At 66.5% G+C, this 201,963-nt stretch carries 177 protein-coding genes, 1 tRNA gene, 3 pseudogenes and 1 riboswitch; of the genes and pseudogenes, 80 read left to right on the top strand and 101 right to left on the bottom strand.

Features of this window, described 5'->3' with window-relative positions; genetic code table 11:
• Positions 1 to 251: 251 nt before the first annotated feature.
• The 8 genes from alkB to fliF form a co-directional block, all read right to left on the bottom strand.
• Complete coding sequence (gene alkB, locus A9J21_RS28725; protein ID WP_066741929.1) at positions 252 to 914, bottom strand: DNA oxidative demethylase AlkB; 663 nt, start codon at positions 912 to 914, stop codon at positions 252 to 254.
• A 35-nt stretch (positions 915 to 949) separates the two neighbouring features.
• Positions 950 to 1,999 carry an alpha/beta fold hydrolase gene (locus A9J21_RS28720; protein ID WP_066741926.1) on the bottom strand — a complete coding sequence of 350 codons (1,050 nt, stop codon included), beginning with the start codon at positions 1,997 to 1,999 and terminating at the stop codon, positions 950 to 952.
• A 199-nt stretch (positions 2,000 to 2,198) separates the two neighbouring features.
• Complete coding sequence (locus A9J21_RS28715; RefSeq protein WP_066741923.1) at positions 2,199 to 3,677, bottom strand: flagellar hook-length control protein FliK; 1,479 nt, start codon at positions 3,675 to 3,677, stop codon at positions 2,199 to 2,201.
• A gap of 16 nt (positions 3,678 to 3,693) precedes the next feature.
• The gene (fliJ, locus tag A9J21_RS28710) at positions 3,694 to 4,146 is read right to left on the bottom strand and encodes a flagellar export protein FliJ (protein WP_066741920.1); all 453 of its coding nucleotides are present in this window, start codon (positions 4,144 to 4,146) and stop codon (positions 3,694 to 3,696) included.
• On the bottom strand, positions 4,139 to 5,590 hold the full coding sequence (fliI, locus tag A9J21_RS28705; protein ID WP_066741917.1) for a flagellar protein export ATPase FliI: 1,452 nt from the start codon (positions 5,588 to 5,590) through the stop codon (positions 4,139 to 4,141). The genes fliJ and fliI overlap by 8 nt, the downstream gene beginning before the upstream one ends.
• Positions 5,583 to 6,470 (bottom strand): flagellar assembly protein FliH, encoded by an 888-nt coding sequence (fliH, locus tag A9J21_RS28700; protein WP_066741915.1) that lies wholly within the window; start codon positions 6,468 to 6,470, stop codon positions 5,583 to 5,585. The genes fliI and fliH overlap by 8 nt, the downstream gene beginning before the upstream one ends.
• Positions 6,457 to 7,476 carry a flagellar motor switch protein FliG gene (gene fliG, locus A9J21_RS28695; RefSeq protein WP_066741912.1) on the bottom strand — a complete coding sequence of 340 codons (1,020 nt, stop codon included), beginning with the start codon at positions 7,474 to 7,476 and terminating at the stop codon, positions 6,457 to 6,459. Before fliG ends, fliH begins: the two co-directional genes overlap by 14 nt.
• The gene (gene fliF / locus A9J21_RS28690; RefSeq protein WP_066741909.1) at positions 7,463 to 9,148 is read right to left on the bottom strand and encodes a flagellar basal-body MS-ring/collar protein FliF; all 1,686 of its coding nucleotides are present in this window, start codon (positions 9,146 to 9,148) and stop codon (positions 7,463 to 7,465) included. The genes fliG and fliF overlap by 14 nt, the downstream gene beginning before the upstream one ends.
• A gap of 358 nt (positions 9,149 to 9,506) precedes the next feature.
• Here fliF and fliE point away from each other — a divergent pair, with 358 nt between their 5' ends.
• The gene (fliE, locus tag A9J21_RS28685; RefSeq protein ID WP_066741906.1) at positions 9,507 to 9,830 is read left to right on the top strand and encodes a flagellar hook-basal body complex protein FliE; all 324 of its coding nucleotides are present in this window, start codon (positions 9,507 to 9,509) and stop codon (positions 9,828 to 9,830) included.
• A 114-nt stretch (positions 9,831 to 9,944) separates the two neighbouring features.
• Here fliE and A9J21_RS28680 read toward each other — a convergent pair whose 3' ends face one another.
• The 16 genes from A9J21_RS28680 to A9J21_RS28605 all read right to left on the bottom strand — a co-directional run bounded on the left by A9J21_RS28680 (position 9,945) and on the right by A9J21_RS28605 (position 24,867).
• The gene (locus A9J21_RS28680; protein ID WP_066741903.1) at positions 9,945 to 10,598 is read right to left on the bottom strand and encodes a hypothetical protein; all 654 of its coding nucleotides are present in this window, start codon (positions 10,596 to 10,598) and stop codon (positions 9,945 to 9,947) included.
• The gene (locus A9J21_RS28675) at positions 10,589 to 11,398 is read right to left on the bottom strand and encodes an NAD(P)-dependent oxidoreductase (RefSeq protein ID WP_066741900.1); all 810 of its coding nucleotides are present in this window, start codon (positions 11,396 to 11,398) and stop codon (positions 10,589 to 10,591) included. Before A9J21_RS28675 ends, A9J21_RS28680 begins: the two co-directional genes overlap by 10 nt.
• A gap of 8 nt (positions 11,399 to 11,406) precedes the next feature.
• Positions 11,407 to 12,477 (bottom strand): FkbM family methyltransferase, encoded by a 1,071-nt coding sequence (locus tag A9J21_RS28670; RefSeq protein WP_066741898.1) that lies wholly within the window; start codon positions 12,475 to 12,477, stop codon positions 11,407 to 11,409.
• A gap of 21 nt (positions 12,478 to 12,498) precedes the next feature.
• Positions 12,499 to 13,065 (bottom strand): dTDP-4-dehydrorhamnose 3,5-epimerase, encoded by a 567-nt coding sequence (gene rfbC, locus A9J21_RS28665; RefSeq protein ID WP_066741895.1) that lies wholly within the window; start codon positions 13,063 to 13,065, stop codon positions 12,499 to 12,501.
• Positions 13,062 to 14,315 (bottom strand): class I SAM-dependent methyltransferase, encoded by a 1,254-nt coding sequence (locus A9J21_RS28660; protein ID WP_066741892.1) that lies wholly within the window; start codon positions 14,313 to 14,315, stop codon positions 13,062 to 13,064. The genes rfbC (A9J21_RS28665) and A9J21_RS28660 overlap by 4 nt, the downstream gene beginning before the upstream one ends.
• Positions 14,312 to 15,367: a CDP-glucose 4,6-dehydratase gene (gene rfbG, locus A9J21_RS28655; RefSeq protein ID WP_066742002.1), complete on the bottom strand. Its 1,056-nt coding sequence runs from the start codon at positions 15,365 to 15,367 to the stop codon at positions 14,312 to 14,314. Before rfbG ends, A9J21_RS28660 begins: the two co-directional genes overlap by 4 nt.
• A gap of 20 nt (positions 15,368 to 15,387) precedes the next feature.
• Entirely contained in the window at positions 15,388 to 16,161 is a 774-nt protein-coding gene (gene rfbF / locus A9J21_RS28650; RefSeq protein ID WP_066741889.1) for a glucose-1-phosphate cytidylyltransferase, read from the bottom strand.
• Positions 16,158 to 18,410 (bottom strand): tetratricopeptide repeat protein, encoded by a 2,253-nt coding sequence (locus tag A9J21_RS28645; protein WP_066741886.1) that lies wholly within the window; start codon positions 18,408 to 18,410, stop codon positions 16,158 to 16,160. The genes rfbF and A9J21_RS28645 overlap by 4 nt, the downstream gene beginning before the upstream one ends.
• Positions 18,411 to 18,590: 180 nt before the next feature.
• Positions 18,591 to 18,902, bottom strand: coding sequence for an EscU/YscU/HrcU family type III secretion system export apparatus switch protein (locus tag A9J21_RS28640; RefSeq protein WP_066741879.1), 312 nt, complete (start codon positions 18,900 to 18,902; stop codon positions 18,591 to 18,593).
• A complete protein-coding gene (locus A9J21_RS28635; RefSeq protein WP_066741876.1) occupies positions 18,899 to 20,236 on the bottom strand; it encodes a flagellar hook-length control protein FliK in 1,338 nt (445 codons plus the stop codon). Before A9J21_RS28635 ends, A9J21_RS28640 begins: the two co-directional genes overlap by 4 nt.
• 73 nt (positions 20,237 to 20,309) lie before the next feature.
• Positions 20,310 to 20,639: a flagellar protein FliT gene (locus A9J21_RS28630; RefSeq protein WP_066741999.1), complete on the bottom strand. Its 330-nt coding sequence runs from the start codon at positions 20,637 to 20,639 to the stop codon at positions 20,310 to 20,312.
• Between the two features lie 2 nt (positions 20,640 to 20,641).
• Positions 20,642 to 21,091 (bottom strand): flagellar export chaperone FliS, encoded by a 450-nt coding sequence (gene fliS, locus A9J21_RS28625; RefSeq protein WP_066741873.1) that lies wholly within the window; start codon positions 21,089 to 21,091, stop codon positions 20,642 to 20,644.
• A gap of 16 nt (positions 21,092 to 21,107) precedes the next feature.
• Positions 21,108 to 22,523, bottom strand: coding sequence for a flagellar filament capping protein FliD (fliD, locus tag A9J21_RS28620; RefSeq protein WP_066741870.1), 1,416 nt, complete (start codon positions 22,521 to 22,523; stop codon positions 21,108 to 21,110).
• A 48-nt stretch (positions 22,524 to 22,571) separates the two neighbouring features.
• The gene (locus tag A9J21_RS28615; protein WP_066741997.1) at positions 22,572 to 22,952 is read right to left on the bottom strand and encodes a flagellar protein FlaG; all 381 of its coding nucleotides are present in this window, start codon (positions 22,950 to 22,952) and stop codon (positions 22,572 to 22,574) included.
• A gap of 126 nt (positions 22,953 to 23,078) precedes the next feature.
• Positions 23,079 to 24,269, bottom strand: coding sequence for a FliC/FljB family flagellin (locus A9J21_RS28610; RefSeq protein WP_066741867.1), 1,191 nt, complete (start codon positions 24,267 to 24,269; stop codon positions 23,079 to 23,081).
• Between the two features lie 277 nt (positions 24,270 to 24,546).
• A complete protein-coding gene (locus A9J21_RS28605; protein WP_066741866.1) occupies positions 24,547 to 24,867 on the bottom strand; it encodes an RNA chaperone Hfq in 321 nt (106 codons plus the stop codon).
• A 950-nt stretch (positions 24,868 to 25,817) separates the two neighbouring features.
• On the opposite strand from A9J21_RS28605, the gene A9J21_RS28600 reads away from it, so the two are divergent.
• Complete coding sequence (locus A9J21_RS28600; protein ID WP_231907074.1) at positions 25,818 to 27,797, top strand: methyl-accepting chemotaxis protein; 1,980 nt, start codon at positions 25,818 to 25,820, stop codon at positions 27,795 to 27,797.
• Here the strand turns inward: A9J21_RS28600 and A9J21_RS28595 are convergent.
• Positions 27,794 to 28,336 (bottom strand): DMT family transporter, encoded by a 543-nt coding sequence (locus A9J21_RS28595; protein WP_066741861.1) that lies wholly within the window; start codon positions 28,334 to 28,336, stop codon positions 27,794 to 27,796. The two genes, A9J21_RS28600 and A9J21_RS28595, sit on opposite strands and share 4 nt — an antisense overlap.
• Positions 28,337 to 28,426: 90 nt before the next feature.
• Here A9J21_RS28595 and A9J21_RS28590 point away from each other — a divergent pair, with 90 nt between their 5' ends.
• Complete coding sequence (locus A9J21_RS28590; protein ID WP_066741858.1) at positions 28,427 to 29,326, top strand: LysR family transcriptional regulator; 900 nt, start codon at positions 28,427 to 28,429, stop codon at positions 29,324 to 29,326.
• Positions 29,327 to 29,504: 178 nt separating this feature from the next.
• Positions 29,505 to 31,055, top strand: coding sequence for an MDR family MFS transporter (locus A9J21_RS28585; RefSeq protein WP_066741855.1), 1,551 nt, complete (start codon positions 29,505 to 29,507; stop codon positions 31,053 to 31,055).
• A 9-nt stretch (positions 31,056 to 31,064) separates the two neighbouring features.
• Here A9J21_RS28585 and A9J21_RS28580 read toward each other — a convergent pair whose 3' ends face one another.
• The 6 genes from A9J21_RS28580 to A9J21_RS28555 form a co-directional block, all read right to left on the bottom strand.
• Positions 31,065 to 31,943: an oxygenase MpaB family protein gene (locus tag A9J21_RS28580; protein WP_066741995.1), complete on the bottom strand. Its 879-nt coding sequence runs from the start codon at positions 31,941 to 31,943 to the stop codon at positions 31,065 to 31,067.
• Positions 31,944 to 32,097: 154 nt separating this feature from the next.
• Positions 32,098 to 33,135 (bottom strand): cytochrome d ubiquinol oxidase subunit II, encoded by a 1,038-nt coding sequence (locus A9J21_RS28575; RefSeq protein ID WP_066741853.1) that lies wholly within the window; start codon positions 33,133 to 33,135, stop codon positions 32,098 to 32,100.
• Positions 33,132 to 34,505, bottom strand: a complete 1,374-nt coding sequence (locus tag A9J21_RS28570) for a cytochrome ubiquinol oxidase subunit I (RefSeq protein ID WP_066741851.1) — start codon at positions 34,503 to 34,505, stop codon at positions 33,132 to 33,134. The genes A9J21_RS28575 and A9J21_RS28570 overlap by 4 nt, the downstream gene beginning before the upstream one ends.
• Before the next feature lie 3 nt (positions 34,506 to 34,508).
• The gene (locus tag A9J21_RS28565) at positions 34,509 to 35,159 is read right to left on the bottom strand and encodes a GbsR/MarR family transcriptional regulator (protein ID WP_066741848.1); all 651 of its coding nucleotides are present in this window, start codon (positions 35,157 to 35,159) and stop codon (positions 34,509 to 34,511) included.
• 151 nt (positions 35,160 to 35,310) lie between these two features.
• Complete coding sequence (locus tag A9J21_RS28560) at positions 35,311 to 35,895, bottom strand: TMEM175 family protein (protein WP_066741993.1); 585 nt, start codon at positions 35,893 to 35,895, stop codon at positions 35,311 to 35,313.
• An 8-nt stretch (positions 35,896 to 35,903) separates the two neighbouring features.
• Entirely contained in the window at positions 35,904 to 36,617 is a 714-nt protein-coding gene (locus A9J21_RS28555) for a YoaK family protein (RefSeq protein WP_066741846.1), read from the bottom strand.
• 239 nt (positions 36,618 to 36,856) lie between these two features.
• Here A9J21_RS28555 and A9J21_RS28550 point away from each other — a divergent pair, with 239 nt between their 5' ends.
• Positions 36,857 to 37,060, top strand: a complete 204-nt coding sequence (locus tag A9J21_RS28550; RefSeq protein ID WP_066741843.1) for a hypothetical protein — start codon at positions 36,857 to 36,859, stop codon at positions 37,058 to 37,060.
• A 557-nt stretch (positions 37,061 to 37,617) separates the two neighbouring features.
• Here the strand turns inward: A9J21_RS28550 and A9J21_RS28545 are convergent.
• Positions 37,618 to 38,511, bottom strand: a complete 894-nt coding sequence (locus A9J21_RS28545; RefSeq protein ID WP_066741840.1) for a LysR substrate-binding domain-containing protein — start codon at positions 38,509 to 38,511, stop codon at positions 37,618 to 37,620.
• 173 nt (positions 38,512 to 38,684) lie between these two features.
• Between A9J21_RS28545 and ycaC the strand changes: the two genes are divergently transcribed.
• On the top strand, positions 38,685 to 39,308 hold the full coding sequence (gene ycaC / locus A9J21_RS28540) for an isochorismate family cysteine hydrolase YcaC (RefSeq protein WP_066741837.1): 624 nt from the start codon (positions 38,685 to 38,687) through the stop codon (positions 39,306 to 39,308).
• A 54-nt stretch (positions 39,309 to 39,362) separates the two neighbouring features.
• On the opposite strand, the gene A9J21_RS31265 is transcribed toward ycaC, so the two are convergent.
• Positions 39,363 to 39,491 (bottom strand): helix-turn-helix domain-containing protein, encoded by a 129-nt coding sequence (locus A9J21_RS31265; RefSeq protein WP_404851426.1) that lies wholly within the window; start codon positions 39,489 to 39,491, stop codon positions 39,363 to 39,365.
• Positions 39,492 to 39,774: 283 nt separating this feature from the next.
• Here A9J21_RS31265 and A9J21_RS32455 point away from each other — a divergent pair.
• A pseudogene (locus A9J21_RS32455) lies at positions 39,775 to 39,999 on the top strand (IS30 family transposase); the annotation flags it as partial.
• 11 nt (positions 40,000 to 40,010) lie between these two features.
• On the opposite strand, the gene A9J21_RS31255 reads toward A9J21_RS32455, so the two are convergent.
• A complete protein-coding gene (locus A9J21_RS31255) occupies positions 40,011 to 40,250 on the bottom strand; it encodes a hypothetical protein (RefSeq protein WP_082926671.1) in 240 nt (79 codons plus the stop codon).
• Positions 40,251 to 40,551: 301 nt separating this feature from the next.
• Between A9J21_RS31255 and A9J21_RS31250 the strand changes: the two genes are divergently transcribed.
• Positions 40,552 to 40,989, top strand: a complete 438-nt coding sequence (locus tag A9J21_RS31250) for an acetyltransferase (protein ID WP_082926670.1) — start codon at positions 40,552 to 40,554, stop codon at positions 40,987 to 40,989.
• A gap of 123 nt (positions 40,990 to 41,112) precedes the next feature.
• On the opposite strand, the gene A9J21_RS32130 is transcribed toward A9J21_RS31250, so the two are convergent.
• Positions 41,113 to 41,400: a hypothetical protein gene (locus tag A9J21_RS32130; protein ID WP_197497587.1), complete on the bottom strand. Its 288-nt coding sequence runs from the start codon at positions 41,398 to 41,400 to the stop codon at positions 41,113 to 41,115.
• A 344-nt stretch (positions 41,401 to 41,744) separates the two neighbouring features.
• On the opposite strand from A9J21_RS32130, the gene A9J21_RS31815 reads away from it, so the two are divergent.
• From A9J21_RS31815 to A9J21_RS28505, 7 genes are all read left to right on the top strand, one after another.
• Positions 41,745 to 42,005, top strand: coding sequence for a hypothetical protein (locus A9J21_RS31815; protein WP_156546292.1), 261 nt, complete (start codon positions 41,745 to 41,747; stop codon positions 42,003 to 42,005).
• 531 nt (positions 42,006 to 42,536) lie between these two features.
• Positions 42,537 to 47,390 (top strand): putative Ig domain-containing protein, encoded by a 4,854-nt coding sequence (locus tag A9J21_RS28530; protein ID WP_066741834.1) that lies wholly within the window; start codon positions 42,537 to 42,539, stop codon positions 47,388 to 47,390.
• Positions 47,391 to 47,916: 526 nt separating this feature from the next.
• Positions 47,917 to 48,441 (top strand): hypothetical protein, encoded by a 525-nt coding sequence (locus A9J21_RS28525; RefSeq protein ID WP_066741831.1) that lies wholly within the window; start codon positions 47,917 to 47,919, stop codon positions 48,439 to 48,441.
• A gap of 309 nt (positions 48,442 to 48,750) precedes the next feature.
• Complete coding sequence (locus A9J21_RS28520) at positions 48,751 to 49,767, top strand: outer membrane beta-barrel protein (protein WP_156546289.1); 1,017 nt, start codon at positions 48,751 to 48,753, stop codon at positions 49,765 to 49,767.
• A 640-nt stretch (positions 49,768 to 50,407) separates the two neighbouring features.
• Positions 50,408 to 55,798, top strand: coding sequence for a hypothetical protein (locus A9J21_RS28515; RefSeq protein ID WP_066741821.1), 5,391 nt, complete (start codon positions 50,408 to 50,410; stop codon positions 55,796 to 55,798).
• Positions 55,798 to 59,043: a hypothetical protein gene (locus A9J21_RS28510; protein WP_066741819.1), complete on the top strand. Its 3,246-nt coding sequence runs from the start codon at positions 55,798 to 55,800 to the stop codon at positions 59,041 to 59,043. Before A9J21_RS28515 ends, A9J21_RS28510 begins: the two co-directional genes overlap by 1 nt.
• An 80-nt stretch (positions 59,044 to 59,123) precedes the next feature.
• Entirely contained in the window at positions 59,124 to 60,257 is a 1,134-nt protein-coding gene (locus A9J21_RS28505; RefSeq protein ID WP_156546286.1) for a hypothetical protein, read from the top strand.
• 205 nt (positions 60,258 to 60,462) lie between these two features.
• Here the strand turns inward: A9J21_RS28505 and A9J21_RS28500 are convergent, their stop codons facing one another.
• Positions 60,463 to 62,514 (bottom strand): hypothetical protein, encoded by a 2,052-nt coding sequence (locus A9J21_RS28500; RefSeq protein ID WP_156546283.1) that lies wholly within the window; start codon positions 62,512 to 62,514, stop codon positions 60,463 to 60,465.
• Positions 62,515 to 62,959: 445 nt separating this feature from the next.
• Between A9J21_RS28500 and A9J21_RS31810 the strand changes: the two genes are divergently transcribed.
• Complete coding sequence (locus A9J21_RS31810; RefSeq protein WP_156546281.1) at positions 62,960 to 63,526, top strand: autotransporter outer membrane beta-barrel domain-containing protein; 567 nt, start codon at positions 62,960 to 62,962, stop codon at positions 63,524 to 63,526.
• A gap of 71 nt (positions 63,527 to 63,597) precedes the next feature.
• A complete protein-coding gene (locus A9J21_RS28495; RefSeq protein ID WP_066741802.1) occupies positions 63,598 to 65,301 on the top strand; it encodes an arylsulfatase in 1,704 nt (567 codons plus the stop codon).
• A gap of 99 nt (positions 65,302 to 65,400) precedes the next feature.
• Here the strand turns inward: A9J21_RS28495 and A9J21_RS28490 are convergent, their stop codons facing one another.
• A complete protein-coding gene (locus A9J21_RS28490) occupies positions 65,401 to 66,285 on the bottom strand; it encodes a LysR family transcriptional regulator (protein ID WP_066741799.1) in 885 nt (294 codons plus the stop codon).
• A 129-nt stretch (positions 66,286 to 66,414) separates the two neighbouring features.
• On the opposite strand from A9J21_RS28490, the gene argC reads away from it, so the two are divergent.
• From argC to A9J21_RS28460, 5 genes are all read left to right on the top strand, one after another.
• Positions 66,415 to 67,338 carry an N-acetyl-gamma-glutamyl-phosphate reductase gene (argC, locus tag A9J21_RS28485; protein WP_066741796.1) on the top strand — a complete coding sequence of 308 codons (924 nt, stop codon included), beginning with the start codon at positions 66,415 to 66,417 and terminating at the stop codon, positions 67,336 to 67,338.
• A gap of 1,239 nt (positions 67,339 to 68,577) precedes the next feature.
• Entirely contained in the window at positions 68,578 to 69,420 is an 843-nt protein-coding gene (locus A9J21_RS28475) for a DUF2092 domain-containing protein (RefSeq protein ID WP_066741790.1), read from the top strand.
• A 12-nt stretch (positions 69,421 to 69,432) separates the two neighbouring features.
• Complete coding sequence (locus A9J21_RS28470) at positions 69,433 to 69,954, top strand: hypothetical protein (protein ID WP_066741788.1); 522 nt, start codon at positions 69,433 to 69,435, stop codon at positions 69,952 to 69,954.
• Positions 69,955 to 70,264: 310 nt separating this feature from the next.
• Positions 70,265 to 70,933: a response regulator transcription factor gene (locus tag A9J21_RS28465; protein ID WP_066741785.1), complete on the top strand. Its 669-nt coding sequence runs from the start codon at positions 70,265 to 70,267 to the stop codon at positions 70,931 to 70,933.
• A complete protein-coding gene (locus A9J21_RS28460) occupies positions 70,920 to 72,374 on the top strand; it encodes a HAMP domain-containing sensor histidine kinase (RefSeq protein WP_197497586.1) in 1,455 nt (484 codons plus the stop codon). The genes A9J21_RS28465 and A9J21_RS28460 overlap by 14 nt, the downstream gene beginning before the upstream one ends.
• Before the next feature lie 48 nt (positions 72,375 to 72,422).
• On the opposite strand, the gene A9J21_RS28455 is transcribed toward A9J21_RS28460, so the two are convergent.
• The 9 genes from A9J21_RS28455 to A9J21_RS28415 all read right to left on the bottom strand — a co-directional run bounded on the left by A9J21_RS28455 (position 72,423) and on the right by A9J21_RS28415 (position 81,393).
• Positions 72,423 to 73,010, bottom strand: a complete 588-nt coding sequence (locus tag A9J21_RS28455) for a biliverdin-producing heme oxygenase (protein ID WP_066741782.1) — start codon at positions 73,008 to 73,010, stop codon at positions 72,423 to 72,425.
• Positions 73,011 to 73,115: 105 nt separating this feature from the next.
• The gene (locus A9J21_RS28450) at positions 73,116 to 73,556 is read right to left on the bottom strand and encodes a hypothetical protein (RefSeq protein ID WP_231907071.1); all 441 of its coding nucleotides are present in this window, start codon (positions 73,554 to 73,556) and stop codon (positions 73,116 to 73,118) included.
• A 116-nt stretch (positions 73,557 to 73,672) separates the two neighbouring features.
• Positions 73,673 to 74,251 (bottom strand): prepilin peptidase, encoded by a 579-nt coding sequence (locus tag A9J21_RS28445; RefSeq protein WP_082926666.1) that lies wholly within the window; start codon positions 74,249 to 74,251, stop codon positions 73,673 to 73,675.
• A 64-nt stretch (positions 74,252 to 74,315) separates the two neighbouring features.
• A complete protein-coding gene (locus tag A9J21_RS28440) occupies positions 74,316 to 75,101 on the bottom strand; it encodes a heme ABC transporter ATP-binding protein (RefSeq protein ID WP_066741779.1) in 786 nt (261 codons plus the stop codon).
• A 1-nt stretch (position 75,102) separates the two neighbouring features.
• Positions 75,103 to 76,050: an iron ABC transporter permease gene (locus A9J21_RS28435; RefSeq protein WP_066741971.1), complete on the bottom strand. Its 948-nt coding sequence runs from the start codon at positions 76,048 to 76,050 to the stop codon at positions 75,103 to 75,105.
• 41 nt (positions 76,051 to 76,091) lie between these two features.
• Positions 76,092 to 76,931 carry a hemin ABC transporter substrate-binding protein gene (locus A9J21_RS28430; protein WP_066741776.1) on the bottom strand — a complete coding sequence of 280 codons (840 nt, stop codon included), beginning with the start codon at positions 76,929 to 76,931 and terminating at the stop codon, positions 76,092 to 76,094.
• A gap of 19 nt (positions 76,932 to 76,950) precedes the next feature.
• The gene (locus A9J21_RS28425; RefSeq protein WP_066741773.1) at positions 76,951 to 77,985 is read right to left on the bottom strand and encodes a hemin-degrading factor; all 1,035 of its coding nucleotides are present in this window, start codon (positions 77,983 to 77,985) and stop codon (positions 76,951 to 76,953) included.
• Between the two features lie 53 nt (positions 77,986 to 78,038).
• Positions 78,039 to 79,379, bottom strand: a complete 1,341-nt coding sequence (locus A9J21_RS28420) for an HmuY family protein (protein ID WP_066741771.1) — start codon at positions 79,377 to 79,379, stop codon at positions 78,039 to 78,041.
• 28 nt (positions 79,380 to 79,407) lie between these two features.
• Positions 79,408 to 81,393 (bottom strand): TonB-dependent siderophore receptor, encoded by a 1,986-nt coding sequence (locus A9J21_RS28415; RefSeq protein ID WP_066741768.1) that lies wholly within the window; start codon positions 81,391 to 81,393, stop codon positions 79,408 to 79,410.
• Positions 81,394 to 81,575: 182 nt separating this feature from the next.
• On the opposite strand from A9J21_RS28415, the gene A9J21_RS28410 reads away from it, so the two are divergent.
• Together A9J21_RS28410 and A9J21_RS28405 are read left to right on the top strand one after the other, a co-directional pair.
• The gene (locus tag A9J21_RS28410) at positions 81,576 to 81,938 is read left to right on the top strand and encodes a hypothetical protein (RefSeq protein ID WP_066741760.1); all 363 of its coding nucleotides are present in this window, start codon (positions 81,576 to 81,578) and stop codon (positions 81,936 to 81,938) included.
• The gene (locus tag A9J21_RS28405) at positions 81,935 to 82,537 is read left to right on the top strand and encodes an HD family hydrolase (RefSeq protein ID WP_066741752.1); all 603 of its coding nucleotides are present in this window, start codon (positions 81,935 to 81,937) and stop codon (positions 82,535 to 82,537) included. Before A9J21_RS28410 ends, A9J21_RS28405 begins: the two co-directional genes overlap by 4 nt.
• A 72-nt stretch (positions 82,538 to 82,609) precedes the next feature.
• Here A9J21_RS28405 and A9J21_RS28400 read toward each other — a convergent pair whose 3' ends face one another.
• The 6 genes from A9J21_RS28400 to A9J21_RS31805 form a co-directional block, all read right to left on the bottom strand.
• On the bottom strand, positions 82,610 to 83,599 hold the full coding sequence (locus A9J21_RS28400; protein WP_066741750.1) for a tripartite tricarboxylate transporter substrate binding protein: 990 nt from the start codon (positions 83,597 to 83,599) through the stop codon (positions 82,610 to 82,612).
• A gap of 179 nt (positions 83,600 to 83,778) precedes the next feature.
• Complete coding sequence (rfbC, locus tag A9J21_RS28395) at positions 83,779 to 84,330, bottom strand: dTDP-4-dehydrorhamnose 3,5-epimerase (protein WP_066741748.1); 552 nt, start codon at positions 84,328 to 84,330, stop codon at positions 83,779 to 83,781.
• A gap of 18 nt (positions 84,331 to 84,348) precedes the next feature.
• On the bottom strand, positions 84,349 to 85,428 hold the full coding sequence (rfbB, locus tag A9J21_RS28390; RefSeq protein WP_066741745.1) for a dTDP-glucose 4,6-dehydratase: 1,080 nt from the start codon (positions 85,426 to 85,428) through the stop codon (positions 84,349 to 84,351).
• A gap of 20 nt (positions 85,429 to 85,448) precedes the next feature.
• Positions 85,449 to 86,252 carry a 2OG-Fe(II) oxygenase gene (locus A9J21_RS28385; protein ID WP_066741744.1) on the bottom strand — a complete coding sequence of 268 codons (804 nt, stop codon included), beginning with the start codon at positions 86,250 to 86,252 and terminating at the stop codon, positions 85,449 to 85,451.
• A 12-nt stretch (positions 86,253 to 86,264) separates the two neighbouring features.
• Entirely contained in the window at positions 86,265 to 87,296 is a 1,032-nt protein-coding gene (locus A9J21_RS28380; protein WP_066741742.1) for a GlxA family transcriptional regulator, read from the bottom strand.
• A 141-nt stretch (positions 87,297 to 87,437) separates the two neighbouring features.
• Positions 87,438 to 87,716: a hypothetical protein gene (locus tag A9J21_RS31805; RefSeq protein WP_156546278.1), complete on the bottom strand. Its 279-nt coding sequence runs from the start codon at positions 87,714 to 87,716 to the stop codon at positions 87,438 to 87,440.
• A 115-nt stretch (positions 87,717 to 87,831) separates the two neighbouring features.
• On the opposite strand from A9J21_RS31805, the gene A9J21_RS28375 reads away from it, so the two are divergent.
• The 11 genes from A9J21_RS28375 to rfbA are packed head-to-tail and all read left to right on the top strand — an operon-like array spanning position 87,832 to position 101,498.
• Positions 87,832 to 89,340 carry a mannose-1-phosphate guanylyltransferase/mannose-6-phosphate isomerase gene (locus tag A9J21_RS28375; RefSeq protein ID WP_066741968.1) on the top strand — a complete coding sequence of 503 codons (1,509 nt, stop codon included), beginning with the start codon at positions 87,832 to 87,834 and terminating at the stop codon, positions 89,338 to 89,340.
• A 44-nt stretch (positions 89,341 to 89,384) separates the two neighbouring features.
• Positions 89,385 to 90,131, top strand: coding sequence for a sugar transferase (locus A9J21_RS28370; protein ID WP_066741740.1), 747 nt, complete (start codon positions 89,385 to 89,387; stop codon positions 90,129 to 90,131).
• Positions 90,118 to 91,311 carry a polysaccharide biosynthesis/export family protein gene (locus A9J21_RS28365; protein WP_404851425.1) on the top strand — a complete coding sequence of 398 codons (1,194 nt, stop codon included), beginning with the start codon at positions 90,118 to 90,120 and terminating at the stop codon, positions 91,309 to 91,311. Before A9J21_RS28370 ends, A9J21_RS28365 begins: the two co-directional genes overlap by 14 nt.
• Positions 91,312 to 91,339: 28 nt before the next feature.
• Positions 91,340 to 93,541, top strand: a complete 2,202-nt coding sequence (locus A9J21_RS28360) for a polysaccharide biosynthesis tyrosine autokinase (RefSeq protein ID WP_066741734.1) — start codon at positions 91,340 to 91,342, stop codon at positions 93,539 to 93,541.
• A gap of 14 nt (positions 93,542 to 93,555) precedes the next feature.
• Positions 93,556 to 94,569 carry a glycosyltransferase gene (locus tag A9J21_RS28355; protein WP_066741731.1) on the top strand — a complete coding sequence of 338 codons (1,014 nt, stop codon included), beginning with the start codon at positions 93,556 to 93,558 and terminating at the stop codon, positions 94,567 to 94,569.
• Between the two features lie 24 nt (positions 94,570 to 94,593).
• Positions 94,594 to 95,625: a glycosyltransferase family A protein gene (locus A9J21_RS28350; RefSeq protein WP_066741729.1), complete on the top strand. Its 1,032-nt coding sequence runs from the start codon at positions 94,594 to 94,596 to the stop codon at positions 95,623 to 95,625.
• 11 nt (positions 95,626 to 95,636) lie between these two features.
• On the top strand, positions 95,637 to 96,746 hold the full coding sequence (locus A9J21_RS28345; protein ID WP_066741726.1) for a glycosyltransferase family 1 protein: 1,110 nt from the start codon (positions 95,637 to 95,639) through the stop codon (positions 96,744 to 96,746).
• Positions 96,728 to 97,981 carry a glycosyltransferase family 4 protein gene (locus A9J21_RS28340; RefSeq protein WP_066741723.1) on the top strand — a complete coding sequence of 418 codons (1,254 nt, stop codon included), beginning with the start codon at positions 96,728 to 96,730 and terminating at the stop codon, positions 97,979 to 97,981. Before A9J21_RS28345 ends, A9J21_RS28340 begins: the two co-directional genes overlap by 19 nt.
• Positions 97,982 to 97,989: 8 nt before the next feature.
• On the top strand, positions 97,990 to 99,291 hold the full coding sequence (locus A9J21_RS28335) for an oligosaccharide repeat unit polymerase (RefSeq protein WP_197497585.1): 1,302 nt from the start codon (positions 97,990 to 97,992) through the stop codon (positions 99,289 to 99,291).
• 18 nt (positions 99,292 to 99,309) lie between these two features.
• Complete coding sequence (locus tag A9J21_RS28330; protein ID WP_082926664.1) at positions 99,310 to 100,614, top strand: oligosaccharide flippase family protein; 1,305 nt, start codon at positions 99,310 to 99,312, stop codon at positions 100,612 to 100,614.
• Positions 100,611 to 101,498: a glucose-1-phosphate thymidylyltransferase RfbA gene (gene rfbA, locus A9J21_RS28325; RefSeq protein WP_066741720.1), complete on the top strand. Its 888-nt coding sequence runs from the start codon at positions 100,611 to 100,613 to the stop codon at positions 101,496 to 101,498. The genes A9J21_RS28330 and rfbA overlap by 4 nt, the downstream gene beginning before the upstream one ends.
• Positions 101,499 to 101,562: 64 nt before the next feature.
• Here rfbA and A9J21_RS28320 read toward each other — a convergent pair whose 3' ends face one another.
• On the bottom strand, positions 101,563 to 102,804 hold the full coding sequence (locus A9J21_RS28320) for a right-handed parallel beta-helix repeat-containing protein (RefSeq protein ID WP_231907070.1): 1,242 nt from the start codon (positions 102,802 to 102,804) through the stop codon (positions 101,563 to 101,565).
• A 604-nt stretch (positions 102,805 to 103,408) separates the two neighbouring features.
• Here A9J21_RS28320 and A9J21_RS28315 point away from each other — a divergent pair.
• From A9J21_RS28315 to A9J21_RS28300, 4 genes are all read left to right on the top strand, one after another.
• The gene (locus tag A9J21_RS28315) at positions 103,409 to 104,461 is read left to right on the top strand and encodes a porin (RefSeq protein WP_066741714.1); all 1,053 of its coding nucleotides are present in this window, start codon (positions 103,409 to 103,411) and stop codon (positions 104,459 to 104,461) included.
• A 178-nt stretch (positions 104,462 to 104,639) separates the two neighbouring features.
• Positions 104,640 to 105,623 carry a tripartite tricarboxylate transporter substrate binding protein gene (locus A9J21_RS28310; protein WP_066741711.1) on the top strand — a complete coding sequence of 328 codons (984 nt, stop codon included), beginning with the start codon at positions 104,640 to 104,642 and terminating at the stop codon, positions 105,621 to 105,623.
• The gene (locus tag A9J21_RS28305; protein WP_066741708.1) at positions 105,616 to 106,476 is read left to right on the top strand and encodes a PhzF family phenazine biosynthesis protein; all 861 of its coding nucleotides are present in this window, start codon (positions 105,616 to 105,618) and stop codon (positions 106,474 to 106,476) included. Before A9J21_RS28310 ends, A9J21_RS28305 begins: the two co-directional genes overlap by 8 nt.
• Before the next feature lie 26 nt (positions 106,477 to 106,502).
• On the top strand, positions 106,503 to 106,985 hold the full coding sequence (locus A9J21_RS28300; RefSeq protein WP_066741955.1) for a RidA family protein: 483 nt from the start codon (positions 106,503 to 106,505) through the stop codon (positions 106,983 to 106,985).
• Positions 106,986 to 106,995: 10 nt separating this feature from the next.
• Here A9J21_RS28300 and A9J21_RS28295 read toward each other — a convergent pair whose 3' ends face one another.
• Together A9J21_RS28295 and A9J21_RS28290 are read right to left on the bottom strand one after the other, a co-directional pair.
• Entirely contained in the window at positions 106,996 to 107,784 is a 789-nt protein-coding gene (locus tag A9J21_RS28295; protein WP_066741705.1) for a helix-turn-helix domain-containing protein, read from the bottom strand.
• Positions 107,785 to 107,819: 35 nt separating this feature from the next.
• On the bottom strand, positions 107,820 to 108,317 hold the full coding sequence (locus A9J21_RS28290; RefSeq protein ID WP_066741701.1) for a helix-turn-helix domain-containing protein: 498 nt from the start codon (positions 108,315 to 108,317) through the stop codon (positions 107,820 to 107,822).
• A gap of 156 nt (positions 108,318 to 108,473) precedes the next feature.
• Between A9J21_RS28290 and A9J21_RS28285 the strand changes: the two genes are divergently transcribed.
• Positions 108,474 to 109,682 carry an MFS transporter gene (locus tag A9J21_RS28285; protein WP_066741952.1) on the top strand — a complete coding sequence of 403 codons (1,209 nt, stop codon included), beginning with the start codon at positions 108,474 to 108,476 and terminating at the stop codon, positions 109,680 to 109,682.
• 40 nt (positions 109,683 to 109,722) lie between these two features.
• Here A9J21_RS28285 and A9J21_RS28280 read toward each other — a convergent pair whose 3' ends face one another.
• Positions 109,723 to 110,376, bottom strand: a complete 654-nt coding sequence (locus A9J21_RS28280; protein ID WP_066741699.1) for an alternative oxidase — start codon at positions 110,374 to 110,376, stop codon at positions 109,723 to 109,725.
• Between the two features lie 234 nt (positions 110,377 to 110,610).
• Positions 110,611 to 110,755, top strand: a riboswitch (yybP-ykoY riboswitch).
• 69 nt (positions 110,756 to 110,824) lie between these two features.
• Between A9J21_RS28280 and A9J21_RS28270 the strand changes: the two genes are divergently transcribed.
• From A9J21_RS28270 to A9J21_RS28255, 4 genes are all read left to right on the top strand, one after another.
• Positions 110,825 to 111,286 (top strand): hypothetical protein, encoded by a 462-nt coding sequence (locus tag A9J21_RS28270; protein WP_066741689.1) that lies wholly within the window; start codon positions 110,825 to 110,827, stop codon positions 111,284 to 111,286.
• A 91-nt stretch (positions 111,287 to 111,377) separates the two neighbouring features.
• On the top strand, positions 111,378 to 112,448 hold the full coding sequence (locus A9J21_RS28265) for an efflux RND transporter periplasmic adaptor subunit (protein WP_082926663.1): 1,071 nt from the start codon (positions 111,378 to 111,380) through the stop codon (positions 112,446 to 112,448).
• Complete coding sequence (locus A9J21_RS28260; protein ID WP_066741946.1) at positions 112,448 to 115,579, top strand: efflux RND transporter permease subunit; 3,132 nt, start codon at positions 112,448 to 112,450, stop codon at positions 115,577 to 115,579. Before A9J21_RS28265 ends, A9J21_RS28260 begins: the two co-directional genes overlap by 1 nt.
• Positions 115,576 to 116,883 carry a TolC family protein gene (locus tag A9J21_RS28255; RefSeq protein WP_066741686.1) on the top strand — a complete coding sequence of 436 codons (1,308 nt, stop codon included), beginning with the start codon at positions 115,576 to 115,578 and terminating at the stop codon, positions 116,881 to 116,883. The genes A9J21_RS28260 and A9J21_RS28255 overlap by 4 nt, the downstream gene beginning before the upstream one ends.
• A 38-nt stretch (positions 116,884 to 116,921) precedes the next feature.
• Here A9J21_RS28255 and A9J21_RS28250 read toward each other — a convergent pair whose 3' ends face one another.
• Positions 116,922 to 117,263, bottom strand: coding sequence for a DHCW motif cupin fold protein (locus tag A9J21_RS28250; protein ID WP_066741683.1), 342 nt, complete (start codon positions 117,261 to 117,263; stop codon positions 116,922 to 116,924).
• A 187-nt stretch (positions 117,264 to 117,450) separates the two neighbouring features.
• Between A9J21_RS28250 and A9J21_RS31235 the strand changes: the two genes are divergently transcribed.
• On the top strand, positions 117,451 to 117,588 hold the full coding sequence (locus A9J21_RS31235; protein ID WP_156546276.1) for a hypothetical protein: 138 nt from the start codon (positions 117,451 to 117,453) through the stop codon (positions 117,586 to 117,588).
• A gap of 91 nt (positions 117,589 to 117,679) precedes the next feature.
• On the opposite strand, the gene A9J21_RS28245 is transcribed toward A9J21_RS31235, so the two are convergent.
• The 4 genes from A9J21_RS28245 to A9J21_RS28230 all read right to left on the bottom strand — a co-directional run bounded on the left by A9J21_RS28245 (position 117,680) and on the right by A9J21_RS28230 (position 122,005).
• Entirely contained in the window at positions 117,680 to 118,417 is a 738-nt protein-coding gene (locus A9J21_RS28245; RefSeq protein ID WP_066741680.1) for an aspartate/glutamate racemase family protein, read from the bottom strand.
• 5 nt (positions 118,418 to 118,422) lie between these two features.
• Positions 118,423 to 119,841: a dihydropyrimidinase gene (hydA, locus tag A9J21_RS28240; RefSeq protein ID WP_066741943.1), complete on the bottom strand. Its 1,419-nt coding sequence runs from the start codon at positions 119,839 to 119,841 to the stop codon at positions 118,423 to 118,425.
• 25 nt (positions 119,842 to 119,866) lie between these two features.
• Entirely contained in the window at positions 119,867 to 120,595 is a 729-nt protein-coding gene (locus tag A9J21_RS28235) for an aspartate/glutamate racemase family protein (protein WP_066741677.1), read from the bottom strand.
• 111 nt (positions 120,596 to 120,706) lie between these two features.
• Positions 120,707 to 122,005, bottom strand: a complete 1,299-nt coding sequence (locus tag A9J21_RS28230; protein WP_066741674.1) for an MFS transporter — start codon at positions 122,003 to 122,005, stop codon at positions 120,707 to 120,709.
• A 245-nt stretch (positions 122,006 to 122,250) separates the two neighbouring features.
• Between A9J21_RS28230 and A9J21_RS28225 the strand changes: the two genes are divergently transcribed.
• Positions 122,251 to 122,934 (top strand): GntR family transcriptional regulator, encoded by a 684-nt coding sequence (locus tag A9J21_RS28225; RefSeq protein WP_231907069.1) that lies wholly within the window; start codon positions 122,251 to 122,253, stop codon positions 122,932 to 122,934.
• Between the two features lie 22 nt (positions 122,935 to 122,956).
• Here A9J21_RS28225 and A9J21_RS28220 read toward each other — a convergent pair whose 3' ends face one another.
• Positions 122,957 to 123,421, bottom strand: a complete 465-nt coding sequence (locus A9J21_RS28220; RefSeq protein WP_066741669.1) for a (2Fe-2S)-binding protein — start codon at positions 123,419 to 123,421, stop codon at positions 122,957 to 122,959.
• Positions 123,388 to 125,745, bottom strand: coding sequence for a molybdopterin cofactor-binding domain-containing protein (locus A9J21_RS28215; RefSeq protein WP_066741667.1), 2,358 nt, complete (start codon positions 125,743 to 125,745; stop codon positions 123,388 to 123,390). The genes A9J21_RS28220 and A9J21_RS28215 overlap by 34 nt, the downstream gene beginning before the upstream one ends.
• Positions 125,746 to 126,002: 257 nt before the next feature.
• Here A9J21_RS28215 and A9J21_RS28210 point away from each other — a divergent pair, with 257 nt between their 5' ends.
• The 8 genes from A9J21_RS28210 (at position 126,003) to A9J21_RS28175 (ending at position 133,792) form a co-directional block, all read left to right on the top strand.
• The gene (locus tag A9J21_RS28210; RefSeq protein WP_066741665.1) at positions 126,003 to 128,348 is read left to right on the top strand and encodes a hypothetical protein; all 2,346 of its coding nucleotides are present in this window, start codon (positions 126,003 to 126,005) and stop codon (positions 128,346 to 128,348) included.
• Between the two features lie 6 nt (positions 128,349 to 128,354).
• Positions 128,355 to 129,329 (top strand): NAD(P)/FAD-dependent oxidoreductase, encoded by a 975-nt coding sequence (locus A9J21_RS28205; protein ID WP_156546273.1) that lies wholly within the window; start codon positions 128,355 to 128,357, stop codon positions 129,327 to 129,329.
• Between the two features lie 162 nt (positions 129,330 to 129,491).
• Positions 129,492 to 130,310, top strand: a complete 819-nt coding sequence (locus A9J21_RS28200) for a class I SAM-dependent methyltransferase (RefSeq protein WP_066741661.1) — start codon at positions 129,492 to 129,494, stop codon at positions 130,308 to 130,310.
• A 182-nt stretch (positions 130,311 to 130,492) separates the two neighbouring features.
• Complete coding sequence (locus A9J21_RS28195) at positions 130,493 to 130,909, top strand: hypothetical protein (RefSeq protein ID WP_066741658.1); 417 nt, start codon at positions 130,493 to 130,495, stop codon at positions 130,907 to 130,909.
• A 140-nt stretch (positions 130,910 to 131,049) separates the two neighbouring features.
• Positions 131,050 to 131,754, top strand: coding sequence for an isochorismatase family protein (locus A9J21_RS28190; protein WP_066741655.1), 705 nt, complete (start codon positions 131,050 to 131,052; stop codon positions 131,752 to 131,754).
• A 54-nt stretch (positions 131,755 to 131,808) separates the two neighbouring features.
• On the top strand, positions 131,809 to 132,696 hold the full coding sequence (locus tag A9J21_RS28185) for a LysR family transcriptional regulator (RefSeq protein ID WP_066741652.1): 888 nt from the start codon (positions 131,809 to 131,811) through the stop codon (positions 132,694 to 132,696).
• Between the two features lie 193 nt (positions 132,697 to 132,889).
• Positions 132,890 to 133,228, top strand: coding sequence for a hypothetical protein (locus A9J21_RS28180; RefSeq protein WP_066741650.1), 339 nt, complete (start codon positions 132,890 to 132,892; stop codon positions 133,226 to 133,228).
• A gap of 270 nt (positions 133,229 to 133,498) precedes the next feature.
• Positions 133,499 to 133,792 carry a GYD domain-containing protein gene (locus A9J21_RS28175; protein WP_066741640.1) on the top strand — a complete coding sequence of 98 codons (294 nt, stop codon included), beginning with the start codon at positions 133,499 to 133,501 and terminating at the stop codon, positions 133,790 to 133,792.
• Between the two features lie 25 nt (positions 133,793 to 133,817).
• Here A9J21_RS28175 and A9J21_RS28170 read toward each other — a convergent pair whose 3' ends face one another.
• Complete coding sequence (locus A9J21_RS28170) at positions 133,818 to 134,060, bottom strand: hypothetical protein (protein ID WP_156546270.1); 243 nt, start codon at positions 134,058 to 134,060, stop codon at positions 133,818 to 133,820.
• A gap of 256 nt (positions 134,061 to 134,316) precedes the next feature.
• Between A9J21_RS28170 and A9J21_RS28165 the strand changes: the two genes are divergently transcribed.
• A complete protein-coding gene (locus A9J21_RS28165; RefSeq protein ID WP_066741634.1) occupies positions 134,317 to 135,528 on the top strand; it encodes an NAD(P)/FAD-dependent oxidoreductase in 1,212 nt (403 codons plus the stop codon).
• Positions 135,529 to 135,633: 105 nt separating this feature from the next.
• Here the strand turns inward: A9J21_RS28165 and A9J21_RS28160 are convergent, their stop codons facing one another.
• Positions 135,634 to 136,191, bottom strand: a complete 558-nt coding sequence (locus A9J21_RS28160; protein ID WP_066741631.1) for an Rrf2 family transcriptional regulator — start codon at positions 136,189 to 136,191, stop codon at positions 135,634 to 135,636.
• Between the two features lie 270 nt (positions 136,192 to 136,461).
• On the opposite strand from A9J21_RS28160, the gene A9J21_RS28155 reads away from it, so the two are divergent.
• Positions 136,462 to 136,767 (top strand): DUF485 domain-containing protein, encoded by a 306-nt coding sequence (locus tag A9J21_RS28155; protein WP_066741627.1) that lies wholly within the window; start codon positions 136,462 to 136,464, stop codon positions 136,765 to 136,767.
• Positions 136,764 to 138,428: a cation acetate symporter gene (locus tag A9J21_RS28150; protein WP_066741624.1), complete on the top strand. Its 1,665-nt coding sequence runs from the start codon at positions 136,764 to 136,766 to the stop codon at positions 138,426 to 138,428. Before A9J21_RS28155 ends, A9J21_RS28150 begins: the two co-directional genes overlap by 4 nt.
• Positions 138,429 to 138,537: 109 nt before the next feature.
• Here the strand turns inward: A9J21_RS28150 and A9J21_RS28145 are convergent, their stop codons facing one another.
• The 3 genes from A9J21_RS28145 to A9J21_RS28135 all read right to left on the bottom strand — a co-directional run bounded on the left by A9J21_RS28145 (position 138,538) and on the right by A9J21_RS28135 (position 139,332).
• Positions 138,538 to 138,753, bottom strand: coding sequence for a CDGSH iron-sulfur domain-containing protein (locus tag A9J21_RS28145; protein WP_066741618.1), 216 nt, complete (start codon positions 138,751 to 138,753; stop codon positions 138,538 to 138,540).
• 95 nt (positions 138,754 to 138,848) lie between these two features.
• Positions 138,849 to 139,181, bottom strand: a complete 333-nt coding sequence (locus A9J21_RS28140; protein WP_066741616.1) for a DUF2322 family protein — start codon at positions 139,179 to 139,181, stop codon at positions 138,849 to 138,851.
• Between the two features lie 74 nt (positions 139,182 to 139,255).
• Positions 139,256 to 139,332: transfer RNA gene (locus A9J21_RS28135), tRNA-Val, on the bottom strand.
• Positions 139,333 to 139,638: 306 nt separating this feature from the next.
• On the opposite strand from A9J21_RS28135, the pseudogene A9J21_RS28130 reads away from it, so the two are divergent.
• Positions 139,639 to 140,211, top strand: a pseudogene (locus A9J21_RS28130) (methyl-accepting chemotaxis protein); the annotation flags it as partial.
• 53 nt (positions 140,212 to 140,264) lie between these two features.
• Here the strand turns inward: A9J21_RS28130 and A9J21_RS28125 are convergent.
• The 3 genes from A9J21_RS28125 to A9J21_RS28115 all read right to left on the bottom strand — a co-directional run bounded on the left by A9J21_RS28125 (position 140,265) and on the right by A9J21_RS28115 (position 144,131).
• Positions 140,265 to 141,527 carry a cytochrome c gene (locus A9J21_RS28125; RefSeq protein ID WP_066741614.1) on the bottom strand — a complete coding sequence of 421 codons (1,263 nt, stop codon included), beginning with the start codon at positions 141,525 to 141,527 and terminating at the stop codon, positions 140,265 to 140,267.
• Positions 141,528 to 141,538: 11 nt separating this feature from the next.
• Positions 141,539 to 143,308 carry a GMC family oxidoreductase gene (locus A9J21_RS28120; RefSeq protein WP_066741612.1) on the bottom strand — a complete coding sequence of 590 codons (1,770 nt, stop codon included), beginning with the start codon at positions 143,306 to 143,308 and terminating at the stop codon, positions 141,539 to 141,541.
• A 115-nt stretch (positions 143,309 to 143,423) separates the two neighbouring features.
• Positions 143,424 to 144,131: a gluconate 2-dehydrogenase subunit 3 family protein gene (locus tag A9J21_RS28115; RefSeq protein ID WP_066741610.1), complete on the bottom strand. Its 708-nt coding sequence runs from the start codon at positions 144,129 to 144,131 to the stop codon at positions 143,424 to 143,426.
• 285 nt (positions 144,132 to 144,416) lie between these two features.
• Between A9J21_RS28115 and A9J21_RS28110 the strand changes: the two genes are divergently transcribed.
• Positions 144,417 to 145,298: a cytochrome c gene (locus A9J21_RS28110; RefSeq protein WP_066741608.1), complete on the top strand. Its 882-nt coding sequence runs from the start codon at positions 144,417 to 144,419 to the stop codon at positions 145,296 to 145,298.
• A gap of 30 nt (positions 145,299 to 145,328) precedes the next feature.
• Here the strand turns inward: A9J21_RS28110 and A9J21_RS28105 are convergent, their stop codons facing one another.
• Positions 145,329 to 146,966, bottom strand: a complete 1,638-nt coding sequence (locus A9J21_RS28105; protein WP_066741605.1) for an acyl-CoA synthetase — start codon at positions 146,964 to 146,966, stop codon at positions 145,329 to 145,331.
• A gap of 187 nt (positions 146,967 to 147,153) precedes the next feature.
• Here A9J21_RS28105 and A9J21_RS28100 point away from each other — a divergent pair, with 187 nt between their 5' ends.
• Complete coding sequence (locus tag A9J21_RS28100) at positions 147,154 to 147,834, top strand: Crp/Fnr family transcriptional regulator (RefSeq protein ID WP_066741602.1); 681 nt, start codon at positions 147,154 to 147,156, stop codon at positions 147,832 to 147,834.
• Between the two features lie 130 nt (positions 147,835 to 147,964).
• Positions 147,965 to 148,720 (top strand): HAD family hydrolase, encoded by a 756-nt coding sequence (locus A9J21_RS28095; protein WP_066741593.1) that lies wholly within the window; start codon positions 147,965 to 147,967, stop codon positions 148,718 to 148,720.
• Positions 148,721 to 148,837: 117 nt separating this feature from the next.
• On the opposite strand, the gene A9J21_RS28090 is transcribed toward A9J21_RS28095, so the two are convergent.
• The 4 genes from A9J21_RS28090 to A9J21_RS28075 form a co-directional block, all read right to left on the bottom strand.
• Entirely contained in the window at positions 148,838 to 149,017 is a 180-nt protein-coding gene (locus tag A9J21_RS28090) for a hypothetical protein (RefSeq protein ID WP_066741590.1), read from the bottom strand.
• A gap of 71 nt (positions 149,018 to 149,088) precedes the next feature.
• Positions 149,089 to 149,391 carry a hypothetical protein gene (locus tag A9J21_RS28085; protein ID WP_066741587.1) on the bottom strand — a complete coding sequence of 101 codons (303 nt, stop codon included), beginning with the start codon at positions 149,389 to 149,391 and terminating at the stop codon, positions 149,089 to 149,091.
• An 81-nt stretch (positions 149,392 to 149,472) separates the two neighbouring features.
• Positions 149,473 to 150,705 carry a serine hydrolase domain-containing protein gene (locus tag A9J21_RS28080; RefSeq protein WP_404851424.1) on the bottom strand — a complete coding sequence of 411 codons (1,233 nt, stop codon included), beginning with the start codon at positions 150,703 to 150,705 and terminating at the stop codon, positions 149,473 to 149,475.
• A 62-nt stretch (positions 150,706 to 150,767) separates the two neighbouring features.
• Positions 150,768 to 151,673, bottom strand: a complete 906-nt coding sequence (locus A9J21_RS28075; protein WP_066741583.1) for a DMT family transporter — start codon at positions 151,671 to 151,673, stop codon at positions 150,768 to 150,770.
• A gap of 141 nt (positions 151,674 to 151,814) precedes the next feature.
• Between A9J21_RS28075 and A9J21_RS28070 the strand changes: the two genes are divergently transcribed.
• The 3 genes from A9J21_RS28070 to A9J21_RS28060 all read left to right on the top strand — a co-directional run bounded on the left by A9J21_RS28070 (position 151,815) and on the right by A9J21_RS28060 (position 155,486).
• Positions 151,815 to 152,252: an Lrp/AsnC family transcriptional regulator gene (locus A9J21_RS28070; protein WP_066741582.1), complete on the top strand. Its 438-nt coding sequence runs from the start codon at positions 151,815 to 151,817 to the stop codon at positions 152,250 to 152,252.
• Positions 152,253 to 152,403: 151 nt separating this feature from the next.
• A complete protein-coding gene (ilvD, locus tag A9J21_RS28065; RefSeq protein ID WP_066741580.1) occupies positions 152,404 to 154,263 on the top strand; it encodes a dihydroxy-acid dehydratase in 1,860 nt (619 codons plus the stop codon).
• A 242-nt stretch (positions 154,264 to 154,505) separates the two neighbouring features.
• Complete coding sequence (locus A9J21_RS28060) at positions 154,506 to 155,486, top strand: tripartite tricarboxylate transporter substrate binding protein (RefSeq protein WP_066741577.1); 981 nt, start codon at positions 154,506 to 154,508, stop codon at positions 155,484 to 155,486.
• Between the two features lie 158 nt (positions 155,487 to 155,644).
• Here A9J21_RS28060 and A9J21_RS28055 read toward each other — a convergent pair whose 3' ends face one another.
• The 5 genes from A9J21_RS28055 to A9J21_RS28035 are packed head-to-tail and all read right to left on the bottom strand — an operon-like array spanning position 155,645 to position 162,464.
• Positions 155,645 to 156,229 carry a glycerol-3-phosphate responsive antiterminator gene (locus A9J21_RS28055; protein WP_066741574.1) on the bottom strand — a complete coding sequence of 195 codons (585 nt, stop codon included), beginning with the start codon at positions 156,227 to 156,229 and terminating at the stop codon, positions 155,645 to 155,647.
• 4 nt (positions 156,230 to 156,233) lie between these two features.
• The gene (locus A9J21_RS28050) at positions 156,234 to 157,787 is read right to left on the bottom strand and encodes an FAD-binding oxidoreductase (protein WP_066741571.1); all 1,554 of its coding nucleotides are present in this window, start codon (positions 157,785 to 157,787) and stop codon (positions 156,234 to 156,236) included.
• Positions 157,784 to 159,463, bottom strand: coding sequence for a glycerol-3-phosphate dehydrogenase/oxidase (locus A9J21_RS28045; protein ID WP_066741568.1), 1,680 nt, complete (start codon positions 159,461 to 159,463; stop codon positions 157,784 to 157,786). Before A9J21_RS28045 ends, A9J21_RS28050 begins: the two co-directional genes overlap by 4 nt.
• Before the next feature lie 22 nt (positions 159,464 to 159,485).
• Positions 159,486 to 161,006, bottom strand: coding sequence for an FGGY family carbohydrate kinase (locus A9J21_RS28040; RefSeq protein WP_066741565.1), 1,521 nt, complete (start codon positions 161,004 to 161,006; stop codon positions 159,486 to 159,488).
• A 3-nt stretch (positions 161,007 to 161,009) separates the two neighbouring features.
• Positions 161,010 to 162,464: an MFS transporter gene (locus A9J21_RS28035; protein WP_066741563.1), complete on the bottom strand. Its 1,455-nt coding sequence runs from the start codon at positions 162,462 to 162,464 to the stop codon at positions 161,010 to 161,012.
• 401 nt (positions 162,465 to 162,865) lie between these two features.
• Between A9J21_RS28035 and A9J21_RS28030 the strand changes: the two genes are divergently transcribed.
• From A9J21_RS28030 to A9J21_RS28010, 5 genes are all read left to right on the top strand, one after another.
• Positions 162,866 to 163,840 (top strand): tripartite tricarboxylate transporter substrate binding protein, encoded by a 975-nt coding sequence (locus A9J21_RS28030; RefSeq protein ID WP_066741561.1) that lies wholly within the window; start codon positions 162,866 to 162,868, stop codon positions 163,838 to 163,840.
• A 9-nt stretch (positions 163,841 to 163,849) separates the two neighbouring features.
• Positions 163,850 to 165,124 carry a 3-isopropylmalate dehydratase large subunit gene (locus A9J21_RS28025; protein WP_066741559.1) on the top strand — a complete coding sequence of 425 codons (1,275 nt, stop codon included), beginning with the start codon at positions 163,850 to 163,852 and terminating at the stop codon, positions 165,122 to 165,124.
• Positions 165,121 to 165,639 carry a 3-isopropylmalate dehydratase gene (locus tag A9J21_RS28020; RefSeq protein WP_066741556.1) on the top strand — a complete coding sequence of 173 codons (519 nt, stop codon included), beginning with the start codon at positions 165,121 to 165,123 and terminating at the stop codon, positions 165,637 to 165,639. The genes A9J21_RS28025 and A9J21_RS28020 overlap by 4 nt, the downstream gene beginning before the upstream one ends.
• Positions 165,636 to 166,502 (top strand): oxaloacetate decarboxylase, encoded by an 867-nt coding sequence (locus A9J21_RS28015; protein ID WP_404851423.1) that lies wholly within the window; start codon positions 165,636 to 165,638, stop codon positions 166,500 to 166,502. The genes A9J21_RS28020 and A9J21_RS28015 overlap by 4 nt, the downstream gene beginning before the upstream one ends.
• A 99-nt stretch (positions 166,503 to 166,601) precedes the next feature.
• Entirely contained in the window at positions 166,602 to 167,387 is a 786-nt protein-coding gene (locus tag A9J21_RS28010) for a GntR family transcriptional regulator (protein ID WP_066741550.1), read from the top strand.
• Here the strand turns inward: A9J21_RS28010 and A9J21_RS28005 are convergent, their stop codons facing one another.
• Complete coding sequence (locus A9J21_RS28005) at positions 167,388 to 167,954, bottom strand: XRE family transcriptional regulator (RefSeq protein WP_066741548.1); 567 nt, start codon at positions 167,952 to 167,954, stop codon at positions 167,388 to 167,390. It lies immediately after the preceding gene.
• A gap of 194 nt (positions 167,955 to 168,148) precedes the next feature.
• Between A9J21_RS28005 and A9J21_RS28000 the strand changes: the two genes are divergently transcribed.
• The 3 genes from A9J21_RS28000 to A9J21_RS27990 are packed head-to-tail and all read left to right on the top strand — an operon-like array spanning position 168,149 to position 171,297.
• Positions 168,149 to 169,519, top strand: coding sequence for an LLM class flavin-dependent oxidoreductase (locus A9J21_RS28000; RefSeq protein ID WP_066741547.1), 1,371 nt, complete (start codon positions 168,149 to 168,151; stop codon positions 169,517 to 169,519).
• A 13-nt stretch (positions 169,520 to 169,532) separates the two neighbouring features.
• A complete protein-coding gene (locus tag A9J21_RS27995; protein ID WP_066741540.1) occupies positions 169,533 to 170,036 on the top strand; it encodes a flavin reductase in 504 nt (167 codons plus the stop codon).
• Between the two features lies 1 nt (position 170,037).
• The gene (locus A9J21_RS27990; RefSeq protein ID WP_066741532.1) at positions 170,038 to 171,297 is read left to right on the top strand and encodes a nitrate/nitrite transporter; all 1,260 of its coding nucleotides are present in this window, start codon (positions 170,038 to 170,040) and stop codon (positions 171,295 to 171,297) included.
• A 16-nt stretch (positions 171,298 to 171,313) separates the two neighbouring features.
• Here A9J21_RS27990 and A9J21_RS27985 read toward each other — a convergent pair whose 3' ends face one another.
• The 5 genes from A9J21_RS27985 to A9J21_RS27965 all read right to left on the bottom strand — a co-directional run bounded on the left by A9J21_RS27985 (position 171,314) and on the right by A9J21_RS27965 (position 176,442).
• Positions 171,314 to 172,537 (bottom strand): M20/M25/M40 family metallo-hydrolase, encoded by a 1,224-nt coding sequence (locus tag A9J21_RS27985; protein WP_066741529.1) that lies wholly within the window; start codon positions 172,535 to 172,537, stop codon positions 171,314 to 171,316.
• Positions 172,538 to 172,605: 68 nt separating this feature from the next.
• Positions 172,606 to 173,478, bottom strand: coding sequence for a crotonase/enoyl-CoA hydratase family protein (locus A9J21_RS27980; RefSeq protein WP_066741527.1), 873 nt, complete (start codon positions 173,476 to 173,478; stop codon positions 172,606 to 172,608).
• 152 nt (positions 173,479 to 173,630) lie between these two features.
• Positions 173,631 to 174,686 (bottom strand): porin, encoded by a 1,056-nt coding sequence (locus tag A9J21_RS27975; protein ID WP_066741525.1) that lies wholly within the window; start codon positions 174,684 to 174,686, stop codon positions 173,631 to 173,633.
• 326 nt (positions 174,687 to 175,012) lie between these two features.
• Complete coding sequence (locus tag A9J21_RS27970; RefSeq protein WP_066741518.1) at positions 175,013 to 175,810, bottom strand: ABC transporter permease; 798 nt, start codon at positions 175,808 to 175,810, stop codon at positions 175,013 to 175,015.
• On the bottom strand, positions 175,807 to 176,442 hold the full coding sequence (locus A9J21_RS27965; RefSeq protein WP_066741516.1) for an ATP-binding cassette domain-containing protein: 636 nt from the start codon (positions 176,440 to 176,442) through the stop codon (positions 175,807 to 175,809). The genes A9J21_RS27970 and A9J21_RS27965 overlap by 4 nt, the downstream gene beginning before the upstream one ends.
• A 323-nt stretch (positions 176,443 to 176,765) precedes the next feature.
• Here A9J21_RS27965 and A9J21_RS27960 point away from each other — a divergent pair, with 323 nt between their 5' ends.
• Positions 176,766 to 176,945, top strand: a complete 180-nt coding sequence (locus A9J21_RS27960) for a CsbD family protein (protein WP_066741513.1) — start codon at positions 176,766 to 176,768, stop codon at positions 176,943 to 176,945.
• Positions 176,946 to 177,078: 133 nt separating this feature from the next.
• On the opposite strand, the gene A9J21_RS27955 is transcribed toward A9J21_RS27960, so the two are convergent.
• The 5 genes from A9J21_RS27955 to A9J21_RS27935 all read right to left on the bottom strand — a co-directional run bounded on the left by A9J21_RS27955 (position 177,079) and on the right by A9J21_RS27935 (position 183,558).
• Positions 177,079 to 178,491: an FAD-binding oxidoreductase gene (locus A9J21_RS27955; protein WP_066741940.1), complete on the bottom strand. Its 1,413-nt coding sequence runs from the start codon at positions 178,489 to 178,491 to the stop codon at positions 177,079 to 177,081.
• A 63-nt stretch (positions 178,492 to 178,554) separates the two neighbouring features.
• Positions 178,555 to 179,358, bottom strand: a complete 804-nt coding sequence (gene hpaI, locus A9J21_RS27950) for a 4-hydroxy-2-oxoheptanedioate aldolase (protein ID WP_066741511.1) — start codon at positions 179,356 to 179,358, stop codon at positions 178,555 to 178,557.
• A gap of 50 nt (positions 179,359 to 179,408) precedes the next feature.
• The gene (locus tag A9J21_RS27945; RefSeq protein ID WP_066741505.1) at positions 179,409 to 180,878 is read right to left on the bottom strand and encodes an NAD-dependent succinate-semialdehyde dehydrogenase; all 1,470 of its coding nucleotides are present in this window, start codon (positions 180,876 to 180,878) and stop codon (positions 179,409 to 179,411) included.
• A gap of 108 nt (positions 180,879 to 180,986) precedes the next feature.
• On the bottom strand, positions 180,987 to 182,510 hold the full coding sequence (locus tag A9J21_RS27940) for a UxaA family hydrolase (RefSeq protein WP_082926660.1): 1,524 nt from the start codon (positions 182,508 to 182,510) through the stop codon (positions 180,987 to 180,989).
• A gap of 22 nt (positions 182,511 to 182,532) precedes the next feature.
• On the bottom strand, positions 182,533 to 183,558 hold the full coding sequence (locus A9J21_RS27935; protein WP_066741499.1) for a tripartite tricarboxylate transporter substrate binding protein: 1,026 nt from the start codon (positions 183,556 to 183,558) through the stop codon (positions 182,533 to 182,535).
• Positions 183,559 to 183,702: 144 nt separating this feature from the next.
• On the opposite strand from A9J21_RS27935, the gene A9J21_RS27930 reads away from it, so the two are divergent.
• From A9J21_RS27930 to A9J21_RS27915, 4 genes are all read left to right on the top strand, one after another.
• Positions 183,703 to 184,770, top strand: a complete 1,068-nt coding sequence (locus tag A9J21_RS27930; protein ID WP_082926659.1) for a LysR substrate-binding domain-containing protein — start codon at positions 183,703 to 183,705, stop codon at positions 184,768 to 184,770.
• Complete coding sequence (locus A9J21_RS27925; RefSeq protein WP_066741496.1) at positions 184,767 to 186,044, top strand: FAD-binding oxidoreductase; 1,278 nt, start codon at positions 184,767 to 184,769, stop codon at positions 186,042 to 186,044. The genes A9J21_RS27930 and A9J21_RS27925 overlap by 4 nt, the downstream gene beginning before the upstream one ends.
• 304 nt (positions 186,045 to 186,348) lie before the next feature.
• The gene (locus A9J21_RS27920; protein ID WP_066741493.1) at positions 186,349 to 187,281 is read left to right on the top strand and encodes a sensor histidine kinase; all 933 of its coding nucleotides are present in this window, start codon (positions 186,349 to 186,351) and stop codon (positions 187,279 to 187,281) included.
• A complete protein-coding gene (locus A9J21_RS27915) occupies positions 187,278 to 188,039 on the top strand; it encodes a LytTR family DNA-binding domain-containing protein (RefSeq protein ID WP_066741491.1) in 762 nt (253 codons plus the stop codon). Before A9J21_RS27920 ends, A9J21_RS27915 begins: the two co-directional genes overlap by 4 nt.
• Positions 188,040 to 188,064: 25 nt before the next feature.
• Here A9J21_RS27915 and A9J21_RS27910 read toward each other — a convergent pair whose 3' ends face one another.
• The 8 genes from A9J21_RS27910 to A9J21_RS27875 form a co-directional block, all read right to left on the bottom strand.
• Positions 188,065 to 188,403: a 2TM domain-containing protein gene (locus A9J21_RS27910; protein WP_231907068.1), complete on the bottom strand. Its 339-nt coding sequence runs from the start codon at positions 188,401 to 188,403 to the stop codon at positions 188,065 to 188,067.
• 155 nt (positions 188,404 to 188,558) lie between these two features.
• Positions 188,559 to 190,805, bottom strand: coding sequence for a molybdopterin-dependent oxidoreductase (locus tag A9J21_RS27905; RefSeq protein WP_066741488.1), 2,247 nt, complete (start codon positions 190,803 to 190,805; stop codon positions 188,559 to 188,561).
• 4 nt (positions 190,806 to 190,809) lie between these two features.
• Positions 190,810 to 191,769 (bottom strand): tripartite tricarboxylate transporter substrate binding protein, encoded by a 960-nt coding sequence (locus tag A9J21_RS27900; protein WP_066741482.1) that lies wholly within the window; start codon positions 191,767 to 191,769, stop codon positions 190,810 to 190,812.
• 255 nt (positions 191,770 to 192,024) lie between these two features.
• Positions 192,025 to 193,038: a M14 family metallopeptidase gene (locus A9J21_RS27895; RefSeq protein WP_066741477.1), complete on the bottom strand. Its 1,014-nt coding sequence runs from the start codon at positions 193,036 to 193,038 to the stop codon at positions 192,025 to 192,027.
• Complete coding sequence (metC, locus tag A9J21_RS27890) at positions 193,022 to 194,236, bottom strand: cystathionine beta-lyase (RefSeq protein ID WP_066741475.1); 1,215 nt, start codon at positions 194,234 to 194,236, stop codon at positions 193,022 to 193,024. The genes A9J21_RS27895 and metC overlap by 17 nt, the downstream gene beginning before the upstream one ends.
• A 58-nt stretch (positions 194,237 to 194,294) precedes the next feature.
• Positions 194,295 to 195,311 carry a Bug family tripartite tricarboxylate transporter substrate binding protein gene (locus A9J21_RS27885; RefSeq protein ID WP_404851421.1) on the bottom strand — a complete coding sequence of 339 codons (1,017 nt, stop codon included), beginning with the start codon at positions 195,309 to 195,311 and terminating at the stop codon, positions 194,295 to 194,297.
• Positions 195,312 to 195,364: 53 nt separating this feature from the next.
• Positions 195,365 to 196,978: a rhodanese-like domain-containing protein gene (locus tag A9J21_RS27880; protein WP_066741469.1), complete on the bottom strand. Its 1,614-nt coding sequence runs from the start codon at positions 196,976 to 196,978 to the stop codon at positions 195,365 to 195,367.
• 102 nt (positions 196,979 to 197,080) lie between these two features.
• Positions 197,081 to 197,668, bottom strand: a complete 588-nt coding sequence (locus A9J21_RS27875) for a hypothetical protein (protein ID WP_066741465.1) — start codon at positions 197,666 to 197,668, stop codon at positions 197,081 to 197,083.
• A gap of 125 nt (positions 197,669 to 197,793) precedes the next feature.
• On the opposite strand from A9J21_RS27875, the gene A9J21_RS27870 reads away from it, so the two are divergent.
• The 3 genes from A9J21_RS27870 to surE all read left to right on the top strand — a co-directional run bounded on the left by A9J21_RS27870 (position 197,794) and on the right by surE (position 200,346).
• The gene (locus tag A9J21_RS27870; protein ID WP_066741463.1) at positions 197,794 to 198,660 is read left to right on the top strand and encodes a LysR substrate-binding domain-containing protein; all 867 of its coding nucleotides are present in this window, start codon (positions 197,794 to 197,796) and stop codon (positions 198,658 to 198,660) included.
• Positions 198,661 to 198,971: 311 nt separating this feature from the next.
• Positions 198,972 to 199,379 (top strand): hypothetical protein, encoded by a 408-nt coding sequence (locus tag A9J21_RS27865; RefSeq protein WP_066741455.1) that lies wholly within the window; start codon positions 198,972 to 198,974, stop codon positions 199,377 to 199,379.
• A gap of 190 nt (positions 199,380 to 199,569) precedes the next feature.
• A complete protein-coding gene (gene surE / locus A9J21_RS27860) occupies positions 199,570 to 200,346 on the top strand; it encodes a 5'/3'-nucleotidase SurE (RefSeq protein WP_066741452.1) in 777 nt (258 codons plus the stop codon).
• A gap of 3 nt (positions 200,347 to 200,349) precedes the next feature.
• Here the strand turns inward: surE and A9J21_RS32125 are convergent.
• Positions 200,350 to 201,963: pseudogene (locus A9J21_RS32125) on the bottom strand (malto-oligosyltrehalose synthase); the annotation flags it as partial.

Here is a 201,963-nt window from a genome sequence, read left to right as displayed (position 1 = left end):
CAGCGGCGCGGCAGGGATCGAATCGGCGGGGCGGCCCGCCAGTGGCGCGGGTTTGGGGGGCGAAGGGGGTGACGGGGGCGTCGGGGGTGTGGTTTCGGGACGTGCTTCGGCGCGGCCGGGTGTGGCTGACATCTTGGATCTGTCTCGCGAGCGGGGCCGGTCGCATGAGGCGCCGATCCTGTTTTATGAGCAAATGTGCTGAGCCGCTATCGTATGGTTGTCTGCTGAAGCAGGCAACTGCCGCGCGCTGGTCAGCGTGTCTTGCGGAAGGTCAGGTTGATGCGCTCGCTGCCGGTAAGTGCGTGATCACCTGCGGCCAGCGGCGCAATGCCGTGGAATACCAGCCGCGACGGGCCGCCCCAGACCACCACGTCGCCATGCGCCAGCCGCACCCTGGCCGGACGATCCGCCCTGCGCAGGCCACCCCAGAGAAAGATGGCAGGCAGGCCCAGCGACACCGACACGATCGGCGCGCGCAGATCCAGTTCATCGCGATCCTGATGCAGGGAAAGCCGCGTGCCGGGCAGGTACCGGTTGATCAGGCACGCGTCGGGTGCGAAACCGGGGTAGCCGGCAGCGTCGGCGGCGTCCAGCGCCAGCTTGCTGAAGGCGCCGGGCATGCCCGGCCAGGGCCGCCCTGTATCGGGATCGAGCGGGTCATAGCGATAGCCGGTGCGATCGGACACCCACCCCCGCTCGCCGCAATTGGTCATCGCCACCGACATCCGCAGCCCTCCCGGCGTGATCAGGTGCCGGAACGGTGAGCCGGCGCTGACTTCGGCCACCGCCTGCAGCAGCGCAGGCCCCATATCGCGCGCAAAACCGCGCAGGACGACAGCACCCGGCGCCAGCGGCTCGACGGCAGGCGGCGTATCGGGATCGGCAGGAAGGGCGTCGAAGAGGTCGAAAGTCATGGCGGCCGCACATCAGGGCGGAGAACGCCCTCAATTTAGCGTATTTGCGCCTTCCCCATTCCCTCCAGCAACGCCTTGTGAAATGCCGCCGGGTCCTGCATCTGCGGCGCGTGGCCCATTTCGGGGAATTCCACCAGTGTCGTGTTCGGGATGGCCTTTGCCGTGGCCTTTGCCAGTTCCGGATAGCGGCCCAGCTTCGGCTGCACGTCGGCCGGGGCGGCGTCCTTGCCGATGGCCGTGGTGTCCTTGTCGCCAATCATCAGCAGCGTAGGCGCCTGGATGGCGCCCATCTCGTAGACCACGGGCTGGGTGTAGATCATGTCGTAGAGCAGGGCGGAATTCCATGCCACGATCTGCTTGCCCGGGCCGCGGTACATGCCGGCCAGCATCTGCACCCAAGGCTCGTATTCCGGCTTCCACTGGTTCACGTAGTAGGTGGACTTCTCGTAGTTGCGGATGCGGTCGGCCGTGGTGTTCAGCTCGCGCGCGTACCACTGGTCCACCGAGAGTGATGGCACGCCCTTGGCCTTCCAGTCCTCGAGCCCGATCGGGTTCACCAGCACCAGCTGCCTGGTCTCCTGCGGATACATCAGCGCGTAGCGCATGGCGAGCATGCCGCCCGTGGAGTGGCCCATCACGGTGACATCGCGAATGCCGATCGACGACAGCAGGTCATGCGTGTTGCGAGCCAGTTGCTGGAACGTGTACTGGTAGTGCGCGGGCTTGGTCGACTTGCAGAAGCCCACCTGGTCCGGCGCCACCACGCGGTAGCCCGCGCTGCTGAGCTGGCGGATGGTTTCCTGCCAGGTGGCGCCGCAGAAGTTCTTGCCATGCAGCAGCACCACGGCGCGGCCGTTCGGCTTCTCGGGTTTGACGTCCATGAAGGCCATCTCGATGGGCTGGCCCTGGGACGAGAACTTGTAGCGCTGGACCGGATAGGGGTAGTCGAACCCTTCCAGCTCCGGGCCGTAGGCGGGCCCGCTATCGGCCGGCTCGGCCGCGTGGGCCAGCGGGGCCAGGGTGGCGGTCAGCGCGAGGGCGGCGAGCAGGAGGGGGCGAACGCGGGACGGGCGAGAGCTGGGCATGGTCAATGGCCGGAGGTGTGAACGGTGGAGTGGGCAGCGGAGTGGACGGGTCAGGTTGACGCGAGGTAACCATATCGTCGCTCAAATGACCGCGCCTTGCGCGCTTTAGTTCCGGGTCGCCAGCATGAAAAAAGCCCGCCGTCCATCCCGCAAGGCGGGAGAGAGGGCGGGCTTTCCGGGGGCGGAAAGGCCTGTGACGTCAGGCGAACGTATCCACCTCGCCACGTGCCAGCGTGCGCGGTGCGCGCGGCGTGGCAGGGGCGGCCGGTGCCGCCGTATCGTTGCCGAAGCCGGTGGACTGGCCGAAGCTGCCCCCGTTGCCGGCCTGGCGTTGCTGCTGCTGTTGCTGGCCGCCCGAGTTGGCCTGCGCAAAGCTGTCGGCGCCCACCGAGGTCTGGCCCAGCTGGATGCCTGCTTCGGCCATCGACGTGCGCAGGTGCGGCAGCGCGGCTTCCACGGCGGCGCGTACGGCCTGGTGCGGCGATACGAACTGTGCCTGGGCCTGATCGTTGACCACGTTCAGCACCACCTTCAGCGGGCCCAGGTTGGGCGGATTCAGGTCGAGTTCGGCGGTCTGGTTGCCCTGGGTCGACAGGCGCACCATCTGCTGGCCCAGCGCCTGCGACCACTGGCTGTCGCCGACATTCGGGGCGATGACCGGGCGCGCGGCGGCTGCGGCGGCATTGGCCTGAGCAGCCTGCGCCGGCGTTTGCGCGGCGAGTGCCGATGCCATGGTGGCCGCGCTGCTGGCGTTGGTGGCGCCTGTGTCCACGCCTTCACCGGTGCGTGCGCTGGCCTGTGCGGCGGCGAACGGCGTGACCGGCGCCTGCGCCGGCTGGTTGCCTTGAGTGTTGTCGGCCGGCGCCAGGGCGGGCTGGTTCTGATGGCCCAGGTTGGCATGCTGCTGGCCGGCACCCTGGCCGCGTGCGTCCTGCGCGGCGGCCTGGGCCGGCGCCGCGACCGTGGCGGCGATCTTGTCCGCCGTGGTCGGGGCGTTGTTCTGCAGCGCGGCGCGTTGCTGGGCGATCAGCGCCAGCGTATCGGTCGGGCTCGCGGTGGTGCCCTTTGCGGCGATGTCGACGGTGGCGGCTGGCAGCTTGGCGTCGGCCTGCGCCTGCAGGGCTGCGGCATCGGCGGCCGGATCGGCTGCCGTGGTGGCCGTGGCGGCGGCCGTTGCAGCGGCTGCGGCGGCCGCGCCCTGGCCGGACGGCAGTGCCGGCAGGCCATTGATCGCGCCGGCATCGATGCCGGCCGTGCTGCCGGCGGCGGGCGCCTGCGGGGCCGGGGGCTGCGTCAGCAGCGCAGCGGCGGCCAGCGCAGCGGCAGCGGCGGCGGCGTCGCCCGATGCGGTGTCGTCGGTCTTGCCGTCCTGTGCGTCATCGGATTTCGTGCCCGGCTTCGCGGCAACCTTGCCGGTGTCCTTCTGCGGCAGCGCGTTGTTGGCGGCGGGCTGCTGCGGCTTTTGCGCGGCACTGTCCTTCGATGCGTCGGCCTGCTTGCTGTCCTTGGCCGGTACCTTCACCTGCGCGGCGGCCGGTGCGGACTGCTGGCCATCCTGGCGGGCGCGCGACAGTGCGTCCTGGAACGGATTGGCGTCGCCGCCCTTGCCCGTATCCGGCGTCTTGAGGTTGCCGAGGGCTGCGGCGGCGTTGCCGACGATCTGGCTGATATCGATCATTGTGGTCTTTGGCAGGTCAGTTGTGGCCGCTCGCCGGCTGGCGGGCAATGCGGGCCGCGTATTCGTCGTTGGCGCGCTGTTCGCGGCGCGTGGCGATCTGTTGTTCGCGCACTTCGGCGCGCGTGATCAGCGTGTCGAAAGAGTTCTGCCGGCGCTTCTGCTGTTGCCAGTTGGCACGGCCGGCCAGCAGGTCGGCCTCGGCCTTGTCCAGCGCGGCGGTCTGCTGGCGGATGGCATGGTCCAGCGAGTCGAGAAAGCGCGAGAAATCCTGCCAGCGGCTGGACGTCATGCCTTCGGCGGCAATGGCCTGCATGCGCGCCCGGTACTCGTGGCGGTACTCGGTCAGCGCATGGAGCTGCTGCTCGGCCTGTGTCCGCAGGCCCTGCAGGCGGCCCAGTTCGCGGGCGGCCTTGTCGGTGTTGTCCTGGGCGAGGTCGGCCAGCGTGTTCAGCGGCGAAGTCTTAGCCATGGTAGTTTGCTCCGATGGTCGCGTGCAGCTGGGCAATCGACGCCTCGTAGTCGGCGCGCTCGTGGATGTCCTGCTGCAGGAATGCCTCCATGCGCGGATGCAGGCGGATCGCGAGGTCCAGCTCCGGATCGTTGCCGGGCACGTAGGCGCCCACGCTGATCAGGTCGCGATTGCGCTGGTAGCGCGACATCAACTGCTTGAATCGCCGTACGGAGGCGAACTGCGGCGGTTCGATCAAGGCGGTCATGGCACGGCTGATCGACGCTTCCACGTCGATGGCCGGATAGTGGCCGGCTTCGGCAAGACTGCGCGACAGCACGATGTGGCCGTCGAGAATGGCGCGTGCCGAATCGGCAATCGGGTCCTGCTGGTCGTCGCCTTCGGTCAGCACGGTGTAGAAGGCGGTGATCGAGCCGCCGCCCTCCGGCCCGTTGCCGGTGCGCTCCACCAGCGTGGGCAGCTTGGCGAAGACCGAAGGCGGATAACCCTTGGTGGCGGGCGGCTCGCCGATCGCCAGCGCAATCTCGCGCTGGGCCATCGCATAACGGGTCAGCGAGTCCATGATCAGCAGCACGTGCTGGCCCTTGTCGCGGAAATACTCTGCCAGGCGCGTCGCGTAGGCGGCGCCCTGCATGCGCAGCAGCGGCGAGCAGTCGGCCGGCGCGGCCACCACCACCGACCGCTTGCCGCCTTCCTCGCCGAGAATGTTCTCGATGAATTCCTTTACTTCGCGGCCGCGTTCGCCGATCAGGCCCACCACGATCACGTCGGCGTTGGTGTATCGGGCCATCATGCCCAGCAGCACGGACTTGCCCACGCCGGAGCCTGCGAACAGACCCATGCGCTGCCCACGGCCAACGGTCAGCATGCCGTTGATGGCGCGCACGCCGGTATCGAGCACCGTTTCGATCGGGGCGCGCATCAGCGGGTTGATCTGCGCGCCCGAGAGCGGCACTTCGCTGGCGGCGGTGATCGGACCAAGTCCGTCAAGCGGACGTCCGGCTGCGTCCAGCACGCGTCCGAGCAGGCCATCGCCCACGGGCAGGCGCTTCGAACCGGGCTCGCGCGGTGCGCTCACGCCCTTGGGCAGCGGCGACGGTTCCAGCGGATAGACGCGGGCGCCCGGCACCAGGCCGGCCACGTCCGATTGCGGCATCAGGTAGAGCCGGTCGGCGCCAAAGCCCACCACTTCGGCTTCGGCGGTGCGCGGGCCGCCATGCGAATGCTGGCCGCCCGGCAGTTCGATCAGGCAGTCACTGCCCACGGGCATGCGCAGGCCCACGGCTTCGAGCACCAGGCCAGCGGCACGCGTCAGGCGGCCGCAGGCGCGCTTGCTGTCGATCTCGGCGATGTTCGACGAGGCGGTAGCCAGCGCGTCGCGCCAGCGGCCGGTATGGGCTGCGCCGGAAGTGGCGCCGGGCGCCGTGGCCTGGGGTTCATGCATGCGGGGGCTCCCACGGATCGTTGCGGCCCAGGGCCTTGATCACGCGCTCCCAGCGCGTTGCCAGCGAGCCGTCCAGTTCTCCGCTGGCAGCGCTGGCGATGCAGCCGCCGCGTGCCACGGCGGCATCGGCGCGCAGCGTCCACCCGGCGGCTTCGAGTTCGCCCTTCAGGTGGGTTTCCACCAGCGTCACGTCTTCGGGGTTGAGCAGCAGGCAGGGCGCGCCGGACAGCGGCGGCTCGGCGTTGATCAGTTCACGTGCGGCCGGAACCAGCGCGGCCGGATCGATTTCCATCGTCTTGCGCACCAGCTGGCGCGCCACGTCGAGCGCCAGGGAAATCAGCGCATCGGAGATTTCCGTATCGACACGGCCCAGCGCGTCGCGGAAGTTGCCGGCCAGTTCCTGCAGGCGCGCGGCTTCGCTGCGGGCCGATTCCAGGCCGCGGGCATAGCCTTCGCGGTGGCCGTCGCCGTAACCCTGGGTCTGGCCCTGGGTGTAGCCCTGAGCGTAGCCTTCCTTGCGGGCGCCGTCGCGCATCGCGTCCAGCGCGGCAAAGTCGATCGGGGGCGGGGGCGGAGGTTCGACCGGCAACTGCGCGGCCAGCACCTTCTTCAGGGCATCGCGCGGATCGAGCGATTCGGGCTGCCAGCGCTTCCAGGCGTCGCCGCCCATGCTGGAGCGCACGGGCGGCTCGAAACCCTGAAAGCCTTCGTCGCTGCGGTGGACATTGGTGAGCCCGCCGGAGAGACCACCCGACAGGCCGCCCGACAGGCCGCCGGAAAGCTTGTCCGGGCCCTGCGCCGCGCCAGGCGCGCCGAAGAATCCGGGATCGCCGCGGCCCGGGCCGCGGCCTGCGGCAAAGCCGCGTTCAAACGTAGGCATCGTCGCCTCCGCCAATCTGGATTTCGCCCGCCTCGGCCAGGCGTCTCACCACCTGCAGGATGGCCTTCTGTTCGGCCTCGACCTGCGACACACGCACCGGACCCAGGGCGTCCAGGTCCTCGCGCAGCATTTCGCCGGCACGCGTCGACATGTTGCGGATGAACTTGTCGCGCAGTTCCTGCTGCGCGCCCTTGAGCGCGACGATGAGCGATTCGGTCGCCACTTCCTTGAGCACGCGCTGGATGCCGCGGTCGTCCACTTCCAGCAGGTTCTCGAACAGGAACATCTCGTCGATGATCTTCTGTGCCAGGTCGGCGTCGTGCGTGCGCACGCCGTCGATGACCGCTTCCTCGTGGGCCGTGCTCATCAGGTTGATGATCTCGGCCGCCGTGCGGACACCGCCCATGCGGCTGCGCTTCAGGCTCTGGCCTGCCAGCAGCTTGGTCAGCACGTCGGTCAGTTCCTGCAGCGCGCCCGGCTGCACGCCGCCGAACGTGGCGATACGCAGCACCACGTCGTTGCGCAGGCGTTCGGTGAAGAAGCCCAGCACTTCGGACGACTTCTGGCGGTCCAGGTGGATCAGGATCGTGGCGATGATCTGCGGATGCTCGTCCTTGATCAGTTCCGCCACCGTGTTGGCTTCCATCCAGTTCAGCGAATCGATGCCACCGCCCGGATCGCGCGACTCCAGGATGTCCTCGATCACCGACAGCGCGCGCTCCTCGCCCAGCGCCTTGTTCAGCACGCTCTTGATGAACGAGCTGGAATCGACGTTCAGCGCCAGGTACTGCTCGGTCTCGCCGCGGAATTCGGCCAGCACCTCGGCCATTTCCTCGCGGGTCACGGCCGACAGGTTTGCCATGGCGGAGCCCAGCTGCTGCACTTCGCGCGGCGACAGGTGCTTGAACACCTCGGCGGCCGAATCCTCGCCCACCGCCATCATCAGGATGGCGCTCTTCTGCAGGCCCTTCTCGGCCGCTCCCTTGCTAGCGTTAGCCTTCGTCATTTGCCATCCAGGTCTTGATTACGCTGGCGACCAGGCGCGGGTCGCGTTGCGCGGCGTCACGCACCAGGGCGAGATCGCTTTCATATTTCGCGGCCAGGCGCAGCACTTCCGGATTGGTTTCCTCTTCCGGCGGCGGCAGCACGGCTTCGGCTGCGGTGGCTTCCGTGGTATCGGTGGTGGCGGGCAGAGCCGGTGCGGTGTACTTGCGCAGCACCGGACGGGCCACCTTGAACCACAGGAACACGGCCAGCAGGGCAAGCAGCAGGTAGCCAACGCCGGTCTTCGCCAGGTCGATCATCTGCGGTTGCTTCCACAGCGGCAGTTCCGGTTCCGTCTTGCTGTCGGACGTGAACGGGCTGTTGACCACGTTGAGCGAATCGCCGCGTTCGGCCGAGAAGCCCATCGCTTCCTTGGTCAGGTTCTCGATCTGGGCCAGTTCCTTGGCGGACAACGCCTCGGTGACCGGCTTGCCCTTGGCGTCGACCTTGCTGCGGTAGTTCACCACCACGGCCACCGACAGGCGCTTCACGCCGCCCGGCGCCTGCTGCACGTGGCGCACGCTGCGGTCGAGCTCGTAGTTGGTGGTGGCGTCGCGGCGGTTGCTGCTCGGGCCGGTCTTCTCGGCGGTCTGCGTGGCCTGGTTGGGCTGGGCCTGGGCCGGCGGGTTCGGCTGGCCGGGCTGGCGCGGCGGCTGCGGCGTGGTCACCGGGGCCACGGCGGCGGCGGGCGGCTGGTTGGACAGCGCGCCGGGCACGCCACCCACGGCCGAACCACCCTGCTGGTTCGATTCGCTGGTCTGCTGGCTGCGGATCGCGGCCTTGGTCGGGTCCTGGTTCGGCTTGAAGCTTTCGTCGGTATGTTCCACCGACGAGAAGTCGACATCGGCCGTAACCTGGGCATGGACGTTTTCCTTGCCCAGGATCGGGGCCAGGATCGATTCCACGCGCTTGACGTAGCTCTGTTCCACCTGCTGCACGAACTTGAGCTGGGTGGCGTCCATCGAACGGTCGTTGCTGCCAGACAGCAGGTTGCCCTGCTGGTCGACGATGGAGATCGATTTCGGCGTCAGTTCGGGCACGCTCGACGACACCAGGTGCGTGATGGCGGCCACCTGGCCTTCATCGACCGCGCGGCCCGGGTAGAGCTGCAGCACCACCGAAGCGGTGGGCTTCTGGCGCTCGCGCACGAACAGCGTGGGCTTGGGGATGGCCAGGTGGACACGGGCCGACTGCACCGCGCCGATCGACTCGATCGACCGTGCCAGCTCGCCTTCCAGGCCACGCTGGTAGTTCACCTGTTCGGCAAACTGGCTGATGCCGAACTTCTGGTTGTCCATCAGTTCCATGCCCGTGGTACCGCTCTTGGGCAGGCCCTGGCTGGCCAGGCGCAGACGCGTCTCGGCAACCTTGTCGGACGGCACCATGACGGCGCCGCCGCCTTCGGCGAACTTGTACGGCACGTTCATCTGCTGCAGTGACTGGATCACTGCACCGCCGTCGCGCTCGGACAGGTTGGTGTACAGCACCTTGTAGTCCGGCTGGCGCGACCACATGACGCCCACGGCAATGGCGGCAACCAGTGCCGCGCCGCCCAGCATCATGGGCAGGCGCGGATTGCCCTTGAGCTTCTCGACCAGGGCCGCGCCGTTCGGCAGGGTGGCGGCCGCGTTCATGCGCACGTCTCCGGCTTGGCCGGGCATTCCCTGCCCTTACCACTCTGGCCTTCGCTGCCGTTAATCATCTCGGCACGGCTCACTTTACGCTGCTGAAAAAACACGCGCACTCCCCGCGATAGTTGAATTCCATGGACTCTGGCGGCGAGACAAGAACCCGTCGATCCGCCAGATCCGGCACGGTAGCGATGATCGGGCAGACGGGCGCTGAACAATCGGCTGAATAGGCGATGTTTTCCAGCCGATTTCAGCCTTTGGACAAAGACGGGCCGCCAGTACAGTGCGAGGGCTGAAACAGGATGGCGTGTATTGTTTTCGTCACATTAATCCTGTCCCGACTGACCAACCTGTACGTGCCATGACCATTTCTTCCATCGAGGGCATGCTCCAGCAACTGCGCGGCCTGGCGCAGGTAGCTGGCGGCGGAACCACCTCGTCCCAGGCGGCTTCGGCCGCCACGGCTGGCTTTGCCGGCGAACTGCAACGCTCGCTGCAACGCCTGAACGCCACCCAGGAACGCGCCTACGGCCAGGCCGAGGCTTTCGAAGTGGGCAAGCCCGGCGTGTCGCTCAACGACGTGATGATCGACATGCAGAAGGCCAACATTTCCTTCCAGACCACCGTGCAGGTGCGCAACCGCCTGGCGGCGGCCTATCAGGAAATGATGAACATGCCGGTCTGACACCCGGTTCGCGTCTGGCGCGCTGCGGCGCGCCACGGCAAAAAGGCCATGCCCGCGTAAAGCGGCATGGCCTTTTTGCTATCTGCTATCTGTTTCCGGCTGCGACGACCGGGCTCAGACGCGGAAGTACTCCTCCGCCGCGCGTTCCCCGGACGGCTTGCAGACCAGGTCGCCAGCCTGGCCGGCATAGACCAGGCAGTTGCCCGGCGTTTCGCGATTGAGCACGCTGACGCCCTGCGCCACCACCGAGTTGTCGCGCACGTGGCTGCGGCCGATGATGGCCGTGTTCGGGTACATCACCACGCCGTCGCCAATGACGGGCGCGACACCATGGTTCTTGCCGACCGTGGAGTTCTGGTACAGCACCAGGTAGTTGCCGTAGGTGGCCTTGGCCAGCACGATGCCCACCGAGTGCCCGATAAGGAACACCTCGGGCATCTCGATCTCGTAGAAGAGGTCGATGGCGTTGAGGGCCTTGTTGAGCAGGAACAGCTTCGTGCACGCCTCGCCGTTGCGCTCGTTGCGCCAGATCGTATTCGCCAGGTAATACAGGTACTGGCAATACTGCGACGAATGCAGGTAGTTGAACTGCCCGGGGCGCCACATGCGCACGGCGTCGATGCACCGGCCGGTACGGGCCAGGGCTTCGTCGATATGGCGCGACACCACGGGCAATAGGGCGTCGCCGCGGCCGTCCGGCACCAGGTTGGCTACCTGGGCACAGGTGTAGGCGGCCAGCGAATCGCGGGTCTGTCCGATCAGTTCCATGGGCGAACGCCCTCCAGATAGCCAGCCACCACCGATCGCACGTCGCGCGGTGCCACGCCCAGCGCGCGCAGTGCCGCCGTGCTGCATTCGGCTGCCCGCTGCACGGGCGAGCTGCGGGCCAGATTGATGTCCCAGCCGGCCGTGTTGAACACCTCGGCCAGATCACCGTTCGAGACGTTCTCGCCGCTGGCGACGTTGAAGATCCCGCCGGCCTTCCGCGTGGACATGGCGACCAGTGCGTCGACCACATCATCGAGATGGATATAGTCGCGCACGAAGCCGGCGTCGCTGTCGAGCCGGAACGCGCGCTCGGTGGCGGCGCGCATCAGCCATTCGGACAGGAAGCCCGGCGATTCGGGTGCCCAGTCGAACACGCACGACAGGCGTGCCACGGCGGTGCGGCCAGCTGCCACGGTCAGGCACAGGTTCTCGCCGAGCCCCTTCGAGAAGTCATACAGCGCACGCGGATTGGCAGGCTGCAGCGTCAGGGCCGCGGCCTCGTCGCCCACGGGCAGCTGCGACGTGTCGTAGAGCCGGGTCGATGACAGGTACACCAGGTGTTCGTAGCGGTTGGCGCGCAGCACGTCGGCCAGCAACGTGACATGCGCGGTCACCGTGTCGTACGGCCGTGCGGCGTAGTCGGCGGTAAGCCCCGCGCAGTAGTAGACGTGTCCCAGGTCGCGGGTGAGCAGCGCGCGGTCGCCGCGCGCCGGCACCCAGACCTCATGCCCGGCACGCCGCAGCGTGTCGGCCAGGCGACTGCCGACAAAACCGGCGCCGCCAATTACCGTACAGCGCATTGCGATCCTCAGTTGGCCGGGTGGTGCAGCGCCGGGTCGCGGTGCCACAGCAGCTTGGGGCTGACGCCCGGCACGACGGCAAAGCCCTGGCCTTGCAGCAGTGCGGGGTCCTTTACGGCGACCATGTTGAAGCCGTGTGCCGGGCCTTCCAGGTACACGTTGTCCACGGGCACCAGTTCCACCGGACGGCCCTGCATGTCGACGTTCGAATTGAAGTCGCGCACGGCGTAGACGTGGTAGCCATAGCCCTTGAGCAGCTGGATGATCTCGGCGTTCTCCAGGCCGCGGCTCCAGTCCACGTAGTGGCGGTGCACTTCGAACACGAGGTTCGGCGCCTCGCCGGCCGGACGCGCCAGTTGCTTCGCGGCGCCCTTGAACACGTTCAGCTCGGCGCCTTCGATGTCGAGCATGATCAGGCTGAGCTTGTCCAGGTTCTGCTGGGCGCAGTAGTCGTCGATCGTCACCGTGTTGAAGCTGTCGTCGCCGGCGGGGCCGGTGCTGTGCACGGCGTGGGCGAACGAGTCGTGGCCTTCCAGGCGCAGTTGCGTGGTGCTGTCCGACCACAGGCCCAGGCGCCAGCTGCGGATGTTCTCCACCTTGTTCAGTTCGGCGTTGTTGCGCAGCATGCCCAGCTGGTCGGCATTGGGCTCGAACGCGTGGCAGGTGCCGCCGGCACGGGCCAGCTGGCGGGCCATCAGGATCACCTGGTCGCCGAAGTAGGCGCCACCCACCACGGCATTGCCGCCGTGCTCGCACAGCTTGACCAGCAGCTTGGTGGTCTGCGGTTCCCAGACGTGGTCGGGAGCGGCCGGGCTGCTCATCAGGAAGTCGCGGGCGATCTTGGTGCGGTAAAGGAATTCGAAGACCGTACCATCGGCCAGCGTCTTGCGCAGGCGCGAACCATCGTTGTACATCGCATCGACGATGGGGCCGGTGATGTCGTCGCGCACGCTGCCTTCATAGGCGTTAAGGTCCTGCTCGATGCTCTTGCACAGGGCAATGACCTTGTCTCGGGCGGCGGCGCTGCCGCCCACCGTGCGCAACGCGTCGGAAAGCTTCTGCAAATGTTCAGTCGTCATGGGTGGCTCCGCTTGGGATAGTCAGTTTTCAGGGTGAAGTTTGGATTGCGCGGCCAGCTCGGCCAGCGTGGGCAAGGCCAGGTCCTTTGCGGAGATCAATCGATCCGCGCAGCCGGGCCAGTCAATGCCGATGGCGGGGTCGTCCCAGCGCAAGCCGGCACTGCTGCCGGGAGCGAACGGCACCGTCATCTGGTAAAACACCTCGGACAGCGGCGACAGGGTCTGAAAGCCATGCGCCACGCCTTTCGGAATAAAGATGGCCCGCTGCGCATCGGCATCGAGCACCAGGGCCTGCCATTGCAGGTACGTGGGCGATTCGGGGCGCAGGTCCAGGATCACGTCATGGACCGCACCGGTGGTCACGCGCACGAGCTTGTCCTCGGCATGCGCGCCGTGCTGGAAATGCATGCCGCGCAGGATGCCCGCGCGCGTGTTGCGCGACACGCTCTGCTGCACGAAGCGTGCATCGATGCCGTGCGCCGCAAACGACTCCACGCAAACCGTACGCGCAAAGAAACCGCGCTCGTCGGCCAGCGGTTCGGGGTCGACGATCCAGGCACCGGCAATGCGGGCGGGCGTGAAAATCACGGCAGCACCACGGTTTCGGGGATGGCGACCACGAAGCGGCCGCCCCAGGCGCGGATGCCGGCCATCTGCTCCATCACCTCGTCCTTGATGTTCCAGGGCAGGATCAGCAGATAGTCGGGCTTGCGGCTGTCGATGACCTCGGGCGCATGCACCGGGATGCGCGAGCCGGGCAGCAGCTTGTCCTGCTTCGCCGGATTGCGGTCCACCACGTACTCCACCAGGTCGGCATCGATGCCGCAGTAGTTCAGCAGCGTGTTGCCCTTGGCGGCGGCGCCGTAGGCGGCCACCCGCTTGCCCTGGCGGCGGGCGTCGATGAGGAAGGCCAGCAGGTCGATGCGGGCCCGGCGCACGCCTTCGGCAAACGCGGTATAGCGCGCCGTGGCGTTCAGCCCGCCACGTGTTTCCTCGTCCAGGCAGGCTTGCACGGCCGCCGTGGTGGCGTGCTTCGCATTCTGGTGGCAGGCAAACAGGCGCAGGCTGCCGCCGTGCGTGGGCAGGTGCTCGATGTCGAACACGCGCAGGCCGGCGCGCGCCAGGATCGGCACCAGCGCCGTCAGAGACAGGTACGAATAGTGCTCGTGGTACAGCGTGTCGAACTGGTTCTGTTCCAGCAGGCGCAGCAGGTGCGGGAATTCCAGCGTCACCACGCCTTCGGGCTTCAGCACCAGCGGCATGCCGCCGACGAAGTCATTGATGTCGGGCACGTGGGCCAGCACGTTGTTGCCCAGCAGCAGGTCCACCTGCCAGCCTTCCACGCTCAGGGCGCGCGCGGTGCGCTCGCCGAAGAACAGCTCTCGGCTGTCGATGCCCTTGGCGCGCGCGGCGGCCCCGGTGTTGGCCGACGGCTCGATGCCCAGGCATGGCACGCCGTTCTGGTGGAAGTACTGCAGCAGGTAGCCGTCGTTGCTGGCGATTTCCATCACGCGGCTTTGCCGTCCCAGCCCGAAGCGCGCGGTCATCGACTCCACATAGCGGCGTGCGTGGTCGAGCCACGACGTCGAGAACGACGAGAAGTACACGTAGTCGTCGTGGAAGTGCGTCTCGGCCGGCGTGGCATCGCGCAGTTGCACCAGCCAGCAGCTGTCGCAGACCATTGCATGCAGCGGGTAGAACATCTCGCCGTGCGCAATGTTCTCGGGCTTGATGAAGGCATTGGAGACCGGCGACAGGCCAAGGTCCACCATCGTGTGGGTCAGCGGCGCGCCACAGGCGCGGCAGTTCGCGGGGTGAGCGTTGAGTTGAGCGGTCATGCGCAGAATTGCCCGATTTGTCGTTCAGTGATGGCGCGCGCCTGGGTGGGGTCCATCTGGACGGTGCGATACCAGCTGGCCGTGGCGGCCAGCGCCTCTTGCAGCGTCCAGCGCGGTGTCCAGCCCAGCTCCGTGCGGGCGCGTGCGGCGTCGAGATACAGGTTGCGCGCCTCGTGTGGCGCGGCGCCCGGCGGGGGGCAGTGTTTCCAGTCGAGTTCGGGCCAGTGCGACTGCAAGCCGGCCAGCACGGTCGCCACCGGCAGGTTGTCGCGCGGCTCGGGGCCGAAATTGAAGGCGTCGGCCAGCGCGGCGTCGCCATCGAGCAGGCGGCTGCCCAGGCGCAGGTAGCCGTGCAGCGCTTCCAGCACGTGCTGCCATGGGCGCGTGGCCTGCGGGCTGCGGATCTCCAGCGTGCGTCCGGCGGCGGCCGCGCGCGCGGCGTCGGGGATCAGGCGGTCTTCGGACCAGTCGCCGCCGCCGATCACGTTGCCCGCGCGCGCAGTGGCAAGCAGCACGCCGCGCCCGGCCAGGAACGACTTGCGATAGCTGGCGGCCACCAGTTCGGTGCCGGCCTTGCTGGCGCTGTAGGGGTCATGGCCGCCGAGCGGATCGGTTTCGCGATAGCCCCAGAGCCATTCCTTGTTGTCGTAGCACTTGTCGGTCGTGACCACGATCACGGCGCGCACCGACGGGCATGCGCGCACCGCGTCAAGCACGTTGACGGTGCCCATGACGTTGGTGGACCACGTCTGGGCCGGATCGCGATAGCTGGCGCGCACCAGCGGTTGCGCCGCCAGGTGCAGCACGATTTCCGGCTGCGCGTCCTGCATGGCCTGCGCCAGCGTGGCGGCATCACGGATATCGGCCACGGTATGGCGTACCAGCGCCGACCGCACGCCGGCGGCATCGAACAGGCTCGGTTCGGTGTTTGGCGCCAGCGCGTAGCCGCTGACCTGCGCGTCGAAGCGCGCCAGCAGCAACGCCAGCCAGGCGCCCTTGAATCCGGTGTGGCCCGTGACAAAGACGCGCCGGCCGCGATAGGCCGCGAACACGCTGTCGGGATTGCCGTTCGTTACCAGATTTTCCACGGTGCCTTGCCCGATTGCCACAGGTCTTCCAGCAGGTTCTTCTCGCGCAGCGTGTCCATCGGCTGCCAGAAGCCGGTGTGTTCGAAGGCGGCCATCTGGCCGCTGCGGGCCAGTTCGCGCATGGGGGCTTCTTCCCACGACATGCTGTCGTCCTCGACCAGGTCGATCACCTCGGGCTGCAGCACGAAGAAGCCGCCGTTGATCCAGGCGCCGTCGCCGCGCGGCTTTTCGGTAAAGCCGCTGACCAGCTCGTTGTCGCCACGTTCAAGCGCGCCATAGCGGCCCGGCGGCTGCACGGCGGCCACGGTGGCGCGCCGGCCGTGCGAGCGGTGGAAGGCAATCTCGCGGCTGATGTCGATGTCGGACACGCCGTCGCCGTAGGTAAAGCAGAATGCCTCGCCCGGCGTCAGGTATTCGCGTACGCGGCGCAGGCGGCCGCCGGTCATCGAATCCTCGCCGGTGTCCACCAGCGTCACGCTCCACGGCTCGGCCTTGCGGTGATGCACCGCCATGCGGTTCTCGCGCATGTCGAACGTCACGTCGGACATGTGCAGGAAGTAGTTGGCGAAGTATTCCTTGATGACGTAGCCCTTGTAGCCCAGGCAGATCACGAACTCGTTGACGCCATGCGCCGAGTACATCTTCATGATGTGCCACAGGATCGGCTTGCCGCCGATCTCGATCATCGGCTTCGGCCGCAGATGCGATTCTTCGGAGATCCGGGTGCCAAGGCCACCGGCCAGGATGACGGCTTTCATGCGGTTACCTCTGCTTCTTCGGTGGCGGGTTCGGTGATGGGCAGATCCAGCGAAATGCCGAGCACTTCGAAGGCGTTGGGCGGGGGCGAGGCTTCGAGCGTGGCAAGCGTCAGGCCGAACTGCTCTTCCAGCAGCGCCGCCAGGCCGGACTTGTCGAGCTGCTGCTCGTCGAGCCAGGCCGCCAGCTTGCGGTACAGCGGCAGCGCGTAGGGGCGCATGCCGATGGCTTCCACCAGCAATTCGATCGCGGTGTCCGGGGCGCCGTTGTGGTACTTGTACTCGGCCAGGCCATAGGCCACCGCCCAGTGGCGATACCAGGTCGACGTCAGGTTTTCCAGCACGTTGTGCACGGCCTGCCATTCGCCCAGGTGGATGTGAGCGGCCACCGACATCAGCAGCGTTTCGGCCGGATACCACTGGCCGTTGAAGAAGATGCCCGACTGGCGCGGCTCGGTGCGTGCCGCCACCGGCTTGGTCTCGCCGCACATCTCGGCCAGCTGGTCCTCGAACCATGCGGCGAAGCGCGGCGCATCGAACATTTCGCTGCTTTCAGCGCGTGGGCGGATCGATTGGCGGATGTTGTCGAGCTGCTGCACGTCGGCAGCCAGCGCGCATGCCACTTCCACGTAGCGTTCCTCGGAGTCGCAGATCAGTTCGTCCAGGCCGGCGGCGTGCAGGAACGGGGCCGACACGCGCTGGTGGAACGTGTCGCCCGCGAAGCTCACCACGGGCACGCCCATCCAGATGGCGTCGCAGGTCGTGGTGCCGCCCGTGACCGGCGCGGTGTCGAGTGCGATGTCGATCCGGTGGTAGGTCACGTACTGGTTCTTGCCGTCCCGTGCGATCAGTTCCACGCGCGAGGTGTCGATACCGTAGGCAGCCATGCGCTCGAACAGCATCTCGCGCACGCTTTGCTGTTCGCAGCCGGCTGCCTCCACCAGCATCCGGGCGTTCGGGCAGCGCGCCAGCACTGCGCTCCACAGCCGCATGGTCTTGGGGCCGAGCTTGGCGATGGTGTTGCACGAGCCGAAGGTGATGTAGCCATTGGCCAGCGCCGGCGTGGGCTGCACGCGATAGCGGGCGTCGTAGATCATCAGCGGGTTGGTGACGATCGGATGGAACGCGCTGAACACCGGCGCGCGCAGCAGCTTTTCGGTGTAGTTGTGGTCGAAGCCTTCGGGGTCGGCGGTCCAGTCCGTCACGCGGTACTCGATCTGCTCCATGCCCGTGGTGCCGGGGTAGCCGAGCCAGGTCAGCTGCTTCGGCGCCAGGCGCTGCACCATGTAGGTCAGCGGCGACGCGCCTGTATAGCCGCCAAGGTCGATCATCACGTCGCAGCGCTGGGCACGCACTGCCTTGACGACGTCGGCTTCGGACATCTTGTACAGGTTGTGGAAGCCTTCGGCGTAGACGCGGATCTTCTTCGTGATGCTGTCGTTGATGTTCGACAGCGAGAACAGATGCACCTCGAAGCGGGTGCGGTCCAGGTTGGCGATCAGCGGGATCAGGAAATAGGCGCAGGCGTGGCGGCGCAAGTCGTTCGACAGGATGCCAATACGGATGCGCTGGCCTTCGCTGGGCTGCAATGCCGGTCCGTCGATCTTCGTGCGGGCGAGCGTCCGGGCCCAGTCCATGGCCTCGCGGCGGAGTTCATCGGCGCCGATGGTCTCGTCATAGAGCAGCGAGAACAGCAGGTTGGACCGGTTCACGCGCTGCGTTGGATCGAGCGCGCAGGCGCGGCGGAAGACCGGGATGGATTCGATCGTGCTGCCCGATTCGCGCAATGCCGATGCATAGTTGCCAATGGCAATGGGATCGTTCGGCAGCATCGCCACGGCCTTTTCGCCTGCCAGGCGGGCCTGGTAGTAGTCGCCGTTGTAGAAACTGGCGGTGCCAAGGGTCTGCCAGAGGTGAGCGGAGCCGGGCTGCAGTTCCAGGCTGCGCTTCAGCAGCGGGATGCCCTTGTCGTAGTTTTCGAGCTGGACTTCGAGTGCGCCGCACAGGCCCAGGAAGCCCGAATGGTTCGGAAAGCGGCGCACGCCGGCTTCGGCCAGCCGCAGCGCCTCTTCGTTGTGGTTCAGGCCGGACAGCGCCAACGATTCGAGGTAATAGCCATCGGGCATCGTCCCGGCGATGCGTTTTGCCGCGCGCGCGTGCTTCAGGGCTTCCGCATACTTGTTGGCGTTGTAGGCATTCCAGGCGTGCTGGATCATCCGCTGCGCGGGACCCATTGAAACGTTCTTGTTCATGGCGTTGTGTGCGAAGGCGCGATGTCGGCCCGTGCGAAACGGACGGTCTGATCGATGCCTGCACAGTAACAAGGGACGTTCTGCGCCAGCGGCCGGAACACGGGCCGAAATTGGCGCTATTTCAAGCCGGGCGCGGCAGGGGTGCCGTTTGCGGCGCCCCGGCTTGCGCGGGGAGGGGCTTTAGCGCAGGGCCGGCACGCCTTCGGATGCGCCTTCGGATACGCCATCCGATCCGTCCATCCGGTGCAGCCACGCCAGCAGTTCGGCCACGGCGACGTACAGCTGCGGCGGGATCTGGCTGTCCAGGTCCACCTGCATCAGCAGGTTGACCAGCGCCGGCGACCCATGCACGTAGACGCCGGCATCGCGGGCGCGCGTGATGATGGCCTCGGCGGACATGCCGTAGCCCTTGGCGACCACGCGCGGCGCGTTGTCGTTGGTCTGGTAGGAGAGGGCGACGGCGGCGCCGCGATCGGACGGGTGGTCGCTCATGCTGGCAGGGCGATGACAGTGGGCGTCGACGGGGTGTCCTGCGTCGACACGTTCATGTTCAGCAGCGAGATGCCGCGCGCCTCCAGCTGGGTGCGGAAATCCGCGCGGCCCTGGATCAGGCGCGCGGCGGCATCGGAACCGGTCGCGACGAAGCGGGCCTCGAGCCCCTGCGCGCCAAGTGTCAGCACGGCATCCACGCTGCCTAGCGCAGGCAGGTTCAGGCGCAGGCGCGTGCTCCAGGTGGCCGGTTCGGCCGAGCCGCCGCCGGCCTCGCGGCCATGCTCGCGCGTGATTTCCCAATCCACGGGCATGCCCGGCCAGGCGTCGATCGTGGCGCGGAATTGCTGCGAGGCCAGCAGTTCGAGCTGCTGGCGCACGACGCCCTCGCTGGACGGATGGATCGGCGGGCCCGCGTTGGGCTGCGCCTGGGCCGGTCCGGTGCCGTCCGGCGCGTTCCAGCTGGCGACGATAGCCGCATGCTGGGCCTGGGCGATGTGATGGCCCTGATGCGAAATCTCGGCGGTCACCTGATAGGCATGCGCGGCGGCGGACGCATGCGCGGCCAGGCGCTGCTCGGCGGCGGGGCTCTGCGGGGTCTGCGGTGCCGTGGCGGCATTGGCCGGGTTTTGCGCGGTGTTGCCGGCATGCGGCTGGGCGTGTGCGCCCTGGACCGGCACGCCGGTGGATAGCGGGTAGATGACCGGCCGCGTCAGTTCGGCCAGGATCGTTGCGCTGGGCGGCGGCAGTGCGCTGGGTGCCGCGGGGCCGCCATATGGCAGCAGGGCGGCAGGCGCCGGCGCGGCCGGAGCTGGCTGGCCCTGCGGCGGCGAAGCCTGGGTCTGGGCCGGATTGCGCAGCGCGGCCTGCGGTTCCTGCAGCAGCGTGGACAACGGGCGCTGGCCCATCACCCATTGCGTCAGATGCGATTCATAGAACAGCCCGCTCTGGTCGACAAAGCGTGCCAGCGCACTGGCAAGATCCTGCGCCGCGCCAGGCTGGCCCGATGGCGATGCGGCCAGCAGCGGCGAGTTCGGCCGCGCGGGCGCGGCGTCGCCGGCCTCGAACAGGTCCAGGATCGCCTTGGCGGCAAAGCTCAGCGTTTCGCGCGTGGAAGTGGTCTGGCCGGCCAGGCGCGGATCGGCACCGCCCGGCGTCAGCGCGTTGGGCTGGCGGGCCTGGACGGTTTCGCCGGTGGACGACTGCACGTCGCCTTGCGACACGTCCTGCACCGGCATCAGCGCCGCGAGCTTGTCGATGGCCAGCGCGGGACGCGATAGCTGCGGGTCCGGGGCCTGATGCGGAATCAGGCTGGAAGGAATCTGGATGCCGGTCATGGACGCGTGTCAGCGATGGGAGCGGATGCGATACGCGTCGCGCCGCTCTCTCCGTCAGCCGGAGGGCGCGCGATCAGATGGCGCCGTAGGTTGCGGAGAGTTCGAGCTTGCGGCGCGAATTGTTGAGCAGGGCGCCCAGTTCGGCCAGGCGCGGCATGGTCAGGTCGCGGATGCGGGCGTCGTAGGCCAGGATGCGTTCCAGCAGCTGGAAGCGGCGCAGGCGCTCGTTATCGGTGAACGGCGTGCTGTGGTCGAGCTGGCGCAGGCGATCCACTTCGGCCATATAGACCTTCTGCAGATCGGTCAGCGCATCCCAGTTCGACGCGCGTGCGGCGTCGAGCATCTGCTCGGAGAGCACCAGGAGCTCTTCGTAGCTGCGAACGATGGGGGACATGGCGAACATCATCAGTTGTCCTGCAAAACAGGTGTCGATGCCGCCGCCGGGTCTGCCGGCGTGGCGTCTGCGGGTGCGGCCGGATCGATGGCGGCCCATGCCGAGGCAAGGTTCTCGAGCAGGGCGTCCACTTCGGACAGCATGTCGGCGTCGCTGCGCAGGTTGGCCAGCATTAGGCGACGCGTCATGTATTCATACAGCGATTCGAGGTTGGCGGAGACTTCCCCGCCGGCCTCGTGGTCCAGCACCGCGCGCAGGCCGTTGTCGATGATGTTGATGGCCTTGGAGATCGCATTGCCGCGCGCTTCCAGCTCGCCGTTTTCCAGATGGAACTTCGCCCGGGCGATGGCCGACCGCGCGCCGTCGTACAGCATCACGATCAGCTTGTGCGGACTGGCACTCATCACTCCGGTCTGGACACCAACCTGGGCATAGGCGTTGATACCTTGGCGCGCGAACATGGCGATACTCCGATTCTTACTTGCTGCTGGACGTCAGGGCCGCGAACTGCTGCGTCAGGTAGCTGCTGGTCTGGTTCATTTGCGAAACTGCCAGATCCAGCTGCGTGAACTGGGCGCGGTAGCGGTCCATGGTGGCGGTGATGCGGTCCTGCGTTGCGCTGTACTTGGTTTCCAGGTCCTTCAGCGTCGTCGTCAGGCTGTCGGTGGCCGCGCTGAGCGCGCCGCCGGTGGCGTTCAGGCCGTCGATGTAGTCGGTGACGGTCTTGCCCATGCCCGACGCGCCGTTGGTGCCCGAGAAGAAGGCGGTCATGCCGGTCAGGTTGTTGGCGATGGCCTTCGTCAGCTTGTCGTCGTTGACCTTCAGCGAACCCGAGTTCGAGCTGTCGAGGCTGAATTCGACGCCCATGTCGGACAGCGTGACCATGCCGCCCTTGCCGTCGGACATCGGGGTGGTCAGCATCGCGCGCATCTGCGTCTGGATGTTGCGCAGCGTGCTGTCGCCGTTCAGGGCGCCCTTGGTGCCGGAGGTGGTGTCGAAGGCCGTCAGCGTCTTGGCGGCCGTCAGCACGTTGTTGTAGGCGGTGACAAAGCCCTGCACGGCATTCTTGATCGACGCGTCGTCGCGCGTCACGCTCATGCTGGTGGTGCCGGTGCCCGTCAGCGTCAGGGTCACGCCCTGGGCGGCTTCGGCCACGGTGTTGCTCTGGCTGGTGATGTCGATGCCGTTGATGGTCAGCGCGGCGTCGGCGGCCTTGACCTTCTCCTGCATGCCGCTCGGCTGCGTGGCCAGGGCCGGATCGTAGCCTACGATGTCGTTCACGGCGCTGTTGTCGGCCGAAACGCGCATCTGCGACTGCGTGCCCGTCTTGTCCGACGTCAGCACCAGGCGGTAGGGCGTGCCGCTGCCGTCATTGATGATGCTGGCCGTCACGCCGATGCCGGCCTTGTTGATCGAGTCGCGGATACCTTGCAGCGACGTGTCCGAGCCGATCGTCACGGTCTTGGTGCTGGTCGGCGTGCCGCCGGTGGCCAGGTCGGCGCCGAAGTCGATCGTGATGGTGCCCGCGCCGACTGCGGCGGTCTGGTCTGCCACCTGCTTCGACACCAGGCTCTGGGCCTGGGCCAGAGAGGTCACGTTGATACTGTAGCTGCCCGCCACGGCGGTGGTGCTGGTGGCGGCGGAGAGCACGCTGCTGTTGCCCACCGTTGCCTTCACGGCGCCGAACGTCGACGCGGTGGCCAGCGTCTTGGCGGCGGCCGAGTAGGCGTCCAGCACGCTCTTGATGGTGCCGTAGCCGCTCAGCTGCGACTGGTAGCTGGTGGCCTCGGTGTTGATCTGGTCGAGCGCGGTGTTCTCGTTCGTTTGGATCTTGTCGAGCAGGTCCTGCAGCTGGAGATTGGAGCCGATGCCGATGGAGGAGATTCCGGACATGTTTTTCTACCTGTTGTTATCGCTTCAACTGATTGGGCTTGCGGTGAATCAGACGGCGTGGCTGACGAACAGCCCCTGGAGCTTGTCGATGGCGCGCGCAAAGCGCAGCACCTCCTCGCTCGGCAACTGGCGGATCAGCTCGCCGGTTTCCTTGTCCACAACCTTGGTAATCACGCGGTGGGTGGTGTCGTCGATCTCGAACCGCAGGCCGATCGACGTGGTCTTGAGCACGTCGACCAGCTCCTCGACCGCCGCCGTCATGCTGGGCGGCGTATCGCCCGAGCCGGCATGGGCATCCATGTTCTGGGCGGCAGCCGCCGGACGAACGGCGGCAGCGGCCAGGGCCGGCACGGAGGGTGCCGGGCCAACGGCCGCGGGTTCGGCGGAAATGCGTGCCGCCGGCATGGAAACGGGTTGAGTGGATGCCATGGTCAGCTCCGTCCAGTAGGGCAGGAAGAACACTACGGTTGAAATGCTTTGCAGGCAGTGGTCTGCCTGCAAAACACTCCGGCAAAAAAACCGGGCCTTGCGGCCCGGTTTCTTGCGGCGCGGCGATTAACGCAGCAGCGACAGCACGTTTTGCGTGGTCTGGTTCGCTTGCGACAGAACCGACGTACCAGCTTGTTGCAGGATCTGCGCGCGGGTCATGTTCGACACTTCCGTTGCGTAGTCAGCGTCTTCGATGCGCGAACGCGAGGCCGACAGGTTGTTCACCGTCGTGCTCAGGTTGTTGATCGTCGACTCGAAGCGGTTTTGCACAGCACCCAGGCTCGAGCGCAGGTTGTCAACCGTTGCCAGGGCCTTGTCCAGCGTGGCCAGCGGGTTGGTCGTGGCAGCTTGCTGGAAGTCCGAAGCTTGCAGCGACGAACCGGTCAGCGTGAAGCCGGCGGTCGAACCCGACACCGAAGCGTCGCTCGGCTTGACGGCGATGAACATCGTGGCGGACGTGGCGGTACCGTTGCCGGCGAAGCCCTTCGACGACAGAGCTGCGTCGTCGGCGGCGGTCAGGCCGGTCATGCTCACTTGCACGAACCAGTTGCCGTTCGAGTCAGCAACCACGGACTGCGAGTTCACGGCAGCCGAGGTGTTCAGGCCCAGAGCGCGCTGGATGTCGGCGTTGGCGATACCCGCTGCCGAAGCAGCGGTCACCGGCGTAGCCGAACCCAGGGCAGTTTGAGCAGCAGCCGAACCGATCGAAGCGGTGGCGCCTTGCGGGCCAGCAACGCTGAAGCCGGCAACGCCCAGGGTCTTCGACGTGATTTGCTTCAGGGCGATCGAAATCGTTTCGCTGTCGTTGGCACCAACCTGGATCGACATGTTTTGATCCTTGGCCAGGACCTTCACGCCGTTGAACTGGGTCTGAGCCGACACGCGGTCGATTTCCGACAGACGTTGCTTGATTTCGTCCTGGATCGACTTCAGGTCCGACGACGAGTTCGTGCCGTTGGCGGCTTGCACCGACAGTTCACGGACACGTTGCAGGTTGTTGTTGACTTCGCTCAGCGCGCCTTCGGTCGTTTGAGCGATCGAGATACCGTCGTTGGCGTTACGCGAAGCTTGCGTCAGGCCCTTGATGTTGGCGGTGAAACGGTTGGCGATGGCTTGACCAGCAGCATCGTCCTTGGCGCTGTTGATGCGCAGGCCCGACGACAGACGTTGGATCGCGCTGTTCAGCGACGATTGCGACGTGTTCAGGTTGCTCTGCGTTTGCAGCGACAGAATGTTGGTGTTGATGACTTGCGCCATGGTACGACTCCTATTTGCAATGTTTTAGGCATTCCGGCGGGTGCCGTAACGTTGGCTGCCTGCAGTGCAGGGCGTAGAGTGCCTCCGTTGCAAAGGTTATCGACCGTGGGTGGGAAGACTTTAGAGTGACTTTTGCGCGAGTTGCGGGCGTAGCCCGATCTGGTGTATGGCGGATGCACGCTGGGCAATCCCGACCGTTGTGGCCCTCTATATATATGGATATGGACGCGGCATGGCAGGCGGCCAACTGGTGGCCCGGCCCGCCGGCCCGGGGGGCTCAGCGGCGCTTGCGGGTGCGCGGAATGAAGATGCGCACGAAATCCGGCGACGCGTCGGCGTCCAGCATCGCCACGGTGTCGGTGGACGCGTGCGCGGGCGTCACCACGGTGATGGCGCGCTTGTAGATCAGCGTCGGGGTGGGATCCTCGGCCGTACGCCCGAGCAGGATCATGTAATTGTCCGACGCCAGCACGATGCCGCTGAGGCGTGTGCCATTCGACAGATGCACGACCACCGCGGCACGGCTGGCGCTGTGCGCGGCGAACTGCAACTGCTGCAGCTTTCTGCTGGGTCTGGGAGCCTTGATTTCCTTCTTCACAACTTCTCCGGAAGAGCCCGCGAGGGTTCTGGCGGCTGACAACGGTCCGATGATCAGGCACTTTGCGCGACGTCGCACTAAAAGTGACGTCCGGTGCAGCCTGATTGCGGCGAGAATTGAAACATTCGCTCTCGGAGCCGGTGCAGGGACATGACGACATGATTGCAGCGGACAGGCGTTTCAGAAAAGTGAAGAACGCTGCCCGGCTGCCCGGTTTGGTCGTCTCTGCCAGGAGAGAAGGGGAATACTTCAGGCGGGAGAGTAACAAAGTTTTACAAGCGTTGACGAACCCCCTGCGGGGCTGGGCCTAGAGGGATTGCTCTATTTATTCCGTTGATGCCTTTTTGTGATTCGTGTAGCACTTACCGTCACATCGCGGAACGAAAAGACCGGCGACACCGCCACAACCCGCGCCAGCTAAAGGTTTCCGGGAAGCGTCCGTAATTCATCGATAAGTATAAAAGTGACTTCGCCCGTCACTTTTGGCATACGAGTGCGCTACGCGTTACACCCGCTATCAGGGAAATCCCTGATAGAAGCGCGATTTACACCTCATGTAAGCAGGTTTATATTCGCGGTTCGGGGCCCGGGTACAGCCGGTCCCTGCTATGCAGTCCTGAAAGCCTACGAGCACCCCGCGCGTGGGCTTCTTTTTTTTGAGCCCGCGTCCTTCGCTGCCATCCGCCGTTGCCGGCGACTGCCTCGCCCACCCATTTGCGGCGGGATCGAAGTGCGTGGAGCAGATTAGACGCCATGCGCTGCCCCCTCAATTTGTGGAAGAGCAGCGACTTTCCCCCCCATTTCATTTATTCGCTCAAGTGCGTTGTGCGCCCTGCCGTTACCCGGCCGTGCGACGCCCCTCTTCGGGCGAATGCAGCTCGTACAAATACAACCGGACAGACGAAAGGTACGAACAGATGGGCTTGCGGAAATTGGGTATCGGCGCGCGGATGTCGCTGGCATTTGCCGTGGTGGTGCTGTTGCTGGCCGTGGTCGCCATAGTGGGCGTCAGGGCGCTGGGCACTATGAACGATGCGATGCATCAGGCCGTGGAACAACGGCTGCTGCGCGTGATGGATCTGAAACTGGCGAAGGAACAGGTGCTGACGATCGGCATTCTGGTGCGCGATGCTGCCCTGACCGAGGACCCGGCACTGGCTGAGCAGAATGCCGAGAAGATCGGCAAGATCCGCGAACAGGTCAGCGCCACGCTCGAAGCGCTTGGCAAGGTGATGCGCGCATCACCAAGCGCCGATTCCAGGGCACGGTTCGAGGAATTGATGCAGGTGCGCGCCAACTACAACGGCCAGCTTGACCTGGTCATGCAGCAACTGCGCGGCGGCGCCTTCGACGGCGCCCGTGCCGGGCTGGTGGTGACGCTGCCGGCGGCCCAGGCGGCGTACTTCGAAAGGCTTGATGGCGCTGCCGAACTGGGCCGCAAGATGGCGATGGCAGCCGTCGACGAGGCGTCGGCGCAGTATGTATTCACGCGCAACGTGCTGATCGGCATGTCGGCGGTGGCTGCCGTCATTGCCGCGCTGCTGGGCATGGGGCTGGCGCGCTCGGTGACGCGACCTGCGCACCAGGCGCTGGATGCAGCCGAAGCACTGGCGCAGGGTCAGCTCGGCCATGCGATCCAGGTGCGCAGCCAGGACGAAATGGGTCGCATGCTGGGTGCGCTGGAGCGCGCCTTTGGCCAGTTGGGCACGCTGGTGCGCGGCATCCAGCAGGCGGCCGGTTCGATCGATACCGCCGCTCGCGAAATCGCCAGCGGCAACACCGATCTGTCGCAGCGTACCGAAGAGCAGGCAGCCTCGCTGGAGCAGACGGCGGCATCGATGGAGCAACTGACGTCGACGGTGCGCCAGAATGCCGAGAATGCGCGGCAGGCCAACCAGCTTGCCGTCAACGCGTCGGACGTGGCTACCGAAGGCGGCCGCGCGGTGCGCAGCGTGGTGGATACGATGGACGGCATTTCGAAGTCGTCGGCTCGCGTATCGGAAATCATCGGCGTGATCGAGGGCATCGCATTCCAGACCAATATCCTGGCGCTGAATGCTGCCGTGGAAGCGGCTCGCGCCGGTGAGCAGGGCCGCGGCTTCAGCGTGGTGGCGGCCGAAGTCCGCAGCCTGGCGCAGCGGTCGTCGTCGGCGGCCAAGGAAATCGGCGAACTGATCAATGGATCGGTGCGCCAGGTGCAGGACGGCGCCAGGCAGGTGGAAGTGGCCGGCAAGACGATGGACGATATCGTGACCGCAGTGCGCCGCGTGACGGACATCATGGGCGAGATCTCGTCGGCCAGCGAAGAGCAGACCGCCGGCATCGAACAGGTCAGCCTTGCCATCACACAAATGGAAACGGTGACGCAGCAGAACGCCGCGCTGGTGGAAGAGGCCAGCGCCGCTGCCGAAAGCCTGATGCAGCAGGCCGGTGGCCTGGTGACCGAAGTGGCGCGTTTCGACCTGGGGCAGGGCGGCATTGCCGCCGCTGAACGCGCCGGGCGTCCAGCGACGCCGCGCGTGACGATGGCAGCAGCCGTCAGTCCCGCGCGCGCCATCGCCGCAAAGCCAGCCCGGGCGCTGCCCGCGCCCGCCGCCGAGCCGGCAACGCATGCCAGGACCCGCAATTCCGCCAATCCCGCCAGGAAGCCCGCCAAGCCGGCGCCGGCCGCATCGGCCCCGGTCCCGGTCCCGGCCCGGACCCCGGCCACGTCGCGGGTCGCTGCCGTGCCCGCCGCAGCCCGCCCGCCCGTGCAGCGCAATCCCAAGGCCGAGCCCGTGCTGTCGCGCCAGGCGGCCAAGCCAACCGCGGCGCGCTCGCCGGTCATGCATCAGCGCAAGGAACCCGTGCTGGGCACGCCGGCTCGTCGTCGTCCTGCCGCCGCACCGGCACCGGCGACGGCCGATACCGGCGACTGGGAGACGTTCTAACCCTGGTGATTGCGTAGCGGGGCGGCATCGGGAGTGGAGCCGCCCGCCTGTGCTGCCGTACCGGATGGTTGCCATTGCATGACTGCCATCCCGGCCAGCACCAGTCCCACGCCGGCCACGCGCATCCACGTGGCGGGCCGGCTGGGCAGGCCCACCAGCCCCAGTTGATCGATCAGCAGCGAGGCCAGCATCTGGCCGGCCACCACGCCGACGATGAAGTTCGCGGCGCCCACCCGGGGCGCCAGCACCAATGCGGCAGTGATGTAGATCACGCCGAACACGCCGCCGATCCACTGCCACCATGGCCCGTGCAGGGCACCGGCCAGTGCCGGCGGTGGTGTGCGCATCCACCACAGCACCGGCAGCACCACCAGCAAACTCAGCAGCAGCGACAGCACCGTGGCCCACAGCGGATGGCCCAGCGACCGGCCCAGCGTGGCATTGGTGCCAGCCTGGAACGGGATCATGGCGCCCGCAAGCAGCGCGATGCCTATCGGCATCCAGGTAGATGCCAGCGGCGTGGCCAGGGGTGCCGTCATGTAAAGTCTCCGGTTCAAGAACGAAGCCCCATGGTGCCCGCGCCGCGGCCGCCAGGGAAATTCGCAATCCTTACCTGAGACATTCGCCGCATGGATGACCTGCGCCGCCTCGACATGAACCTGCTGCTGACGCTGCACGCGCTGCTGACGGAGCAGCACGTCACGCGCGCGGCCGTGCGGCTGCACAAGAGCCAGCCGGCGGTCAGCCACGCGCTGGCGCAGTTGCGCGATCTTTTCGACGACCCCCTGCTGGTGCGGGGCGATGCCGGCCTGGTGCTGACCACGCGTGCGTGCGAACTGCTGCCGCCGCTGGAAGACGCACTGAGCCAGCTCAACGGCCTGCTGCGGGTCTCCGCCTTCGATCCGGCGCAGGCCCGGCGCACCTTCCGCGTGGCGTTGTCGGACTACGGCGCGCGCATCATCCTGCCGTCGCTGGTGCGCCGGCTGCGCCACGAGGCGCCCGGCATCGATCTGGCCGCGGTGCAGGCCAGCCGCGAAGCCATGCTGGCAAAGCTGGCCGATGGCGAGATCGACCTCGCGCTGGGCGTGTTTCCGCATCTGCCGCGCGATATCGGCGCCGACCTGCTGTTCGAGGACCACTACACCAGCGTGGGAGACCGCGCCACGCTGCCCGCAGACGGTGACCTGGCGCGCGAGGCGTGGCTGGCGCGCCCCCACGTGCTGGTGGCGATGCGGCTCGATGCGCCAAGCGATATCGATGTGGCCCTGGCGGCAGCGGGCCTGGACCGCCATGTGGCGGTTGTGCTGCCGCACTGGAGCGCGGCGCTCGACGTGGTGGCCGGCACCGACCTGATCCTGACCGTGGCCGCGCGGACGCTGTCCGGCGCACCCGCGCAGCCGGCGCTGCGGGCCTTCGAACCCCCGGTGACGCTGCCGCGCGTGCCGTTCCAGCAGGTCTGGCATGCGCGGCGCGAGACCGATCCCGCCCATCGCTGGTTGCGCCAGGCAGTACGTGCCTGCTGTGGATAATTGCCGATAAAGTGATGACAGTGTCGCTTTTTGGCGTCGAAACAAGGCCAGGAAGGCAGCGTTGAAAGGGAATCGACAAGCGCGGTCTTCAGCAGTCGCCTAAAATAGCCGCTCTCCTTCACCCGACAAAAGAGCAGCGAAGCCCGTTCGGGCCTTCATCTGCCAGCCAGGCCACACCATGTCCGCAGCGCCCTCATCCCGGCTTTCCCCCGACGCCCCTCCGGCTGACGTTCCTGTCATGCAGGTCATCTTTGGCCTGATGCTCGCCATCCTGCTAGGCGCGCTCGAACAGTCGATCGTGGCCGTGGTGCTGCCCGACATCGCGCTGCAGCTCAATGGCTTCGAGGACATGGCCTGGGTGATTTCCGCCTACCTGGTGGCCTCGACGGTGGTGACGCCGATCTACGGCAAGCTGTCCGACGTGCTCGGGCGCCGCTCGGTGCTGACGTTCTCGATCATCCTGTTCCTGCTGGCATCGATCGCCTGCGCGCTGGCTACGACCATGCCGATGCTGATCATCGCCCGCATCCTGCAGGGCCTGGGCGGCGGCGGACTGATCTCGGTGTCGCAGGCCACTATCGCCGACGTGGTGCCGCTGCGCGAACGTGGCAAGTACCAGGGCTATGTCAGCGGCGTATGGGCCGTGGCCAGCATGGCGGGGCCGGTGATTGGCGGCTACCTGGCGCACTTCCTGTCGTGGCGCTGGATTTTCTGGATCAACATTCCGCTGTCGCTGATTGCGCTGGTTGTAGTGCGGCGCGCGCTGCGCCACCTGCCGGTCAGCGGCCGCAAGCACAAGATCGACTACTTTGGCGCGCTGCTGTTCGGCGGTGGCCTGTCCGGAGTGCTGGTGTTCCTGACCCGTCTGGGGCAGGGGCATTCTCCGCTGGAGCCGCAGACCATCGGCCTGCTGGCGGCGGGCCTGATCGGGCTGGTGGTGTTCGTATGGCAGGAGCGCCGCGCCTCCGATCCGGTGATTCCGCTTGGCATGCTGGGCGTGCCCACCGTGGCTATCTGCTGCCTGACGCTGTTCCTGTGCTTCTTCCAGCTGATCGCGATGTCGGTGCTGCTGCCGCTGCGCTTTCAGGTGGTGGGCGGCGCGCATGCCGACACCGCTGCGCTGCGGCTGGTGCCGCTGACGCTGGCGATTCCGTTCGGTGCCTATATCTCCGGCCGGCTGATGTCATGGAGCGGCCGCTACAAGCCGCTGCAGATGACCGGCTGCCTGGTGGCGCCCGTGGCGATCGTGGCGCTGGCCTTTACACCGCCGCAATCGGTGACGCTGGCGGCGCTGGTGATGATCGTGCTGGGCCTGTCGATTGGCCTGCAACTGCCCAGCGGGCTGGTGGCAACGCAGAACTCCGTGCCGCCGCAGCAGGTGGGCATCGCCACGGCGTTGACCGCGTTCTCGCGGCTGCTGGGCGGCGCCGTGGGCGTGGCCGTTCTCACCACGGTGCTGATCGCGCTGCTGCGTCACAGCGGCGTGGCCGTGTCAGACATGAGCGGCGGCGAGGATGTGCTGATGAGCATGTTCCGCCGGGCGATGTCGGGCGGCGACCAGGGTGACGCCGCTGCGGTACGCTTGGCCGCCGAACGCGCCTTCCGCGTGCTGTTCCTGATGAGCGCGGCAGTGTCGCTGATCGCGCCGTTCTTTGTGGCCCGCCTGAAGGAAACGACGCTGCGCGGCAGCCCTGCCGCCGCAGCCAAGGCGGCGGCCACGGCAGAGTAATCGGAGTAATCAGCCGGCGGGCTGTGCCTGTACGCGCCGTCGGGCGCGGGCAGCCAGCCCCGGCCCCAGCGCCCAGCGTAGCGTCGGCGCCAGTCCGCGCATGCCGGCCAGTGCCAGCGAGCGGCGCAGCGATGGCCGGTGCAGGTCGAGCATCCGGCGCGCCCAGGGCGGCAGCAGCGCTACGCCCGCATCGGCCATGGTCCGCACGGCCGGCACCAGCAACGGATTCGCCACCGGCATCGCCATGATCAGCCGCACCACCTCTTTTGTGCGATCGCTGTTCACCAGGCCGGGCCGCTGCGCTTCCAGATAGGCATCGACCTGCGCGCGCGAGCGTGGCACTGCGGGTGCGCCCAGCAACGCCGCCACGGTGGCTTCTTCCTCGAAATAGCGGTCCTGTTCCGCCACGGAAAGCGGGCCCACGTAGCGCAGGTATCCGGCCATGAAGCTCGATACCTCTGCCACATGCACCCACGTCAGCAGGTCGGGGTTATCGGCGGCATACGGCTGCCCATCGGGTGCGGTGCCCTGGATCGACGCATGGATGCGCCGCACCCGTTCGATCAGCCGCATCGCGTCGGCCCGGCTGCCATAGGTGGTGCCGACGATGAACTGCGCGGTACGGCCCAGGCGGCCCTGCATGTCGGTGCGAAACGTGGAATGGTCCCAGACGCCAGCCAGCGCGCGCGGATGCAGTGCCTGCAGCAGCAGGGCGCTGACACCGCCGGCCAGCATCGCCGGAAAATCGGCGTGCACGCGCCAGCAGACGGCGTCCGGGCCGAACAGGCCGGGGTCGCCGGGCGGATTGTCGTAGTCGAGGGTCAGCCCGGAATTGCTGCGCGTGAGCGCGCGAACCTGATCGCCGGCGTGACTGCGCAGGCGGCGCATCAGCGGGCCGGTGGTGGCGCCCGCAGGCGCACGGTGGGTGGGGTCGGGCGAGGCGGACAAGGTACGAAACGAAAAAGCGGGTGTTGTCTGGCTGTCGCCAGCATACACCCGCCGGGGCGGCTTGCCGTTGCGACTGATCGCGGCGGATGCCCCGTCAGTCGTAGCGCAGGTCGGTGGCCTTGCCCCAGAACACGCGGTACGCATAGGCCGTATAGCCCAGGATGGTAGGCAGGACCACCGCGGCGCCCAGCAGGATCACCATCAGCGATTCCGGTGCGCTGGCCGCCTGCCAGATGTCGATGCGATCCACCACCAGGTACGGGAAAAGGCTGTAGGCGAGGCCGTTGAATGCCAGCAGGAAGATCACGGCCGTGCCCGCGAACGGCAGCCAGCACCAGCGGTCGTTGCCGCTGGCGTGCAGATTGCGCATGCGCCGCAGGAACCGCTCGATGACCACGAACAGGCCCATCGTCAGCAACGGGATCGGTGCCAGCATGATGATGTTCGGCAGCGCAAACCACTTGTCGAAAATACGCGTGCTGACCATCGGCGTGACCACCGAGATCGCCGCCACGCCGGCCGCCGTAAGCCACAGGCTGCGCCGGGCCCAGTAGATGGCGCGCAGTTGCAGGCTGCCCGTGGTCTTCATGATCAGCCACGTGGCGCCCAGCAGGCAGTAGCCGGCCACCAGGCACAGCCCCACGGCCACGGCAAACAGCAGGTTGGGCAGGTCGTAGCGGAAGCCGGTGATATATAGCCCCAGCATCAGCCCCTGCGAGAAGCTGGCGAGCAGCGAGCCCGCATAGAACGCAAAGTTCCACCACGGCTTGTGCGGATCGCGCGCCTTGACGCGGAAGTCGAACGCCACGCCGCGGATGATCAGGCCCGCCAGCATCAACGCCACGGGCAGGTACAGGTTGGTCAGGATGACGCCGTGCGCCAGCGGAAACGCCGTCAGCAGCAGCCCCACACCGAGCACCAGCCAGGTTTCGTTGGCGTCCCAGAACGGGCCGATCGACGCGATCATGGTGTCCTTGTCGGCGTCATCGGCGTGGCGCAGCAGTACGCCCACGCCCAGGTCGTAGCCGTCGAGGATCACGTAGATCAGCATCGACAGGCCCATCAGCGCCAGGAACACCAGCGGCAGCCAGCCGGCCGGCTGGGTCAGGTCGTGAATCGTGGCCGGGTTCATTGCGCGCTCCTGGGTTGGCCGATAACGGGTTGCGGCGTGCCGGCGGCCGGCCCGGCCGCGCCGGTTTTGCCCGCCTTGCGGGCCAGGTGGAACACCACGGAGATATAGGCCACGATCAGCAGCAGATAGAGCGACAGGTACATCGCCAGCGTGCTGCCGATCATCGCGGCCGGCACCTTGGATGCGGCCTGCGCGGTGGTCAGCACGCCGTAGACCAGATAGGGCTGGCGGCCGATCTCGGTGACATACCAGCCCGCCACCAGCGCGATCCAGCCGGAGAAGGTCATCGCCACCAGCACACGCGCCAGCCATGGCGACGGCGCCCCCTGCCTGCGGATCTGCCAGGTGCCCAGCCAAGACACGGCCAGCATCAGCAGGCCCACACCCACCATGATGCGGAAGGCGAAGAACAGCGGCGCCACGGGCGGATGGCGGTCGGCAAAGGCGTCGATGCCCTTGATCTCGCCATCGGCCTTGTGGGTCAGGTAGATCGATGCAAGCTTCGGGATCGCGATCTCGAAATCGTTCGACTGCGTGGCGGCGTTGGGCAGGCCGAACAGCACGGCCGGCGCGCCTTTCTCGGTCTTCCAGATGCCTTCCATGGCCGCGATCTTGGCCGGCTGGTGATGCAGCGTGTTCAGGCCGTGCAGGTCGCCCGCCACGATCTGCAGCGGAATCAGCAACGCCGCCAGCGTCACGCCGGTGCGCAGCGAATGCATGACCTCGCGACCGCGGTCCTGGCGCAGCCAGCGATACGCCGAGATGCCCGCCAGCAGGAAGGCCACGGTCAGCCCCGACGCCAGCAGCATGTGCACGAGCCGGTAGGGGAACGACGGATTGAAGATGACTTCGAACCAGCTGGTGACATGCGCACGGCCATCGATCATCTCGAAGCCGGCCGGGGTTTGCATCCACGAGTTCAGCGCCAGGATCCAGAATGCCGACAGCGTGGTGCCACCGGCCACGAGCAGGGTGGCAATGGTATGCATGCGATTGCCCACGCGCCGCATGCCGAACAGCATGATGCCCAGAAAGGTGGCTTCGAGGAAGAACGCCGTCAGCACTTCATAGGCCAGCAGCGGGCCGGCGATATTGCCCACGGTCTCCATGTAGCCGGGCCAGTTGGTGCCGAACTGGAAGCTCATGGTGATGCCGCTGACCACGCCCAGCGCGAACGTCAGCGCGAAGATCTTCACCCAGACGCGGTAGGCGTCCATCCAGCTTTCGTCGCCGGTCTTGTTGTAGCGCAGCTTGAAGAACAGCAGCACCCACGCCAGCGAGATGCTGATGGTGGGAAACAGGATATGGAACGTGATATTCGCGGCGAACTGGATGCGCGCCAGTATCACCGGATCGACACTTGAAAACACGGGTTACTCCTTGCGGGGGCGGGCAGACTTTGCGGGGGTTTTGCTGCCGGCAGACTTGGCCGGGGCCTGGTCGGCCTTGCCGGTCTTGTCCTTCGCGGCGCCGCCCATGCCGATGGCAGAGGTAAGGCGGTCCTTGACGTCCAGCAGCTTGGTGACGCGCGAGCCCAGGCGCATCAGTTTTTCGAGGGTGGCGACGTCGAGTTTCTGCATGTCGCCAAACCACGTGGTAACCAGCAGGATCAGCCCGTACATCTCTTTCATGCGGGCCTGCGCATGCCGGTCTTCGTCAGACAGCGGCGTTTCCAGCTGGACTTCGCGCAGCATCGACAGTGTGGGATCGATCTCGCGCCGGCGGCGTTCCTCGGCCAGCGTGCGGAAGATCGCCCATACATCGTCAGGCGCGGAGAAATACTCGCGGCGGTCGCCGGGCTGGTGCGACAGCTTCACCAGATTCCAGGACTCCAGTTCCTTGAGCCCGATACTGACATTGGAGCGCGAGAACCCGAGTGATTCGGCGATCTCGTCGGCGTTCAGGGGGCGCGCGGCGGTGAAGAGCAGGGCATAGATCTGACCAACCGTACGGTTGATCCCCCAGCGGCTGCCCATCTCACCGAAGTGGAGGACAAAGCGCTGGACCAGGGGCGAGAGCTGCATTGTCTGTTTTGAATTTTCAGAAGTTTGTGAAAGTTTAAAACAAAAAGCAGAAGCGTGCGCGGGGTGCCGGGTGTGGCGGGCTGTCGCAGGTGAGCCTGGTCCGAGTGATCCGCATCGTCGTGAGCGCCGGCAAAGACTTGCGGGGTTCAGATCAATGCAGCAGGAGATATTTCTCGATCCGCGAATCGGGGAAGAACCAGAATGCCGCCATTGCAATCAGCATGAGTGTTGCGGCGGTGGTGCTGAAAAAACTCACGCCAACTGTCAACGCATACACGACCAGCGACAGCTTGCCCTTCAGATCTTTGCCGATGGTGCCCGCGAGGGAAGAATCCTTTCCCTCCGTTGCGATGATGACGCGCTCCAGAATCCAATAGGCGATCGCGCACATGAACAGTACGAAGGCGTAGAGTGCCGTCGGAATCGCCGAGAAATCCGATTTGCCCGTCCAGGTGGTGGTGATCGGGATCATCGTCAGCCAGAACAACAGATGCAGATTCGCCCACATCACCTTGCCGTTGATGCCGCGCACCAGCTGGAACAGGTGGTGATGGTTGTTCCAGTAAATGCCGACGTAAATGAAGCTCAGCACGTAGCCAAAGAAATGAGGGGCTTCCGAACGCAGCCCATTCCAGTTGAATTCCGTTGGAAACTGGATCTGATAGAGCATCAGCGTCAGGCTCACGCCAATCACACCATCACTGAACGATTCGAGCCGGCTTTTGTTGATAGTCATGAACGCGCTCACACGAACTGATTGCGGAAGGACAGGCTGGCCAGATACGCGATGATCACGACAAACGGCAGCACGCTCCAGAAACCGATCTGCATATAGAGCACGGCACCGAGGAAAGCACCCAGCACGAAGCCGAGCACGATGCTGCCGCTTTTCAGGACAGCCACCCGATGTTCGCGGGTCGGTGCGCGAAGGTAGCTCGACAGATCGATGCCGAATTGCGTCGTGTTGCCGGTCATCATTGTGCTGGGGCTGATGCTCTTGGTCAGCGTCTTGCTCGAGGTATTGCGGATCGCCAGCGCCATCAGGCCCAGACCACCGGCCAACGCGAGCTCGACGGCGTTCGGGTCGCTGAACGGATAGAAATACAGCCCCACGCCCATAAATCCCAGCAGGAATATCGCCTCGGCCACGAACAGCCAGCCCAGCGTCTTGTGCGTCTGGCTGCAGCGATCGATCCAGATCTTGGCAACCATCACGGTGGCGATAAACAGCGGAATCGCGCCGAGCTTGATCCACAGCCCTGCGCCGCCCTTCACAAAGGCTGCGCCGGCGAGCACCAGGTTGCCGGTGACGTGGGCGGTAAAGAAGCCGAGCAGCGCGATAAAACCGATGGTGTCGATCGCACCGCCGACTATCGTCAACAGCACCGCGGCGCGACATTGCGCCCAGATGCTCGCGGCGGAAGTGTCGGGACGTTGGGAATCGCTGATCGCCGGCATGTGTTCTTTCTCCAAAAGGCGCCAAGACGTCCGGCGCAATATAGTTCAGTTTGTTTGATATTCCGCCACCGTCATCCTTCTCGGTTCGGCGCCGTGTGTGCTGAACTATAAGCATTGGTGCTCGGACACAACCGCGCAACTCGCGCACGTGTTGTTCAATATTTTTCAACTAACCATCGTCGCGTTGGCGGGTCGGGTGCCCGGGGGTGATTGGACTGGGAGCACCGGGAGTACCCGGGATGGCGCTGGCACAGGCCGACGGGGCCACGCCGGAGCCGGCCGTCCCCGTGCAGGCGCAGGGCAACGCCGATGCGCAGCCGGAGCGCCGTGTCGACATCAATGAATATGTGGTGCGCGGCAATACCGTGCCGGACGTCCGCACGACCACTCGCCAAAGCACGGCAAGATTGGCCTCTAGGTCGACGGCGCGGAACGCCGCTTAGCGGTGCTGCACAGGCCAAGGCGGTGCCGCATGTCTGTGCGCTGACGTACGCCGAAACCCCCTTTCCAGTCGGGTAGCGGTGCGTTGCGGCGTCGCTAGAATCGGCTATCGGGGGAGCTTCCGTGGAGGTCATAACCGCCGAGGCGGCAGGTGGAGACGGACAGGTCCGGGTCTCGGCGTCGTGGGGCGTGCGAATGGGTTAGCTTTCGTGCCGCGAAAGGAAAAATGGTCGACGGAATACCTCCCCCGTCGGTCCCGTTACACCTAGGGCATCCCAGGAGTGCATTTGCGCGAATGGCGAGGCGCCTCGCATCCAATGGTCGCGTCTCGCAGGTCCTGGCCGAAATAGTTGCCCTCGCAATTTGTCTGTCGCGGCCGTGGATTCAACCTTGCCTTGGTGGGCCGGCTCAGTGCCCGCGGACATGGCTTCTTCCTGAGTAGCGGGCATCGTTCGCTTGTGGCGAGGCGCCCCGGCACGTTTCGGCGGCTTGTTCGCCCCGGGGGGGGCATCGCGCCGGGCGTGTCCACCCATTTCACGCTGGCCCTGGCGGTGAGCCACTATTCCTTGTAGATGTGGGTGGCGAAGTAGTCGATCAGCAGGCGCACGTTCGGCATCAACCCCCGGCGCGACGGAAATACCGCGTGGATGATGCCGCCTCTTGGCGCCCAGCCGGGCAGCACGTCGATCAGCGTGCCGTTGCGCAAGTCACCCTCCACCACCATGCAAGGCAACTGTACGATGCCGACGCCGGTCTGCGCCGCCTTGCGCAGCGCGCTCATGTCGTCGGTGACGTAACGGGGCTGGTGCCGGACTTCGGCCGATTGTCCTTCCGGGCCGATCAGTTGCCAGACGTGGCTGCGCGGCGGGCCCCAGTCGAGGCTGGGCATGCCTGCCAGCTCAGCGGGATTGCGTAGCGGTGCGCGGCCTTCCATCAGTGCGGGGCACGCCACCAGACGCTGGTGGCTCTCCGACAGCACGCGCATCACCAGGTCGCTGTTTTCCAACGGCGGAAAGCGCACGCGCAGCGCCAGGTCCAGGCGTTCGCCTATCACGTCCACGCGGCGGTTGGTGGCCTCCAGATGCACCTGTACCTTCGGATAGGCCAGCATGAACTGCGCGACCAGTCCGGCCACGCGGTATTCGAGCAACGTCGTCGGGCAGGTCATGCGCACGATGCCCTGCGGCTCGGAACGCTCGCGCTCCATGACCTCGCGCGCCGCTTCGGCCTCTACCAGCACGCCGATACAGCGTTCGTAGAATTCGCGCCCGGTCTCGGTGACCGAGAAGTGTCGCGTCGATCGCTGCAGCAGCCTGACGCCATACCGGGCCTCCAGCGCAGCGATGCGCCGGCTGAGCTTTGACTTGGGCGCCCCCAGCGCCAGACCCGCCTGGGTGAATCCGCCATGGTCGACCACCTTGACGAAGTAGTAGAAGTCGTTGAGGTCGTCCATGACTGTTCCTCCCATAGAACACAGACGGCATCTTACGGCACTACTGCGCCGGTTTCCGCGAACCTATGATGGCTCCACGTTCCGGTGCCGTCATCGCGATGACGCCGGAGCGGCCGACGCTTCCAACAACGCGTCTGCGAGACGCGTGACCCCATCCGTGCAAGGAGATAGCCATGACAACGTCCTACAAGCGCCTGGACAAGAATGACGCAGCCGTACTGCTGGTGGACCACCAGGCGGGTCTGCTTTCGCTGGTGCGCGATATCGACCCGGACAAGTTCAAGAACAATGTCCTGGCGCTGGCCGACCTGGCCAAGTACTTCAAGCTGCCGACCATCCTGACCACCAGCTTCGAGACGGGCCCCAACGGCCCGCTTGTGCCCGAGCTGAAGGCCCAGTTTCCGGAAGCGCCATATATTCCGCGTCCCGGTCAGATCAACGCCTGGGACAACGAAGACTTCGTGAAGGCGGTCAAGGCCACCGGAAAGAAGCAATTGATCATCGCCGGCGTGGTCACCGAGGTCTGCGTTGCCTTTCCGGCGCTGTCGGCCCTGGCCGAAGGCTTCGACGTGTTCGTCGTAGGCGATGCATCGGGCACGTTCGATCCGATCACGCGCGACGCGGCGTGGCATCGCATGGCCCATGCGGGCGCCCAGATGATGACGTGGTTCGGCGTGGCCTGCGAGCTGCACCGCGACTGGCGCAACGACATCGAAGGGCTCGGCACGCTATTCGCCAACCATATCCCCGACTACCGCAACCTGATGACCAGCTTCAAGGTCATGTCGGCGAAGTAAACCGGCCGCAACATCCCGCACAAAACGCCCGCCGCACCGTTCGTTGGTGCGGCGTTAGCGCGCTGCGTGGAGAAACGACGATGGCGGCGCGCCCAGCGCCTTGCGGGACATCGTCGAGAATGCGCTGGGGCTGTCATATCCGAGATCGAGCGCCACCTGGTTGACGGGCGTGCCGGAGGACAGCCGGGCTAAACAGCAATTAAAGATGATGCTGTCCAGGCTTTGCTCACTGTCGTACGGTCAGCCATTTCCAGAGTCGCGCGATCCTTCGAAAACCGGCACGGTGAGAGACGGGCTTCCGCTGACCTAAATGCAGGAGAGTTGCATAAGATGAATCCACCGCATGCCGTCCATGGCGAACAATCTGGCGGGGCTTACATCTACGGCCGTGACGGTCGCTAAGCAATCGTGGATTCAATGGGTCGATGCAACACTAGACGCTGCGTAGGCAGTGGAGGTGTTGCAAATGAAACAAAGGCGCAGGATTTACTACACCGAGACTCAGAAGGCACTAATGTGGGAGCGGTGGCGTAAAGGTGACACGCTTGCGCAGATTGCCAGACTGTTTGATCGCTACCACTCCGCAGTACAAGGAATTCTCGGGAGGACTGGCGGGATACAGCCAACGCCACGACGTCGCTCCAGGCTCGCTTTGACGCTTGCCGAGCGAGAAGAGATTTCGCACGCAGTCACCACGCTGGGCTAAGCCAGTGGAGAAGGTAATGCAGTTCCATCCTCAAATGCGCCAAGGTCGGTCCGCGCGGTTTTTAGCAAACGCTCGATCTCAACGAAAGGTAAGCTGTCATCGAATAGGGAGACCTCCAACGAGTTGTTAGCATCCCTTCGGAAGACTTCAGCAACAACCTCTCCACTTTTGTTTAGTAACTCGAGCCCGAGTCCGTCTCGTTGAATATCTGATGCAAATTGCAGCCGGAAACCCATTCGCTACTCCTTTGGACTTATTCTCGTCTTAGCTGGCCGTAGAAATTGCTCGCCATCATAACGTCTGCCGGCGCTGCGCCAAGGATTGGGGGACGGTGCACGTACTCATGCTTGGTTTGTGTGCAATGTGGCCGAACGTGTCGAGTGGCGGCTTCTGGCCGGACTCGGCCCACCGAGTGCCGGCTGTCATGACCATCGGTCTCTGACCGACCCGCAGCGGACATTCGACGCCTTCCGTACGTGGGCCGACTCTGTGGTGTAGATATACTTCACACAAATCTGAACTGCCTTGAAGGTTTCTATGTACAGACTCCGCCCATCGCGTCCTGAAGATGGCATCGCTCTAGTCAACCTTTGGCGTCGTTCCGTGGATGCCACCCATCATTTTCTCAGTGTCGAAGACCGAAAGGCCATTGATGCCGAAGTGTGTGGTTTTCTGCCCCATGCGTCAGTGACAGTTGCTGTCGATGAAAATGACGAGCCCTATGGCTTCATGCTGATCGATGGGACACATATGGAGGCACTGTTCATCGATCCAGATGTCCGTGGCACCGGCATCGGCCGCCAACTGTTGCAGTATGGGTTGTCGCTGCATGGGGAGTTGAGTACAGACGTCAATGTGCAGAACTCCCAAGCTGTTGGCTTCTATCAACGTATGGGATTCGTTGAAACTGGGCGTTCGGAGGTGGATTCACAGGGACGACCTTACCCCCTGATTCATCTGCGCTACCAAGGCTAGCTGGATGTCGACCCCCAAGGCGGGCGCCGCCATAAGCTGAGAACGTCCGCTTCTGGCCCGGACCCGATCGTCGATCCACGTTCACAGGCAGGCCGGGCGCGACCCAAGGCAGTCACTCACCTGCTATCTAAGTCGCTCAACTTTCAGGTTGTAAATTGCCAAGACTGCCCTGCGGCCCTCGGCTTTGCGGCCGGCATCAAACTCCCTGAGCATCTCGGCCAGCTTCTCATCAATGAACGCCGCGGCCTCTACATCATGCGTCAGTTGTTGGCGGATTTCCAACCAGAGCCCCTGCAGATCTGCCATGTTGCTTTGGTAGTTCACGTACTCAGACAGTGGATACTCGTCGGGAGCATATGTGGCGCTTGTGAGAGCGCCGGCGAAGTCTGCAAGCTTTTCCTTGAGTGACATTCATTTCCCTCTGTCGGCAGGTGAACCAAACGTAGGAGCTTAACCGACTGTCCGCTCCTGGCCGGAACCGGTCCGTCCTCGGCGGTTCGCCGTAGGCCAAGGGCGCGTTAGTCCCATCGCCATTGTTGCCGGCGTACTCCTGAGGCATACGGCACTTGCCGTATTTGCTCCTATGCAACGGCCAAGTACATTTCCTGTTTCAACGCGTCACCCTGCCTGTCTCCGGACATGCGGTATCCCGAATCACTCTGTACCGGGTCCGACGCTAATGCCTCAGCATCGTGAACCACCAGCGTCGCGCGGATGCCTGCCAAGATCGAGAGGCAGCCCGCACAGGAAGAAACGTGACAACCAATTCATTCCGAGCGTGGTGGGCGGCCATGCTTTGCCTGACCCTGTTAAACGCGTGCAATGGGGATGATGAGCATCCGGCCACCAGTCGTGCGCTGGTCTCTGTGGCGGCGGATTCGAACAGCCCGACGCAACCACCAGCAACGGTAACCGCCAAGTTCAACACGAAGATTGCGTCGCTTGGCAACGGGTTCTTTCAGGTCAGGGGCACCTGCAGCACCTTGCCTGTGGCGACACCAACCATTGGTCTCTGACCGACCCCTTCTGGGCCATTGGGCTAGGACTCTTCCAATCGCCGGAATAGAAAGCGATGCAGGCGGTAGCACATTGCCGTGCGGCGTCGTCTTCTGGGGGCACCGCAGTTCCCTGGTCAGACCTCGAGCGGATAGAAGCGCCAGCACGGCACACCACGTCTGCGAGCGGCACTCAAAGTGCGCATCAGATCTCAGCTTCCTTAATATCTGATGTGCATCATATGATGCATCACGCCATACGGCGCGCAAAGGAATCGTATGTTGTTTTTGTCATTTACGGCAAATAAGATGTCGACTAAATCCCACGTTTGCAGTTATCTTCCCATGCTTTGGAGGGGTCATACCGCTGTTTCGCGTGCTTCGGTAGCAGTTTTCCACCATGTTTCCGACCTGTAAGCGGAGACAAACAATTCCGCCGCTGCCATCGCGCAGACATTTCACAAATAACAGGTCTGTAATTTGTTTAAATCCGCCTGCGAGCGGATCGTCGGGAGAATCGGGTTGGTCACGCCAGTCACTTACGCGGACAAGATGCTTGTCGTCCGCCGCTTCCTCATGGGCGCGCTTGCTTTATGGCTCGCCGTCTTCGCCCCTCAGGTATTTGCCAAGCCGTGCACGGTCAACGTCAGCGCGCAGGCATCGCCCGCGAAAACGATCTACGAGTTCAGCACGACCGATAACGCCACCTGCGACAACGGGCTCGGCGAGGGCGCGTACTGGGGCATCGCGGACGGCACGGCGGGATTTGCCAACAATGGTTCCGAAGACACTTACGTGGTGACCACCAATGGCGGCAGGCTCTATATCTTTAGTGGCACGATTCCGGGCAGCTCGAACCCCGGCAAGATCCAGTCGGGCTTCGTCTACTACCCGCCGGCCGGCTTCGTCGGCACCGACAGTGGTACCTTTTACACGCAGAACACGGCCGGTGGACCCTGGATTCCCAACGGCGTGGTCAACTTCATCGTGCCGGCCGGCGCGAGCGCGCCAACCGTAACCAACGTCTCGCCGAACTCCGGCGCGTCGGCCGGCGGCACGGCGATCACGGTGACGGGCACGAACTTCACCGGGGCCACGAGCGTGACTGTCGGTGGTGTCAATGCCTCGGCGCTGTCCATCGTCAATGCCAGCACCATCACGGCCACCACGCCTTCCGGCGCGGCCGGCACGGTCGACGTGCGCGTCACCACGCCGAGCGGTACCAGTGCCATCAATGCAGGCGCGAAGTTCACCTACATCGCCGCCAATCCCCCGATTGCTTCGTCGTCGTCCGCCAGCGTGGCGTACAACAGCGGCGCCAACCCGATCACGCTCGCGCTGTCGGGCGGTGCCCCGACGCAGATCAATCTGATCAGTCCCGCGAGCCATGGCACGCTCATCGTCTCGGGTACCAACGTCACCTATCAACCGAACACCGGTTACGCGGGCCCGGACAGCTTTATCTATACGGCCAGCAACGGGTCGGGCATATCGAGCCCCGCCACCGTGTCGATCACCGTGGGCACGGCGACGATCACGTACGCACCGCCCAGTCCGACGATGGCCACGGCCGGTGTCGCCTACAGCGGCGGTGTCGCCGGTGCCAGTGGCGGCGCGACACCCTACAGGTACACGATCGCCTCGGGCGCCTTGCCGAGCGGGCTCGTGCTGAACACGAACGGGTCCATCACGGGCACGCCGCGGGCCATCGGCAGCTTTACGTTCCAGGTCACGGTCACCGACAGCAGCACCGGGGTCGGTCCGTTCTCCGTGACGAGCGGTACGCTGACGCTGAACGTCGCGGCGCCGACGCTGTCGATGTCGCCTGCCCCCGGCCCGATGGCGGGGGCCGTCGGCGTCGCCTTCTCGCAGACGTTCTCGCCGTCGGGCGGCACATCGCCCTATTCGTTTTCGCTGAGCGTGACGGGCGGCACGATGCCGTCAGGCATGACCTTCAATACGGCCACGGGCGTCCTGTCCGGTACGCCGACCTCGGCAGGCACCGTGTCGTTCAATATCAGGGCCACCGACAGCACCGGCGGCGGCAGCTTCAGCATCACGAACAGCTACGCGCTGACGGTCACGACGCCCACGGTCATCGTCTCGCCGCCCTCGCTGACGAATCCGCAGGCTGGCGTGTCGAACACCCAGACGGTGACCGCAAGCGGCGGCACGGCGCCTTACTCCTTCGTCGTCTCCAGCGGCGCGCTGCCACCGGGCATGACGCTGAATGGCAGCGGCCAGTTGTCCGGCACGCCGACGGCGGTCGGCACGTTCAACTTCTCGATCCGCGCGGCCGACAACAACGGGTTCACCGGCGACCAGTCCTACTCGCTTACGGTCTCCGCGCCCGCGCTGGGCCTCGCACCGGGCTCCCTCGGCAACGGCGTCGCGGGCACCGCATACAGCCAGACCTTCACCGGATCCGGCGGCACCGCGCCGTACACGTTCGCGATGACAGGCACGCTGCCGGCAGGCATGTCGATGAACACCGCCGGGGTGTTGTCGGGCACGCCGACGGCCACGGGGTCGTACCCGATCTCGGTCTCCGCAACAGATTTCACCACCGGTACCGGCGCGCCATACGCAGTGACCCGCAACTACACGCTGGTCGTCGTGGCGGGCGGCGTGACCATCAGCCCGGGCTCTCTGACGAACCCGTCCGTGGGCGTCGGCTATAGCCAGACCGTCACGGCGGCTGGCGGCATTGCCCCGTACACGTATGCGATCTCCGCGGGCGCGCTGCCCGCTGGACTGTCGCTGAGCACCGGCGGGGTGTTGTCCGGCACGCCCACCGCGGGCGGCACGTTCAACTTCACGGTGCAGGCGACGGACAGCACCACGGGTGGCGGACCCGCCGTCGGCGCACAGGCCTACACGCTCACCGTCGGCGCGCCGACGATCGCCATCGCGCCCGCGACGCTGCCGGCTCCGACGATCGGTACGGCCTATTCGCAGACGGTTACCGCGAGCGGCGGCGTGGCGCCCTATACGTTCTCGGTCAGCGGCGGCACGCTGCCGGTGGGGCTCGTGCTGAGTCCGGGCGGCGTCATCTCCGGGAGCACAAGTGCGGCGGGCAGCTACAGCTTCACGGTCCGTGCGACGGACAGCTCGACCGGATCGGGTCCTTACAGCAACACGCAGATTTATACGTTCACGATCGGCGCGCCGACCATCGCCCTGAATCCGGCCACGCTGCCCGACCCGGCCGTGGGCATCGCCTACAACCAGACGATGACGGCCAGCGGCGGCATCGGGCCCTACGCGTACTCGGTATCGTCCGGCACGCTGCCGGCCGGGTTGTCGCTCAATGCGAGCACCGGGGCGATCACCGGCACGCCGACGGCAATGGGCACGAGCACATTCGCGATCAAGGCGACCGACAGCAGCACCGGCACGGGCGCACCGTTCAGCGCGACGCGCAACTTCACGCTGAACACGACGCAGACCGTGCCTACCGCCCCGCCGGTTTCGGCCACGACGGGTTCCAACGCGCCGGTCACGATCGCGGCCGCCGCCAACGCGACCAATGGGCCGTTCACGGGCGTGTCCATCGTCTCGCCGCCGGCCACGGGCACGGCGCGGGTCGAGGGACTCAATATCATCTACACGCCGGCGGCATCGAGCGCGGGCGTGGTGACCTTCAGCTACGCGCTGCTCAATGCCGCGGGGGCATCGGCACCGGTGCTGGTGAGCATCACGGTGACGCCGGTGCCGATTCCGATCGCGCAACGCCAGGCCATCACGGCGTCGGGCAAGGAAGTGGTCATCGACCTCACGGAAGGCGCGACGGGCGGTCCGTTCACCGGCGCGGCGATCATCTCGGTGTCGCCGTCCAATGCCGGCACGGCCGTGCTCGCCGCGGCCGCGCCCAAGCAGACCGAATCGGCCTCCGCGGAAGGCTCGGCCAGGCAGTTGTCGGCGGGCCAGACCTATACCGTCACGTACACGCCGGCGGCCGCGTTCGCGGGCACGGCGGTCATCACCTACACGATCAGCAACGCCTCGGCGACCTCCTCGCCGGCCGCGCTGCAGATCTCGGTGGCACCGCGGCGCGATCCCTCGACGGACCCCGATGTCTCGGGCCTGATCAACGCGCAGATCCAGGCCGCGCGGCGTTTCGCGACGGCGCAGATCGCGAACTACAACCAGCGTCTGGAACGTCTGCATGCCAATGGGCGCGCGGCCTTCACGAACAACCTCACCATCGTGATGCCTTCCGCGCAGGGCAACGCACAGCAGCAATGCCAGGACCTGCAGAGCCTGTCCGCGCGCGATGCCTGCCAGCGTGGCGTGTCCACGCAGACCACGAGCCGCAACAACCGCGGATCGGGCGGCAGCGCGTTCGGCACGAGCGGTCTTGCGGCGGGTACGACGAGCGCATCGGGTACGTCGGGATCGGCGGACAGCGCCGCGGCGGGCAATGCGGGCAGCGGCACGGCCGAAGGCGGTCTCGGCAGGCTGGCCACGGGGACGCTGCTGGCCGCGCTGCCGGGCTCGCCCGATGGACTCGCGGGCCTCTCCGGTGCGCCCGATCTTCCCGGCGCGGACGCCACGGGACCGAACCCCGACGACGCGCGGCTCGCGTTCTGGACCGCGGGCAGTGTGGACTTCGGCTTCGCCAATATCGGCACGCAGCGCTCGGGCTTCCGCTTCACCACGGGCGGCGTGACGGTGGGCGCCGATTACCGCGTATCCGAAAAGATCACGGTCGGCGCGGGCTTCGGTTACGGGCGCGATGGCACCGATATCGGCTCGTCGGGCACGCACAGCAGTGCCGATGCCTACAGCGTTGCGCTGTACGGCAGCTACCGCCCCACGCCGTCGTACTTTATCGATGGCGTGGCGGGCGCGGGCCTGCTGCGCTTCGACTCGCGCCGCTGGGTAACCGACGAAGCCGCGTTCGCGAATGGCCAGCGCGACGGCCATCAGCTGTTCGCCTCGCTGTCCACGGGTTACGAGTACCGGACCGACACGTGGCTGTTCTCGCCGTACGCGCGGATGCTGGTCGCGGAGAGCAAGCTCGATCCGTTCTCGGAGTCGGGCGCGGGCCTCGGTGCCCTCACGTACTTCGGGCAGACCGTGACCACCGTGTCCGGCGCGCTGGGCCTGCGTACGGAGTTCGCGAAGGAAACGCGCTACGGCATCTTCCTACCGTTCGCGCGCGTCGAGTACCAGCACGACTTCGAAGGCCAGAGCGCGGCCAACCTCGCGTATGCCGACCTGGCCAGCGCGGGACCCGCATACACGGTCTACGGCACACCGTTCGGCCGCGATCGCATCCAGGTCGGGCTCGGGGCCAAGCTGCGGACCAAGATGCTGACGTTCGGCCTCGACTACAACGTGCTGTTCGGCATGAGCGGGCTGCAGCAAGGCGTGCGCCTGACGTTCACCGCGCCGTTCTGACGCGCGTCCCCACGCCCGCCGGCGTGGGGATTTCCCCCTCGTAACGATCGCTGATACATTACATACCTGACTCACCGTCAGGCTACCGACGTTGGCGGCCGAGAAGCTTCGCGAGCGGCACGGCGCGCCTTCCCGCACCTTCGGTGGCGAGCCGCCGAGACTCCATACGGTACCGCTGAACTTCAAGCGACAAAGGTTGGTCAATCGGCTCGACCTGGAGCGGGCGATGCAGCACCACCCTCCTTCTGCCGCGAACGATGATTCGACAGAGGGCCCGCCACGGCCGCCCGCTACCTAGACGGCGCCTAGCGACCCTGAACAGTCCTTCAGATTTGCCAGAAGCGGTCGTTCAACATCCAGACAACATCGCAAGCAGGACGACTTCCGTTCTCTCCTCTCTTTTCACCCGGCCGTAGAAAATGATGACTGACAATGGTCAGGTCACCGATAATCTGTGAGGCTAGTAAATAGTCCGGTCCCGGTCAGCCTCGGACCGATGCCGTAGCAGGAAAGGCGAATTTAAACCATGGATTTCACGAGAAACGTCTACAAAATGCTCAAGGCGCTGAAAACTCTGCTGCTGACGGTAGCGTTCGGCACTGCCCAGGCACAAGTTCAGGTCCATTCAATCCTTGGTGAGAACCTGGACGTCGCGGCGAGCTTTCTTCGAGCTCGAGGATATGAAGTGCTTCCATACAGTGATGACTCCTCCAGTTACAAGGCGATATTTCACGACCGTACGAAGGAATATATGGACGGTAGTTTCACTGTGTGCAAGAGAAAAGTGATTACGTCATCAATTGGTCTTGATCCAGATACTGAGTATCCGAACCAGATGGCCTTGTTGATTGCGCAGTACGGTCAACCCGACGTCAAGGTAGAAACGGCGCAACTGAAGGGTGGCGATACGACCTACATTGACTTCAGGTGGGTCGCAGGCACCGACAAAATCGTACTATCGGACATGCCTCCTTCACCGTTTTGGGCGACGTCGTCCCCGCATAGGACCGTATTGTTGAGCCTCTACGACACGGCAAAAACGTGCTTCTAGGCATTGCCTTCCGACTGGGAAGACTGAAGAGTAGCAAGCACGTATCAACCTATCGCGCACCGAGAGTCATCTCAATCAGTGTGTAGCAGATCGGCGGTTCCGCTCGCATCGGACGTCGCCTTCTGGCCGGACCCGGTCGCCGGCAATCATTCATCGACCAGGCCAGGCCAGGCTCAATCGGCGGCTCGCGACCGTCTCGGCCATTGGGTGCGCACCATCTCAGCTTCACGCTGCTATTGCCCTTTGGGCCACTGGCAAGCACAGGCCCAAGTTGCTAAGTTGACCCAGCCCCACTGCCGGCCATACCCGATGTCCTTCCTGACCCCTATGACACTGTCGCGGCGCCTGCGCATGCCGGCCTTGCTGCTGATGAGCGCTGCAGCATGGATCGGTTCGGTGCACGCCCAGGAAGCCCTCATTCTGGGTGGCCTGCAACGCACCGACGCGGGTGGAGAAACAAGCTACGGCTACACCTACAGCTACCAGCACAATCTGGCGGAGAACTGGTACGCCTCGTTCTCGTACCTGAACGAGGGGCATGTCACGAATCATCATCGTGATGGGCACAGCGTCCAGCTCTGGTGGCGCTACCCATTTGCCGACCGCAGATTCAATCTCGCCATCGGCGCGGGCCCCTATCGGTATTTCGATACCACGGACCGCAACGACGATGGCGGCTCCGACAATCATCACGGCTGGGGCCTGCTGGCCAGCGTGGCGGCCACGTGGTACGTCAACGGCGGTCCTTGGATGGTGCAGGCGCGGTACAACCGTACGCAAACGCCGTCGAGCATCAAGACGAATACGTTTTTGATCGGCGTGGGCTACCAGCTCGACCGGGGCGACCGTGGCGGGCCTGTGGTGCCACCCCCGTCCCGGTTGGACAACGTCACGCAGAACGAGATCACCGTGTTCCTGGGGCAGACCATCGTGAATACGTTCGACTCCGAATCCTCGTTCGCCAAAGCTGTCGAGTACCGTCGTGGTCTGGCCCGCTATGTGTCAGGCACCGTGAGCTATATCAACGAAGGTGAGAACTCGGCGCTGCGCCGCAACGGCGTGGCCGCGCAGCTATGGCTGGAACGGGCGTTCTTCAATGATGCGCTCACGCTTGGAGTAGGCGCCGGCCCGTACTATGCGATCGACCTTAGCGAGCGCGGCCGCAGTGTTACGAGCGACCCCTCACGCTGGTCCGGGCTGCTGACGATGTCCGCCAGCTACCGAATCAGCCAACGATGGCTTGCACGCGTGTCTTGGAACCGGACCGTCACCGGATATGACCGCGACACCGACGTGTTCCTGGCCGGTCTGGGATATCGATTCTGATTCCGCCATTATGTCCGCGTCAGATTGTGGCAGTCGGCGGCGGGTACCCGGAGACCGGCCCCTAGCCGCGCCAATATGCGCCGCAGGGGTTTCATCAATTCCCCTTCCTTTCCCACAACAAGGAGCCTTGGCCTGCCATTCAGCGGTGGCAGGGGAGGGCGCGGCGTTCATGCGGAGCGTCGTACGCCGCAACGTAGTCTTCAACTACGTTATAACCGCTACACATCTCTTGGCGATCACCCCATTCCGGTGAAGTCAGATCCACCTATGGAGCCGTTCGTGATGACGGTATGACAACAATGCCGGACTGACGAACGCCATAAAAACTTGGTGCAGATCTGTCGAAAGCGGCATGCATTTGCGTTTTTGTTGCGCTCCTCTACGCTCCACTCATTGCCTGTGGCCCGCCCGCGCGTGCGCCTCGTGCAAGATGAAAAATAACAAGCTGCCGAGGGGCGCCTGCGATGAAACAGGGCACGACATCAGGCGACGTCATCTCTGGCGCGCGTGGGACGCGGTGTCCTGCCGTGCGCGCGATCCATGCCTTCCCGTTCCGCAGTTCCGGACGCCCGGCCGTTGGCCGCCGGCATCCGTCAACCGGTGGCGTCCGTGTCAGTAACCGCGTATCCCGGAGCCAGCCATGTCGGTAAGGGCGTTCCTGCAGCAAGCGCGCGTGCTGGATCACGTCGTGTTGCCCAGCGAAATCGACCTGCTCCTGTCGATTCTCAATCCCAACCCCGCGCCCACCCCACTGGGCGGCGGCATTTTCAAGGGCGAAGTCGAAATCGACCTCGACCAGAACAAGAGCCCTATCCCCGGATTCGATTTTCATCTGGCGCTGCCGACTGAGCAGTTGGGCAAGATACCGTTCAAGCTGAAGCTTGAGCCCGAGCAGAATCCAACATCGTTCTGGTTCTGGCTGATCCTCTCCGAAGAAGATCGCGTGCACGCCGTCTTCAAGTTCGTCGAGCGGCTCCCCGGATTTGCCTTCACGGGCGCCAACATCGTGACCGATGCCGCCACCGGCGAAGCGAGCCTCACCTCCACGGGGAAACCGGCCGTGCTGGTCAGCCGGGCGGAAGAAGCAGGCTCGCAATTGGCACCTTCACTGCTGATCCAGGGCACCCCCGAGAAGCCAGCCAGCCTCCGCTTTACGCCGGACACCGACTCCACCGAAGGGATCGTGACAGTCGGCTTCGACACGCCGGCGGTGGTGTTTGGCGACACCAGCATCGGCTTTCACTGTCCCGCCCTGGTCATCGACGACAGCCAGGAACATGCTGGCCCTGGGAGCGGCGCGCCCGCACTGTCTCCTCCACTCGATCACATCGACGCGGACAACAAGACCTGGCGCGGGATACTGGCGCGGCAACTGGACTTCTACCTGCCTCGCGACGTGCCCTTTTTTGGCGGGCAGCCGATCAAGGGATACCTGGCCATTCCCACCGGCCCCGGTGGCATCCAGCTTGTGATGGAAACCAAGGTGCCGCCAAAGGCGGCGATCGAGCAAGCCTCGGCGCGACCAGGCTTCAGCATCCGGATCGAATGCATTGATCCAACCGCCAGGGGATTCTCGGGACTGGTCCCAACGTTGATTTCGGCCAGCATGGACCTGCCTCTCAACGGCCGGTCCGTGCCACTCGAACAGTTGGGGGATCTCACCTTCCTGGCCGGCGAACCGGTTCGCGTGACGGCTACGTTCGCGCGCGATCCGGCCAACGACCCGGGCAATATGCGGATGACGCTGGGGCTTTCGTCGCAGGGTCCGGCGGGGCTGGTCATGGTACAGACCGATGACAATGCCGGGGCGTTGGCGCCCGCCAAGGTGTTCAACACGGCGGCGGCGATGGCGACCTCACTGATTGCCAATGGTGACGTTCAGAACGATGGCGGCAAGTACCACTTGGCGGCCATCGCCGCGGCCGGCGCAGCCCTGTCGTCGTTGTTCGAGCCAGCCAGCCGCTTCGTGCTGCACGGTGCCGAAATCGAGTCCACGGGGCATGGTCTGCCAGTCGGCGAACGGATCTCGCTGAACCTCGATTACTCGGTGGCCGTTCGCGTCACGGCGCTCGGCGTGCCAGGCGGAGGGCTGTCAGTCAGCATGGTGCCCGACCAGCCCATGCGCATCCGGGTGCGTCGCGTCGCGATGACGATCGACATGCGCAAGTCAGGGCTCGGCATGTTCGATCTCGACTACGACCGGGCTGAGATGGAAATCGAGAATCCCGGCGCCTGGCAACTCGATGGCTTCGAACAATTGTTCGACGTTGTCGGCAGCCGGTCGGGCCGAGGGTCGGCCTGGATCGAGGTTGACCTGCGCTTCCGGCTCAACCTGGGGCCGGTCAAGGTCTCGGGCGTCACCATACGGGGCACGCTCAAGGATGGGCATCCTGTCGTCACCCTCACCGGTATTGCCGTGGGCATCGACCTGCCGGGCGTGATCGCGGGCCGGGGAGCGTTGCATCTGATTCCGGGCGGTTTCGAGGCACACATTGCCGCGGCAATCGTGCCGATCCAGTTCAATGCCGACGCAACGGTGATCTACAGCGATCCAATGGTGTTCCTGGCGCTCGCGGCGGAGTTGCCGGCACCGCTGCCACTGGCCAACTCCGGACTCGGGCTGTTTGGTGTCTCCGGGATGTTCGGTGTGGCCGCCCGGCCCAAGCTGAGCGGCGAAGGCGATCCGGTGCTGCGGCAACTGCAGTGGCGCCATGAGCATGCGGAAGACTTCACCGTGGCCGCGGGCAACATGTTGTTCGGCATCGGTGCCGCGGTGGGCACGTTGCCCGATCTTGGCTTCACCTTCGGGGCGAAGGCCGAGATCCTGATCACCGTCCCCGACGTCTCGGTGCGTGGCGCGCTCAATGGCAGCGTGATGCGTCCACGGCCGAAAATCACCGATCCAAGTTTCCCGCCGGTTCGCGGCGTGAGTTGCCTGGGCTTTATCGGGGTCGATGCGCGCGCCGTGGATTTTGCGGTGATCGGCTCGATCGATTTCAAGCCGTTGCTGGAGATCCGGCTGCCGCTGGTTGGCCACTATCCCGTGGCGGGCGATACGAGCGACTGGTACACCTATCTGGGTGCCGACGGCTACGACGGGCAGGGTCGCAAGATCGGCCCCGTGTCGCTCAAGGTATTGCCGGACATCCTCGGATTCGGCGCCGACGCATACCTGATGGTTCGCGGCAAGGGCATCCTGCGCTGGCCCGTGCAGGCGCCGTTCATCGACTACGACCACGGCTTTGTCATCGCCGTCGGATTTTCGGTTCATCAGAATTTCGGGCTGCGGCCCATCGCCTGGGCGCAACTCTATCTGGGCCTGGATCTGCTGCTCGTGCCCAGCCCGCTGACCTTTGCCGGTCTGGGCGGGGCCAACGGGGCACTGCACCTGGGGCCGTTCGCGCTTGGCGTAAGCGCCGACGCGAAGTTCATTGCCGTGGCGGACGACGTCTATCTATGGGTTCGTGTCACCGGCCGTATCGAGCTCTTCTTCTTCGATATCGAGGGTTCGGTGACCATCACCTTCGGCGGCGATGAAGCAAAGCCGTTCCTGCCGCCCGCGGATCAACACCCGCTCGACAGGTACGAGTCATTCCAGAACGAGCGGCGGCGGGTCGGGTCGACTCCGGTGCTGACCGACGACAGCTATCGTGTCATCGGCCACCTTGTCGAGGACCCGGAGAACGTCACCGACGAGGTTCGCGTCTGGCCGGATGTGCTGATCTCCATCCCATTCGCATTCGCCCCGGACGTGCTACCCGGTGCAGATGACCAGTTCTTCGGCGTAAATGGCCCGGGCAAGCCATACGCCGGCAAACGCATCGGGTCGGAACTGCTGCGCTACTGGTGGCAGCTCAAGGACGTGGCGTTGTTCGATGTCACCGACGAGGTCGATCCCCGGGTGGGCGGCACGCGGGTCGGCACACGGTTGCCGGCGCGCTGGCAGGTGCCGCGCGGCGCGACGGACGCCACGGAGCTGCTGCTGTTCAGCACGGTGGGGGACCTGTGGGTCAACCGTCGCGCAGATGCCGGCAAGGACATTGGCAACCCGATCGGCACCACCACCGACTTCTGCACGGCCCGCCCGGAGGCACGCCCGGCGTGGGCCATCGGCTACCTGGCGCGGCGACTGACCGGCGGCTACCACTTGCCGCAGTCACCGTCCGGCAACGACCCGCTATGGAGCCGGGTCGAAGCCGAGATGCATCACTTCGGAATAAACGAGAACGGCAACGAGACACCGCTCGACCGCGCTTATGGCACGCATCCCGGTTTCTCATTGAGCGCCGCGCGGCTGGTGAGATTCGAAGCGCCGCAAGACCTGGGGCTTGAGCGGAGCTTCGACGGCGCCATTGTCGCGCCGACGCTTGGGGTGCCCCCCGACCTGAAACTCGCGGAACTGATGGAATCCGGCACGTTCGTCGAACAGCGCCTGCACCTGGACCTGCCCGAAACCATCACGCAAGGTCTGCTTGTGATGTCTGGAGACCGCCGCATATTCGAGCATGGGAACCGGTTCGCAGGCGTCTCGGTAAAGAGTGCCACGGGCGCCACCTGGGAAGGTCCCAAGTTTCTTGGCACGGTGGACGATCGCGACGTTTTCAGCTTTGCACAGCCCGGCGCCTTGGCGACAAATCGAGTGATCGTCGACTGGCCAATCAGTGCCACGATCGCGGTGCTTGGCCTGCGCGGCATGTCGAGCGTCGCCGCCGAGGCCGCTGCCCAGGCGCGCGCCGCCATCGACGACCTTGCCGAACAGTTGAGCCGGGCCAGGCAAGACGGCCCGAAGCTGACGATGCTGCCGCTGGAACTGCACCGACGAACCATTCTCCAGCCCGGGCGCATCTACCGGCTCGACATCGACATGCTGTGGTCTGGCGAACGGTACGATGCGGGGCAGAATACGCCCGCGGACTCACGCCTGGATCAGGCGAGCTACCAGCCGCCGGGCACGGCCGGGGCGAACACGCCGACACTGCGGCAACTGTTCTTCGGCACGGCCAGGAAGCAGGAAAGCGTGCAGCTCGTCAGCGGCAAGAAGGGCTTCGCAGACTTTCTCTTCAAGCGGCAGAACGTGTTCGTGCCGCAGATGCTGGAGCGCTACCTCGCTGGCTACGAACCGGGCCAGAGTGAACAATGCCGATTTCGCGACGACCCCATCGCGGCTCACTTCACGCAAAGCCACGTACCGGCCCTTGCCAATAGCTACGGTTTTGCCGTCTCGACCGCGGTGAGGCGCATTGACAGACCAGGCGAGCCGCATGCGCGGCCAATCCTGCTGGCGCCGGTCTGGAGCTTCGGCAAGCTGCGGGAATTCCTGTCGCCAGTCGACCAGGTCAGGTTCGACGCAATCATTGCCGCGCCGTGCGCGCAACCCTTGCCGGGCGCCACGGCAACCGCCGCCACCACGCTCGATCCAGAGGCCTGGTATGAGGTCTATGTCACGGCCAATGTGGATGGCAACCCGACGGGGCGCCTGCCCGGCGTCACGTTCAAGACGTCTCGGTGGCGCACGCCGGAAGACATGCTTTCATCTCTGGGTTGGCAGGTGATCGCACCGGTGGCCATGCCACCCAAGGACGTACTGGCCGGTGACCTTGCGGTTGTCGGCGCGGTCATTGGTGGCGGCGCGGTGATCGATGACGATGACCAGGCCTTCCAGAGTGCGCTTACCAGCCTCGGTCTGGACGGCTGGCCGGTCGCGGAAGCGCCACGGCAAAGCCGCATCTGGATACGGCACCAGATGGGCGCCTGGCACTTTGCCGGCTTGATGCTGGAGTCGCCCGAGCCCATCCACCGGACGGGACGGCTGGCGTTCGACGGCGCGGCGCTGACGCTCGAAGGCGGGCCGCCGGTGGCGTTCGACATTCGCCGGCGCGATCGTTCAGGTTCCCGGCTGCTGTTTCTGACGTCGTCGCCTTTTGCGGTACCGGCACCGCCGCAGCAGGCATTCCTCGTGCTCCGGTCCAGGCAGCAACACGTGGCCAGGGTGATGTTGCCGGAGGCACCCGGCTTTGCGGAGGACCCTTGATGCCATCGATCCGAGCACCGTCCGAAGTACTTTCGGCGTTCTCCTTCGCCGTGCAGCCGGACGGCGACAAGGACCTGCAGGCGGGCACGCATCTGCGGGTTTTTTCCGGCCTGGGCGCGAGCTTTCCGGTCGGCCCGCTGATCGTCAGGGGACTGGATCTCCAGGGCGAGCGACGCGCGTGCAGGCTTTTCACGCAGGACTCGAAGGGCCAGCCAACGCCTTCGCAATTTGGTGACGATGGCGTCCTCGAGGTCACATTGCTGCTGTCGGACCCGCCAAACCTCATGACGTCCTCTATCGAGATCGACGAGGGCGCAGGCACCATCAAAGCGGCGGCGATGCTTGATCAGCACGGCCGCACCATCTGCGTGCGCGATCAGGGTCCGTTCGTATTTTCAGGACCGCTTTTCCACAAGCTGAAGGTTTGGGGGGCGGGAACCTTGCGCATCATCCAGCGGATGATTCCCCTGGCCATTGTCGAGGAACTGCAGTTCGACCGCGAATCGATCCTGGCGACGCTGGCATTGCCGATCAAGGGCGATTTTCCCTGGTACCTGGGCATCCAGGATCGTGAGGCGGGGATGCTCAGGGTGGAGCGCGGTGCGCCGTTGCGCATGAATCCGATGGACCGCCCGTTTGGCAACCTCGAAAGCGTTTCGGCCGGCGATGAAATCGAGCGTGTCATCGCCTCGCTACGCTCGCTGCATGTGGAGGGCGGCTTCGACGCGCTGATCGAGCGGCTGGTCAGCACCAAAAAGCCACCACCCTGGGAACAACGGGAGCGCATGCTAGCCATCGGCACCACCCCCGCCGGGGACCGGCCGCAGCACGTCGAGCTGGACCGGCTGGGCACGCTGCAGCTTGCGGCAGCCGATCCCGGCGTTGCACGGTACCTGGGCCTTGCCGACCGTATCGACTCGCTCCCGGGCAATCGCTGGTCGACGCTGGCATTGTTCGGGCTGTTCGCCGTGTCGGTCGATGAGTTCTCGCAGTACGGGCTGGACCTGTCGGCCATCAGGGGCCACACGCCAACCAGTAATTTCGTCAAGGTCTATGCCCGGACGCTCAGTACTGCGACCGGTGCCGACTACGGCCTCGCCGTGGAAAAGATGGCGACTCGGGTGATGGGGAACGGTCTGGTCATCGCACCGCTGATGCTGATGATTGATCCGGTGCCACCCTGGCTGCCTCCGGCCGTCCCTTCCCCGCAGATCTTCCAGGTGCGCTGGCAAGGCTTGCGTGATACCCAGCCCAGTCGCCTTTACCGGGCGAGCTTTGCGTTCGAGGACCTTCCGCTGGTGTCCCAGTGTGCGTTGGCAAGGCTTGAAGACCAGCAATGGGTGTCGCGCAACGATCGGCTGGACGGGTTGACGCGCGCCGCGCCGCGCCTCTTCGGCAAGGAGCGCGACGCGAGCCCGCGCATCAACGAGACAGGCGGGAACTTTTCCAGCCTGGAACCGCAGGCATTGGAAACGGATCACGACATCGACGCAGACACCAACCCGACAGCGTTCGCGGTATGGGGTTCGGATTTCTTTGGCCGCTTCCCGGAAAAGGCGGCCTTCTTTTCCACAGCGCCCCCCCCGCGTGTGCAGCCGCCAGAACCCGTATTGCGCTTCCACGTTGAAAGACTCGCCGGAGACATCCTGCCGGGCACGTCGCCCGGCGTGGTCAGTGTCAGGATTGCCGTGCCCGCGCGGCTTCCCGAGCCCGATGGCTTCTCGCCTTCGCAGATGGAACACGCAGGGAGCGCGACAGTCGTCCCACGGCTTGACGACCTGCCTGCCGGCGCCTTCGACATTGCTACGATCCAGCTTGGCATCGGCACCCTGGACGATCCACCGATCGACGTGTCCATCCCCGGTACCATCGAGCACACGCTCCCGATTCCGCCAATCGCGGACGGCATCACCACCTTCTCCCTGCTGGGGCAGTACGCCGATACGCAAGGCAACAAGTCAGCGGTGGCACGCGCGGCATTCGAAGTCCGGAACTTCAGGTCGCCCACGTTGCTGAAAACCGGCGTGGGGCTGTTCTGGTCGAGCGAACCCGGTCCGGCACCCGAGGTGGAGCTGAAGCTGCGTTGGAACGCGACGGATGGCTCGCGGTACCGGGTCTATCTTGCTGACCAGGCGGCGATGCAAATCACCGAAGCAGAGCTTGGGGAGGATCCGCCGGGGGCCACGTCCCGCGGCCTGGTGGCGGTGAAAGGGGCCCACCTGGAAGGCGTCAAGAAGCGTTTCCGGCTACTCACGGACCCGCCAGTGGTTGCGCAAGGCGGGGGCGCCGGGCTGTCCATCCATCTGCCACGCAGCCTTGAGACGGTGCAGTTCGTGCGTGTGGTGCCGCTCGGATCGGATGGCGAGGAAGCGGACTTTGGCAAGTGCGGCATCGTCGCGGTTGCAGTGCCCGAAAGCCGCCGGCCGGCCGCGCCCAGGCTGGATGCTGACATCGACCAGCAGACGGGCAAGGTATCGCTCACGGTTTCCACCGACGCGGTGGACGAAGTGATATTGAAGCGCGACGAGCCAGGGCTATTCCACCCGGGCCAGCGGGGCACGCAGCCACCCGTGGCATTCATCCGGCGTGCGGTTGCCGGGGTGCCCGACCCCATATACGCGCGACAGGTGGGCATTCCCGTCGCGATGGTCCGGGCGGCTGCCACGGGCCACTACGTTGCCTCGTTTTCCGACGACAACGCGGGGCGTGGGCTGGAGCCCTATGTGCGCTACGTGTATTGGGCGGAGTGGCGCATGCCGCCTGAACGACGGCTGCCAGCTGCTTATGACGAAGTGGCGAGCGAGATCGTGCCGGTGGCCCCCTCCGGTAGGCAGGATCAACCCAGGCCAAAGAGTTCGCCATCGGCCCCACGCACGGTCATGCACGTGCCACAAGCCGCGCCGGCGGCGCCGGACGTCGCGGCGATGCATGTCGCACGGCAGCCCGGCCCATCGCCCGACACGCTCGTATTGCAGATTCAGGTGGATGACCCGCCCCGGGCGCACAAGCTAGCCGTCGGCCGCTTCAGGCTGGCGGCGTGGACGAAGTGGGCCGATGGCCCAATCGAGCCGATACGCAACGCCGGCGGCGTCGTCCTGGAGGGTGCCTGGCCCAGTATCGAAGGCGGAAGTCTCACCACGCAAATTCCCGCGCCGGGCGACGTCGCGGCAGGGCTGACCCTGATGGTGGCATTCGTCGATCCGCTGGATCGTCTCGGCGGCGTGTCCAGTATTCCCGTCCCGTAGCCGAGTCGGGCGCCCGGGTACCCGTTCACGGCCGGCGGGCCTGCAGTCGCGATCCCGCGACGCAAGACAAAGGAGTTGATATGCCAGGGCACTTTTCGTTTACGGTGACGAAGATCTCGCCGGACGGCAGAACCTCGCGTGCGTTCGGGCTCAACGACGGCGGGGTCGTCGTGGGAGACGTGGATGGCGATTTTCCCTGGGTCTTTTCACCCGGGGGCGGGGGACGGCAGCTCCAAGCCTTGCCGACCAGTGCCGGCAAGGGCGTGGCGCTCCGCGTCAACAACGCCGGCGCTATCGTGGGGCAATGCGACGCGATCGTATTCGACAATGCCTTCAATCCCGCTAGCACCACGCAGGGCACGCGCGCCGTGCTCTGGGCCAATGCGGCAACAGCGCCAAAGGACTTGGGAACGTTGTTGCCGACGCCTCCGCTCGGGTTTCCCGCCAATACGTTCTTCGGCAGCAGCAGGGCCAATGACATCAACAATGCGGGCCATATTGTCGGTGACTCGGAAGTGGCCCCGGGGCTCGAGCACCCGTTCTTCCTCGATGGCACGGCGGTAGGCATTCCGTTGGCCATGCGCGATCTGGATGTGTTCGTACCCTTGAACCTCAGACCGGTCTTCTTGCCAAGACCCGGCAGTGCAAGCGCACTCAACGACAACGGCGACATCGCCCTGGATGCGGCCATTGACGATGCCACGGGCATCGTCGCCCAGGCCTTTCTGCTGAATAACATTCTGGGGCCGGCAATTCCCTTCATCACGCTGCTGCAGGCCCTGCCAGGTGGTCTTGGACCAACGCTGCGCCATTCCATCACGGCCGACCTCAATGTCAACAAGGACGTCGTGGGCGCCTCGTTTGACGGCGTTCATCCCGCAGTGGTCCCGCCCCTGAATCCGCGCGCGACCTTCTTTCGCATCCCGCCGCCGGCGGCCACCGTTCCGATTCCGGTCATTTGCCGGGCCTTGGGAATCAACGACGCCGGCGCCATCGTGGGGAGTATTGGCTCTCCGAGTGCCATTGTTTCGACTTCGAACGAGCGCGGTTTTCTGATTGACCCGGCGCATGGTGGCTTTCATGCCGATCTGAGCCTCGGCACGCCGGGTTTCACGATCCTGCGCGCAACCGGCATCAACAACAACGGCCAGATATCGGCCATCGCATTCGACCAGAACCAGCAAATTGAAGTGGGTGTGCTTCTCACGCCGTAGTGCGTCCGTCTTGAAACTGGCGAGTCCAAGCGCCGTCGTCGCGATCGAAACGAATCGGAGGTGAATCCATGCAGAGCCTGCAGCCACAACATGGATTCCTGCCTTAGGGCGTCGTTCCCGCGCGCACGGCGTTCACCGAAGGCAATGCGGTGAATGCATTCGCGCCGCCAGATCCATGCAGATCCAACGTAGCGCTGCTAGCGTATCAGGGCTGGTCGAACACCCAGACGGATCCGTCGTTGTAGACGGCGCCAATTCTTGCCTTGGCGTTGCCATTCACCATCGAATGCGTCGAGGAGAATCGCGTAACGTTCGTGGCCGTCGCGGAAGGCGGGTGGCCTACGTCGTAGGCGATCATGCTTCCCGCTGAGAAGGAAAATAGGTCCCTCGAGAGGGTATGCAACGAGAAAACGAACGTGTCGTCGGCCTGGATTTCCTTGGCGGGCACAGGGTAGAGCTGCAGGAAACTGGGCGACAACAGCGTCGAGCCCTGCCAGGCAAAGACGTAGGGTTCTACGCGCGAGGCGAAGAACTTTGCGTTGCTTGCAGTCGGGTTGATTGCAGAAGGCATGACTGCCCCGGCGAAGCGGCCTGCCGAGATGGTCGAGTTGAAAGCTTCCATACCTAAGGGTTGCATCACACCGCCGGTGACGCTGCCTCCGGCTGTCGCCAGCGCGTACGTCCCATCCGGGAAGACCCTCGCCCCAATGATGGAGTCGGAGGGGTTCGGTAGGGCTTTCCAGATAGTGCCAAAGCCCAAGCCCGTCGCGTAGTTATTGGCAATCGGGTCGTCCGGGCACCACGAAACGCCGGCGAGGTTGGTGTCGGCCGTCGTGGCGTACGAGCGACGAGCGGCCCCTGCGCCGCAAAGAAAGTCGGAGAACAACGGCATGTCGTTTGCTCCGCCGACGGGGAAGGACCCGAGATATCCATTGGCCAGTTCGACTACAAGCCTGGACTTCTCCTCTGTAATAAAGAGGTTAAAGGCGCCCGGGGGTATGCTGGCGCTGAAAATCTTTTCGAGCGAGCCAAAGGCGGTGAGCTGTCGTTCGACGTAAGCACTCACCGTGTCCGCCGAGAGGAGATAGCTTTTGTCGCCATCGACGACAATCGCGCGTGCGGACCTGCCTGCGCCCACGCTGATCTGGCTCCAAGGGCCTGACGAGGAGACGGGAATCGAGGTGCTTACGTAGCGGCCGTCAGGGTAGGTCACAGTGAGCCACAGTGATCCTGTCCATGCATTCAGTGCGCTTGCGCTTGCGGAGACGCCACCGCTGCCAGCGTTGGCGCCGAACACCGCGGAGGCTAGGTTACTGTCATCGAAGGACCATGTGTAAGTCGCATACGGTGCCAGCGAAGCGGTCTGGCCGGGCTGATCCGTCAGAGTTGCCTGCACGTAGGCAGTCCGCCCCGGCTTGACGTCGAGCGAAGCCTTGTCAAAGGTTACCGTTGGCAGCGGAAGTTGCGGGCGGGAAAGCGAGGCATTCGCGCAGAGATGGTCGCCGGCGGGCGTATCCGCGCAGGCCGTCAGCTTGCCTGTTGCGGCGACCGGCGTAGCGCCAGGTGCCGACTCGATCGTCGAAGAAATTCCATCGGATGCGACAACAGCCTTGAAGTTCGTCGTGTCGTCTACCTTCCAGGTCCAGTTCGTCAGATCGGCGATACCGTTCGCGCCGTCGGAGCGGGCAACGACGGCCGTAGCGTTCTGGGCGGCAGCGCCGGCGGCAAGCGTGAAACCGCTCGGCGAGATCGAGAGCGTGTAGGTCTTCGGCGGGGTGGGCGTTGTCGGTGTCGTCGGTTTCGGGATGGCTGAAATAACGAGCGTCTGCTTATAGATGGACCCATCGGCCCGAGACAGGGAAGCAGTCAGCGTGGCCGAGCCGCCCGCATCGCCGATCACTACGGTCGCGTAGTAGCCGACAGTCGCGGGGGCGCCAAATATCGAGGCTGATGGCGCGAGATTGGATGCCGATAGGACCTTCGCCACGTCCGGATTGCTCGATTCCCAGGACACGTCGTAGCCCTTCAGTTCGTTACCGTCTGGCCCGAGGATCTTGGCATATACGACGACGGTGTCGCCGCCCGTCGGAGCGATCGATTCTTTGTCGAGCACGACCTTGGCGCCGGCAGGCGCACCGCTTGGCTGGGGCGAAGCGGTGATGGGGTCCGTGTTGCCTCCACATGCCGAGAGCAGCAGGGCGGAACAAATGGCGAGCGCCGTCAGGTGGCGGGCGGCCTTGGTCTTATATCGGATCATGGATCTATGTAGAGGGTCGGACGCGCAAGGCGCGACGTTCACGACAATGAATCGCCGCAGATCATACGACATGTAACGAATCTGTTACATGTATCGATGCGCCAAAAATGTCAAATGTCGTGCAGAACCGACGAGCCCCACCAGAGTGGGGCATAAGTAGCCGACCCCGAATCTGGTGAACGTTCGGCTCGCCCATCGCGGTGGAACCCGCCGTGCCTCGGTCTTGGATGCTGGCGAGCGAGTCTAGCAAGCGGGAAAGATCCGCGCGTCCCCTATTGTGGGGACAAGTCCGGGTCTGGCCGCGGGTCTGATTTGGGCAATCTGGGCACGGGTCACCCCGAGGCTTGATACCCGGTGTCAACAAGAAGCAGCCCCATGAGTGTCTAGTGTTGCATCGACCCGTTGAATCCGCACCAGAGATGCTTCCAGGCTGACAGGTGCTGCGATGACGGACACGACCAGTACGTCAACGCTGAATTTGTCGAACGGCAGTACGTGGAACCTCACGGCGAACTCGAACCTGACCAACGTATCGAACAACGCCAGCCTGATCGCTTTCGCGTCTCCGGGCGCAGGGGGATTCAAGACGCTGACTGTCCAGAACTACAGTGGGGCTGGTGGCGTTATCGCCTTGAATACCGCGCTCAGTACAGATGGCTCGGCTTCGGACAAGCTTGTGGTCAGCGGTGGCACCGCGACGGGCACGACGCTGCAGCCCCATCCGCCTCCACAGTGGCCAGAGTCACGTCTCGCAATTCAAAGATCACTAACATCTCGGCCAGAAAATTCTCAATTCCGCTTCGCGTTTTCTTCTGCAACGATAGCCTCAAGGTGCATTCCGCGCGCTTCGTGCATTGCGGAGGGAGAGTCACGCGCGCGGCGCGCCGGCTTTCCGTCCCCGCGGGCCGGGGAGGGCACTGTCACAGTGCTACCCAGCGCCGCGCTCGTGCGGCGCAATGACCACAATGCTGTTGTGCAACAGACGATGAGAGCATCAACAAACCGACGGTAGGCAATGAACGGAGGCGGGAAATGCATCGAGGCAAGGAAGGTATGGTGAAAAGAGGAGGCAGCAGCCTGTTGATGCTGGCCACCATGGCAGCGGTGCTCACGATCACGGGCTGCGGCAAGAAGGAGGAGCCACCAAAGGCGCAGCAGCCAGCGGCGCAGGCGCCCGCCACGGCCCCGGATTCCAGCGCGGCCACGCCGGTGCCAGCCCCGGCCAATCCGCCGGTCGCGGCCAATGCGCCGGTGGATGCCGCTTCTGCGCCAGCGTTGGCGGCGACTTCGTCGTCTGGCAAGAAGCCGAACATCCTGGTCATTTTCGGGGATGACATCGGGCAGACCAACATCAGTGCGTACAGCCACGGCGTGGTCGGCTACCGCACGCCCAATATCGACCGTATTGCCACCGAAGGGATGATGCTCACCGACTACTACGGCGAGAACAGTTGTACAGCGGGCCGCTCCACTTTCATCACCGGTGAAGTTGGCTTGCGCACGGGCTTGCTGAAGGTTGGCATCCCCGGCTCTGCCATTGGCTTGCAGTCGCAGAACGTGACCATTGCCCAGGCGCTCAAGCCGCTGGGCTACGCGACAGGGCAATTCGGCAAGAACCACCTTGGCGACCGCAACGAATACCTGCCGACCGCACACGGCTTCGACGAGTTCTTCGGCAACCTCTACCACCTGAATGCGGAAGAGGAACCTGAGCGCCCCTATTACCCGAAGAACGACACGGCCTGGGTCAAGGCGAACGGCCCGCGCGGCGTTCTCCATTCGTTCGCAGACGGCAAGATTGACGATACCGGCCCTCTGAACCGGAAGCGGATGGAGACGATCGACGACGAAACCACCGCGGCCGCGATTGGCTTCATGGAAAAGCAGGTCAAGGCTGACAAGCCGTTCTTCGTGTGGATGAATACGACGCGCATGCATGCCTTCACGCATGTGCGCGAGTCCATGCAAGGCCAGAGCGGCATGCCGGGCAATGAATACGCCGACGGCATGCTCGAGCACGACGGAGATGTCGGCAAGCTGCTCAAATCGCTCGACGATCTGAAGGTTACCGACAACACGATCGTCATCTACACGACGGACAACGGCCCCAATCAGTGGTCATGGCCGGACGCTGCGACCACGCCATTTAGAAGCGAGAAGGATACCAACTGGGAAGGTGCGTTCCGCGTTCCGGCACTGATCCGGTGGCCCGGCCGGATCAAGCCCGGTACCGTGTCGACGACCATGATCTCCGGGCTCGACTGGTTCCCGACCTTGCTTGCCGCAGCCGGCGATACCGACATCAAGGAACGGTTGCTGAAGGGCGCCAGCATCGGCGGAAAGTCATTCAAGGTGCACCTTGACGGCTATAACTTCCTTCCGTATCTGACCGGGCAGACCAACACCGGCCCTCGCCAGGACTTCTTCTACTTCAACGACGATGGAGTACTGGTGGCGATGCGGCACAACAACTGGAAGTTCGTCTTCTGCGAGCAACGGCACCCCGGCGGTTTCGAAGTGTGGGCCAACCCCTTCACATGCTTGCGCGTGCCGAAGGCGTTCAACCTGCGCATGGATCCCTATGAACGGGCGGACATCGTTTCCGATCAATACTACGACTGGACGGCAAAGAACGCGTACCTGATCAGCTATGCATCGTCGCGCGTCGGACCATTCCTCCAGACGTTCAAGGACTATCCGCCCAGCCAGAGGCCGGCCAGCTTCACGATCGACCAGATGACCGAAGCGGTGATGCAGTCCATCAACAAGGGCGGAGCCAGGCAGTAATTTCCGCGATGCGCCTGGCCGGATCTTCCTCCGGTCAGGCGCATCGCCACGACTGGTCCATCAGCGATGCGTATGCCGCGCAATTGCCGCGGGCGATGTCTACGCCAGTCGCAGATTCCGCAACATATCCAGTACGTGTTGCGTGGCGCGCTCGACGTAACCCGCGCGATGCGCAATGCCGAGCCGGCGCCACAACGCCGGGCTTAGCGGTCGCATGACAATGCGGTTGTCGGGCGAGGGGGCGGTCTCTTCGTGAGGCAGCAGCGCGGCGCCGTAACCTGCCGCGACCAGGCTCTTGATCGCGTCGTTGTAGTTGAGTTCGATGCGAGGCGCGGGGTGATGCCCCGCGGTCGCGAACCACTCCGTAGTCAGGCGCGAAAGACGCGTGGTGGCGTCATTGAGAATGAGCGGCTGGGAAGCCAGCCATTCCGGCGTGACGCGGGCGGGGCACTGCCAATGCGCCGGCACAAAGGCCATCACGGGGTCGCGCCTCCAGGGCTTGATCACGAGTCCGGCCACCGGGGGCTGGGGCAGGGCGACCAACCCTATGTCCAGCGTCCCATCCGCCAGTCGGGACAGCGTTTCCTGCGAGGTCAGCACTGCAACCTGGATGTCGATAGCGGGATGGTGCTGGCGCAACCCCTCAAGCGCCTGCGGCAACAGGTGCGCCAGCGCGCCGGTTGACGCACCAAGCCGCACGCGCCCTTCAAGCCCCTGCACCTGGCGTTGGATATCGTCCAAGGCCTGCTCGGCATCGGCCAGCAGCCGGCGCGCACGCTCCACCAGCACTTCTCCGATTGCCGACGGCCTGACATGTCCGCGTTTGCGCGACAGGAGTTGAGCCCCGATGCGGTCTTCGAGTTCGGCGATATGGAGGCTGACCGTTGGCGGCGCCAGATGCAGGGCGCGCGCCGCGTCGGCGAACGACCCCCGGTCTGCAATGGCAACCAGCGTGCGCAGGCGATCCAGGCTGATCTCTCGCATGTCCTCCCCCAGATTCAGGAAAACTGAACATTAGTGTTATGAAATTCAACTTTCTCTATTGTAGCGATACGAGGAACATAGGAGCTCGTTCTCTTTCTTGCAACGCAAATTCAGCGGGGTATTCCACGTATGAGCTCTCCTGTTGTTTTCATCGATGGCGACCAGGGCACCACCGGGCTGCTCATCCACGAACGGCTGCGTAACCGGACCGATATCAGGCTGATGACGCTTGCGGCTGCGGAGCGCAAAGATCTGGGGCGCCGCGCGGAAGCCATCAATGCCTGCGACATCGCCATCCTTTGCCTGCCGGACGCCGCCGCGCGCGAGGCCGTGTCCACCATTGTCAATCCCGCGGTTCGCGTGATCGACGCAAGCTCCGCTCACCGTACGCACCCGGACTGGACTTACGGCTTGCCGGAGATGACGCCGGGCCAGGCGGAGCGCATTGCAAACGCGCGTCGCGTGACCAACCCCGGCTGCTATCCGACCGGTGCGATTGGCCTGCTGCGGCCGTTGGTGCAGGCCGGGCTCATACCGGGCGACTACCCCATCAGCATTCATGCGGTATCCGGCTACTCCGGACGCGGTCGCGCGGGCGTGGAGGAATATGAGGGGCCCGGCGCCGTCAACGCGCCTTCATTTCAGGTCTACGGCCTGGAACTCGCACACAAGCACACGCCGGAGATCCAGCAGCACGCCGGGCTCTCGCAGCCGCCCATTTTCGTGCCGGCATACGGTGCGTTCCGCCAGGGCATCGTGCTGACGGTGCCGCTGGCGTTGCGGCTGCTGGCGCCCGGGGTGAATGGCGCCACGTTGCAAGACTGCCTCGCGCGCCACTATGCCGGGGCGGAGCACGTCCATGTGCTGCCGCTGCAGGAGTCTGGCGCCTTGAAACATCTGGATCCGCAGGCGCTAAACGGGACGAACGACCTGCGCCTTGGCGTATTTCCCAGCAAGGAGCACGGGCAGGTCCTGCTGTCGGCGGTTTTCGATAATCTTGGGAAGGGCGCGTCCGGTGCAGCGATTCAAAACCTGAACCTGATGCTCGCGTAGTCGTGGCCGACGAATGCTCCTTCCCGGCCCGGGAAGGGAGGTGGCCCGGAGGTTGTCCCGCCTCCGGTTTGTCGCGATCTATCGGCCGTGGGGTACGGGGCGCGGAGGACTCGGTTGCGGCGTATAGCCAGGTACCTGGATATATGGCGCGACGATATATGGGTACGGTGCAGATCCGTTGACCTGCTGATCATAGGTGGGCGAGTTTGGGGGTGTCGCGATGACACCGGCCCGGCTGGGCGGCGGCGTGTGCAATACAGTTGCGTCGCGCTGGCCATCGCTGATTCCGCGTTCGGTACTCAGAATCTGCGGCCGACTGCCTGCGTCCTGCGCGGCATTCGCTGCAGCCGAGCCCAACATCGAAAGCAAGATAATCGTCGCAAATCTCAGCATATCGACCCCACATATTCTTGTTGCGTATGTCGTGCCTCTGGCGCAATCGAGCCGGCAGACCACTATAAAGGTCGGCAAGGGCGCTTTCGATAGGCCAATGGTAGTACGGACGCTTACGGCAGGCTGGCCTGAAACTTGAGCCGCCAATTGAATATTCGATCTTGAAGCCGGTGATGGGTAGGGCGCTGGCGATTATTTTGTGATTCACGCAGCACTTGCAATGTCCTGGGGATTCCGGCTCGACTGAAGGTCGGTCAGGGCGCCTTATCGCCGGCGTCATGCAGGAATCGTCATTTTTCGCCTACGGGCCTATCGCTGGCCGTTGCCGGCATGCCCTTTCCATTTAATAAACCGCCGAGATAACAGGCGTGGCACGGCCGTCAATTGCGTGAGTATCAGGACGCAAGAAAGTCGGCGCATGCAATGGCACCGGACGGGATAACACGCACTAGAATGAAGTGGCGCTGTTGCGCAGAGTTCGGCAACTAAGAAGAACGGAGACAAACCATGTTGCCTGCGGCCGCTACTGGGAAAATCCTGTCCCGAGAGTTTCTCGACGTGCTGATTCAGGCGGCCTGGATCGCGGTGTCGGCGATTGCCTGCTTGACGTTATTCCCTCCGTTCCTCGACCTGTTCGTCTGGTCGCCAATTCTCGCCATTACGCTCACCCGCTCCCGGTGTGGCTCACCAGCCGCTACGTGCAACGGGCCCCCTCTCTGGCTTTTGCCAGGGGCCGCCCTGCAGCGTCAACAATCAGAGAGCATGCCGATGCGCCGCGGCTGAGCGCCGGGGCGACGAACGCATATTTCCTTGCTGGCACTCCCTAACGTCCTATCGGAGTTCACCATGGCACGCACACCGGTCCTGACCTTGCTCGTTGCCTCGCTGGCCGCCTGCAGCAGCGCGCCACCCACGGCGTCGCGCCCACCACCGAGCCCCCCTGCGGCGGCCTCGCCCGCGGCATCGCCTCCCCCATCTGCCGACGCCAAGGCGGTAGATCCCGCTTCGATCCAGGCGCTCAAGGAGATGGGGGCCTATCTGCAGACATTGAAACAGTTCGAAGTCTTCATCGAACTGTCCGGCGAACGCGTACTGGCCGACGGCGAGAAACTCCAGCACACCGCGACGTCGGACCTCGACGTGCTTCGGCCCAACAAGCTGCGCGCCCAGATGCGATCTGCGCGGTCACAGCGGGACCTGATGTACGACGGCAAAACGGTGACGATGTACTACCCCGACCAGAAGTACTACTCGCAGGCGGACTTCAGCGAAAATCTGGGCGCTCTGGTCGACAGGCTGCGGGCGCGGTACGGTGTGGAACTGCCGTCCGCCGATCTCTTCATGTGGGGCACTTCCGCTGCGCCCACCGACAATATCGAGTCAGCCCTGTATGCCGGACAGGACATCATCGGCGGTGACGTGTGCGACCACTATGCCTTCCGCCAGGGCCAGATCGACTGGCAGATCTGGATTGCCACCGGCGGCAAGCCGCTGCCGCGCAAGCTGGTGATTACCAATCGTGCGGACGAGGCCCGTCCGCAATCGGTGACCCACTACAAGTGGAATCTGCATCCGAAGTTCAAGGAATCCGCTTTCGCATTCTCGCCGCCAGCTGGCGCGAAGAAGGCCGAATTCGTTCCGCTGAAGACCCAGCCGTCGCAGCAGAACGGGAAAAGTCAGCCGCAATAGGGGAGCACGGCCATGAGACAAGTACACGGCAAGCAATTCGCAGTGATCCTGGCCTCGCTGCTCCTCTCGATGCCCGCCTGGACGCCATCTGCGTATGCGCGGGCAGGGGCGGGCGCAGGTGGTGGCGCGCAGGCCGGCGCGCGCGCGGGCGGCGGTGCCAACGCGGCCGCGGCGCGGCAGACGACGCAGGTGAACAACGCACGCGCAGATACCCGGACCAACAACGTGCGCAGCACCAGCGTCAACAACGTGAACAGCAGTAGCAACGTCAATGTCAACCGCAATACAAACGTGACCGTCAACAACAATGGCTGTTGCGGTGGCGGGTGGGACAACGACTACCATCCGGTGGCCACGGCCGCCGCCGTCACGGCGACGGTGGCAATGACCTCGGCTGTTATTGGCTCGATGACCCGGACCATCCCGCCGAACTGCGTACCGGTCAACTACGGCGGCATGGTCTATCAGCAATGCGGCACGACGTGGTACCTGCCGCAGAGCGGGCAGTACGTGGTGGTCAACCCGCCGTACTGACGGTTGGGGGCGACGGCAACGATCTGCACATGGGACGGCCGCAGCCGTTAAGCAAAGTTAATCCTTGCTGCCCCAAAATTCGCCAATAATGCCTATTTCGTCGCAAAACGCCCCCGGCTGGTTACCTGGTCCGGGGCCGTTGCCCGGGGGCCAATCCGGCTGACCCTGTCGTGTGGACTGGCCTGAAAAATTCTTCTCAAATGAGAATGCGTCTCATGTAGAATGAGAGCAAACCGGTACAAATATCAAATAGTCCGGGTGGAAGAAGGGTCGACGGGCGGGTGATCTTGGGTAAGGGGAGAAGACTGTCATGCGTGTTCTGATCGTGGAAGACGATCCGCGGGTGCGGCATTGGCTAAGCACCAAGCTGCAGCAGAAGGGACATGACTGCCGCCTGACAGACACGGGCGAGCACGCGCTCGAACTCATCCGGGACGAAGCGTTCGACGCCGTACTGCTGGACCGGATGCTGCCGGGCATCGATGGCATCGGCGTGCTGCGGGCGCTGGCCGATCATCCGCATCCGCCCGTCATGGTGCTGTCCGCCGTGGACCAGCCCAGCGACCGCGTAGAAGGGCTGCGCGCCGGCGCGGGCGATTATCTCGGCAAGCCTTTCGATTTCACAGAACTGCTGCTGCGCCTGGAGGGGCTGGCCAAGTGGCGTGCCCTGCCGAACGACGCAGACTGGATCACGCGGCTCGAGGACCTCTGCATCGACTGGCGCGAGCGCCGCGTGTCGCGGGGCGGGCGGCCGATCGATCTCACCGAAAAGGAATTCGCGTTGCTGCAGGTGCTGGCCACCCATGCCGGCCGCACCGTCACGCGTGCCATGCTGCTGGAGAAGGTCTGGGGCTACCAGTTCGATCCGCAGACGAATCTGATCGACGTTCATGTTTCGAAGCTGCGCAGCAAGATCGACCGCAATTTTCCGCGGTCGCTGCTGCGTACGGTGCGTGCGGTCGGCTATGTCCTGGGCTGAGCGCGTTGCCCACCTGCTGGAGACCCGCACCTTCCGCCATGCCTCGCTGGTCGCGTTCCTCTTCTTGCTGGTCGCCATCGGGTCAGTGCTGCTGAGCGCGCACCAGATCGACGTGCTGCTGCACAGTCACGTGCGCGACATGGTACTGGCCGACGTGCGCACGCAGGAACACCGGCACCATTTTGCCGATGCCAGGGAGCTTGCCATGGCGCTGGCCCAGGACGACAGCCGCGAGCGCGAAGGCAGCAAGTCGCTTGTGCTGTCGCCCTCGGGCGGGCTGCTGTTTGGCGACGCGAAGGTCAGGACCGCGCTGCAATGCACACCGCCGTGCGATCTGCAGTGGCGCAATGTCACGGTGGGCGACACCAGCGCCAGGCTGGCGCAGCTGTTCGGTGTGCAGGTGCCGCTGGCCGACGGCGGCGTGTTTTTCAGTGGATACGACATCCTGCCGATGCGCGAGCGGTTGCGCGTGATTCCGCTGGTGGCCGGGGCGGGACTGTTCGCGGTCTTGCTGACGAGCCTTGCGATCGGGCTCTATACCAGCGTGCAAAGCATGCGCCGGGTGGACCGCATCCGCAGTGCGCTGCGCCGCTACGTGACGGGCGAGCGCGATGCGATGGTGCCGTGCCGGCGCGGTGGCGATGAATTCGACCTGCTGGGGCAGGACATCAACCACGTGCTCGATCGGGTGAACCGGCTCATGGAAGAGGTCAAGAGCGTGAGCAGCCATCTGGCCCACGAACTGCGTACGCCGTTGACGCGCATGCACAACCGCCTGGCAAATCTGGCAGAAAAGGTTGACGACCCCATGCGCGAAGATGTGCTCGGTGCGCTTGAGGAAGGAGAGCGCATCCAGCGCATGGTCCGTGCGGTGCTGCGCATCGGTGAGGTGGAGGCCGGGCGCTGCGAGCATGCGTTCGAATGGTTCGACGCGCGCGCGCTGCTGGACGACCTGGCCGAATACTATGCACCGCTGGTGTCGATGTCCGGGATGGCACTGCACATCGAGGCGGAGCCGGGGCGCGCACTGTACGGCGACCGCGCGCTGCTGTTCCAGGCGTTGTCGAACCTGCTCGAAAACGCCATCAAGTACGCGCCGCAGGGCAAGTCGCTGCAGCTGCTGGCACGCCGCCGTGGCGATGGGCTGGCGCTGGGCGTGGCCGACCACGGCCCGGGGATTCCGGCAGGGCTGCGCGGCCAGGCCGTGGAGCGGTTCCGGCGTCTGGGTGCAACGTCGGGTGCAACGTCGGGCAGGACATCGGGCGGGACCCAGCAATCGGGCAGCGGGCTCGGCCTGGCGCTGGTCAATGCCATCGCCAGGCTGCATGGCGCCCAGCTTTCGCTGGAGGAGAACGCCCCCGATGGACTGCTGGCCGTGCTGTTGCTGGACCGTCGCCATTGGAGCGACAGGACCGGCTTCAAGGACGCGCTCAAGACGTAGCGATCCTCGCTATCCGTAGCGCGCGCCCGGCGGCCCCAGGTGGCAGGTTCAAGCGGTTTCGAACATGTCGGCAAGCAATTGCCCGAAACGGTCATACGCGGCATTGGCGCCGGCGATCACGGCGTCGTGCGTGTGCGCGGGCACGGCGTCGCTGTCCAGTGCCGCGACGAAATTGCGCCATGCGATGGCGCGTCCTTCAGGGTAGGCCGCCAGGTTGCGGGCGCCGAATTCGGCCGACAGCCCCAGTTCTTCCTTGGCGGCCTTGAACAGGAATGCCGCGCCCAGCGTCGAGCCTTCGGAGACATAGAGCCAGCCCAGCGCCTCGGGCATGGCTACGCCACGACTGGCGATATCGCCCTCTGGTACGGACCATGACAGGTCCGCGAGATCGGCTTGCGATGCAGCGGCACGGCCCCGGCCGTCGATGTCCGGCACGGCGGCGCGCACCGCCGGGTCCGCAAAAAGATGCTCGATATCGCGCTGGAACAGGTACTGCGCGGCGACAAAGCGCGCATAGCCTTCGCGGCTGGCAAACGGCTTGGCCGCGTCCATGAGCCCGTGCATGCGCTCGTGCTGGGCGGCGGTTTCATGCTTGAGCCGGGAAGAAAGCGAAGGGTGCGCTTCGGTGATGGTCATCGTGGATGCTTCCGGAAATCGAATGTGGAATCAGCGGCGTTGCCGTATGACGGGCACGCCTGCGTGCTGACTTTCTTTTTACGTGATCGCGTTGCCAATGACACGTTAATCTTGCTTCATGTTGGTTGTGGGCGCCGGTAGGTTGTCGAGCCACTGCTGATACTGATAACGGAAGGCCGTGCCACCCGTGCCCAGCAGGCGCGGCAGCGGAGTGATGAAGTCCTTGCGGATTTCCACCGTAATGCGCCACGCCGGCACCGTACGGCTGGCGGTGCTCCCGCCACGGCGCGTGCTGCCCGCGCCCACCGCATCGAGGGATGTAAAGCGTTCGACGGCAACGGCGGCGATATCGGCGTCATCGAGCAGGCGATGCGATGCGGCAGCCATGCCAAGCCGCACGCGCGCTTCCATCTGTCCGGGCGTGGTCACATTGACGGCTCCGGCGTGCAATGGATGGATGGCGCGTTCCAGTGCCGTGCCACCCATGGCGATAGTCAGTCCGATATTGCCCAGTTCGATGAACATCATCGCGCCGGCGATGATCACGGGCAGCGCAAAGGCGGCTTCGACGGCAAGCGCGCCCCGGGCCGCCAGACGCGGGTGTGGGCGGGAGTGTAAGCGGGAAGGCAGGCGGGAAGGCGGGCGGGGCCGATCCATGACGGTCAGTGCCGGAACAACACGAACACCGCGCCGGCGGCAATCGCGACGCCATAGGGAATGCCAGGCGATGAATGCCCCTGCAGCGCCATCGGCGTGGGTACCGCCACGGGCAGCCATGCGCCAAGCCGTCGGATACACCGTGCTGCAGTCAGCTCGATCCTGCGCAGGACCGGCATGCACAAGGCCAGCGCGCCGCCAGCCAGGGAGGTGACCAGCAGGAACATCGCAACCTCGCGCCCCAGCCAGAGGCAAAGTACCGCCATCAGCTTGACGTCGCCCGCTCCGGCCCATCGCATGGCAAACAGGGCATAACCCGCCACCAGCACGATTGCCGCCGCGGCGCTGCTGCGGGCGATCTCCGGCCACGCGGGCGCCTGCCCGCCAGGCACGCATATCCACGCAAGCTGAGTCAGCCACAAGACGAGCAGCGCCAGGACCGGACGATTGCCGATGCGGCGATACAGCAGGTCGGACAACGCAACCCAGAGCAGCGCGGGCGTCAGCACCAACGCTGCAAGCCGCAGTGAACCCGGCGCGGGCGCGAGTGCGTTTTGCAGGATCTGCGGCAGGAACGATGTCATGCGAAAACTCCGGGTCAGGGTGGCGGCTCGGGCAATGACGGCAAGCGGCGTCTGGCGGCCAGCGTCATCCGAAGACGACAAAAGGCACGCCCGCGTGGACGGGCGATGGCATGACCCTGGCCGGTATGCCATAGACGCTTGCCAGGTTGGCCTCTGTCAGCACTTCGGCGGGTGTGCCGCATGCCACGGTGCGGCCGTTCTCCAGCAGCAGTAGCCGGTCGCACCAGCGGGCGGCAAGGTTGACGTCATGCAGCACTACGAGCACGGCCAGGCCGTCGGTTCGGCTCAATGTACTGACGCTGTCGAGCAGCAGCAGTTGATGGCGCGGGTCCAGGCTCGAGATCGGCTCGTCAAGCAGCAAAGCGCGGTAGCTATCCGGGGCGCGGCAGGCCAGCGTCTGCACCAGCGTGCGGGCAAACTGCACACGCTGTTGTTCGCCGCCGGACAGGCTCTGGTAGTCGCGATGAGCCAAGTGGGTCACATCGGCCAGACCGAGCGCGCGCTGCATCAGGGCGGCCAGGGCAGGGCGATCGAGTTCCGGGAACGGATACCCACCCATGGCGACCACTTCAGTCACGTCGAGATCGAAGTGCAGCCCAGGAGACTGCGGCAGCACCGCGCGTGTCCTGGCCAGGGCGTTGACGGGCCAGTCGGCCAGGTCATGCCCGTTCAGCGATATCGCTGCAGCCGGGACCGCGATCTCGCCGGCCAGCGCGCCCAGCAGTGTGCTCTTGCCCGCGCCGTTTGCACCGAGGATGCCGAGCACTTCGCCAGCAATCAGACTGAGATCGATGCCGGACAGCACCTGCCTGCGGCCACGGCTGCAGTTGAGATGGCTTGCAACCAGCACGTCATGCTCCTTTTCGCGTCAGCATCCACAGCAGGAAGGGGCCGCCCACCAGGCTCGTCACGATGCCGATCGGCAGTTCGGCCGGAATCACCACCATGCGCGAAAGCCAGTCGGCCAGTGTCATCGCGATTGCGCCGCCGGCCAGCGTATTCGGCAACAGCCAGCGGTGGTCTGCGCCCAGCGCCATGCGCACCAGGTGCGGCACGACGAGTCCGACGAATGCGATCGTGCCGGTAACGGCGACGATGGGACCGACCAGCAGGGCGGTCAGCACGATCAACCGGCGACGCAGCCGCTTGAGGTCAAAGCCAAGGTGCTGGGCTTCGCGCTCGCCCAGCAGCAGGGCATTCATGGCGCGCCAATCGCGCAGCAGCAGCGCGCACAGCACGCCGACCAGTGGCACGAGCCACGCCAGCATCGGCCACGTGGCCCCGGCGAGGCTGCCCATGTTCCAGAACGTGAGGTTGCGAAGCTGCACGTCGCTGGCCTGGTAGGTGAAGAAGCCGACGATGGCGGCACAGATGGCGTTGATGGCGATTCCCGCCAGCAGCAGGTTGGCCATGCCCCCGCGCCGCGCGCCGAGCCGGTAGGCAAATGACGTTGCCGCAAGGCTGCCGGCAAACGCGGCGGGTGCGATGCCCGCCAGCCCCTCTGCGCCCAGCACGATGGCTGCCACAGCGCCTGCCGCGCCGCCCAGCGATATGCCGATCAGGCCCGGTTCGGCCAGCGGATTGCGGAACAGTGCCTGCATGACCGCACCGGAGAGCGCCAGCGCGGCGCCTACCGTGATTGCCAGCACGATGCGCGGTAGCCGTACTTCGATCAGCACGTTGCGCCACATCGCGTCGTCGCCGTGCGCAGCTTGCGACCACAGCAACGGCAGCAGGCGGCCGCGCGGAATCGGCAGCGCGCCACTTGAGGCGGTCCACAGGGCGGCCAGCACCAGCATCACGCACAGCGCGGTGAAGATGCCCATTCGGTGACCGCGCATCAGCGGGCCGCCGTTTGCGGTGTGGCGAGGCCCGTCTGCAACAGGCGAAGCGCTTCCGGCAGCCGGGGGCCAAAGCCCAGCAGCAGAAGATCATCCATGACGACGATGCGCCGGTTGCGGGCGGCGGGGGTGGCATTGAGGCCGGGCTGCGCCAGGAACGCATCGGTGCTGCCGCTGGCGCTCACCGACATCGTCGTGGTCACGATCACGTCCGGCTTCAGGGCCGCCGCCGCCTCGGCCGAAAACGGCTTGAATCCGGTCTGGCCGGCCAGCACGTTGGTGCCACCCGCCAGCGTCAGCATGGCATCGCCGGCGGTGTCGGTGCCCATTCCCTGCATCTTGCCGGTATGACTGCTGACGATCAGCACGCGCACCGGCTGGCTGACCGGCCGGATTGCGCGCAGTTCGGTGTGCAGGCGGTCGACCAGCGTGCGTCCGCGCTCCGGGATTTCCAGCGCCGTGGCGGTGCCGAGAATGCGCTGTTCCAACGCCGCGAGCGTGGGGGCCGAAGGCAGCATTACCACCTTGCTGCCCAGTTTGCGGATCTGTTCCATCGCCTGGGGCGGGCCGGCCTGGTCGGCCGCCAGCACCAGGTCTGGCCGCAGGCTGGCGAGCCCTTCGACGGAAACCGCGCGGTAGTAGCCCACCTTGGGCAGCTTCAGCGCGGCAGCAGGGTAGATGCTCGACGAATCGGAACCGACCAGTGTCTTCTCCGCGTCCAGCGCGTAAATGATTTCGGTGACCGCGCCGCCCAGGCCGACCACGCGGGCGGGCGGTGCAGCATGGGCCAGACCTGCCGCGCACAGCAGGGACAACAGCGCAGAGCGCAGCAGTTTCATCGACAACTCCGGAAAACGTTCAGGCGGCCAGTGCCACCGGGCAGAGCGATTGCAGCAGTGCGCGCCAGGCGCCCAGTTCCGGTTTGCCCGGCTTGCGCTCGCCAAAGAACTGCACGATCAGCTCGCCGCTGGCGCTGTATAGCTCCAGCGACGTCACCCAGCCATCGACCGTGGGTTTGTTGACAACCCAGCTCGATGCCACGGCGTCGGTATTCAGATGCAGGTTGAACGATGCATCGAGCACGTTGAACCATGGCCCGGTGCGCACCAGCTTGTGGACCGGGCCGGTGTGGATCTGCACGATGCCCCGGTTGGCGACAAAGCACATGATCGGCAGCGCGGATTCGGCGGCGCGGCCGAGCACGGTCTCGACCGCCGTATTGCCGACCTGCTGGGCCAGGTCATTGCCGGCCGCGCGCAGGGCGCCCAGGCGCGACACCTTGTGCTGGCGCAGCATCGCAAAGAAGTCATGCGTGTCCTTGAGCCCAAGCCAGTGGGCACGCAAGGCGTCGGCGTCCGCAGGGGCTTCCGCATCGGCGGCTGCCACGATCGGCTCGACGGTGATCGGTGTATCCGTCGCCACGGCATGGCGGTCGACATAAGCCTGCCATGCCGTGGCATCGGTTGCTTCGGTGCGATAGACCTTGTGCACCGCCTCGCCCGCCTTGTCGAAGAACTGCAGGCTGTCGCGGCCGCTCTCGGTCACGGCGTAGGAGTACCGCCAGTTGCCGAAGAACATGCGCAGGTCGATATCGGGCCCGAGCACGATGCCGACGGGGCCGTCAGCCTCGATGCCCTGGTATTGACCATGCCGCTCGTGCACGGCATGGTCGTTGCGCGACAACGCCATCACCGTGCCGAGCGTGCCGAGATCACGGAACAACTGCTGCGCCGTGCCGCCAAGCTGTCGCACGGCCACGCCGCATCCTGCCGCGACCAGTTCGGCCTCGCTTGCGCCAAGACGCTGGGCGCGGTCGCGGATGCGTAGTTTCGGGTGGGCTTCCACCAATGCCTGATGGCGTTGGCGCAGCGTCTCGATGCATTGTTGTTCCATATTCGTGCGGGTGGCTGGTTGTCGCGGGCAGTCGCTCGTTCAGTCGGGCCGGATCAGGGCTGGACGTCGAAGTTGATGGTCCAGGTCTGCTGGCTGCTGTTCGAGTTCGGATCGGCGTAGACGATCTTCGTCAGGTGGAAGCGCGCATACGTGGCACCTTCGCCGCCGCGAATCAGGCCGCCCGCGTCGGGGTTGGCGCTGATCAGGTGCGCCACCGCCGGCAGGCCGTTGGCCGCAGCAGCCGCAGCAGTCGGGAAGTACGAGTACCAGCCGTAGTTGAGCGGGTTCGGATAGGCGCCGGTGTAGGTGGGGTTCAGCACCGAGGCGGTCGAGTCCTTCAACCACTGTGCGGCAGCCGTGGGCAGGCTCATGTCGGCAGCGGTCAGGTCGGCCAGCGTGGTGCTGACGTTGGTGGCGCTGGTGAATGCCGACGCCACCGGCTTGTTTGACCCATCGTAGAAGCCGGCCGGCGTCTTGCCGAGGAAGCCTGCCACCGTGCCGGTGCCCGACTCGCCGCCGTTCAGCTTGACGTTGTAGCGGTTGAACGCGATATGCCAGGTGCCCGAGGCCGTGGTTTCGGTGCGGTTGATCAGGTCGTAGTAGACCCAGTCTGCCGATGCATTGACCTGGGCGGTGTAGACGTTGCCTGGCGCGCTGCGGTCGACAAAGCGGAAGCTCGGATAGCCGGACGTGGTGCCGCCCGTGCCGCCGTAGTAACCGGTGACCTGCAGTGCGAAGACCGGTGCCGCTGACGTGCCCGTGGTGTCAGCCAGCGCGCTGTTGGTGGTGACCACGAAGGTACGGAACGTGGGATACAGCAGGTGATCGGTGGCCGCGCCGGTCACGCCATATTCGAACACGGCCGAGCCGATGTCATTGGTGCTGGCGAACACGCCGCTGGCCGAGTCCTTCAGGAACACCGTGGCCGGCAGGGCGCCGTTGACCGGATCGATGGTTGCGTTCTTCCAGCCCGCCAGCGCGGTCCAGGTATGGTCGAACGGGCTGCCGAAGGCGCCACCGGTGCCGGTGCCGCTGGTGCCGCTGTTGGTCCACAGCTTGGCCGTGCGGCCGCCGGTATCGGTCTTGATCTTCAGGTCCCAGGCGGTGCCCGTGCAGGCGGTCTCGGCCTTGCTGTTGAAGTCATAGCACAGCGAGTTGCCGGCCGCCGGCAGCGCGAAGGTCCATTCGGCCGTCTGCGTGAATGCCGAGGTGGAGGCGGGCGTGGTGCCTGTCCCGCCGCCCGTGCTGCCGCCGCTGGTGCCACCGCTGGTGCTGCCGGTCGTGGTCGTGCCACCGCCATCGCCGCCGCCGCATGCCGCCAGCATCAGTGCCAGCGCGGCTGCGCCGAGGGCGCCCAGCGGGCGGCGATGCAGTGCAAGAGTCTCGTGGATCATGATGAGTGCTTCCCCGTTTGATTTCTCGTTAGCGGGCGACGTCGACGTTGAACCGCGCGCCCAGGTAGATAAAGCGCCCCGCCACGGGCCCGAAGTCACTGGCATTCGCAAAATCACGCTGACGGTTGAACAGGTTGTTCACGCCGGCGAAAGCGGTCACGTTGCGGCCGATCTTCTGGTTCAGCACCAGGTCGAGCGTGCCCCAGCCCGGCGAGCGGGCGCCGGTGGCCGAATCGGTCAGTTCGCTGCTCTGGAAGCGCGCACGGGCCGAAAGCTCCGTCGAGGGGAAGACGCGCCAGTCGGCGCCAACGCGGCCCATGTGGCGCGGCCGGCGGGTCAGCTCAAGGCCCGTGTCGAGATCCTCGGTGTCGGTGAACGTATAGGCCGTGGTCAGGTTCAGCTGGTTGGTCGCGCGCCAGCGCAGCGACGTCTCGATGCCCTGCGTTCTGGCCCGTGCCACGTTGCGGTAGGTGTAGACCGCGATGCCGTTGACCATGGTGAAGTTGGTCATGTCGGTCTGGATCAGGTCCGTCACGCGGTTGTAGAAGAGATTGGCATCGAGCGTCACGCGGTCGCGCCAGCTCAGCTGGCCGCCCAGCTGGAAGCTGTTCGACGATTCGGGCTTGAGGTTCGGGTTGCCCAGCACGATGTAGCCCAGCGAGCTGTGGTCGAACAGGTAGTGGCGTTCCTTGAGGTTCGGTACGCGATAGCCCTGGCCGTAGTTGGCGCGCAGCACGCCCTTCCACGTGTCGTTCGACAGCAGGTTGGCGCGCACGCCCACCTTGGGCGCGAAGTGGCTGCCGAAGTCGGAATCGTGCTGGCCGCGCAGGCCAACGATCATTTCCCACGTGTCGTTGAAGAGGATGTCGTTCTGCAGGTAGAGCTCGCCCGCCTGGCGCTCGGCGCTGCCGGTGCCGGCCAGTTCCGACGTGCCGTTGACCGACTGGTCGAGGGTTTCGCGATGGAAGTCGCCGCCAAACTGCCAGAGCTGCCGATACCAGGCTGGCAGGTCGAACTGGGCCGAAACGTGATCGGTCTGCTGTGCCGAGTTGCGAACCGATGTCTGGAAACTGTTCGAGTATTCGCGGGACGTGCTGTCGTAGGTTTCATGCACGCCGGCCAGCCGGGCCCGCAAGCCGTTGTCGAAACGCCATTGGCCGCCATAGGTGTACCGGTTGCGGTCGATGTCCTCGGTCTTGCGCTGCGGCACATAGTTGGGCGGCGCGTAGTACTGGTAGCGCTGTTCGTCGGTCTCGCGATAGGCGCTGGCGTCGAACCAGAAGTTGCCAGCCTGGCTGGGCAGCCATTCGAGCCGTCCCGCGTACTGTTCACGCCTGATCTTGTCGCCGTGACGCGTCCAGCCGTCGGGGTCGACGGCAAAGCCCTTGTTGTCGAGCGCGTCGGCGCTGATGCGGGCCCGGATCCGCTCGGTGCCCCCTTCCAGCCGGACGTTGCCGTGCAAGGCGCCGGGCGAGCCGTCGGCATTCTGCGCGCCATAGCTGCCGGCATCGGCCGTGACGGCACCCGAGAACCCCTTGGCAATCGGGCGCGTAATCACATTGATGACGCCGCCCATCGCCGAACTGCCGTACTGCGCGGAACTGGCACCCTTGACCACCTCCACGTGGTCGACCTCGGTCAGCAGGTATTGCGAGACATCGACGGTGGAGCCCGTGCTGGCCGAGATCGGCAGGCCATCGATCAGGATCAGCACCTGGTCGCTGGTCATGCCCTGGAGGGTCACTTCGTAACCGGACTTGCCGTGGATCTCGCGCAGCTGCAGGCCGGGCACGTTCTCCAGTGCGTCCTTGAGCGTGCGTGCATGGGTGCGCTCGATTTCCTGGCGATCCACCACTTCCGTGCGGATCGGGGTTTCGTCCAGCGTCTTCTCGCTTCGGGTGCCGGTGACGACGACAGTCGGAAGCGGATCGCCGGAGCCGGCCTGCTGGGCTCGTGTCTGCGGCGCTGCGCAAAGGAGGGTGCCGGCAACGACGGCAAGGGTTTTCAGACGCATTCGGGGGCGGAACCGGCGATCTGCCAATCCGGTCATGACAAATGAGAGCCGAATGATAATGATTCTCGTCCGCATCTTCCGTTAAGAATGCTTAATGAAGATGCCGCCCGCCGGCGGAGCCCCGCGCCTGGGCCGCCGTACGTTATATTCGGCGCGTTGAAATGACAGTCAGGCAGTGACGAATGGACAAGAAACGGATTCGGGTATCGCACGTGGCGATCCCCGGCAATCTCAGTGTTCTCAAGCTCAAGGGCTATCTGAGGACCGCCATCGCCGAGGTGGCAAAGGATTCCGGCGACAACGAAATCCTGCTGGTCAAGGTGCTGGTGCCGCAGGCGCTGGGTCTCCGGGCCGGAGAGAAGCTGTTCGACAAGGTGCTGCAGGGCATTGTCGACAAGGATTCGCGTGTACGGAGAGTGTCGGTCGAGTTCGTGGACGGTGAAATCACGGCCGACAGGATCGCCGCGAGCGAGGCGCGAACCCAGAAGGAGATCGACGCCTACGGACACCTGCTTGAAGACGAACCGGACGGGACATCGCCGTGAACCTTTCCAGCCTCGAACGTCAGCTGGCGTTTCTTCGGGAAATCGACCGGCTCAAGGGCGTTGTGCGGATGTCGCCGCTGATTGACCGGTCGCGTCGCGAAAACAGTGCCGAGCACTCCTGGCATCTGGCGATGTACGCGCTGGTGCTGTCGGAGCATGCCGCGGCGCCCGTTGACGTGGTGCGCGTCGTGAAGATGCTGCTGCTCCACGATATCGTGGAGATCGATGCCGGCGACACGCCGCTCCATGATCCGTCGCTGCATGCCGACCAGGCCGAGCGCGAGCAGCGGGCCGCCCAGCGCATCTTTTCATTGCTGCCGGCATCGCAGGCCGAGGAATTTCACCAGCTATGGACGGAGTTTGAGGCGGGGGAAAGCGACGACGCGAAGTTCGCCAAGGCGCTGGACCGCTTCCAGCCGCTGCTTCACAACGTCGCCACGGGCGGCGGGACATGGATAGCGCCCGGGCTGGACGAAGCGCAGGTGGTCGCCCGCTACGGGCCGGCCATCGAGCTTGGTGCCCCGGGGCTCTGGGAGGCCGCCGCCAGGCTCGTGCAGCAGCACTTCCGCGATTCGCGGGACGAAGACGGCAATTCCTGACACGCCCGCCAGGCGGGCCAGGCAGCCCGGGTCAGCGCCGCCATCCGGCGCGGCCCCGGGAAATATGCAGCGTTACTGGCTGCTGATGCCCGCGCGTCGGGCGATGGCGCGCATCTTCGGCAGTTCGGTCTCGATCTGGGCCTCTGCCTGGGCCGGGGTGCCATAACGCGGCTCGAAGCCGGCTTCGATCAGGTGTCGGCGCACGGTGGGATCGGCAAGGGTATCGGCCAGGGCCTTCGTCAGCTTCTGCTTCACGTCGGCCGGCAATCCGCGCGGCGCCGCCAGTACCGACCAGGCATCGACGTCCACGCCGGCGATGCCTGCTTCTGCCGCCGTCGGCACGTCGGGCAGTTGCGCCGAGCGTCGCGCCGTGGTCACCGCCAGTGCCTTCACCTTGCCCGCCTTGATCTGCGGCGCGGCGGCCGTCACGGTATCGATGGCCAGCGGAATCTGGCCGCCGATCAGGTCGTTCATGGCCGGCGCGCTGCCCTTGTATGGCACGTGCACCAGCTTGATGCCGGCGTTGTACCACATCAGTTCGCCTGCGAAATGCGCGGTGCTGCCTTCGCCGAACGATCCATAGCTGTACTTGCCGGGCTCGGCCCTGGCCTTGGCGATCAGCTGCTTCAGGTCACCGATCTGTGCCTTCGGATTGGCAAGCAGCACAAGGGGCAGGCGCGTGGCAAAGCCGATTGGCTCGAAGCTCTTCACGGGGTCATACGGCAGGTTGTTCTGCAGCGCCGGGTTGATCGTGAATGTCGTGGTGCCCGCGGTGAGCAGCAGCGTATAGCCGTCCGGCGCCGCCTTTGCCACATAGCTGGCCCCCACGATCGTGCCGGCACCGGCCTTGTTTTCCACAACGACGGGCTGTCCCAGCCGCTCGCCCATCTGCTTGCCCAGCAGCCGCGCCAGCACGTCGGTGGCGCCTCCCGCCGGAAACGGTGCCACCAGGCGAATCGGACGGCTCGGATAGGTATCCGCGACGGCGGAGCCGGCGGACGCAGCGGCCGCCACGCCAAATGTGAAGGCCAGTGCGACGCGAGAGGGAATCGGGAAAGCCATGAAGATGCTTCTAATGCAAAAGAGGGGGCGCCAGTCTAACCGCGTCGCGCTTGCGGCCAAACGATCCATTCGGCATATGGGTATGGGGAAGCCGACGTGCGCGGCGTGCCTGCGTCGCTCGATGCCCGCGTGACGACATCCCTGCGCCGGGCGAAGTACGCCATGGCGTACCCGGCCCGCTAGGCAAACCTCTCGGCTTCGTCGAGCGTGCGGCCCGCCGCGTCCTTGGCGGCCAGCACGGGCGCTCCGGCAATCGGCCAGGCGATGCCGATTTGCGCGTCGCTCCAGAGCAGCGAGCGCTCGTGCTCCGGATACCAGGTGTCCGTGGTCTTGTAGACGAACTCCGCATAATCGGACAGCACGAGAAAGCCGTGCGCGAAGCCTTCCGGAATCCATAGCTGACGCTTGTTCTCGGCGGACAACACCTCGCCCACCCACTGTCCGAACGTCGGCGAACTGCTGCGCAGATCCACGGCCACGTCGAATACCTCGCCCGACACCACGCGCACTAGCTTGCCTTGCGGATGCCGGATCTGATAATGCAGCCCGCGCAGGACATTGCGGGCCGACCGCGAGTGATTGTCCTGGACGAAATGGCGCTTCAACCCGGTGGCGGCTTCAAACTCGATGCCGTTGAAGCTCTCGAAAAAGAAGCCCCGCTCGTCGCCAAAAACCTTGGGCTCGAAGATCAGGACATCGGGAATCGCGGTGCGGATCAGGGTCATGGTCATGGAGCGCCCCAAGGGTTGTCACGCAGCATATTGCGTCTCCACCCATTTGCGGTATTCGCCCGACATGACGGCACGCACCCATGGCTGGTTGTTGAGGTACCAGGCGACTGTCCTGGCCAGGCCGGTTTCGAAGGTTTCGGTGGGGCGCCAGCCCAGTTCGCTTTCGAGCTTGCGGGCATCGATTGCGTAGCGGCGGTCGTGGCCGGGGCGGTCCTTCACGAAGCGGATCTGTTCGCGATAGGAGCCGGCGGTGCGCGGTTGCAGCGCGTCGAGCTGGTCGCACAGCGCGTGGACGACTTCGAGGTTCGTTTTCTCGTTCCAGCCCCCCACGTTGTAGGTGTCGCCGACTCGCCCGCGCGTCAGCACTTCGCGAATCGCCGCGCAGTGGTCGCCTACGTAGAGCCAGTCGCGCACGTTCGCGCCGTCGCCGTACACCGGCAGCGGCTGTCCCGCCAGTGCGCTGGCGATCATCAGCGGCACCAGTTTTTCCGGAAACTGGTACGGGCCGTAGTTGTTCGAGCAGTTTGTCGTCAGGACGGGCAGCCCATAGGTGTGGTGCCAGGCGCGCACGAGATGGTCGGAGGCCGCCTTCGACGCCGAGTAGGGGCTGTTTGGCGCGTAGCTGGTGGTCTCGGAGAACGGCGCGTCGGCGGGCCCCAGGGAACCGAACACCTCGTCGGTGGACACGTGCAGGAAGCGGAAGCGCGCCTGTTCGGCGTCGGGCAAGGCGCTCCAGTAGCCGCGCACGGCTTCCAGCAGCGTATAGGTCCCGCCGATGTTGGTATCGATGAAGGCCGCCGGCCCCCGGATGGACCGGTCGACATGGCTTTCCGCCGCAAAGTGGATGACCGCGCGCGGATGGTACCGGGCCAGCAGGTTGTCCATCGCCGCCCGATCGCCGATGTCGGCCTGGACGAAGATGTGGCGTGCGTCGCCATCGAGTTCGCCCAGGCTGTGCCGGTTTCCGGCATAGGTGAGCTTGTCGACGTTGATGACGCGGTCGGCCTCGGCGGGATCGGCAGCCGGACGTCGCAGCCAGTCGAGCACGAAGTTGGCACCGATGAAGCCCGCGCCACCGGTGACGAGTATGGATGACATGTTTGAGCCCCTCGTGCCGGTCAGCGGCCTACGATGCGCCGCGCCAGCGCCTTGGCGTAAGGCGGGGTAATGCCGGTCAGGATGTCACGTGCTGTCAATGGAAAGCGGGCGCCGGGTGCCGCCTGGAAGCGGGTCGTGTGAACGTCGGCCACCTCGTCCTCGGGGCGGCCGTTCGAATAGTAGTAAAGCGCGATCGAACGCCGCGTGACGCCCTGGGGACAGGCCAGCGGCACGGGGTGCCCGTGCCAGGAACATTCGTTCGTGCTGAAGACAACCAGCCGGTTGCCGATGGGCGCGATCTTCTGCACGCAATGCTGCACGCTCTCGTCCCACAGTTGCAGATGGCCGGCCCAGCTGTCCTCCCAGGTGTCGTTCAGGTAGAGCAGGACGTTTACCCGCCGGTCGAGCTGCCATTCAAGGTGATAGTTGTAGTCGATATGCAGGCCCAGATGCCCGCCGGGCAGCGTCTGGTGCAGCCCGCCGCCATGCAGGTGGGGATCGGGCACCAGCCCGCGCACGCCGGTCAGCGTCTCCAGGAAACGGATGAAGCCGGGGCCGTTCAGTTCGACGATCAAGGCGCGCAGCGCGGGCGGAATGGCGTAGAAATCCTGGATCTGAAGCTTGAGGTTCTCGGCAGCCGACTGGTACTTGAACCAGCTGCCTTCCTTCCGGCTCGGGAAAGCGTCGCTGGCTTCGCGGTAGATGTCCGGGTCCAGGAAGTCGTCGATACAGGCATGCGGGAACGGCGGGGCGGACTTGTAAGGCTCGGCGAGTTCGCGCGCCATCCAGTCGAGTTTGGCCAGGTCAAGCAATTCGTTACGCATGCTCAGCACTCCTCAGGTTGCGGTGGGATCCGACCCCGGGCTCGCCGGCCCCTGGTTCCGATACTCGGTGGGCGACAATGCAAACCGCTTGCGGAAGATCTTGCCGAGCCGGTCGCCGTTGCCCATGCCGCAGCGCCGGGCAATCTTGTCCACCGGCAGCGTTGTCTTGACCAGCAACTGGCAAATCATGTCCAGCCGCGTCTGCAACAGGTATTCCGACGGCGTCACGCCGATCGTGAACTTGAAGCGGCGCAGGTAGTTGCGCTCGCTCATCGCGGCAAAGCGCGCGGCGTCGGCAACCGAGATGGGCTCCATGTAGTGCTCGGCGATCCAGCGCGCCGAGGCCAGGATCTTGTTTGCCGTGGCCGTCGACAGGTCGGGCGTGTCGTCGATGTCGTAAGCGTCGATCTCGGGCATCGTCTCGCGGCGCGGATCGAGTTGCCGGGCCACCTCGCCGGCCACCTCGGGGCCCAGGTCTGCCTCGATCTGGGCGAGCGCCATGTCGATGGCCGACGGCATGACTTCGGGCGCCTGGTCCGCGCCGCCCCGGCACCAGAAGACCGACGCGGACGCCCCGGCGTACCCTTCCTGGCCGCTGGTGGCTTCCGCACGCGACACCCGGGGCGCCAGCCGCTCGCGGCCCCGCGTACTGCGCTCCAGCGCCGATGCGCTGACTTCCATGATGGCGCTGGACACGCGGGCATCGCGCTCGCTTGCGGGTTCGCGCTCGCTGCAGGCGATGAACACGGCCCCAAAGCCTCGCTGGCCCGCTGCATCGAGCCCCTGCGTCCAGATGCGCACCGACGACGAGCACGCAATGTTGCCGCCGCGGTACGACAGCAATGACAACTGGTAGAACGGCCGGCCGTTGCGCTGCAGTTCAAGCTCGTTGGCCACGCGGAACGCCTCGGCGATGATGCCTGCGGTCAGGAGCGAGCACCCATCGAACAACAGCAGGCCAATGCGTTGCGTGTGGGCATGTCCGGCGAAGGTAAAAGGCCCCGGGGGGCGGGTCGGCACAGGCATCTCGACAAGGTGATCCATGGCGTGTCCATCCCTTGCGAAGGCGATTCAAAGGCGAATCTATTGCATTGCATCATATCCAATTTGCGGCGACGCACAATGCCGTGTGTCTGATTTTTACGTGATGTTGGCCGATTGACGCGGGTGGCATTGAAAATCAACTCAAAAATGCGCCATGCGGCGCAATGCGATTATCAGAAATGAATCAGTTCTGGTAATTGTTACGCCGCGTTTGTCTGCTTCTGTATGTGGATATGATAAAAATATCAGGTAAATCAGCGGTTTCACTGCCGTTGTGCAAGGCGGATGGTACCTCGCTGCATTGCGGGGCATTCCCGCACCGTGGACGGGAATCGTGCACGCATAAATGCAAGGCGGTGTGATGACATAATGGTCTTGTATCACCGGAAATACGTTTTCAAACCGGTTTTCAAGTTGCATCGGTCAAATCCTCTGCATTATCGGACATCGGGTAATTGATGCATTTTTGCGCATCTATGCTTCGGTGCAGCAAAACGGTTTCGTGCCGTTCGCGCTGCCCGAACAGGAGCCCAGGATGCCTATCACTGCCCCCGCTGATCTCCCTTCCCATGCCGCCGTCACGTCTGGCGATGTCCAGAGCGTGCTGCGGATCCGCCCCGTGGTGCTGGCGGGGGGCTCGGGTACACGGCTTTGGCCGCTGTCCCGCAAGCACTATCCGAAGCAGCTGATCGATGTGATTGGGCGCGATTCGCTGCTGCAGTCCACGGTGCGGCGCATGGCGGTGCTGCGCGATGGTCGTCACGCCGACGCCGCCGCGATCATCGTGTGTGGCGAGCCGCACCGGTTCATGACCGCGCAGCAACTTGCGGCGTCCGGCACCGAGGCACAGATCGTGGTCGAGCCCGCCGGGCGCAACACGGCGCCGGCCCTGACACTGGCTGCGCTGCTGGCGACCGCGCAGGGAGAGGACGGCATCCTCGTGGTCATGCCGGCCGACCATGTCATCGCCGACACCGAGGCATTCGGCTACGCCATTGCGCATGCTGCCGGGTTCGCGGAGCAGGGCGCCATCGTGACGCTTGGCGTGCCGCCCACCCGAGCGGATACCGGCTACGGCTACATCCGCATCGGCGCGGCGCTGGGCGATGTGGCGCGCACCATCGACAGCTTTGTCGAAAAGCCTGCCACCGAGCTTGCGCAGCAGTACGTGGCGTCTGGCGAGTACTGGTGGAACAGCGGCATCTTCGTCGTGCGCGCCAGCACCTGGCTGGCCACGCTGCAGCGCCTGCAGCCAGACATGTACGCGGCATGCGCCGGTGCCTTCGGGCAGGGCCGTCAGGACGGCCCGTACTTCCACCCCGATGCCACGGCGTTCGCGGCCATTCCGTCCGACTCGATCGACTACGCCGTCATGGAGCACCTGGCGCGCACCGACGGCGTGCAGGGCGTGGTGGTGCCGTTGGTGGCAGGCTGGTCGGACCTGGGCTCATGGGACGCGGTGTGGGATGCCATCGACAAGGACGACGACGGCAATGCCGCGCGCGGCCGGGTGATGTACGAAGGCGCCACTTCGTGCTATGTCCACGCCGACGGCCGGCTGGTGGCGTGCGTGGGCACCACCAACCTGATCGTCGTGGAAACGCCCGATGCCGTGCTGGTGGTGGATCGCTCCCAGGTGCAGGGCGTCAAGGGGCTGGTGGAACGGCTTGCCAGGCAGCAGGGCAGCGAGGCCGAGAACCATCGCAAGGTGCAGCGGCCGTGGGGGTGCTACGACTCGCTCGATCAGGGCGAGCGCTTTCAGGTCAAGCACATCGTCGTGCACCCGGGGGCATCGCTGTCGCTGCAGCTGCACCACCACCGCGCCGAGCACTGGACCGTGGTGCGGGGCACGGCGCGCGTCACGCGTGGCGAAGAGCAGTTCCTGCTGAGCGAGAACGAGTCGACCTATATCCCGATTGGTGTCACGCACCGGCTGGAAAACCCCGGGAAGCTGCCGCTCGAAGTCATCGAGGTGCAATCGGGCGCCTACCTGGGCGAGGACGACATCGTCCGCATCGCCGATACCTACGGGCGCTGCGCCTGAGTACCGCGCCATCGTCCACCCTTGGGCTTACGGGAGAAGGCGCCATGCGCTTCATCAAGTCACTGCTTGCCAGATCGGGCATCCTGCCCGCGCGCTTTACCGCCGCATCGCCGGCGTTGTCGCCGGGCCTGGCCGATGGCTTCGCACCGGCAAGACAAGCCGGCCAACGTTACGCCGGCGCCTACGGCCATGCCGCCAAGCGCGCGTTCGATGTCGGCGCGGCGCTGGTGCTGCTGCTCCTGCTGTCGCCGCTGATGCTGACGGTGGCGCTGCTCGTGATGCGCGACGGCGGCCCGAGCGTGTTCGGACATACCCGGGTCGGAATGGATGGCCGCAAATTCCGCTGCCTCAAGTTTCGGTCGATGGTGCGCAACGCCGACGCGGTGCTCAAGGAACTGCTCGCCAACGATCCGGCGGCACGCGCCGAATGGGAGAAGGATTTCAAGCTGCGCAACGATGTGCGCGTCACGGCGCTGGGGCGCTTTATCCGCAAGACCAGTATCGACGAGCTGCCGCAGCTATGGAACGTGGTGCGCGGCGACATGAGCCTGGTGGGGCCGCGCCCGGTGATGGAGAAGGAACTGGAACGCTACGGGGATTCGGTGTCGTACTACCTGCGCGTGCTGCCCGGCATCACCGGGCTCTGGCAGGTCAGCGGGCGCAACGATGCCGACTACGACCAGCGTGTGACGCTCGATGTGGCCTACGTCCGCAACTGGACCTTTGCCGGCGACATCGTGATCCTGTTCAAGACAATCGGCGTGGTGATCCATGGTCGTGGCGCATACTGACCTGCCCTGGCGCAAGCGCCTGGCTGCCGTCCTGCTCTGGGGCGTGGTACTGCACTTCCTGGGCGGTTGCGCCATGGCGCCCGGCATGACGTACAAGGCCACCACGCCGGCGCCCCAGCCGGGCCAGGAGTCGGCGCAGTCCGCCGCGCCGGTAACCAGCCTGCCGCCGATGCAGGGCGTGCAGTCGGTGTCGCGCGACAGCCTGGTGGAGATCGACAGCGCGCTGCTGGCGTCGCAGCGCGCGGCGCAACCCGACGGGGTCGCCCCCGAGGTGCGCGCGCTGTTCGACAAGCCACGGCCCTATGTGCTGGGCCCCGGCGATGTGCTCAGCATCGTGGTCTGGGGGCATCCCGAACTGAACCTGCCTGCGCTGCAGGTGACCAGCGGCGTCGATACATCGGGGTCGAATGCCGTGGTCACGGGGTACACCGTCGACGCGCGCGGCAATGTCCAGTACGCCTTTGTCGGCATGGTGCCGGTTGCGGGCCTTACCGAGGCCGAAGCGCGCGACCGGCTCACGCAGCGGCTGGCCGAGTACGTGCGCAATCCACAGGTGACGCTGCGCATCCAGGCGTATCGCAGCAAGCGCGTGTACATGGACGGCGCCGTGCAGCAGGCCGGCCTGCAGATCATCAACGACGTGCCGATGACGCTGCCAGAGGCCATCAACCGGGCCGGCGGGTTCAGCGCGGCGGCGGATCGATCCTGGATTGCCGTCACGCGCGGCGAGCAGACGGCGCGCGTGAGCCTGCCAGACCTGATCGCCAAAGGCGCGAACCCGTCTGACATCCTGCTGCGCGATGGCGATCTCGTGCGTGTCTATGCCGCGAACGACAGCAAGGTCTACGTGATTGGCGAGGTGGCACGCAACGCCGCGCTGACGATGAACAACGGCAAGCTGAGCCTGAACCAGGCGCTGGGCGATGCGGGCGGCGTGAGCCAGTACTCGGGCGATGCGCAGCAGGTGTATGTGGTGCGCGGCAACGGCGGCACGCAGCCCAGGGTTTTCCATCTGGATGCCAGCACCCCTTCGGCGATGGCACTGGCCGACGGGTTTGCACTGCAGGCGAACGACGTGGTGTTTGTCGACACATCGTCGCTCGTGCGCTGGAGCCGGGTGGTCAACCTGCTCCTGCCGACAGCGCAGACCGCCACGGCAAGCCGGGCGCTGGCGCCTTAGGCCCCGGAATTCCTGGAGACACTCGGTCATGAACACCTCGTACCTGGCAAATCCGGCATATGAGCCTGCGTCCCGCCCGGCGGTGCGTGCCATGAACCCGCTGACGACGCTGGCGGCTAGCCGCTGGCTGATCGTGTGCACGACTTCGGCCTGTCTGCTGGCCGGCATTGCCTATGCCGTGTTCACGCGCCCGGTCTACCGCTCGGACATGCTGATCCAGGTGGAGCCGAGCACCATCGAGAACCGTTCCACGTCAGGGGACCCAAAGCTCACGCCCGAGATCAAGCCGGACACCACGTCCGAGATCCAGGTCCTCAGTTCGCGCATGGTGGTATCGCGTGCGGTGGAAGCGCTCCGGCTTCATCTCGACGTCACGCCGCGCTACCTGCCCGTGATCGGCTGGTGGCTGGCCGAGCGCGCCGAAGGCTATTCGCGTCCGATTGGCGGCCACGTCTACGGCAAGGAACGTATCGACGTCACCACCTTCGACGTGCCCGCGGCCTATCAGGGCCAGCCATTCACGCTCACGCTGGGCGAGCACGGCGCCCTCACCCTGGAGTTGTCGTCAACGTTCGGCGCCCCGGTGGTGTCGCTGCAGGGCCGCGTCGGCATGCTGCTGCGCGCCGATACGCCGCGCGGGCCGCTGGCGCTGCTGGTACGCACGGCGGACGGGCAGCCTGGCGCCAGCTTCACGCTGAAGCGCTACTCCGAGACCGCCACCACCGAATGGCTGCAAAAAACACTGGCGATTGGTGAACGCGGCAAGCAGTCGAACATCATCGGCGTATCGCTGGACAGTGTCGATCCGGCGCAGGCGTCGCGCATCCTCAACGAGATCGGCCGGGAGTATGTCGACCAGAACGTGCGCCGCCGGTCAGAGGAAGCGGACAAGTCGATCCGTTTCCTGGACGAGCAGTTGCCGCAACTGAAGAAGCAGCTGGGGGAATCCGAAAGCCGCTACAACGCCTTTCGCGCCCAGCAGGGTACCGTTGATACCAGCCAGGAGGCCCGGGCGCTGCTGCAGCAAAGTGTGGAGGCCGAGACGCGGCTCGTGGATCTGCGCCAGAAGCGCGAGGAACTGTTGACGCAGTACACCGAGAAGCACCCGGCATTGCTGGCCATCGACGGCCAGTTGCGCGAGGCACAGGCCGCGTTGTCCGTCGTGCAGGGACGGACGCGCCAGTTGCCGCTGATCGAGCAGAAGGTGCTGCAACTGCAGCGCGACATGCAGGTGGATACGGAGCTGTACACGAACCGGCTGAACGCGCGCCAGCAGCTGACGCTGGTACGGGCCGGCAAGGTGGCAAACGTGCGGCTTATCGATCCGGCCACCCCGCCCGAGACACCGATCAAGCCCCGGCGCGGCGTGGCTGTGGCGGGGTCACTGCTGACGGGACTGCTGGCGGGCATCGTGCTGGCGATGGCGCGCCGCCGTATCGTGGGCACGGTGCAGGATCGCGAGGAGATCGAGATTGCCACGGGCATTCCCGTCTACGCGACGGTGCCGCGCAGCCGCCTGACCGGGCCGCTGGGCACGGCGCGGACCCACCTGCGCGGCGGCCACGCGCAACTGCCCGATGCGGCCATCGAAAGCCTGCGCGCGGTGCGGACGACGCTGCATTTTGCGCTCAGCGATGCGCCCAACCGCGTGGTGCTGATCACGGGGCCCACTGCCGGCGTGGGCAAGTCGTTCGTGGCGGCGAACCTGGCGACGCTGGCCGGTGCGTCGAGCCGGCGCGTGCTGCTGATCGATGCCGACCTGCGTAATGGCGTGCTGCACAAGCGCTTCCGGGTGGATCGCGGCCCCGGCCTGGCGGAGGTGCTGGCCGGCACCTGCGAAGCCGGTGACGCGATCCGGCGTGATGTGGCGCACGGACTGGACTTCCTGTCGACTGGCGCGCTCACCGCCGGCCCCAGTGAACTGCTGCTGCAGCCCGCGCTGTCGGCGCTGGTCCAGCGGGTGGCCGCGCAATACGACATGGTGGTGCTCGACGGCCCGCCGCTGCTGCCGGTTGCCGATGCGCTGGTCCTTGGACGCCTTGCCGGCACGGTGTTCATGGTGGCGCGCCACCGGGTGACCACGGTCGAGCAGATCGATGAAAGCACGCGGCGGCTGGCCCAGGCCAGTGTCGCGGTGCGCGGCGTGATCTTCAACGACTTCACCGGCGCATTGCATCGCTACAGCTACGCCTACGGCGCCGCCGAAGGCCATCCTGGCACGCCAGCCTGACACGGAGAACCGACATGGCGCACCTGCACCACAAGCGCATCACGCTGGTGACCGTCACCTACGGCGACCGCCTGCACTACTGTGCCGAGCTGCTGCGGCGCAGTTTCGAGCGCGAAGGCGTGTCGCACGCCATCGTCGTCAGCAACAATGCCACCGCCGATCTGTCACCGCTGGAGGCTGCCTGGGGCAGGCGCCTCACCATCGTTCGGCTGGCCGCCAATACGGGGTCGGCCAACGGCTATGCGGTGGGCATTGCCCGCGCGCTGGAACGCGATACCACCGACTACATATGGCTGATGGACGACGACAACGCGCCATGCGAGGGCGCGCTCGACGTGCTCTGCCATCAACTGGACCTGCTCACGCGCAAGCAGGGCCGCCGCCGCGCGGCGGTGCTCGGGTTCCGTCCGGATCACCAGGGCGACATCGCTGCGGGCGTGCCGGTGGGCCTGGCGATGCCGCCGAGGTCGAGCTACTTCGGCTTTCACGTGGGGCGCATCCCGTACAAGATCTGGCGGCGTACGCCGTGGGGAAGGCCGCGGCCCGACGCGATTCCCGATGTGGTGCATCTGCCGTTCGCGCCGTACGGCGGCCTGCTGGGTCATCGCGAGATGTACGTGGACCTGGGGCTGCCGGAGCCCGAGCTGGTGCTGTACGCCGACGATACCGAGTACACATGGCGGCTGACGGCGCGTGGCGGATGTATCGCACTGGTAACGGCCGCGCGGCTCGAAGACCTGGAAGGCTCCTGGAACGTCAAGCGCAACTGGAAGAATCACTTCGAATGCATGCTGCTGAGCGGTTCCGATTTCCGCGCCTACTACAGCAGCCGCAACCAGGCCTGGTTCGATCGCAACCACTGGTCCACGTCCGGGCTGATGTACCGGCTCAACCGCTTCGTGTTCCTGCGGCTGCTGCGCCTGTATGGCAAACGCCGCAACGCCGGCGCCCGGCTGCGGCTGCTGGAGCGCGCGATTGCCGACGGCGAGGCCAGCCGGCTGGGCTTCCACGCCGACTACTCGCTGTAGCGTCCACTCGTCTCGGAGGCCACCATGCCGGACCCCACCGCATCGCCCGCGCTCACCGTCGTGATTGCCAACTACAACTATGCGCAGTATGTGGCGGGCGCCATCGATTCGGCGCTGGGACAGTTCACACCCGTGCATGTCATGGTGATCGACGACGGCTCCACCGATGGCTCCCGCGCGATCATCGAGGGCTATGGCGTCCGCGTGGAAGCGGTGTTCCAGCAGAACGGCGGGCAGGTAGCCGCATATAACCATGCGCTCGAACGTGTCCGCACGCCGTACGTGCTCTTTCTGGATGCCGACGACACGCTGTATCCCGAAGCCGCTGCCACGGTGCTGGCGGAATTCGCCAAGGGCGACCCGGTCAAGGTGCAGTACCGGCTCGATGTCATGACGGCCGATGGTGCGGCCACCGGCGTCCAGGTGCCGCAGTCGATTCGCGCCGACGGTTGCGGGCAGATGCTGCGTGCCGGATGGCTGTATCCGTCGCCACCCGGCTCGGGCAATGCGTATCGTGTGGATGCGCTGCGCCGCATCTTTCCGGTGCCGGTGGGGGCCGACAACATGCATGGCGCGGATTTCTACGCCATCTACGGCGTGGCGCTGCTGGGCGACGTCGGCGCGGTCGAGGTGGCCCTGGGTGGCTACCGGGTGCATCGGCACACGCGCGGCGACGCGCAGGCCAGCGGCCTGTCGCTCGCCAATGCCGAGGACGCGATGGCCGGCGCCCGGCAGTCGGCACGGCGCTGGCAGATCCTGCGCGAGCTTGCCAGGGATCGGCTCGGCATCGACCTGTCGCCGGTCGTGCTCGATTTTTCCGTGGAGAAGGCCCGCTTCGCGCAGCACATGTACGGCGCCACACTGGCGCGCCGGTGGCACTGGTTCCAGCATGAATCGGGGCGGTATTTCCACACCATCGTCGCCAACCCATTCTGGAGCCTGCGCAAGAAGGTGGCGGTGGGATGCCTGACCACGCTTTGCCTGTTGCCAGTGGCGTCGTTCAGCAACCGTGTGGTGCGGTACATCGCCAACCCGCTTGCGCGGGCCGGCCACTAGGAGCGCACGCGATGCCAGAGACCATTGCGATCAATGGGCGGTTCCTGGGGCGGCGCGCCACCGGTGTCGACCGCTTTGCACACGAGGTAGTGCGCGCCATCGACCGGCTGGTGGCCGACAACGACCGCACCACGGCCGGTCTGTCGTTCGAACTGCTGGTGCCGCCAGGCGTGGAAGTCGATCCGGACGCGTTCCCCCACCTGCGCGTGCGTACGGCGGGGCATGCCATCGGGCGCCGTAGCGGCCAGCTTTGGGAGCAGGTCAGCCTGCCACTGGCGGCGCGTGGGGCGCTGTTGCTGAACCTGTGCAACGCGGCGCCGTTGCTGTATCGGAACCAAGTGACAGTGATGCACGACGCGGCGCCGGTGCGCGTGCCGCAGGCGTATTCGCGCGCGTTCCGCTCGTGGTATCGGGTCATGGCGCCGTGGGTCGGGCGTGTGGCACGCAGGGTGCTGACCGTATCGGAGTTCTCGCGCCGGGAAATTGCGGACGCCTATCGCATCCCGGGCCGGAAGATCGGGGTGCTGCCCCTCAGTGGCGACCATATGCTGCGCCTGCCGGAGGTGACCGGTATACGGCGCAAGTTCGGGCTGTCGGATCGGCCCTATGTGCTGGCGGTCAGCAGCGCCAGCTATCACAAGAACTTCCGGCTGGTGGTGGAGGCCGTGGGCATGCTGCATGGGGCCGACTACGACGTGGTGATCGTTGGCGGATCGGCAAGCGTGTTCCGCCCGCTGAACAACGAGGATGCGGCGCCGGTCACGCGGCTTGGCTATGTCGACGATGCCGACCTGAAGGCACTGTTCCGCGATGCCGCCTGTTTTGTCTTCCCTTCGCTGTATGAAGGCTACGGCCTGCCGCCCGTGGAGGCCATGACGCTGGGCTGTCCGGTGCTGGCGTCGAACCTGCCTTCGGTGCGCGAGGCGTGTGGCACCGCCGCGCTCTATTTCCGGCCGACCAGCCCGGCCGAGTTCGGCGAGCTGCTTACGCATGTGATGCAGGACGGCACGTTGCGCGACGCAATGCGGCAGCGCGGCTACGCCCATGTGCAACGGTATTCCTGGCGCGACACCGCCGCGCGGCTACTTGGCGAGATATCTCCATGCCTTCCACAACGATGAACCCCCGGCACGACACCGATGACGCCGCCTTCGGCAAGGTCGCCGTCGTCCACGAATGGCTTGCCACATATGCCGGTTCCGAGCGGGTACTTGAACAGATCCTGAAGATATGGCCCCAGGCCGACCTGTTCAGCGTGGTCGATTTCTTTCCCGACGCACAGCGTGGCGCGCTGCAGGGCAAGCATGCGACGACCACCTTCATCCAGAAGCTGCCCCGCGCGCGCAAGTCGTTCCGGTCATACCTGCCGCTGATGCCACTGGCCGTCGAGCAACTGGACCTGTCGGCCTACGACCTCGTGATCTCGTCGAGCCACGCGGTTGCCAAGGGGGTGATCACCGGGCCCGGGCAGTTGCATGTCAGCTACGTCCATTCCCCGATCCGCTATGCATGGGACCTGCAGCATCAGTACCTGAACGAGTCGAAGCTGACGCGCGGCCTGAAAAGCTGGCTGGCGCGCGTGATCCTGCACTACATGCGGATGTGGGACCATCGCACCGCGCATGGCGTGGACGTGTTCGTCGCCAATTCCGCCTATGTGGCGCGGCGCATCCGCAAGGTCTACGGGCGCGATTCGGCCGTGGTCTATCCGCCCGTCGATATCGACCAGTTCAGCCTCTGCGAGCAGCGCGAGGACTTCTTCCTGACGGCATCGCGGCTGGTGCCCTACAAGCGGGTGAGCCTGATCGTGGAGGCATTCGCGGCAATGCCCGACAAGCAGCTGGTGGTGATTGGCGACGGCCCGGACCTGGACCGCATCCGCGAGATGGCGACCCCTAATGTGCGTATCCTGGGGTACCAGCCTGCCGAGGTGCTGGTGGCGCACATGCAGCGCGCCAGGGCCTTCGTGTTTGCGGCGGAGGAGGATTTCGGGATCGTCGCCGTGGAGGCCCAGGCCTGCGGTACACCGGTGATTGCGCTGGGGCAGGGCGGGGCCCGCGAGACGGTCATCGACAGCCGTGACCGCGATCTGCGCACTGGCGTGTTCTTTCCGCGCCAGACCGTCGAGGATATCGTTCGCGCGGTTTGCCGGTTCGAGGAAAGCGGACCATTCCAGCCGGCGGCGTGCCGCCGCAATGCGCTGCAGTTCTCGCCAGAGCGGTTCCGGCGGGAGTTCCGGGCACTGGTGCATGCGGCCATGACGCGGGATGCGTTTGCCGCGCCGCCTGCGGTAGCTTCGGCACCTTCGGCACCGGGCCTGCCGGTGGCCGAACCGCTGGTGGTGGCATCGAACTGAGCGCGCCGATGACGATGCCCGGCGTCCGTAACGCGTACGACGGCTACTGGTGGGACGATCCCGCGCGTTTGCTCCTGTGCTTCATCCTGCCGCTGTACGGGCTCGTTTCGCTGGAGCTGCTGGGTGACCAGAAGGCCATCGACCATATCTACTTCAACGGCACCTATGCGATGGCCGGTGCGCTGTTCCTGCTTGCGATTGCAGCCGGTGCGACGGGGGAGCGTGTGCTGGCCCCGCGCGACGCCGACGCACCGGTGGCGCTGTCTCCGCTGGTGCTCGATGCGCTGTTCTGGCTGGCCTGCATCGGCTACGTGGTGATGATGGGCGGCGTGATCGCCCGGCCGGCGGTGCTGCTTTCCTATTTGAACGGGTCCGCCAGTACCTATGACGTGCTTGAGCTGAAAGGGCGCGTGGTGGGCATCAGTACGCTGACCCAGGCGTCGGTGGCCTATGTGCCCCTGTACTTCGTCATCTTCCGCACCCCGCCGCGCGGCCTGACCCGTTACCACGCCTACCTGGGCGTGCTGTTCGTGCTGACGTTGTTGCGCAGTTTCATTTTTGCGGAGCGGCTGGCGCTGGTGGAAGTGGTGTTGCCCTGGGCCCTGATGATGGCGCGCTTCCGCCTGCGGCCACCGCGCGGGTCGCTGCGCGCGGCGCTGCTGGCACTCGGGCCGTTTGCCGCCGTCCCGCCGCTGATCGGCTTCTTTATCGCGAACGAATACAACCGGTCGTGGGAAACGTACTACGTCAACATCTACGACAACATCTTCGATTTCGCGCTGGAACGGCTGGGCCTGTACTACTCGACGGCCATCAACAACGGTGCGGGCCTGCTGACGATCATGGGATGGGGCACCGGGGCGCCGACGTTCACGTTCGACTGGCTGATCCGGTTTCCGATCATCGGCGAGAGCTTCCGCCCGCTGGTCGGCGCGGACGATGGGTACAGCATGTTTCTCAACACCTTCGGCGATCCGGAGTTCAACAACCCGTCGGGCATCTTCGTGCATTTCTACGAGTGGGGCGGGTTCGCGCTGCTGGAAGCCGCGCTGATGGGATGGCTGCTGGGCCGCAGCTACGCGGGATGGCGCGGCGGCAACGGATTCTGGTGCTGTGCCCATGCCGTGCTGCTGGTGTCGCTGATGGAGATCCTGCGTGTGCCGAACCTGTTCAGCGGCCGCAACTTCGTGCCGCTGGCGCTGCTGTGGCTGGTGTTCCGGTGCCTGGGGCGGCCGGCCGCCAGCACGGCGCCTGCGGGCGCGCGCTCGCTGTACGGCCGCCCGAACCTGCCGGTCGCCGGTCCACGCTGAACCCAAGGCTCACGCCCGATGCCGCCATCCATACGCTCCACCGCCACCTATCTGCTGCTGATCCAGGGCGGCAACTATCTGTTTCCCCTGGTGCTGTTGCCTTTCCTCGGCCACAAGCTCGGCGTGCGCGAGTTCGGGGTGCTGGCCTACTGCCAGGCGCTGGCGCAGTACCTGATCCTGCTGACCGACTACGGCCACAATCTGTCGGCCACACGGCTGGTATCGCTCAGGCGCGATGATCCGGCCGCTGTCGCGGCGGTGTTTTCGGCGACGATGGCGGCCAAGCTGCTGCTCACGCTGGGGGCGGCGTTACTGCTGGCTGGCGCGTTGTGGTGGGCGCCGGACCTGCGCGAACACAGGGCCATCCTGGCCGCGGCGTTTGTGGGCGTGGTGGCGAACGCCGTGACGCCGATCTGGCTCTACCAGGGCCTGGAACGGATGAAGGTGCTGGTATTGCCGAACTTCGCGTCCAAGGCCATCAGTCTGGCCTGCGTGGTGGCATGGGTGCGATCGCCCGGCGACGCCGCGCTGGCTGCGCTGGGCATCAGCGTCGGCACGCTGATCCTGGCCGTCGCGGCGCTTTGGGGCGTGTGGCGCAGGCGACTGGCCGCGCTGGTCAGGGTGCCGGCGGCAGCGGCCATGGCATCGCTGCGCGAAGGCTTCCCGATGTTCCTGTCGCTGGTGCTGGTCAGCTTCTACGTGAACTTCAACGCGATCCTGCTGAACTATTTCCACGGTCCGGTAGCGGTGGGGCAGTTCTCGATGGCCGACAAGATCCGCATTGCCGGGCAGACGATCTTTACGGTCATCGGCACGGCGTTCTATCCGCGCATCAGCCAATACAACGTCACCGACCCGCCAGCGGCCCGTGCGCTGATGCGGCGCGCGATGGTGGTTGTCTTTGCCTGTTCGGGCACGATGTTCGTGGCGGTGGAGCTGTTTGCCGGCGTCGGCATCCGCATGTGGCTGGGCGAGCCGTTCCACGACACCATCCTGCTGCTGCGGCTGGAAGGCGTGCTGCTGCCGCTGACCAGCGTGGCCTTCATCTTCGGCAATCTCGGCCTGATGGCGTCGGGCCGGCACCGCGCCGTGCGGAATATCTATGCTGCGGTGACGGTCATGCACCTGATCTACGCGGTGCCGTTCGTGATGCATATGGGCGCCAGGGGCACGGTGATATCGGTGCTGATCACCGAGGCCGCTGGCGCCATCGCCTTCTATGTTTGCTACCGGCGCGAGATCACGGCCGGCGCCCTGGCTCCGGCGCCCACCCCTACACCGGTTGCCCAGGAATCCCCCACTGCCAAGGAGATGCAGGCATGACGCGCAAAGGCATCATTCTCGCCGGAGGTTCCGGCACGCGGCTCTATCCGGTCACGCACTGCGTCTCCAAGCAGCTGCTGCCGGTCTATGACAAGCCGATGATCTACTACCCGCTCTCCACGCTGATGGTGGCCGGCATCCGCGACGTGCTGGTCATCTCCACGCCGCAGGACACCCCGCGCTTTGCCGCCTTGCTTGGCGATGGCCGGCAGTGGGGGCTGAACCTGCAGTATGCGGAACAGCCGTCGCCGGATGGCCTGGCGCAGGCGTTCATCATCGGCCGTGATTTTGTGGGGCGCGATCCTTCGGCGCTGATCCTGGGCGACAACATCTACTACGGGCATGACCTGGCCCGCATGCTGGCCCGCTCCAGCCGTCGCGAGGACGGCGCCACCGTGTTCGCGTATCACGTGCACGATCCCGAGCGCTACGGCGTGGTGGAATTCGATGAAGACTTTCGGGCGCTGTCGATCGAGGAAAAGCCGGCGCAGCCGCGATCGAACTATGCGGTGACGGGGCTTTACTTCTATGACAACCGTGTTTGCGATATTGCCGCCGATATCCGCCCGTCGGCACGTGGCGAACTGGAGATCACCGAGGTCAACGCCCGCTACCTGGATGCGGGCAAGCTGGCCGTCGACATCATGGGACGCGGCTTCGCGTGGTTCGATACCGGCACGCACGATTCGCTGATCGATGCCGCGCAGATGGTGGCGACGCTGCAGAAGCGGCAGGGCCTGATGGTGGCGTGTCCCGAGGAAATTGCCTACCGGCGTCGCTGGATCGACGAGGAACAGGTGGCACGGCTGGCCGCGCCGCTGGGCAAGAGCCATTACGGCAAGTACCTGCAGCGGCTGCTGGCGGAATCGCCACGCGTCAGGTGAGCCGGCATGGGCAGCCCGTGCCGCAACGGCGTGCGTTGCCAGGCCCGCAGGGGCCTGGCCGGTATTACTGCGCGCGCCGCAGATAAGTCCGCACTTGAGGGAGGCGGCTCGCGTCCGCGCCGGCGGCCTGGATCGATCCCGCGCCGGAGCATCCTGACGGTCGCGGCAGGAGTGCGCCATCGAGCGTATTGGTGCCGCAGGTGAACTGGTCCGCCGTGCAATTGCGATACTGCAGCGCGATGGCCGCGCCGCCGATGGCCGCAAAGCGGTTGTTGCTGATGTCGGCCTGGCAGATATTGCCCTGCGCGCGATAGCCGTCGAAGCGCGTGCGCGTAACCTGGTTGCCGGTTACCTGCACGCGCGTCACGCTGCCGCTGCCGGTATTGATGTCGATGGCTGCATGCCCCGTTGCCATGCGGTTGTTGCCGGGCTCCGTGGCGTTCTGGTCATCGGCGATCGTGTTGCTGGCGATCAGCACATTGGTGGCATCGGCGGTGCGATAGCCGTCTTCCTGCGCGACCATCACGGCGGCCGCCTTCTGCACGCCCTCGATCCAGTTGCCGGCGACGGTGACATCGGCACCTCCGACGACGGCCACGCCGCGTCCCCAGGCATTGCCAGCCAGGTAGTTGCTTGTGACATAGATGTTCCGGGTCTGCGCGTTGTCGCGCTGGTAGCTGACGATGCCCACCATGTCGTCGCCGGTGGCGGTCACGGACGAATTCTGAACCAGCACGTCCTGCGAGCCGCCCGTGATGTGGATGCCATCGGCCAGCGTGCCGCTGATCCTGTCGCCAACCAGGGCGATGCCAATGCCGCGCGACACAAAGATGCCCGCGCTGGCGCCGCCTTCGATGGTCACATCCAGCACCTGGATGCCCGTACCGTCGACGATTACCTTGGCCGACGTGGCGGATTCGAGCCGCTGCGTGCCTGTGCCCTTGAGCGTCACGCCCACCAGCGTTGAATTTGCCCCGGTGATCCGGATGGCCTGCTGATCCGGATTGGACGCGACCAGCGTGGCGTCGTAGCCCGATACCGCGACCTGCTCGCGGCGCACCGCCAGCACGCGGCCGACCAGATAGCTGCCGGGGGCGAGCACGAGCCGCTGTCCCGGTTGCAGATTATCGAGTGCGGCCTGCAGGGCATCGGCCTGGTCGACGCCGCCCGGGCCGGGCTGCACGACCACATCGGCGGGCGCGCCAGTCGCCGGCGATACGGGCGCGGGCACATGCGGCCAATACGCCAGCAGGGCAGTCACGCCCGCCATCGCGGCAAGCACTGCGGCAAGCATTGCGGCGGCCATGCCCAGCCGGCGCAGTATGGGGGGCGCGGGGTGTCTGCCGGGCTTCATTCGCGGCCACCCGGCACGACTGCAACTGGACCAGTGACCGCTTCGCAAGAGTGTTTCATCGCTGCTACCCATTGCTACCTGGTGCTATCTATTGCGTGTCCGTGGCGCGTTGCGCCCGGGGTTCATTTGCAGGATAGCGGCCGGTTGCGGCGCGCAGGTGGTGCACAGGCCGCCCGATGGCATGTTGTCCGAAAAGCGCGATAGGTTGGCGGAATCGGGTTGGGCGGAGCGGGATTGGCGGAACCTCACCCGCTCATGCGGCGATGATGCGCGCCTGCCGGTGCGGTGCGGCCCGCGACTTGTTGCGCATCCGGCGGTTCAGCCGGCCGGCGTCTTGCTGCCAGTTTATCGGGGATAACCCTGAATTGGTGATACATACGTCACTACATGAGGTATTGTTTCGGTATTAATACATATGAAGCCACTTCGATATGCATCGAGTTGCATACGAGGGTGGCATGGCCGCGGACATGGGGTGGCGGCAGCGCAGGGAGGACACAGGCCGGCATCGCCAGGCCGACGAAGATTTTCCAACGAGAGGGGAGACCTCAGAGTCATGAAGAAGAAAGCAGTATGGATGGCGGCCGCCGTTGCAGGCCTGACCGCCGGGGGCGCGTTCGCGCAGACTTCGGTAACGCTGTACGGTGTGGCGGACGTTGGCGTGGAATACGCAAACCATCTGGGCGCCGGTAACAACTCCGTGGTCCGCATGCAGTCGGGCAACCTGTCGGGGTCGCGCTGGGGCCTGCGCGGCGCCGAAGATCTTGGCGGCGGCCTGCGTGCGGTGTTTGCGCTGGAAAGCGGCTTCTCGGTCGACGATGGCAAGAGCACCCAGAACAACCGGCTGTTCGGCCGGCAGGCATGGATCGGCCTGAGCAACGCCTATGGCACGCTGACGCTCGGCCGTCATACGACGGCGATGTATGACTTCGGCGTGCAGTTCGACCCGATGGGCATCTCGACGCGCTACTCGATTGGCGCGCAGGACGGCGCCTTCCAGTCGCGCGCCGACAACTCGATCAAGTACGCCGGCAAGTTCGGCCCGGTCAGCGCCAAGCTGATGTACAGCGCGGGTGCGGACGGCACGTCCGGCGTCAACGGCGAAGTGCCGGGCAACTACAAGGTCGGCCGCGAGTTTGGCGGCAGCCTGGCCTATGAAAGCGGCCCGCTGGCAATCGCCGTGGTCTACGACGAGGTGAATGGCAACACCGTTGCTACCGACCAGGACAAGACGCGCAAGGCCGCGGTGTCGGGCACGTACCAGTTTGGCTCGGTCAAGTCGTACCTGGGCTACCGCTACGCCCGCTTCATGACGCAGCCGGCGTCGCAGACCACCAACCTGTACTGGGCTGGCGCGCAGTGGGATATCACCGCGGCATGGTCGCTCACCGGCGCGGCGTACTACCAGGACTTCCGCAACTCGGGCGCCGATCCGTGGCTGTTTATCGTCTCGGCCGACTATTCGTTCTCGAAGCGTACCGATGTGTACCTGAACCTGGCCTACACCCGCAACAAGGACGGTTCGGACCTGGGCACCGGCGGCTTCGGTACCACGGTGGCTGGCAAGAACCAGACCGGCGTGCTGATGGGCATTCGCCACAAGTTCTGATCGCGCGCTGCATGTGCTGACGAAGAAGGGGCATCCGGAAGGGTGCCCTTTTTTGCGTGCAGGCCCCGGAGGGCGGCACGATCGGCGGACGTATTTCGGATCGGCGCGCGTCGCATTCCGGTTCGAATCCCGCGCGCCGCGTGCCTAGACTCCTTGCACGTCCACAAGGAGGAATCCCGTGTCAATCCTGTCCCATCCATCGCGTGCCGCGTGCCGCGCCCTGCTGGCCATTGCGGCCGGACTCTGTTTCGGGGCCGTGCATGCCGAGACCTGGCCGGCCAGGCCCGTTGTGATCGTCGTCCCGTTCCCGGCTGGCGGCGGCACCGACCTGGTGGTGCGGTCGATCCAGCCCCTGCTGCAGCGCGAACTGGGCCAGCCGGTGGTGATCGACAACCGCAGCGGGGCGGGCGGCACTTTGGGCTCGGCTTTCGTGGCACGCGCCCCGGCCGACGGCTACACCGCCGGTGTGGTCACCACCAGCACGCACGCGGTCAGCGTGGCGATCTATCCCAAGCTGGCTTACCACCCGGCCAAGGATTTCAGCTATGCCGGATTCATCGGCACCTCGCCGTACGTGCTGGCCGTCAACAACCAGTTGCAGTCGACCAATGTCAAGGCGTTGCTGGCCCGGCTCAAGGCCGACAAGACGCAGCTCAGCTTCGGCTCGGTGGGCGTTGGCACCGTATCGCACCTGATGGGCGAGCAGTTCCAGAAACTGGCCGGCGTGCCGCTGGTACACGTGCCGTATCGCGGCGCATCCCCGGCCTACACTGACCTGATCGGCGGCCAGGTGCAGATCATGTTCGACAACCCGGTGGGCCTGGCGCCGTACATCAAGGCGCACAAGATCACCGCCATTGCCACCACGGCGCCCACGCCGCTGCTGGCCGATGTGCCGACCTTCGCCAGCCAGGGCGTGCCGGGCTTCGAGCAGCAGCTGTGGTACGGCATTGCCTTCCCCAAGGGCACGCCGGCGCCCGTGGTGGAGCGCTTCAATGCCGCACTGAACAAGGTGCTGGGTGACAAGGCCGTGGCGGAGGATCTTGCCGCCAAGGGCGTCACGGCCCGGCCAGGCACGCCCGCCGCGCTGCAGGCCGCGGTGCAGAAGGACATTCCCTATTGGGGAGCGATTGCACGATCGGTAGGAGCCACGGGTGAGTGAAGTGAATCTGATCCACGTGTTCGTGCGTGATGGCCGGGGCGGAAACCCGGTGCCGCTGGTTGCCGATGCACAGGGCATGGATGCCGCCGACATGCAGGCGGTTGCCGCGAAGCACGGCCATGAGTCCGCCTTCGTGCTGCCCAGCACCATCGGCTGCGACTGGCGCATCCGCTTCTTCGTCCCGCAGCACGAGATGGAAATGTGCGGCCACGCCACTGTCGGCACGCTGTGGGCGCTGCGGCAATGGGGGCAATGGACGACCCCGACCGCAAGCATCGAAACGATGAGCGGTGTGGTGCATGCCCGCTGGGACGATACCCTGCAACGCGCGTGGATCTCGCAGCCGGCGGTGCGCACGCAGCGGCTCGACGCGCAGGCCAGTGCCCGCGTGGCGGCGCAGCTGCGCTTGCCGGCAGGCGCATGGACGATGACCAACGCCGCCACCAGCCGCGTAAAAACGCTGGTGGCACTGCCGTCGGTGGCAATGCTCGATGACCTGCAGCCCGATTTCTCCACCATGCAGGCATTGTGCGAGTCGATCGGTTCCACGGGGCTGTACCCATACGCGCTGGGCGCCACGAAAGCGGATGGCCGGCGTATCGTGCATGCGCGGCAGTTTCCCAAGTCGTCGGGCTATCCGGAGGATGCCGCCACCGGCATCGCCGCGGCCGCACTGTGGGGTTACCTGGCGGGTGCCGGATACCTGGGCGGCGGCTCCCAGGCGTCCATCGCAGTCTGGCAGGGCGATGCCATGGGCAGCCCGTCTGAAATCCTGGTTGCGCCGCGCTTCGACGACCAGGGCGCGGCGGGCGGTTGCTGGCTCAGTGGCGAGACGGCCTGGGGTGGGCAATGACGGTGACGGCAGAGGGCAGGCCGTCCATGCCGGATACGCCGGAAGCACGGCTGGCTGCCGCGGGCCTGGCGCTGCCGCCGGTGTCGGCGCCTCGGGGCCACTACGCGCCGTTCTGCGCAGTACCGGCTGGCAATGCGCAATGGGTGTCGATTTCCGGCCAGGTCTGCCGGCGCGATGGCGTGGCGATGTCCGGACAGTGCCGCACCGATGACGACCTGGCACCGGCCCGGCAAGCAGCGGAGGTGTCGATGCTGAACGCGTTGGCGGCGCTGCGGCAAGCATGCGGCGGCGAACTGTCGCGCGTTGTCCAGGTGGTGCGCCTGCGTGGATTTATCCGCGCCACGGACACCTTCGCCCGCCATCCGGCGGTGCTCGATGCGGCATCGGCCGTGCTGCGCGTGGCGTTTCCCGATCAGCCGCTGCCTGCCCGCAGCGCGCTGGGCGTGTCGAGCCTGCCGGACTGCGCCTGGACCGAGATCGAGGTTGAAGCGATCGTCGGCAACGCGTGAGCAGGGGCGCCTACGCCTGCTCCTGAACCTCGCGCAACAGCCGGTGCAAATGGCCGCTGGAAGCAAAGCCAAGCTGCACGCTGACGCTGGCTGGCGAATGGCCGGCTGCGATCAGCGCCTTGGCGTGGCCCGCCAGCACGCGCCGCCGGATCGCCACGGGCGTGGTGCCGTACTCGATCTGGCATGCGCGCTGCAACTGACGTATCGCGACACCAAGTTCGCTGGCAACGGCATCGATCGATGGCAGCGGCTGGTCGCATTCCAGCGCCTGCGTGAAACGCCGCACCATGCGGTGGGCCATCGACGCGGGCTCGTCCGGCAGCGCCATTGGCCGGCTCGTGACGATCTGCTCGACGATGGCGCGCACCAGCCACGACGCGCTCGCGGTGGACAGGTTGGGCGCCAGCAACGCTTCAAGCATGGCAACCGTGGGCCCGTCGAGGTGGATCGCGCCATAGCGCAGGGCGGGCATGCGGTCAGGCGGCAGATAGAGTTCGCCGTGCTGCTGCTGTCGATGCTCGGACGCCGTCAGGTGCGAGGTTGACGCCGGCAGCAGCACTGCGGCCCCGCGCACCAGCGTGGCGGCCTGGCGTGAACCCGCCACCGCCGCCGCTGGCTCCGAAGCCTTCCCAGGGGCATCCCATACCGTCTTGAGCCGGCCCTGGCGTGGCCACAGCAGCATGCCGCAGTCATGCTCGTGCCACTCGCGCCGGAACGCGGGCTGCCGGCTGTTATGCAGCGCAAAGCCATGCGTGGCGGTCAGATGCAGTTTGGGGGACAGGTGAGGGCGGTCGGTCATTGGGGGCATTCCGCCAGTCAGGGCGATGTCCTCGATCATACGCCGGTCCGATCCGGGCCGATGTCCTGTTTGAGCTTGCGGACTTCGGTATCGGCAGGCCGGATGGCGGTGCCGTCCTTCGCCAGCGGCTGCATGGGCGGCACGGGCTTGCCGGTGCGCCTGTCGACCAGCGTGGAGTGGCGCTCGCCGGCCCCGAACCGGTGCCGCTCGCCCCACTGGCGCAGGGCCACCACCACCGGAAACAGCCTTTCTCCCGCTGCGGTCAGCACGTACTCCTGGTAGGCCGAACCGTCAGACGCGGCCTGCAATTCCAGCACGCCGGCTTCCACCAGCTTGTGCAGGCGGTCGGCCAGGATGTTCCGCGCCATGCCCAGGCCGCGCTGGAAATCGCTGAAGCGACGCACGCCGTCGAAGGCGTCGCGCACGATCAGCAGCGACCAGCGGTCGCCCACCACATCGAGAGACCTGGCAACCGGGCAGGTTTCGGACTGCTGCGGGGTGGTGCGTGTCGAGGGTGTCGCGGACGTTGGCATGAGGCAGGGGTACGGGAGGGTCCGGTTGCATTTTAAAACTGGTTGCCCTAGCATTCAACTGGTTTTATTTTGAAACTAGATGAGGACGCCATGACATCGGATGGACAGCCGGAAGGATCACGCATCGAGAAGGGGGCGCTGCCGCGCGGGCCGGGCATGGCCAGGGGCCTGGTCACCCTGTTTGCGGCATCGGCCGGGTTCAGCGTGGCGAATGTCTACTACGGCCAGCCGTTGCTCGACGCATTGGCGGCCGATTTCCGGATTGACCAGGCAGTGGTGGGCAGCGTGGTGGCGATGACCCAGGTGGGCAGTGCGCTGGCGCTGCTGTTTGTCGTGCCATTGGGCGATCTCGTCGACAGGCGCCGGCTGATGCGCGCCCAGCTGGTGGCTTTGCTGGTTGCACTGGTGGCGGTTGCCACGGCGCGGACGCTGCCGGCGCTGTTCGGGGGCATGCTGGCGGTGGGCCTGCTGGGTACGGCGATGACGCAGGGCCTGTTGGCCTATGCCGCCAGCGCGGCGTCGGCGCACGAGCAGGGGCGGGTGGTCGGGGCGGCCCAGAGCGGCGTGTTCGTGGGGCTGCTGACAGCGCGGGTGTTTGCCGGTGCGGTCAGCGACGTTGCGGGGTGGCGCTGGGTCTACCTTTTGGCGGCGCTGCTGATGCTTGTCATGGGCGTGCTGCTGTGGACGCGCCTGCCACGGCTTGCGCCGCCGCACGCGCGCGTGGGCTACCCGCAACTGATCCTGTCGATGTTCGCGCTGCTGCGCCACGAGCGCACGCTGCGGGTCAGGGGCATGCTGGCGCTGCTGATGTTCGCCGCGCTGAATATTTTCTGGAGCGCGCTGGTGCTGCCGCTGAGCGCGCCGCCCTACTCGCTGCCGCATACGGCCATCGGCGCGTTCGGGCTGGTGGGCGTGGTGGGTGCGCTGGCTGCTGCGCGGGCCGGCAAGTGGGTGGATGGCGGACATGGACAGCGCACGACCGTGGTGGCGCTGGCACTGCTGATCCTTTCATGGTGGCCGCTCGCGCAACTGCACACGTCGCTGTGGATACTGGCCGTGGGAATCGTGCTGCTGGATGCCGCCGGGCAGGCGCTGCACGTTACCAGCCAGAGCATGATCGTGCGGACACGCCCCGATGCGCCGGGCCGGCTTATCGGCATGTATATGCTGTTCTATGCCGTGGGCAGCGGGCTGGGCGCCATCGGCACTACTGCCGCATATGCGGCGGGCGGATGGCGTGCCGTATGCGCGCTGGGCGCGGCGGTGAGCGTCGCGGCACTGGTGTTCTGGGCTGCAACGCGCAAGGCCCCGGCAGGCGCCAGGCCCGACCACTCCTGCGCGATGACCAGCAAAAAGCCCGCCTGAGGCGGGCTTTCCGGTCTTGCGGCGAAGCGCTTGATATCGCTTATACGGCCTGGCTGATGGTTTCGCCGCTGGTCAGGGCGTTGGCAAAGCCGTGGTTCACGTCGCGGTGGCCCACTTCATCGGCGCGTACGGCCAGGACGACGTCACGCAGCCGGGCGTCGGCAGGCAGGTTCCAGTATTCGATGGCCAGGGCCGGGGCGGGAACGTTTTCCACGCGGCCCGCATCGATTTCAGCCAGGTAGAGGGTGTAGCTGATGACCGCCTGTTCCTCGAAGTACCCCACCAGACGGTGCGCCGTGCGAGCCGACACCAGGTACAGGACAAAGTAGGCCACGAAGAAGACCGCCTGCACCAGCAGGATCACCACGCGCTCGAACCAGTTGGGCCTGGCGATCTGGATGAACGTCATCAGATGCATGCGCTCGTTCTCGGCTTCGTCCAGCAGCGTCCGGATCCAGCCTTCGTCGGCCACCATCCAGCGCAGGCAGCGCAGGTGCACCAGCATGCCGCCGACCATGCCCGGCACGGCGGCCACGGTTTCCAGCACGATGGCACGGTTGCCATAGCGCTTGGCAAAGAAGGTGTCGGCAAAGAAGCGCAGCGTCATGGTGATGGCCAGGGCGACGCGGTCCGAGAAGCCCGAGACATTGTGATGAACGTCCAGGTCTGCCGGCGTGTGGGTGGGGGCTTGCATGATGGCTCCGATGTGATGAGCGTTGCGATTGCTGGGATCCAGGAGAGCCGGGTGGCCGAGCCGTCTCTCTTAAACATGCATTCAAGATACAACTTTAAAGAAACGTCTACAAGACGATTTGCTGCCTCGCAACCGCGGCTTGTGCGATTACCGGTTGGTCGGGAAATCAGCCGGATGGGGCGGATGGGCCGGCCTGCGGCGCGGTGGCAGTGCCACGCAAGCCGTGCTAGCATTCGCTCCGTCTTAGGGGAGTAGCCTGCCTCCAACCACGGGGGCGCCGTCGTCAACATACTTGGCCAGACAAGCCATGGCGCCGGCAACCGGTTTCGGCGATCGAAGCCCGTTTCGCGAGACCTTTGACTTTACGTCCACCAGCCGGGGCTGGCACTGGACGATAGAGTCATTGGTCGCGAACTCCGCCAGCCCCAACCTTGTCATTCGAACCGCCATGGGGCGCCTTTTACCTTTCGCCAGATTTGGCTTCCTGACAATCCTGATCGTGATCCAGTGCCTGGGTCCGCTGCTGCATGCCCACATGGGCACGCCGCACCAGACCGGTTTCCATCTGGATATCCCGATGCCGGGTCTGTTCCGGATCGTGCTCGACGAGCGCAAGGCCCAGGCTGGTGCCGACGCAGCTGCACCGGCCGCTTCCGCCGCCCAGGCCGTGCCCCACGCCGATGACGAGCCGTTCTCGATCGATGTCGAAAAAGGCCTGAGCCACGCCGGGCCGGGGCTCGATGTCGATCCGTCGATGATCGAGGCCCTGCTGGCCCTGTGCGCCGTGCTGCTGGTGCTGGCCGCATGGGTGGCCTGGCCACTGGTACGCGCCGCCATCCCACACCGGCTGCGCTGGCGTGGCGGCAGCAGCCACCCGCCGCCCGCACACGCCCCCCCTCTGTATTCCTGACCGCGCCCCCACCGGGCTGACCGGTGTCCCTGCACGCCTGCAAACTTGAAGGCGGCGTGCGGCTTTCACTCGCATTGTTTCGGAGTCAGGAATGTCTTTCCGTCGTCGTCTGGCGCTGACCGCGTTTGCGGTTTCGGCGCTGACCTGTATCGCCCCCGTCCAGGCACGTACGCTGCCGCTCAGCGCCGCCCAGGCCCAGGCACTGGGTATCCGCTTCGCGGCCGCCGAGAACGCCGCGCATATCGAGATCGGCACCACAGCGCGTGTGGTGCTGCGTCCGGACGCGCAGTTCGTGGTGGCCGCGCCGTATCCGGGCATGGTGTCGCAGGTGCTGGTCGCCATCGGCCAGTCCGTGAAGAAGGGCCAGCCGCTGGCGTTGTTTGCCAGCCCGCAGATGTTCGAAGCCAGCCGTGCGCTGGCCGAGGCCCGCTCGCAGGCCGAACTGGCCCAGCTGGCGCTCAAGCGCGACCGCCAGCTGCATGACGACGGCATCATCGCCGGCAGCCGCTGGGAGACCACCCAGGCGCGTGCGCGCGAAGCCGCCGCGGCGGTGCGGGCACGCGAGGCCGAAATGGCGGCGGCCGGCATCGGCGTGGGCCCGCGTGGCGAAGCGCGCATGGTGGCGGGCCGCGACGGGCTGATTGCCGAGATCCACGCGGTGCCGGGTACACGCGTCGATGCGTCAGCGCCGCTGTTCCGCATCGTCGATCCCGATGCCCTGGAACTCGACCTGCTGGTGGGCCGTGACGTGCCAACGATCCGTGGCGGCGAGCGCGTGGAAGTGCGCCAGCGTGGCGCGGCCGGCAAGGTGGCCGGCGTGGTGCCGTCCAGCGACGGCACTGGCGCGGTGCGCATCCGCGCCACGCTGGATACGCGCGGCAGCCTGCAGGCGGGCGAGAGCGTTGGCGTGGTCGTCCATCTGGGATCGGGCGCGGCAAGCCAGTCCGGCGTGCGCCTGCGCGTGCCGGTGGCTGCGCTGACCTACACGCAGGGCAAGGCCGGGGTATTCGTGGCGGTCAAGGACGGTGTGGTCTACCACCCAGTGACGGTCGATGCCACCGACGATGCCTTTGCCACGGTGCGTGGCGCGTTGCCGGCCAACGCCCGGGTGGCCGTGACGGGCATCGGCGCGCTCAAGGGCATGCTGGTCGGAGGCCAATGATGCTGGCCAGGATCGTTGATATTGCCTTGCGACAGCGCGTGCTGGTGCTGATCGCGGCCGCCGTGCTGGCGTTCGCGGGCGCGTGGGCCTATGCCAACCTGCCCATCGATGCCTTCCCCGATATCGCCCCGACGCAGGTCAAGGTCATCCTCAAGATCCCCGGCATGACGCCCGAGGAGGTGGAACAGCGCGTATCCACGCCAATCGAGCAGGAACTGCTGGGCATTCCGCAGAAGACCATCGTGCGATCGGTGTCGAAGTACGGGCTTAGCGACGTGACGGTCGACTTCGAGGAGGGCGTGGACCCATATTGGGCCCGGCAGCAGGTCACCGAGCGGCTGTCCGGCCTGATGCGTGACCTGCCCGACAACGCGGTGGGCGGCCTGGCGCCGATCACCACGCCGCTGGGCGAGATGTTCATGTTCACGCTCGAAAGCGACACCCATACGCTGGCCGAGCGCCGCCAGGTGCTGGACTGGGTGATTCGCCCGGCGCTGCGCACGGTCAGCGGCGTGGCCGATGTCAACGCGCTGGGCGGCGAAGTCCGCAGCTACGAGGTGATCCCCGATCCGGCCCGGCTGCGCGCGCGCGGCGTGACGCTGGAGCAGTTGCGGCACGCGCTGGAGAGTAACAACCGCAACGACGGCGCGGGCCGCGTGGAGCAGGGCGACGAAACCTGGGTGGTGCGCGTGGAAGGCGGCGTGCGGGGCCTGGAAGACCTGCGGCGCATCGTCGTGCCGGCTGGCGACGACAGGACGCAGCTGGCCCAGGTGACCGTGGCCGACGTGGCGACCGTGCGCCTGGGCGCCACCACGCGCAACGGTGCGGTGTCGATGGACGGCAAGGGCGAGGCGGTGCAGGGCCTGGTGCTGGCCTTGCGCGGCGCCGATGCGTCCAAGGTGGTCAAGGCCGTGCAGGACAAGCTCGACGAACTGGCGCCGAGCCTGCCCAAGGGCATGACCACGAAGGTGTTCTACGACCGGGGCGAACTGGTGTCCCGGGCGGCGAATACGGTGGTGCGCGCGCTGGTGGAGGCCAGCCTGCTGGTGATCGTCACGCTGTACCTGTTCCTGGGCGGCCTGCGGGCGGCACTGGTGGTGGCGGCCACGCTGCCGCTGTCGCTGCTCGCCACGTTCCTGATGATGCGCTACGTGGGCCTGACGGCCAACCTCATGAGCCTGGGCGGCCTTGCCATTGCGCTGGGCATGCTGGTCGATGCAGCCGTGGTGGTGGTCGAGAACATCGAATCGGGGCTGGCACGGGCCAGCGCGCGGCACACCGATGCGGCGCTGCGTCCGGCCATCATCCGGCACGCCGTGTCCAGCGTGGCCGTGCCGATGCTGGCGGGCGTGTCGATCATCGCCATCGTGTTCCTGCCGCTGCTGTCGCTCGAAGGGCTGGAGGGCAAGCTGTTCGGACCCGTGGCGCTGACCATCGTGCTGGCACTGGGCGCTTCCGTGGTGATTGCGCTGACCGTGGTGCCGGCGCTGGCGTCGCTGCTGCTGCGCGCGCATGACGAGCATGCACCGTTGCTGATGCGCTGGGTGTCGGCGCGCTTCGACCGGCTGCAGGCCTGGAGCCAGCGGCGCGCCCGCGTGGTGTTCGGCCTGGCCGGGGCGGCACTGCTGCTGGCGGTGGCGCTCTATGCGTCGGTGGGCAAGACGTTCATGCCGTCGATGGACGAGGGCGACCTGATCGTGCAGATGCAGCGTGCGCCGTCGGTGTCGCTGGAGACATCGCTCGACATCGACCGCCGCGTGCAGGCGGCACTGCTCAAGGAAGTGCCCGAGATCCGCTCGATCGTCGCACGCATGGGGTCTGACGACCTGGGTCTCGATCCGATGGGCCTGAACGAGACCGACGCGTTCCTGGTGCTGAAGCCGAAGTCCCAATGGCGGGGCACGAAAGAAGATATCGCCGCCGATATCCGCAAGGTCATGGAGCGGTTTCCCGGCGTGATGTACAGCTTTACCCAGCCGATCGAGATGCGGATCTCGGAGATGATGACCGGCACGCGCGGCGACGTGGCGATCAAGGTGTTCGGCAACGACCTGGCGGCCATCAACCATGCGTCTGCCGCGATTGCCGAGCGGATGCGCAAGGTGCCCGGCGCCGCCGAAGTCATTGCCGCCAGCAATGACGGCGTGCAGTACCTGACGCTGGCCGTGGACCGGGCCGCGCTGGGCCGGGCCGGCCTGACCAGCGACGCGCTGCAGGCGCTGCTGCGTGCGCAGGTGGAAGGCGAGCGCATCGGCATCGTGCCCGAAGGGGTGGTGCGCACTCCGCTGCTGCTGCGCGGCAGCGATGCGCTGCGGCAGACGCCGGAGAGCTTCACCAGCCTGATGGTAACGGCGCCCGACGGCAAGACCTGGCCGCTGACGTCGCTGGCCGAGGTACGCCGCGTGGACGGGCCGGTACGTATCAACCACGAGAACGGCGCGCGCTTCGGCATCGTGCAGGTGAACGTCGACGGGCGTGACCTGACCGGGTTTGTCGAGGACGCGCGTGCGGCCGTGGGCGCGTTGCCCGGCATGCCCAGGGACCTGCGCATCGTCTGGGGCGGTCAGTTCGAGAACCAGCAGCGCGCCGCCGCACGGCTGGGGTTGGTGGTGCCGCTGGCGCTGGGCGCCATCTTCCTGCTGCTGATGCTGACGTTCCGCTCGGTGCGGCAGGCACTGCTGGTGATCGGCAATATCCCGTTCGCGCTGGTGGGCGGCATTGCCGCGCTGCGGATTTCGGGCGAGTACCTGTCGGTGCCGGCGTCGGTCGGCTTTATCGCGCTGCTGGGCATTGCGGTGCTCAACGGCGTGGTGCTGGTGTCGCACTTCAATGCGCTGCTGGAGGAGGGGCTCGATATCGCGGCGGCGGTGCAGCGTGGTGTCAGGGACCGCCTGCGCCCCGTGCTGATGACGGCCTGCATCACCGCGCTGGGCATGATTCCGCTGCTGCTTGCCAGTGGGCCGGGTTCGGAGATCCAGCGTCCGCTGGCGATCGTGGTGTCGGGCGGACTGGTCACTTCCACCGCGCTGACGCTGCTGCTGTTGCCACTGCTGTTCGAGCGCTTCGGCATGCCGAAGCGCGCCAGCAATATTCAAGCGCAGGTGGTGGCAGCGGGAGGGCAGGAACAATGAACACAACAGACCTGAAATTGACACTGTGCGCCGGACTGGCCGCCAGCCTGTGGACGTCCGGCCTCTGCGCGGCGGAAGCCCGGACATCGAACATCCCTGCCATGACGGAAGACAGCTACCTGCCGACGGTGGCGTCCGTTCGTGCCGCACTGGACACCGCGCCGGACGTGGCCGCAGCCCGGGCGCGCCGCGACAGCGCCAGTGCGCGTGCCGGCGGCATTCGCGCTGGCACGGCCGAGTTCGTGGTGCGCGCCACGGGGCAGCGCCGCCATGTGCGCGACCCGTCCGACAACTTCGCCGAGGGCCAGGTCGCCATCGAACGGCCGCTGCGCCTGTGGGGCAAATCCGACGCGGATGCGGCGCTGGCCGATGCCACCATCGACCAGGGTGATATCGCGCTGGACGATGCACAGCACGAGACATCGAAGCAGATGCTTGTGCTGTGGTTCAACGTGCTGCGCGCGCGGCAGTCATCTGCTGCCATGGCGCGCAGCGCGGCGCTTGCCGGCGACCTGGTGGCGTCCACCGGCAAGCGTGTGCGTGCCAGCGATGCCGCGCCGATGGACCTGGAAATCGTCCAGGCCGAACAGGCGCGCGCCGAAGCGGCATTGGCCGCTGCCCGGGCCACCCAGGGCGCAGCGGAGGCGGAACTGCGCGCGCGCTTTCCGGCGCTGGGCCTGCCAGCTGTGATGCCCTCGGACGCGCCGGTTGCCACGCTGCTGCCAGCCGCTGCAGGCGACTTGCTGGGAGAGGGCGCCCGGGTCCGTTATCTCGATGTCAGCCATGCCGTGCGGCTGGCAATTGCGGATGAAGCGGTAGCCAGCCGTGCCGCACGGCGTTCAGATCTGGAGCGCAAGCCCGATCCGACCGTCGGCGCGTTCGTGACGGTGGAGCGGGGTGGGGCGGAGCGCATTGCGGGCTTGTCGATCTCGATGCCGCTGGGGTCCGCGCATCGGCGATCCGTCGCGCTGGCAACGGCGGCTGACGCCGAAGCCGCCGCGCGACGCCGTGCCGCCGTGGAACAGGCCGCAGGAGCCGAGTTCGATGTGCTCGCCAGGACGGTGACCGGGCTGGAACAGGCTGCGCGCGCCCAGCAGACGGCGTTGACGCTGGACCAGAGCGCCGCGGATCGCGCGGCGCGCGCCTATTCGGCGGGCGAGATCGGCATCGGTCAGTTGCTGGTGGTGCGCCGCGGCCTGGCCGAAACCACGCTGGCGGCGCGCGCCGCGCTGGTCAATGCGCTGGAGGCGCAGCAGAAGCTGCGGCTGGAACTGCACGAGCAGTCGCGCTTCGAGGCGCCTTGAGTGCGGGGCAGCCCGGCGTCAGGCCGGGCTCCTCGTCATCAGTCGACGATAAACAGCCTGGCGCCGATCCGCGTATAGGACTGGTGGGGCTCGGCATTGTCCCCGACCTGATAGCTCGTGCCGGGCGTCAGCACAAACTTGCGCCCATCTTCCAGCGTTGTTTCCAGCTCGCCGTCCAGGCAGAAGAGGATGTGTCCCTTCTGGCACCAGTGGTCCGCCAGATAGCCGGGCGAGTATTCCACCATCCGCACGCGGATCTGATCGGGCTTTTCACCGAAATACCGCGTGCGCCACCAGGCCGTGCCGGTTTCCCCGGGATGCTCGGTCCGCTCGACCTCTGCCCAGTTGGTGGTGCCGAATGCAAAGGCTTCCATCTTCATGCTGCTGTCTCCTGTAGCGCCCCGTTCCGGCCATGACGTGCCGGCTCCCGGAGGCAATCCGGTGACTATACTGGAATGCACCTGCAGTGCCATAACAAGGAGACAAGGATGAAGGATGCTGCGTCAGGAGCCGGAGCGTTTATCGCAGCAAGGGATTTTCTGTTGCAGCACCGCACGGACTACGACCGTGCGTACCGGGACTTTGCCTGGCCGGCGCTCGGTCATCCGGCGGGTGGAACTTCGCCGCCGCGAGATGGAGCGCGAGGATCAGTCATCGCGCATGCCGGGCGAATACTGGGAGGAAGACTTTCCCGACCTGCGTTGACGAATGGCGTGTAGCCCGCCCGAAAAAAGACAAACGCCTGACTGGCACGGCGCGGTCAGGCGTTGAATCGTCAGGCAGGCTGGCGACGGGTTCAGGCCAGCAGGCGCGCCACGGCAGGCGGCAGGCCTGCATGGGTCTTCTGTGGCGGCCGCGCAAAGCTGCCTTCGCGTGCGCCGCCGGGGCGCAGCGCCACCAGCGATTCGCAATGCCGCACGGCGCTGCTGACGCCGTCGACCACCGGCACCGGAATGCGGCCCTGCAACGAGCGCGCCAGGCCGGCCAGCGGGGCGCCAGCGACGATGATCACGTCGGCCCCGTCTTCGCGCACGGCCTGCAGGCTCAGCTCTTCAAGCCGGGCTGCGTGGTCCTCTTGCACGCTGCCGATATCGCGCAGCGGCGATTGCAGCGAGCGGACGCTGGCGAGCCGCGACGTCAGGCCGTTCGCGGCCACGCATTCGCGATACCACGCCTCGATGCGGTGCGAGATCGCGATGATCGAGAAGCGCTGCCCCAGCAGGCAGGCGCTGGCCAGCGCGGCCTCGGTCATGCCAACCACCGGCACGTCGAACAGTTCCTTGAGTCCCGCCAGGCCGGGGTCGCCAAACGCGGCGACGATCAGGCCGTCGAACGTGCCGGCATGCTCGGCGGCCGCGCACGCGGTGGCGTAGCCACCCACCAGCGCCTCGAAGCGGGTTTCGATATAGGCCACGCCGAAGCTGGCCGTTGCCATGGCGATGCGCGTGTCCGGCGATGCGGTGCGCCGGGCCTCTGCATGGATCAGGTCGGTGACCGACGCGCTGATGTTGGGATTGACGATCAGGAGGTTCATGGGAATCACAGTTCGGGTTGTCCCGCTTCCAGGAACCTGCCGCGGCCGGCGGCCGGCTCCAGGTACTCGCCGTTGCGCACGATCATCTCGCCGCGCGAGAACGTGGTCATCGGCCAGCCGGTGACTTCGATGCCCTCGTACGGCGTGTAGTCGACCGCATGGTGCAGGTTGCTGTTGGCGATGCGCACACGGCGCGATGGGTCCCAGAGCACGATGTCGGCATCGGCGCCCACGGCAATGGTGCCCTTGCGCGGGTAGAGGCCGTAGATCCTGGCGGGGCGGTAGGAGGTCAACTCGACGAACTGGTGCAGCGACAGCTTGCCGCGCATTACCCCGTCGAACAGCAGCGGCAGGCGCGTCTCGATGCCCGGCACCCCGTTGGGGACATGGTCGAACGGCTGGGCCACGCCGCCGAGCTTCTTGCCTTCCGGGTCGTCGTAGTTGAACGGCGCATGGTCCGACGAGAACACGCTGAACACGCCGTTTTCCAGCGCGCGCCAGACGGCGGCCTGGTTTTCCGGGTCACGCGGCGGCGGGCTGCAGATGCACTTGGCGCCTTCGTAGCCGTCATCGCCGGGCAGGCCCATGTCTTCGGCGGTCAGGTACAGGTACTGCGGGCAGGTCTCGGCCAGGATCTTCAGGCCGCGGCCCTGGGCCCAGCGGATCTGCTCGATGGCTTCCTTGCCGGAGACATGCACGATCAGGATCGGCACGTCGACCAGCTCGGCGAACGAGATGGCGCGGTGCGTGGCCTCGCGCTCGACCACGGCCGGGCGGGCCAGTCCGTGGAAGCGCGGCGCGATGCGGCCCTCGCCGGTCAGCTTGTCGGTCAGCCACGAGATGCAGTCGGCATTCTCGGCATGCACCATCACCAGGGCCTGGTTCTGGCGCGCGACATCCAGCACTTCGAGCATCTCGCGGTCGGACAGCTTCAGGTCGTCATAGGTCATGTAAACCTTGAACGAGCTGTAGCCCTGGCGGATCAGCGACGGCAGTTCGTCCTGCAATACGGCAGGGGTGGGGTCGGCCACGATCAGATGAAACGCGTAGTCGATCACGGCGCGGCCGTCGGCGCGGCGGTGATAGTCGGCCACGGCGGCCTTGAGCGAGGCGCCTTTTTCCTGCGCGGCGAACGGGATCACCGTGGTGGTGCCGCCGCATACCGCTGCGCGGGTACCGGTGAAAAAGTCGTCGGCCATGCGCATGCCGTCTGGCATGGGCTGGTCCAGATGGCAGTGGCCGTCGACGCCGCCGGGCAGGGCCAGCAGGCCCGTGGCGTCGACTTCCTGCTGCGCGGCGGGCAGGCCGTGGCCCAGTGCCACGATCTTGCCGCCGCGTACGCCGATGTCGCAGCGAAAGCGATCGGAAGCGGTGACCACGTCGGCATTGCGAATCACCAGGTCAAGATTGTTGTCTGCAGGCATGGTCATCCCTCTCCGATGCTTTCCGTTACTCGACTTCGCGGAACAGGCGGCCCCAGCCCTTCAGGGCGCTGGTGTCCACGCCCGCCAGGCGCAGCGACTTCCACACCACGGTGGAGATCGTGTCGTACAGCGGGATGCCGGTCTCGGCCTCCAGTTCCTCGGCCAGGTGCGCCGCGCGCAGGTTGGTGCAGAACGTGGTGATGGCCTGCACGTTTTCGCCGGCCAGATCGCGCACCATCTTGCGGATGGTGTCTTCCTCGACTTCCGCAAAGCTGTAGTTCACATGCAGTTCCAGATGGCGTTCGGCGGAGCAGTCGAAGCCGCTGCGCTGGTAGTTGGCGATGATGCGCTGCTGCACATCGTGCAGGTAGGGCGTGGCCAGGCCGACGCGGCGGGCGCCGGTCTTTTCCAGGATTTCGTTCAGCGCCAGCACCGAGGTGGTGGCCGGGATACCGGTGGCCTCGGTGATCTGCTTGCACAGCGCCTGGTCGCGATCGAAGCCAAGCCAGCCCGACGACGTGCCGTTCCACGCGATGACGTCCACGCGGGCATCGGCCAGCAGCCGGGCCGCGCCCAGGATCTTCTCCAGGTCGAACTGGCCCAGCGCCTGGTCACGCAGCGAAATCTCCGTCACGGTAAAGCGCGAAAAGTGCGCGCTGACGTTGGGCAGGCCGCTGACCATGGCGCTGGTAATGGGTTCCAGTGCGGTGTTGGAGGAAGGCGTCAGCATGCCAAGGCGAATCTGCTTGCTCATGGTTGGTTCTCAAGAGTTGTCGGGCACCGTCTGGGCGCGATGCCTCGGGTTTGATATTGGTTTTATTGTTCTGGTTTGCCGCTGGAGGCGGGATATCTCCAGCGGTCATTGTCAGACCGGGATCTTCGTTTCGTAGTCGATGGCCGTGGACGCCAGCAGCAGGCCCACGCCGGCAGCCGCGAAGAACATCAGCGCCAGGAAGTACGAGCCGGTGTACTGCACGATCATGCCGACGATGATCGGCACGCTGATGCCGCCGACATTGCCGCCCAGGTTCATCACGCCGCCCAGGAAACCAATCTTGTTGCGGGTGCCCAGGATCGACGGGATGCACCAGAACAGGCCGCACCAGCGCAGGAAGAACAGTGTGGACGACAGCAGGGCCACCACCACCACCGGGTTGCTCACGTAGGCCACCGAGAAGATCGAGACCGTTGCCACCACGGCGGCAATGCCGAACAGCGTGCGCATCACCACGTTGGGCCGGCCCCCGGCTTCCTTCCACTTGTCGGCAATCCAGCCGCCGATCAGTTCGCCGATAAAGCCGCAGAAGAAGATGATGAAGCTGGCGCCGCCCATGGCCTTGATGTCGAAGCCGTGCACCTTGTTCAGGTAGTTAGGCATCCAGGTCAGCAGGCCGTAGAAGACGGTGTTGAAGCACATCCAGCCAATCGCCATGCACCAGACCGAGCGGTACTTGAAGAAGTCGAGCGAGCGGCCCGACAGGTTGGCCGGCTCGGCACGGTGCTCGCTGGCGTGGGCTTCCTCGAGATAGCGCGCCTCCAGTTCATTGACGCCGGCGTGTTCGCGCGGCGAATTGCGGATGTACCACCAGGCCACGACACCGGCGATGACGGTGCCGACGCCGGCCACCACGAAGGCCAGGCGCCACGAACCGAGCGACGAGATGAGCCACGTGATGATGATGGCGCCGAGCGCCGCGCCCAGCGGAGCACCGCCGTCGAGCAGCGTGGCGCCGCGGCCGCGTTCGTTCTGGGTCATCCAGATCGCGTTGAGCTTGCCGCCGGCCGGGTAGATCGGGGCTTCTGCGGCGCCCAGGCCCAGGCGGGTCAGCAGCAGGGCCGTGGTGCTGGTGCAGACGGCGGCCAGGGCCTGGAACGCGCCCCAGAACACGGTGGCGCAGGCAATCACGATGCGCGGCTTGTACTTGTCGGCCAGCATGCCACCCGGCACCTGCATCAGCGCGTAGGTCCAGAAGAACGCGCTCAGGATCATGCCTTGCATGGTGGGACTGAGGTCGAATTCCTTGGCAATCAGCGGCATCGCCACCGACAGCGATGCGCGGTCGATGTAGTTGATGGCGATGAGGAACAGCATCATCAGGAAGATCTTCCAGCGGACGCTGCTGCGCGTGGCCGTCATCGTGGCGGCCTGGCTAGTGGTTGACATGACGGGGGTCTCCTTGCTCCTTGGGTGCTGCGTTTTCGAGGCGTTTGTGTTTGGGTGTCGCGCAACTGTGACGGAGTATAGGATACGTAATCTGTAATTACAACGCGTGTAAGTCGTTGATTTATATAGATGTAGGGTAAGTACCAATCTGGGTGTGATAATCTTCGGACTGGTGCAGATTCCCTATCCTGGTGACGTTCGTGACACAAGTTCTCCCCAAAACAGCCCGCCTGCGCACACTGGGCATGTCCGCCGAAATCGCGGCCCGGCTGCGCACGATGATTCAGGAGGGCGAGCTTCCGCCGGGCGTGCGTATCGACGAGAAGGCGTTTTGCGACGCTTTCGACGTATCGAAGACGCCGTTGCGCGAGGCGCTCAAGGTGCTGGTGGCAGAAGGGCTGGTGCTGCATCGCCAGTACATCGGCTATCGCGTGGCGCCGCTCGACCTCGACGAACTGCGCGCCACGTTCGAAACGCTGCACGGGCTGGAAGCCCACGCGGGCGATCTGGCCGCGCAACGGATCAACGACGCGGCGCTGGCAAAGATCGAACGCAAGCACCAGGCCATGATTGCCGCGCACGATTCGGGCCGTCGCACCGATTACTTCCGCATCAACCAGGAAATCCACCAGCTCATTGTCGACAGCGCCGACAACGCCGTGCTGTCGGGCATCTATGCCACGCTGATGAGCAAGGTGCATCGCGCGCGGGGCGCGGCCAACGCCGACCTGATGCGCTGGCAGGAATCGCACGAAGAGCACGAGGCCATCATGGCTGCGCTGCACGAACCGGGGCGTCCGCGCCTGGCAGGCATCCTGCGCGAGCATTCCGAGAATACGGCCCGGGAAGTGCTGCGCGTGGTGGAACTCACGCTGGCGGAGTCGGCCGAGCCGGCGGCCCGCGTGGCCAACGCGCGGCGCGGCCGCTGAGGCTTCGACCGCGCCAGCCGTCTCAGCCGCGCCGGCACACGGCCGCGGCGGCCTTGTGGATGGCCTTGCGGATACGCGGGAAGGTGCCACAACGGCAGGCGATGTCGCGCATCGCCATATCGATCTGCAAGTCTGTCGGCACCGGGCAGCGGGCCAGCAGCGCCGCGGCGGCAATCAGCTGCGCACTCTGGCAGTAGCCGCACTGCACCACATCGAATTCGATCCACGCCGCGCGCAGCGCCTGCGCCACCGGTCCCTGCAGGCCTTCGATCGTGGTGATGCGCACGCCGCGCAGGTCTTTCAGCAGTAGCTGGCAGGACGGGGTGGCACGGTTGTCAAGCAAGACCGTGCAGGCGCCGCACACGCCGATGCCGCAACCGAACTTGGTGCCGGTCAGGCGCTGCTCGCAGCGCAGGGCCCAGAGCAGCGGCGTGTCGGTTGCGGACTTCAGGTCTACGGTCTTGCCGTTGAGACGGACTGACACCATGGATCATTGCCCTCCGGTACGGCAGGTGCGGCCTGCAGCGGCAGCCTGCGATGGCGCTTGCCGGTCAGCGCGAACAAGGCGTTTGCCACGGCTGGCGCGACGGGCGGGGTGGCGGTTTCGCCCACGCCTTCCGGCGGTGCGTCGCTGTCCAGCACATACGTCTCGATGGTCGGGCAGGTCTGCATGTCCACCAGCGGATAGTCGCTGAAGTAGTGCTGCTGCACCTGCCCGTTGCGCAACGTGATGGCCTGCTGCAACGCGGCGGACAACCCGAACACGATGCCGCTTTCCATCTGCTGTTCCACCAGGTTCGGGTTGATGGCGCGGCCGCAATCCACCACGCAGACCACCCGCGTCACGCGAAAGCCATCGCCGCCGGGGGCGCCATCCCTGGTCACCTCGGCCACCTGCGCCACCACGCTGCCGAACGATTCGTGCATCGCCATGCCGCGCGCGAACACCACGTCGTCGCGGTCCTTCCATTGCGCAGGCCCGCGCCACGCCGCGCGTTCGCGCAGGGTTTCCAGCACGCGCACGTGGCGCTGGTGGGCAGGCTGCCTGAGCAGTTCGAGCCGGAACGCGAGCGGGTCCTTGCCCGCCGCCGCCGCCATTTCGTCGAGAAAGCACTCGACAAAGAACGCCTGGTGCGAATGGCCCACCGACCGCCAGTAGCCAACGGGCACGGGCAGCTCCACCCGATGGTGGCGCACCAGCAGGTTGGGGCACTCGTAGGGCTGGTCGAACGCTCCCTCGGCCATGGTGGCGTCGGGCAGCAGCCGCGTCAGGAAGCGCGGCTTGCCGAACGCGCGCGGCAGCGCCTGTTCGGCAATCGACTGGCTGGCCGAGGTGCTTTCCCATGCGATCAGCTTGCCGTCCGGGTCCAGCGCGCCACGGCAGTCGGCCATGCAGGCCGGCCGGTAGAAGTCGTGCGTCATGTCCTGCGGGCGCGACCAGATGGTCTGCACCGGGTTGGGCGATGCGTGCCGCGCGATGTCGGCCGCCTGCACGATGAAGTCGATCTCCAGCCGCCTCCCGAACGCGCCGCCCAGCAGCAACTGGTGGATCTCGACATCGTCGGCGCCCAGGCCCAGCACATTGGCGACCGCCTTGCGCGCGGCCATCGGCACCTGCGTGGACACCCATACCTGGGCCTTGCGGCCCTCCACCTGCACCGTGCAGTTGACCGGTTCCAGCGCGCCGTGGGCCAGGTACGGCACCTCGTAGCGCATCTCCAGCATCTTGCCGCGCTTCAGCGCTGCCGGGGCATCGCCGACGTGGTAGAACGCATGGCCGCCATCGCTGCCTTCCAGCGCGCGGGTCAGTGCGGCACGCACGTCGTCGGTGTTCAGGCCGGCGGCGGGTCCGTGATCCCATTCGACCGGCAGCTCGCACAGCGCCCGCATGGCGATGAACGGATTCTCGGCGATGACCGCCACGCCGCCCGTGCCGCCGTGGTACGCATCGACCGGATAGAACCCCTTTACGCCGATCTTGTGCATCACCTTGTTTGCATCGAACTTGCGCGCGGTACCGCCCAGGGTCGGGCACATCAGCACGCTCGCATAGAGCAGGCGATCGGGCAGCGCGTCGATGCCGAAGCGTGCGGTGCCATCCAGCTTGGACTTCGCTTCGATACGGCCCAGACGCTTGCCGATCAGCGTGAACGTCTTTGGGTCCTTGAGCGCGGGATGCGCGGGGTGTGGCAACTCGCGGGCATCGGCCGCCAGTTCGCCGAAACTGGCCGAACGCCCCGATGCCGCGTGGAACACGCGTCCGGATCGGGCCTGGCACTGTTCCGCGGATACATCCCAGCGGCGTGCGGCGGCGCCGCACAGCATGGCCCGCGCGGACGCGCCCGCCTCGCGCATCGGCTGCCACAGGTCGGCGATGCTGGTCGACCCGCCGGTCACCATCGACCCAAGCAGACGTGCGCTGCGCCGGGCCAGGTATTCGCTGATATGGGCCAGGGCGCCATCGTCGTCGGGCCGGAACGGCAGGCTGCGCGGCAGGTTCTCGTGGTTGATGTAGAGCGGATCGACGGCGGACTGCGCCACGCGCACCTGCGACCAGTCGGCGTCGAGTTCCTCGGCCAGCAGCATCGCGGCACCGGTATGCACGCCCTGGCCCATCTCGGCCTTGCTCATGACGATGGTCACGCGGTTGTCGGCATCGATCACGACCCAGCCGTTCAGCCGCGCATCGCCAGTGTTGGCGGGGGGCGGCAGCGCGGTGTCGAGACGGTCCTCGGGCCGCAGCAATGTCCATCCCACCACCAGCGCGCCCGCCGCCGCACCGCCGAGTAGAAAGGTTCTGCGAGTCAGCATGACATGGCCCCCGGTCGCCCCTGGTCGCAATGGCAATGGCAATCGCAAGCGCGCGAGCCCCGATTCGATTGCTGCCGCGATCACCTATATTAGTCAATGTCGCCCGCCATCGCGAGGCGGCGCTGGCATGTCTAGGCCTAAAGGCCAAGACATGCCCGGCAGAAATAAAAGCGATGGAATTCGGATTGAAATCCGATGGAAGCGCGTGCCCTGGCGGATGCGGGCGCGCGCCGCCGGTTGTCCGGGGGAGGTGCGCGATGCCTGTCGAAGCCATGCATGCCTGGGTGCTGCGATTGTCGACCCCATGGAAACAGGCGCTGCTGCGGCACGGCCTGGACCTTGCCACGGTGCAGTCGGCGGACGAGACCGCCGCCATCCTCGAACGTCCCTTGCCGATCGACTGGTCGGACCCGCGCGTGGCCGGACTGAGCCGTGCCACGCAGCGCGCCGTGGAACCTGGCGACCCGGCGCGCAGCCTGCTCTATCACATGCTGGCGCTGGCCGAGTGTCCGGCGCTGGATACGGGGATGGAGCTGGCCGATCTGGACCTGCTTGAGAACTACATCTATTCCCGCGCCCCACTGCCCGACGACTGGGCATCGCTCGATATCGCGGTGCTGGCCTGCCAGTACCGGCCGGCGCGTCGCACCGGACACCAGCAGCATGCCGACCTGGTGTTCTCGCGGCTCGGCATTGCGCGCAATGGCGACACCGAGCCGAGCTACGACGCGCGCACGCGCAGCCATGTGCCGACGGTGACAGGGCATCCCGAGCATGTACGCGTACAGCCTGCGCATTACGCGGCGTTCCTGGTGCGCAGGACGCGCGGCGCCGGTGCGCTGAGCCTGATCGAAGGCGAGCGCGAGGGCGACGCGGAGCGCGAATTCCTGGTGCCCGTACGCAAGCTGTTCGGCAGCGGCTGCGTGCCCGGGGCGGACCTGACGCTGGAATTTGGTCACCATCATGTGGGTGACAAGCTGCGGCGCGCCGTGCAGGCGCGCTGGGGCGTGAAGCCCGAACCCAGGGCCGTGCTGGCCGATCCGCCGTATTCGCAATCGTGGCGCTTTCCGGACGCCGCCCCGGGCCCTTCGCAGTTGCCCGGGTCCACGGCACCGCCAATCGCGCTGGTGCGCAAGGGCGATTCCGTGTGGCTGATGCCGGGCGCGCTGCCGCTGATCGAGCCGCTGACGCCCGAGCATTTCAAGGTGCGGGGGTTCCGGGTGCCGGCGCAATGGCGCGTGGTGCCGGTGGTCAACCGGCGCTTCACGACCCAGCGCATCTTCTCTGACCTGTTCAAGCTGTTCCTGGAAGGCATCAACGCGTTGCGCGAGCGCTATATCCCGCATTTCGCGCCGGCCTTCCTGCGCTATCCGGAGCCGCGCAACGCGCCCGAGTACATCAATATCCGTCATCGCTGGCACGATGCCGACGCTGCCTATCGCGACATGTGCGCGGAGCCGGCGGATCGCGACCGGTTCCTGGCCGACGTGAAGCACGGCGGCTATCACGCGCAGCTGTTCCTGGATCACTGCGCGGAAGGGGTGGTCAGCGCGCGCGTGGCGCAATGGCCCGGCAGGCACGTGTTTCCGGCCTATTCCGTGGTGGCCGCGCCGGACTTCTATCCCTATGCCGACCAGGCGGAGTTGCAGCGCTGGTTCAGCGAGCAGAAGATCGATCCGAAGTCGCAGTTTCGCAGCGGGTCGCCGCTGTCGCTCAGCGCCGAGCGGCTGGCGGCCAATCCGATGCACATGGACCCGTTCAGCGCGGCACGCGCGTTTCCGTCCGGCGAGACCACCATGCCGGTGTCGTTCAGCCTGGCGCCACGCGGCCAGGCGCCCGAGGCCGACGGCGTGCACGTGCCGCGCATGGTGTCGTTCCTGTCCGACGCGTCGTCGAGCGTGTTCGCGCCGGGCTGGGACGTGACCTATGCCGGCGGATGGGGCGGCATCTACCTTGCCACATTCGGCCTGGGCAGCCCGTTTGTGGAGGACATCAAGCTGTGCGCGGCATCGAACAGCTTCTGGCCGGCGTTGAGCCCGGACGCGTCGCGCACCTTCAATCGCGCCGACGCGCCCACCGCGCTGCCGATGCTCGACGATGAACTGGGCTACCACCCGTCACACCCGCTGGCAGCTGGCGCGGCGGCCCGGCCCGGCTGGGACGGCGAGTACGGCCCTTACCTGACGCCCGCGGGCGAGGTCGACTATGCCGACATCCAGCGTTCGGACTACGTTGCCAACGCATTGCGCGGGCAGATGCTGTTTGGCGCGTTCGAGCATGTCGATTCCGCCGAGCTGATCCGGCGGATTGGCGCACTGCGTCACGCGGTGGCCGCGTGCGACAACGGCGAGGTGCCGTCGCACACGCGCTTGTGGCTGGTGTCGGCGCGCCGGCTCGATGCGGCCCCGGGGAGTGTCCACGACACCGTCTATCGTTTCCTGTTCGTGCTGCCCGCCGATGCCAGCGCCGTGCCGCGCCAGCATGCGCCGGGCCGGTTGCGGGTGCCTTATGCCGAGGCGCTGCAGTGCGATGCCACCCCGGCAGGGCTGATTGGCGCGGTGCGGCGCCGCGCGCCCGGGCCGGAAGCGCTGGCCTTGTACTGACCGATCATGACTGCCCGTGGCGTGCTGGTGGTCGGCGACGGTCCCGCAGGCTGCGCAGCGGCCATCGCGGCAGCCAGGGCAGGGTGCCCGGTAACGATGGTGGGCAGCGGCCGTACCCGCGCGGTGCCCGAATGCGCGTCGGCGGCGGCGTTACGTCTGCTGGCGTCTGTCGCGCCCGGATTAATGACCCGGGCCGACATCTGGCTCGACCACGCCGGGCCCGGCCCCGCCGTTCATACACAACGGGGCCGTGCCGTGGATCGCGCCCGGCTCGATGGCGGGCTGCGCGAGGCGGCGGTGCGCGCCGGGGTCGACTACCGATCGTTGGCGGCGGCCAGGCTATGGCCGCGTATCGAGGGTGGTCGCCTGGTGGGCGTTGAGCGCAGATCCGGTGACGGCGCCGACACCGCCGCCCGTGGCGCCCAACTCGTGATCGACGCCACCGGCGTCAACGGGTGGTTGCGTCGCAGCCTGGGCCTGGCCGAAGGGATCGACTCGCGGCCATGGTGGCTGCAGCGCGGCTTTGGCGCGCTGGATGCCGGGCAGGCCAGTCATCCCGGTTCCGAGTTCGTCATCGGTGCCGATGGATGGCTATGGCGGCACGCGACGCCGCAAGGCTGCATCTGGACGGCGCTCTGCAGCACGCGCGAGGCCCCGGTGGCATGGCCCACCGGCATGCGGCCCGTAGGCAGGGTCTGGCGCGAGTGCCGCCGCTGGCGGCATCTGCGTCAGGCGGCGGGCGCGGGCTTCTTCGTCTGTGGCGATGCGGCTGGCTACCTCGATCCGGCTTCGGGCGACGGGCTGCGCTTTGCACTGGAGTCCGGCACCCGCGCCGGCGCGCTGGCGGCCGGCGTGGTGCGCTGGCCGCAGCGAAGCAGTCTGGCGGCGGCGCTATACGCGGACTGGGCGTTGCAGACCTACCAGGCCGGCCGTACCGCACTGTCCGATGTCTACGCACGCGCGAATCTGCCGGTGCGATAGGCCGGCTGGCGTCCGGGTGGCGCGTGCGCCGCGTGGGGCTTCGGTCCCATTGCCCACTTTGGGGCCATGCACTACAAAACCATAACCCGCAACGCGGGTGCCGTGTGTCGACACAGTCGGCATGCACAACAAGTCAACGACATGGCAACAAGGGGGAAGCAAATGAATCCGAACAAGGCGCTATGGGAAAAGGGCGACTTCACGCGACTGGCGGCGACCATGCGCGAGAGCGGCGACGAACTGGTGGAACGCCTGGGCGTGACGCCGGGGATGAAGGTGCTGGATCTCGGTTGCGGTGACGGCACCACCGCACTGCCGGAGGCAAAGCGTGGGGCCGATGTCCTGGGCGTCGACATCGCCAGCAACCTGGTGGCCGCCGGTAACCGCCGCGCGCAGGAAGCGGGCCTGGGGAATCTTCGCTTCCAGGAGGGCGATGCCTGCGCATTGACCGGCCTGCCCGACCATACCTTCGACCTGGTCGTCAGCATGTTTGGCGCCATGTTTGCGCCCAAACCGGCGGATGTGGCCAGCGAGATGGTGCGCGTGACCCGCCCGGGCGGGCGCATCGTGATGGGCAACTGGATTCCGAACGATCCGACGCTGGTCGCGCAGGTGCTGAAGATCAGCATGAGCTATTCCCCGCCACCGCCGGAAGGCTTTATCAGTCCCATGCTGTGGGGCCACGAAATCATCGTGACCGAGCGCTTCGGCGCCGCGGGCGTGCCGCCGGAGAACATCGGCTTCGACAGGGACACCTACGTCTTCCGGTATGCGGGCAAGCCGTCCGACTTCCTGGCGACCTTTCGCGACTACTACGGCCCGACCATGAACGCGTTTGCCGCCGCCGAGGCGAACGGCAAGCGTGACGACCTGCAGCGCGAGCTGGAGGCGCTGTTCAACGCGCAGAACCAGAGCGGCAAGCCCGATGTCACCGAGATTCCTGCAACGTTCCTGCGTGTGACAGTGATCACGCCGCCGTGATCGGGATACGCGGCAGTGTGGCAGTGCGGCAGGTGGCGGCCGATGCACGCGCGCGTAAATACCGCGCATGAATGTCGGCCGCAAGCCTCGTAAATGACAGTTGCAAAACGGAACACTTTGTCAGGTGCCTCGACGCTACAGTGACCTTTCCCAAGTCTGTAGGCTTTTCTGGAGGTACACGAATGAAGCAACATCTGGCGAAATCCCTGTTGATGACTGGCGCACTGATCGCGTCGTACCCGCTGCTCGCGCAGCAGGTCGCTCCCGTCCAGCAGGCCCAGCCGATGACCGCCACCCAGGCCGCTCCTGTCGCCCCTGCCGCGTCCGCTGGCTACGCCCCCGCGGCTCCCGCAGGCTACGCCGCACCTTCCGCGACTTCCGCACCCGCCGCACCGGTTGACGTCGCGCAGCAGCAGCCCGCCGCCAATCCCTACGCACAGGGTTCGATGGAAACCGTGCAGATGGGCGTGCCGCCTGCGCCGGGCTCCGCGACCATGGCGCCTGCGCCGGCCGCCGTCGACCCCGCCAGCATGAGTCTTCCGCCCGACGCCCTCGGCAGTCGCCTGGGCCGGCGCAACATCTACCTCGATGGCGCCTGATCCGGCGGACAGCTGATTCCGTGGCAGTCGGCGCCCGGCGCGCCTGTGCATGCGCCGCACAAATGCTGTGCGGCGCATGGCGTTGAACAGGTCACCCGGGCAAACCTAGACTGGCGCCTCATTTCGTCGAGGAGCCTGTCATGACCCTGAACCTGTTGCGTTGCTTCCGTGTGGCCACAGTGAGCCTGTCGCTCGCGGCATCCGCCAGCGGCGCCGTCCACGCGGCGCAAGACAATCCGCATCCCGGCATCCGTGCGATGCTGGGTGCCAAGCCCGTAGAGCATCTCGATCCCCGCACGACGGCGCTGGTCATCATCGATTTCCAGAAGGAGTATTTCTCCGGCCGGATGCCGATTCCCGATGGCCAGCGTGCCATGGACAACGCGCAGCGCCTGCTTGCGTTTGCCGATCGCCATCAGATCCCGGTCTTCCAGATCCAGCATGTGGCGCCAGCCGGCGCCGCCGTGTTTGCCGTGGATGGCGAGACGGTGGGCTTCCAGCCGGGCATGGTGCCGCGCCAGCAGGACGTGGTGCTGCGCAAGGAAACCGTGAGCGTGTTTGCCAGCACGGACCTGGACCGCCGGCTCAAGGCGATGGGCGTGAAGACCATCGTGGTGGCGGGGCTGATGACCCATGCATGCGTGGCTGGCGCCGCCCGCGACGCGGTGCCGCTTGGCTATCACGTTGTGGTAGCATCCGACGCCTCGGCCACGCGCGATATCACGCGTGCCGACGGCCGCTCGATCGGCAACGACGCGCTGCACGAAGCCGCGCTTGCCGAGATCGAAGACACCTTCGGCGATGTGATGACCACTGCGGCCATCACGCATCTGCCACTGCGCTGATACTGTCGAAACGCCCCGCCGGGGCGTTTTCTGCTTTTTGGGGACGGCATTTCCATGGACCAGCTGTTTGCCATGCGCGTCTTTCGCGCCATCGTCGAGGCCCGGGGATTTTCGGCGGCGGCGGAGCGGCTCGACCTGTCGCACTCCACGGTGTCCCGCCAGCTCAAGCAGCTTGAGGCCAGCATGGGTGTGCAACTGCTGAATCGCAATACGCGTCGCTTTGCGCTGACGGATGCGGGCGAACGCTACCACCGCCATTGCGCCGACATCCTGGCGCGCATCGATGCCATGAACGCGGCGATGACGGGGGAGGGCGCGCAGTTGTCAGGGCCGTTGCGCGTGACGGTGCCGCTGGCGATTGGCACGCTCGAACTGCAGGACTGGCTGCCCGCGTTCCGCGCGCGCTATCCCGAGATCAGGCTCGAACTGTCGTGCAGCGACCAGTTCGTGGACCTGGTGGCCGAGCGATTCGATGTGGCGCTGCGCATCAGCAGCGCGCCGCTGGCCGACAGCAGCCTGATGGCGAAACGGCTGGCCGGGTCCGATACGGTCCTGGTGGCATCTCCCGCCTATCTGGCAACACATGGCCTGCCGGTCAACGCCGGCGATCTGGTCCAACACCAGTTGCTGGCATTCGCGGCAGCGCCCGATACCTGGCAACTGACCGATACGGCGGGCCGCACCGAACGCGTGACCGTGCGCGGCGCGCTGGCTGCCGATGCGATTACCGCGCTGTACGCGGCGGCGCTGGCCGGCGCGGGCATCGCGGCGTTCACCGAGCGTACGGCGCGCAGCGAACTGGCACGCGGCGGCCTGGTACGTGTGCTGCCGCAGTATCACGCGGGCGCCAGCCACTACTACGCGCTCTATCCCCAGACCCGGCACCTGGCACCCCGGGCACGGGCCTTCATCGATTTCATGGCGGCGCACTACGCGTCATAGTGATCCGCGAGACGCTTCAACGCGCTTCGACGCGCGATGCATCGGTCCGGTGCATGCCCGCCGCCGGTGCCATGGCGCGCGTGAAAAACCTGCCTCGTGCGCCTTGAGCGCCTACAGTAGTGAAAGTCCCGGCGCCGGAAGCGGCGTGGGCACGGTCTTTGCGCGATATGGCCGGAGCTGGCCCACCACCATCATGCAAGAGCTTGCCTTTCGCACCCTGCTGTATCGGTACTTCTTTTTCGACTGGATGTTCAAGGACGCCAGCCGGGGCGACCTGATCGCGCGCACGGCGGCCTGGCGCTTCAACCAGTCGCGCGCGCACTGGCTGCTGACCTATATGCGGCGCTGGCTATGGTGCGGCGTGCTGTTGTACGGGCTGGGCGGAGCCGTCGAGGTACTGATGCGCGCGCCCGTGCTGTCGGCCTGCTTCTATGTGCCGGGCGTGCTCAGCGTCCCGGTGAATATCGTCATCGGCGTGATGTGGCTAGGACTCAAGGCGTGCCCCGGCCCGGTACGCACGCCAACTCACTGACTGTTTCAAGCCTGCAACGCCCCGAGCGGAATTGCGCGTGCGGATGGCCGTCGCGCCCCGCCAGCCTGCGTGGATCCGCCAGTGGCTCGCTCCTTGCATGGATGCGAGGTTGCTCACACTCCCCGGCGTGTCGCCTGCAAGGTGTACGCGTCCCTGTTCCCGCCAATCAGGCCGGTGTGCCCCGCGCGCGCACCTGCCGGGTCACGCTCCGAAGCCATGAGCCGCCGTCAGTGCGCTGACGGCGCTGTCCCATCCTGTCGGAGATTTGCCATGACCCGATATATCGTGCTCGCAAGCTTTACAGACCAGGGCGTTCGTACTGTCAAGGACACCACCAAACGCGCGGCAGCCGTGCGCGAAATGGCGCCGCAATTCGGCGTGAAGGTGAATGACGTGTTCTGGACGCTCGGAAAATATGACGTGATCCTGACGCTGGAAGCGCAGGACGACGCATCCGTGACCGCCTTCGGCCTGTCGATTGGCTCGCAGGGCAACGTTCACACGCAGACGCTGCGCGCGTTTACCGAAGACGAGATGAAGGCGATCCTGGGCAAGATGCGCTGAACGGCGCTTGCCACGCCGCCGCGCGTCATGCCTGCGAACGGATCGACTTGCGCGGCGGCCCCGACGCCTGGCTGGCATCGCCCTCGTCGCCGGTGCCAAGCGTCCGCCCCGGAGGCGCAGACACCCCCGTCAGGTCACGTCCCGCCACCAGCGACGGCGTGACGGATTGCACCGCACGCGCGCTTTCGTCCTGCGCCGCCCACGCGGCAATGCCGGCGGCCAGCACGGCTGCCACACCCAGGATTCCTGCCCAGTTGACCTGCTTCATGATGTGCTCCATGGTTCAAAAACTACGACTAGATGAGTCGTAGTAATGCTAATCGTCGGTCGAGGCTGATGCAAGCGGGTGCGCGAATGCCCTGACATCTGGCCGGGTCTTTGAAAAACACCTTGCAGATTTAAAACTACGACTCATAGAATCGTAGTTAGCCAGGCGCCGGGTGCCAGCACATTGCCGTCGTAGCCGCCGGACTGGCCGTCGAACACCGTGGAACGGAATAAGGGCGTTGCCCAGGAGTCTGAAGATGTCGAAACGTATTCTTGTGATTGGCGCCGGCTTTGCCGGCATGTGGAGTGCACTGGCGGCCGCCCGCCTGCTTGACCAGGTGGGCCGTACCGACGTGGAGATCGCGCTGGTGGCTCCCGCGCCGGAGTTGCACGTGCGGCCGCGTCTCTACGAGCAGAACCCCGCTGGCATGAAGGCGCCGCTGCAGGAGATCTTCAAGACGGTTGGGGTGCGCTTTGTGCAGGGTGTGGTGGAGCGCATCGATGTGGAGGGCCGGCAGGTGCACGTACAGGGTGTGGGCGCAGGGTCGTCCGACCAGATCCTTGGCTATGACCGTCTGGTGCTGGCTGCCGGCAGCCGGCTGTTCCGCCCGCAAATCCCGGGGCTCGATACGCATGCATTCAACGTCGACCAGATCGCCGATGCGGCAAAGCTGGAGGCGCATATCGCGGCGCTGGCGCAGCGCCCGGCCAGCGCCGCGCGCAACACGGTGGTGGTGGCAGGGGGAGGCTTCACTGGCATCGAGACCGCGGCCGAGATGCCCGCGCGGCTGCGTGAAGTATTCGGTGAGGGCGCCGATGTGCGCGTGATCGTGGTGGAGCGCAACAGCGACATTGGCCCGGATCTGGGTGCCGGCCCACGCCCCGTCATCACACAGGCGCTGGGTGAACTCGGTGTGACGTGGAAGCTCGGTTCGGGCGTGGCGGCGGTGGACGCGCAAGGCGTGACGCTGGAAAGCGGCGAGCGCATTGACGCTGCCACCGTCATCTGGACGGCCGGCGCACGCGCCAGCGCGCTGACCGCGCAGATTCCCGCCGAGCGCGACAGCTTTGGCCGGCTCCACGTGGACAGCCATTTGCGCGTCAAGGGCGTCGATACCGTCTACGCCACCGGCGATGTCGCCTATGCCGCAGTGGACGACGCGGGCAACTTCGCCATGATGTCGTGCCAGCACGCGATGAACCTGGGCCGCTCGGCAGGGCACAACGTGGCGGCCGACCTGCTGGGCCAGGCGCAGATTCCGTATAGCCAGCCGAAATACGTGACCTGCCTGGACCTGGGCCCGTGGGGCGCGGTCTATACCGAGGGCTGGGATCGTCAGGTCAAGCTGACGGGCGCGGAAGCCAAGGCGCTGAAGACGAAGATCAACACCGAGTGGATCTATCCGCCCAGCGCGAACCGCGCCGAAGCGCTGGCGTCGGCAGACCCGCTTCGCATTGTCGTGGCGTAGGGCTTTGGGTAATGCGTGGCGCCGCGAGCGCCGCGCCATGGAAGAAGGAAGGGCGATCATGTTGATCGCCCTTTGCTGTTTGTTGCCGCGGACTGCCGCGGGCGTTCAGCCGCGCTTGCGCCCCCTGGCCGGTGCGGCTTCTTCCTTGTCGCCGCGCCGATTGGCCGCACGGTCGGTGAGCCAATGCACCACTTGCGGCCCGAAGCTGGCAGGTGCCTTGTCGACCGTACGCTGCGCCAGGTCGGCCAGGGTCTGCTGCTTGAGTTCGTTTCGCATGGCCCGCTCGGCCGTCTGCATCACGGCGTGGATCGAACACACGCCGCGCGTGGCCCAGGCCGGCGGCGCCTCCTCGAACACCGCGCAGCGGCTGCGGATCTCGCGGCAGTCGAACAGCGGCTTGTCACCGTCGATGGCGAGCACCACGTCATGCACCGAGATCCGCTCGGCCGGCCGTGCCAGCCGAAATCCGCCCCGGATACCCTCGGTGGCCACCACAAGCTCGGCCCTTGCCAGCTTGGTGAACAGCTTGGCAACGTAGTCCACGGGGATGCCCTGCAGTTCGGCCAGGTCACGGACGCTGGCTTCCTGCACGGCGGCATGGGAGCGGGTCAGGTAGAGCAGGCAGTGCAGGCCGTACTCGACCCCGGTGCTGATAAACGACATGATGGGTTCGCCCGACGAGTCTTAACTCGGATAAGTTGTATCGCAGTTGAGAGCCTATACAAATCCGGGGCCATCCGCAAGGCACGCAGGTGCCGCCCGGATGCCATGTGATGTACCGGCTAGGCGTTTACCCCCGCATCGCCAACGGCACCGTGTAAGAACCGGGTAAGGGGCGCGCATTACCTTGTCACCATGCCATGTGGGAGACACCCGTGTGGCACACGCTAATAAATGCAGCAAAGACGTGCAGCAGATGCGCAGGAGACAAGGATGCAAGAGGATCTGATCGAGAAACTGAAGGCCAGCCGGCAGTATCAGGAGCTGGTGCGACGGCGCGGCCGGCTGGGCTGGCTGCTGACGGCCGTGATGCTGGTGGTCTACTACGGCTACGTGCTGCTGATCGCCTTCGACAAGGAGCTGCTGGCGACCCGCGTGAGCCAGGGCGTGATGACCTGGGGCATGCCGATCGGGCTGTTCGTGATTCTCTTTACCGTCGTGATTACCGGGCTGTACGTGCGCCATGCCAACCGCGTCTATGACGACCTGACCGACCGCATCAAGCAGGAGGTTGCATGAAAACCCGTCACGCATTCGGCGCCGCACTTGGCGCGGCCATGCTGCTGTCCGCCAACGCGTTCGCGGCCGGTGGCGACCTGGGTCAGGCCGTAAAGCAGCCCACCAACTGGACCGCCATCGGCATGTTCGTGGTGTTTGTCATCGGCACGCTGTTCATCACCAAGTGGGCAGCCAAGAAGACCAAGTCGGCGGCCACGTTCTATACCGGCGGCGGCATCACGGGTTTCCAGAACGGTCTGGCGATTGCCGGCGACTTCATGTCGGCGGCGTCGTTCCTGGGTATTTCGGCGGCGGTCTACACCAATGGCTATGACGGCCTGATCTATTCGATCGGCTTCCTGGTCGGGTGGCCGATCATCACGTTCCTGCTGGCCGAGCGGCTGCGCAACCTGGGCCGCTTCACCTTTGCCGATGTGGCCGCGTACCGCTTCAAGCAGGCGCCGATCCGTGCCTTTGCGGCGTCGGGCACGCTGGTGGTGGTGGCCTTCTACCTGATCGCCCAGATGGTGGGCGCGGGCCAGCTCATCAAGCTGCTGTTCGGGCTGGAATACTGGGTGGCCGTGGTCATCGTGGGCGCGCTGATGATGATCTACGTGCTGTTCGGCGGCATGACCGCCACCACGTGGGTGCAGATCATCAAGGCCTGCCTGCTGCTGGGCGGCGCGTCGTTCATGGCCTTCATGGTGCTGGCCCAGTATCACTTCAGCCCCGAGCAGCTGTTCGCCAAGGCCGTGGAAGTGCATGCGAAGAAAGACTCGATCATGGCCCCGGGCAACTTCATCAAGGACCCCATCTCGGCCATCTCGTTCGGCATTGCGCTGATGTTCGGTACCGCCGGGCTGCCGCACATCCTGATGCGCTTCTTCACCGTGCCGAACGCCAAGGAAGCCCGCAAGTCGGTGTTCTGGGCCACCACCTGGATCGGCTACTTCTACATCCTCACATTCATCATCGGCTTTGGCGCCATCGTGCTGGTGAGCACCAACGCCAGCTTCCAGGATGGCAGCGGCAAGCTGCTGGGTGGCGTGAACATGGCGGCCGTTCACCTGGCCAGCGCGGTGGGTGGCAACGTGTTCCTGGGCTTTATCTCGGCGGTGGCGTTCGCGACCATCCTGGCGGTGGTGGCGGGCCTGACGCTGGCCGGTGCATCGGCCGTGTCGCATGATCTCTACCAGACGGTCTTCAAGCACGGCAAGGCCACCAGCGCCGAGGAACTGCGCGTGTCGAAGCTCACGACGATCGTGCTGGGCATCATCGCCGTGGTCCTGGGTATCGTGTTCGAGAAACAGAACATCGCGTTCATGGTGTCGCTGGCGTTTGCCGTGGCGGCGTCGGCCAACTTCCCGGTGCTGTTCCTGTCGGTGCTGTGGAAGGGCTGCACCACGCGCGGTGCGATGGTGGGCGGCTTCCTGGGGCTGGTGTCGGCGGTGGTGCTGACCGTGCTGTCGCAGGCGGTCTGGGTGGACGTGTTCCACTTCAAGAGCGCGCCGTTCCCCTATACGTCGCCGGCGCTGTTCTCCATGACGATCGGCTTCTTTGGCATCTGGCTGTTCTCGGTGACCGACAAGTCGCGCCGTTCCCTGCTGGACAAGGCCGGGTTCGAGGCGCAGGAACTGCGCTCGGAGACGGGCATCGGTGCAGGCGAAGCGACCGCGCACTGAGTTTCGCGCAAAGAAGAAACGGCCCCCTGTGAACCAGGGGGCCGTTTGCTTTTGTGTGGCGTATTGCGGAGCGGAGGCGGGGCGTCGGAAGAGCGTCGTAAGGGCGCCGTCAGGACTGCGGCTGCGGCGTACTCGAAAAGCCCATGCGCTTGTGCGATCCGTCGCAGAAAGGCTTGGTGGCGGAGTGGCCGCATTGGCACAGCCAGACCTGATCGCCTTCGACAACGAAGGCCGCGCCGGCCGGGGTCACGATCCGGACGGGCCCCTTGATGCGCAAGGGGCCGTTGTCCTGCACGGTGACGGTGACAAGGGTGGTGTCGTCCATGTCGCCCTCCAGGTGAAAAGGCGGGGCCCAGTCGACGTGGGCGGGCCCGATCCCCCCGGTCACTCTACTCCGTTCGGTGACGGACGGCAGGCCGCTCAGGCGTTGGCGACGACCTGGATCTGCAGCGCGTCGCCGCCGTTGGCGATAGCCAGCAGGCGGTCGACATTCGGATGGGCGCCCGGGCGGTTGCGTGCATCGGCGGTGTGTTCCGCAAAGACGGCCAGGCCATGCTCGGCGGCCTGGGCGTCGAGCTTGCCGAATGCGTGCTGCAGGTAGTGGTACACGGCCAGCGAGCCTTGCTTGCCCTGCACGTTCTCGATGCTGGCCACCACGGCGCCCTTGGCGTCGACCAGGTCGATGCGGGCGATACCGTCGATGGCGGGCAGTTGGGCGAGGTTGTCCTTGAATACCGGGCTCGGCTGGATCATGAAGTGCTCCGTTGGGTCTGGAATGCAAAAACGGACGGTGCCGTAATGGCGACCGTCCGTTCCTGTTTGTGCGTTGGTAGGCTCGATTGGACTCGAACCAACGACCCCCACCATGTCAAGGTGGTGCTCTAACCAGCTGAGCTACGAGCCTAGCGAAGGCGCGAATTCTATAGACGACTTTCGCAAAGTGCAAGCATTTCTTTTGCCCCAGGGTGGCCCGGTGCGTCAGCGTCGGTGCCGGCAGCGCCGCTGCGTCGGCGCCCGGCATGCCCACCGCCAGCCAGCATCCCGGCAGAAGGGCGCCACTTGCGATGCGTTGACGGGATTTCATGCCGTGTTCTCCAGGCCGCTGCAGGCCGAGGTGACCAGTTGGCCTCAAGTTTCGGTCGCCGCGTCCGTCATCCGGAATAGGTCAGTCCGATAACCCGCGGCGCAGGCAGGCGACAGACCGTCAGAAAGAGGTGCATCGGGCCTGGCCGCTCAGGGTGGCGAACTGACGCAGCAGGTGGTGGACACCATGCAGCATATCGTGGCCGATTCGCAGAAGATTGGCGATATCGTCGGCGTTATCGAGAGCATTGCGTTCCAGACCAACATCCTGGCCCTCAACGCGGCCGTGGAAGCGGCACGCGCGGGCGAGCAGGGACGTGGCTTTGCCGTGGTGGCGTCGGAGGTCCGGTCGCTGGCACAGCGCAGCGCCGGCGCCGCCAAGGAAATCAAGGGACTGATCGAACTATCGGCCAATCGCGTGGAATCGGGCGCGGGGCTGGTGGAGCGCTCGGGTGCGACGATGGGCGAGATCGTGACCGCCATCGCACGTGTCAGCGACATCATGAACGAGATCGCCGCGGCGGCGGCCGAGCAGAGCAGCGGTATCGACCAGGTGAACGTGGCCGTCACGCAGATGGACGAGGTGACGCAACAGAACGCCGCGCTGGTGGAGCAGGCCGCCGCAGCGGCCGGTGCGCTGGACGAGCAGGCCCAGCGGCTGGCGGCCTCGGTGGCGGTGTTCCGGCTGGGGGCGGCGTAGGGGAAGTGTGGTTGCTCTCCTCTCCCGCAGGCCGGAGAGGAGAGCATGACCCCTCAGTGCGCGGTGGTCAGCGTTGCGCGCACCGCCTTTACATTGCGCTCGGTGACGGGCGCGGCGCGGTTGTTCCAGCCCTGACGCAGGAACGTGGCCAGTTCGGCGACTTCGGCATCGTTCATGCGATGCGCAAAGCCCGGCATGACCAGCACCGATGGTGCTTTGGCCGTGGACGGCGTGGCGGCGCCGGCCAGGATCACGTTGACCAGCGCGGCCGGGCTGTCGGCGTTGATCACGGTGGCGCCGTCAAGCTGCGGGAACACTCGCGTGGCACCCTTGCCCGTGACGAAGTGGCAGGCCGCGCAGTTGTCCAGGTAGAGCCGTTCGCCCAGCGTCAGGTCCTTGGCGGCCGTCAGCTTGCGGATGGTGGCCGTGCCGCCTTGCGGCTTCACCGTCGGCGACTTGCCGGGCACGGGCGGCAGGCTCTTCAGGTAGGCGGCAATCGCGTCCAGGTCGGTCGTGCGCATATGCGACGTGCTGTGCGCCACCACCTGCGTCATCTCGCCTGCCACCGCGGCCGTGCGGTTACGGCCGGTCAGCAGGTAGTCGACGATGTCCTGGCTGGTCCAGTGCGGCATGCCGCGCAGCGACGGCACGGGCCAGCCGTTCAGGTCGCCGCCCGCCAGGTACTGCGCGTCGGCGCTGGAATCCGCCTTTTCGTTCATGGCGACGCCGCGCGGCGTATGGCAGCTGCTGCAGTGGCCCAGGCCTTCCACCAGATAGGCGCCCAGCCGGACCTGGTCGTTCCACTTCGGCTGCGGCTGGAACGGCTTGTCCGAGGCAAACACCAGGTTCCAGACCGCCATGCCCCAGCGCAGGTTGAACGGGAAGTCCATGCTGGTCTGCGGCGGCTGCACATTGCTGGGCTTCACGCCGCTCATGAAGAACGCGTAGAGCGCGTGGATATCTGCATCCGTGACCCTGGCGTAGTTCGGATACGGCATGGCCGGGTACAGGTGCGTGCCATCGGCGCGCACGCCACGGCGCACCGCGTCGGCGAACTGCTTCTCGGTATAGGCGCCGATACCGCGCTGCCTGTCCGGCGTGATGTTGGTCGAGTAGATGATGCCGTGGCCGCTGTCGATTGGCAGGCCGCCGCTGTACTCGGGCTTGCCCGGCGCGCTGTGGCAGGCCATGCAGTCGCCCACGCGGGCCAGGTAGGCGCCGCGCTGGATCAGCGCCGGGTCCGTGGCCGCCTGCGCGGCAGACGCCGCGGCCGTGCCGAAGGTGGCGGCAATGAGGAATGACTTGAGGATGTTCATTGTCGTCGTGCTCAGGCTTGTACCAGGGGCCCCGGGTTCTTGAGGTACTGCTTCTTGATGGCATCGGCGGCCATCAGCGTGATGGCGCCGATGGTGGCCGTCGGGTTGGCCTGGAAGTTCTGCGGGAACGCGTTGCCGCCGGGCACGAACACGTTGTGCACATCCCACGACTGCAGGTAGCGGTTCAGCGCCGAATCGCGCGGCGACGCACCCATGATCGCGCCGCCCACGTTGTGGGTGGACACGTACTTGGTGATGTCCCAGTGCGAATCCAGCGCCAGGAAGCTCTCCGACATCGCGTCGGGCTTCAGCTCCTTCGAGATGTTCAGCACGATGTCGCGCAGGTAGCGCTGCAGCTTCAGTTCGTTCTGGCGCCAGTCGAACGTCATGCGCAGTAGCGGCTGGCCCCACGGATCGCGGTAGTTCGGGTCGAGGTCCAGGTAGTGGCCGCGGTACGACATGCAGGTGGTGGTGATGCTGATCTTCATCGAGCGGCCGTACCAGTCCACCATCGCTTCCTTCCAGCCCTTGCCCCATGCGGGCGTGCCGGGCGGCAGCGACGTGCCGATGGGCGCGCCGGTGGCCTGCGAGCTGTGGATCTTGGCGCCGCCGATGAAGCCCAGCGACGGACCATCGAAATTGCCCGGCGAGATGTCGTTGAACATCTCGCCCGTGGCGCCAGCCGTGGCAAACGGGTTGAAGTGCTTGTCCTTGAAGAACAGCGTGGCGCCGCCGTTGCTCAGGAACGCGTAGTTGCGGCCGACCGTGCCCGATTCGGACACCGGGTCATAGGGTTTGCCGATGCCGGACAGCAGCATCAGGCGCACGTTGGCAAACTGGAAGCTCGACAGCACGACGATCTTCGCCGGCTGGAAGACTTCCTTGCCGTGCTCGTCGATATAGGTCACGCCGCGCGCGGTCTTGCGGTCGGCATGCAGGTCCACGCGGATCACGTTGGCGTTCACGCGATACGAGAAGTTCGGCATGCGCTTGACCACATCGAGGATGGTGGTCTGCGGCGACGCCTTCGAGTAGTTCAGGCAGGGGTACTTGCTGCAGTAGCCGCAGTAGTTGCACGGGGCGAGCTGGGCGCCGTACGGATTGGTCCATGCCTGCGACACATTCGCCGACGGGTTCGGGAACGGGTGGTAGCCCAGCTTGCGGGCCGCGCCGGAGAACATCGAGCAGTTCAGCGTGTCCTGCAGCGCGGGCAGCGGATACGGATTCGAACGCGGGCCTTCGAAGGGGTCGCCGCCGGGCTGCACGTGGCCGCGCAGGTTGCCGGTGGTGCCGGACAGGCCGCAGACCTTTTCGAAGAAGTCGTAGTACGGCTCGATCTCGTCCCACGTGAACGGGAAGTCCTTGACGCGCATCTCGGGGTCGAGCGTGCCGCGCTTGTAGGCCTGGTCCGCGTACGTCTTGAGCTTGATGTCGGTCGGGGTGGGGCGGATCAGCACGCCGGTCCAGTGCAGGCCCGAGCCGCCCACGCCGGTGCCGGGCGCAAAGGCGCCCCACTTGCGCGTGGGCAGCGCGGCCTGGTCGCGGTTGTAGCGCACGGTCAGTGCGGCGTCGCGCGGGGTGGCGAACACCTTGTTGCGCGTGGCATAGGCGTACTGGTCGGCGGGCTTGGGGTAGGCGAAGTCCTCGGGCGGACGGTCGGGGCCGCGTTCGAGCGCGCGCACCTTCAGGCCGGCCTGGGCCAGTTCGATCGCCATCAGCGATCCGGCCCAGCCAAGGCCGACGATGACGACGTCAACGTCGTCGTTGGTGATGTGGGGCATGAATTGTTCTGGTTCTGGACGCACGACACCGCCACGCGCAGCGCGTGCGGGGTCGGGCGTGAAAATCGGACGCAGTGAAGCGGAAAACGGGTAGTAAGCGGGCAGGGCGGGCCGGTCAGGCGCGCTTGCCGCTGAGGCTGACCGGGCCCAACGGGTATTTCACGTTGTGCTGGTCCACCCATTCGACGTACTGGCCGCGCGCGCCGGGGAAGCCGATGGCAACCCAGGCCTTCATGTCCTTGTTGCCGCCGTACTTGGGGTCGGCCAGGTAGCCGTTCTTGGTATCGCCAAGCAGTTGCGAGAAGAACTGCGATGCCTTGAGCGAAGCCTCGCCCAGCGCGGCAAAATCCACGCCGTTCTTCTGCAGCGCGGTCAGGAACGCGTCCTGCTGCGCGGCGGCAAGGCGTTCGAACGGCTTGCCGTGCTGCGCATGGGCGGCCTGCTGGGCCAGCCGGATGCCGTGGCGGTAGATGTCCTGCGGTGCGTACGGCAGCTGGAAACCGAGCGTGGCCGGCGCCTTGGGGTCGTGCGGGCCCTGCAGGTAGATGTCGGCGCCCAGGCCATCGTGCAGTTGCTGGTCGATGAAGACCGGCACGTTGGTTTCCAGCGCGCCGGGGCCGTTGCCCTCGGCCGGGATCAGCCGGTCGCAGGCAGCCAGCACGAAGGCCCACTCGGCGGCAGTAAAGAAAACGGGCTTGTAGTGCTGCAGATGAACGTCTTCGAGCCCCTTGGCGCGGAGCTCATGCAGCGGAATGGCGGCAACGGGGACGGCGACGGCCGTCGCTTTCAGAAAGGCGCGACGTGAAAACGGGGGCGTTGACATGTGGGGTCCTATGGCAAGCCAGGCGCTGTCCCCACGCGAATCTTTGTTCTGTACCCCTGATTCGTCTGACGACTGGAAATAAGTCGGACATCGTACATCCATGTTGTTATGGAATGCAATGATTAGATTGCTAATTGATTGTTCGGCGCTGTGGATAGTGGGCGAACCGGGCGCGCGCGTGGGGGGGCCGGGGCATGATTGCGGGCGGTCACCGGCATCGATTAGGGTTACGGCTGTGGCGCCCGCCCCGATAACAACCCCACTCCCGCACGAGGAGACAAGAACATGACCCCCTGGCTCACAAGGGCCGCCGCGGCCATCGGCTGTACCCTGGCCCTGATTGGCGCCGTCCCGGCGCAGGCCGCGGATGCCCCCGTCACGCTGACCATCACGGCCGGCGCCCAGCAGAAGACCCTGACCCGCGATGCGCTGCTGAAGGACCGGCGGCTGACCAGCGTTACGGTTGACGACGACAACTACAAGCGCCGCATGACGTTCAAGGCCATCCCGATGGCGGCGCTGCTGGCCGGGCTGCCGGCGTCGCCGGATGGCAGCGCCACCACGGCCGCCACCGACGGCTACGTCTCGCATCTGCCGCTGGGCCTGCTGCTGGCAGACCGCGCCGACGGCCCGCGCGCCTGGCTGGCGGTCGAGAACCCGGCAAAGCCGTGGCCGAAGCTGAAAGGGCAGGATATCGGCCCGTTCCGATTGATCTGGACCGTACCGAAATCCGCGAAACAGGCCGACGCGCCGGTACGCATCACCGAAAGCCTGTGGACCTGGTCCATCGCACGCATCGATCTGGGCGGCACGGCTGCCGAGCGCTTCGCGGCAATCCGGCCGGCCGAGGGCGAGCCCGCCGACGGCCCGGTCATGCGGGGCTTTGCCGCCTTCCAGCGTGTCTGTTTCTCGTGCCATTCGATGAACCGCGCCGGCGACGCCAACCTGGGGCCCGACCTGAACGTGCCCTATAACCCGGTGGAGTATCTGGGCGACGACAAGCTGTCGAAGCTGATCCGCAACCCGCAGGCGCTGCGCTGGTGGCCGGGCTCGAAGATGTCATCCATCGACGAAAAAACGCTGTCCGACGCCGAACTCAAGGATCTGCTGGCCTATCTGCACCACATGGCGGGGCGCAAGGTGGAGACCCCGCCGCCGGGGCGATGAGCGCGGCGGGGCACTGCTTCGCGAGCCGCGTCAGACGTCGATGGCGGCGGCCGACTGCAGCTGGCGCCGCAGTTCGAACTTCTGGATCTTGCCGGTCGATGTCTTGGGCAGCGGCCCGAAGTACACGGCCTTGGGCACCTTGAAGCCGGCCAGCAGCGTGCGGCAGTGGGCGATGATTTCCTCGGCCGTGGCGCTGGCGCCGTCCTTGAGTTCGACGAAGGCACAGGGCGTCTCGCCCCACTTGGCGTCGGGCTGCGCCACCACGGCGGCGGCCATCACGGCCGGATGGCGGTAGATTGCGTCCTCGACCTCGACGCTGGAGATATTCTCGCCGCCCGAGATGATGATGTCCTTGCTGCGGTCCTTGATCTTGATGTAGCCGTCGGGCATGCATACGCCGAGGTCGCCGGTATGGAACCAGCCGCCGGCGAAGGCATCGCGCGTGGCGCGGTCGTTCTTCAGGTAGCCCTTCATGCAGATGTTGCCGCGGAACATGATCTCGCCGATGGTCTCGCCGTCGCGCGGCACGGGCTGCATCGTGTCGGGGTCCAGCACGGCCACGCCTGACTGCAGGTGGTAGCGCACCCCCTGGCGGGCCTTCAGCACGGCACGTTCTTCCATCGACACGTTGCGCCACTCGTCCTGCTCGGCGCAGGCGGCGGCCGGGCCGTAGACCTCGGTGAGGCCGTAGACGTGCGACAGCTCGAAGCCCATCTGCTCCATCTGCGCCAGCACCGCGGCCGGTGGCGGCGCACCCGCCACCATGCCGCGCACCGGCCCGCGCAAGCCTTCGCGCCAGGTGGCCGGGGCACTGACCAGCGCGGTATGGACGATGGGCGCGGCGCAGTAGTGGGTCACGCCTTCGTCGCGCATCAGGTCGAAAACCAGCTTGGGGTCGAACTTGCGCAGGCAGACGTTCACGCCAGCGCGGGCCGCCACGGTCCACGCAAAGCACCAGCCATTGCAATGGAACAGCGGCAGGGTCCACAGGTAGACCGGATGCTTCGCCATGTCCCATTCCAGGATGTTGGACACCGCGTTCATGGCCGCGCCACGGTGGTGGTAGACCACGCCCTTGGGGTCGCCCGTGGTGCCCGACGTGTAGTTCAGCGCGATGGCGTCCCATTCGTCGGCGGGCATCTGCCAGTCGTAGGCGGGGTCGCCGCCGGCCAGGAATGTCTCGTAGTCGGTGTCGCCAAACGGTGCGTCGGGCTCGGGGCCCAGCGCGTCATGGACCGCGATCACCTTGAGCCCCTGCACCTCGCGTGCAAGCTGGCGGGCCACATCGGCGAACTCGGTGTCGGCCAGCAGCACGCGCGCCTCGCCATGGCGCAGCATGAAGACCAGATTGGCGGCGTCCAGGCGGATGTTCAGCGCATTGAGCACCGCGCCGGACATCGGCACACCGAAATGGGCCTCGATCATGGCCGGCGTATTGGGCAGCAGCGCGGCGACGGTGTCGCCCTTGCCAACGCCGGCACGCGCCAGCGCACTGGCCACCCGGCGGCAGCGCGCATAGGTGTCACGCCAGTTCTGGCGTACCGGCCCATGCACGATGGCCAGGCGCTGGCCGTAGACCTCGGCCGCGCGGGCGATAAAGTCGAGCGGGGTGAGCGGCACGAAGTTGGCGGCGTTGCGGGCCAGCCCGGTGTCGTAGTCGGTCGGCATGATGCGTGTCTCCTGTCTGGATCCTGGTGGATTCGCGTTGTGTTGTCGGGGCCACGCTATCATTGCGCGCGGGCTGACTCTGTCGCCCAGGCGACAGAGCTGCCCCAACCGCGACATTGCAGCATCTTGCGCCCAGTTGGCGTAAGTTTCGCGTCAGATTCGATTGGGTAACCGTTACCGCAGGCTCATGAACGTTCACGAAGCGCTTGAACAACACGACTGGTATCGCGCGCTGGCGCCGGCGCACCAGGCGCTGGCCGCCTCCGGTACGGTGGTGCGCACGTTCGCGCCCGACAGCTATATCGCGCGGCGCGGCGAATACTCGCGCCACTGGATCGGCGTGGATGCGGGCCTGATCAAGCTGGCGGTCTACACGCCGGACGGGCGCGGTTGCACGTTCTGCGGCGTGCCGGCCGGCGGCTGGTGTGGCGAGGGTAGCGTCATCAAGCGCGAGGACCGGCGCTATGACGTGATCGCCATCCGCGAATCGCGCGTGCTGCTGGTGGAGGAAAAGGTCTTCAATACGCTGCTGGCCGACAGCCTGCCGTTCGCGGGCTACGTGGTGCGCCAGCTCAACGAGCGCATGGGGCAGTTCATCGCCATGGTGCAGAACGACCGCCTGCTGGGCGCCGATGCCCGCGTGGCGCAGGCCATTGCCCAGCTGTTCCACCCGGCGCTCTATCCGAAGACCGCGGCGGTGCTGGAATTGTCGCAGGAGGAAATCGGCCTGCTCACGGGGCTGTCGCGCCAGCGCGTGAATCAGGCGCTGCGGCGGCTCGAAGCCGAAGGCATGGTCGGGCTGTCGTACCAGACCATCCGTGTGACGGATCTGGAGGCGCTGCGGCGCTTCGGGATGTCGGAACTGTAGCGGCGGCTGCCACACCGCACGGCCGATTCGTCCTGCTACGCGTTGCAGACCAGCCGCCGCGCGTTGCACGGAGCGGGCCGAACACTGGCAAAATTCGTACCGATTCCCCAATTCCGTGCCTTCCGTCCTCATGCAACAGCCTCTGGCCAACCTCGCGGCCATTTCCCTCGATCTCGACGATACCCTGTGGCCCTTCACCCCCGCCGTCATCCGGGCCGAGCAGACCTTGCACGACTGGCTGCTGGCTCAGGCGCCGCGCACATCGGGGCTGTTGACGTCGCCGCAGGTGCTGGGCGAACTGCGCACGCGTTTCCAGGCCGAGCGGCCCGACCTGTCGCACAGCCTGCGCGAACTGCGGCTCGGGTCGATCCGCATGCTTCTGGAACTGTCGGACGAGGACCCGCAACTGGCCGAGGCGGCCTACGACGTGTTCTTTGCCGCGCGCCAGCGCGTGGATTTCTTCGAAGACGCGTTTCCGGCGCTGGAATGGCTCAGTGCCCGCTTTCCGCTGGTGGCAGTGTCCAACGGCAACGCCAGCCTTCACGTGACGGGCGGCCATCACTTCTTTCATGCGGCACTGAATCCCGAGAGCGCGGGCTGCGCCAAGCCCGATGCCGCGATCTTCCATGCTGCCGCCGAACTGGCCGGATGCAGGCCCGAACGGATGCTGCACGTCGGCGACGATGCGGATCTGGATGTGGTGGGTGCAATCGCGGCCGGTGTCCAGGCCGCGTGGGTGGTGCGCTCGGGCGATGCCGAGGCCGCACGCTGGGCCCGCAGCAGCCAGGCGCCGCATGTGATCGTGCGTGACCTCTATGCGCTGTGCCGGGCCATCGACCCGAGCTGCCCGGTGGCGCGGGCGATGCCGGCCGGGGCCGCCTGGTGAGCGCGGCGCAGCAGCACCGTCACGCTGGGTGGCGTGGCGCTGGAACTGCATCGCAGTACGAAAGCAGCCCGCGCCTGAAGCCGGATGGCCCGGCCGGACCCATCTGGCCGGACGTTGTCAGTCCTCGGACTTTTCCTGCGGCACGGCCTTGCCGAGCAGTTTGCCGAGCAGGCCGTTCTTGCCGGTGCCCTGCTGGCGTTGCGACTTGGGCGCCAGGCCTGCCCGGTTGGCACCGGCCTGCTTCAGACTGTTGTTGATCTTGAGGCCCTTGTTCTTTTCCAGGTCGGTTTTCTTCACGGACAGCTTTCCAATTGGTTAAGCCGCGCATTGTACGCATGTGCGGCAGGGTGGCGGCAGTCCAGGCCGCCTCAATCTTCGCTCTTGTCGTCGCCCTTGATGGCCTGCTTGGTTGCCTGGTAGCCGCGTTTGGTGGTATCCGCCACCGCGTGGCCGGCGTCCCGTGCGCCATGGCCGATGGTGATGCCGGCCTCCTTGGCGCCGTGGCCAATCGTGCGGGCCACATCGGCCACCGCGTGGCCGGTCTTCTTGCCTGCTTCCTTGACGCCTTCCTTGAAGGCGTGTGCGTCTGACGACACACTGGCATGCGCCAGGGGGCTGATGGCCGTCATGGCGGCCACCGACATCGTGAGGATCGTCGTGCGGAGCTTCATGTTCGGTCTGGTCCGTTGCGGGTTCACGTGCCTGCATTTTACTCGCGCCCGCGCCAGGCTGCCCCGGCGCGGACGGCAGGGCTAGCGCGGCGCCGGGCCCGGCTCCGTGATTGCGCTGTAGACCATCGTGCGCAACTGGCGGCGCACCGGGTAGGCCGACGACGGCAGCAGTTGCGTGAGGAACAGTCCGATCAGGTCTTCCTTGGGGTCGACCCAGAAGAACGTGCTGGCCGCGCCGCCCCAGAACATGTCGCCGGCGCTGCCCGGAATCAACGTGCTGGCCGGCGCGATGGTGGTGGCAAAGCCCAGGCCGAAGCCCACGCCCTCATAGGTGGCCTCGCTGAACATCGAGCGTGACAGGCGCGGCAGGTCGACTCCGCCGGGCAGATGGTTGGCGGTCATCAGTGCCAGCGTCTTGGGCCCAAGCAGGCGCACCCCATCGAGTTCGCCGCCGTTCAGCAGCATGCGGGCAAAGCGCATGTAGTCGGCAGCCGTCGACACCAGGCCGCCGCCGCCCGACAGGAATGCGGGCGGTTGCAGGTAGGGGCTGGTCTGCGGATCGTCCTGCAGCATCGGGCCGCGTGGCGTGATGACCTTGGAGCCGAGTGCGCCCACCGCGTAGCAGGCGCAGAACCGCGCGGCCTTTTGCGCGGGCACGTGGAAGCCGGTATCGACCATGCCAAGCGGATCGAATATTCGCTGCTTCAGGAAGGCGTCGAACGGCATGCCGCTGATCTTGCCGACCAGATAGCCCAGCACATCGGTCGCCACCGAGTAATTCCAGGCCTCGCCGGGCGAGAATTCCAGCGGCAGCGTGGCAAGCTTGCCGATCATGTCGTCGAGCGTGCCTTCGGTGGCCAGTTCGCCGATCTTCAGCTTGCGGTAGGCCGCGTCGACGTTGCTGTTCTGCTGGAAGCCGTATGTCAGGCCCGAGGTATGACGCAGCAGGTCCACCACCTGCATCGGCCGTGCGGGCGGGCGGGTCTGGAAGCCCTCCATGAAGCCGCCCGCGAATACGCCCAGGTTTTCCCAGGCCGGAATGTACTTGCTGACGGGGTCGTCGAGGGCGATCCTGCATTCCTCCACCAGCATCATGATGGCGACCGACGTGATCGGCTTGGTCATCGAATAGATGCGGAAGATGGAATCCTCGGCCAGCGGCACCTGCCGCTCGCGGTCGGCCTGGCCCAATACGGTGTTCAGCGCCAGTTCGCCGCGCCGCCAGACCTGCACCAGCGCGCCCGGCAGCTTGCCGGTGGCGATATAGGTTTCGTCGATAAAGCGTCCGATCCGGTCCAGCCGATCCCGGGACATCCCTTGCGTCTCCTGCATCACCGCGCCTCCGTGTTGGGTTGAAGTCGGGGCGCGGGCCGCCGTCAGGCGGAGGGTTTGCGTTCCCCCCACGGCAGCGTTCCGCGCCAGGGCCATCCCAGCGTCATGCCCGCGGCAGCCAGCAGGATCAGCGCCGCCCCGCCGATTTGCGACAGGTGCAGGTGATGCCCGAAAGCCAGCCGGTCAACCAGAATGGCCACGATAGGATAAATGAACGACAGGGCGCCTGTCAGGTGCGTGGGCAGCTTCTGGATCGCGCCGTACAGCAGGATGTACATCAGGCCGGTATGGACGAAGCCCATGGTCGCCAGCGTGGCCCAGGGCAGGGCGCCGGCCGGCAGGTCGGCGCGCAACGCCATCGGCAGCAGCATGACGGTGCCGACCAGCACGTGGATCAGCGCGATCAGGTGCGGCGGCACGCCCTTGAGCCGCTTGGCGATCAGCGCGGCCAGTGCGTAGAAGAACGCCGCGCCCAGTGCCAGCGCGATCCCCAGCAGGTAGTTGCCGTGCGCGGCGCCCGCGCCGGGCTTGCCCTGCACGATCAGCAGCATGCCCGCGAACGCCAGCAGCAGCCAGGCGACTTTTGCCACGGTGAGACGCTCGCCCAGGAACAGCGCACCCAGGCCCACCAGCATGAACGGCTGCGTGTTGTACACCGCCGTGGCAATGGAGATCGAGGCGCCTTCATAAGCCGAGAACAGCAACAGCCAGTTGGCGACGATGGCGACCCCGCCGGCCACGGCCAGCAGCCCCTGGCGCAGCGTGATGCCGCCCGGCCGCAGGTAGCCGCGCGCCAGGCAGACCGGCACCAGCACCAGCGCGCCGAAGGCGCAGCGCCAGAACACCACCTGCGTGACCGGTCGGCCCGATATCACCACCAGCCAGCCGATGGTGCCCGAGATCACCATCGCCGCCACCATTTCCAGCATGCCCCGCGTTCTGTCGTCCACGGCCGTCTCCTGTTCCCTGTGATTGCGCCTTGGCAAATGAGGGTTGCAGTTTAAGGGCTGTGGCCTATAATCCACAGTCGAAAATGCAGGCGATTCGCCTTTTCTTTTGTTTTTTGTAAGGCAGTTTTCCGGAAATACCTTATGTCACTCGACGATACCGACCGCCGCATCCTGACCCTGCTGCAGCAGGACGCCCGCATGCCGGTCAAGGCGCTGGCCGAGCAGGTGGGTTTGTCGTCCCCCGGGGCATCGGAACGGCTGCGCCGGCTTGAGGACCGTGGCGTGATCCGCGGCTTCACGGTCGATGTGGAGCCGCGCACGCTGGGGTTTTCGATGCAGGCCATCGTCCGCATCAAGCCGTTGCCCGGCAAGCTCCAGGCGGTGCAGAAGCTGATCGAGGCCATCCCCGAATTCGCCGAATGCGACAAGGTCACCGGCGACGACTGCTTTATCGGGCGGCTGTATTTGCGATCCATCGAGCACCTGGACCATATCCTGGAGCAGATCACGGAGATGGCCGAGACCAGTTCGGCCATCGTCAAGTCGCAGCCGGTGAAGCGGCGCCTGCCGCCGTTGTAGCCGCGGTCAGGTACCCAGACCGGGTGAGGGCTGTGGGATAATCCCCAGCTTTGCCCGGCGCCCGGCTCACAAGGCCGCCCGCACGGGTTTGTCCAGGCCCTGTCGATCCCCCCGTGGGCCGCTGCGTTTGCGTAATTTCCAAGCACCCACAATGCCCACATACCGTTCCAAGACCTCTACCGCCGGCCGCAACATGGCGGGTGCGCGCTCGCTGTGGCGCGCCACCGGCATGAAAGACGAAGACTTCCAGAAGCCGATCATCGCGGTGGTCAACTCGTTCACCCAGTTCGTGCCGGGCCACGTGCACCTGAAGGACCTGGGCCAGCTCGTCGCACGCGAGATCGAAGCCGCCGGCGGCGTGGCGAAGGAATTCAACACCATCGCCGTCGACGACGGTATCGCCATGGGCCACGACGGCATGCTGTATTCGCTGCCAAGCCGCGACATCATCGCGGATTCCGTGGAATACATGGTCAATGCGCACTGCGCCGATGCCATGGTGTGCATCTCGAACTGCGACAAGATCACCCCGGGCATGCTGATGGCCGCGATGCGCCTGAACATCCCCGTGATTTTCGTCTCGGGCGGCCCGATGGAAGCCGGCAAGACGCGCCTGGCCAACCCGGTGACCAAGACCATCGAACTGAAGAAGCTCGACCTGGTGGATGCCATGGTGATGGCCGCCGACCAGTCGTATTCGGATGAGGAAGTGGCGCAGGTCGAGCGTTCGGCATGCCCCACGTGCGGTTCGTGCTCGGGCATGTTCACGGCCAACTCGATGAACTGCCTGACCGAGGCGCTGGGCCTGTCGCTGCCCGGCAACGGCACCGTGGTCGCCACGCACGCCGACCGCGAGCAGCTGTTCAGGCGCGCCGGCCAGCGTATTGTCGACCTGGCCCGCATGTACTACGAGCAGAACGACGAGCGCGTGCTGCCGCGTTCGGTGGGCTTCAAGGCGTTCGAGAACGCCATGACGCTGGACATCGCCATGGGCGGTTCCACCAACACCATCCTGCACCTGCTGGCGATTGCCCGTGAAGCCGAGATCGACTTCACGATGACCGACATCGACCGCATGTCGCGCGTGGTGCCGCAGCTGTGCAAGGTGGCCCCGAACACCAACAAGTACCACATCGAGGATGTGCACCGCGCCGGCGGCATCATGGCCATCCTGGGCGAACTGGACCGCGCCGGCAAGCTGCACACCGACGTGCCGACCGTGCATACGCCCACGCTGAAGGACGCGCTGGACCAGTGGGACATCGTCCGCACGCAGGACGAGGCCGTACGCACGTTCTACATGGCTGGTCCGGCGGGCATCCCCTCGCAGGTGGCGTTCAGCCAGAACACGCGCTGGCCGAGCCTGGACCTGGATCGCGCCGAGGGCTGCATCCGCTCGTATGAGCACGCGTTCTCGAAGGAAGGCGGCCTGGCCGTGCTGACCGGCAATATCGCGCTGGACGGCTGCGTGGTGAAGACCGCGGGCGTGGACGAGAGCATCCTGGTGTTCGAGGGCACGGCCCACGTGACAGAGTCGCAGGACGAGGCGGTCGAGAACATCCTCAACGACAAGGTCAAGGCCGGCGACGTGGTGATCGTGCGCTACGAAGGCCCGAAGGGCGGCCCGGGCATGCAGGAAATGCTGTACCCGACCAGCTACATCAAGTCCAAGGGCCTGGGCAAGGCGTGCGCGCTGCTGACGGACGGCCGCTTCTCGGGTGGTACGTCGGGCCTGTCGATTGGTCACTGCTCGCCTGAGGCGGCAGCCGGTGGCGCCATCGGCCTGGTGCGCGATGGCGACAAGATCCGCATCGACATCCCCAACCGCACGATCGATGTGCTGGTGTCGGACGAGGAACTGGCTACCCGCCGCGCCGAGCAGGATGCCCGTGGCTGGAAGCCGGCCAAGGCGCGTCCGCGCAAGGTGTCGGCTGCGCTCAAGGCCTACGCCAAGCTGGTGATGTCGGCCGACAAGGGCGCCGTGCGCGACCTGTCGCTGCTCGACGACTGATCTTCCGGGCCTGCCGGCCCGGTTGTGCATACGACGCCGCGCGCCCCGCCAGACGGGGCGCGCGGCGTTTTTGCTTTGGGCGGTCGTGCGCGCTGGCAGGGGCGGGGAGGGGGGCGGGTTTCAGCCCGTAAAACTTTGATGCGCTGCAAAGTGACACGGCACCGGGACGGCGCCTATAAGCCTGATGGCATGGCTGTTTCGCAAGTTTCACTCTGCAAAACCTTGGCGATCCAGGAGCGCGCATGACCCCCGTCCGCAAGCTGTTGCTGTCCTTGTCCGTGCTGTCCGTCCCGATGCTGGCCGCTGTGCCCGCCGCCCAGGCGCAGGCGTGGCCGAACAAGCCGATCCGCATGGTGGTGCCCTATCCGCCTGGCGGGCCCACCGATATCGTGGCGCGGGTGGTGGGGCAGAAACTGTCGGAGCGGCTGGGCCAGCCCATCGTCGTCGACAACCGCCCCGGCGCCGGCGGCAATATCGGCGCCGATGCCGTCGCCAAGTCGGCGCCAGACGGCTACACGATGCTGGTGGCAACCACCGCGCACGCCATCAACATGACGCTGTTTGCCAAGCCTGGCTACAACACGCGTACCGACTTCGCGCCGGTGTCGATGCTGACCAGCGGCCCGCTGGTGCTGGTGACCGCACCGTCCACCCCGGCCAGCAACGTAGCCGAACTGATCGCGATGGCGAAGGCGAATCCGGGCAAGGTCACGTTCGCCAGTTCTGGCAACGGGCAGTCCACCCATCTGTCGGCGGAGCTGTTCGACAGCATGGCCGGTATCCGCATGACCCACGTGCCCTACAAGGGCAGCGCGCCCGCGCTGACCGACGTCATGGCGGGGCAGGCCACGGTGATGTTCGACACGATGCTGTCAGCCATGCCGTTCGTGCGGGACGGCAAGCTGCGCGCACTGGCCGTGACCGGCGCCGCGCGCTCTCCGGCGGCACCCGATATCCCCACCGTGGCGCAGGCCGGCCTGCCCGGCTACGAGGCCACCGCGTGGAACGCGCTGCTGGTGCCGGCCGGCACGCCCGCTGCCGTGGTCGACAAGCTTGGCGAGGCGTTGAAGGCCGTGCTGACGCAGGACGATGTACGCACGCGCTTTGCCACGCAGGGGTTTGCCGCCACATGGACCTCGCCGCCGGACACGGGCAGGTTCGTCGCCCACGAAATCGACAAATGGGGCAAGGTGGTGAAGGCGTCGGGCGCGACGATCGACTAAGCGCCGGTGGAGGCCTCACATGTACCGCGCGCCTCCTTCGGCATCCACCACCACGCCGCTCAGGTACGAAGCGCGCGCCGACGCCAGGTACACCACCACGTCGGCGATCTCGTCGGCTTGGGCGGCGCGGCCAAAAGGGTCGCGGCGCCAGCCACCCGCTAACCCCTGAGCGCCTTCGCTTCCAGGTTCCAGAGCTTGCGGTCGCTGGTGGAGATCGCCACCGCGCCATGCGCGATGGCGCTGCGGATATCGTCCTGGTTGCACACGAAGCCCGACGTGACGATGGGCGGCAGCGCCTTGCGGTCGGCCTCGGGCAGGTGCGACAGCATCGGCGCGGGCATCAGCTGCACCAGGTTCGGATCGCTTTGTTCCAGCGCCTTGACGCTGCGCGGCCAGGTGGAGCGGTCGGTCACGAAGACCTTCTGCATGGTCACCATGCCGGCGCGGTTGGCGCGCTGGATGGTAGCCACGCGGGTCGAGACCAGGCTGGTCACGCCGATGTCGGCCAGGTACTCGACGCCGCCCTTGTCCTGCGACAGCCCTTCGCAACTGTCGATATTGACGATCACATACTTGCCGGCCTTCGTCAGCATGGCAATCACGGGCTGCAGGCGACGCAGCTCCACGTTGGCCACGATCGAGACTTCCGCCTCGCTGTCGATGAAGGCTTCGACCTGTTCCACGCCGTAGAGCGTGGCGATTACCGGGTGTCGCGTCAGGCGGGCGCCGAGAGACCTGTCCATGGGCTTACTTCGTGGCTTCGTGGGTCAGCGCGTCCGAAAGGCCGAGCTTGCCGGGATTGAGGATGTTTTGCGGATCGAGCGCCCGCTTGACCGCCACCAGCACCGGAAACGCCGTATCGAGCGACGGTGCCATGTACGGCGCGCGCAACAGGCCGATGCCGTGATGATGGCTCAACGCGGCATTGTATTGGATCAGCACCGCGTTGGCGGCATCCCACGCGGCGCGATACCACTTCTGGCGGTCTTCCACGGCCACGTCGCCGCGCAGCGAGAAGTACAGGCAGGCCCCGTCGACATAGGCATGCGACTGGTGCGCCGATCCGGCCAGCGTGCCCGGCACGGCGTTGATGGCCGCCACCACATCGGTGTAGATCGCGGCCAGGTCGCTCCACGGGCCGGCCATTTCCAGCGTGTCGGCCACAAAGCCGGGGCTGCGCTTGAAGCCCTCGGCACTCTTGCCGGTCAGGTAGCGCGTATCGAGCCAGCGTTCGAAGATGGCATCGCCATCGAGCTTGTCGCCCAGCTCGGCGCAGGTGCGCTCGCTGATGGCGATCACGGCATCGACCATCTCCTGCGCGCCTTCGTCGGCCACCAGCAGCACGTTGGTATCGGGCAGCCCGAACTGCACGCCGCTTTCCAGTTCGTCGTACAGGCGCAGCGCGGCCGGGTTGGCGCCACGCTGCATGATCTGGCGGCAGGCTTCGAGCCCGATGGCGAAGGTCTTGAAGCCATAGGCAATGGCGCTGCCGTAGTCGGGCAGGCGGTGCAGTTTCAGGCGCACCCGCACGATCACGCCCAGCGTGCCTTCGGAGCCGACGAACATCTGCATCAGGTCCGGCCCCAGTGCCGCACGCGGATAGCCGCCCACGGTGACCAGGCTGCCATCGGCCAGCACCACGTCCATGCCCACCACCATGTCCTCGATCTTGCCGTAGCGCGTGGACAGCTGGCCCGCGCCGCGGCAGGCCACCCAGCCGCCCACGGTGCTGATGGCGTACGACGACGGCCAGTGGCCCATCGTCATGCCGTGTTCGTGCTGGATGATCTGCTCGAACACGTCGCCGAACATGCCCGCTTCCACCTCGACGATCTGGCTTGGCTTGTCGAACGCCAGGAAGCGGTTCAGCTCGCAGACGTCGAGCACGATGCCGCCACGCACCGGCAGGGCGGCACCGGTCACGTTGCTGCGGCCGGCGGACACGGTCACCGGAATTGCGCCGGCATGCGCGATGCGCATCACGGCCTGGATCTGCTCCACGGTGGATGCGCGCACGATCACGCCGCGCGGTGTGGCGGGCTTGCCGCCGGTCTCGGTCATCATCGATCCGGCCCACCAGTCGCGGGTCCATTTCACGACGTCGCCGGTGGACGTCAGCACTTCGTCTGCGGCACGGCGCAGCGCGTCGACGGTGGCACCGTCGATGACGACCGCATCGCGCTGCAGGCCCGGGGCGTCCGGCGTTGCGGTGATGCTTGCCGCGAAGTGGGGCGGCGTGTGCTGGCCCACGAGGTAGTTGCCGCGGTTGTAACCGCGCTTGATGGCTTCCTTGCTGATCATGCTGCTTCTCCCATAAGGACGGATTTTTCGAGGGCGACAGCGGCCAGGTAATCGCTGACCTGCTGCGCGACGGCCTGCGCGGACAACCCGAGCTCGGCCTGGAGGATCTGGGCCACGCGGGGCGCGGCCTGCGCGGACGCATCGCGCGCCATCAGGCGGGCGCGGATGCGGCGCGAAAGGACGTCGTCAACCGTGCCGGCCAGTTCGTGGCGCACGGCGTAGACGATTTCGGCTTCGGTATGCGGCAGCCCGTCGACGATGGGCCGCGCCAGGGCCGGGTCGGCCTGCAGGATGTCGCTGACAAAGCGCGACTCGGTGCCATAGCGCTCGCCCAGGTGCGCCGACATGCCGCCCGATGCCACGATGGCCTGCGGGTCGTAGCCGGCCGCGCCCAGCAGGTAGGCCGATTTCGTCCGGCATCGGGCGCGCCTGCCGATCACCTGCTGCGCGGCGTCGATGGTCTGTTCGGCCATATGGCGCGATGTGGTCAGCTTGCCGCCCACGATCGTGACCAGGCCATCACCCGCCACGTGGATCTCGTGGTTGCGCTTGATTTCCAGCGTCTTGCCGCCGGGCGGCGCCACCAGTGGCCGGCAGCCGGCAATGCTGCCCACCACGTCTTCGGGCTGCAGGTCGGTCCTGAGCGCCGACCGCGCGCCTTCCAGCAGGAAGTCCAGCTCCTGCCGCGTGCACATCACGTTGTCGAGGTCGCCGTCGTAGTCCTCGTCGGTGGTGCCCAGGTACGACACGTTGCCCCAGCGGGTGATGGTGGCGCGGCGGCTGCGGCCCGGCACGGGGATCGTGACGGTGCAGTCGTTGCGAATCTTGAGCCAGGGAATGGCCACGTGCACGCCCTTGGCCGGGCGGATATGGAGCGTCTTGTCCTCGCCCTTCCTGCGCCCCGTCCAGTCGCGCAGCCACACGCCGGTAGCCATGACGACCACGCCGGCGCGCACGCGGATCTCGCGGCCGTCGGCCTGCACGATGGCCCCGTCCACCTTGCCGTGCGCATCGCGCGTGATATCGGCCACGCGCGCGTGATTGGCGACGGCCGCGCCGTGGAATGCCGCCGTACGGGCGATATTCAGCGTCAGGCGTGCGTCGTCCACCCGGGCATCGAAATACAGGAAGCCACCCTTCAGGTGTTCCTCGTTGAAGGTGGGGCAGTGCGACAGCACCTCGGCCTTGGTGAGCTTCTGGTGCAGGATGCCCTCGCGCCAGCCGCCGGCCAGGTCGTACGTCCACAGCAGGCCTTCGAAGGCCTTTGCCAGCCGCTGGTCGAAGACGCCGTCGCGCTCCATGACCGGGAACAGGAACGGCAGCCGCTGCACCAGGTGCCGCGCGTTGCGCCGCAGCCGCTGGCGTTCCAGCAGCGAGTGGCGCACCAGGCCCAGGTTGCCCTGCTCGATATAGCGCAGGCCGCCATGAACCATCTTCGACGACTTCGACGACGTGCCCGAGGCGAAATCGCTCTTTTCGACCAGCGCCACGCGATACCCGCGCAATGCAGCGTCCAGCGCAGCGTAGGCCCCGGTGACGCCACCGCCGACGATCAGGATGTCGAAGGTATCGGACGCCAGGCGGTCGAGTTGTTCGGCGCGCACCAGCCGCAGCGGCTCGGTGCGCGTCATGGCGGCGCGTTCGCGGTTGGCACCGCGGGATGGCAGGACCATCATGTTGCTTGCTTCTCCTGGCAGGTCAGTGCGTGGCAAATGCCTGCACATGGTTGAGTTCGGATGCCACGCGGGCATGCCACAGCGCACGCCGCCCGGCGCGCTCGTCGGCGCCCACACGCGGGGTGAACACCGCATCGGGCTCGTTCGTGGTGCGCGCCTGGTCGAGCGAGTCCCACAGCAGGCCGGACGCACCGGCCAGCCACGCAATGCCACGCAGGCTGGCGCGGTCGGTTTCCTGCATGCGATGGATCGGCAGGCCGGTCAGGTCTGCCTGCATCTGCAGCAGCGTGTCGCTGCCCGACAGCCCGCCGCCCACGACAAGCTCGGTCACCGGAATGCCGGCGATCTCGCGGTTGGCGTCGATGCACGAGGCCACCGAATGCGCGATACCTTCCAGGATGGCGTGGGCAATCTCGGCCTGCGTGGTCGCCATCGACACGCCATTCAGCGCGGCGCGCGCCTCGGGCTGCATCTGCGGCACGCGCAGCCCGGTCAGCGCCGGAATGAAGGTGACGCCACGCGACGACGGCACGGTGGCGGCCAGCGCGCTGATCTGTTTTGCGTTGTCGAACCAGTGCAGCTTGTCGCAGACCCAGTTCAGTGCCGAGCCGGTGGTGGCGACGAATGTCTCGACCGAAAAATGCGACACGTCCTGGCACCGCCGCGCGGTCATGGTCAGCGTGCTGTCGGACTGGCCGCTGCGGGCGGGCAGGCTTGGGCCCAGCACCAGGTCGACGAAGCTGCCGGTGCCGTGCAGGCACATCGACTGGCCGGCATCGAGGCAGCCCAGCCCGACCGCGCCGGCCAGCTGGTCGCCGGCGCAGGCCAGGATCGGCACGTCGATGCCAAGCAGGTCGGCGCGCGTGCGGCCGAAGTCGTCGGCGTCCTGGCGTAGTTCGGGCAGCAGTTCGGGCGGGAAGTCGAGCGCCTCGACCCATTCGGTCAGGTAGCGGTGCTCGCCCAGTACATAGGCGCTGCACGATGTGGCGTTGGTGGGCGTGGTCACGCAGGCGCGCTGCGTGGACAGATGCCACAGCAGCCAGCTGTCGACCGTGCCAAAGGCCAGCCGGCGGGCGCGCCAGGCTGCGGCCACGGCCGGCGTGTCGCGCAGGTGCCGGGCGGCCCACAGGTAGGGGGAACGCACGCCGGATGGCCGGCCCACGCGGGTGCGCAGGCGCGGGTCCCATTCGCCGGCAAGCTGGTCCAGGTCGGCGGCATAGCGGGTGTCCTGCCAGACCATGGCCGGCACCAGCGCGCGGCCGGTCTGCGTGTCCCACAGCACGCCCGTGGCGCGCTGCGTGGCTACGGCCAGCGCCACCACGCGCAGGCCTTCACGGCTGGCCTGCGCGAGCGTGTCGCGGCAGACGTCGAGCGTCTTTTCCAGCAGCACGTTGGCGTCCTGCTCCACCACGCCGGGGCGGGGCGAATCGACCTGCAGTGGCGTATAGGCCAGGCAGGACACATGACCATCAGCGGCCACGACCGCGGCCCGCGTGCCGGACGTGCCCTCGTCGATGGCGAGGATGACGTTCCTGTTTTGCATGACTTACTTCTCGGTGGCGGGATGCATGAAGCCAGCGCCGTCGCGCGTATCGCCACGGAACTGCGGCGCATTGGCCTCGTTATCGGGATGGATGGACGTGCGCGTCGGGTCCCAGCGAATCACGAAGCAGATGATGCTGGCTATCAGCGGCACGACGGAAAGGATCAGGAAAGTGGTTTCGAGCCCGTAGCGGGCGCGGAACAGCGGGAAGACGAGCAGGCCCAGCGCGGCGCCGATGGCGCCCAGCGCGCCGATCACGCCATTGGCGCCAGCACGCAACTCGCTGCGGAACGACAGTGATGACAGGCTCTTGCCATTGGCGCCGGGGCCGCCGGAGTGGAACAGGATGAACAGCGACGGCACCACGACCGCCACCCACGTGGGCATCTTGCCGTTGAACAGCCCCAGGATCAGCAGCATCACGAACACGGCCGCGAAACCAAACGCCGATGCGCGGCGCAGGCCGAGCTTGCGCGCGATGGCCGGCGACAGGAAGCCGCCAAAGATGCCGCAGACATTGAACACCAGCGCGCCAATCGTCGCGTAGACAAAATCCTTGCCGAACAGCGCGGCGCTGATCAGGGGCAGGTACCAGCCGATGCCGAAATACTGGATCGACTGGCCGATCTGCACGGTGGCCGCCAGAATGGTGCGCGGCAGGTAGATGCCACGGAAGATCAGCAGTACGTTAGCCAGGCCGCGGCGCGCCAGGTTGGTGACGGGAATGCGCTCGGACGGCGACGCGGCCACGAACGGGCGGCCGTAGATGCGCGTCATGGCTTGCGCGGCGGCTTCCAGGCGCTCCTTGCGGGCCAGCCACGTGGGGCTTTCCACCAGGAACAGCACCTGCAGCAGCAGGATGCCGACGCCGAACACGGCGGTGGCCGCCACCGAGTAGCGCCAGATCGCATCGCCCACGTTCCACGAGTAGAACAGCAGCGCCAGCACCAGGTTCAGGCAGACGGCGGTGTACCACATGCCCTGCCAGGTGTTGAGGCGGCTCTTCAACTTGACCGGCGTGAATTCGGCCAGCACCGCCATGGCAATGGCGAAGTCGATGCCATACGCGGCGCCGACAAAGAACCGGCCCACCAGGATTGCGTTGAAATCGGGGGCGAATACCACGATCAGGGCGCCCGTGACGGCGAACACCTTCGCCAGGATCAGCGGCCTGACCCGGCCCCAGCGGTCGGCCATCCAGCCGCCGATGGGATTGAAGGCGATGGCGACCCACGAGGCGAACGACGTAAGCAGTGCCACCTGCGCAGGTTCGAGCTGCAGGTTGCGCGTCATCGGCCCGAGGCCGGCGCTGAGTGCGGAATTGGAGAAGGCGTCGAGAAACAGTCCGCCGAGGGCCAGCCACCAGATGACGCCGGCGCGGCCGCGAATGCCAGGACAGGAATCTATGAAGGCGATGACATCGTCGATGCCACGGATCTTGATGGCAGTGGGTTGCACGGCGGTCTCCTTTTTGTAGTTCTGTAAGAGGCCGCAGCAAACTGCACACGCTATGAGACCATCCTACAGATGGTCTCGTATCTGAATCTGCCCGGCCAATGTATGGCTTCGGGCCGGCAGTGTCAACCGGGAAAACCCGGCATGCCGCGACAGCGCCTTCTCGTTGCGCCTTTACGATCCGTTGCATTGCCTTGTGCCATGTCTGTGTACCATGGCGCGCTTTCGGATGCCGCCGGCGCGGCATGCACCTGGCTGCCAGCCAGGCGAAGCCGACAATGTCTGCACAACTGCCGCGCCGACTGGTCCCGTGGATAGGACCAGCTGGTTCCATTGAGTGACCCGGCCGGGGGGCATAGAGTCCGCCTGAACCCCACAGGAAGTACACAGAGGCGGAGACACAGATGTTGATCAGTCGAAGAAAGCTCGTGGCCGGCGCGACGCTGGCCATGTTTGCAGGATTGGCCCCGGTGCAGTATGCGGCGGCCCAGGACAAGCCCATCACCATCGTGGTGGGCAGCCCGGCCGGCGGCACCACCGACGCGCTGGCGCGTCTGATTGCCCGCTCGCTGGGCGACACGCTGCACCGCACGGTGGTGGTGGACAACCGCCCCGGTGCCGGCGGCAATATCGCCGCGCAGTACGTGGCACGCGCCACCCCGGACGGCAGCACGCTGCTGATGAGCTTCACGGGCCATACCATCAACGCGTCGCTCTACAAGAACCTGCCGTTCGATCCGGTCAAGGACTTCACGCCGATCACGATGGTGGCGCGCGTGCCCAGCGTGCTGGTGGCCCGCAAGGGCGTGCCGTTCGACAACACCGCGGGCCTGATCGAGTACGCGAAGAAGAATCCCGGCAAGCTCACGTTCGCGATTGGCGCGCAGGGCTCGTCGCTGCATCTGGCAAGCGAGCAGTTCAAGCTGGCCACGGGCACCGACATCGTGAACGTCCCGTACAAGGGCACCAACCCGGCGCTGACCGATGTGCTGGGCAACAACACCGTGGACCTGATGTTCGCCAGCACCGTGAACGTGCTGCCGCACCTGAAGTCGGGCACGCTGAAGTTCCTGGGCGTCAGCAGCAAGGAAGCGCTGCCGCAGTTCCCGGGCGTGCCCCCGATCGGCCAGACCGTGAAGGGCTTCGAGTCGTCGGCGTGGTTCGGCCTGTTCGGTCCGGCCAGGCTGCCCTCGCCGGTGACCGACCAGCTCTATCGCGCGGTGAAGGTGGCCGTCGAGGACCCGGCCTACAAGAAGCGCATGGAAACCGAGGCGGCCACGGCCGTCAGCATGACGCCGCAGGCGTTCGGCGCGTTCGTGCGCAGCGATATCCAGCACTGGGCGAAGGTGATCCAGGCGTCCGGTACCAAAGTGGAGTAAGGAATAGCAATGATGGGCCAGACATTGGCGCAGAAGCTGTTGGCCAGGGCCGCAGGCCGGGCCGGCGTGGCGCCCGGCGAGATTGTCACGTGTCGCGTGGATCTGGCGATGATGCACGACTCCAGTGGTCCGCGTCGTGTGAAGCCCATGCTTGAGAAGCTTGGCGCGAAGGTGTGGGACCCGGGCAAGGTGGTGCTGGTGACCGACCACTACGTGCCCGCGCATGACGCCGACAGCCGCAGGATCGTGCAGATCGCACGCGACTGGGCACGCGACGAAGGCGTGGCGCGTTTTCACGACATGGAAGGCATCTGCCACGTGGTGGTGCCGCAGAAGGGCTATCTGCGCCCGGGCATGTTCGCGGTGGGTGGCGACAGCCATTCGTCCACCGGCGGCGCGTTCGGTGCGTACATGTTCGGCATCGGGGCCACCGAGATGCTTGGTGTGCTGGTCACCGGCGAGATCTGGGTGCGCGTGCCGCAGACCATCCGCATGCGCTGGCACGGCCGCCTGGGTGCCGGCGTTTCGGCCAAGGACATGATGCTGCGCATGTGCACGCGCTTCGGCATGGACGGCGGGCAGTACCAGGCCGTGGAATATACCGGCGACGCCGTGGCAGCCCTGTCGATGCAGGAGCGCATGACGCTGTCGAACATGACCGCCGAACTGGGCGGGCAGGTGGGGCTCATCGCGCCCGACGCCACCACGCGCGATTGGCTGCTGGCTGCCGGTGCGCCGGCAGATGCCATCGATATCGACAGCTGGCAGTCCGATGCCGACGCAGCGTGCCTGGCCGTGCATGACTTCGACGCGGCAACGCTGGCGCCGCAGGTGTCGCGCCCGCACACGCCGGCCAATGCCGACGATGTGGATGCGTTCGGCGGCGTGGGTATCGACATCGCCTATATCGGCGCATGTACCGGCGCCAAGCTGGATGACCTGCGCATGGCGGCGCAGGTACTGCGCGGCAAGCGCGTGGCAAGCGGCACGCGTCTGCTGGTGGCGCCGGCCAGTGCCGCCGACCAGCAGCGCGCCGCGCAGGAGGGCACGCTGGCAGCGCTGACCGACGCCGGCGCCGAACTGCTGCCCAATGCCTGCGGCGCATGCGCGGGCTACGGCGAGCACCGGTTTGGCGAAGACACCGTGGTGATCAGCGCCACGGCGCGCAATTTCAAGGGACGCATGGGCGCTGCATCGTCGCAGGTCTATCTCGGCTCGCCCTACACGGTGGCCGCTTCGGCCATCGCCGGCCGCATTGCCGATCCGCGGGAGGTGCTGGCATGAGTCAATTCTCCGGCCGGGCCTGGGTGTTCGGTGACGATATCAACACCGACCTGCTGGCGCCGGGCGCCTATATGAAGTTCGGCATCGACGAGATTGCGCGCCATTGCATGGAAGCCGTGGACCCTTCGTTCGCGGCGCAGGTGCGCCCCGGCGACATCGTTTTCGGCGGGCGCAACTTCGGCGCGGGGTCGTCGCGCGAGCAGGCGGTGGAAGTCTTGCGCCATCTGGGCGTGGTGGCGGTCGTCGCGCCGTCGTTCGCCGGGCTGTTCTATCGCAATGGCTTCAATCTTGGCCTGCCGCTGCTGACCTGCCCGGCGCTGCCGCCGGTGACGCCCGGCCTGCGCGTCGGGTGCGAGATCGACTCGGCCCAGGTCCATATCGAGAACGCACCGGCGCTGCAATGCGAGCCGGTGCCCCCGCATCTGGTGGCCATGATCCGCGATGGCGGACTGGTCCCGCACCTGGCGCGCCGGATCGCGTCGGGCCAACTTTCCGTGAACGAGGAAGTGCAATGACTGCAATGACGCTGAAGCAACGCCTGCAAGGCACCGGCATCGTGACCGCTCCGGGCGTCTACGACGCGTTTTCGGCCCTGCTGGTCGAACAGGCCGGCTTCCAGGCCGCCTACCTGTCCGGCGCCAGCATCGCCTACACGCGGCTGGGGCGGCCCGATATCGGCTTCCTGTCGCTGGAAGACGTGGCCTCGGTCACGCGCAATATCCGCGAGCGCTGCCCGACGCTACCGCTGATCGTGGATGCCGATACCGGCTTTGGCAACGCGCTGAACGTGGTGCAGACCGTACGCGTGCTGGAGCGCGCCGGCGCCACGGCCATCCAGCTCGAAGACCAGTCGATGCCAAAGCGCTGCGGCCATCTGGACGGCAAGACCGTGATCAGCGCCGCCGAGATGGCGGGCAAGATCCGCGCGGCCTGCGATGCGCGCCGCGACGAAAACACGTTGATCATCGCCCGCACCGACGCCGTGGCCGTGGAGGGCATGGAAGCGGCGCTGGCGCGTGCCGAGCAGTATGCCGAGGCTGGCGCCGATGTGCTGTTCGTGGAAGCGCTGCGCAGCCGCGAGGACATGACCGCGGCCATCGCCCGCCTGGGCAAGCGTGCGCCACTGCTCGCCAATATGGTGGAAGGCGGCAAGACGCCCGTGCTGCCGGCGGGCGAGCTGGAGGAAATCGGCTTCCGCATCGTGATTTTCCCGGGTGGCACCGTGCGGGCGCTGAGCTTTGCGCTGCGCGACTACCTGGCGAGCCTGCACGCCAACGGCACCACCACGCCGTACCTGGACAAGATGCTGTCCTTCCAGGCGCTCAACGGCGTGATCGGCACGCCGGAGATGCTGGCGCTGGGCAAGCAGTACGAGTAACGCGGCGCACCGCGTGCTTGCCTGACCGGGGCGGCACGCGTACCGTGGTGGCATCGCCCCTTATTTCCCGGCCCACGCTGCCTGTTTGCCGCCTCTCCGATGTTTGATGCCCATGCCCCGCTGACCTCGCTGCCGCGCTTCCAGCAGGTTCGCCTGATCCTGCGCGAGCGCATTCGCGGCGGTCACTACGCAACGGGCCTGCCGCTGCCCGGCGAACGCCAGCTGGCCGAGGAATTCGGCGTGGCGCGCGTCACGGTGCGATCGGCGCTGGCGCGGCTGCAGGAAGAAGGGCTGGTGATGCGGCTGCGCGGCAAGGGCACTGTGCCGACTGCGCGCAACGTGGCGCAGCCCGAGGCCGCCGTACAGACCGTGCGAGGCGGCCTGCTCGACAACATCGTCAGCGTCAGCATGCGTACGCGCGTGCAGGTGCTGGAATGGAAGCGCATGGCGGCGCCGCCCGCCGTCAGCGCCGCGCTGGCCCTGCCGCCCGCCGCGCCCGTGCTCAAGGTGGTACGGGTGCGCAAGTTCAAGGCGCAGCCAATTTCCTATACCGAAGTGTTCGTGCCCGACGACCTGGCCGGCGCGCTGGACCGCCATACGCTGCAGGACACACCGATGCTCGTGGCGCTGGAGCAGCACGGCATCGAGGTGGTATCGGCCGAACAGACGCTGGGCGCTGCCGTGGCCGACCTGGACGTGGCGCGCATCTTCCGCATCGCGCCGGGCGTGCCGTTGCTGCGCGTGTCGCGCGTGGCATCCGACGCAAACGGCCGCCCGGTGCAGTTCCTGGTGGGTCTCTACCATCCGGAGCGCTATACCTACCAGATGCGCCTGACGCGCGCCGGGGCGTCCACGCGCGTGTGGATCGACGCCGACCAGCCCTGATCAGCGGCGCACCAGCGCCACCACGTAGACGCAGGCGTCCGGGCCGGGGTTGATAAAGGTGCAGGGCGCGGGCGGCCCAAGCTGCAGACAGTCGCCTGCGGCCAGCGTGTGCGCGAGTTCACCTTCCTCGAAGACCAGCGTGCCGTCGAGCACCCAGATCTGCTGGTGCTGGAACGTGAAGGCCGACGACGGGTAGGACACCCGCGCGTGTCCGGGCAGCGTGACTTCCACCAGTTCCAGCATGCCGCCATTGCGCGGCGACACCGCGCGGCGCGTGTAGCCCGTTTCGGGGTCCTGCCACACCGGCTGCTCGGCGGCCCGGCTCAGGCGTTCACCGGCCTGTTCGGCCAGCGCCAGCAGCATCGACAATTGCAGCCCGAAGGCCCCCGACAGGCGCCCCAGCACGGTGGCCGTGGGGCTGGCCTCGCCACGTTCGATCTTGCTGATCATCGCCTTGGATACCCCGGATCGATCTGCCAGTTCCGCCAGCGACCAGCCGCGCGATTCGCGCTCGATGCGCACGCGGGCGGAAATGGCGGTGGTGGGATCGTCAGGCAGGCGGCTCATGGTGGCGAGGCAATGAAGATTGTTTTCGTCCCTCTCCCACTTGCAGGAGAGGGGGGGGCAACCCAACGGCGGATTATAGGATCGGTATCACGGGGCGAGGGTTAACGCGTATCTCGAAATCCTTACGATGATGCTCTTTTGTCCACTATAGTGGATGAAAACCAGACTCGCCATGTCACCCCGGAGCCGCCCCCATGCCGCGTGAAATTCGCCTGAACGCCTTCGACATGCATTGTGTCGGCCACATCCAGCAGGGCATGTGGACCCACCCGCGCGACCAGTCGCACCGCTATGCCGAGCTTCAGTACTGGATGGACTACGCCAGAATGCTGGAGCGCGGCCTGTTCGACGGCATTTTCTTTGCCGATGTGGTGGGCGTCTACGACGTCTATGGCGCCAGCCCCGACGCAGCGTTGCGCGGCGCGGTGCAAGTGCCGGTCAACGACCCGACGCTGGTGATACCGGCCATGGCGGCCGTGACACAGCACCTGGGCTTTGGCGTTACCGCCAATCTCACCTACGAGCAGCCGTTCCTGTTTGCGCGCCGCATGTCCACGCTTGACCACCTGACCGGCGGGCGGATCGGCTGGAACATCGTCACCGGCTACCTGGACAGCGCGGCGCGGGCCATCGGCATCGACGGCCAGGTGGCGCACGACGACCGCTATGACCTGGCCGACGAGTACATGGCGCTGGTCTACAAGCTCTGGGAAGGCAGCTGGGACGACGATGCCGTGGTGGCCGACCGCACGGCCGGCGTCTATGCCGACCCGGGAAAAGTGCGCGTGATCCATCATCACGGCCCGCAGTACAAGGTGGATGCCATGCACCTGTGCGCGCCGTCGCCGCAGCGCACGCCGGTGCTGTACCAGGCCGGGTCGTCGACGCGTGGCCGCCGCTTTGCCGCCACGCACGCCGAGTGCGTGTTCGTCAACGGCCAGAAGAAGGAAGGCGTGAAGGAGATCGTCGACGATATCCGCGCGCAGGCCGTGCAACTGGGCCGGCAGGCCGGTGACGTGAAGGTGTTCCTGGGCGCGACGCTGGTGGTGGGCCGCACCGGTGCCGAGGCACGCGAGAAATTCGAGGAGTATCGGCGCTACGTCAGTTCCGAGGCGGCGCTGGTGCATGCGGCGGCGTCACTGGGCATCGACTTTGCGCGCTACGACCTGGACGAGCCGATCGATACCGGCAAGAGCCAGGCCATCGTGTCGAACGTGGAGGCCATGACGCGCAGCGCCGGCCCGCAATGGACGCGCCGCAAGCTGCTCGAACAGATGGTGTTGGGCAGCCGCCAGCCGCCGTGGGTGGGTTCGGCAGAGCATGTGGCCGACCTGCTGATGGCGTGGAGCGAGGAAACCGGCGTGGACGGCTTCAACCTGTCGCGCACGGTGGTGCCGGAGTGCTTCGAGGACGTGATCGACCTGGTGGTGCCGCTGCTGCAGGAGCGCGGCGCCTACAAGACGGCATACCAGCCGGGCACCTATCGCGACAGGCTGTTTGGCACGGCACGCTTGCCAGCTACCCACACGGCGGCGCAATATCGCGGAACCGGTGCCAACCGGTAACGACAGAAGCATCATGGTAGACAAGACAACCTTTCGCGACGCGATGGCAGGCCTGGGTGCCGCCGTCAACGTCATCACCACGGACGGCGAGGCCGGGCTGGCCGGCTGTACGGCGTCGGCCGTCTGCCCGGTGACCGACGATCCGCCCACCTTGCTGGTCTGCATCAACCGGTCCAGCCGCAACAACGCTGCCATCCGCCAGAACGGGCGGCTCTGCGTGAACGTACTCGCCGCCGAGCAGCGCGACGTTGCCATGCGCTTCGCCGACAAGGACCTGTCGCTCGACGAACGCTTTGCCTGTGCCGAGTGGATGCAACTGGTCACGGGCGCGCCGGTGCTGCATGGCGCCATCAGCGCGCTCGATTGCGAGATCACGTCGGTGACCGAGGTGGGCACGCATACGGTGTTCTTCTGCGCCGTGAAGGCCGCGCACAGCGCCAGCGGACGGGCGGGCCTGATCTACTTCGGGCGCGATTTCCATCCGGTGGGCACCGTCGCACACCCGACGGCCGCCTGAGATGCCGGCACCCACCTCCACGGCCGCGCCGGTGCAGCAGCGCCAGCGCGGCAAGCTGTTTTCGATCGCCATCCTGCTGCTGGCCGAGGTCGCCGCGATGGGCGTCTGGTTTTCCGCCAGCACCGCCGTGGCACTGATCAAGCGCACCGGAACGATCTCCGCATTCGACGAGGCGCTGCTGACCAGTGCCGTGCAGTTCGGCTTCGTGGCCGGCACGCTGATGTCGGCCCTGCTGTCGCTGCCCGATCGCTACGACCTGCGTCGCCTGTTCGCCGGCTCGGCCCTGGTGGCCGCGCTGGCGACGGGCACGCTTGCCTTTATCGCACCCACGGGCGGGGCGGTGGTGGCGTTGCGCTTTATCACGGGCATGTGCATGGCGGGCGTCTACCCGGTGGGCATGCGTCTGGCGGCAACATGGGCGCGGGCTGACCTGGGCCTGCTGATCGGGTTGCTGGTGGGGGCGCTGACGCTGGGATCGGCGAGTCCGCATCTGGTGGCGGCCTGGCTGGCGCCCGCCGCGGGCGGCCCCGACTGGCGCACGATCTACGCGGTGGCGGCGGCGTGTGCGGCCGGCGCGGCGCTGCTGATCGGCATGGCCGCGATTGGTCCCAATCTCAGAAAGGCTGCCCGCATCGATCCCGCCAAGATCGCGCAGGCGTGGCGCCAGCCGGCGGTGCGCCTGGCCAACCTGGGCTACCTGGGCCATATGTGGGAGCTTTATGCGATGTGGGCGTGGCTGGCGCTGTTTCTGCAGCAGACGTTTGCCGCACGCGGCATGGCCGATGCGCGGGGCCGGGCAGAACTGCTGACGTTCGCCGCGATTGCCATCGGCGCGCTGGGCGCCTGGCTGGGCGGATGGCTGGCCGATCGCGTGGGCCGCACGGCCGTCACCATCGGCGCCATGGCCATCAGCGCATGCTGCGCGGCGCTGATGGGCTGGCTCGATACCGCCCCGATGGCGGTGCTGGTGACGGTGGCCCTGGTCTGGGGCGTGTCGGTCATTGCCGATTCCGCGCAGTTCTCGGCCAGCGTCACCGAACTGGCCGAGCCGTCATCGATCGGCACGCTGCTGACCGCGCAGACCTGCGCGGGCTTCCTGCTGACGCTGGCAAGCATTCACCTGGTGCCCGACGTGGTCGACTGGCTAGGCTGGCGCGCCGGCTTCGGCATGCTTGCCATCGGCCCGGCGCTTGGGTGTATTGCGATGTGGCGGCTGCGCGGGCATCCCGACGCACGCAAGCTGGCCGGCGGCCGGCGCTGAGTTGCGGGCGGTGCCGTTACTTGCTGGCGGCCAGTTCCATGATCATCCGCGACAGCAGATAGAGCCGGGGCACCACGCTTTCGACTTCGGCGTACTCCTCTGGCGTATGAATGCCGCCGCCCACGATGCCGAAGCCGTCGAGCGTGGGCGTGCCGACGCCAGCCGACAGGCTTGAGTCGGCGGCGCCGCCGCTGCCCTCCAGCGTGAGCTTGCGCCCGATTTCGCCATAGATGGCTTGCGCCCTGGCCGCCAGCTGGTCCGACGCCGCATTGCGCGGCATCGGGGGAAAACCGCGTACCAGCGACGTCTTCACCTCCGTATCGGGCACCAGCTTGTTGGCCGACACGCGCGCCATGTCTCGCTCCACGCGGTCGAATTCCTCCGGCACTGCCACGCGCAGGTCCGCGTAGGCGGTGGCCTGATCGGGGATCACGTTGGTGGCGCCGCCAGCCTTGAGCACGGTGATGTTGAAGGTCGTCTGCCTGGCGCTGTCGCCGAGCTTGCCCAGTTGCAGCACCTGGTGCGCCAGTTCGGTGGCAGCGTTGCGGCCGGACTCGGGCGCAACGCCCGCATGGGCAGCCTTGCCCTTCACGTCGATCTCCGCCGTGCCGCTGCCCTTGCGCCAGACCACCAGTCCGTCGGCGGGCCGGCCCGGTTCGAGATTGAGGGTCACGTCATGCTGCTTCGCCTCGCGCTCGATCAGCGCGCGCGTGCCCTTGGAACCCGTTTCCTCGTTGGTGTTGAGCAGCAGCGTGACCTGGCCGTACTGTTTGAAATCGAGCTGCTGGAGAATCTTCATCGCGTACAACCCCGCGACGATGCCACCCTTGTCGTCCATCACGCCGGGGCCGTAGGCGCGCTTGTCCTTGATATAGAACGGCTTGGCGCGGGCAGTGCCATCCTTGAAGACGGTGTCCATGTGGGCCATCAGCAGGATGCGGGTCTTGCCGGTGCCCTTCCACGTGGCGAGGATGTTGTTGCCCACCGCCGGCGTCGCCGGAACCGTCTCCACGCTGGCACCCGCCTTGCGCAGTTCATCGGCGACGATGGTGCCGACCTGGCTCAGTCCTGCCTCGTTTCCGGTGCCCGAGTCGATGTTGACCAGCCGTTCCAGCAGTTGCAGCGCGTCGCCACTGTAGTGCTCGGCGGCGGACAGGACCTTGGGGTTGGCGTCGGCGGCGAAGGACAGCGGGGCGCCGCACAACAGCAGCGCGGCAAGGGCGAGGCGGGATGGTTTCATGGGGACCTTGGTAGTGGAGTGGGGCATCGGCCGTTATACACGAGATCGGCCCTGATGCCCCTCGGGCCTTACTCGAAGTCCGGCTCCCCCTGCCAGTCGAAGAAATCCGGCAACTGGTCGGAGACGCGGTTGGGGAAGTGGGCGGGGCGCTTTTCGAGGAAGCTCGCGATGCCTTCGCGCGCGTCGTCCGACTGGCCGCGCGACTGGATGGCGCGGCTGTCCAGCTTGTGGGCGTCCATGGGATGCGCCGCACCGGACATGCGCCAGATCATCTGCCGCGCCATGGCGACCGAGACGGGCGCGGCGTTGTCGGCAATCTCCCGGGCGATGGCGTAGGCAGCGGGAAGCAGGTCTCCGGGGGCATGGAGCGAGCGCACCAGACCGCGTTCATGCGCTTCCTGCGCGCTGAACACGCGGCCCGAAAAACACCATTCGAGGGCGGTCGAAATGCCCACCACGCGAGACAGGAACCATGACGACGCTGCCTCCGGCGTGATGCCGCGCCGCGCGAACACGAGGCCGAACTTTGCGTCGGTCGAGGCGATGCGGATGTCCATCGGCAACTGCATGGTGACCCCTACGCCAACCGCCGCGCCGTTCACGGCGCCGATGACCGGCTTGAGGCTGCGGAAGATACGCAGTGCGACGCGGCCGCCACCGTCGCGCTTCACGCCGGTCGTGCCGTAGCGTTTCTCGTAGTCGAAGGTGGCGCCCCCGCCGGACAGGTCGGCGCCTGCGCAGAATGCGCGGCCGCTGCCGGTCACGACGACGGCGCGTACCGCGTCGTCGCTGTCGGTCGCGTCGAAGGCGGCGATCAGCTCTTCGCACATCTGATGCGTGAAGGCGTTCATCTTCTCGGGCCGGTGCAGCGTAATGGTGGCGATGCCGTGCTGGACGGCGTACTGGAGCGTTTCGAAGGTCGGGGGCGTCGGGGCGGTCATGGTCGCTGACGGAGTGGGAGGTCGCGGCAGCGTAGCATCCGCGGCGCCAGTGCGGTGCGGGGCTTCCGCTACGCGGAACACGCCGGGGCCATCGACAAAAAAAGCCCGGCACATGGCCGGGCAAATTTGGAAAGTGTCTTGCTGCGGAGGGATCAGAAGCGGTGGCGTACCCCCACCATCGCGCCGAACTGGCTGTCGCCCGCCCGGATGTTGTCGCTGCTCAGGCTGGCGCGCGACGAAACGCCCTTGCTGCTGCGGTTCCATGCGTAGCCCAGATCCAGGTAGGTGCTGGTGCGCTTGGAAAAGGAGTAGTCGGCCGTGGCGACGAAGACCATCGGGTCGGCACTGGTGCCGGCCCAGTCGTTGTAGTACACCGCGCCCTTGAGCATCAGGGCCGGCGTGGCCTGGTAGCCAAGGCCGAGCCAGTAGACATTGTTGTGCTTGAGGGCTGCGCCAGCGCCGCTGGCGTTTTCCCAGCGATAGCCGGCAAAGACCTTGGTCGGGCCGAATGCATAGCTGGCCGCCACCGATGCACGCTGGTCCTTCACGCGGGTGTCGGGCTGGCGCAGGTCATAGACCGCGCCGATGTCGAACGGGCCTGTTGTGTAACGCAGGCTGGCGGCATACTCGCGGCCCTTCTTGTAGTTGCCGGGCACTTCGCCGCTGCCGATGCCGAACGCGTTGCTGTTGTCGTAGCCGAAGCTGTACAGCGCAGCCGCCGTCAGCCCGCCGAACGTGCCCTTGTACTGGATGGCGTTGTCGGCCCGGCTCGCCATGAAGGGGTCGAGATTGACGATCGAATACTGCGAGGTGTCGGCCATCGGGTCGAACGCCAGCGTGAAGTCGTAGATCGGCGTCTGCTGGCGGCCCAGCAACAGGGCGCCGTACCGGCTCTGCAGCCCAACGAACGCCTGCCGATTGAAGAGACGGCTATCGGCCGATTTGCCGGTGTCCAGGTTGAATCCACTCTCCAGCACAAAGACGCCCTTGAGGCTGCCACCCAGGTCTTCCGTGCCGCGCAGGCCCCACCAGGAGCCGGTGGTGATGCCGTTGCCGGACTGCATGCGAACGTTGCTGTGGTCGCCGGCGGTCCGGTTCAGGTATTCCACGCCAGCATCGACAACGCCGTACAGCGTCACGCTCGATTGCGCCTGCGCGCCCACGGCAAACACCGTGGTTGCAGCCGCCACTGCCAGTTTGATTTTCATGCCTTGTTCTCCAGGTTGGGAAAGAGTCCGCCATGATCGGAAGGCATGGATTTTTCAGCTTTGATTTAGCTCGCTTCTTCGTCACTCCGAGTGGGATTTTTCTCACTTGAGATGAGGCGAGTGAAAGGGAACGTGTCGTGGCATGGCAGTTCGACGAATTGCCATGCCGATCGTGTTATTGCTGTTGCAGTTGAGCGGGCAGGGGAGGATGGCGACGTCCGGCGCCGATGCCGCGAGAAATTTGGCGATGCCGCTCGCACTGGCGCGAGCGGTTTCGTGGTTCAGGCGATGCCTGGGTGATGGTGCAGAAGGGTGCAGAAGGGTGCTCAGCGTGCGTGCAGCCGGTCCAGGCGCAGGCGGTGCCGCTCGTCGGTCAGGCGCCAGACGGCCAGCCAGCCGGCCATCACCACGGCCAGCATGCTGCCGCCGGCCAGCAGGAACATCAGCAGGATTTGATAGCGGGCAGCGTCCATCGCGTCCATCCCGGCCAGGATCTGGCCGGTCATGATGCCCGGCAGCGTGATGATGCCGGCCGCCGCCATCGTATTGATCGTCGGCAACAGTCCACCGCGCACCGCTTGCCGCAGAATCGGACGCAGCGCGGCATGGCGGTCGTCGCCCAGTGCCAGCCTGGCCTCGATGGCCTGCCGCTGATGCCACGCGGCGTTCAGCGTGGCATGCAGCGTCAGGCTGGCCGCGTTCATGGCGTTGCCCAGGATGATGCCGGCCAGCGGAATGGCGTGGCGCGCGTCGTACCACGGCGAGGGACGCAGCGCAGTGACCAGGGCCAGCACCGTGATGACCAGCGTTGGCGCGCTGACCGACGCCAGTCCGATCGCCATCTGCCAGCGCGGGGCAAAGCGGCGCTCCAGCCGGCTGCCGGCCTCGCGCGCGGCGGCGAAGACCATCGCCGTCACCACCAGCAGTGTGAGCCAGGGCGACGACAGCGCAAAGACGGTGCGCAGCACCAGGCCCACCAGCATCAGCTGCACCACCATGCGGGCCGCAGCCCAGAGCAGGGCGCGATGGATGCCCAGCGACATGGCCACGGACAGCGCCGCCCCCGCCACGATCAGCAGGCTGGCCAGGGTCAGGTCACCGGTTGTCAGCAGGATCGGATTCATGGGTGCACGGGCTCCAGTCCGCCCGGGCACAGGCGCCAGTGCGCGTGCTGCAGGCGCGCGGCCTGGCCGGTGTTATGGGAGACGACCAGCAGCCCCACGCCTTCGGCCATGACTTCGCGCAGCACGGCTTCCACGGCCAGCGTGGTGTCGTGATCGAGCGCGGAGGTGGGCTCGTCGAGCAGCAGGAAGCGCGGACGGCGGACAATGGCCCGCAGCAGCGCCAGCCGCTGCCGTTCTCCGGTGGAAAGATGGCTGACGCGCGCGGCGAGGATGTCGTCGCGCAGGCCGACTTGCCGCGCCAGGCGGGCGAGCCGGGTATCGGGGTGGTCAGGGGTACCGGCCAGGCCGGGTTCGTCGAAATGGCTGAGCACGTCGTCGGCCCACCAGCCCGATTCGGCCGCCACATAGGTCACTTCGCGGCGCCAGGCCGGCCCGCTCAGCGCCTCGCGCGGCGTGCTGCCGATGCGTACGGTGCCGTCACTGGGGTCCAGGTCGGCAATCATGCGCAGCAGCAGGCTCTTGCCGCTGCCCGAGGACCCTGACAGTACCGTGCACTTGCCGCCCGTCACGTCGAATGTATAGGGGCCGCGGCCGTGGCCGGTCAGGTCTTGAATATGCAGTTGGCCGTCCATATGGCGGGAGCGGGGGCGATACGAATTGAAGGCGAAGTGCTGCAAGCGTATCGCGAATCGATGAATGGCGGATTAAGTGGCGCAGGAAGTCGCCCGCATTCATTTTCGCTGGCCGCCCGGCGAGCGCAAGGGCATGCCGGGGAGGCCACCGCAGGGCGCATTGGCACCGTCCGACAGCCTGTTGCGGCCAAGTCCTACACGACGGGTCCCCTGCGCTTTCTACACTGTCCAGTAGCGCCGTTGCCTGCGCGCCAGCGCCCGCCAGCCGGGCCTGGACGCAGCCGCGGACGCCCTACGAACCTACCCATCAGGAGAGTGCGATCATGAACAAGGACCAGGTGAAGGGCCGCATGAACGAGGCCAAGGGCAAGGCCAAGGAACTGGCCGGCAAGGTGACAGGCAAGACTTCCACGGAAATGAAGGGCAAGGCCCAACAGGTGGCAGGCCGCACCCAGGCCGCCTACGGCGACACCAAGGAAGACATGAAGAAGAACCCGCGCTAGGCCTGCATCCGGCGCAGGGCGGGGCCGCCCCTGGCGGGCGGCGCCAGATGACACGAGAAGCGGGGCTGCGGCTCCGCTTTTCTCATGTCAGCCCCATTCATCGCGGGCAGGGAATGATCTGTTCCCTACCGGATCAGTCAGCGGGCCCGGCGATCGGTGGCAGCACCCGGCCCGGATTCAGCAGGTTCTTCGGATCCAGCGCGCGCTTGACCTGCCACATCAGTTCCAGCTCCACGGGCGACTTGTAGCGGCCCAGGTCGTCGCGCTTGGCGATGCCGATGCCGTGCTCGGCCGAGATCGAGCCGTTTTCGGCATGGGCCAGCCCATCGACCAGATCCGACACGGGCTTGTACCACTGGGCCAGGAATTCCCTGGCGTCTCGGTCCTTCGGGCGCAGCGGGTTGAAGTGGACGTTGCCGTCGCCCATATGGCCGTAGATCACCATGCGCGTGGCCGGCTCCAGCGCCAGCACCTCGGCCGACGCCTTGCCGATGAACTGCGCGATGCGCGACACCGGCACCGAGATATCGCACTTGATGCTGCCGCCGGTGCGGGTCTGGGCATCCGAGATCTCCTCACGGATGCGCCAGAACTGCTGCACGTCGGCCAGGCTCGCCGCCACGGCGGCATCCACCACCCAGCCGTTGCCCAGGCCCGATTCCAGGATCTCCATCAACGTGCCGTTGAGCGTTTGCTCGTCGGTGCCCGACGTCAGTTCGATCAACACCATCCAGTCATGCCGGCCCTGCAGCGGCGACGGCACGTCGCCCAGGTATTCGAGCACCAGGTCCAGCGCGGGGGCCGAAATCAGCTCGAACGCGGTGACCGCGCCGCCGGACACGGCACGGGCCTCGCCCAGCAGCTTGACGGCGGCCTCGGGGCCGTCCACGGCCACGAACGCCACGGCGGTCGAGCGCGGCTGGGGCATCAGCTTCAGCACTGCGCCGGTGATGATGCCGAGCGTGCCTTCGGCACCGATGAACAGGTGCTTGAGGTCGTAGCCGGTGTTGTCCTTGCGCAGGCCCTTGAGCGACGAAAAAATGCGCCCGTCGGGCAACACCACCTCGATGCCCAGCACCAGGTCGCGCATGTTGCCGTAGCGCAGCACCGCCGTGCCGCCCGCGTTGGTCGACAGGTTGCCGCCGATCTGGCACGAGCCCTCCGAGCCGATGCGCAGCGGGAACAGGCGCCGGGCGTCGTCGGCCGCCGCGCGCGCGCCGGACAGCGTCACGCCAGCTTCCACGGTCATCGTGTCGTTGATCGTGTCGATCGCCAGCACGCGGTTCATCTTCTTCAGGCTGATCACCACGGCCGTGCCGCTGTCGTCGGGCACCGCGCCGCCCATCAGCGACGTATTGCCGCCCTGCGGCACCACGGGCACGTTGTGTTCATGGCACCAGGCCATCACCTGGCTGACCTGTTCCGTGGTGGCGGGCATGACCACCAGCGGCGACTTGCCGCGATAGATGCGGCGGTAGTCGGTGACGAACGGCTCGGTGTCGGCGTCGGCGGTCAGGCAGCCGTTGGGACCGACGATGACCAGCATGGCCTGCAGCAGGTCGGCTTGGGAGGGCAGGGCTTGGGAAGGCAGCGAGGACATCTTCGATACTCAGTAGGCGGCACCGGGCGCGGACACCTGTTGGGCGCGCTCCGGCAGGAATTCGGCGGCGAGGTTGCGCGCCGCGTTGGCGTAGACCAGCACGTCGACGCCGGTGGCCACGAAGGTGCAGCCCAGATCCAGATATCGACGCGCGAGCGTGTTGTCTGAAGTCAGCGTGCCGGCGGCCTTGCCGCTGGCGATGATCGTGCGCATGGCGGCTTCGATCTGCGCCTGCACTTCGGGGTGTCCCGGGTTGCCGCGATGGCCCATCGACGCGGCCAGGTCGGCCGGGCCGATGAACACGCCATCCACGCCGTCGACGGCGCAGATCGCTTCCAGGTTCTGCATGGCGGTCACGGTCTCGGCCTGCACCAGCAGGCAGACCTCGTCGTCGGCCACGGCCAGGTAGTCCTTGCGGGCGCTCCATTGCGACACACGCCCCACGGCGCTGCCCACGCCGCGCACGCCGAACGGCGGATAGCGCGTGGCGCGCACCAGCGCGGCGGCCTGCTCGGCGGTATCCACCATCGGAATCAGCAGGGTGCGGGCGCCGATATCCAGCAATTGCTTGATCAGCGCGGTCTCGCCCGATACGGCGCGCACCACCGGCTGCGAGCGGTACGGGGCCAGCACCTGCAGCGTCTGCAGGATCGAGCGCACGTCGTTGGGCGCGTGTTCGCCGTCGACCAGCAGCCAGTCGAAGCCGGCCGTGGCGCTGACTTCGGCCAGGTAGGGCGTGGCGGCGGACATCCAGAGTCCGATCTGGGCCTGGCGGGCGGCCAGGGCGGCCTTGAACGGGTTGTGGGCGGGCATGGGGTGTCTCCTGTCGGTCCGGGGTGTCGAACGGGGTTCGATGGGCGTTGTCAGTTCAACTGGCCCTGGCACAGATACTTGGTATGCATGTAATCGTCAAGCCCATGGCGCGATCCCTCGCGGCCGTAGCCCGATTCCTTGACGCCGCCGAACGGCGCCGCCTCGGACGCCAGGGCGCCTTCGTTGATGCCTACGATGCCGGTTTCCAGTGCCTGCGCCACGCGCCAGATGCGGCGCACGTCGTTGGAGTAGAAGTAGGCGGCCAGCCCGAACGGCGTGTCGTTGGCGTCGCGGATCACCTCGTCCTCGTGGGTGAAGCGGAACACCGGCGCCACCGGGCCGAACGTTTCCTCATGCGCCAGCGCCATCACGGGCGTGGCGCCGACCAGCACGGTCGGGGCGTAGTAGTGCGGGCCGTCGCCGGTGCGCACGCGTTCCCCGCCCACCACCACGCGGGCGCCCTGGTCCACGGCATCGCACACATGGCGGTCGATCTTGTCGACGGCGCGGGCGTTGATCATCGGGCCGATCTGGGCGGCGGCCTCGGTGGCGGGGCCTACATGCAGCGCGCCCACGCGGGCGGCCAGCTTCTCGACAAAGGCGTCGTGGACGCCGGCCTGCACGTAGACGCGGTTCGGGCACACGCAGGTCTGGCCGCCATTGCGGAACTTGGCGGCCATCAGGCCTTCGACGGCGGCGTCGAGGTTGGCATCGTCGAACACGATGAACGGGGCGTTGCCGCCCAGTTCCAGCGACAGCTTCTTGAGCGTGCCGGCCGATTCCCGGGCCAGGTGCTTGCCGACCGGCGTGGAGCCGGTGAACGTGATCTTGCGCACGCGCGCATCGGCCAGCCATGCATCGACCACGGCCGGGGTGTTGGCGCGCGATGCCGTGACGATGTTCAGCACGCCTTGCGGCAGGCCTGCGCGTTCGGCCAGGCGGACCAGTGCCAGCGCGGTCAGCGGGGTGTCTTCGGCGGGCTTGGCCACCACGGTGCAGCCGGCGGCCAGCGCCGGGGCGATCTTGCGGGCGATCATCGCCAGCGGGAAGTTCCAGGGTGTGATGGCGGCCACCACGCCCACCGGCTCCTTCAGCACGATCATCTTGCGGCCCGGCACGGCCTCGGCCACCACGTCGCCGCAGATGCGCGTGGCTTCCTCGGCGAACCACTCCACATACGACGCCCCGTAGCGCACTTCGCCCACGCTCTCGTGCATCGGCTTGCCCTGCTCGGCGGAGATGATGCGGGCCAGGTCCTGCTCGTTGGCCAGGATCAGCGCATGCCAGCGCTTGATGATCTGGGCGCGGTCGCGCGCGGTGCGGCGGCTCCAGGCCGGAAAGGCCGCGGCGGCGGCATCGGCGGCGCGCCGGGCATCGGTGGCATCGCTGTCCGGCACGTCGGCGATCACCAGGCCGGTGGCGGGGTCGGTCACTTCCAGGCGGGCCCGGCTGTCGCACCACTGCTGGTCGATAAAGTTCTGCGAACGCAGCAGGGTAGGGTCGGTGAGGGTGGTCAGCATGCGCTTGAGTGGTCGGATGTTGAAAGGCTGGCTCGCTTCCCCGCCACTCTCCCGTCTTGCGGGCGAGGGGCCCCGGGGGAGAGGGCAAGCGTCTGGTATGCGAAGGACCTAGCTCACGATCCCCACATGCCAGGGCACGAATTCATGGTCGCCCAGCCCGAGCAGTTCGCTCTTGGTGGGCTCGCCGGAGGCGGCGCGCAGGATGTGTTCGAAGATCCGCTCGCCCATCTGGGCCACGCTCAGTTCGCCATCGAGCACCAGGCCGCAGTTGATGTCCATGTCTTCTTCAAGCCGGCGGAACATCGGCGAATTCGAAGCCAGCTTGATCGTTGGGGCCGGCTTGGAGCCAAACATCGAGCCGCGTCCCGTGGTGAAGCAGATCAGGTTGGCACCGCTGGCGATCTGGCCGGTGGCGGCCACCGGGTCGTAGCCGGGGGAATCCATGAAGACAAAGCCGGCGCGGTCGATCGGTTCCGCGTACTCGTACACGGCCTGCAGCGGCGTGGTGCCGCCCTTCATGGCCGAGCCCAGCGACTTTTCGAAGATATTTGCCAGGCCGCCCTGCTGGTTGCCGTGGCCCACCACGCCGTTGAACTGCGCGTTGTGCCCGGCGGTGTAGCGCTCCCACCAGGCCAGGCGGTCCAGCAGCTTCTGGCCCACCTCGGGCGTTACCGCGCGGCGCGTGAGCATGTATTCGACGCCGTGGATTTCCGGGGTTTCCGACAGGATCGCGGTGCCGCCATGGCGCACCAGGATATCCATGGCCGCGCCCAGCGCGGGGTTGGCCGTGATGCCGGAAAAGCCGTCCGAGCCGCCGCATTCGAGGCCGATCTTGATATGGCTGGCGCTCACGGGCTGGCGCTGGAACGCATTGGCGGCCGGCAGCATGGCCTCGATGGCGCGGATGCCGGCCTCGATCGTGGCGCGCGTGCCGCCCGTGTCCTGCATCACCAGCGTATGCAGGTTCTCGCCGGGGACCAGCCCCTGCGATTCCACCAGCGACGCCACCTGGTTGCGCTCGCAGCCCAGGCCCACGATCAGCACGCCGGCCAGGTTCGGATGCCGGGCATAGCCGGCGATGGTGCGGCGCAGGAGATCGAAGTGCTCGCTCGGCGACGACATGCCGCAGCCGCTGCTCTGCGCGAACGCCACCACGCCATCGACATTGGGATAGGCGGCCAGCCGATCCTTCGTGAAGTGCGCGGCGATGTGCTTGATCACCGTGGCCGAGCAGTTCACCGACGACAGGATGCCGACGAAGTTGCGCGTGCCCACGCGGCCGTCGGGCCGCACGTAGCCCATGAACCTGGCCCGCTCGCTTTCGGGCACGTAGTCCACGGGGCGGACATCGGCCCCGAAGGCCGGATCGCGATAGAAATCCACGAGCCGGAGGTTGTGGCTGTGCACGTGCTCGCCGGCGGCGATGTCGCGCTCGGCCACGCCGATCACGGTGTCGTACTTCTTGACCTGCTCGCCGCGTGCAATTGCACGGGCGGCGATCTTGTGTCCGGCGGGCACCTGGGCGCGCACGCGCACGCCCAGCTCTTCCAGGTGCTGGCCCAACGTCAGGTCGCCGCGGGCGATCAGGACGTTGTCGTTGGCGTGCAGGCGAATGACGGGATTCAGGGTCACGATTGACAGATACTGGGGCGGGTTAGCTCTGCGCGAGCATTTCCTTGAGCTTCAGGCGCTGGATCAGCTGCGTTTCCTGGCTGTAGACCTCGGCGACGTACTTCTTGTAGTCGGGGCCGTCCAGATACATGATGGGCGCGTCGATGCGCGCGGCCACGGTCTTGAATTCGGCGCTGGACACGGCGGCGCGGAATGCATCGCGCAGCTTCTTCTCGATCTCCGGCGGCAGGCCCTTGGGCGCGCCGATGCCGTTGGGCGCCTCGACCACGACGTTGTAGCCCAGCTCCTTGAGCGTGGGCGTGTCCTTGAAGCGCGGCGTGCGCTGCTCGCCCCACGTAGCCAGCAGGCGCAGCTTGCCGGCTTCCACATGCGGGGCCCACGAGCTGGAATCGGCCAGCAGGTCCACCTGGTTGGCAAGCACGTCCTGCAGCGCCTGCGAGCCGCCCTTGTAGGCAATGGCGTTGAACTTCACGCCGGCGGCCAGCGCGAACTGTTCCATGCCCACGTGCGTGGCGCCGCCGATGCCGGCATGCGCATAGGTGATCTTTCCCGGATGGGCCTTGGCCTCGGCCACCACGTCGGCCAGCGTCTTGAAGCGCGAGCCGGCCGGCACGGCGATGCCGAAGGTCTGGCCCGAAGTGCGCGCCAGGTAGGTCAGTTCGGTGCGCGGGTCCAGCTGCAGCATGCCCAGCTGCGAGAACCGCGTGACCGAAATGGGGATCTGGCCGATGGTGTAGCCATCGGGGTTGGCGCGGGCCAGCGCCTTGGTGCCGATCATGCCCGACGCCCCGGCGCGGTTTTCCACCACGATCGACTGCTTGAGAATCCCGGACGCCACCTGGCACAGGGCCCGCATCGACTGGTCGGCCGTGCCGCCCACCGGCCACGGGCAGATGAACGTGATGGGGCGGTCGGGATATTCGCCGGCGGCACGTGCAATGCGCGGCACAAGCAGGCTGGCCGTGCCGGTGGCGGCAACGGCGGCGGTGGCGGCGCTGCCCAGCAGAAGCCGGCGGCGCGAAAGGCTGGCGGGAAGACCTTGCGTCATGGGGATGTCTCCGATCTTGTTTTAGGTCGCGGACCGGCTTCGATGCCAACCCGCTCTGGCAGCGATTGTGGGCGCGCCGAACATAACCATCCAATAGAAAATTGGCATTGCTTCATAACCTTCCGGTTAGGTAGACTCGCTGCCATGGCGCATATCGACCGGGCCTTCCGCTCCAATATCAAGCTTCGCCACCTGCAACTGCTGGTGGCGCTGGACGAATTTCGCCATCTGGGGCGCACGGCCGAATTCCTGTCGGTCAGCCAGCCGGCGGTTTCCAAGGTGCTGGCCGAAGTGGAGAAGATGCTGGGCCTGACCCTGTTCACGCGTTCCACGCGCGGCACGGAGCCCACGCCGGCCGGTGAATCGCTGGTGCGCTTTGCGCGCGCCGTGCTGGCCCAGTACGACGTGACGCGCGACGAGATCGAGGCCGTGGCCAGCGGCGCGGCGGGCCGGGTGCGCGTGGGGTCGATGAGCGCGACGCTGCCCGTGCTGCTGGCCCAGGCGGTGACGCGCCTCAAGGACCGCTCGCCGCGCGCGACGGTGCTGGTCGAGGAGGGCGACCTCACACACCTGCTGCCGCGCCTGCGGCTGTCGGAGCTTGACGTGATCGTCGGCCGCCTGGAGCCCGCCTATGCGGCGCCCGACCTGATTACCGATGCGCTCTACGAGGACCCGATGGTGGCCATCGTGGCCGCCGGCCACCCGCTGTCGCGCCAGGCCAGCGCGGACTGGGCCGACCTGGCCCGGCATCCGCTGGTGCTGCCGCCGCCATGGGCGTCGCTGCGGGTCAAGATCGAGCAGGCGTTCATTCGCCATGGACAGCAGCCTCCGGCCGATGTGATCGAGTCGTCGTCGTACCTGGCCGTCACCACGTTCGTGGCGCAGCGGCAGGCGGTGGGCTTTGTCGCGGGCTCGGTGGGCCGCCAGTTGCAGGCCGAAGGGCGCTTCCATGTGCTGGGCATGGCCGTGGCAGTGGATCTGCCGCCGGTGGGCATCATCACGCTGCGCGACCGCCGGCTGCCGCCGAGCGTGGCCGAATTGTCCGAGTGCCTGCGCGAGACGGCCCGCGAGATCGACATGGCACACCGCAATACCGATACAAACGACACCAACGACACCAACGACACCAATGGCGGCACCGGCAGCTCCCGCAGCGCCGGCAAGGGCGCCCGCACGCGCAAGACCGCCAAATCCGCAAGCAAGACCTTATGACAGAAGCTTCCAGAACGTCCCGCCAGACCGAAGTCGTTGTGCTGGGCGCCGGCATCGTCGGCGTTGCCACGGCGCTGGCGCTGCAACAGCGCGGCCATGCCGTGTGCCTGATCGACCGCAAGGCGCCGGGTCGCGAGACCTCGTACGGCAACGCCGGCATCATCCAGCGCGAGGCGGTGCAGCCGTACGCGTTTCCGCGCGCCTGGCAGGCCATCCTGCGCGTGGCGGCCCGGCGCGGCAACGACGTGCATTACCACCTGCGCGCGCTGCCGTCGCTGGTGCCTTCGCTGGCGCGGTACTGGCACGCATCGGCGCCGGAACGTTACATGGCGACGGTCAGCGCGTACGCGGCGCTGATTCGCCACTGCATCGACGAACACGCGCCGCTGATCGAGCGCGCCGGTGCGCAGGACCTGGTCCGCAAGTCGGGCTGGCTTGAAGCGTACCGGACCCCGGCCGCGTTCGACGCGGCGGCAAAGGAGGCCAACACCGTGGCGGCCGCGCACGACCTGCGGCACGCGATTCTGGACAGCGCGGCGCTGGCCGCCGCCGAGCCGGTGCTGCAACGCCCGATGGCGGGTGCGGTGCATTGGCAGGACCCGTGGACGGTCAGCGACCCCGGCGAACTGGTGGCGCGCTACGCGGCCCTGTTCGAACGCGAGGGCGGGGTGTTCCTGCAAGGCGATGCCGATACGCTGCGCCAGTCGGGGAGCGGCTGGACCGTGCGCACGCGCGACGGCGCCGTGGAGGCCGAGCATGCGGTGATCGCGCTGGGACCCTGGGCCGCGGGGCTGACGCGCCGGCTGGAATACCGGTTGCCGTTGTTCGTCAAGCGCGGCTACCACCGCCACTATCAGGTGGGCGCCATGCCGGACAGGCCGCTGCTGGACGCCGAAAACGGCATCCTGCTGGCGCCGATGCGCCAGGGCCTGCGCCTGACCACGGGCGCCGAGTTCGCGCATCATGAATCGCCGCCCACGCCGGTGCAGTCGGTGCGCGCCGAAATGCTGGCTGGCGATCTGGTGCGTCTGGGCCAGCCGGTGGAGGCGCAGCCGTGGATGGGCGCGCGCCCCTGCATCGCCGACATGCGCCCGGTGGTGGGGCGTGCGCCGCGCCATGCCAACCTGTGGTTCCACTTCGGTCACGGCCATCAGGGCCTGACGCTGGGGCCGGCCACGGCGCGGCTGCTGGGCGAACTGTTCGACCGCGAAACGCCGTACGTGGACCCCGCGCCGTACGATCCGCGCCGCTTCGGCCGCCAGGCTGCCCGCTAGCAGGCAGCCTGGGCTTCCTGGGCAGCCCTGGGTTCGACCGGGCCCGCACCTGCAGGTGGCCGACGAATGCCGTCGCCACGTCGCGCGCCGGACGCGCCGCGCTTTGGCGTGCGGCTTGATCCAAAGCTGCCGCTGCACCCGGTTTTTCCGCGGTAGCCCGGGGCGGATCGCTGGCGTGGCCTGCAACTGGCGCCGCGTGCCGACGCGCGGCGCCGGATTCCTGTCGATCCGCGCTTTTCCCGTGTTGGCGTTGCCGGGCCGGTGGTAATCTCGCGGCAACTCCACGCCCGCCCGGGATTCCACCTTGCGTTCCGTCGATCCAGACCTCTGGCGTACCCCCGCCGACCAGCGCGCCTATCAGGACGCGCGCCGCCGCGTACGGGCGCTGCGCTTCTTCTACATGCACGCGATGCTCTACGTGGGGGTCAACGCGCTGCTGATCGTCATCAACCTGGTGATGTCGCCCGAGCGGCCGTGGGTGCGCGCGCCGCTGATGGGCTGGGGCATGGGCCTGGCCGTGCACGGCATCATGACCTGGAGCCGGGTCGGCCTGCTGGGCCGGGGCTGGGAAGCGCGCAAGATTGCCGAGTTCATGGCGCGCGACCAGGTGCGCACGCTATCCACCGAAAAGCAGCTGGTGGAAGCCCAGATGCGGCTGCTGCAGGCCCAGATCGAGCCGCACTTCCTGTTCAACACGCTCGCCAACGTGGTGAGCCTGATCGAGCCCGCGCCGCAGAAAGCCACGCTGATGCTCGAACACTTCATCGCGTATTTGCGGGCATCGCTGGCGGCCAGCCGCGCCACGCAGGGCACCGTGGCACAGGAGGCCACGCTGCTGCGCGACTATCTGGCGCTGATCAAGATCCGCATGGGCGAGCGCCTGCAGTACACGGTGGACGTCGATGCATCGCTGGACACCGTGCCGCTGTCGCCAATGCTGCTGCAGCCCGTGGTGGAGAATGCCGTCAAGCACGGTCTGGAGCCGAAGGTGGAGGGCGGCCGCCTGCTGGTGCGGCTGGAGCGGCGCGGGCCGCGCATGCTGGCGACGATCGAGGACGACGGCATGGGCTTCAGGCCGGGCGGCAACGCCGGGGTGGGGCTGTCCAACCTGCGCGAGCGGCTGACGGTGCTGTATGACGGCGACGCGCACGTCCGTATCGAAGACCGCTCGCCCGGCACCGCCGTGCTGATCGACATCCCGCTGCCACGCGCCTTCCGGAACGGAGACCCCGCATGAAGCCCACCGCGTTGATTGCCGACGACGAGGAACACCTGCGTGCGCACCTGCGCGGCAAGCTGGCCCGGCTGTGGCCCGAACTGGACATCGTGGCAGAGGCCGCCAACGGCCTGGAAGCAGCCGAGGCCATCGCCCGGCTGGCGCCGGCCGTGGCCTTTCTCGATATCAAGATGCCGGGCCTGTCGGGGCTGGAAGTGGCGCAGGGCATCGAGACCGACACGCGCCTGGTGTTTGTCACCGCCTACGACGAGTTCGCGCTGGACGCATTCGAGCGTGCCGCCGTCGACTATCTGGTCAAGCCGGTCACCGACGAGCGGTTGGGCCGCACCATCGAACGGCTGCGCAAGGCGTTTCGGGAGTCGGCCCCGCTGCCCGAACTGGCGCAGTTGCTGGGCCAGCTGACGCGCGGCCAGCCGCGCGCGGAAGGCGCCGGGCCGCTACGCTGGGTGCGCGCGAGCCGGGGCAATACCACCAGCCATGTGCCGATCCAGGACGTGCTGTATTTCCAGAGTGATGACAAATACGTGGTGGTACACACGCAGGACGGCGAACACCTGATCCGCACACCGCTGCAGGAACTGATCGACGGGCTGGACCCCGCCGTCTTCTGGCAGGTGCACCGCTCGACCATCGTCAACATGGAACACGTGGCCGGCACCCGGCGCGACGATTCGGGGCGCCTGTTCGTGCGGATGCGCGGCAGCGACACCGAACTGCCGGTATCGCGCGCCTACGTGCACAAGTTCAGGCAGATGTAGGCCCCCGGGGTGCGGGGGCCGCCGGTCACTGCTGCCGGTTCATGAATTCCTGGATCTTGCGTGTCTCCCAGTCGCGACCCCAGCGCGACAGGCGCGTCCAGACCAGGATGCCATGCACACCCAGTCCCAGCCCCCACGCCAGCGTGGTGGTCAGCGGCCACGGCCAGCCCGTGGTGGCGTAGTGCGACCAAGACGGCGACGGGAAATAGAAGACGCGCAGCCACAGCCAGCTGTTCACCACCACGTAGATCAGCAGGTGGATATACCAGCCACGCAGCGCGCGCACCATGCGGCGGGCTCGCCAGTAGGCCCAGGCCTGGGCGTCGTCGGCGCTGGCGTTGGCGTTGGGGAAGGGGGGATGCATATGCCGCATGGCTCTGTCCTCGTCTTTGCGTGTCGTTGCGATGTGACAGGTATAAGCCACGTCGAAGGCACGTGCCAGGGGCAGGTGCCGAACCGACGGGAACCTGTCGCCAACGACGCCGAGGCGGCGCGAGTGACGGGCGGGGCGGCGGCGGCCTATGTCTCCCGCGTCACCTCCACCAGGCAGCTCATCGCGTTCGGCCCCTGGGTCAGGTCCGATGTGCCGATGTCCAGCGTCAGCGTGTTGGCGGCGCCGGCGCGGTCCACGCCGTCGGCATCGGGGTCGTACCAGGCGCCGGTGGCGATCATCGCCACGCCGGGTGCCACGCCGTCGCTCACCGCCAGCCCTGCGGCAATCGCGCCACGCGCATTGTGCACGCGCACCCGCATGCCCGGATGCAGGCCGCGCGCGGCCGCGTCGGCCGGATGCAGCGTGATCCGCTCCGCGCCGGCCACCTTGCCCGACTGGGCCAGCGGGGCTGCATCAAGCTGGCTGTGGAGCCGGTCGGCGGGCTGCACCGATACGAGGTGCAGCGGGTGGCGCTGGGCTTCGGCCGCGCCCAGCCATTCCACGGGCGGCTGCCAGTTCGGATGGGTGCCGCAGTCGTCGGACAGCGCGCCAAGGGTGGGGCTGGCAAGCTCGATGCGTCCGCTCGGTGTGCGCAGCGGGTGGGCCTGCGGATCGCGCCGGAAATCGTCGAACAGCACGAAATCCTCGGTGGGCGCGGGCAGGGCCACGTGGCCGCTGCGCCAGAACTGGTCGAACGACGGCAGTTCGATGCCCGCGCGTGCCTGGGCGTCGCGGCAGCGCGCGTAGATCGACGCGATCCAGCCACGTTCGTCGCGGCCTTCGGTGAAGGCGTCGCGATAGCCCAGGCGGTCGGACAGGTCGCCGAAGATATCGAGGTCGCTGCGGGCCTGATGCAATGGCGCGATGGCCTGGTGCATCGCCAGCACGTAGCGGTCGCGTGACGAGCCGCCGATATCGTTGCGTTCGAGCGCGGTGGTCACCGGCAGCACGATATCGGCATGGCGCGCGGTGGCCGTCCAGCAGATGTCCTGCACGATCACCGTCTGCGGGCGCGCCCACGCCTGGCGCAGCCGCGCAAGCTGCTGATGGTGATGGAAGGGGTTGCCGCCGGCCCAGTGGACCAGCCTGATGTCGGGGTAGTGCCGCGTTTCGCCCTTGAACCGGTAGGCGGTGCCCGGATTCAGCAGCATGTCCGACAGCCGTGCGCAGGGGATGTCGAGGTTGGCGGGATTGCGGCCAACCGGCATTTCCGGTCCCGGCGTGGCAACGCGCGGGTTGCCCACGCCATTCATCGATCCGTGCCCGAAGCCGAAACCGCCGCCCGGCAGGCCGATCTGCCCCAGCATGGCAGCCAGCGCAATGGCCATCCAGTACGGCTGTTCGCCACGATGCTGGCGCTGCACCGCGAAGCTGCAGGTGATGTAGCTGCGCTTGCCTGCCAGCTGGGCGGCCAGTTGCGCGATGCGCGCCGCCGGAATGCCGGTGATGGCAGCCGCCCAGGCGGGCGTCTTCGGCTCGCCATCGGCGCTGCCCAGCAGGTAGGCTTCCAGTTCGGCCCAGCCGCTGCAGTGCGACTGCAGGAACGCGGTGTCATGCGCGCCGGTGCGGCGTAATTCGTAGGCCAGCGCCAGCATCAGTGCCACATCGGTGTTTGGCCGGATCGGAACCCATTCGGCGCCGAGGAATTCGGGGCAATCGTCGCGCGTGGGGCTGATATTGATGACCGTGGCGCCGCTGGCCGCCAGCTTGCGCAGCCACTGTTCCTGCGTATGCTCGGCCGCGCCGCCCGACGACACCTGGCCATTCTTCAGCGCCAGTCCGCCGAACGCGACAAAGACCCCGGTGTTGGCGATCAGGCTGGGCCAGGCGGTGACACGACCCGTCAGGGGCCGGTCGGTACCGATCACGTGCGGCAGCAGGAACTGCGCGGTGCCCCAGCTGTAGTTGCCAACCTGGTCGACGCAACCGCCGCCGGTGAAATGAAAGCGGCGGATCAGCGAGCGTGCATGATGCAGCCGGCCGGCCGACGACCAGCCGTAGGAGCCGCCGAACACGCCGGACGGGCCGTGTTCGGCGCGCACGCGCTGGATCTCGCCGGCCACCAGGTCGAGCGCCACGTCCCACGAAACCTCGACGAAATCGTCGCGGCCACGCGCATGGCCGTCGCTGGCCTCGCGCTGCGCCAGCCAGCCGCGCCGCACCATCGGCGTGCGGATGCGCGTGGGCGAGTAGACCATCGGCACGATCGAATCGAGCAGCGGCGACGGGTTCGGATCGGCCGCGAACGGTTCGCAACGGATCAGCCTGCCATCGTCGACGACGGCCGTGAAAGCGCCCCAGTGCGCCAGTTGCGGGTAGCGGCGGACGGTCACGGTATCAGTCGCCCTGGATGCCGGCCTTGCGGATCAGGTTGCCCCACTTGGCGCGTTCGCTATCGAGCAGTTTGGCGAACTGCTGCGGCGTGTCGGAGGTGGCATCCATGCCCGATACGGCCAGGCGGTGGCGGATGTCCGGGTCGGCCATGACCTTGACCAGCGCCTTGTTCAGCTGCGTGACGACTTCGGGCGGGGTACCGGCCGGTGCCACGAGGCCGTACCAGTTGGTGACGTCGTAGCCCGGCACGCCGGCCTCGGCCACGGTCGGCACGCCGGGAAACTGCGGCGAGCGCTTGGCGGTGGTCACTGCCAGCACACGCAGGTTGCCCGAGGCAATCAGCGGCTTGGCCGACGGATCGGAGAACGTGATCGGCACCACGCCGCCCATCACGTCGGTGAGCGCCGGGGTGGTGCCCTTGTACGGGACATGCTGCATCTGTACGCCGGCCAGCATCTTGAACTGCTCGGCCGCGATCTGGCCGATCGTGCCGTTGCCGCCCGACGCGTACGAGAACTTGCCGTTCGCGCTGCGCACGGCCGCCAGCAGGCCCTGCACGTCCTTGTAGGGCGTGTCGGCTCCGGTCACCAGCACGTTGGGCATGGTCACCAGCACGCTGACCGGCGCGAAATCCTTCTGCGGGTCGTAGGCGAGCTTGCGCAGGTTCGGCCAGATCGTGAACGATCCCGGGGTGGCGATATAGAGCGTGTAGCCATCGGGCGCGGACTTGGCGACCAGGTCCGTGGCGATCAGGCCGCCCGCGCCGGGCCGGTTGTCGATGATGACGTTGGCCTTGAGCTGGTCCGACAGCGCCGGGGCAATGGCACGCGCCAGCGCGTCGGCACCGCCCCCGGGCGGGAAGCCGACCACCACGCGGATCGGTTTCGACGAATCGGGCCAGGCCGCGTGGGCCAGGGGTGTCAGTAGGGCGAGGCTGAAAACGAGGGCGCGGCGGGCAAACATGGTGAGGCTCCGATGGTCTTGCTTGAGGCTTGGTAAGGCGTTGTGGCGCTCGCCCTCTCCCCCGGCCCCTCTCCCGCAGGCGGGAGCGGGGAGCAAACCGGGAGCAGTCGGGCCGACGTGGGCTTGCTGTTCCGTTCCGCAGGCGGGAGCGGGGAGCGAACGGGAGCATTCGCGCCCCTGGTTTTCTCCCCTCTCCCGTTCACGGGAGAGGGGCGGGGGGAGAGGGCAGGCCGTTGTCATGCCGGATCGACAGGTTCAGATCGATACCGTGTCCCATTCCCACGCTACGAACGCCAGGCGTTCGCCGGTATGGACCACGGGGTCGCTGCGCAGGCCGATCAGCACGCCGTCGCGCGTGAGCGGCCTGACGGGCGTGAGCGAGGCGTCGAGCTTGAGCGTGTCGCCAATCGATGCGCCTTCGCCGACCTTGTCGCCAGCGCGTGCGGCGGGAATGAACAGGCCGCCGTCATCGGCGGTAATCCAGCCGCGCCGGGTCACGCGGCGCAGCGTGGTCGCGGCGGGCGTGGCCGGGGGGCCGTCGAGAATGCCCATCTGCACGGCCAGCGTGTGGAAGCCGGTCTCGGCCACGGCGATATTGTCGGCCTCGAAGCGGCTGCCGCTGCCCAGTTCGAGCATGAACGCGCAGACCCCGGCGGCCAGGCACTGGTAGTCGAGCGCGCCGGCGATATTGCCGGGCAGCTCGCCCTTGCCGCCCACGTCCTGCTGGCAGGCCACGTGCGGGTGAAACGGCGCCATGGCGGCCAGCACATCGGCCTCGGTCACGCTGCTGCCCGGGTGGACCTTGTAGACCGTGTAGGGGCGTGCATCGAACAGCGGATTCATCGTATGCAGGTTGATGAGCACGTCGGCCACGCCGCGCACCTCGCTCATCAATGCATGGGCCAGCCGTTCGGATACCAGGCCGCCGGCATTGCCCGGATAGGTCTGGTCCAGGTCCAGTTCGTCATACGGATTGCGCTTGCGCCGTGCGTCGAGCGCCTGAGGATTACCCGTGGGCGTCACCACCACGTTGCCGCGCATGGTGGCGGGGTCCAGGCTGCGCGCGAAGCGCAGGGCCGCCACCATGCCGTTGATCTCGTCGCCATGCACCTGGCCGTGCAGCCAGAGCGTGCGGCCCGGCTGCGCACCGCGCACCGCCACGTAGGGCAGCGTGACGGACATGCCCGAGGCCATCGAGCCAACGGGCAACTGGCCGCTGGTGCGCGCGGGGCCGGATTGCTGGCGCAGCCAGTCACCGATGATGGGCATGGAAAGTGTCCTTTTCTGTCGAGTCGAGATGGGCAATGGCGGCGAACGCCTGGTCCAGGTCCGCCAGCAGGTCGGGCACGGCTTCCAGGCCGATATGCAGGCGGATCACGGTGCCGTGCCGCGACCAGTCCGTGATGCTGCGCGCCCGCCGCATGTCGGCCAGTACGGCCAGGCTTTCGAAGCCGCCCCACGAGGCGCCGATGCCGAACAGCTGCAGGCTGTCGACAAAGCTTTCAGGCGCGACCGGCGCCTGCGAGCGCAGCGTGAACGACAGCAGGCCGTTGGTGCCATGGCAGTCGCGCTGCCACAGCGCGTGATTGGGGTCGTGCGGCAGGGCGGGGCAGAAGACGTCGGCCACCTCGGGGCGGTCGAGCAGCCACTGCGCCACGGCCAGCGCGCTGGCCTGGTGCTGCGCCAGGCGCGCACCGAGCGAGCGGATGCCGCGCTGCACCAGATAGGCATCGTCGGGGCTGACGGTCATGCCGAAGGCATCGGCCATGGTTGCCAGCGGCTGCCACGCAGCCTCGGTGGTGCAGACCGTGCCCATCATGACGTCGGAATGGCCGCCCAGGTACTTGGTGGCGGCCATCAGCGAGATATCGGCGCCAAGCGTCAGCGGGCGGTACAGCATGCCCGAGCCCCATGTGTTGTCCGCCGCCACGAGCGCGCCGTGCGCATGGGCGCGCGCGGCCAGTGCGGGCAGGTCGCACATTTCATAGGCCAGCGAGCCGGGCGCTTCCACATAGACCAGGCGCGTCTCGGGGCGCAGCTTCGCGTCCAGGTCCGAACCATCGGCAGCATAGAAGTCGGCCGCGATGCCGTGCTGGCGCAGGAACCCATTGGCGAGGTTGCGTACCGGCTCGTAGACGCAATCGGGCAGCAGCACGTGCTGGCCGGGGCGCACGTAGGCCAGGATCGTCATGGCGGCGGCGGCCAGCCCCGATGGAAACAGCCGCGTGCGATAGCCGCCTTCGAGCGTGGTCACCATGTCTTCGAGCGCGAAGTTGGTGGGGTTGCCGCGCGCGCCGTAGGTGAACAGCCGCTCGGTGTCGCGCCGGGCGCGCATCTCGCGCTGCTGCGCGACGGAGTCGAACAGCACGGTGCTGGCACGCACCACGGGCGGGTTGACCGGCTGTCCGCCGGGCACGGACGCGGTGCGTCCGGCATGGGCAAGGCGTGTGGAGAGCGTTTTCGTCATTGGCTGGCCTGTGGGTTGGCGCATGTTGTATGAGGGTGTCGCAAGGCGCGTGCCTGCATCAGTCCACGTGCGCGCCGGACAGCTTGACGATCTGCGACCAGCGGGCAATGTCCTGCTGCATCTGGGCGGCAAAAGCCTCGGAGCTGTTGGCGACCACGTCGCTGCCGCCTTCGTTGATGGTTTTCACCACGTCAGGCATCTGCAGCACCTGCACGATGGCGCGGTTCAGCAGCGCAACGCGTTCCGGCGACGTGCCGGCCGGTACGAAGAAACCGTACCAGTCCTCGAAGCGTGCATTGCGATAGCCCAGTTCTTCAAGCGTTGGCACCTTGGTGAATACCCCGAGACGGCGCGGGCTGGTGACGGCCAGCGCACGCATGCGGCCGGTCTGGATGAAACCGGACACCGACGACGTCGACGTGATCAGCACGTCGACCTGCCCGCCGAGCAGGTCGTTGATGGCCGGACCCGCGCCCTTGTAGGGCACATGCTGGAGCGACACATGGCTGTCCTTGTCGAGCACCACGCCCACCAGGTGCGACAGCGTGCCGTTGCCGGGCGTGGCAAACGTGATCCTGTTCGGCTGCGCCTTGGCCTGCGTGGCGAGTTCCTCGAACGTCTTCCACGGGGCGTTGGCAGATACCACGATAGCCAGCGGCGCGGCGTTGATCTGCGTGACCGGGATGAATTGCCTGACCGGATCGAAGCCCGGCGCGCGGTACAAGGTGGGGTTGACCGCCATGATCGATACCTGCGAGGTCAGCACCGTATAGCCGTCGGGCTTGGCTTCGGCCACGTAGCGCGTGCCGATGTTGCCGCCCGCGCCGCCGCGGTTGTCGGTTACGGCGCTCTGGCCCAGCACCTGTGACAGGCGCGTGGCCACCACGCGGGTCACGGCATCGTTGCCGCCGCCGGCGGGGAACGGCGACACGATCCGCAGCGGCTGCGACGGAAATCCGTTGACTGGCGCCACGGGCTGCTGCGCCGGGGCGGCGGCGGACAGCGTGATAGTGGAAGCGGCAACCAGGTACTGCGCAAGACGTGACGACAGGCGAGATGACATCGGACGGGACATGGGGGCGACCTCGTTCTTCTTTGGCAGGTGGATAGTGGGGTGGCTCGGGGTGATCAGCCGGCGTGCGGGAAGCGGAACGTGGCCAGTTCCTGCGCGTCGAGCTGGGCGATCAGGCCGGTTTCCCAGGCCAGGTACTGGCGCGCGGCGGCCTTGTTGCCGTCGTGGCGGTCATGCACGAAAAACAGGTAGTCGATGCAGTGCGCGTCGGGCAGCGTGTCGGCGCCCTGGCGCACGGCATGACCGGCATCGCGCCAGGCCGGGAATCCGCCCTGCAACCGGCGCAGGTCGCGGTAGCCCAGCGCGCGCAGATCCGCCGCGGCCAGTCCGGCGGGGTCGTCGCCATCGGCATCGCCGATCAGCACGAGCGTCGTGTCGTGCGGCACGCCGCGCAGGTCCTGCGCCAGGCGTGCCCGGGTGGACCAGCGCGCGCCGGCGACGTGCCCGGCGCGGTAAGCCATGCTGCCGCGCAGGTCCAGCGCCAGCATCGACTTCGCTTCCAGCCCCGCCACCAGTTGCGCGGCGGATACGGCCGGCAGCGCGGTCCCTTCATGCGCCGGCCCCCGGGCCGCGCGCACGCCGGCAGCCAGGCCAGCCTGCAGGCCGCCGTCCAGCACCACGGCGTCGTGGCCCATCTGGCGCAGCCAGCTGGCTACCACGGTGGCGCGCACGCCTTCGGCATCGAACAGCACCAGTCGCGCGCGGCGGATGCCGACATACTGGTCGGTGGCCTGCATCAGCTGGCCGCCGGGCGTGTGCTGCGCGCCGGGCAGCGTCTGGACGGCGAATTCCTCGGCGGTGCGCACGTCGCACAGGAACGTGGTGCGTGCCGTGTCGGCCAGCCAGGCGCTGGCCTGCGCGGCGTCGATGTGCGGCACGTTGAAGCGCTGCGTCAGCGCCTGGGCGGCGTTGCGGGCGGTGTCGATTTGCTGCGGCAGGCCGTTGTCCGGATAGCGCGCGGTGCCGCCGTGTTCGAGCGTGAAATCGTTCAGGTACCAGCCCTGCGTGCCGTTTTCGAGCGCGTAGACCGGGTTGGTGACGCCGAAGTTGATCAGCGACTGGGCCCCGATGATGCTGCGCGTGCGGCCCGCGCAATTGATGACGATGGGGGTGGTGCTGTCGGGCACCAGGTCGCGCAGCCGATAGGCGAGTTCGCCGTTGGGGCAGCAGATCGCGCCCGGGATATTCATCTTGCGGAATTCGCTGGCGGGGCGTCCGTCGAGTACCACGGGCGCCTGCGGGCCGGCCTGCATTGCGGCCAGTTCCTGCGCGGTGACGCGCGGCGTGCGGTAGTGGTGCTCGGCCAGTTCGCCAAAGGTCTTCGACGGGACGTTCACGCCTGCAAACAGCGTGTAGCCGGCGGCGCGCCAGGCCGGCATGCCGCCGTCGAGCACGAACACGCGGGTATAGCCAAGCGATGCCAGCGCCGTGGCCGCGGCCTGCGCCACGCCGTCGCCGTCATCGGCCAGCACGATGCGCGCATCGGTGCGCGGGGCCAGGCGGCCGATATCGAGTTCCAGCCGGCTGTAGGGCATCGGCACGGCATAGAACGGATGGCCCTCGCCATACTGGCCGTGCTCGCGTACATCGAACAGCGCGATTTCGTCGGCATCGTGCAGCCAGCCCTTCAGGGTGACGGCGTCGACGGCGGTGTAGGTGGGCTGGGTCATGAAATTTGGGCAATAAGGGGGCCGTCCTCGCTGCAGCAGCGAGGAATCGGTCTGGATCTCGGGAGTCGGCGGGGCGCGCAGCGGCCCCGGTCAGGCTGTGGTCTAGCGGCGGGTCTGTACGCCCACGTTCATGATCTGGCAGCGTCCGGTCTCGAGGTCGAACGTCAGCCGTTCCGTCAGTGTTTCCAGCGCGCGGCCGTACATGTGCAGGTGGCGGATGACGGCGTCGCCACGGATTTCCACGGCATGGATGTCGTCAGGCAGCAGGGCGATGCCGTTGCGCGGGCCCACTTCCACCGTGTGCGAATGTTCGAGCGTGCCCACGTCGGGCTGGCTGCCGTCGTCGGTGCGCACGTAGACGTCGTTGAATTCCACGCCGCTGACGCCGGCCACGCAGGCCCAGGTGGTGTGGTTATGCGGCGGAATGCGCTTGCCGGGGCGCATCACGTTCAGGTACAGCGCGTAGGTCTGGTTCGGATCTTCGGCGATCAGGTAGCGCGCCTGGCGCTCGTTGGCCTCGGGCGGCGGATAGTCGGCTTCATTCCACAGTTCGGACCGGGCCGCCAGTTCTTCCACGAGGGGGAGCACTTCGGCCAGGCTGGCGCGGGTAACGCCGCCCTTGTCTACAATGTTTCTAATGGATTCGATGGTGTCGCCAACGGCGGACTGGCGCTGTGCTGCGAGGGACATGGTGCGATCAATCCTTGCAATCTCTGTTTTTCGGGGGTAGAACGGTGCTTCGTGTTTCACTGTAATGAACACCTGTCCTGAAAACCACTTAATGCGCGACGAAAATCCATTAGCGCTGCTAATGAATGCGAAACCTTGACCTCGACCTGCTGCGCACGCTGGTTGCCATTGCCGATCACGATACCTTCGGGGCGGCGGCCGAGGCCGTGCAGCGCACGCAGTCGGCGGTCACCCAGCAGATGCAGCGGCTGGAAGAGCAACTGGACCTGCCGCTGTTCGAGCGCCAGGGGCGCAGCAAGCAGTTCACGCGGCATGGCAAGAAGCTGCTCGAATACGCCCGGCAACTGCTCAGCACCAACGACGAGGCGCTGCGGGTGCTGCGCGAAGGCGACCTGACCGGCTCGCTGCGCATTGGTGCACCGCATGACGTGGCCGATACCATCCTGCCGGTGCTGCTGTCGCATATCGCGCGGTCGTCGCCCGCCTTGCGGCTCGAAATCCATGTCGGCCGCAGTCCGTTCCTGATGGAGTCGTTGCGGCGCGGCGAGATCGACCTGACGGTTTCCACGCGCGAGGACAGCGCGCTCGAAGGCATCGTGCTGCGCACCACGCCAACCATCTGGGTCTGCGCGGCCGACTTCGTCTACGAACGGGGGACGCCGGTGCCGCTGATCCTGGCCGACGAGCCGAGCCTGTTCCGCAAGCTGTCGCTGGAGGCGCTCACGCAGGCCGGCGTGCCATGGCGCATCGCCTATCTGGCCCCGAGCCTGATCGGTATCAAGGCAGCGTTGCGCGGCGGGCTGGGGATCACGGCCCGCAGCATCGATTTGCTGCAGGCCGACATGCGCATCCTGGGCGAAAGCGATGGCCTGCCACGGCTGCCCGATGTCACGTACTACCTGTGGGCGCGTCCCAATGCGGTCAATCCTGTGGCACGACATGTCTTCTCGATGCTCAAAACGGCGTTGCAGCGCGGGCTGGCCAGCGCCTGACGCCGGCTGCTGCGGCGAACTTCCCAATCTTCACAACCGGGCAAAGACGAAATCGTAGGGCGCGCGCGACACGGCGCAAACGAAGAAGATCGCGTATGGATATGCGGGCGCATATCGCGCCGCACGCCGAAAGGAAAATGAAAGCCCGGGGAAAGCTGCCGGAAAGAAATGCGATCCATGGACATCCTGGCTTGCGTTCCGTTCGGCGGAACAGGTGGAATTCACTGTTGCGTGAAATGCGTATTGCGGCGCGTCAAATATCCCCTATCTTTGCACCACTGTCGTTCAGATTTTGACCAGGAGGTGCTGAGATGAACAACACGACCCTCGACGCAGGACTTCAGTCCTTCCGCACGCAGGCCAGCGACGACGCCGTCACGGCCATCCACCATCAGGACATCGTTGCCGCCTTTACCGCCCAACCGGCTGCTTCGCCGGTTGCCGTGCTGCATATGCTCTATCCGCGTACCGATGCGCGCACGCATCGCAGTCTCGATCACCTGGTCGGCGCATTGCGCAACCACGGGCTGCACGAGGTAGCCACGCTGGTAGAACGCGAGGCGCATTACCTGGTCTTCAGGGATCCCGTGCAGGCATGGCGCGCCCTGCATGAAATCCGTCACGATTCGCTGGCAATCGGCGTCCACCTCTACTACCGCGGCGTGACCGGCGACGCGGCGGAGCGGGCGCTCGACAGCGACGCGCATCGCCTGCATTAAGGCGAACTGGCAGGAGATCCCTGCAATGACAAAGCCCGCATCCGGTGATGCGGGCTTTTTTTTCCTTGGCCGATGTTCAGACGAATCAGGCGTGTGACGCCCCCGCAGCCGGCTGGCGGCAGGTCACCGGCATGCCCACGGCTTGGGATACAGTAAGGGCCCGTTCAATCGTCCACCCAAGGTTTCATTCATGTCCGATTTCGTAGTCGACCGCGTGCTGCTGACCAATGACGATGGCATCGAGGCGCCAGGGCTTGCCGTGCTGGAGCAGGTGGCCGCCACGCTGGCCCGGGAGGTCTGGATCGTGGCCCCCAATCACGACCAGAGCGGCACGTCGCACTCGATCAGCCTGCATGCGCCGCTGCGCGTGGCCGAGCATGGGCCGCGCCGGTTTGGCATCAGCGGCACCCCGGGTGACTGCGTGGTGATGGCCGCGCGCCATCTCATGCGCGACGCGCCGCCCGACCTGGTGCTGTCCGGCATCAACCGGGGTGGCAACCTGGGGCTGGAAACGGTGTTCTCCGGCACGGTCGGGGCCGCCATGACCGGCATGTTGCTCGGCATCCGTTCCATCGCGCTCAGCCAGGTCTTCACCGATCGCAACGCGGTGAAGTGGCAGACCTCGCGGACGCTGGCGCCCGATGTGATCCGTCGCCTGCTGGCGGCGGGCTGGACCGACGGGGCCTGCCTGAACGTGAATTTTCCCGATGTCGAGCCGGAGCAGGCCGGCCCGCTGGTGGTGTCGCGCCAGGGCATGGGGCTGGTCAAGGCCATCGATGTGCGCGCGCACGTGGACCCGCGCGGCATTCCCTACCACTGGCTGCAGTTCTCGCGCGGCCCCCGGCCCGATGTGGATGACGCAGAAGCCATGGTGGTGGGGCGTGGCGCGGTGTCGGTCACGCCGCTGCGCTTCGAGCGTACCGACGACGAGGCTGCCACGCAGCTGGCGGCTGCGTTGAAGGGCTAGGCATCACCGGCGCATCAGCAGCGCCACGGGCAGCGTGGCAAACACGTCCTTGGCGCGCAGCCATCCCGCGTGCGATGTCACGGCATGGCCGGTCAGCATGTCGACCCAGCCGCCATTGCCATTGCCATGGCTGTCACCGTCGCCGGTATGCAGGCCGGTATCGTGCCAGCAATGCGGCGGAATGCGCGGTTCGGACGGATCCACTTGGCGTGCCGCAAGCCGGGTTACGGCCACCAAGGCTTCGGCCTGGCCGCACTGGCGCGAGAACGCCAGCACGGACCCGGCCAGATCGCCGCTGGCGGACACCGGCCGGTAGGTGCCCTGCGCAAACAGCGCGGGGTGCTCGCGGCGCACCGCCAGCACACTGCGGATCAGCTGCTGCTTGATGCGGCCATCGCGCCAGTGCGCGAGCCAGTGCGGCCAGCCTGCGCGGCATTCCAGTTGTGCCTGCAGCCGCGCGTAGTCAGGCGCGCGCCGGTTGTCGGGATCGACCAGGCTGAAATCCCAGGTTTCATTGCCCTGGTAGCGATCCGGCACGCCGGGCGCGGTCAGCTGCAGCAGCGTCTGCGCCAGGCTGTTCAACGCCGCGGCCGTGCCGATGCGCGCGGCAAAGGCGCCGATGCTTTCCAGCACACTGTCGGCGCCACCGATGCCCATGGCGGGCAGGAACGCCTCGCAGGCATTTTCATATTCGGTATCGGGATGGGTCCAGCTGCCGTAGCGCTTGGCCTCGCGAATGGCCTTGCGTTGCCAGGCCAGGATCCGTTCGACAAATGCCCGCTGGCCGTCCTCGGACGCCAGCGCGCGCGGATCGGCCGGCCACGCGCCCACCAGCGTCTGGTACAGCATCAGCCGGTCGATGCCGTCGGGGCCCCTGGGCGACGCCACCAGCAGTGGCGCCAGTTGCCGTTCCCAGCCGGCCACCGCCTCGGCCCATGCCTCGGGCAGCTCGCTCAGCACCGCCAGCCGCATGCGCGCGTCCTCGCCGCGCTTGTGGTCGTGGGTGGACACCGCCAGCATCGCATGAGGCCACGCTTCGGCGCGCGCCTGCATCCGTTCGTGAAAGCGTTCGGCTGCCATGGCAAGCGTGCCGGGGTCGCTGCCCACCTCGTTGCGGGACAGCAGCCGTCCATAGCGATAGAACGCCGTGTCCTCGGTGGATTTGGCGGCCAGCGCCGGCATCAGCTGCTGGAGCTTCGCGCGAAGTTGCCCCGCCGGGCTGTCGGGCCGGGCGTCGGCGCGCAAGGCCGACACGATGAAATCGAGCGCGGCCGATTCGTCGGGTGCCAGGTGGCGGCGCGCGGCATCGGCGGCGGCCGACACCATGTCGTTGTCAAAGGTGGCGTCCCGCCCATCGTCATCCGCCACGTAGTAGCTGCGGTACACGGGGATGGCCGTCATGAACGCCGTGAGCGCGTGGTGCAGCGCGTGCGGTGACAGGTCTCGCGTGGCGACGTCGCTGCGTGCCCGCGCCAGCAGCCGCGCGCAAAGCGATTCGACTTCGGTGACCAGATGGCGGGCCAGCACGCGACGCCGTCCGGCATGCACCTGTTCGGCAAACGTGCGGTCGTCGCCGCTGATCTGCAGCCAGAGCATGTTCAGCCGGCCCGCGCCGTG

It is taken from the genome of Cupriavidus sp. D384 (genome assembly GCF_001652915.1).
Taxonomy (GTDB): Bacteria; Pseudomonadota; Gammaproteobacteria; order Burkholderiales; family Burkholderiaceae; genus Cupriavidus.
The sequence above is the reverse complement of the archived record's forward strand: the minus strand, read 5'-3'. Positions and strand labels throughout refer to the sequence as shown.

Excerpts from the sequence above, each read along its gene's own strand:
- alkB (WP_066741929.1), bottom strand. The coding sequence starts at position 914 with ATGACTTTCGACCTCTTCGACGCCCTTCCTGCCGATCCCGATACGCCG.
- A9J21_RS28720 (WP_066741926.1), bottom strand. The coding sequence starts at position 1,999 with ATGCCCAGCTCTCGCCCGTCCCGCGTTCGCCCCCTCCTGCTCGCCGCC.
- A9J21_RS28715 (WP_066741923.1), bottom strand. The coding sequence starts at position 3,677 with ATGATCGATATCAGCCAGATCGTCGGCAACGCCGCCGCAGCCCTCGGC.
- fliJ (WP_066741920.1), bottom strand. The coding sequence starts at position 4,146 with ATGGCTAAGACTTCGCCGCTGAACACGCTGGCCGACCTCGCCCAGGAC.
- fliI (WP_066741917.1), bottom strand. The coding sequence starts at position 5,590 with ATGCATGAACCCCAGGCCACGGCGCCCGGCGCCACTTCCGGCGCAGCC.
- fliH (WP_066741915.1), bottom strand. The coding sequence starts at position 6,470 with ATGCCTACGTTTGAACGCGGCTTTGCCGCAGGCCGCGGCCCGGGCCGC.
- fliG (WP_066741912.1), bottom strand. The coding sequence starts at position 7,476 with ATGACGAAGGCTAACGCTAGCAAGGGAGCGGCCGAGAAGGGCCTGCAG.
- fliF (WP_066741909.1), bottom strand. The coding sequence starts at position 9,148 with ATGAACGCGGCCGCCACCCTGCCGAACGGCGCGGCCCTGGTCGAGAAG.
- fliE (WP_066741906.1), top strand. The coding sequence starts at position 9,507 with ATGACCATTTCTTCCATCGAGGGCATGCTCCAGCAACTGCGCGGCCTG.
- A9J21_RS28680 (WP_066741903.1), bottom strand. The coding sequence starts at position 10,598 with ATGGAACTGATCGGACAGACCCGCGATTCGCTGGCCGCCTACACCTGT.
- A9J21_RS28675 (WP_066741900.1), bottom strand. The coding sequence starts at position 11,398 with ATGCGCTGTACGGTAATTGGCGGCGCCGGTTTTGTCGGCAGTCGCCTG.
- A9J21_RS28670 (WP_066741898.1), bottom strand. The coding sequence starts at position 12,477 with ATGACGACTGAACATTTGCAGAAGCTTTCCGACGCGTTGCGCACGGTG.
- A9J21_RS28660 (WP_066741892.1), bottom strand. The coding sequence starts at position 14,315 with ATGACCGCTCAACTCAACGCTCACCCCGCGAACTGCCGCGCCTGTGGC.
- rfbF (WP_066741889.1), bottom strand. The coding sequence starts at position 16,161 with ATGAAAGCCGTCATCCTGGCCGGTGGCCTTGGCACCCGGATCTCCGAA.
- A9J21_RS28645 (WP_066741886.1), bottom strand. The coding sequence starts at position 18,410 with ATGAACAAGAACGTTTCAATGGGTCCCGCGCAGCGGATGATCCAGCAC.
- A9J21_RS28640 (WP_066741879.1), bottom strand. The coding sequence starts at position 18,902 with ATGAGCGACCACCCGTCCGATCGCGGCGCCGCCGTCGCCCTCTCCTAC.
- A9J21_RS28635 (WP_066741876.1), bottom strand. The coding sequence starts at position 20,236 with ATGACCGGCATCCAGATTCCTTCCAGCCTGATTCCGCATCAGGCCCCG.
- A9J21_RS28630 (WP_066741999.1), bottom strand. The coding sequence starts at position 20,639 with ATGTTCGCCATGTCCCCCATCGTTCGCAGCTACGAAGAGCTCCTGGTG.
- fliS (WP_066741873.1), bottom strand. The coding sequence starts at position 21,091 with ATGTTCGCGCGCCAAGGTATCAACGCCTATGCCCAGGTTGGTGTCCAG.
- fliD (WP_066741870.1), bottom strand. The coding sequence starts at position 22,523 with ATGTCCGGAATCTCCTCCATCGGCATCGGCTCCAATCTCCAGCTGCAG.
- A9J21_RS28615 (WP_066741997.1), bottom strand. The coding sequence starts at position 22,952 with ATGGCATCCACTCAACCCGTTTCCATGCCGGCGGCACGCATTTCCGCC.
- A9J21_RS28610 (WP_066741867.1), bottom strand. The coding sequence starts at position 24,269 with ATGGCGCAAGTCATCAACACCAACATTCTGTCGCTGCAAACGCAGAGC.
- A9J21_RS28600 (WP_231907074.1), top strand. The coding sequence starts at position 25,818 with ATGTCGCTGGCATTTGCCGTGGTGGTGCTGTTGCTGGCCGTGGTCGCC.
- A9J21_RS28595 (WP_066741861.1), bottom strand. The coding sequence starts at position 28,336 with ATGACGGCACCCCTGGCCACGCCGCTGGCATCTACCTGGATGCCGATA.
- A9J21_RS28590 (WP_066741858.1), top strand. The coding sequence starts at position 28,427 with ATGGATGACCTGCGCCGCCTCGACATGAACCTGCTGCTGACGCTGCAC.
- A9J21_RS28585 (WP_066741855.1), top strand. The coding sequence starts at position 29,505 with ATGTCCGCAGCGCCCTCATCCCGGCTTTCCCCCGACGCCCCTCCGGCT.
- A9J21_RS28580 (WP_066741995.1), bottom strand. The coding sequence starts at position 31,943 with ATGCGCCGCCTGCGCAGTCACGCCGGCGATCAGGTTCGCGCGCTCACG.
- A9J21_RS28575 (WP_066741853.1), bottom strand. The coding sequence starts at position 33,135 with ATGAACCCGGCCACGATTCACGACCTGACCCAGCCGGCCGGCTGGCTG.
- A9J21_RS28565 (WP_066741848.1), bottom strand. The coding sequence starts at position 35,159 with ATGCAGCTCTCGCCCCTGGTCCAGCGCTTTGTCCTCCACTTCGGTGAG.
- A9J21_RS28560 (WP_066741993.1), bottom strand. The coding sequence starts at position 35,895 with ATGACTATCAACAAAAGCCGGCTCGAATCGTTCAGTGATGGTGTGATT.
- A9J21_RS28555 (WP_066741846.1), bottom strand. The coding sequence starts at position 36,617 with ATGCCGGCGATCAGCGATTCCCAACGTCCCGACACTTCCGCCGCGAGC.
- A9J21_RS28550 (WP_066741843.1), top strand. The coding sequence starts at position 36,857 with ATGGCGCTGGCACAGGCCGACGGGGCCACGCCGGAGCCGGCCGTCCCC.
- A9J21_RS28545 (WP_066741840.1), bottom strand. The coding sequence starts at position 38,511 with ATGGACGACCTCAACGACTTCTACTACTTCGTCAAGGTGGTCGACCAT.
- ycaC (WP_066741837.1), top strand. The coding sequence starts at position 38,685 with ATGACAACGTCCTACAAGCGCCTGGACAAGAATGACGCAGCCGTACTG.
- A9J21_RS31255 (WP_082926671.1), bottom strand. The coding sequence starts at position 40,250 with ATGGGTTTCCGGCTGCAATTTGCATCAGATATTCAACGAGACGGACTC.
- A9J21_RS31250 (WP_082926670.1), top strand. The coding sequence starts at position 40,552 with ATGTACAGACTCCGCCCATCGCGTCCTGAAGATGGCATCGCTCTAGTC.
- A9J21_RS32130 (WP_197497587.1), bottom strand. The coding sequence starts at position 41,400 with ATGTCACTCAAGGAAAAGCTTGCAGACTTCGCCGGCGCTCTCACAAGC.
- A9J21_RS28530 (WP_066741834.1), top strand. The coding sequence starts at position 42,537 with ATGCTTGTCGTCCGCCGCTTCCTCATGGGCGCGCTTGCTTTATGGCTC.
- A9J21_RS28525 (WP_066741831.1), top strand. The coding sequence starts at position 47,917 with ATGGATTTCACGAGAAACGTCTACAAAATGCTCAAGGCGCTGAAAACT.
- A9J21_RS28520 (WP_156546289.1), top strand. The coding sequence starts at position 48,751 with ATGTCCTTCCTGACCCCTATGACACTGTCGCGGCGCCTGCGCATGCCG.
- A9J21_RS28515 (WP_066741821.1), top strand. The coding sequence starts at position 50,408 with ATGTCGGTAAGGGCGTTCCTGCAGCAAGCGCGCGTGCTGGATCACGTC.
- A9J21_RS28510 (WP_066741819.1), top strand. The coding sequence starts at position 55,798 with ATGCCATCGATCCGAGCACCGTCCGAAGTACTTTCGGCGTTCTCCTTC.
- A9J21_RS28505 (WP_156546286.1), top strand. The coding sequence starts at position 59,124 with ATGCCAGGGCACTTTTCGTTTACGGTGACGAAGATCTCGCCGGACGGC.
- A9J21_RS28500 (WP_156546283.1), bottom strand. The coding sequence starts at position 62,514 with ATGATCCGATATAAGACCAAGGCCGCCCGCCACCTGACGGCGCTCGCC.
- A9J21_RS31810 (WP_156546281.1), top strand. The coding sequence starts at position 62,960 with ATGACGGACACGACCAGTACGTCAACGCTGAATTTGTCGAACGGCAGT.
- A9J21_RS28495 (WP_066741802.1), top strand. The coding sequence starts at position 63,598 with ATGCTGGCCACCATGGCAGCGGTGCTCACGATCACGGGCTGCGGCAAG.
- A9J21_RS28490 (WP_066741799.1), bottom strand. The coding sequence starts at position 66,285 with ATGCGAGAGATCAGCCTGGATCGCCTGCGCACGCTGGTTGCCATTGCA.
- argC (WP_066741796.1), top strand. The coding sequence starts at position 66,415 with ATGAGCTCTCCTGTTGTTTTCATCGATGGCGACCAGGGCACCACCGGG.
- A9J21_RS28475 (WP_066741790.1), top strand. The coding sequence starts at position 68,578 with ATGGCACGCACACCGGTCCTGACCTTGCTCGTTGCCTCGCTGGCCGCC.
- A9J21_RS28470 (WP_066741788.1), top strand. The coding sequence starts at position 69,433 with ATGAGACAAGTACACGGCAAGCAATTCGCAGTGATCCTGGCCTCGCTG.
- A9J21_RS28465 (WP_066741785.1), top strand. The coding sequence starts at position 70,265 with ATGCGTGTTCTGATCGTGGAAGACGATCCGCGGGTGCGGCATTGGCTA.
- A9J21_RS28460 (WP_197497586.1), top strand. The coding sequence starts at position 70,920 with ATGTCCTGGGCTGAGCGCGTTGCCCACCTGCTGGAGACCCGCACCTTC.
- A9J21_RS28455 (WP_066741782.1), bottom strand. The coding sequence starts at position 73,010 with ATGACCATCACCGAAGCGCACCCTTCGCTTTCTTCCCGGCTCAAGCAT.
- A9J21_RS28445 (WP_082926666.1), bottom strand. The coding sequence starts at position 74,251 with ATGACATCGTTCCTGCCGCAGATCCTGCAAAACGCACTCGCGCCCGCG.
- A9J21_RS28435 (WP_066741971.1), bottom strand. The coding sequence starts at position 76,050 with ATGCTGGTGCTGGCCGCCCTGTGGACCGCCTCAAGTGGCGCGCTGCCG.
- A9J21_RS28430 (WP_066741776.1), bottom strand. The coding sequence starts at position 76,931 with ATGAAACTGCTGCGCTCTGCGCTGTTGTCCCTGCTGTGCGCGGCAGGT.
- A9J21_RS28425 (WP_066741773.1), bottom strand. The coding sequence starts at position 77,985 with ATGGAACAACAATGCATCGAGACGCTGCGCCAACGCCATCAGGCATTG.
- A9J21_RS28420 (WP_066741771.1), bottom strand. The coding sequence starts at position 79,379 with ATGATCCACGAGACTCTTGCACTGCATCGCCGCCCGCTGGGCGCCCTC.
- A9J21_RS28415 (WP_066741768.1), bottom strand. The coding sequence starts at position 81,393 with ATGCGTCTGAAAACCCTTGCCGTCGTTGCCGGCACCCTCCTTTGCGCA.
- A9J21_RS28410 (WP_066741760.1), top strand. The coding sequence starts at position 81,576 with ATGGACAAGAAACGGATTCGGGTATCGCACGTGGCGATCCCCGGCAAT.
- A9J21_RS28400 (WP_066741750.1), bottom strand. The coding sequence starts at position 83,599 with ATGGCTTTCCCGATTCCCTCTCGCGTCGCACTGGCCTTCACATTTGGC.
- rfbC (WP_066741748.1), bottom strand. The coding sequence starts at position 84,330 with ATGACCATGACCCTGATCCGCACCGCGATTCCCGATGTCCTGATCTTC.
- rfbB (WP_066741745.1), bottom strand. The coding sequence starts at position 85,428 with ATGTCATCCATACTCGTCACCGGTGGCGCGGGCTTCATCGGTGCCAAC.
- A9J21_RS28385 (WP_066741744.1), bottom strand. The coding sequence starts at position 86,252 with ATGCGTAACGAATTGCTTGACCTGGCCAAACTCGACTGGATGGCGCGC.
- A9J21_RS28380 (WP_066741742.1), bottom strand. The coding sequence starts at position 87,296 with ATGGATCACCTTGTCGAGATGCCTGTGCCGACCCGCCCCCCGGGGCCT.
- A9J21_RS31805 (WP_156546278.1), bottom strand. The coding sequence starts at position 87,716 with ATGCAACTTGAAAACCGGTTTGAAAACGTATTTCCGGTGATACAAGAC.
- A9J21_RS28375 (WP_066741968.1), top strand. The coding sequence starts at position 87,832 with ATGCCTATCACTGCCCCCGCTGATCTCCCTTCCCATGCCGCCGTCACG.
- A9J21_RS28370 (WP_066741740.1), top strand. The coding sequence starts at position 89,385 with ATGCGCTTCATCAAGTCACTGCTTGCCAGATCGGGCATCCTGCCCGCG.
- A9J21_RS28360 (WP_066741734.1), top strand. The coding sequence starts at position 91,340 with ATGAACACCTCGTACCTGGCAAATCCGGCATATGAGCCTGCGTCCCGC.
- A9J21_RS28355 (WP_066741731.1), top strand. The coding sequence starts at position 93,556 with ATGGCGCACCTGCACCACAAGCGCATCACGCTGGTGACCGTCACCTAC.
- A9J21_RS28350 (WP_066741729.1), top strand. The coding sequence starts at position 94,594 with ATGCCGGACCCCACCGCATCGCCCGCGCTCACCGTCGTGATTGCCAAC.
- A9J21_RS28345 (WP_066741726.1), top strand. The coding sequence starts at position 95,637 with ATGCCAGAGACCATTGCGATCAATGGGCGGTTCCTGGGGCGGCGCGCC.
- A9J21_RS28340 (WP_066741723.1), top strand. The coding sequence starts at position 96,728 with ATGCCTTCCACAACGATGAACCCCCGGCACGACACCGATGACGCCGCC.
- A9J21_RS28335 (WP_197497585.1), top strand. The coding sequence starts at position 97,990 with ATGACGATGCCCGGCGTCCGTAACGCGTACGACGGCTACTGGTGGGAC.
- A9J21_RS28330 (WP_082926664.1), top strand. The coding sequence starts at position 99,310 with ATGCCGCCATCCATACGCTCCACCGCCACCTATCTGCTGCTGATCCAG.
- rfbA (WP_066741720.1), top strand. The coding sequence starts at position 100,611 with ATGACGCGCAAAGGCATCATTCTCGCCGGAGGTTCCGGCACGCGGCTC.
- A9J21_RS28320 (WP_231907070.1), bottom strand. The coding sequence starts at position 102,804 with ATGGCCGCCGCAATGCTTGCCGCAGTGCTTGCCGCGATGGCGGGCGTG.
- A9J21_RS28315 (WP_066741714.1), top strand. The coding sequence starts at position 103,409 with ATGAAGAAGAAAGCAGTATGGATGGCGGCCGCCGTTGCAGGCCTGACC.
- A9J21_RS28300 (WP_066741955.1), top strand. The coding sequence starts at position 106,503 with ATGCCGGATACGCCGGAAGCACGGCTGGCTGCCGCGGGCCTGGCGCTG.
- A9J21_RS28295 (WP_066741705.1), bottom strand. The coding sequence starts at position 107,784 with ATGACCGACCGCCCTCACCTGTCCCCCAAACTGCATCTGACCGCCACG.
- A9J21_RS28290 (WP_066741701.1), bottom strand. The coding sequence starts at position 108,317 with ATGCCAACGTCCGCGACACCCTCGACACGCACCACCCCGCAGCAGTCC.
- A9J21_RS28285 (WP_066741952.1), top strand. The coding sequence starts at position 108,474 with ATGGCCAGGGGCCTGGTCACCCTGTTTGCGGCATCGGCCGGGTTCAGC.
- A9J21_RS28280 (WP_066741699.1), bottom strand. The coding sequence starts at position 110,376 with ATGCAAGCCCCCACCCACACGCCGGCAGACCTGGACGTTCATCACAAT.
- A9J21_RS28270 (WP_066741689.1), top strand. The coding sequence starts at position 110,825 with ATGGGGCGCCTTTTACCTTTCGCCAGATTTGGCTTCCTGACAATCCTG.
- A9J21_RS28265 (WP_082926663.1), top strand. The coding sequence starts at position 111,378 with ATGTCTTTCCGTCGTCGTCTGGCGCTGACCGCGTTTGCGGTTTCGGCG.
- A9J21_RS28260 (WP_066741946.1), top strand. The coding sequence starts at position 112,448 with ATGCTGGCCAGGATCGTTGATATTGCCTTGCGACAGCGCGTGCTGGTG.
- A9J21_RS28255 (WP_066741686.1), top strand. The coding sequence starts at position 115,576 with ATGAACACAACAGACCTGAAATTGACACTGTGCGCCGGACTGGCCGCC.
- A9J21_RS28250 (WP_066741683.1), bottom strand. The coding sequence starts at position 117,263 with ATGAAGATGGAAGCCTTTGCATTCGGCACCACCAACTGGGCAGAGGTC.
- A9J21_RS28245 (WP_066741680.1), bottom strand. The coding sequence starts at position 118,417 with ATGAACCTCCTGATCGTCAATCCCAACATCAGCGCGTCGGTCACCGAC.
- hydA (WP_066741943.1), bottom strand. The coding sequence starts at position 119,841 with ATGCCTGCAGACAACAATCTTGACCTGGTGATTCGCAATGCCGACGTG.
- A9J21_RS28235 (WP_066741677.1), bottom strand. The coding sequence starts at position 120,595 with ATGAGCAAGCAGATTCGCCTTGGCATGCTGACGCCTTCCTCCAACACC.
- A9J21_RS28230 (WP_066741674.1), bottom strand. The coding sequence starts at position 122,005 with ATGTCAACCACTAGCCAGGCCGCCACGATGACGGCCACGCGCAGCAGC.
- A9J21_RS28225 (WP_231907069.1), top strand. The coding sequence starts at position 122,251 with ATGTCCGCCGAAATCGCGGCCCGGCTGCGCACGATGATTCAGGAGGGC.
- A9J21_RS28220 (WP_066741669.1), bottom strand. The coding sequence starts at position 123,421 with ATGGTGTCAGTCCGTCTCAACGGCAAGACCGTAGACCTGAAGTCCGCA.
- A9J21_RS28215 (WP_066741667.1), bottom strand. The coding sequence starts at position 125,745 with ATGCTGACTCGCAGAACCTTTCTACTCGGCGGTGCGGCGGCGGGCGCG.
- A9J21_RS28210 (WP_066741665.1), top strand. The coding sequence starts at position 126,003 with ATGCCTGTCGAAGCCATGCATGCCTGGGTGCTGCGATTGTCGACCCCA.
- A9J21_RS28205 (WP_156546273.1), top strand. The coding sequence starts at position 128,355 with ATGACTGCCCGTGGCGTGCTGGTGGTCGGCGACGGTCCCGCAGGCTGC.
- A9J21_RS28200 (WP_066741661.1), top strand. The coding sequence starts at position 129,492 with ATGAATCCGAACAAGGCGCTATGGGAAAAGGGCGACTTCACGCGACTG.
- A9J21_RS28195 (WP_066741658.1), top strand. The coding sequence starts at position 130,493 with ATGAAGCAACATCTGGCGAAATCCCTGTTGATGACTGGCGCACTGATC.
- A9J21_RS28190 (WP_066741655.1), top strand. The coding sequence starts at position 131,050 with ATGACCCTGAACCTGTTGCGTTGCTTCCGTGTGGCCACAGTGAGCCTG.
- A9J21_RS28185 (WP_066741652.1), top strand. The coding sequence starts at position 131,809 with ATGGACCAGCTGTTTGCCATGCGCGTCTTTCGCGCCATCGTCGAGGCC.
- A9J21_RS28180 (WP_066741650.1), top strand. The coding sequence starts at position 132,890 with ATGCAAGAGCTTGCCTTTCGCACCCTGCTGTATCGGTACTTCTTTTTC.
- A9J21_RS28175 (WP_066741640.1), top strand. The coding sequence starts at position 133,499 with ATGACCCGATATATCGTGCTCGCAAGCTTTACAGACCAGGGCGTTCGT.
- A9J21_RS28170 (WP_156546270.1), bottom strand. The coding sequence starts at position 134,060 with ATGAAGCAGGTCAACTGGGCAGGAATCCTGGGTGTGGCAGCCGTGCTG.
- A9J21_RS28165 (WP_066741634.1), top strand. The coding sequence starts at position 134,317 with ATGTCGAAACGTATTCTTGTGATTGGCGCCGGCTTTGCCGGCATGTGG.
- A9J21_RS28160 (WP_066741631.1), bottom strand. The coding sequence starts at position 136,191 with ATGTCGTTTATCAGCACCGGGGTCGAGTACGGCCTGCACTGCCTGCTC.
- A9J21_RS28155 (WP_066741627.1), top strand. The coding sequence starts at position 136,462 with ATGCAAGAGGATCTGATCGAGAAACTGAAGGCCAGCCGGCAGTATCAG.
- A9J21_RS28150 (WP_066741624.1), top strand. The coding sequence starts at position 136,764 with ATGAAAACCCGTCACGCATTCGGCGCCGCACTTGGCGCGGCCATGCTG.
- A9J21_RS28145 (WP_066741618.1), bottom strand. The coding sequence starts at position 138,753 with ATGGACGACACCACCCTTGTCACCGTCACCGTGCAGGACAACGGCCCC.
- A9J21_RS28140 (WP_066741616.1), bottom strand. The coding sequence starts at position 139,181 with ATGATCCAGCCGAGCCCGGTATTCAAGGACAACCTCGCCCAACTGCCC.
- A9J21_RS28125 (WP_066741614.1), bottom strand. The coding sequence starts at position 141,527 with ATGAACATCCTCAAGTCATTCCTCATTGCCGCCACCTTCGGCACGGCC.
- A9J21_RS28120 (WP_066741612.1), bottom strand. The coding sequence starts at position 143,308 with ATGCCCCACATCACCAACGACGACGTTGACGTCGTCATCGTCGGCCTT.
- A9J21_RS28115 (WP_066741610.1), bottom strand. The coding sequence starts at position 144,131 with ATGTCAACGCCCCCGTTTTCACGTCGCGCCTTTCTGAAAGCGACGGCC.
- A9J21_RS28110 (WP_066741608.1), top strand. The coding sequence starts at position 144,417 with ATGACCCCCTGGCTCACAAGGGCCGCCGCGGCCATCGGCTGTACCCTG.
- A9J21_RS28105 (WP_066741605.1), bottom strand. The coding sequence starts at position 146,966 with ATGCCGACCGACTACGACACCGGGCTGGCCCGCAACGCCGCCAACTTC.
- A9J21_RS28100 (WP_066741602.1), top strand. The coding sequence starts at position 147,154 with ATGAACGTTCACGAAGCGCTTGAACAACACGACTGGTATCGCGCGCTG.
- A9J21_RS28095 (WP_066741593.1), top strand. The coding sequence starts at position 147,965 with ATGCAACAGCCTCTGGCCAACCTCGCGGCCATTTCCCTCGATCTCGAC.
- A9J21_RS28085 (WP_066741587.1), bottom strand. The coding sequence starts at position 149,391 with ATGAAGCTCCGCACGACGATCCTCACGATGTCGGTGGCCGCCATGACG.
- A9J21_RS28080 (WP_404851424.1), bottom strand. The coding sequence starts at position 150,705 with ATGTCCCGGGATCGGCTGGACCGGATCGGACGCTTTATCGACGAAACC.
- A9J21_RS28070 (WP_066741582.1), top strand. The coding sequence starts at position 151,815 with ATGTCACTCGACGATACCGACCGCCGCATCCTGACCCTGCTGCAGCAG.
- ilvD (WP_066741580.1), top strand. The coding sequence starts at position 152,404 with ATGCCCACATACCGTTCCAAGACCTCTACCGCCGGCCGCAACATGGCG.
- A9J21_RS28060 (WP_066741577.1), top strand. The coding sequence starts at position 154,506 with ATGACCCCCGTCCGCAAGCTGTTGCTGTCCTTGTCCGTGCTGTCCGTC.
- A9J21_RS28055 (WP_066741574.1), bottom strand. The coding sequence starts at position 156,229 with ATGGACAGGTCTCTCGGCGCCCGCCTGACGCGACACCCGGTAATCGCC.
- A9J21_RS28050 (WP_066741571.1), bottom strand. The coding sequence starts at position 157,787 with ATGATCAGCAAGGAAGCCATCAAGCGCGGTTACAACCGCGGCAACTAC.
- A9J21_RS28045 (WP_066741568.1), bottom strand. The coding sequence starts at position 159,463 with ATGATGGTCCTGCCATCCCGCGGTGCCAACCGCGAACGCGCCGCCATG.
- A9J21_RS28040 (WP_066741565.1), bottom strand. The coding sequence starts at position 161,006 with ATGCAAAACAGGAACGTCATCCTCGCCATCGACGAGGGCACGTCCGGC.
- A9J21_RS28030 (WP_066741561.1), top strand. The coding sequence starts at position 162,866 with ATGTTGATCAGTCGAAGAAAGCTCGTGGCCGGCGCGACGCTGGCCATG.
- A9J21_RS28025 (WP_066741559.1), top strand. The coding sequence starts at position 163,850 with ATGATGGGCCAGACATTGGCGCAGAAGCTGTTGGCCAGGGCCGCAGGC.
- A9J21_RS28020 (WP_066741556.1), top strand. The coding sequence starts at position 165,121 with ATGAGTCAATTCTCCGGCCGGGCCTGGGTGTTCGGTGACGATATCAAC.
- A9J21_RS28015 (WP_404851423.1), top strand. The coding sequence starts at position 165,636 with ATGACTGCAATGACGCTGAAGCAACGCCTGCAAGGCACCGGCATCGTG.
- A9J21_RS28010 (WP_066741550.1), top strand. The coding sequence starts at position 166,602 with ATGTTTGATGCCCATGCCCCGCTGACCTCGCTGCCGCGCTTCCAGCAG.
- A9J21_RS28005 (WP_066741548.1), bottom strand. The coding sequence starts at position 167,954 with ATGAGCCGCCTGCCTGACGATCCCACCACCGCCATTTCCGCCCGCGTG.
- A9J21_RS28000 (WP_066741547.1), top strand. The coding sequence starts at position 168,149 with ATGCCGCGTGAAATTCGCCTGAACGCCTTCGACATGCATTGTGTCGGC.
- A9J21_RS27995 (WP_066741540.1), top strand. The coding sequence starts at position 169,533 with ATGGTAGACAAGACAACCTTTCGCGACGCGATGGCAGGCCTGGGTGCC.
- A9J21_RS27990 (WP_066741532.1), top strand. The coding sequence starts at position 170,038 with ATGCCGGCACCCACCTCCACGGCCGCGCCGGTGCAGCAGCGCCAGCGC.
- A9J21_RS27985 (WP_066741529.1), bottom strand. The coding sequence starts at position 172,537 with ATGAAACCATCCCGCCTCGCCCTTGCCGCGCTGCTGTTGTGCGGCGCC.
- A9J21_RS27980 (WP_066741527.1), bottom strand. The coding sequence starts at position 173,478 with ATGACCGCCCCGACGCCCCCGACCTTCGAAACGCTCCAGTACGCCGTC.
- A9J21_RS27975 (WP_066741525.1), bottom strand. The coding sequence starts at position 174,686 with ATGAAAATCAAACTGGCAGTGGCGGCTGCAACCACGGTGTTTGCCGTG.
- A9J21_RS27970 (WP_066741518.1), bottom strand. The coding sequence starts at position 175,810 with ATGAATCCGATCCTGCTGACAACCGGTGACCTGACCCTGGCCAGCCTG.
- A9J21_RS27965 (WP_066741516.1), bottom strand. The coding sequence starts at position 176,442 with ATGGACGGCCAACTGCATATTCAAGACCTGACCGGCCACGGCCGCGGC.
- A9J21_RS27960 (WP_066741513.1), top strand. The coding sequence starts at position 176,766 with ATGAACAAGGACCAGGTGAAGGGCCGCATGAACGAGGCCAAGGGCAAG.
- A9J21_RS27955 (WP_066741940.1), bottom strand. The coding sequence starts at position 178,491 with ATGCTGGTCATCGTCGGTCCCAACGGCTGCCTGACCGCCGACGCCGAC.
- hpaI (WP_066741511.1), bottom strand. The coding sequence starts at position 179,358 with ATGCCCGCCCACAACCCGTTCAAGGCCGCCCTGGCCGCCCGCCAGGCC.
- A9J21_RS27945 (WP_066741505.1), bottom strand. The coding sequence starts at position 180,878 with ATGCTGACCACCCTCACCGACCCTACCCTGCTGCGTTCGCAGAACTTT.
- A9J21_RS27935 (WP_066741499.1), bottom strand. The coding sequence starts at position 183,558 with ATGACGCAAGGTCTTCCCGCCAGCCTTTCGCGCCGCCGGCTTCTGCTG.
- A9J21_RS27930 (WP_082926659.1), top strand. The coding sequence starts at position 183,703 with ATGGCGCATATCGACCGGGCCTTCCGCTCCAATATCAAGCTTCGCCAC.
- A9J21_RS27925 (WP_066741496.1), top strand. The coding sequence starts at position 184,767 with ATGACAGAAGCTTCCAGAACGTCCCGCCAGACCGAAGTCGTTGTGCTG.
- A9J21_RS27915 (WP_066741491.1), top strand. The coding sequence starts at position 187,278 with ATGAAGCCCACCGCGTTGATTGCCGACGACGAGGAACACCTGCGTGCG.
- A9J21_RS27910 (WP_231907068.1), bottom strand. The coding sequence starts at position 188,403 with ATGCATCCCCCCTTCCCCAACGCCAACGCCAGCGCCGACGACGCCCAG.
- A9J21_RS27900 (WP_066741482.1), bottom strand. The coding sequence starts at position 191,769 with ATGTTTGCCCGCCGCGCCCTCGTTTTCAGCCTCGCCCTACTGACACCC.
- A9J21_RS27895 (WP_066741477.1), bottom strand. The coding sequence starts at position 193,038 with ATGCCCATCATCGGTGACTGGCTGCGCCAGCAATCCGGCCCCGCGCGC.
- metC (WP_066741475.1), bottom strand. The coding sequence starts at position 194,236 with ATGACGAAAACGCTCTCCACACGCCTTGCCCATGCCGGACGCACCGCG.
- A9J21_RS27885 (WP_404851421.1), bottom strand. The coding sequence starts at position 195,311 with ATGTCCCGTCCGATGTCATCTCGCCTGTCGTCACGTCTTGCGCAGTAC.
- A9J21_RS27880 (WP_066741469.1), bottom strand. The coding sequence starts at position 196,978 with ATGACCCAGCCCACCTACACCGCCGTCGACGCCGTCACCCTGAAGGGC.
- A9J21_RS27875 (WP_066741465.1), bottom strand. The coding sequence starts at position 197,668 with ATGTCCCTCGCAGCACAGCGCCAGTCCGCCGTTGGCGACACCATCGAA.
- A9J21_RS27870 (WP_066741463.1), top strand. The coding sequence starts at position 197,794 with ATGCGAAACCTTGACCTCGACCTGCTGCGCACGCTGGTTGCCATTGCC.
- A9J21_RS27865 (WP_066741455.1), top strand. The coding sequence starts at position 198,972 with ATGAACAACACGACCCTCGACGCAGGACTTCAGTCCTTCCGCACGCAG.
- surE (WP_066741452.1), top strand. The coding sequence starts at position 199,570 with ATGTCCGATTTCGTAGTCGACCGCGTGCTGCTGACCAATGACGATGGC.